This window comes from Nocardioides ochotonae (genome assembly GCF_011420305.2).
GTDB lineage: Bacteria > Actinomycetota > Actinomycetes > Propionibacteriales > Nocardioidaceae > Nocardioides > Nocardioides ochotonae.
The window spans coordinates 391,579-616,708 of the sequence record NZ_CP061769.1 but is presented as its reverse complement, the minus strand read 5'-3'; the positions used below and the strand labels follow the sequence as shown (position 1 = coordinate 616,708).

At 72.9% G+C, this 225,130-nt stretch carries 214 protein-coding genes, 6 tRNA genes and 1 riboswitch (2 of these 221 running past the window's edge); of the genes, 59 read left to right on the top strand and 161 right to left on the bottom strand.

Annotated features, from left to right (window positions below):
* A protein-coding gene (locus tag HBO46_RS03025; RefSeq protein WP_191480195.1) for an MSCRAMM family protein crosses the window boundary here: on the top strand, window positions 1-812 show its 3' portion. 583 nt of this gene lie to the left of the window's left edge; 812 of the gene's 1,395 nt are visible here — the last part of the coding sequence; its start codon lies off the left edge, out of view; it ends in the stop codon at window positions 810-812.
* Here the strand turns inward: HBO46_RS03025 and HBO46_RS03020 are convergent.
* Window positions 805-1,179 (bottom strand): nuclear transport factor 2 family protein, encoded by a 375-nt coding sequence (locus tag HBO46_RS03020; RefSeq protein WP_166136934.1) that lies wholly within the window; start codon window positions 1,177-1,179, stop codon window positions 805-807. The genes HBO46_RS03025 and HBO46_RS03020 overlap by 8 nt on opposite strands.
* A gap of 68 nt (window positions 1,180-1,247) precedes the next feature.
* Between HBO46_RS03020 and HBO46_RS03015 the strand changes: the two genes are divergently transcribed.
* A complete protein-coding gene (locus HBO46_RS03015; protein WP_166136937.1) occupies window positions 1,248-1,856 on the top strand; it encodes an HD domain-containing protein in 609 nt (202 codons plus the stop codon).
* A gap of 53 nt (window positions 1,857-1,909) precedes the next feature.
* Here HBO46_RS03015 and HBO46_RS03010 read toward each other — a convergent pair whose 3' ends face one another.
* Genes HBO46_RS03010 through HBO46_RS02990 form a run of 5 tightly spaced genes read right to left on the bottom strand, consistent with a single transcriptional unit; the run spans window position 1,910 to window position 4,311 of the window.
* Window positions 1,910-2,176, bottom strand: a complete 267-nt coding sequence (locus tag HBO46_RS03010; RefSeq protein ID WP_166136939.1) for a DUF4031 domain-containing protein — start codon at window positions 2,174-2,176, stop codon at window positions 1,910-1,912.
* Entirely contained in the window at window positions 2,173-2,895 is a 723-nt protein-coding gene (locus HBO46_RS03005; protein ID WP_166136942.1) for a copper homeostasis protein CutC, read from the bottom strand. The genes HBO46_RS03010 and HBO46_RS03005 overlap by 4 nt, the downstream gene beginning before the upstream one ends.
* A 9-nt stretch (window positions 2,896-2,904) precedes the next feature.
* Window positions 2,905-3,225 carry a hypothetical protein gene (locus tag HBO46_RS03000; RefSeq protein WP_166136945.1) on the bottom strand — a complete coding sequence of 107 codons (321 nt, stop codon included), beginning with the start codon at window positions 3,223-3,225 and terminating at the stop codon, window positions 2,905-2,907.
* Window positions 3,222-3,965: a hypothetical protein gene (locus tag HBO46_RS02995; RefSeq protein WP_166136948.1), complete on the bottom strand. Its 744-nt coding sequence runs from the start codon at window positions 3,963-3,965 to the stop codon at window positions 3,222-3,224. Before HBO46_RS02995 ends, HBO46_RS03000 begins: the two co-directional genes overlap by 4 nt.
* Window position 3,966: 1 nt before the next feature.
* Window positions 3,967-4,311: a hypothetical protein gene (locus tag HBO46_RS02990; RefSeq protein ID WP_166136951.1), complete on the bottom strand. Its 345-nt coding sequence runs from the start codon at window positions 4,309-4,311 to the stop codon at window positions 3,967-3,969.
* 94 nt (window positions 4,312-4,405) lie between these two features.
* Here HBO46_RS02990 and HBO46_RS02985 point away from each other — a divergent pair, with 94 nt between their 5' ends.
* Complete coding sequence (locus HBO46_RS02985; RefSeq protein ID WP_166136954.1) at window positions 4,406-4,753, top strand: hypothetical protein; 348 nt, start codon at window positions 4,406-4,408, stop codon at window positions 4,751-4,753.
* A gap of 10 nt (window positions 4,754-4,763) precedes the next feature.
* Here HBO46_RS02985 and HBO46_RS02980 read toward each other — a convergent pair whose 3' ends face one another.
* The 3 genes from HBO46_RS02980 to HBO46_RS02970 all read right to left on the bottom strand — a co-directional run bounded on the left by HBO46_RS02980 (window position 4,764) and on the right by HBO46_RS02970 (window position 8,870).
* Window positions 4,764-5,483: a GntR family transcriptional regulator gene (locus HBO46_RS02980; protein WP_224769351.1), complete on the bottom strand. Its 720-nt coding sequence runs from the start codon at window positions 5,481-5,483 to the stop codon at window positions 4,764-4,766.
* Between the two features lie 67 nt (window positions 5,484-5,550).
* Window positions 5,551-8,106 carry an ABC transporter permease gene (locus tag HBO46_RS02975; protein ID WP_166136957.1) on the bottom strand — a complete coding sequence of 852 codons (2,556 nt, stop codon included), beginning with the start codon at window positions 8,104-8,106 and terminating at the stop codon, window positions 5,551-5,553.
* Window positions 8,103-8,870: an ABC transporter ATP-binding protein gene (locus tag HBO46_RS02970; RefSeq protein WP_166136960.1), complete on the bottom strand. Its 768-nt coding sequence runs from the start codon at window positions 8,868-8,870 to the stop codon at window positions 8,103-8,105. Before HBO46_RS02970 ends, HBO46_RS02975 begins: the two co-directional genes overlap by 4 nt.
* A 104-nt stretch (window positions 8,871-8,974) precedes the next feature.
* Here HBO46_RS02970 and HBO46_RS02965 point away from each other — a divergent pair, with 104 nt between their 5' ends.
* From HBO46_RS02965 to HBO46_RS02955, 3 genes are read left to right on the top strand one after another with little or no spacing between them, the layout of a single operon-like run.
* On the top strand, window positions 8,975-9,592 hold the full coding sequence (locus tag HBO46_RS02965; RefSeq protein WP_166136963.1) for an alpha-ketoglutarate-dependent dioxygenase AlkB: 618 nt from the start codon (window positions 8,975-8,977) through the stop codon (window positions 9,590-9,592).
* A gap of 49 nt (window positions 9,593-9,641) precedes the next feature.
* On the top strand, window positions 9,642-10,517 hold the full coding sequence (locus tag HBO46_RS02960) for an aldo/keto reductase (protein ID WP_166136965.1): 876 nt from the start codon (window positions 9,642-9,644) through the stop codon (window positions 10,515-10,517).
* Window positions 10,518-10,565: 48 nt separating this feature from the next.
* Window positions 10,566-10,943 (top strand): LapA family protein, encoded by a 378-nt coding sequence (locus HBO46_RS02955; protein ID WP_166136968.1) that lies wholly within the window; start codon window positions 10,566-10,568, stop codon window positions 10,941-10,943.
* A gap of 11 nt (window positions 10,944-10,954) precedes the next feature.
* Here the strand turns inward: HBO46_RS02955 and HBO46_RS02950 are convergent, their stop codons facing one another.
* The 19 genes from HBO46_RS02950 to thrC form a co-directional block, all read right to left on the bottom strand.
* Window positions 10,955-11,719 carry an SRPBCC family protein gene (locus HBO46_RS02950; RefSeq protein WP_166136971.1) on the bottom strand — a complete coding sequence of 255 codons (765 nt, stop codon included), beginning with the start codon at window positions 11,717-11,719 and terminating at the stop codon, window positions 10,955-10,957.
* A gap of 4 nt (window positions 11,720-11,723) precedes the next feature.
* Window positions 11,724-12,578, bottom strand: coding sequence for an FAD binding domain-containing protein (locus tag HBO46_RS02945; protein ID WP_166136974.1), 855 nt, complete (start codon window positions 12,576-12,578; stop codon window positions 11,724-11,726).
* Window positions 12,575-15,073: a xanthine dehydrogenase family protein molybdopterin-binding subunit gene (locus tag HBO46_RS02940; RefSeq protein WP_166136977.1), complete on the bottom strand. Its 2,499-nt coding sequence runs from the start codon at window positions 15,071-15,073 to the stop codon at window positions 12,575-12,577. The genes HBO46_RS02945 and HBO46_RS02940 overlap by 4 nt, the downstream gene beginning before the upstream one ends.
* Window positions 15,070-15,573, bottom strand: coding sequence for a (2Fe-2S)-binding protein (locus HBO46_RS02935; protein ID WP_166136980.1), 504 nt, complete (start codon window positions 15,571-15,573; stop codon window positions 15,070-15,072). Before HBO46_RS02935 ends, HBO46_RS02940 begins: the two co-directional genes overlap by 4 nt.
* A gap of 142 nt (window positions 15,574-15,715) precedes the next feature.
* Entirely contained in the window at window positions 15,716-16,939 is a 1,224-nt protein-coding gene (locus HBO46_RS02930) for a helix-turn-helix domain-containing protein (protein ID WP_166136983.1), read from the bottom strand.
* A 117-nt stretch (window positions 16,940-17,056) separates the two neighbouring features.
* Window positions 17,057-17,827 carry a PASTA domain-containing protein gene (locus HBO46_RS02925; RefSeq protein WP_166136986.1) on the bottom strand — a complete coding sequence of 257 codons (771 nt, stop codon included), beginning with the start codon at window positions 17,825-17,827 and terminating at the stop codon, window positions 17,057-17,059.
* Between the two features lie 192 nt (window positions 17,828-18,019).
* Window positions 18,020-19,120, bottom strand: a complete 1,101-nt coding sequence (locus tag HBO46_RS02920) for an alpha/beta hydrolase family protein (RefSeq protein ID WP_166136989.1) — start codon at window positions 19,118-19,120, stop codon at window positions 18,020-18,022.
* A gap of 5 nt (window positions 19,121-19,125) precedes the next feature.
* On the bottom strand, window positions 19,126-19,512 hold the full coding sequence (locus HBO46_RS02915) for a cupin domain-containing protein (protein ID WP_166136991.1): 387 nt from the start codon (window positions 19,510-19,512) through the stop codon (window positions 19,126-19,128).
* 31 nt (window positions 19,513-19,543) lie between these two features.
* Window positions 19,544-20,680: an XdhC family protein gene (locus tag HBO46_RS02910; protein ID WP_166136994.1), complete on the bottom strand. Its 1,137-nt coding sequence runs from the start codon at window positions 20,678-20,680 to the stop codon at window positions 19,544-19,546.
* Window positions 20,673-21,821 (bottom strand): vWA domain-containing protein, encoded by a 1,149-nt coding sequence (locus tag HBO46_RS02905; RefSeq protein ID WP_166136997.1) that lies wholly within the window; start codon window positions 21,819-21,821, stop codon window positions 20,673-20,675. The genes HBO46_RS02910 and HBO46_RS02905 overlap by 8 nt, the downstream gene beginning before the upstream one ends.
* Entirely contained in the window at window positions 21,818-22,693 is an 876-nt protein-coding gene (locus HBO46_RS02900) for an AAA family ATPase (protein WP_166137001.1), read from the bottom strand. Before HBO46_RS02900 ends, HBO46_RS02905 begins: the two co-directional genes overlap by 4 nt.
* Before the next feature lie 84 nt (window positions 22,694-22,777).
* Window positions 22,778-23,344: a nucleotidyltransferase family protein gene (locus HBO46_RS02895; protein WP_166137004.1), complete on the bottom strand. Its 567-nt coding sequence runs from the start codon at window positions 23,342-23,344 to the stop codon at window positions 22,778-22,780.
* A 10-nt stretch (window positions 23,345-23,354) separates the two neighbouring features.
* Window positions 23,355-24,038 (bottom strand): flagellar basal body-associated FliL family protein, encoded by a 684-nt coding sequence (locus HBO46_RS02890; RefSeq protein ID WP_166137006.1) that lies wholly within the window; start codon window positions 24,036-24,038, stop codon window positions 23,355-23,357.
* Window positions 24,035-24,589: an RNA polymerase sigma factor gene (locus HBO46_RS02885; protein WP_224769350.1), complete on the bottom strand. Its 555-nt coding sequence runs from the start codon at window positions 24,587-24,589 to the stop codon at window positions 24,035-24,037. Before HBO46_RS02885 ends, HBO46_RS02890 begins: the two co-directional genes overlap by 4 nt.
* A 175-nt stretch (window positions 24,590-24,764) precedes the next feature.
* Entirely contained in the window at window positions 24,765-26,390 is a 1,626-nt protein-coding gene (groL, locus tag HBO46_RS02880; RefSeq protein ID WP_166137009.1) for a chaperonin GroEL, read from the bottom strand.
* 239 nt (window positions 26,391-26,629) lie between these two features.
* On the bottom strand, window positions 26,630-27,490 hold the full coding sequence (locus HBO46_RS02875; RefSeq protein WP_166137012.1) for an ATP-grasp domain-containing protein: 861 nt from the start codon (window positions 27,488-27,490) through the stop codon (window positions 26,630-26,632).
* Window positions 27,487-27,948 (bottom strand): OsmC family protein, encoded by a 462-nt coding sequence (locus tag HBO46_RS02870; RefSeq protein ID WP_224769349.1) that lies wholly within the window; start codon window positions 27,946-27,948, stop codon window positions 27,487-27,489. The genes HBO46_RS02875 and HBO46_RS02870 overlap by 4 nt, the downstream gene beginning before the upstream one ends.
* Window positions 27,949-27,984: 36 nt before the next feature.
* The gene (locus HBO46_RS02865; RefSeq protein ID WP_166137015.1) at window positions 27,985-28,263 is read right to left on the bottom strand and encodes a MoaD/ThiS family protein; all 279 of its coding nucleotides are present in this window, start codon (window positions 28,261-28,263) and stop codon (window positions 27,985-27,987) included.
* A gap of 34 nt (window positions 28,264-28,297) precedes the next feature.
* Window positions 28,298-29,584, bottom strand: coding sequence for a threonine synthase (thrC, locus tag HBO46_RS02860; RefSeq protein ID WP_166137018.1), 1,287 nt, complete (start codon window positions 29,582-29,584; stop codon window positions 28,298-28,300).
* Between the two features lie 11 nt (window positions 29,585-29,595).
* A riboswitch (SAM riboswitch) is annotated at window positions 29,596-29,736 on the bottom strand.
* A gap of 218 nt (window positions 29,737-29,954) precedes the next feature.
* Here thrC and HBO46_RS02855 point away from each other — a divergent pair.
* A complete protein-coding gene (locus HBO46_RS02855) occupies window positions 29,955-31,256 on the top strand; it encodes an HNH endonuclease signature motif containing protein (RefSeq protein WP_166137021.1) in 1,302 nt (433 codons plus the stop codon).
* Window positions 31,257-31,412: 156 nt separating this feature from the next.
* On the opposite strand, the gene otsB is transcribed toward HBO46_RS02855, so the two are convergent.
* The 3 genes from otsB to HBO46_RS02840 all read right to left on the bottom strand — a co-directional run bounded on the left by otsB (window position 31,413) and on the right by HBO46_RS02840 (window position 33,144).
* Complete coding sequence (gene otsB, locus HBO46_RS02850; RefSeq protein WP_166137024.1) at window positions 31,413-32,270, bottom strand: trehalose-phosphatase; 858 nt, start codon at window positions 32,268-32,270, stop codon at window positions 31,413-31,415.
* A 72-nt stretch (window positions 32,271-32,342) separates the two neighbouring features.
* Entirely contained in the window at window positions 32,343-32,843 is a 501-nt protein-coding gene (locus HBO46_RS02845) for a LytR C-terminal domain-containing protein (RefSeq protein WP_224769348.1), read from the bottom strand.
* A 4-nt stretch (window positions 32,844-32,847) separates the two neighbouring features.
* Window positions 32,848-33,144: a DUF3263 domain-containing protein gene (locus HBO46_RS02840; protein WP_166137027.1), complete on the bottom strand. Its 297-nt coding sequence runs from the start codon at window positions 33,142-33,144 to the stop codon at window positions 32,848-32,850.
* A gap of 156 nt (window positions 33,145-33,300) precedes the next feature.
* Between HBO46_RS02840 and HBO46_RS02835 the strand changes: the two genes are divergently transcribed.
* Window positions 33,301-34,323, top strand: coding sequence for a Gfo/Idh/MocA family protein (locus HBO46_RS02835; protein ID WP_166137030.1), 1,023 nt, complete (start codon window positions 33,301-33,303; stop codon window positions 34,321-34,323).
* On the opposite strand, the gene HBO46_RS02830 is transcribed toward HBO46_RS02835, so the two are convergent.
* A complete protein-coding gene (locus tag HBO46_RS02830) occupies window positions 34,302-34,949 on the bottom strand; it encodes a response regulator (protein ID WP_166137033.1) in 648 nt (215 codons plus the stop codon). The genes HBO46_RS02835 and HBO46_RS02830 overlap by 22 nt on opposite strands.
* Complete coding sequence (locus HBO46_RS02825; RefSeq protein WP_166137036.1) at window positions 34,946-36,241, bottom strand: sensor histidine kinase; 1,296 nt, start codon at window positions 36,239-36,241, stop codon at window positions 34,946-34,948. Before HBO46_RS02825 ends, HBO46_RS02830 begins: the two co-directional genes overlap by 4 nt.
* 168 nt (window positions 36,242-36,409) lie before the next feature.
* Here HBO46_RS02825 and HBO46_RS02820 point away from each other — a divergent pair, with 168 nt between their 5' ends.
* Together HBO46_RS02820 and HBO46_RS02815 are read left to right on the top strand one after the other, a co-directional pair.
* Window positions 36,410-37,837: an alpha,alpha-trehalose-phosphate synthase (UDP-forming) gene (locus HBO46_RS02820; RefSeq protein ID WP_224769347.1), complete on the top strand. Its 1,428-nt coding sequence runs from the start codon at window positions 36,410-36,412 to the stop codon at window positions 37,835-37,837.
* Window positions 37,838-37,852: 15 nt separating this feature from the next.
* Window positions 37,853-38,944, top strand: a complete 1,092-nt coding sequence (locus HBO46_RS02815; protein WP_166137042.1) for an SGNH/GDSL hydrolase family protein — start codon at window positions 37,853-37,855, stop codon at window positions 38,942-38,944.
* A 30-nt stretch (window positions 38,945-38,974) separates the two neighbouring features.
* Here the strand turns inward: HBO46_RS02815 and HBO46_RS02810 are convergent, their stop codons facing one another.
* Window positions 38,975-40,531 (bottom strand): FMN-binding glutamate synthase family protein, encoded by a 1,557-nt coding sequence (locus tag HBO46_RS02810; RefSeq protein WP_166137045.1) that lies wholly within the window; start codon window positions 40,529-40,531, stop codon window positions 38,975-38,977.
* A gap of 38 nt (window positions 40,532-40,569) precedes the next feature.
* Between HBO46_RS02810 and HBO46_RS02805 the strand changes: the two genes are divergently transcribed.
* The 5 genes from HBO46_RS02805 (at window position 40,570) to HBO46_RS02790 (ending at window position 46,120) form a co-directional block, all read left to right on the top strand.
* Window positions 40,570-41,748 (top strand): alpha/beta fold hydrolase, encoded by a 1,179-nt coding sequence (locus tag HBO46_RS02805; protein ID WP_166137048.1) that lies wholly within the window; start codon window positions 40,570-40,572, stop codon window positions 41,746-41,748.
* A gap of 68 nt (window positions 41,749-41,816) precedes the next feature.
* Window positions 41,817-43,154: an MFS transporter gene (locus tag HBO46_RS02800; protein ID WP_224769346.1), complete on the top strand. Its 1,338-nt coding sequence runs from the start codon at window positions 41,817-41,819 to the stop codon at window positions 43,152-43,154.
* Window positions 43,151-44,587 carry a pyridoxal phosphate-dependent decarboxylase family protein gene (locus tag HBO46_RS02795; RefSeq protein ID WP_224769345.1) on the top strand — a complete coding sequence of 479 codons (1,437 nt, stop codon included), beginning with the start codon at window positions 43,151-43,153 and terminating at the stop codon, window positions 44,585-44,587. The genes HBO46_RS02800 and HBO46_RS02795 overlap by 4 nt, the downstream gene beginning before the upstream one ends.
* Entirely contained in the window at window positions 44,584-45,276 is a 693-nt protein-coding gene (locus HBO46_RS20500; RefSeq protein ID WP_224769344.1) for a uracil-DNA glycosylase, read from the top strand. The genes HBO46_RS02795 and HBO46_RS20500 overlap by 4 nt, the downstream gene beginning before the upstream one ends.
* A gap of 28 nt (window positions 45,277-45,304) precedes the next feature.
* Window positions 45,305-46,120 (top strand): dioxygenase family protein, encoded by an 816-nt coding sequence (locus HBO46_RS02790; RefSeq protein ID WP_224769343.1) that lies wholly within the window; start codon window positions 45,305-45,307, stop codon window positions 46,118-46,120.
* 47 nt (window positions 46,121-46,167) lie between these two features.
* On the opposite strand, the gene HBO46_RS02785 is transcribed toward HBO46_RS02790, so the two are convergent.
* From HBO46_RS02785 to HBO46_RS02775, 3 genes are read right to left on the bottom strand one after another with little or no spacing between them, the layout of a single operon-like run.
* Window positions 46,168-47,127 (bottom strand): aldo/keto reductase, encoded by a 960-nt coding sequence (locus tag HBO46_RS02785; protein WP_207949883.1) that lies wholly within the window; start codon window positions 47,125-47,127, stop codon window positions 46,168-46,170.
* A 42-nt stretch (window positions 47,128-47,169) separates the two neighbouring features.
* The gene (locus HBO46_RS02780; RefSeq protein WP_166137051.1) at window positions 47,170-48,798 is read right to left on the bottom strand and encodes a succinic semialdehyde dehydrogenase; all 1,629 of its coding nucleotides are present in this window, start codon (window positions 48,796-48,798) and stop codon (window positions 47,170-47,172) included.
* A gap of 3 nt (window positions 48,799-48,801) precedes the next feature.
* Complete coding sequence (locus tag HBO46_RS02775) at window positions 48,802-50,424, bottom strand: GMC family oxidoreductase (protein ID WP_166137054.1); 1,623 nt, start codon at window positions 50,422-50,424, stop codon at window positions 48,802-48,804.
* Window positions 50,425-50,573: 149 nt separating this feature from the next.
* On the opposite strand from HBO46_RS02775, the gene pdxY reads away from it, so the two are divergent.
* Entirely contained in the window at window positions 50,574-51,425 is an 852-nt protein-coding gene (gene pdxY, locus HBO46_RS02770) for a pyridoxal kinase PdxY (protein WP_166137059.1), read from the top strand.
* 41 nt (window positions 51,426-51,466) lie between these two features.
* Here pdxY and HBO46_RS02765 read toward each other — a convergent pair.
* The 3 genes from HBO46_RS02765 to HBO46_RS02755 form a co-directional block, all read right to left on the bottom strand.
* Window positions 51,467-51,542: transfer RNA gene (locus HBO46_RS02765), tRNA-Thr, on the bottom strand.
* Window positions 51,543-51,654: 112 nt separating this feature from the next.
* The gene (locus tag HBO46_RS02760; RefSeq protein WP_166137062.1) at window positions 51,655-52,428 is read right to left on the bottom strand and encodes an SDR family NAD(P)-dependent oxidoreductase; all 774 of its coding nucleotides are present in this window, start codon (window positions 52,426-52,428) and stop codon (window positions 51,655-51,657) included.
* A 29-nt stretch (window positions 52,429-52,457) separates the two neighbouring features.
* Window positions 52,458-53,183, bottom strand: a complete 726-nt coding sequence (locus tag HBO46_RS02755; protein WP_166137065.1) for an SDR family NAD(P)-dependent oxidoreductase — start codon at window positions 53,181-53,183, stop codon at window positions 52,458-52,460.
* 150 nt (window positions 53,184-53,333) lie between these two features.
* Between HBO46_RS02755 and HBO46_RS02750 the strand changes: the two genes are divergently transcribed.
* Both HBO46_RS02750 and HBO46_RS02745 read left to right on the top strand, forming a co-directional pair.
* Complete coding sequence (locus HBO46_RS02750) at window positions 53,334-54,632, top strand: HNH endonuclease signature motif containing protein (protein WP_166137068.1); 1,299 nt, start codon at window positions 53,334-53,336, stop codon at window positions 54,630-54,632.
* 110 nt (window positions 54,633-54,742) lie between these two features.
* Window positions 54,743-55,003: a hypothetical protein gene (locus HBO46_RS02745; protein ID WP_166137071.1), complete on the top strand. Its 261-nt coding sequence runs from the start codon at window positions 54,743-54,745 to the stop codon at window positions 55,001-55,003.
* Between the two features lie 32 nt (window positions 55,004-55,035).
* Here the strand turns inward: HBO46_RS02745 and HBO46_RS02740 are convergent, their stop codons facing one another.
* Together HBO46_RS02740 and HBO46_RS02735 are read right to left on the bottom strand one after the other, a co-directional pair.
* Complete coding sequence (locus HBO46_RS02740; RefSeq protein ID WP_166137074.1) at window positions 55,036-55,242, bottom strand: hypothetical protein; 207 nt, start codon at window positions 55,240-55,242, stop codon at window positions 55,036-55,038.
* Window positions 55,243-55,555: 313 nt separating this feature from the next.
* Window positions 55,556-56,446: a hypothetical protein gene (locus tag HBO46_RS02735; RefSeq protein WP_166137077.1), complete on the bottom strand. Its 891-nt coding sequence runs from the start codon at window positions 56,444-56,446 to the stop codon at window positions 55,556-55,558.
* A 188-nt stretch (window positions 56,447-56,634) separates the two neighbouring features.
* On the opposite strand from HBO46_RS02735, the gene HBO46_RS02730 reads away from it, so the two are divergent.
* Entirely contained in the window at window positions 56,635-57,921 is a 1,287-nt protein-coding gene (locus tag HBO46_RS02730) for a GDSL-type esterase/lipase family protein (protein ID WP_166137080.1), read from the top strand.
* A gap of 23 nt (window positions 57,922-57,944) precedes the next feature.
* On the opposite strand, the gene HBO46_RS02725 is transcribed toward HBO46_RS02730, so the two are convergent.
* Both HBO46_RS02725 and HBO46_RS02720 read right to left on the bottom strand, forming a co-directional pair.
* Window positions 57,945-58,020 (bottom strand) — tRNA-Arg (locus HBO46_RS02725).
* Window positions 58,021-58,141: 121 nt separating this feature from the next.
* A complete protein-coding gene (locus HBO46_RS02720) occupies window positions 58,142-58,624 on the bottom strand; it encodes a hypothetical protein (RefSeq protein ID WP_191480194.1) in 483 nt (160 codons plus the stop codon).
* Window positions 58,625-58,827: 203 nt separating this feature from the next.
* Here HBO46_RS02720 and HBO46_RS02715 point away from each other — a divergent pair, with 203 nt between their 5' ends.
* A complete protein-coding gene (locus HBO46_RS02715) occupies window positions 58,828-59,580 on the top strand; it encodes an SDR family NAD(P)-dependent oxidoreductase (RefSeq protein WP_166137085.1) in 753 nt (250 codons plus the stop codon).
* 19 nt (window positions 59,581-59,599) lie between these two features.
* Here HBO46_RS02715 and HBO46_RS02710 read toward each other — a convergent pair whose 3' ends face one another.
* Complete coding sequence (locus HBO46_RS02710) at window positions 59,600-60,802, bottom strand: saccharopine dehydrogenase family protein (protein WP_166137088.1); 1,203 nt, start codon at window positions 60,800-60,802, stop codon at window positions 59,600-59,602.
* A gap of 53 nt (window positions 60,803-60,855) precedes the next feature.
* On the opposite strand from HBO46_RS02710, the gene HBO46_RS02705 reads away from it, so the two are divergent.
* Genes HBO46_RS02705 through HBO46_RS02695 form a run of 3 tightly spaced genes read left to right on the top strand, consistent with a single transcriptional unit; the run spans window position 60,856 to window position 63,858 of the window.
* Window positions 60,856-62,736, top strand: a complete 1,881-nt coding sequence (locus HBO46_RS02705; RefSeq protein WP_166137091.1) for a beta-propeller domain-containing protein — start codon at window positions 60,856-60,858, stop codon at window positions 62,734-62,736.
* 40 nt (window positions 62,737-62,776) lie between these two features.
* Window positions 62,777-63,043, top strand: coding sequence for a DUF2277 domain-containing protein (locus HBO46_RS02700; protein WP_166137094.1), 267 nt, complete (start codon window positions 62,777-62,779; stop codon window positions 63,041-63,043).
* Window positions 63,043-63,858 (top strand): Sir2 family NAD-dependent protein deacetylase, encoded by an 816-nt coding sequence (locus tag HBO46_RS02695; protein WP_166137097.1) that lies wholly within the window; start codon window positions 63,043-63,045, stop codon window positions 63,856-63,858. Before HBO46_RS02700 ends, HBO46_RS02695 begins: the two co-directional genes overlap by 1 nt.
* Here the strand turns inward: HBO46_RS02695 and HBO46_RS02690 are convergent.
* The gene (locus HBO46_RS02690) at window positions 63,845-64,531 is read right to left on the bottom strand and encodes a metal-dependent transcriptional regulator (protein WP_166137100.1); all 687 of its coding nucleotides are present in this window, start codon (window positions 64,529-64,531) and stop codon (window positions 63,845-63,847) included. The two genes, HBO46_RS02695 and HBO46_RS02690, sit on opposite strands and share 14 nt — an antisense overlap.
* A 93-nt stretch (window positions 64,532-64,624) precedes the next feature.
* Here HBO46_RS02690 and HBO46_RS02685 point away from each other — a divergent pair, with 93 nt between their 5' ends.
* Genes HBO46_RS02685 through HBO46_RS02675 form a run of 3 tightly spaced genes read left to right on the top strand, consistent with a single transcriptional unit; the run spans window position 64,625 to window position 68,453 of the window.
* Window positions 64,625-65,980 (top strand): cryptochrome/photolyase family protein, encoded by a 1,356-nt coding sequence (locus HBO46_RS02685; RefSeq protein ID WP_166137103.1) that lies wholly within the window; start codon window positions 64,625-64,627, stop codon window positions 65,978-65,980.
* Window positions 65,977-66,786, top strand: coding sequence for a hotdog family protein (locus HBO46_RS02680; RefSeq protein WP_166137106.1), 810 nt, complete (start codon window positions 65,977-65,979; stop codon window positions 66,784-66,786). Before HBO46_RS02685 ends, HBO46_RS02680 begins: the two co-directional genes overlap by 4 nt.
* A complete protein-coding gene (locus HBO46_RS02675; protein WP_166137109.1) occupies window positions 66,786-68,453 on the top strand; it encodes a glycoside hydrolase family 13 protein in 1,668 nt (555 codons plus the stop codon). The genes HBO46_RS02680 and HBO46_RS02675 overlap by 1 nt, the downstream gene beginning before the upstream one ends.
* On the opposite strand, the gene HBO46_RS02670 is transcribed toward HBO46_RS02675, so the two are convergent.
* From HBO46_RS02670 to pdxH, 6 genes are all read right to left on the bottom strand, one after another.
* Complete coding sequence (locus HBO46_RS02670; RefSeq protein WP_166137112.1) at window positions 68,395-68,889, bottom strand: MarR family winged helix-turn-helix transcriptional regulator; 495 nt, start codon at window positions 68,887-68,889, stop codon at window positions 68,395-68,397. The genes HBO46_RS02675 and HBO46_RS02670 overlap by 59 nt on opposite strands.
* A complete protein-coding gene (locus HBO46_RS02665) occupies window positions 68,886-70,457 on the bottom strand; it encodes an MDR family MFS transporter (protein ID WP_166137115.1) in 1,572 nt (523 codons plus the stop codon). The genes HBO46_RS02670 and HBO46_RS02665 overlap by 4 nt, the downstream gene beginning before the upstream one ends.
* A gap of 370 nt (window positions 70,458-70,827) precedes the next feature.
* On the bottom strand, window positions 70,828-72,768 hold the full coding sequence (locus HBO46_RS02660) for an ABC transporter ATP-binding protein (protein WP_166137119.1): 1,941 nt from the start codon (window positions 72,766-72,768) through the stop codon (window positions 70,828-70,830).
* On the bottom strand, window positions 72,765-74,507 hold the full coding sequence (locus tag HBO46_RS02655) for an ABC transporter ATP-binding protein (RefSeq protein WP_166137122.1): 1,743 nt from the start codon (window positions 74,505-74,507) through the stop codon (window positions 72,765-72,767). Before HBO46_RS02655 ends, HBO46_RS02660 begins: the two co-directional genes overlap by 4 nt.
* A gap of 4 nt (window positions 74,508-74,511) precedes the next feature.
* The gene (locus tag HBO46_RS02650; protein WP_207949881.1) at window positions 74,512-75,096 is read right to left on the bottom strand and encodes a TetR/AcrR family transcriptional regulator; all 585 of its coding nucleotides are present in this window, start codon (window positions 75,094-75,096) and stop codon (window positions 74,512-74,514) included.
* Window positions 75,097-75,144: 48 nt separating this feature from the next.
* On the bottom strand, window positions 75,145-75,843 hold the full coding sequence (pdxH, locus tag HBO46_RS02645) for a pyridoxamine 5'-phosphate oxidase (protein ID WP_166137128.1): 699 nt from the start codon (window positions 75,841-75,843) through the stop codon (window positions 75,145-75,147).
* 84 nt (window positions 75,844-75,927) lie between these two features.
* Here pdxH and HBO46_RS02640 point away from each other — a divergent pair, with 84 nt between their 5' ends.
* Window positions 75,928-76,845, top strand: coding sequence for an SDR family NAD(P)-dependent oxidoreductase (locus tag HBO46_RS02640; protein WP_166137131.1), 918 nt, complete (start codon window positions 75,928-75,930; stop codon window positions 76,843-76,845).
* 22 nt (window positions 76,846-76,867) lie between these two features.
* Here HBO46_RS02640 and HBO46_RS02635 read toward each other — a convergent pair whose 3' ends face one another.
* On the bottom strand, window positions 76,868-77,299 hold the full coding sequence (locus HBO46_RS02635; RefSeq protein WP_166137134.1) for a nuclear transport factor 2 family protein: 432 nt from the start codon (window positions 77,297-77,299) through the stop codon (window positions 76,868-76,870).
* A 193-nt stretch (window positions 77,300-77,492) separates the two neighbouring features.
* Window positions 77,493-78,017: a GNAT family N-acetyltransferase gene (locus tag HBO46_RS02630; RefSeq protein WP_224769342.1), complete on the bottom strand. Its 525-nt coding sequence runs from the start codon at window positions 78,015-78,017 to the stop codon at window positions 77,493-77,495.
* A gap of 114 nt (window positions 78,018-78,131) precedes the next feature.
* On the opposite strand from HBO46_RS02630, the gene serC reads away from it, so the two are divergent.
* The gene (serC, locus tag HBO46_RS02625; RefSeq protein ID WP_166137137.1) at window positions 78,132-79,253 is read left to right on the top strand and encodes a phosphoserine transaminase; all 1,122 of its coding nucleotides are present in this window, start codon (window positions 78,132-78,134) and stop codon (window positions 79,251-79,253) included.
* Here serC and HBO46_RS02620 read toward each other — a convergent pair.
* From HBO46_RS02620 to rplJ, 23 genes are all read right to left on the bottom strand, one after another.
* The gene (locus HBO46_RS02620) at window positions 79,232-79,765 is read right to left on the bottom strand and encodes a macro domain-containing protein (RefSeq protein ID WP_166137140.1); all 534 of its coding nucleotides are present in this window, start codon (window positions 79,763-79,765) and stop codon (window positions 79,232-79,234) included. The two genes, serC and HBO46_RS02620, sit on opposite strands and share 22 nt — an antisense overlap.
* Window positions 79,766-79,767: 2 nt before the next feature.
* Entirely contained in the window at window positions 79,768-80,769 is a 1,002-nt protein-coding gene (locus HBO46_RS02615) for a DNA topoisomerase IB (RefSeq protein WP_166137143.1), read from the bottom strand.
* Window positions 80,770-80,884: 115 nt separating this feature from the next.
* Window positions 80,885-81,892: a YncE family protein gene (locus HBO46_RS02610; protein ID WP_166137146.1), complete on the bottom strand. Its 1,008-nt coding sequence runs from the start codon at window positions 81,890-81,892 to the stop codon at window positions 80,885-80,887.
* Window positions 81,873-83,135 (bottom strand): class I SAM-dependent methyltransferase, encoded by a 1,263-nt coding sequence (locus HBO46_RS02605; RefSeq protein WP_166137149.1) that lies wholly within the window; start codon window positions 83,133-83,135, stop codon window positions 81,873-81,875. The genes HBO46_RS02610 and HBO46_RS02605 overlap by 20 nt, the downstream gene beginning before the upstream one ends.
* Before the next feature lie 137 nt (window positions 83,136-83,272).
* On the bottom strand, window positions 83,273-86,113 hold the full coding sequence (locus HBO46_RS02600; protein ID WP_166137152.1) for an FAD-binding and (Fe-S)-binding domain-containing protein: 2,841 nt from the start codon (window positions 86,111-86,113) through the stop codon (window positions 83,273-83,275).
* On the bottom strand, window positions 86,110-86,610 hold the full coding sequence (locus HBO46_RS02595; RefSeq protein WP_166137155.1) for a hypothetical protein: 501 nt from the start codon (window positions 86,608-86,610) through the stop codon (window positions 86,110-86,112). The genes HBO46_RS02600 and HBO46_RS02595 overlap by 4 nt, the downstream gene beginning before the upstream one ends.
* Window positions 86,611-86,689: 79 nt before the next feature.
* Window positions 86,690-87,577, bottom strand: a complete 888-nt coding sequence (locus tag HBO46_RS02590) for an NUDIX domain-containing protein (RefSeq protein ID WP_224769341.1) — start codon at window positions 87,575-87,577, stop codon at window positions 86,690-86,692.
* A complete protein-coding gene (locus HBO46_RS02585) occupies window positions 87,574-88,809 on the bottom strand; it encodes a geranylgeranyl reductase family protein (protein WP_166137158.1) in 1,236 nt (411 codons plus the stop codon). Before HBO46_RS02585 ends, HBO46_RS02590 begins: the two co-directional genes overlap by 4 nt.
* Window positions 88,810-88,941: 132 nt before the next feature.
* Window positions 88,942-92,820, bottom strand: a complete 3,879-nt coding sequence (locus HBO46_RS02580) for a DNA-directed RNA polymerase subunit beta' (RefSeq protein WP_166137161.1) — start codon at window positions 92,818-92,820, stop codon at window positions 88,942-88,944.
* A 92-nt stretch (window positions 92,821-92,912) separates the two neighbouring features.
* Window positions 92,913-96,380 carry a DNA-directed RNA polymerase subunit beta gene (rpoB, locus tag HBO46_RS02575; protein WP_397187309.1) on the bottom strand — a complete coding sequence of 1,156 codons (3,468 nt, stop codon included), beginning with the start codon at window positions 96,378-96,380 and terminating at the stop codon, window positions 92,913-92,915.
* A gap of 234 nt (window positions 96,381-96,614) precedes the next feature.
* Entirely contained in the window at window positions 96,615-97,382 is a 768-nt protein-coding gene (locus tag HBO46_RS02570) for a J domain-containing protein (RefSeq protein WP_166137167.1), read from the bottom strand.
* An 8-nt stretch (window positions 97,383-97,390) separates the two neighbouring features.
* Window positions 97,391-97,966 carry a hypothetical protein gene (locus HBO46_RS02565; RefSeq protein WP_166137170.1) on the bottom strand — a complete coding sequence of 192 codons (576 nt, stop codon included), beginning with the start codon at window positions 97,964-97,966 and terminating at the stop codon, window positions 97,391-97,393.
* An 8-nt stretch (window positions 97,967-97,974) separates the two neighbouring features.
* Window positions 97,975-99,255, bottom strand: a complete 1,281-nt coding sequence (locus HBO46_RS02560; RefSeq protein ID WP_166137173.1) for an MCE family protein — start codon at window positions 99,253-99,255, stop codon at window positions 97,975-97,977.
* Entirely contained in the window at window positions 99,252-100,691 is a 1,440-nt protein-coding gene (locus HBO46_RS02555) for an MCE family protein (protein ID WP_166137176.1), read from the bottom strand. Before HBO46_RS02555 ends, HBO46_RS02560 begins: the two co-directional genes overlap by 4 nt.
* Window positions 100,688-101,836, bottom strand: a complete 1,149-nt coding sequence (locus HBO46_RS02550; protein WP_166137179.1) for an MCE family protein — start codon at window positions 101,834-101,836, stop codon at window positions 100,688-100,690. The genes HBO46_RS02555 and HBO46_RS02550 overlap by 4 nt, the downstream gene beginning before the upstream one ends.
* Window positions 101,833-102,825, bottom strand: a complete 993-nt coding sequence (locus HBO46_RS02545) for an MCE family protein (protein ID WP_166137182.1) — start codon at window positions 102,823-102,825, stop codon at window positions 101,833-101,835. Before HBO46_RS02545 ends, HBO46_RS02550 begins: the two co-directional genes overlap by 4 nt.
* Window positions 102,822-103,856, bottom strand: a complete 1,035-nt coding sequence (locus HBO46_RS02540; RefSeq protein ID WP_166137184.1) for an MCE family protein — start codon at window positions 103,854-103,856, stop codon at window positions 102,822-102,824. Before HBO46_RS02540 ends, HBO46_RS02545 begins: the two co-directional genes overlap by 4 nt.
* Complete coding sequence (locus tag HBO46_RS02535) at window positions 103,853-105,127, bottom strand: MCE family protein (protein WP_166137187.1); 1,275 nt, start codon at window positions 105,125-105,127, stop codon at window positions 103,853-103,855. Before HBO46_RS02535 ends, HBO46_RS02540 begins: the two co-directional genes overlap by 4 nt.
* 4 nt (window positions 105,128-105,131) lie before the next feature.
* Window positions 105,132-105,959, bottom strand: coding sequence for an MlaE family ABC transporter permease (locus HBO46_RS02530; RefSeq protein ID WP_166137190.1), 828 nt, complete (start codon window positions 105,957-105,959; stop codon window positions 105,132-105,134).
* Window positions 105,960-105,967: 8 nt separating this feature from the next.
* Window positions 105,968-106,753 carry an MlaE family ABC transporter permease gene (locus tag HBO46_RS02525; RefSeq protein ID WP_166137193.1) on the bottom strand — a complete coding sequence of 262 codons (786 nt, stop codon included), beginning with the start codon at window positions 106,751-106,753 and terminating at the stop codon, window positions 105,968-105,970.
* Window positions 106,754-106,762: 9 nt separating this feature from the next.
* Window positions 106,763-107,716 (bottom strand): ABC transporter ATP-binding protein, encoded by a 954-nt coding sequence (locus HBO46_RS02520; RefSeq protein WP_166137196.1) that lies wholly within the window; start codon window positions 107,714-107,716, stop codon window positions 106,763-106,765.
* A gap of 308 nt (window positions 107,717-108,024) precedes the next feature.
* Window positions 108,025-108,414, bottom strand: coding sequence for a 50S ribosomal protein L7/L12 (gene rplL, locus HBO46_RS02515; RefSeq protein WP_166137199.1), 390 nt, complete (start codon window positions 108,412-108,414; stop codon window positions 108,025-108,027).
* Window positions 108,415-108,503: 89 nt separating this feature from the next.
* On the bottom strand, window positions 108,504-109,097 hold the full coding sequence (rplJ, locus tag HBO46_RS02510) for a 50S ribosomal protein L10 (protein WP_166137202.1): 594 nt from the start codon (window positions 109,095-109,097) through the stop codon (window positions 108,504-108,506).
* 311 nt (window positions 109,098-109,408) lie between these two features.
* Here rplJ and HBO46_RS02505 point away from each other — a divergent pair, with 311 nt between their 5' ends.
* Window positions 109,409-110,689, top strand: a complete 1,281-nt coding sequence (locus HBO46_RS02505) for an aminotransferase class I/II-fold pyridoxal phosphate-dependent enzyme (RefSeq protein WP_166137205.1) — start codon at window positions 109,409-109,411, stop codon at window positions 110,687-110,689.
* 76 nt (window positions 110,690-110,765) lie between these two features.
* Here HBO46_RS02505 and rplA read toward each other — a convergent pair whose 3' ends face one another.
* The 5 genes from rplA to HBO46_RS02480 all read right to left on the bottom strand — a co-directional run bounded on the left by rplA (window position 110,766) and on the right by HBO46_RS02480 (window position 113,455).
* On the bottom strand, window positions 110,766-111,485 hold the full coding sequence (rplA, locus tag HBO46_RS02500) for a 50S ribosomal protein L1 (protein WP_166137208.1): 720 nt from the start codon (window positions 111,483-111,485) through the stop codon (window positions 110,766-110,768).
* Between the two features lie 76 nt (window positions 111,486-111,561).
* The gene (gene rplK, locus HBO46_RS02495; RefSeq protein ID WP_153321981.1) at window positions 111,562-111,990 is read right to left on the bottom strand and encodes a 50S ribosomal protein L11; all 429 of its coding nucleotides are present in this window, start codon (window positions 111,988-111,990) and stop codon (window positions 111,562-111,564) included.
* Between the two features lie 109 nt (window positions 111,991-112,099).
* Window positions 112,100-113,005, bottom strand: a complete 906-nt coding sequence (gene nusG / locus HBO46_RS02490) for a transcription termination/antitermination protein NusG (protein ID WP_166137212.1) — start codon at window positions 113,003-113,005, stop codon at window positions 112,100-112,102.
* A gap of 81 nt (window positions 113,006-113,086) precedes the next feature.
* Window positions 113,087-113,332: a preprotein translocase subunit SecE gene (gene secE / locus HBO46_RS02485; RefSeq protein ID WP_166137215.1), complete on the bottom strand. Its 246-nt coding sequence runs from the start codon at window positions 113,330-113,332 to the stop codon at window positions 113,087-113,089.
* Window positions 113,333-113,382: 50 nt separating this feature from the next.
* Window positions 113,383-113,455, bottom strand: a tRNA-Trp gene (locus tag HBO46_RS02480).
* Between the two features lie 149 nt (window positions 113,456-113,604).
* Between HBO46_RS02480 and HBO46_RS02475 the strand changes: the two genes are divergently transcribed.
* Together HBO46_RS02475 and HBO46_RS02470 are read left to right on the top strand one after the other, a co-directional pair.
* Window positions 113,605-114,648: an adenosine deaminase gene (locus HBO46_RS02475; RefSeq protein ID WP_166137219.1), complete on the top strand. Its 1,044-nt coding sequence runs from the start codon at window positions 113,605-113,607 to the stop codon at window positions 114,646-114,648.
* A 57-nt stretch (window positions 114,649-114,705) separates the two neighbouring features.
* Entirely contained in the window at window positions 114,706-115,239 is a 534-nt protein-coding gene (locus HBO46_RS02470) for a hypothetical protein (RefSeq protein ID WP_191480193.1), read from the top strand.
* 47 nt (window positions 115,240-115,286) lie between these two features.
* Here the strand turns inward: HBO46_RS02470 and HBO46_RS02465 are convergent, their stop codons facing one another.
* The 11 genes from HBO46_RS02465 to HBO46_RS02415 all read right to left on the bottom strand — a co-directional run bounded on the left by HBO46_RS02465 (window position 115,287) and on the right by HBO46_RS02415 (window position 121,069).
* Window positions 115,287-116,324 carry a UDP-N-acetylmuramate dehydrogenase gene (locus tag HBO46_RS02465; protein ID WP_166137222.1) on the bottom strand — a complete coding sequence of 346 codons (1,038 nt, stop codon included), beginning with the start codon at window positions 116,322-116,324 and terminating at the stop codon, window positions 115,287-115,289.
* A complete protein-coding gene (locus HBO46_RS02460) occupies window positions 116,317-116,718 on the bottom strand; it encodes a MaoC/PaaZ C-terminal domain-containing protein (RefSeq protein WP_166137225.1) in 402 nt (133 codons plus the stop codon). The genes HBO46_RS02465 and HBO46_RS02460 overlap by 8 nt, the downstream gene beginning before the upstream one ends.
* Window positions 116,715-117,113, bottom strand: coding sequence for an FAS1-like dehydratase domain-containing protein (locus tag HBO46_RS02455; RefSeq protein ID WP_166137228.1), 399 nt, complete (start codon window positions 117,111-117,113; stop codon window positions 116,715-116,717). The genes HBO46_RS02460 and HBO46_RS02455 overlap by 4 nt, the downstream gene beginning before the upstream one ends.
* Window positions 117,114-117,202: 89 nt before the next feature.
* The gene (gene rpmG / locus HBO46_RS02450; protein ID WP_153321974.1) at window positions 117,203-117,373 is read right to left on the bottom strand and encodes a 50S ribosomal protein L33; all 171 of its coding nucleotides are present in this window, start codon (window positions 117,371-117,373) and stop codon (window positions 117,203-117,205) included.
* Between the two features lie 45 nt (window positions 117,374-117,418).
* Window positions 117,419-117,495, bottom strand: a tRNA-Met gene (locus HBO46_RS02445).
* A gap of 53 nt (window positions 117,496-117,548) precedes the next feature.
* Window positions 117,549-117,621 (bottom strand) — tRNA-Thr (locus HBO46_RS02440).
* Window positions 117,622-117,674: 53 nt separating this feature from the next.
* Window positions 117,675-119,072, bottom strand: coding sequence for an amidase (locus tag HBO46_RS02435; RefSeq protein ID WP_166137231.1), 1,398 nt, complete (start codon window positions 119,070-119,072; stop codon window positions 117,675-117,677).
* A 177-nt stretch (window positions 119,073-119,249) separates the two neighbouring features.
* Window positions 119,250-119,501: a hypothetical protein gene (locus HBO46_RS02430; protein ID WP_166137234.1), complete on the bottom strand. Its 252-nt coding sequence runs from the start codon at window positions 119,499-119,501 to the stop codon at window positions 119,250-119,252.
* 89 nt (window positions 119,502-119,590) lie between these two features.
* On the bottom strand, window positions 119,591-119,959 hold the full coding sequence (locus HBO46_RS02425; RefSeq protein ID WP_166137237.1) for a nuclear transport factor 2 family protein: 369 nt from the start codon (window positions 119,957-119,959) through the stop codon (window positions 119,591-119,593).
* A gap of 37 nt (window positions 119,960-119,996) precedes the next feature.
* The gene (locus tag HBO46_RS02420; protein ID WP_166137240.1) at window positions 119,997-120,692 is read right to left on the bottom strand and encodes an LrgB family protein; all 696 of its coding nucleotides are present in this window, start codon (window positions 120,690-120,692) and stop codon (window positions 119,997-119,999) included.
* Window positions 120,689-121,069 (bottom strand): CidA/LrgA family protein, encoded by a 381-nt coding sequence (locus HBO46_RS02415; protein WP_166137243.1) that lies wholly within the window; start codon window positions 121,067-121,069, stop codon window positions 120,689-120,691. Before HBO46_RS02415 ends, HBO46_RS02420 begins: the two co-directional genes overlap by 4 nt.
* 96 nt (window positions 121,070-121,165) lie before the next feature.
* Here HBO46_RS02415 and HBO46_RS02410 point away from each other — a divergent pair, with 96 nt between their 5' ends.
* Window positions 121,166-121,762, top strand: a complete 597-nt coding sequence (locus tag HBO46_RS02410; RefSeq protein WP_224769339.1) for a flavin reductase family protein — start codon at window positions 121,166-121,168, stop codon at window positions 121,760-121,762.
* Between the two features lie 4 nt (window positions 121,763-121,766).
* On the opposite strand, the gene HBO46_RS02405 is transcribed toward HBO46_RS02410, so the two are convergent.
* Both HBO46_RS02405 and HBO46_RS02400 read right to left on the bottom strand, forming a co-directional pair.
* A complete protein-coding gene (locus HBO46_RS02405; protein ID WP_243731669.1) occupies window positions 121,767-122,369 on the bottom strand; it encodes a DNA-3-methyladenine glycosylase I in 603 nt (200 codons plus the stop codon).
* A gap of 8 nt (window positions 122,370-122,377) precedes the next feature.
* A complete protein-coding gene (locus HBO46_RS02400) occupies window positions 122,378-123,373 on the bottom strand; it encodes a pirin family protein (RefSeq protein WP_224769337.1) in 996 nt (331 codons plus the stop codon).
* Between the two features lie 31 nt (window positions 123,374-123,404).
* On the opposite strand from HBO46_RS02400, the gene HBO46_RS02395 reads away from it, so the two are divergent.
* From HBO46_RS02395 to HBO46_RS02380, 4 genes are all read left to right on the top strand, one after another.
* Window positions 123,405-124,175, top strand: a complete 771-nt coding sequence (locus HBO46_RS02395; RefSeq protein WP_166137246.1) for a hypothetical protein — start codon at window positions 123,405-123,407, stop codon at window positions 124,173-124,175.
* Window positions 124,176-124,470: 295 nt separating this feature from the next.
* Window positions 124,471-125,421 (top strand): phosphodiesterase, encoded by a 951-nt coding sequence (locus HBO46_RS02390; RefSeq protein ID WP_166137249.1) that lies wholly within the window; start codon window positions 124,471-124,473, stop codon window positions 125,419-125,421.
* 175 nt (window positions 125,422-125,596) lie between these two features.
* Window positions 125,597-128,464, top strand: a complete 2,868-nt coding sequence (locus HBO46_RS02385; RefSeq protein ID WP_166137252.1) for an FAD/NAD(P)-binding protein — start codon at window positions 125,597-125,599, stop codon at window positions 128,462-128,464.
* 103 nt (window positions 128,465-128,567) lie between these two features.
* Window positions 128,568-129,062 carry an acyl-CoA thioesterase gene (locus HBO46_RS02380; RefSeq protein WP_166137818.1) on the top strand — a complete coding sequence of 165 codons (495 nt, stop codon included), beginning with the start codon at window positions 128,568-128,570 and terminating at the stop codon, window positions 129,060-129,062.
* Window positions 129,063-129,092: 30 nt separating this feature from the next.
* Here HBO46_RS02380 and HBO46_RS02375 read toward each other — a convergent pair whose 3' ends face one another.
* Window positions 129,093-130,727 carry a carboxylesterase/lipase family protein gene (locus HBO46_RS02375; protein WP_166137255.1) on the bottom strand — a complete coding sequence of 545 codons (1,635 nt, stop codon included), beginning with the start codon at window positions 130,725-130,727 and terminating at the stop codon, window positions 129,093-129,095.
* A 347-nt stretch (window positions 130,728-131,074) separates the two neighbouring features.
* On the opposite strand from HBO46_RS02375, the gene HBO46_RS02370 reads away from it, so the two are divergent.
* Window positions 131,075-132,721, top strand: a complete 1,647-nt coding sequence (locus HBO46_RS02370; RefSeq protein WP_166137258.1) for a carboxylesterase/lipase family protein — start codon at window positions 131,075-131,077, stop codon at window positions 132,719-132,721.
* Window positions 132,722-133,038: 317 nt separating this feature from the next.
* Here the strand turns inward: HBO46_RS02370 and HBO46_RS02365 are convergent, their stop codons facing one another.
* On the bottom strand, window positions 133,039-133,641 hold the full coding sequence (locus tag HBO46_RS02365) for a cysteine hydrolase family protein (protein ID WP_166137261.1): 603 nt from the start codon (window positions 133,639-133,641) through the stop codon (window positions 133,039-133,041).
* 276 nt (window positions 133,642-133,917) lie between these two features.
* Window positions 133,918-134,000 (bottom strand) — tRNA-Tyr (locus HBO46_RS02360).
* A 131-nt stretch (window positions 134,001-134,131) separates the two neighbouring features.
* Here HBO46_RS02360 and HBO46_RS02355 point away from each other — a divergent pair.
* Together HBO46_RS02355 and HBO46_RS02350 are read left to right on the top strand one after the other, a co-directional pair.
* Entirely contained in the window at window positions 134,132-134,623 is a 492-nt protein-coding gene (locus HBO46_RS02355; protein ID WP_166137264.1) for a YajQ family cyclic di-GMP-binding protein, read from the top strand.
* Between the two features lie 248 nt (window positions 134,624-134,871).
* Complete coding sequence (locus HBO46_RS02350) at window positions 134,872-135,396, top strand: hypothetical protein (RefSeq protein ID WP_166137267.1); 525 nt, start codon at window positions 134,872-134,874, stop codon at window positions 135,394-135,396.
* Between the two features lie 612 nt (window positions 135,397-136,008).
* Here HBO46_RS02350 and HBO46_RS20725 read toward each other — a convergent pair.
* From HBO46_RS20725 to HBO46_RS02325, 5 genes are all read right to left on the bottom strand, one after another.
* On the bottom strand, window positions 136,009-136,710 hold the full coding sequence (locus tag HBO46_RS20725; RefSeq protein ID WP_243731551.1) for a hypothetical protein: 702 nt from the start codon (window positions 136,708-136,710) through the stop codon (window positions 136,009-136,011).
* 433 nt (window positions 136,711-137,143) lie between these two features.
* The gene (locus HBO46_RS02340; RefSeq protein ID WP_166137270.1) at window positions 137,144-138,115 is read right to left on the bottom strand and encodes a sulfate/molybdate ABC transporter ATP-binding protein; all 972 of its coding nucleotides are present in this window, start codon (window positions 138,113-138,115) and stop codon (window positions 137,144-137,146) included.
* 82 nt (window positions 138,116-138,197) lie between these two features.
* Window positions 138,198-139,073 carry a sulfate ABC transporter permease gene (locus tag HBO46_RS02335; protein ID WP_317983889.1) on the bottom strand — a complete coding sequence of 292 codons (876 nt, stop codon included), beginning with the start codon at window positions 139,071-139,073 and terminating at the stop codon, window positions 138,198-138,200.
* Window positions 139,066-139,917 (bottom strand): sulfate ABC transporter permease subunit CysT, encoded by an 852-nt coding sequence (gene cysT, locus HBO46_RS02330; protein ID WP_166137273.1) that lies wholly within the window; start codon window positions 139,915-139,917, stop codon window positions 139,066-139,068. The genes HBO46_RS02335 and cysT overlap by 8 nt, the downstream gene beginning before the upstream one ends.
* A gap of 24 nt (window positions 139,918-139,941) precedes the next feature.
* A complete protein-coding gene (locus HBO46_RS02325; RefSeq protein WP_166137276.1) occupies window positions 139,942-140,970 on the bottom strand; it encodes a sulfate ABC transporter substrate-binding protein in 1,029 nt (342 codons plus the stop codon).
* A gap of 384 nt (window positions 140,971-141,354) precedes the next feature.
* On the opposite strand from HBO46_RS02325, the gene HBO46_RS02320 reads away from it, so the two are divergent.
* The 3 genes from HBO46_RS02320 to rarD all read left to right on the top strand — a co-directional run bounded on the left by HBO46_RS02320 (window position 141,355) and on the right by rarD (window position 145,527).
* Window positions 141,355-143,358 carry a 2-oxoacid:acceptor oxidoreductase subunit alpha gene (locus HBO46_RS02320; RefSeq protein ID WP_166137279.1) on the top strand — a complete coding sequence of 668 codons (2,004 nt, stop codon included), beginning with the start codon at window positions 141,355-141,357 and terminating at the stop codon, window positions 143,356-143,358.
* Entirely contained in the window at window positions 143,355-144,467 is a 1,113-nt protein-coding gene (locus HBO46_RS02315; protein WP_191480192.1) for a 2-oxoacid:ferredoxin oxidoreductase subunit beta, read from the top strand. Before HBO46_RS02320 ends, HBO46_RS02315 begins: the two co-directional genes overlap by 4 nt.
* Window positions 144,468-144,615: 148 nt before the next feature.
* Entirely contained in the window at window positions 144,616-145,527 is a 912-nt protein-coding gene (rarD, locus tag HBO46_RS02310; RefSeq protein ID WP_166137282.1) for an EamA family transporter RarD, read from the top strand.
* A gap of 52 nt (window positions 145,528-145,579) precedes the next feature.
* Here the strand turns inward: rarD and HBO46_RS02305 are convergent, their stop codons facing one another.
* From HBO46_RS02305 to HBO46_RS02225, 17 genes are all read right to left on the bottom strand, one after another.
* Window positions 145,580-146,575, bottom strand: a complete 996-nt coding sequence (locus HBO46_RS02305) for a polyprenyl synthetase family protein (RefSeq protein WP_397186567.1) — start codon at window positions 146,573-146,575, stop codon at window positions 145,580-145,582.
* Window positions 146,572-148,161 carry an NADH-quinone oxidoreductase subunit NuoN gene (gene nuoN / locus HBO46_RS02300; RefSeq protein ID WP_166137285.1) on the bottom strand — a complete coding sequence of 530 codons (1,590 nt, stop codon included), beginning with the start codon at window positions 148,159-148,161 and terminating at the stop codon, window positions 146,572-146,574. Before nuoN ends, HBO46_RS02305 begins: the two co-directional genes overlap by 4 nt.
* On the bottom strand, window positions 148,161-149,819 hold the full coding sequence (locus HBO46_RS02295) for an NADH-quinone oxidoreductase subunit M (protein ID WP_166137288.1): 1,659 nt from the start codon (window positions 149,817-149,819) through the stop codon (window positions 148,161-148,163). The genes nuoN and HBO46_RS02295 overlap by 1 nt, the downstream gene beginning before the upstream one ends.
* Window positions 149,819-151,741: an NADH-quinone oxidoreductase subunit L gene (nuoL, locus tag HBO46_RS02290; RefSeq protein WP_166137291.1), complete on the bottom strand. Its 1,923-nt coding sequence runs from the start codon at window positions 151,739-151,741 to the stop codon at window positions 149,819-149,821. Before nuoL ends, HBO46_RS02295 begins: the two co-directional genes overlap by 1 nt.
* A 12-nt stretch (window positions 151,742-151,753) precedes the next feature.
* Entirely contained in the window at window positions 151,754-152,056 is a 303-nt protein-coding gene (nuoK, locus tag HBO46_RS02285; protein WP_166137294.1) for an NADH-quinone oxidoreductase subunit NuoK, read from the bottom strand.
* On the bottom strand, window positions 152,053-152,853 hold the full coding sequence (locus tag HBO46_RS02280) for an NADH-quinone oxidoreductase subunit J (protein WP_166137297.1): 801 nt from the start codon (window positions 152,851-152,853) through the stop codon (window positions 152,053-152,055). Before HBO46_RS02280 ends, nuoK begins: the two co-directional genes overlap by 4 nt.
* Entirely contained in the window at window positions 152,850-153,413 is a 564-nt protein-coding gene (nuoI, locus tag HBO46_RS02275) for an NADH-quinone oxidoreductase subunit NuoI (protein ID WP_166137300.1), read from the bottom strand. The genes HBO46_RS02280 and nuoI overlap by 4 nt, the downstream gene beginning before the upstream one ends.
* Window positions 153,413-154,756: an NADH-quinone oxidoreductase subunit NuoH gene (gene nuoH / locus HBO46_RS02270; protein WP_166137303.1), complete on the bottom strand. Its 1,344-nt coding sequence runs from the start codon at window positions 154,754-154,756 to the stop codon at window positions 153,413-153,415. Before nuoH ends, nuoI begins: the two co-directional genes overlap by 1 nt.
* On the bottom strand, window positions 154,753-157,212 hold the full coding sequence (locus tag HBO46_RS02265; protein WP_166137306.1) for an NADH-quinone oxidoreductase subunit G: 2,460 nt from the start codon (window positions 157,210-157,212) through the stop codon (window positions 154,753-154,755). The genes nuoH and HBO46_RS02265 overlap by 4 nt, the downstream gene beginning before the upstream one ends.
* Window positions 157,209-158,516: an NADH-quinone oxidoreductase subunit NuoF gene (gene nuoF / locus HBO46_RS02260; protein ID WP_166137309.1), complete on the bottom strand. Its 1,308-nt coding sequence runs from the start codon at window positions 158,514-158,516 to the stop codon at window positions 157,209-157,211. The genes HBO46_RS02265 and nuoF overlap by 4 nt, the downstream gene beginning before the upstream one ends.
* Window positions 158,509-159,285: an NADH-quinone oxidoreductase subunit NuoE gene (gene nuoE / locus HBO46_RS02255; protein ID WP_166137312.1), complete on the bottom strand. Its 777-nt coding sequence runs from the start codon at window positions 159,283-159,285 to the stop codon at window positions 158,509-158,511. The genes nuoF and nuoE overlap by 8 nt, the downstream gene beginning before the upstream one ends.
* Window positions 159,282-160,628: an NADH-quinone oxidoreductase subunit D gene (locus HBO46_RS02250; protein ID WP_166137315.1), complete on the bottom strand. Its 1,347-nt coding sequence runs from the start codon at window positions 160,626-160,628 to the stop codon at window positions 159,282-159,284. Before HBO46_RS02250 ends, nuoE begins: the two co-directional genes overlap by 4 nt.
* Window positions 160,628-161,377 carry an NADH-quinone oxidoreductase subunit C gene (locus tag HBO46_RS02245; protein WP_166137318.1) on the bottom strand — a complete coding sequence of 250 codons (750 nt, stop codon included), beginning with the start codon at window positions 161,375-161,377 and terminating at the stop codon, window positions 160,628-160,630. Before HBO46_RS02245 ends, HBO46_RS02250 begins: the two co-directional genes overlap by 1 nt.
* Complete coding sequence (locus tag HBO46_RS02240; protein WP_153321938.1) at window positions 161,374-161,928, bottom strand: NuoB/complex I 20 kDa subunit family protein; 555 nt, start codon at window positions 161,926-161,928, stop codon at window positions 161,374-161,376. Before HBO46_RS02240 ends, HBO46_RS02245 begins: the two co-directional genes overlap by 4 nt.
* 74 nt (window positions 161,929-162,002) lie before the next feature.
* Window positions 162,003-162,362, bottom strand: coding sequence for an NADH-quinone oxidoreductase subunit A (locus tag HBO46_RS02235; RefSeq protein WP_153321937.1), 360 nt, complete (start codon window positions 162,360-162,362; stop codon window positions 162,003-162,005).
* A gap of 216 nt (window positions 162,363-162,578) precedes the next feature.
* A complete protein-coding gene (locus HBO46_RS02230; protein WP_166137321.1) occupies window positions 162,579-163,268 on the bottom strand; it encodes a demethylmenaquinone methyltransferase in 690 nt (229 codons plus the stop codon).
* Window positions 163,269-163,435: 167 nt separating this feature from the next.
* Window positions 163,436-164,041 (bottom strand): hypothetical protein, encoded by a 606-nt coding sequence (locus HBO46_RS02225; protein ID WP_166137324.1) that lies wholly within the window; start codon window positions 164,039-164,041, stop codon window positions 163,436-163,438.
* 96 nt (window positions 164,042-164,137) lie between these two features.
* On the opposite strand from HBO46_RS02225, the gene HBO46_RS02220 reads away from it, so the two are divergent.
* Window positions 164,138-165,409 (top strand): isochorismate synthase, encoded by a 1,272-nt coding sequence (locus HBO46_RS02220; protein WP_166137326.1) that lies wholly within the window; start codon window positions 164,138-164,140, stop codon window positions 165,407-165,409.
* A gap of 55 nt (window positions 165,410-165,464) precedes the next feature.
* A complete protein-coding gene (locus HBO46_RS02215; RefSeq protein WP_166137330.1) occupies window positions 165,465-166,031 on the top strand; it encodes a hypothetical protein in 567 nt (188 codons plus the stop codon).
* A gap of 4 nt (window positions 166,032-166,035) precedes the next feature.
* Here the strand turns inward: HBO46_RS02215 and HBO46_RS02210 are convergent, their stop codons facing one another.
* Window positions 166,036-166,674 carry an MBL fold metallo-hydrolase gene (locus HBO46_RS02210; RefSeq protein ID WP_166137333.1) on the bottom strand — a complete coding sequence of 213 codons (639 nt, stop codon included), beginning with the start codon at window positions 166,672-166,674 and terminating at the stop codon, window positions 166,036-166,038.
* 106 nt (window positions 166,675-166,780) lie between these two features.
* Between HBO46_RS02210 and HBO46_RS02205 the strand changes: the two genes are divergently transcribed.
* Window positions 166,781-167,665: an SDR family oxidoreductase gene (locus HBO46_RS02205; protein ID WP_166137336.1), complete on the top strand. Its 885-nt coding sequence runs from the start codon at window positions 166,781-166,783 to the stop codon at window positions 167,663-167,665.
* 105 nt (window positions 167,666-167,770) lie between these two features.
* On the opposite strand, the gene menD is transcribed toward HBO46_RS02205, so the two are convergent.
* The 3 genes from menD to HBO46_RS02190 are packed head-to-tail and all read right to left on the bottom strand — an operon-like array spanning window position 167,771 to window position 171,407.
* On the bottom strand, window positions 167,771-169,411 hold the full coding sequence (gene menD / locus HBO46_RS02200; RefSeq protein WP_166137339.1) for a 2-succinyl-5-enolpyruvyl-6-hydroxy-3-cyclohexene-1-carboxylic-acid synthase: 1,641 nt from the start codon (window positions 169,409-169,411) through the stop codon (window positions 167,771-167,773).
* Complete coding sequence (locus HBO46_RS02195) at window positions 169,408-170,379, bottom strand: o-succinylbenzoate synthase (protein WP_166137341.1); 972 nt, start codon at window positions 170,377-170,379, stop codon at window positions 169,408-169,410. Before HBO46_RS02195 ends, menD begins: the two co-directional genes overlap by 4 nt.
* The gene (locus tag HBO46_RS02190) at window positions 170,376-171,407 is read right to left on the bottom strand and encodes an AMP-binding protein (protein ID WP_224769336.1); all 1,032 of its coding nucleotides are present in this window, start codon (window positions 171,405-171,407) and stop codon (window positions 170,376-170,378) included. Before HBO46_RS02190 ends, HBO46_RS02195 begins: the two co-directional genes overlap by 4 nt.
* 36 nt (window positions 171,408-171,443) lie before the next feature.
* On the opposite strand from HBO46_RS02190, the gene HBO46_RS02185 reads away from it, so the two are divergent.
* Together HBO46_RS02185 and HBO46_RS02180 are read left to right on the top strand one after the other, a co-directional pair.
* Complete coding sequence (locus HBO46_RS02185; protein ID WP_166137344.1) at window positions 171,444-172,721, top strand: MFS transporter; 1,278 nt, start codon at window positions 171,444-171,446, stop codon at window positions 172,719-172,721.
* A gap of 31 nt (window positions 172,722-172,752) precedes the next feature.
* Window positions 172,753-173,637: a 1,4-dihydroxy-2-naphthoate polyprenyltransferase gene (locus HBO46_RS02180; RefSeq protein ID WP_166137347.1), complete on the top strand. Its 885-nt coding sequence runs from the start codon at window positions 172,753-172,755 to the stop codon at window positions 173,635-173,637.
* Window positions 173,638-173,651: 14 nt separating this feature from the next.
* Here the strand turns inward: HBO46_RS02180 and HBO46_RS02175 are convergent, their stop codons facing one another.
* On the bottom strand, window positions 173,652-174,374 hold the full coding sequence (locus tag HBO46_RS02175; RefSeq protein ID WP_166137350.1) for a hypothetical protein: 723 nt from the start codon (window positions 174,372-174,374) through the stop codon (window positions 173,652-173,654).
* Between the two features lie 214 nt (window positions 174,375-174,588).
* Window positions 174,589-174,855: a DUF4229 domain-containing protein gene (locus HBO46_RS02170; RefSeq protein ID WP_166137353.1), complete on the bottom strand. Its 267-nt coding sequence runs from the start codon at window positions 174,853-174,855 to the stop codon at window positions 174,589-174,591.
* A gap of 55 nt (window positions 174,856-174,910) precedes the next feature.
* Here HBO46_RS02170 and HBO46_RS02165 point away from each other — a divergent pair, with 55 nt between their 5' ends.
* Window positions 174,911-175,129 carry a hypothetical protein gene (locus HBO46_RS02165; protein WP_166137356.1) on the top strand — a complete coding sequence of 73 codons (219 nt, stop codon included), beginning with the start codon at window positions 174,911-174,913 and terminating at the stop codon, window positions 175,127-175,129.
* A gap of 99 nt (window positions 175,130-175,228) precedes the next feature.
* Here the strand turns inward: HBO46_RS02165 and ccsB are convergent, their stop codons facing one another.
* From ccsB to hemL, 6 genes are read right to left on the bottom strand one after another with little or no spacing between them, the layout of a single operon-like run.
* Complete coding sequence (gene ccsB, locus HBO46_RS02160; protein WP_166137358.1) at window positions 175,229-176,272, bottom strand: c-type cytochrome biogenesis protein CcsB; 1,044 nt, start codon at window positions 176,270-176,272, stop codon at window positions 175,229-175,231.
* Entirely contained in the window at window positions 176,269-178,023 is a 1,755-nt protein-coding gene (gene resB, locus HBO46_RS02155) for a cytochrome c biogenesis protein ResB (RefSeq protein WP_166137361.1), read from the bottom strand. The genes ccsB and resB overlap by 4 nt, the downstream gene beginning before the upstream one ends.
* Window positions 178,023-178,778 carry a cytochrome c biogenesis CcdA family protein gene (locus tag HBO46_RS02150; protein WP_166137364.1) on the bottom strand — a complete coding sequence of 252 codons (756 nt, stop codon included), beginning with the start codon at window positions 178,776-178,778 and terminating at the stop codon, window positions 178,023-178,025. Before HBO46_RS02150 ends, resB begins: the two co-directional genes overlap by 1 nt.
* Window positions 178,779-178,781: 3 nt before the next feature.
* Window positions 178,782-179,384, bottom strand: coding sequence for a TlpA disulfide reductase family protein (locus HBO46_RS02145; protein WP_224769335.1), 603 nt, complete (start codon window positions 179,382-179,384; stop codon window positions 178,782-178,784).
* Window positions 179,381-180,064 (bottom strand): histidine phosphatase family protein, encoded by a 684-nt coding sequence (locus tag HBO46_RS02140; protein ID WP_166137367.1) that lies wholly within the window; start codon window positions 180,062-180,064, stop codon window positions 179,381-179,383. Before HBO46_RS02140 ends, HBO46_RS02145 begins: the two co-directional genes overlap by 4 nt.
* A complete protein-coding gene (hemL, locus tag HBO46_RS02135; RefSeq protein ID WP_224769334.1) occupies window positions 180,061-181,422 on the bottom strand; it encodes a glutamate-1-semialdehyde 2,1-aminomutase in 1,362 nt (453 codons plus the stop codon). Before hemL ends, HBO46_RS02140 begins: the two co-directional genes overlap by 4 nt.
* Before the next feature lie 324 nt (window positions 181,423-181,746).
* Here hemL and HBO46_RS02130 point away from each other — a divergent pair, with 324 nt between their 5' ends.
* Window positions 181,747-183,003, top strand: coding sequence for a lytic transglycosylase domain-containing protein (locus HBO46_RS02130; protein WP_166137373.1), 1,257 nt, complete (start codon window positions 181,747-181,749; stop codon window positions 183,001-183,003).
* A gap of 12 nt (window positions 183,004-183,015) precedes the next feature.
* Here the strand turns inward: HBO46_RS02130 and HBO46_RS02125 are convergent, their stop codons facing one another.
* From HBO46_RS02125 to HBO46_RS02090, 8 genes are all read right to left on the bottom strand, one after another.
* Window positions 183,016-183,798: a sulfite exporter TauE/SafE family protein gene (locus tag HBO46_RS02125; protein WP_166137376.1), complete on the bottom strand. Its 783-nt coding sequence runs from the start codon at window positions 183,796-183,798 to the stop codon at window positions 183,016-183,018.
* A gap of 69 nt (window positions 183,799-183,867) precedes the next feature.
* A complete protein-coding gene (hemB, locus tag HBO46_RS02120; RefSeq protein ID WP_166137378.1) occupies window positions 183,868-184,911 on the bottom strand; it encodes a porphobilinogen synthase in 1,044 nt (347 codons plus the stop codon).
* 115 nt (window positions 184,912-185,026) lie between these two features.
* The gene (locus tag HBO46_RS02115; RefSeq protein ID WP_166137381.1) at window positions 185,027-186,694 is read right to left on the bottom strand and encodes a bifunctional uroporphyrinogen-III C-methyltransferase/uroporphyrinogen-III synthase; all 1,668 of its coding nucleotides are present in this window, start codon (window positions 186,692-186,694) and stop codon (window positions 185,027-185,029) included.
* Complete coding sequence (gene hemC / locus HBO46_RS02110) at window positions 186,691-187,701, bottom strand: hydroxymethylbilane synthase (RefSeq protein ID WP_224769333.1); 1,011 nt, start codon at window positions 187,699-187,701, stop codon at window positions 186,691-186,693. Before hemC ends, HBO46_RS02115 begins: the two co-directional genes overlap by 4 nt.
* A complete protein-coding gene (locus HBO46_RS02105) occupies window positions 187,698-188,981 on the bottom strand; it encodes a glutamyl-tRNA reductase (protein ID WP_166137384.1) in 1,284 nt (427 codons plus the stop codon). The genes hemC and HBO46_RS02105 overlap by 4 nt, the downstream gene beginning before the upstream one ends.
* The gene (locus HBO46_RS02100; RefSeq protein WP_166137387.1) at window positions 188,978-189,667 is read right to left on the bottom strand and encodes a redox-sensing transcriptional repressor Rex; all 690 of its coding nucleotides are present in this window, start codon (window positions 189,665-189,667) and stop codon (window positions 188,978-188,980) included. The genes HBO46_RS02105 and HBO46_RS02100 overlap by 4 nt, the downstream gene beginning before the upstream one ends.
* Before the next feature lie 238 nt (window positions 189,668-189,905).
* The gene (locus tag HBO46_RS02095) at window positions 189,906-190,151 is read right to left on the bottom strand and encodes a glutaredoxin family protein (protein WP_191480191.1); all 246 of its coding nucleotides are present in this window, start codon (window positions 190,149-190,151) and stop codon (window positions 189,906-189,908) included.
* A gap of 4 nt (window positions 190,152-190,155) precedes the next feature.
* Complete coding sequence (locus HBO46_RS02090) at window positions 190,156-191,763, bottom strand: class I adenylate-forming enzyme family protein (RefSeq protein WP_166137392.1); 1,608 nt, start codon at window positions 191,761-191,763, stop codon at window positions 190,156-190,158.
* A gap of 68 nt (window positions 191,764-191,831) precedes the next feature.
* On the opposite strand from HBO46_RS02090, the gene HBO46_RS02085 reads away from it, so the two are divergent.
* The 3 genes from HBO46_RS02085 to HBO46_RS02075 all read left to right on the top strand — a co-directional run bounded on the left by HBO46_RS02085 (window position 191,832) and on the right by HBO46_RS02075 (window position 195,062).
* Window positions 191,832-192,713, top strand: coding sequence for an HAD family hydrolase (locus tag HBO46_RS02085; protein WP_166137395.1), 882 nt, complete (start codon window positions 191,832-191,834; stop codon window positions 192,711-192,713).
* 98 nt (window positions 192,714-192,811) lie between these two features.
* Window positions 192,812-193,648, top strand: coding sequence for a sigma-70 family RNA polymerase sigma factor (locus HBO46_RS02080; protein WP_166137398.1), 837 nt, complete (start codon window positions 192,812-192,814; stop codon window positions 193,646-193,648).
* A 151-nt stretch (window positions 193,649-193,799) separates the two neighbouring features.
* Complete coding sequence (locus tag HBO46_RS02075; RefSeq protein ID WP_166137402.1) at window positions 193,800-195,062, top strand: DUF5667 domain-containing protein; 1,263 nt, start codon at window positions 193,800-193,802, stop codon at window positions 195,060-195,062.
* A 40-nt stretch (window positions 195,063-195,102) separates the two neighbouring features.
* Here HBO46_RS02075 and HBO46_RS02070 read toward each other — a convergent pair whose 3' ends face one another.
* The 9 genes from HBO46_RS02070 to HBO46_RS02030 all read right to left on the bottom strand — a co-directional run bounded on the left by HBO46_RS02070 (window position 195,103) and on the right by HBO46_RS02030 (window position 202,778).
* Window positions 195,103-196,236 (bottom strand): lysophospholipid acyltransferase family protein, encoded by a 1,134-nt coding sequence (locus HBO46_RS02070; protein WP_166137405.1) that lies wholly within the window; start codon window positions 196,234-196,236, stop codon window positions 195,103-195,105.
* Complete coding sequence (locus HBO46_RS02065) at window positions 196,229-197,254, bottom strand: NAD-dependent epimerase/dehydratase family protein (RefSeq protein WP_166137408.1); 1,026 nt, start codon at window positions 197,252-197,254, stop codon at window positions 196,229-196,231. Before HBO46_RS02065 ends, HBO46_RS02070 begins: the two co-directional genes overlap by 8 nt.
* 22 nt (window positions 197,255-197,276) lie before the next feature.
* Window positions 197,277-197,378, bottom strand: coding sequence for a 30S ribosomal protein bS22 (locus HBO46_RS02060; RefSeq protein ID WP_008356322.1), 102 nt, complete (start codon window positions 197,376-197,378; stop codon window positions 197,277-197,279).
* Between the two features lie 141 nt (window positions 197,379-197,519).
* Complete coding sequence (locus tag HBO46_RS02055) at window positions 197,520-197,726, bottom strand: helix-turn-helix domain-containing protein (protein ID WP_153321904.1); 207 nt, start codon at window positions 197,724-197,726, stop codon at window positions 197,520-197,522.
* A gap of 196 nt (window positions 197,727-197,922) precedes the next feature.
* A complete protein-coding gene (locus HBO46_RS02050) occupies window positions 197,923-199,104 on the bottom strand; it encodes an acetoin utilization protein AcuC (RefSeq protein ID WP_166137411.1) in 1,182 nt (393 codons plus the stop codon).
* A gap of 100 nt (window positions 199,105-199,204) precedes the next feature.
* On the bottom strand, window positions 199,205-200,008 hold the full coding sequence (gene proC, locus HBO46_RS02045) for a pyrroline-5-carboxylate reductase (RefSeq protein ID WP_166137414.1): 804 nt from the start codon (window positions 200,006-200,008) through the stop codon (window positions 199,205-199,207).
* A 32-nt stretch (window positions 200,009-200,040) separates the two neighbouring features.
* Window positions 200,041-200,973, bottom strand: coding sequence for a proline dehydrogenase family protein (locus HBO46_RS02040; protein ID WP_166137420.1), 933 nt, complete (start codon window positions 200,971-200,973; stop codon window positions 200,041-200,043).
* Between the two features lie 27 nt (window positions 200,974-201,000).
* Entirely contained in the window at window positions 201,001-202,326 is a 1,326-nt protein-coding gene (codB, locus tag HBO46_RS02035; protein WP_166137425.1) for a cytosine permease, read from the bottom strand.
* On the bottom strand, window positions 202,323-202,778 hold the full coding sequence (locus HBO46_RS02030) for a nucleoside deaminase (protein WP_166137428.1): 456 nt from the start codon (window positions 202,776-202,778) through the stop codon (window positions 202,323-202,325). The genes codB and HBO46_RS02030 overlap by 4 nt, the downstream gene beginning before the upstream one ends.
* Before the next feature lie 156 nt (window positions 202,779-202,934).
* On the opposite strand from HBO46_RS02030, the gene HBO46_RS02025 reads away from it, so the two are divergent.
* The gene (locus tag HBO46_RS02025; RefSeq protein WP_166137432.1) at window positions 202,935-204,473 is read left to right on the top strand and encodes a PucR family transcriptional regulator; all 1,539 of its coding nucleotides are present in this window, start codon (window positions 202,935-202,937) and stop codon (window positions 204,471-204,473) included.
* Between the two features lie 34 nt (window positions 204,474-204,507).
* On the opposite strand, the gene HBO46_RS02020 is transcribed toward HBO46_RS02025, so the two are convergent.
* Both HBO46_RS02020 and HBO46_RS02015 read right to left on the bottom strand, forming a co-directional pair.
* Window positions 204,508-205,296 (bottom strand): sugar phosphate isomerase/epimerase family protein, encoded by a 789-nt coding sequence (locus HBO46_RS02020; protein ID WP_166137435.1) that lies wholly within the window; start codon window positions 205,294-205,296, stop codon window positions 204,508-204,510.
* The gene (locus HBO46_RS02015) at window positions 205,293-206,282 is read right to left on the bottom strand and encodes a Ppx/GppA phosphatase family protein (protein WP_166137438.1); all 990 of its coding nucleotides are present in this window, start codon (window positions 206,280-206,282) and stop codon (window positions 205,293-205,295) included. The genes HBO46_RS02020 and HBO46_RS02015 overlap by 4 nt, the downstream gene beginning before the upstream one ends.
* 46 nt (window positions 206,283-206,328) lie before the next feature.
* Here HBO46_RS02015 and HBO46_RS02010 point away from each other — a divergent pair, with 46 nt between their 5' ends.
* The 5 genes from HBO46_RS02010 (at window position 206,329) to disA (ending at window position 211,189) form a co-directional block, all read left to right on the top strand.
* On the top strand, window positions 206,329-207,117 hold the full coding sequence (locus HBO46_RS02010) for a hypothetical protein (RefSeq protein WP_166137441.1): 789 nt from the start codon (window positions 206,329-206,331) through the stop codon (window positions 207,115-207,117).
* Between the two features lie 122 nt (window positions 207,118-207,239).
* Window positions 207,240-207,878 (top strand): VOC family protein, encoded by a 639-nt coding sequence (locus tag HBO46_RS02005; protein WP_166137444.1) that lies wholly within the window; start codon window positions 207,240-207,242, stop codon window positions 207,876-207,878.
* 89 nt (window positions 207,879-207,967) lie between these two features.
* Window positions 207,968-208,579 (top strand): class I SAM-dependent methyltransferase, encoded by a 612-nt coding sequence (locus HBO46_RS02000; RefSeq protein WP_224769332.1) that lies wholly within the window; start codon window positions 207,968-207,970, stop codon window positions 208,577-208,579.
* A gap of 47 nt (window positions 208,580-208,626) precedes the next feature.
* Window positions 208,627-210,036, top strand: a complete 1,410-nt coding sequence (gene radA, locus HBO46_RS01995; RefSeq protein ID WP_166137447.1) for a DNA repair protein RadA — start codon at window positions 208,627-208,629, stop codon at window positions 210,034-210,036.
* A gap of 52 nt (window positions 210,037-210,088) precedes the next feature.
* A complete protein-coding gene (gene disA, locus HBO46_RS01990; protein WP_397186537.1) occupies window positions 210,089-211,189 on the top strand; it encodes a DNA integrity scanning diadenylate cyclase DisA in 1,101 nt (366 codons plus the stop codon).
* A gap of 33 nt (window positions 211,190-211,222) precedes the next feature.
* Here disA and HBO46_RS01985 read toward each other — a convergent pair whose 3' ends face one another.
* Complete coding sequence (locus HBO46_RS01985; protein WP_166137450.1) at window positions 211,223-212,023, bottom strand: hypothetical protein; 801 nt, start codon at window positions 212,021-212,023, stop codon at window positions 211,223-211,225.
* Between the two features lie 79 nt (window positions 212,024-212,102).
* On the opposite strand from HBO46_RS01985, the gene HBO46_RS01980 reads away from it, so the two are divergent.
* Window positions 212,103-212,969 (top strand): HhH-GPD family protein, encoded by an 867-nt coding sequence (locus HBO46_RS01980; RefSeq protein ID WP_224769331.1) that lies wholly within the window; start codon window positions 212,103-212,105, stop codon window positions 212,967-212,969.
* Between the two features lie 78 nt (window positions 212,970-213,047).
* Here the strand turns inward: HBO46_RS01980 and HBO46_RS01975 are convergent, their stop codons facing one another.
* The 9 genes from HBO46_RS01975 to HBO46_RS01935 all read right to left on the bottom strand — a co-directional run.
* On the bottom strand, window positions 213,048-215,627 hold the full coding sequence (locus tag HBO46_RS01975) for an ATP-dependent Clp protease ATP-binding subunit (RefSeq protein WP_166137456.1): 2,580 nt from the start codon (window positions 215,625-215,627) through the stop codon (window positions 213,048-213,050).
* A 315-nt stretch (window positions 215,628-215,942) separates the two neighbouring features.
* Window positions 215,943-216,278: a histone-like nucleoid-structuring protein Lsr2 gene (locus HBO46_RS01970; protein WP_166137459.1), complete on the bottom strand. Its 336-nt coding sequence runs from the start codon at window positions 216,276-216,278 to the stop codon at window positions 215,943-215,945.
* Between the two features lie 182 nt (window positions 216,279-216,460).
* A complete protein-coding gene (locus tag HBO46_RS01965) occupies window positions 216,461-217,240 on the bottom strand; it encodes a type III pantothenate kinase (RefSeq protein ID WP_166137462.1) in 780 nt (259 codons plus the stop codon).
* Window positions 217,240-218,166: a carboxylating nicotinate-nucleotide diphosphorylase gene (gene nadC / locus HBO46_RS01960; protein WP_166137465.1), complete on the bottom strand. Its 927-nt coding sequence runs from the start codon at window positions 218,164-218,166 to the stop codon at window positions 217,240-217,242. The genes HBO46_RS01965 and nadC overlap by 1 nt, the downstream gene beginning before the upstream one ends.
* Window positions 218,163-219,863, bottom strand: coding sequence for an L-aspartate oxidase (locus tag HBO46_RS01955; RefSeq protein WP_166137468.1), 1,701 nt, complete (start codon window positions 219,861-219,863; stop codon window positions 218,163-218,165). The genes nadC and HBO46_RS01955 overlap by 4 nt, the downstream gene beginning before the upstream one ends.
* A gap of 9 nt (window positions 219,864-219,872) precedes the next feature.
* The gene (gene panD / locus HBO46_RS01950) at window positions 219,873-220,292 is read right to left on the bottom strand and encodes an aspartate 1-decarboxylase (protein WP_166137471.1); all 420 of its coding nucleotides are present in this window, start codon (window positions 220,290-220,292) and stop codon (window positions 219,873-219,875) included.
* Window positions 220,292-221,230 carry a pantoate--beta-alanine ligase gene (gene panC, locus HBO46_RS01945; protein ID WP_166137474.1) on the bottom strand — a complete coding sequence of 313 codons (939 nt, stop codon included), beginning with the start codon at window positions 221,228-221,230 and terminating at the stop codon, window positions 220,292-220,294. The genes panD and panC overlap by 1 nt, the downstream gene beginning before the upstream one ends.
* Complete coding sequence (locus tag HBO46_RS01940; protein ID WP_166137477.1) at window positions 221,227-222,141, bottom strand: Rossmann-like and DUF2520 domain-containing protein; 915 nt, start codon at window positions 222,139-222,141, stop codon at window positions 221,227-221,229. Before HBO46_RS01940 ends, panC begins: the two co-directional genes overlap by 4 nt.
* A gap of 318 nt (window positions 222,142-222,459) precedes the next feature.
* Window positions 222,460-225,130: the 3' portion of a glycosyltransferase gene (locus HBO46_RS01935; protein WP_166137480.1), read on the bottom strand. It continues 125 nt past the right edge of the window; 2,671 of the gene's 2,796 nt are visible here — the last part of the coding sequence; its start codon lies beyond the right edge, outside the window; it ends in the stop codon at window positions 222,460-222,462.

Sequence of the window (225,130 nt, the reverse complement as noted above, 5' to 3'; positions counted from 1 at the left end):
GAGCGCTCAAGCGCGGCCAGGCGCGCCACGTGAGCCCGCGCCTGAGCACCCGTGGCGGCACCCTGCTGGTCGATCTGCGCTTCGGCCAGGCGTCCGGTGCGAAGGTGCGGCAGCGGGTCACCGTGACCGTGGTGAGCAGGGCCAGCGGCCAGTGGTGGAGCGCGCGCAGCAGCCGCGACGGCACCGTCACCTTCCGCGGGCTCCACCCGGGGGGCTACACCATGATCGCCCCGGGCGCCGGCGACTACCTCGCCCAGTCCGGCGTCGTGCGCGGGGCCCAGGTCCGCGCCGGCCGGGCCGACCTGGCCAGCACCTTCGTGTGGACCAAGCGCGGCGCGAGCGTGAGCGGCACGGTGGTCGACGCCGCCGACCCCGCCTTCGCGCTGCCCAGCGCCGAGGTCATGCTCTTCGACCGGGCCGGGAACCGGCTCGCCACCACGACCGCCGACTCCCGCGGCCGCTTCCGGTTCGGTGGCCAGCTGACGACCCAGAGCGGCCTGACGGTGGTCGTCAATCCGCAGGCCGACCGCGGCGGGTGGATGACGACGCGCAGCAGCTACTGCCTGTTCACGTCCTACCGCCGTGCGAGCGTGTCGGTCACGACCGGGCGCGAGACCTCCGTGGGCCTGCTGCTCCTGCCCCGCTCGACCGCCTCGGGCCAGCCGACCCAGTGCCGGCCGCCGGGGCCGACACCCACGCCGACCCCGACCCCGACTCCCACGCCGACGGTGACTCCCACGCCGACGCCGACCTCGACGCCGACACCGACCTCGAGTCCCACGCCGACGCCGACCGTGGGTCCGGTCAGCTGACCTTCATGTCCGTCTGGCTCCAGAAGGCGCGCATCGAGGTGATCCGGCCCTGCTCGTCGAAGCTCATCAGGTCGATGGGCGCCACCGTGTAGGACGCGTCACCGGCACGGGTGGCCACCTCGAAGTGGAAGACCGCCTCGTTGCCGCAGATCCGCACCTCGAACAGCCGGGTGCTGATGTCGGCCCCGGCGAGGTTGGCGTAGAACTTCCGGATCTGCTCGCGGCCGGTCAGCGGCTCTCTGCCGACCGGGTCCTCGAGGCTCGCGCCGTCGGCGTACAGCCCGGCGATCTCGTCCGCGTCGCCGCGTCCGATGAGCTCGACGTACTGCTCCACGACCGCGCGGATCCGCTCGGGGGTCACTGCCATCTGTTCGTCTCCTGGGGTCTGGGGGCGATCTGGTTTGCGTCACCGTAGCGGCTTGCTTAGATGGGGGCGTGGACCCTGCTGATCATTGGCCCCTGCCCGATGCCCCCGAGCTGCGCGACGCGCTGCACGCGGCCTACGCCGACCCGAGCCGGGGCTACCACGACGCGCAGCACCTGGCCGAGGTGCTGCGGCGCCTCAGCGAGCTCGCCCGGGCCGGCTTCGTCTACGACCCGGTGCCGGTGGTGCTGGCCGCGTGGTTCCACGACGCGGTGTACGACGGGGAGCGCGACGCCGAGGAGCGCTCCGCCGCCTGGGCGGAGCACGCCCTGGTGGGTCTCCTCAGCGACGTGGAGGTCGCCGAGGTGGCCCGACTGGTGCGGCTCACCGAGACCCACGACCCGGCGCCGGACGACGCCAACGGGTGCGCGCTGTCCGACGCCGACCTGGCGATCCTCGCCTCCCCCGCCGAGCGGTACGCCGCCTACGCAGCGGCGGTGCGCGTGGAGTACGCCCACCTCGACGACGCCACCTTCCTGGCCGGGCGGGCCCGGGTGCTGCAGAACCTCACCGCGAAGGAGCGGCTGTTCCGCACGCCGTACGCGCTGGAGCGCTGGGAGGCCCCCGCCCGCGCCAACCTCGAGCACGAGCTGGCCGGTCTCCTCGCCCGGATCGGCTGACGGCGCCACAAGCCCCGACTCGCGCAACCATTGGCCCCGACTCGGCGGAGGGTTCAGCGGGGACGGGGGGTCTTGCGGCGGCGCAGGCCGGCCGCGTTGAGGCGGGCCACCAGGTCGCGCGAGGAGACCGGGGTGGCGCCGGCGGCGACCACGTCGTCGTACCACTCCGAGGGCACGTCGTAGTGGTCGCGGTCGAAGCCGCGCTCGGGGATCCCGAGCCCGCGGGCGAAGCGGTGCAGCTCCTCGTAGGAGACGTCGCTGGCCAGGTGCGACCAGAACCGGCCGTGCCCGGGGACGTGCGGCGGGTCGACCAGGATCATCGGATCCGCTCGGCGGCGTCGTCGAGCAGCAGACGCCACGAGCGCACGTGGGCGGCGTCGACGTAGGAGCGGTACGTCGCGCCGGGCCGGGTCTGGCGCCCGAGGTGGAACTGCCCCACCCCGGCCCGGAGCAGCCACGGGACGTGCTCGGCCAGCAGCCCGCCGCCGGCCACCAGCAGCCGCGCGGCGACCGGGTCCGCGCTCACCGTCGCGAGCAGCTCATCGATGCCGGAGTCCATGCCGCGCAGCGATCCGGCCGAGCGCACGCCGACCACCCCGGGCAGCCCGGCGACGTCGCGCCAGGCCCGCTGGGGCTCCAGCGCGGCGTCGAAGCCGCGGTGGAAGGTCCACGGCACCCCGCGCAGCATCCGGGCGAGCTCGGCGCACACCCCGGTGTCGATGCCCAGGTCGACGTCGAGGAAGCCGAAGGACACCCCGGCCGCCCCGGCGCCGAGGTAGTCGTGCGCGAGGCCGGCCAACCGGGTGAGCTCGCCCCCGGTGGTGGTCCAGGAGGAGTTGAGGCGGAGCAGCACGAAGACCGGCACCTCGCTGGCGCGGCAGACCCCCGACACCGTGGCCGGCTCCGGCGAGGTCGGCCCGTCCTCCGGGGCCCCGGCGTGGCTGACCAGGTGCAGCCGGTCGGCGCCCCCGCCGACCGCGCCGGGCACGTCGCGCTCGTGCAGCACCGTCACCTCGAGCAGCGGCGGCACGGTCGTCATGGACCGATGCTAGGACCCCAGGCCCTGCTCCCGCGCGGAGCGCGCCAGCGCGGCGAGCGCGCGTCGCACCACCAGCACCGCCTCCGGGCCGACCTCCTGCGGCTCCTGCCACACCCGGTCCCAGGTCAGGGTGCCGCGCCGCACCCGCTCCCCCACCGTGCGCGGCACCAGCGGGGCCTCGGGCCCGGTCGCCTCGTGCAGCGCGCTGCGCAGCGCCGCCCGGACCACCGGGTCCCCGTGGCCCGCCCGGTCGAGGGCGCGGGCCCGGTCGTGGAGGAGCGCGCCGCGGGCGAGGACCCGGTCCACCGCCTCCTGCGCCGAGCCGCTCATCGCGTCATCAGCGCCGGCAGCTCGGCGAACAGGGCGAGCCGCTCGCGCTGCTCGCTCACCCAGGCCGTGACGCTCGCGCGCAGGTCGAGCAGGGTCTCGATGAGGTCCACCACGAGACGGACGTCGTCGATGATGTCGGTGACCGCGGCGAGGCCGCGTGTCGCCAGCTCGGTGGCGAACGCCGCCCAGCCCAGCGGCCCGCCGACCTTGGCGCTGATCTTGGCCACCAGCCGGAACAGCGCCTGACCGAGGTCCACCAGCAGCCGCTCGACCTCCACCGCGAGCCGCTCGACGAAGCCCGCCACCGTCTCCAGCACCCCGGCCCCGGCGCCGACCAGCTCGGCCACCGCCCGCCCGGCCAGGCCGAGCAGGTTGACCTCCACGACGTACGCCGCGGCCGCCTGGCCGCCCCATGCCGGGTCGACCCCGACCGAGAGCCGGATCAGGTTGTCGGCCCACACGTGCAGGGCCGCGCGGACGTCGCCGCACGCGTGGGCGTTCTGCCGGATCGCCGCGTAGTCGCCGGACAGCGGGCGCACGATCAGCTCCTCGAGGCTCTCCTCGGGCAGGCGGCGCAGCCCGGCGCCGGCCTTGTTGAGCGCGTCGATGCCGAGGTTGACCACGTCGCGCAGCTCCGAGTAGGTGGTGTCCCAGGCGGTGAAGGTGGGGTCGTGCGCGATCTCGCGGGTGCCGAGGGCGGGCGGGGGCAGGCTGATGTCGACCAGCGCCGGGACCGCCATCTCAGGCCGTCCCGGGCAGCTGGGCGTGCACGCGGGCGGCGTCCTGCGCCGCGGCCCGGTCGGCACGCTCCAGCTCGGCGGTGCTGAGGACCACCGCGTCACGGACCTCGCGCCACTGCTCGGCGTAGCGTCGGCCGAGCTCCTCGAAGGCGAGCGCCACCTGGTCCATCGCCTCGGCCAGCGGGCGCAGCAGGCAGACCGGGCTCGGCTCGAAGCCGTCGCGGCGCGCCACCCAGGTCACCGCATGCTCGACGATCGCCGCTGCCTGGCCGGCGGCGTCGTCCATCACCTCCGGCAGCCGTCTCAGGTCCAGCCACCGTTCCACGAACACGTCCCCAGCCGCCATGTCGCGCCTCCTCGACCCCGCGGCCGCCGCGTGCGGCCGACCCTCAAGGGCTGCCCGGGCGCGCCCGCCCTTGAAACGGTCGCACAATGGGGGTGTGGACAACGCAGTGCTCTTCGATGCCAGGGCCCGGGTGCTCGCCGATCTCCAGGCACGACAGCGCGCGACCCCCGGAGCGGTGAGTGCCCTCGAGGACGCCGTCTCCGCCCGCACCTGGTGGGCCGAGCAGTGGCCCGAGGGCCAGGTGTACGTCGCGGGGCTGGTTGCCCAGGACGTCCAGGACGCGCTCCTGGAGACCGAGGGGCGCTGGCCGGTCTGCCTCGAGTGCGGCGACGACGTGCCGCAGCACGCGCTGTACATCCAGCCCGACCTCGGCGGGCCGGACCCGCTGTGGGTCTGCGAGGAGACCGGGGAGCCGGTCGCCGCGCTCGGTCAGCTCGGGTGAGCCGCCGGGCTCAGTCGTCCTGGCCCAGCTGCACGTAGAGGGTGTAGCGGTCCGCGCGGTGCACGGTGCGCGAGACCTCCACGACCGTCTCGCCGACGAGCGCGCGACGCGAGTGCCGGAGCACGGCGGCGCCCTCGGCGATCTCGAGCAGCGCCGCCTCGTCCGCGCTGGCGAGGTCCGCGGTCACGGCGTCCTCGGCCCAGGTCGGGCGCAGGCCACGCGCGCCGAGCGCGTCGTACAGGCTCGTGGGCATGCCGGACTGCAGGAAGCCGGGCAGCAGGACCTCGTTGAGGTAGGCATCCTCGATGCACATCGGGCCGCCGTCGGCGCGCCGCAGCCGGCGCCAGTGGAGCACGGCGTCGCCCTCGGTGATCGCGAGCGCGCGGGCGACTCCCGGGCCGGCCTGCTCGCGCCGGGCGAGGAGGGTCTGCGACTCCGGCTGCAGGCCACGGCGCGTCATCTCCTCGGTGTAGCCGAGGATCTGGCTGGCGGCGCGGCGCGGGCGGGCCACGAAGGTGCCGCGTCCGGGGACCCGCTCCAGCAGTCCCTCGACCACGAGTGCGTCCATCGCCTGGCGCACGGTCATCCGCGCCACCCCGAAGAGATGCACGAGCTCGCGCTCGGAGGGGGCGGGGGTGCCCGGCTCGGCGCCCGCGACGAGGGACCTCACATACTCACGCACCTGCACGTGCTTGAGGCTGCGTCCATCGGTCTGCACGGTGAGCTCCACGGGTCCGACATTAGGGTCCGCTCGCGGCGGCCGTCACCCGATTGAGTGATTTCATATACGAAATCCCTCAATCGGTCGCGATCGCGGTGAGCACGTCCAGGCGGGCGGCCCGGCGCGCCGGCAGCACGGCGGCGAGCACCCCGACCACGATGGCCAGCGCCAGGAACACCGCGAGCTGCCCGACCGGCACGCTGATCACCTCCAGGCCCTCGTCGCGCAGCGCCCGCATCAACGCCACCCCGAAGACCACTCCCAGCACCACGCCGAGCACCGCCCCGAGCAGCGAGATCACCACCGACTCCAAGGTCACCATCCGGCGCAGCTGGGCGCGGGACAGCCCGATGGCGCGCAGCAGCCCGATCTCCCGGGTCCGCTCGATGACCGACAGGGCGAGGGTGTTGACGATGCCCAGCACCGCGATCACCAGCGCCAGCCCGAGCAGGGCGAAGATCGTCAGCACCAGGTTGTCGATCGGCTCGCGCTGCTCGGCGGCGAACGCGGCCTGGTCCTTGACGGTCACCGCGGGCTGGTCGGCGACCACGTCGTCCAGGCGCTGCTGGAGGACCCCGACGTCGGTCCCGGGCGCACCGAAGACGATCAACGCGTTGTCGCGGTCCTGGAAGCCAGCCGCGACCAGGTCCTCGACGCTGGTCAGGACCGGCGCGAAGACGACCGGGTTGTCCTCGAAGGTCCCGGCCACCCGCCAGGTGACGTCCCCGGTGGGCACCTGCAGGTCCAGCTCGTCGCCGACGTCGACGCCCTGGTCGTCGGCCCAGGACTCCTGCACCAGGATCGACCCGTCGCGAAGCGTCAGCTCGCCGCGGGCCACCACCAGCTCCAAGGAGTCGATCTCGCCGCGGTCGGTCGCCGCCAGCGCGACCTGCGAGCCGTCGCGCAGCCCGGCCCCGAAGCGCTCGCGGACCACCCGCTGCACCCCGGGCACGGTGCGCATCTCCGCGGCCACGTCGGGTGAGAACGGCGCCCCGAAGAGGCTGCTGACCACGAAGTCCCCGACGAAGCTCTCCTCGATGGCGCGGTCGACGCTCGCCTTGGCCGAGTCGCCGATGATCGCCATCGTGCAGGCCAGGGTGAGCCCGATCATCAGCGCCGAGGCGGTCGCCGTCGTACGCCGCGGGTTGCGCAGCGCGTTCTGACCCGACAGCAGCCCGACGAAGCCGAAGACCCGGGCCAGGACCGCGCGGGCCAGGTCCAGCAGCGGCCGCCCGAGCACCGGGCTGGCGGCACTCACGCCGAGCAGCACGGCGAGCACGCCCGCACCCAGCACCCACCCGTCCCGCGGGACGTCGACGAGGGCGTCGAGGAAGCCGAGGCCCGCCAGCATCGCGAGCGCCCCGACGGCGACCAGCGCCAGCCCGAACCCGAAGCGGCGCCGCAGCGAGGTCTCCGGGAGCGCCACGTCGTCGCGCAGCGCCTGGACCGGCGCGATCCGGCCGGTGCGCCGTGCGGGGAAGTACGCCGCGACCACCGTCACCACGATCCCGACGGCGTACGCCGCGAGCACGGTGCGCGGGGCCAGCACCAGGTCCTGGCCGCTGAGGTCGAGCCCGAAGCGGCCCACGACCGCGGCGATCCCACGCGCGAGGAGCACCCCCAGCCCCAGGCCGAGGGTCGCCCCGACGACACCCAGGATCAGTGCCTCGAGCAGCACCGAGCGCACCACCTGCCCGCGCGAGGCGCCCAGCGCGCGCAGCAGGGCCAGCTCGCGGCTGCGCTGCGCGACCAGGATCGAGAAGGTGTTGACGATCAGGAACGAGCCGACCACCAGCGCGATGCCCGCGAAGATGAGCAGGAAGGTGGTCAGGAACGAGACCGCCTCCAGCAGGTCGCTCGCGGCCTCGTCGGCGGCGTCCTCACCGGTCACCGCGTGGATCCCGGCGGGCAGCACCTCGGCCGCCTGGTCGGCGAGCTCCTGCTGGGAGACCCCGTCGCGCGCGGTCACCCAGACCTCGGTGTAGGCGTCCTGGCCGTCGAGGAAGAGCTGCTGGGCGGTGCGGGTGTCGAAGAGCGCGAGGGTGGCGCCGCTGAGCGAGCCGCCCTCGGGGAACCCGGCGATGCCGACCAGCACCGGGTCCAGGGTGCTGGTGTCGCCGCCGGTGGTGATCTCCACCCGGTCGCCGAGGTCGTAGCCGGATTTCTCGGCCGTCTGCTCGTCGAGCACCACCTCGTCGTCCCCGCGGGGCTCCTCGCCCTCGAGGATGGCCAGCCCCTCGAGCCCGCCGGCCGCGGGCGCGTCGTTCCAGCTGCCGCCCAGCCCGGGCGGGCCGAACCCGCCCACGAGCTTGCCGTCGGTGTCCACGACGTACACGCCGTCGGCCTCGACCTGACCGTCGGCGCGGGCGGCGCCGGGCAGCGCGGCCAGCCGCTCGACCACGTCGGCCGGCACCGTGTTGGTGGACAGGAAGCCGTCGGCGGTCTGTGCGCCCTCCGGCTCGACGACCACGTCGCCGACGGTGGCGTCGAAGAGCGCGGTGAAGCTGCGGTTGAGCATGTCGGAGAACATCAGGGTCCCCGCGACGAAGGCCACGCCCAGCACGATCGCGAACGTGCTCATGAGCAGCCGCACCTTGCGGGCGAGCAGGCTGCGCAGCGCCGCGCGGATCACGCCGACCCGGCCAGCACCTCGAGGACCGACTCGCGGGTCGGCTGCCGCAGCTCCTCGACCACCCGGCCGTCGGCGAGGAACACCACGCGGTCGGTGTACGCCGCGGCGATCGGGTCGTGGGTCACCATCACGATCGTCTGGCCCTCGTCCGCGCTCTGGCGCAGCAGCTGGAGGATCTCCGCACCCGAGCGCGAGTCGAGGTTGCCGGTCGGCTCATCGGCGAACACGATCCGCGGACGGCTGACCAGCGCCCGGGCGACCGCGACGCGCTGCTGCTGGCCTCCGGACAGCTCGTTGGGGCGGTGGCTGAGCCGGTCGCGCAGCCCGACGGTGTCGATGACGTGGTCGAACCACTCGGCGTCCGGGCGACGCCCGGCGATGGCCAGCGGCAGCACGATGTTCTCCCGGGCGTCCAGGGTCGGAACCAGGTTGAAGGACTGGAAGACGAACCCGATCGAGTCGCGGCGAAGCCGGGTGAGCGCCTTGTCGCGCAGCTGGGTCAGGTCCTCCTCCCCGATGAGCACGCTGCCGGAGTCGGGCCGGTCGAGGGCCGCGCAGCAGTGCATGAGCGTGGACTTCCCGGACCCGCTCGGCCCCATCACCGCCGTGAACCGGCCGGCCTCGATGTCGAGGCTCACGTCGTCGAGGGCCCGCACGAGGGCCTGGCCCTCGCCGTACGTCTTGGTCAGGTGGCGCACCCGCGCCGCTGGGGGCCGCTCGGCATGCTCCGGCTGCCCCGACGGCGGGGTCGCGGTATGGCTCATGGCGAAACCATTCCGCGTCCGGCGCCGGCGCGCCAGCCCCTTTCTCCCGCCACGCCGGGCCCAACGTCGAACATCCGTTCGAGAGCGTGACCTATGGTGGAGACATGGACTTCCAGGGAACGCTCTTCGGGGCACCCCCGGCCGGGGTGGGCTCCTTCGACGGCATCGAGCGCCGCCTGCTGGGTCGCGGCGCCTGGATCGACGTGCTCCGCTCCTGGGTGCCGGCCGCCGACGAGGTCTTCGAGACCCTCGTGCGCGACGTGCCCTGGCGAGCCGAGGAGCGCCAGATGTACGACCGGGTGGTGGCGGTGCCCCGCCTGCTGCACACCTATCTGGCCGACGACCCGCTTCCCCACCCGGTGCTCGTCGAGGCCCGCGCCGCCCTCAGCGCGCACTACCGCCCCGAGCTGGGCGAGCCGTTCCGGACCGCCGGGTGCTGCTACTACCGCGACGGGCGCGACAGCGTGGCCTGGCACGGCGACAACATCGGGCGTGGCCGGACCACCGACACGATGGTCGCCATCGTGTCGCTCGGCGACCCCCGCCGCCTCGCGCTGCGACCGCGCGGCGGTGGCGGCGGCTCGCTGTCGGTGGAGATGGGCCACGGCGACCTGCTCGTGATGGGCGGCAGCTGCCAGCGCACCTGGGAGCACGCCGTACCCAAGGTCGCCCACGCCGGCCCGCGGATCTCGGTGCAGTACCGCCCGCACAACGTCTTCTGAGCCCGGCCCAGACCTGGCCGGGCTTGCGTGGTCCGGTTGGCTGGGGCCCATGAGCACCACGACCTCCTCGTCCTCGCCCGCCACCGCCTCGGGCACCTTCGCGCTCGGCGGCGACCTGCCGGTCGTCCGTCTCGGGTACGGCGCGATGCAGCTCACCGGCCCCGGGGTCTGGGGGCCGCCGCGCGACCACGACGAGGCGGTCCGCGTCGTACGCCGGGCCGTCGAGCTGGGCGTGACCTTCATCGACACCGCCGACTCCTACGGGCCGTTCTACTCCGAGGAGATCATCCGCGAGGCGCTGGCGCCGTACCGCGACGACGTGGTGGTGGCGACCAAGGCCGGGCTGCTGCGCACCGGGCCCGACGTGTGGGTGCCGTGCGGGCGCCCGGAGTACCTGCGCCAGCAGTGCGAGACCAGCCTGCGCCGTCTCGGGACCGACCGCATCGACCTGTTCCAGCTGCACCGCATCGACCCGAGCGTCCCGCTCGAGGACCAGGTCGGCGAGCTCCGGGCGCTGCAGGAGGAGGGCAAGGTGCGCCACCTCGGCCTCTCCGAGGTCGGCGTCGAGGAGCTCGAGGCCGCGCGCCGGGTGGCGCCCATCGTGTCGGTGCAGAACCTCTACAACCTCGCCCACCGCGACGCCGAGGCGCTGCTGGACCACTGCACCGAGCAGGGCATCGCGTTCATCCCGTGGTTCCCGCTGGCGACCGGTCGGCTCTCCGCCGAGGACAGCCCGCTCGCCGCGGCGGCACGCGAGCGGGGCGCCACGCCCGCGCAGCTGGCGCTCGCCTGGCTCCTGCACCGCTCGCCGGTGATGCTGCCGATCCCGGGCACCTCGCGGGTCGCACACCTGGAGTCCAACGTGGCCGCGGCCGGCATCGAGCTGACCCCCGAGGAGCAGCAGCAGCTGGCCGCCCTCGCCTGAGCACTCCGCACGGGATTCCTCCACCCCTCCGCGGGGAACCTGCAGGGTATGACCGAGTCCAGCAACACCCCGGCCCCCGAGCAGCAGCCGGCGCCCCCGACCAGCCAGCCGACCACGCCGCCGGAAGCGAAGCCCGGCAAGCGGTCCTCGAAGTCCACGGCGCCCGCCGCGGACCCACTGCGCGGCTCCCGGACCAGCGGGGTCTGGGTGGCGCTGATCGCGATCGCGGCACTGCTGATCCTGCTGCTGATCTTCATCGTGCAGAACACCCAGGACGTGCAGGTGGCGTTCCTCGGCTGGGAGGGCCGCGCGCCGCTCGCGGTGTCCCTGCTCGCCGCCGCCGTGACCGGCATGGTGATCGTGATCGTGGCCGCCTCCCTGCGGATGCTCCAGGTGCGCCGCCGGGTCAAGCGCGAACGCCGCTGACCTCTCGCCGATCAGGACCGGCGGCGACCCAGCAGCCAGCGCAGCACGAGGAGTACGACGAGGGCCGCGGCGACCTGCTTGCCGTAGGCCTTCACGAGTGCGGGCACGACCGCGGCGCCCAGGTCGAGCGCGCCGTCGTCGATCGGGCCCGTGGCGGGCTCGGGGGTCGATGCCCGCGGGGTCGCGGGCGCTGGGGCGACCGCCCGGTCCGGGGCAGTCTCCCGAGGCGTGGCCGGTGGCACCGCGGCGGCCGGCTCCGGGGACGGGGACGGGGACGCCTCCGCCGACGACTCCTGCGCCTGCGCATCCGCCGCAGCCTCCGCCGGTCCGGTGAGCCGCTGCTCCAGGCACGCCACGAACTGCCCGAGCAGCTTGTCGGAGACGTCCTGCATGACCCCCCGCCCGAACTGCGCCGGCTTGCCGGTGATCGCGAGGTCGGTGAGGACCTCCACGTCGGTGGCGTCGCCGGCGTCGCCCGACGCGCGCATGGACACCGAGACGGTGGCACCGGCGGTGCCGTTGCCCCGCTTGTCCTTGCCCTTGGCCTCGACGACGAACCGGTGCGCCGCCTCGTCCTTCTCCACGAACCTGCCGGACCCGTTGTAGACCAGCGCGATCGGCCCGAGCTTGACCTTCACCGAGCCCGCGAAGCCGTCTCCCTCCGCCGAGGAGATCGTGGCGCCCGGGAAGCACTCGGCCACGGAGGCGATGTCGTTGAAGTGGCTCCAGGTCTCCTCGACGGAGGTGTGGACGGTGAAGCGGTGGGTCAGCTCCACGGCCTCAGGCCCCCGCCGCGCTCAGGACGGCTCGCCGGGTGAGCACCGTGGCGAGGTGGCGCCGGTAGTCGGCGTCGCCGTTGAGGTCCGAGGGCGGGTTCGCCCCGTCGGCCGCTCGCTCCGCGGCGCGGCGTACCGCCTCCTCGGTGGCGGGCTGACCGACCAGCGCCTCCTCCACCGCGCGGGCGCGCAGCGGGGTGCTGCCCATGTTGGTCAGCCCGACCCGGGCCTCGGCGATGGTGCCGCCCTCGGCGCGGACGGTCGCGGCGACCGCGACGATCGGCCACTGGTGGGCCACGCGCACGAACTTCTCGTAGTGCGCGCCCCAGCCGGTACGACGCGGGATCCGCACCTCGGTGAGGATCTCGTCCTCGGCCAGCGCGGTCTCGAAGAGGTCGACGAAGAAGTCGTCGGCCGGGATCGTGCGCCGTCCGGTCGGCCCGACGGCCACGAAGGTGGCCCCGAGGGCGAGCACCGGGGCACCCAGGTCACCGGCCGGGTCCGCGTGCGCCAGCGCCCCGCCGAAGGTGCCGCGGTGACGGACCTGTGCGTCGGCGAGGTGCTCGATCGCGGCCGGGACCAGCGCCGCGTGCCGGGCCATGAGCGGGTCGGAGGCGACCACCGAGTGCGGGGTCATCGCGCCGACGACGAGGTCGTCGCCGTCCTCGCGGATCCCGCGCAGCGCGGTGATCCTGCGCAGGTCGATCACCACCTCGGGGGCGTTGAGCCGCATCCGCAGCACCGGGAGCAGCGACTGGCCGCCGGCCAGCACCTTCGCCTCGTCACCGTGCTCGGCGAGCGCGGCGACGGCCTCCTCGACGGTGGTCGGGGCCAGGTAGTCGAACTGTGCGGGGATCATGCGTCGGTCCCTCCGGTCGTGCGGTCCACGGTGCCCTCCATGCCGGTCGAGGCGTCGAAGTGCGGAGCGGCGGCACCGGTGGTGCTGCCCCCCTTGTCGGTCCCCTGGATCGCGCGCCACACGCGCTCGGGGGTGCACGGCATCGCGATGTCGTGGATGCCGAAGGGGCGCAGCGCGTCGACGACGGCGTTGACCACGGCGGGGGTCGAGGCGATGGTGCCGGCCTCGCCGACGCCCTTGGTGCCGAGGGTGTTGGTCAGCGCCGGGGTGGTCGTGTGGTCGACCTCGAAGCTGATCGTGTCGGCGGCCGTCGGCAGCAGGTAGTCCACGAACGAGCCCGAGACCAGCGTCCCGGACTCGTCGTACACCGCCTCCTCCCACAGCGCCTGGGCGATGCCCTGGACCAGGCCGCCGTGCACCTGTCCGGCCACGATGAGCGGGTTGATGACGTTGCCGATGTCGTCGACGCAGACGTACTTGCGCATCTTCAGCGCCCCGGTCTCGGTGTCGACCTCCATCGCGCACAGGTGGGTGCCGTGCGGGTAGTTGAAGTTCACCGGGTCGAACGTCGCGTCGGAGTCGAGGCTCGGCTCGACGCCGTCGGGCAGGTTGTGGGCGGCGAAGACCGCGCTGGCAATCTCGGTGATCGCCATCCCCTGATCGGTGCCGCGGACCGCGAAACGGCCGCCGCTGAACTCCAGGTCGTCGGCCGAGGCCTCGAGCAGGTGGGCGGCGATCGGGCGGGCCTTCTCGATGACCTTGTCCGCCGCCTTGACCAGCGCCTCGCCGCCGACGACGAGGGAGCGCGAGCCGTAGGTGTCCAGGCCCTTGTGGGCGATCGCGGTGTCGCCGTGCAGCACCTCGACGTCCTCGAACGGCACCCCGAGCCGGTCGGCGACGATCTGGCTGAACGCCGTCTCGTGGCCCTGCCCGTGGGCGCTGGCGCCGGTGACCACCTCGACCGTGCCGGTGGCCAGCATCCGCACGCTCGCGTGCTCCCAGCCGCCGGCGCCGTAGTCGAGGGAGCCGAGCACCCGGGAGGGGGCCAGGCCGCACATCTCGGTGAACGTCGAGACGCCGATGCCGAGCTGCACCGGGTCGCCGGAGTCGCGGCGGCGCTGCTGCTCGGCGCGCAGCTCGTCGTAGCCGAAGAGCTCCTTGGCCCGCGCGGTGGCCGCCTCGTAGTTGCCGGAGTCGTACTCCAGCCCGGCCACCGTGGTGAACGGGAACTCCTCGTGCTTGATCCAGTTCTGCTCGCGCACCGCCAGCGGGTCCACGCCCACCTCGGCGGCGAGCTCGTCCATCAACCGCTCGATCGCGAACGTCGCCTCCGGGCGCCCGGCGCCGCGGTAGGCGTCGGTCCAGGTCTTGTTGGTGAGCACCGTCTGCACCGCGAAGTGGTAGGCGGGGAACTTGTAGATCGCGTTGAACATGAACGCCCCGAGCACCGGTACGCCTCCGCCGACGAGCGAGACGTAGGCGCCGAGGTCGGCGAGGAGCTCGACCTTGAGGCCGGTGACCGTGCCGTCCTTGGTGGCGGCCAGGGTGAGCTTCTGCCACTGGTCGCGGCCGTGGTGCCCGGCCATCAGGGACTCGCTGCGGGTCTCGGTGTACTTCACCGGCCGCGAGAGCCGGCGGGCCACCGCGACGGTGATCCACTCCTCCGGGGTGGTCTGCAGCTTGCCGCCGAAGCCACCGCCGACGTCGGGGGCGATCACCCGCAGCTTGGACTCCGGGATGCCCGTCGTCGCGGCCAGCGCGAAGCGCAGGATGTGCGGGATCTGGGTCGCCGACCACACGGTCAGCTGCTCCCCCGTCGGGTCGACGACCGTCGAGCGGGGCTCCATGAACGCCGGGATCAGCCGCTGCTGGCGGTACTCGCGCTCCAGCACGATGCCGTCGGTGCGCGCCTGGCGGATCGCCTCCTCGACGTCGCCGCCGGTGCCGGCCTCGGCGGAGTCGAAGACCCAGTACGCCGACTTGTTGGTGCCGAGGTCGGGGTGTGCGAGCGGGCCGCCGTTGGTCTCGTCGGCCGCGGCCGCCTCCTTGAGGTCGAGGGCGGGCGGCAGCACGTCGTACTCCACGTCGACGAGCTCGGCGGCGTCGCGCGCCTCCGCGGCGCTGCGGGCCACCACGACCGCGACGATCTCGCCGGCGAAGGCGACCCGGTCGATCGCGACCGGCAGGTGGGTGGGGGTCTTCTGGTCCGGGGTGATCGGCCAGGCGTTGATCAGCACGCCCTGGGTCTCGGCGAGGTCGGCGCCGCTGAGCACGTCGACGACGTTGGTCGCGGCGCGCGCCGCCTCGGTGTCGACGCTGAGGATCCGGGCGTGCGCGAACGGGCTGCGCACCATCGCGAGGTGGAGCATCCCGGGGAGCACGATGTTGTCGGTCCAGCGGGTGCGCCCGGTGATCAGGCGCTGGTCCTCCTTGCGGCGGCGCTCCTTGCCGATCTCGCGCTCGGCCTGCTCGGGGCGGGTCTCGGTGGCGGTCACGACACGCCTCCCGTCGTGGCCGCCGGGGCGGCGGGGGTGTCCATCGAGTCCGCGGCGTGCTGCACGGCGCGGACGATGTTGTGGTAGCCGGTGCAGCGGCACAGGTTGCCCTCGAGGCCGAGGCGGATCTCCTCCTCGCTGGGGCGCGGGTTCTCGGCCAGCAGGGCGACGCTCTGCATGATCATCCCCGGGGTGCAGAACCCGCACTGGAGGCCGTGGCACTCGCGGAACGACTCCTGCACGGGGTGCAGCTCACCGCCGCGCGCGAGCCCCTCGATCGTGGTCACCTCGGCCCCGTCGGCCTGCACCGCGAGCACGTTGCACGACTTCACGCTGGTGCCGTCGAGGTGCACCGTGCAGGCGCCGCAGTTGCTGGTGTCGCACCCGATGACGGTGCCGGTCTTCCCGAGGCGTTCGCGGAGGTACTGCACGAGCAGCATCCGGGGTTCGACGTCGTCGGCCACCTTCGCGCCGTCGACGGTGAGGCTGATCCGGGTCATGGGCCCTCCTGGGCAGGGGCAGCGGACGTGTGACGCCGCTCACGCTACGGCCGACCGGTTGGCTGAAGGTTGGACCGCCGAGTCGGGGCTCGTGGTTGCGCGAGTCGGCGCACGGACGACAACGACGACGCCGGCGCCTCGGTCAGCCGCGGGCGACCGCGAGCCGTCCCTTCAGCAGCGGTACGGCGGGGTGCGCGCGGCCGACGAGCGAGCGCAGGCAGACCTCCAGCACCTCCGCGTCGTACGGCGCGTGCTCGCCGTAGCGCACCACCGCGTCGGGGTCCGGGTCGGCGAGCAGCGCCTCGCGCAGCGCGACCGCGACGTACTCCCCCAGCTCGCACAGCGCCGGGGAGTTCGTGCCGGGCAGCAGGTCGCCGCCGTACGCCTCGACGGCGTCGGCGACCCGGCCGCGGCGCAGCAGGGAAAGCACGTGGTCCACGTCGGTGGCCACCGGCATCAGCAGCCGGTAGGGCCGGGAGGAGAGCTGGCCGCCGAGCGCGGCGCGCAGGTGGGAGACCTCGGCCTTGAGCGTCGAGAACGTCACCGCCTGGTCGCCGTAGACCAGCGCGTGCAGCTGCTCCAGCGTGAGCCCCTCGGGGTGGATCGCGAGCAGCGCGAGGATCTCGGTCTGGCGCCGGTTGAGCAGCAGCCGCTGCCCGTCGAGGCGGGACTCGGCGGTGCCGAGCAGCGTCATCACCAGGCCGGGGTCGTGGGTCTGCTCGGGGCCACCCGTGCCCGAACGCGGCAGCGCGGTCTCGATCAGGCGGGCCAGCACCCGCGCGGTCGCGAGACCGATCGGGTGGGTGCGGTCCCAGGTCGTCGACAGGTCGAGCACGCCCAGGTGGGCGCCGGTGACCGGGTCGTGCAGCGGCGCGGCCCAGCACACCCAGTTGTGCACGATCGGCGCGTAGTGCTCGGCACTGAAGACCATCGCCGGCGCCGCCGTGCGGTTGGCCAGGTCGAGGGCATTGGTGCCGACCGAGCGGTCGTCCCACCGGCCACCGGGCACGAAGTTCACCGACTCGGCCTTGCGCCGCATCACCCGCCCGCCGTAGGTCCACAGGATCCGGGTCTCGGGGTCGGTCACCGCGACCACCAGGTCGCCGTCGGCAGCGGTACGCCGCAGCTCCTCCTCCACCCGCTCCACCGCCACCTGCAGCGGGGAGTCGCGCCAGGACGCGGCGGTCTCCGACTCGTCGGCCAGCGGCGCCTCGGCCAGGTCGGGAGCCAGCGCCGCCCGCGAGCGGGTCCAGCTGGAGAGGATCTCCGGACGCACCCGCGGCGCTGCCTCGTCACCCCGCTCGACGAAGCTCAGCCAGGCACGCACCGCGTCCTGCCTGCGCGCCACCAGGTCGGTCCCCACCATGCGGGGACGCTAGCACCGTGGTGATCGGCGTCACAGTGGTTCGCCGAGGCTCAGGCCCGTCGTACCGAGAGGCGGCGGCCGCCGACCACGACCGGCGTCCGGCGCACGGACCGACTGCTATCCCCGCAGCTCACGAGTGCTCGACGGCTCCACGACCCTGACCACGATGCTGCTGCCGGCCGGGACCACGGATCCGGACGGCGGGTCCATGCGCGTGACACCAGGCCCGCACCGTGCCGTGGGCGGGCAGGTCGTGCGGTCGATCTGGACGGCGAGCCCGGCCGCTTCCAGCGCGCTCACTATCTGGGTCTCGCTCTCGTACTCGTCGAAGAACGGAACGACCCGCTGGTCCGGCTCCAGCAACCGCAGCGACTCCCGGATCGTCCGCACCAGCTCCTCGCCGCCGTCGTCGGACCGGACGGTGACGTGGAAGTAGGCGTCGAGGTCCGGAACGGCGAAGGTCTGGGCGCAGACCCCGGGGTCGGACTGGAAGCAGACCGCCGCACTCACCCTGATCTCGTGGCCGCGGATCTCACCGGCGGGGCTGAGCGCGTCGGAAGCGGCCAGGTCCTCTGGTTCGGTGGTCATCGCGACCGACGACACCACGGGGCTCGTTCCCGCCTTGCAGTCCCGAGAGACCGGTGAGTAGTAGGTGTCGCTGAGCGGGGTGCCGCACGAGACGTGGTTGCTGCGCCAGTCGCTGGGTACGGCGATGGCGGCCCCTCCGACGCCCACGGCCCGCATGCCCTCGACGTCACCGGTTGCAGGGTCGGCGTCCCCGCCGCAGCCGACCAGCAGGGAGGCGCCGATGACCCCGGCGACGAGCGCGGCGACGAACGCGCGTCGGACCGGACGTCGTGCGGCTGCGAAGTCGCCGTCGTGCTCCATCGATGCTCCTCGGCCAGGGGGCTGTTCCCCGGTACGACGAGGCGACGGCGCCCTTGGTTCCCTCGGCGCCCGGATGGCAGGACGAGCCCAGCCACCAGGGTGTCCCTCTCCTGCGGTGGTGTTGACGCTTCCCCCGTCGTACACCACGTGTGAAGCGTCAATAACCCCGCGTTACAGGCCGGGGGGCGGCGCTCACCGCGCACCCCCGAGCTCCCGGCGCAGGAAGTCCACGGTGGCGCGCATGGAGTCCTCGAAGCGGGGGCCGAAGGCGTGCCCCTCGCCCTCGTAGACCAGCAGCCGACTGTCGACGCCGGCCTCCCTCAGCAGCCGCTGGGTCTCGCGCGACCAGGCGATCGGGCAGCTGTCGTCGAGGGTGCCGTGGTGGATCAGCACCGGCACCTCGATGCGGTCGAAGTAGGTGCGCGCGGACAGCTCGCGGTAGGGCCGGGGGTTGCGGTCCGGCGGGCCGCCGAGGCGCTCGAAGAGCACCTGCGCGTTGTCCGGGCGCTCGGGGATCGTCCACCGGCGCAGGTTGTCGGTGAAGTCCGAGCTCACCGGCGCGAAGACCACCGCCGCGTCCACCAGGTCGGGGTCGGCGACGAGCGCGTTGTAGGTGACCGCCCCGCCCATCGAGCGCCCGATCATCGCCAGCCGGTCGTCGTCGACGTAGGCCTCGCGGCGCAGCGCACCGACCGCGCCGATCGCGTCGCGGGTGTAGACCAGCCGCGACTCCCGGCCCAGGTCGCTGACCGGGTCGGAGTCGGCGTGCCCGCGGTAGTCGGTGTGCAGCACCACGAACCCGTTGGCCGCCAGCCACTCCTGCTCCCGCGACATCCCGCGGCCCAGGGTGTAGTACGACGGGTCGATGTAGCCGTGGTTGAGCACCACCGCGGGGAACGGCCCGGGGCCGGTCGGCACCAGCAGCTCCCCGGACACGGTGGCGCCGTCGACGGTGTAGGTCACCGCCCAGCCGTTCCACGCCTCGGTGCCGCCGAGTGGCTCGGTACGCCGGATCCGGCCGGCCTCGACGTCCTCGCGCATCAGCGCGGGCAGCGACATCGCGTCGCGGACCGGCGGCAGGTCCGCAGTCGGGCTCTCGGTCGGGCTCTCGGTCGTGCTCTCGCCGGGCGCAGGCGACGCGGACCCGCTCCCGGCACCCTCCCGGTCGCCCGGCGCCGCGCTGGTGCCGCTCGGCGTCGGGCGCGCCCCGGTGTCGCTGAGCGGCTGGTCGCTGCACGCGGCGAGCGGTACGACGAGCAGCAGCGCCGCGGCCGCGATCGCTGCCCGGCGCATCGCGCTCAGCCTGCCTCGGTCGTCCCGGCAGCGGGTGTGGCGCCGGTGGCCCGGGTCGCGTCGGTGGCGACCGTCAGCAGCACCGCGGCGTCCTCGAGGGCGGTCAGGTCGTGGCGCGCCTGCGGGATCACCACCAGCTCACCGGCGGCGGCCTCCCAGGACTCCTCGGCGTCGACGGTGTGCAGGCGCACCCGGCCCCGCAGCACCAGCAGCGTGGCCTCGCCGGGCGCCACGTGCTCCCCCAGCGCACGGCCCTCGGCCAGCGCGATCAGCGTCTGGCGCAGGTCGTGCTCCTGGCCGCCGAAGACCGTCGCCGCGCTGCGCCCGCTGGAGGCCTCCCGGGCGATGGCGAGCTGGCTCTCGGCCAGGTCGGTCAGGGACGTCGCGTGCATGGCACTCCTCGCTCCTCCACCCGCAGGCAGGTCAGACGATCTCAGGCTCGTGCGCGTGGATGCGCCCCTGGGTGGTACCCAGCGGCTCCCCCGACCCGCCCCAGCGCCCGGCGATGATCTCCGCGGCGATGCTGATCGCGGTCTCCTCCGGGGTCCGGGCGCCCAGGTCGAGCCCGATCGGGCTGCGCAGCCGGGCCAGCTCGTGCTCGCCCACCCCGGCCTCGCGCAACCGCGCCAGCCGGTCCTCGTGGGTGCGCCGCGAGCCCATCGCCCCGACGTAGGCCACGTCGGGCAGGCGCAGCGCCACCTCCAGGAGCGGTACGTCGAACTTCGGGTCGTGGGTGAGCACGGTGAGCACCGTGCGGCGGTCCACCCGGCCGGCCTCGACCTCGGCGGCCAGGTAGCGGTGGGGCCAGTCGACGACCACCTCGTCGGCCTCGGGGAACCGGCTGGCGGTGGCGAAGACGGGGCGGGCGTCGCACACGGTGACGTGGTAGCCCAGGAAGCTGCCCACCCGGGCCACGGCGGCGGCGAAGTCGATGGCGCCGAAGACCAGCATCCGCGGCTTGGGCGCGAAGGCCCACACGAAGACCCGCATCCCCTCGCCGCGACGCTCCCCGTCCGGACCGTAGGAGAGCGTCGCGCTGTGTCCGGCCGCCAGCAGCCCGAGCGCGTCGTCGTGGATCGCGTCGTCGGCGCGCGGGGATCCGAGGCCGGAGGTCGGCGCCACGTCCGGACGCACCACCAACCGCCGCCCGACCCAAGCGGGGTCGGGGTGCTCGATCACGGTCGCCAGCGCCACCGGGCGCCCGGCGTCGATGTCGGCGGCGATCTCCTCGAGCTCGGGGAAGGTCTCGCGGCTCACCTTCTCGACGTAGACGTCGAGGATGCCGCCGCAGGTCAGCCCGACGGCGAACGCGTCGTCGTCGGAGACGCCGTAGCGCTCCAGGACCGGTGCGCCGGAGGCCACGACCGACTCGGCGAGCTCGTAGACCGCGCCCTCGACGCAGCCGCCGGACACAGAGCCAACCGCGGAGCCGTCCGGGCCGACCAGCATCGAGGCGCCCGGGGGCCTCGGCGCGGAGCGGAAGGTCGCCACCACGGTGCCGACCCCGACGCTCTCGCCCGCGCGCCACCACTCGAGCAGCTGCGGCAGGACCTCACGCACGCGCGATCACCTCCATGAGTCGGGCGTAGGTCGCCAGGGAGTGCCCGGCGACGAAGTCGTCGACGTACGGCAGTACGGCCAGGATGCCCTGCTGCACGGGCTCGTAGCCCTCCTTGCCGCGGTGCGGGTTGACCCACACCAGCCGGTGCGCGATCCGCTGCAGCCGGGCCACCTGCTCGGCGAGCAGCGTGGTGTCGCCGCGCTCCCAGCCGTCGCTGAAGATCACCACGACCGCTCCGCGCGCCATCCCGCGCTGGCCCCAGCGATCCGAGAAGACCTGGAGGGTCTCCCCCAGCCGGGTGCCGCCGGACCAGTCCGGCACGGCCGCCCCCGCCGCGACCAGCGCGCGCTCGGGGTCGCGGGCGCCGAGGGCACGGGTCAGGTGGGTCAGCCGGGTGCCGAGGGTGAAGGTCTCCACGCCCGGCACCGCGCTGGTCATCCGGTGCGCGAGGCGCAGCAGCGGGTCGGCGTACCCGCTCATCGAGCCGGAGACGTCGACGAGCAGCACCACCCGTCGCGGGCGCACGCCCCGGCGGCGCCAACGGATCTCGGCCGGCTCGCCCATCCGGCGCAGGCTGGCGCGCAGCGTCGCGGAGGCGTCGACGCGCCCCCGCGGTCCGGCGACGCGACGCGGCGTACGCCGCAGCGGCGCGCGGACCGGCAGGCTCGCGAACATCGCGGCCAGGCGCTGGCGCTCCGCGGGGCTCATCGTCGCGACGTCGCGGTGGCGCAGCACCTCGGTCTCGCTCGCCGCGGCCCGCAGCAGGTCGTCCTCCTCGCCTCCACCGGAGCCGTCCGCGTCGGTCGTGGGCAGGTCGGAGTAGGTGGTGGTGGTCGGCGGCGTGGGTCGCGCCCGCGGCAGCTCGTGCGGGGAGCCGAACCAGGCCTCGAAGACCTGGTCGTGGCGCAGCAGGTCGTCGGGCGAGGCGCACAGCGTCGCCCGCCCCGCGGCGTACGTCGCGCGCCGGTCGCCGGCACCGACCAGCGCGACCGCGGCGAGGTAGCCCTGGGCCCGGTCCTGGGTGACCACGACGCCGGCGGCGCGCAGTGCCCAGGTGAAGCCGAGCAGCACCTCGTCGGCTCCACGGACGCTCCCGCCGATGCCTTCGTCAGTGCCTTCGGCGGCGAGGGCGCTGCTCACGGCCGCAGCATCCGGTCGAGCGCGTGGCGGACCCGCTCGGCGTCCTCGCGGTACTTCACCAGCGCACCGAGGGTGGCGCTCGCCGTGGCGAGGTCGAGCTCGGTGGTCCCGAGGTGGTGCAGGGCGCGGGCCCAGTCGAGCGTCTCCGCGACGCCGGGCGGCTTCTGCAGCCCGCCCTCGGCGCGCAGCTGCTGGGTCACCGCGACCACCTGCTCGGTGAGCGCGGCGGAGACCTCCGGGGCGCGCGAGCGCACGATCGCCATCTCGCGCGCCGGCCCCGGGTGGTCGATCCAGTGGTAGAGGCAGCGCCGCTTGAGCGCGTCGTGCAGCTCGCGGGTGCGGTTGGAGGTCAGCACGACCACCGGCGGGGTGCTGGCCCGCACGGTCCCGAGCTCGGGGATGGTGACCTGGTAGGTCGAGAGCACCTCGAGCAGGAACGCCTCGAACTCGTCGTCGGCGCGGTCCACCTCGTCGACCAGGAGCACCGCGGGCGCCTGCTGGAGCGCGGCGAGCACCGGGCGCGCGAGCAGGAACCGCTCGTCGTACAGGCTCTTCTCGGCCTCGGCCACGTCGCTGGTGCCGCCGGCGGCCTCGAGGGCGCGCAGGTGCAGGATCTGGCGCGGGAAGTCCCAGTCGTAGAGCGCCTGGGTGGCGTCGATGCCCTCGTAGCACTGCAGCCGCACCAGCGGCAGCTCCAGGCTCTCCGCGATCGCCTCCGCGAGCGCGGTCTTGCCGGTGCCGGGCTCGCCCTCGAGCAGCAGCGGGCGCTGCATCCGCAGCGCCAGGTAGGTCACCGTCGCCAGTCCCTCGTCGCTGAGATAGCCCGTCTCCTCGAGGCGGGCGGCGATCTCAGCGGCAGAGGTCGGCTCCATGGCCCAAGGCTACTGACGTCGGCGTTGGTCGGAGGTTGGCAGCACCTCACAACCTCGCGGGTGATTGTTCGGTGACGCGGGCCGCTACTGCGGGCGGTCCACGTCGCGCCCGGTGGCCAGGTCACCGCACTCGACCGCGAGGGCGTCGTGCCCGGCGAGGTAGCCGCGCGCGCCGGCGTCCCCGCTCGCCTCGGCCAGCACGCCGGCCCAGTGCCCGCGACCGATCAGCACCGGGTGCCCCGGCCGGCCGTCGTACGCCGCGCGCGCGAGCGCGTCGGTGGCCGCGTCGGCGCCGGCGGCGGCCACCCGGCGGACGACCTCCGGGGTGAGGTCGGGCAGGTCGACCAGGCTCACCAGCGCGGCCTCGGCCGGCCCCGGCTCGAGGGCCAGCAGGCCCGCGCGCAGCGAAGCGGCCATCCCTGCGGCCCAGTCCGGCGCCTCCACGATCTCGACGGCCGTGGCGGCGAGCAGCTCGCGCGCCTCCGCGGCGCCCGCACCAAGGACGACCGTGACCTCCGCGCAGCCGCCGGCGTGCAGCAGGTCGACCGCCCGCACCACCCAGGGCTCGCCGTCGAGGTGGCGCACGAGCGCCTTCGGCATCCCCATCCGCCGTCCGGCCCCGGCGGCGAGCAGCAGGCCGTGGACCCTCACCGCAGCGGCCTCACGCGTCGAAGGCCTCGACGTACAGCTCCAGGAGCTCCGGGGTCGCCGGTCCGCTCAAGCCGCACAGGCTCACCCGGCCGTCGGTGGCCGAGACGAGGTAGTTCTCGCCCTCCTCGAACGGGACCGCCTGGAGCAGCCCGGTCAGCTCCTGCGGGGGCACCTGCACCTCGACGAGCTCGGACGCCTCGCCGGCGTAGAACAGGCTCGGCACGAGCACCACGACGTCCTCGGCGACCTCCTGCACGGTCCCCTGGAAGGCGACCTGCTGCTGGGCGAGCAACGCGGCGGTGGGCACGCCGCAGCGGGCGTCGGCCGGGGGCGCGGCCGCGGTGAGCGTGGTGACCGGGGCGGTCTCGTCGGTGGGCTCGATGCTCTCCTGCGCCGCCGGGACGGCAGGCTCACCCTCGTCGTTGGTCAGCATGAGCGCCCCGGCGCCACCGATGACGACGAGCGCGGCTGCGGCCACCAGCCAGGTCAGGGTGCTGCGGTTGCGGGTGCCGTCCTGGCGGGTCTCGGTCGTGGGGTCGTCGCTCATCGTGATCTCCAGGAGTCGGGCCACCCCGGCGGGGTCGGCCGGTGGGAGGGAGGCAGCGGGGTCGGCGCCGCGGAGGCGGGCGCGCAGGCGCTCCTGCTCGCGCTGGTCGTCGCTCTCGGGCGAGCGGTCCTCGGTGCGGTCGTTCATCGCTTCCTCCCCTCTCTCGACTCCTCATGTCCGGCACGGCCGTCGGTCTTTCCGGCCTCTTCCAGCTCTTCCAGCTCCTCGCGCAGCCGCTGCCGGGCTCGGTGCAGCCGGATGGAGGCGGCGTTGGCGCTGATCCCCAGCACCTGGGCGATCTCGGAGGCGCCCAGCTGCTCCCACGCCCACAGCCGCAGCAGCTCGGCGTCGTCGGTGCGCAGCGCCGCGAGCGCGCGCCCCACCGGGTCGTCGTCGGTGTCGCCGGGTCCGGGGCTGCTGGACGCCGGCGGGTCGAGGACCGCCACCTTGGCCGCCACCCGCCGCTGCCGCCGGCTGGTGCGCTCGGCGTTGGCCAGGCAGTGGCGCGCGACGCCGTACGCCCACGGAAGCGGGTCCTCGGGCAGCTGCTCCAGGCGCCGCCAGCACACCAGCAGGGTGTCGGCCAGCACGTCGTCGGCGGTGGCCGGGTCGGTACGCCGGGCCAGGAAGCGCCGCAACGGGTCGATCATCGGCGGCACCGCCTGCTCGAACCGTCTGCGCCGTCCTGCCTCGTCCACGCCCTCACCCTCACACAGCCCCGCAGGCGTCCCCGGGCCGCCCGTCCACCTCGTGGTACCCGCCTGCCGGGGGGCTACCGCCCGAGGCGCCACCAGTCACGCCGACTCGGCGGGAAATGCAACGAGGCCCCCGCCGCAGCGGGGGCCTCGTCGTTGGTGCGGGGTGGGGCTGGACTCAGAAGTCCATGCCGCCCATGCCACCGGACGGGTCGGGCATGGCCCCGGCCTTCTCCGGCTTGTCGGCCACGACGACCTCGGTGGTGAGGAACAGCGCGGCGATCGACGCGGCGTTCTGCAGCGCCGAGCGGGTCACCTTGGCGGGGTCGATGATGCCGGCAGCCAGCATGTCGACGTACTCGCCGGTGGCCGCGTTGAGGCCGTGACCGGCCTGCAGGTGGCGGACCTTCTCCGCCACGACGCCGCCCTCGAGGCCGGCGTTGATGGCGATCTGCTTGAGCGGGGCCTCGGTCGCGACGCGGACGATGTTCGCGCCGGTGGCCTCGTCGCCCTCGAGCTCGAGCTTGTCGAACGCGGTCGCAGCGGCCTGCACCAGGGCGACGCCACCGCCGGCGACGATGCCCTCCTCGACGGCAGCCTTCGCGTTGCGAACGGCGTCCTCGATGCGGTGCTTGCGCTCCTTGAGCTCGACCTCGGTGGCCGCGCCGACCTTGATGACGGCCACGCCACCGGCCAGCTTGGCGAGGCGCTCCTGGAGCTTCTCGCGGTCGTAGTCGGAGTCCGACTTCTCGATCTCGGCGCGGATCTGGTTGACCCGGCCCTCGATCTGGGCCTGGTCGCCGGCGCCCTCGACGATGGTGGTCTCGTCCTTGGTGATGACGACCTTGCGGGCCTGGCCGAGCAGGGTGACGTCGGTGGTCTCGAGCTTGAGGCCGACCTCCTCGGAGATGACCTGACCACCGGTGAGGATCGCGATGTCCTGCAGCATGGCCTTGCGGCGGTCGCCGAAGCCGGGAGCCTTGACCGCGACGGAGCGGAAGGTGCCCTTGATCTTGTTCACGACCAGGGTCGACAGCGCCTCGCCGTCGACGTCCTCGGCGAGGATGACCAGCGGCTTGCCGGACTGCATGACCTTCTCGAGCAGCGGCAGGAGGTCCTTGACGCTGGAGATCTTCGAGTTGGCGATGAGGATGTAGGGGTCCTCGAGGACCGTCTCCATGCGCTCGGTGTCGGTGACGAAGTAGGCCGAGATGTAGCCCTTGTCGAACCGCATGCCCTCGGTCAGCTCGAGGTCGAGGCCGAAGGTGTTCGACTCCTCGACGGTGATGACACCTTCCTTGCCGACCTTGTCCATCGCCTCGGCGATGATGCCGCCGACGGTGGTGTCAGCAGCGGAGATCGAGGCGGTGGAGGCGATCTCCTCCTTGGTCTCGATGTCCTTGGCCATCGCGAGCAGCTGGGTGGAGACAGCCTCGACGGCCGCCTCGATGCCGCGCTTGAGGCCCATCGGGTTCGCACCCGCGGCCACGTTGCGCAGACCCTCGCGGACCATCGCCTGAGCGAGGACGGTCGCGGTGGTGGTGCCGTCGCCCGCGACGTCGTCGGTCTTCTTGGCGACCTCCTTGACGAGCTCGGCGCCGATCTTCTCGTAGGGGTCCTCGAGCTCGATCTCCTTGGCGATGCTCACACCATCGTTGGTGATGGTGGGCGCGCCCCACTTCTTCTCGAGAACGACGTTGCGGCCCTTGGGACCGAGGGTGACCTTGACGGCGTCAGCGAGCGTGTTCATGCCACGCTCGAGGCCGCGCCGGGCTTCCTCGTTGAAAGCAATAAGCTTCGGCATAACTCCTGGGATCCTTAACGATTGGAGTTCTGGGGTCCGGGCGATGGGCTGCCCGCGACGGACGGCCTGCGCGACTCGGCGAACCCTTCTCGCCTGCGCGTCGACCTCAGCTGGCATCGAACCGGTGTTGTCACTCTCATCATAAGAGTGCCAGCCCCATGTTTAGCACTCGCCCCATGCGAGTGCAAGGAATCTGCCCGATCCCCGAGCCCTCCGCAACGGGCCGTGTGGGTGCCCGCTCAGCCGAGCTGGCGGGCGACCAGGTCGGCGAAGCGCGTCGCGGTCGCCGGCTCGACGTCGAAGTAGAGGCCGGGCTCGATCAGCTCCAGCTCGCTCAGCACCCACCGGCCCTGCCACTGCATCAGGTCGACGCGCGCGTAGGTGAGGTCGGCACCGGTGAGCCCGGCGGCGGCCCGGACGGCGTCCTCGGCGACGACCGCCTGCTCCTCCCCCAGCGGCACGGCGCGCGAGCGGCCGCCGTACAGCTCGTGGACGCGGATCTCGCCGCCCGCGGTGCCGGCGGTGGACTTGTCCACCTGGCTGACCGCGCCGCCGCCGAGCACGAAGACCGAGACCTCCCCGGACGTGCGCACCGACTCCACCAGCGGCTGGACGACCCAGGGCGCCGCGGTCAGGCCCTCGAGGCGCTCGTCTGCCAGGGACTCCGCCACCACCACGCCGACCCCGCCGGCGCCGGTGCGCGGCTTGATCACCACGCTCCCCCATCGCTCGAGCGCGGCCCCGAGCCCGGCCACGAGCGTGGCGTCGTCGAGCAGCTCGGTCGGGACCGCGGGCACCAGGTCGGCGAGCTCGGTGAGGTAGGCCTTGTCGGCGTTCCAGGCGAAGACCTCGGGGCCGTTGAGCAGCGGCGTCGCGACCGACGTACGACGGGCCCAGGCCAGGAACTCCGGGGCGCGGCGGTGGTAGTCCCAGGTGGAGCGGACCGCCACCAGCCGGGCGCCCGCCCAGTCGACGTCCGGGTCGTCCCAGCACGCCCAGGCCGCGCGGACGCCGCGCTCGGCGAGGGCGTCCACCAGCAGGTCGCCGCCGGGCTCGCCGTCGGGCATCAGGGCGAAGGTCGCGAGCAGCACGTCGGTCATCCGGCGAGGACCACCGGCTCGTGGGTGACCGGGAAGCTCACGGACGCGGCGATGAAGCAGTTCGCGGAGGCCTCGCGGTGGATCTCCGTGGCGAGCGCGACCTGGTCGGGGTCGGTGATGGTGACCTGGGGGCGCAGCACCACCGAGGTGAACCGGCCGCCCTGCCCGACCTGCTCCATGGTGGCGACGGGTGCGTCGGCGTAGGCGGTGACCACGATGCCGTGCTGGACCGCGGAGTGCAGGTAGGACAGCAGGTGGCACTGGCTCAGTGCCCCGAGCAGGAGCTCCTCGGGGTTCCAGCGCGAGCCGTCGCCGCGGAACGGGACGTCGGCGGAGCCGGCCAGGTCCGGCTTGCCGTCGGCACGGAGCAGGACGTCGCGGTCGTAGTCGCGGTAGCCGCTCGTGCCCGAGCCGCGGTTGCCCTGCCAGGTCAGGTCGAGGCGGTAGTGGTGCTCCACGCCGCCCAGCCTAGGGCCGGGCGACGCGTCGATGGCTCAGCAGCCGCCGGCGACCGCGGGGATGACCGAGACCTGAGCGCCGTCCGGGGTCGGGGTCGCCAGGTCCTCGAGGAAGCGGACGTCCTCGTTGCCGACGTAGACGTTGACGAAGCGGCGCAGCGCGCCGTTGTCGTCGAGGATGCGCCCCTTGATGCCGGCGAAGTTGGCCTCGAGGTCGTCGATGACCTCCGCCAGGGTCGCGCCGGTGGCGCTCACCTCGGACTCGCCGCCGGTGTAGGTGCGCAGGATGGTCGGGATCCGGACGGAAACGCTCACGGGGTGCTCCTGGAGTGCGAGTGCGGGGAGGGGATCAGACGATGCCGGAGTCGCGGAACGCGGCGTAGTTCGGCTCGATCGTCGCGCGGGCGCCGACCACGTCGGCCACCGCGTCGAGGGTCTTCAGGCCGTGGCCGGTGTTGATGACGACCGTCTCCAGGCTGGTGTCGAGCTGGCCGGTCTCGACGAGCTTCTTCAGCACGCCGACCGTGGTGCCGCCGGCGGTCTCGGTGAACACACCCTCGGTGCGGGCGAGCAGCACGATCGCGTCGCGCACCTCGTCGTCGGTGATGTCCTCGACCGCTCCCCCGGTCTGGCGGCACACGTCGAGGACGTAGATGCCGTCGGCGGGGTTGCCGATCGCGAGGCTCTTGGCGATGGTGTCCGGCTTGACCGGGCGGATCGCGTCGACGCCGGCCTTGTAGGCGACCGAGACCGGCGAGCAGCCGGTGGCCTGGGCGCCGTACACCTTGTAGGGCTTGTCCTCGACGAGGCCGAGCTCGATCAGCTCCTGGAAGGCCTTGTGCACCTTGGTCAGCTGCGAGCCGGACGCGACCGGGATGACGATCTGGTCGGGCAGGCGCCAGCCGAGCTGCTCGGCGATCTCGTAGCCGAGGGTCTTGGAGCCCTCGGCGTAGTACGGGCGGACGTTGACGTTGACGAACGCCCAGCCGTCCTCCTCGCCCGCGATCTCGCTGGCGAGCTTGTTGACGTCGTCGTAGTTGCCGTTCACGGCGACCAGCGAGTCGGTGTAGATCGCGGAGTTGATCTGCTTGGGCTTCTCGAGGTTGCTGGGGATGAAGACGACCGTCTTGATCCCGGCACGGGCGCCGGCCGCGGCGACCGCGTTGGCCAGGTTGCCGGTCGAGGGGCAGGCGAAGACCTTGCTGCCGAACTCGCGGGCCGCGCTCAGGGCGCAGGCGACGACGCGGTCCTTGAAGGAGTTGGTGGGGTTGGTGCTGTCGTCCTTGACCCACAGGTTGTCGATGCCGAGGGCGCGGCCGAGGTTGTCGGCCTTGAGTAGCCGGGTGAAGCCGGGCTCCATGTTGGGGCTGGACTCGATGTCGCTCGGCACCGGGAGGAGCGCCTTGTAGCGCCAGATGTTGGCCGGACCGGCCTCGATCTCCTCGCGGGTGACGGCCGGGAAGTCGTAGGCGATCTCCAGGGGGCCGAAGCACTCCGGACACGCGTAGTGGGGCCCGAGGGCGACCTGGTGGCCGCACTCACGACAGCTCAGCCCGGTGGCGTGGCCGAACGCGCCGTCGCGCAGCTCGTGGGCCGGGGTGGCGACCTGGGTCGACTCGGAAACAACGGCGCTCATGAAGGACCTCCTTCTCATCTTCTCCGGCTGCGACCATCGCGCCGGACGGAATTGGCACCGTTTCCACGATCCGATCCCTGGCGGGAGGCGGAGGCTCGTGGCGGTTGCCGGGACTTCTTCGGGCCGTATCCCTCAGTCCCTCTTGATGAGCAAGGCTCACCTTACGGGCACCGTTTCGAGTGGTGGTCATCGGTCCCGGGATGTGGACTAGCGCGGCCCGGCGAGGCGTGTCAGGCGGTCGCGGAACGGCCAACAGGCCCCCGAAAAGCGCTCAGCCGACCTTCGCGGCCGTGCCGCCGCAGCAGAAGTCTTTACCTTGCAGTTCCATCGCGCCCCTTCATCTCGAACGTGCGTTCGAGTAAGATAAGGCATGGCCGACCACGAGCTCCCCGACTGCGACACCCCAGCCGCCGTGCTGGCGTTCGCGCAGGAGCAGCGGGCCGCGGTGCAGCGGGGCGAGGTGCTGATCCTGGAGGCCGCCCTGGTGTGGGCGGCGATGCACCCGGAGGAGACGGTCGCCGAGGCAACGCCGACGACCGGACTGGTCTTCGGTGAGCTCGCCGTGCCGCTGGCGGGTGAAGGTACGCCGCTGGTGGCGGAGTTCGCCCCGATGGAGTTCGGAGCCGCGCTCGGCATGTCCACCGATGCGGCCCGGGGCCTCGTCGGTGATGCGCTGGAGTTGGCGCACCGGCTGCCGCGGATCTTCAAGCGCGTCCGCGCAGGCGAGGTGCCGGCTTGGAAGGGCCGCCGGATCGCGCAGCTCACCACCACGCTGCCGCTGACCGGTGCCGAGTTCGTGGACCGCCAACTAGCCGCAGGCGTGGACAAGGTCGGGTGGGCGGCGATCGGGCGGCTCGTCGACCGGGCCCGGGTGACATTCGACCCCGAAGGTGCCGAGAAGGACCGCCGCGAGGCCGCCGCCGGGCGACGCTTCGACGTCCACACCCGCGAGGCAAACCACGACGGCACCGTCCACGTGGAAGGGGTCCTCGACCTCGCCGACGCAATGGACCTGGAAACTGCGATCCGCCACGGAGCCGAGGAGCTGGCGGTGCTCGGGTCCGCCGAGTCGTTGGACGTGCGTCGTTCGATGGCCGCCGGCGAGCTCGCCCGGCGACAGCTGGCCTTCGACCTCCGCGCCGAAGCAGGTGACGGCGCCGCGTCGGTGGTGAAGCCCCGCCAGGTCGTCATCCACGTCCACCTCTCCCACGCCGCGATCAGCCGCGACGAAGCCGGCTTCGCGCAGATCGAAGAGACCCGGTCCGTCGTCTCCACCGCGCAGGTCCGCGACTGGTGCAGCGGCGACGCGCAGGTGGTGATCAAGCCGGTCATCGACCTCGAGTCCCACCACGACACCGACGCCTACGCCGTCCCCGACCGCCTCGCCGAACAGACCCGGATGGTCCAACCGGTGTGCGCGTTCCCGTGGTGCGAGAGACCCGCGAGGCACTGCGACACCGACCACGTCACCGCCCACGGCGACGACGGCCCGACGTGCTCGTGCAATCTCGCACCGTTGTGTCGCCGCCATCACCGGGCCAAGACCCACACGGCGTGGACCTACGACACCACTGACGCGGCGACGTACCTCTGGCGCTCGCCCCACGGGCTGCACCTGGTGAAGCGGTGCGGCGAGACCAGGCTCGTCACCGCCCACCCGCCCGACGAGTAGATCCACCGCCCCGGACCCCGCCAGCACTCCGCTCGCGGGGTCGGTCCCCTGTCCGCGCCGACGGTGTCGACAAGCTCGGCCGACGGCAACGCCCGGCCGACGGGGTTGCGGTCGACGGGGCGACTGGCGACGGACCGAGCAGACGAGCGCGAGCGCTCAGGCGTCGACGTGCGCGTGGGCGGCGCGGATGTCGGCGGTGAGCCGGCGCAGCAGCTCCACGACCCCCTCGGGGCCGTGGACGACGATGTCGGCGCGCGCCATCAGCGCGCTCTCCTCCTCGGAGGCAGAGCAGACCAGCAGGGTGGGCATCCCGGCGTCGGCCAGCGCGCACACCGCGTCGAAGGCCTCGAGGTCGCCGAGGTCGTCGCCGGCGAACAGGAAGGCGCCCGCGCCGACCTCCTCCACCAGGGTCTCGACGGCCTTGCCCTTGTCCATCCCGGGGGCGCGGACCTCGATGACGTGGCGGCCGGGCTCGACGCCGAGCCCGTTGCGGGCGGCGAGGTCGCGCAGCACGGGCAGCAGCCGGGCGAACGCCGCCTCGGCGTCGGGAAGGCGTCGGGTGTGGACGGCGTGCGCCAGCCCCTTGTCCTCGACCCAGGCGTCCTGGGTGCCGGTCTCGCGCAGCGCGCGCGGCAGGTCGCGCAGGAACGCCGCGAGCCCCTGGGGCGGGCGCGGCGAGATGATGCGCCGGCGCGTGGAGCTCCAGCGCTCGTTGCCGTACTGGCCGAAGAGGTAGAGCTCGCGGCCGGTCTCGCCGATCGCGTTGCCGACCTCCTCGAGACCACCGAGGTCGAGGGCCTGGCGCGCCGGGCGACCGGTGACGACGGCGATCGCGGCGACCTCGGCGGCGAGGTCGACCAGCGTCGCGCCGGCCTCCGGGTGGATGTGTGCCTGCTCGGGGTCGTCGACGATGGGAGACAGGGTGCCGTCGAAGTCGCAGGCGACGACCGCGCTGGGCGCGGCTCGCACGAACGCGGCGTACTTCTGCTCCCCCGCGGGCGAGGTGAACTCCATGACCCCCAGCCTCCCACGACCACCCTGCACCGGGGTACGGCGCGGGTCACACCCGGCCGACGAGACCGGGAGCTAGTCGACCGGGCCGGTGAGGATGACGGTCAGCCGGTCGAACTTCATGGGGGCGACGGCTGTCTGCACCCGCTCGATGCCGAGGTCCTTGGCCAGCACCGCCGCGGCGCGCGCCAGGCGGGCCGGGTGGTAGACGGTGGTGGCGGGGATGGTGCCGTACCAGTTGTCGGCGCCGACGACCTGCCAGCCCACGTCGCTGGCGCGCGAGGAGACCTGGCCGGCGAGGCCGGAGATGCCGGAGTTGTTGTAGACCTCGACGTAGACCTTGGCGCGGTCGACGGCCGGCTTCGGCTTCTTCCGCGGCTCGCGGGGCGGCGGCGTCGCGGACGGCTCGGCGGTCGGCGTCGCGGTGGCCTCGGGCTGGGCCACCGGCGTGATGTCGCGCTCGGCCGGCTCATCGGAGCCGGTCGCGACGAAGGCGACGGCCGCCATCACGACCGCGATGATGCTGAGCAGCACCAGCGGGGAGGGGAAGACGCCGCTGCGCTGGAGGCGGGCCACGGCCTCAGACCTCGAAGCCGAGGCGGCGCGCGGAGCGCTGGCGCTGGCGGGCGGCGCGCAGACGGCGCAGGCGGCGCACCAGCAGGGGGTCGGCCTCGAGGGCCTCGGGACGGTCGATCAGTGCGTTGAGCACCTGGTAGTAGCGCGTGGAGCTCATGTCGAACTCCTCGCGGACCGCCGTCTCCTTGGCGCCGGCGTACTTCCACCACTGGCGCTCGAAGGCGAGGATCCGGGTGTCGCGGTCGCTCAGACCGGACGGGGTGTCGTCCGCTGCGTCGTGGAGTGCGTTCGCGGCATCCATGCGATGTCTCCCTGAAGTGCGGCTGAAGTGCGGCTGAGGTGCGAGTCGTGCGAGTGTCGTCGCGCGTGTCCGCGGCCCACTGTAGACGGCGAACCACATCGATGTCATTCAACGCCCCGGCTGGTGTGGCGGGCACGACTTCCCTAGGTTCGCCGGATGACGGCCACCCCCCGACCCGTGCGCTGGGGCATCCTCGCCACCGGCAAGATCGCCCACTCCTTCGCCCGCGACCTGCTGCTGGTGCCCGGAGCCGAGCTGGTCGCGGTCGGCTCACGGCGCCCGGAGTCCGCGCGCGCCTTCGCCGCGGCGTACGACGTGCCGGCGGCGTACGGCTCCTACGCCGAGCTGGTCGCGGACCCGGCCGTCGAGGTCGTGTACGTCGCCAGCCCGCACGCGCTGCACCTGGAGCACGCGCGCCTCGCCTTCGAGGCCGGCAAGCACGTGCTGTGTGAGAAGCCGCTGACGCTCTCGCGTGCCGAGGGCGAGGAGCTGGTGCGGCTGGCGCGCCAGCACGACCGCTTCCTCATGGAGGCCATGTGGACCGCCACCCACCCGGTCGTGCGCCAGCTCGTCGGCGACGTCCACGCCGGACGCTTCGGCACCCCGCGCCAGCTCACCGCCGAGCTCGGCTTCCCCGTCGAGGTGCCGCCGGAGGACCGGATGCTCAACCCCGACCTGGGCGGCGGCGCGCTGCTCGACATGGGCGTCTACCCGCTCACCTTCGCCCACCTGCTGCTCGGTGAGGCCGAACAGCTGCTCGGCGTCGCGACGCTCTCCCCCGCCGGCATCGACCTCGACGTGGCGATCAGCGGGCGCTATCCCGGCGGCGCGGTCGCGACGATGAGCGCCTCGATGACGTCGTGGTCCTCGCGCACCGCGGCCGTGGCCACCGACCTCGGCCGTCTCGTCGTCGAGGACTTCCACCACCCCACCGCTGCGCGGTTCGTGCCGTACGCCGGGGGCGACGGCTCCGCGCTCGGCGAGGAGGTGGTGCTCACCGGCACCGAGCCGGTGATCGGGCGCGGCTACGGCAACGAGGCCGCCGAGGTGGGCCGCTGCGTGCGCGAGGGCCTGCGCGAGAGCCCGCTGGTCCCGCACGCCCAGACCCTGGCCGTCCTCGGCCAGCTCGACGACCTGCGCACCCAGATCGGGGTGGTCTACCCCGACGAGCGCAGGTAGCGCAGCACCGCCGACACCCGGCGGTGGGCCGCGTCGTCGTCGGGGCGCAGCCCGAGCTTGGCGAAGATCCGCTGGGTGTGCTTCTCCACCGCTCCTCCGGTCACCACCATCGCCTCCGCGATCGCGGCGTTGGAGCGCCCCTCGGCCATCAGCGCCAGCACCTCGCGCTCGCGCGGGGTGAGCGCCGCGAGCGGGTCGCGGTGGCGGCCCATCAGCTGGCGCACCACCTGCGGGTCAAGCGCGGTCCCGCCGCCGGCCACCTGGTCCAGGTCGGCCAGGAACGTGTCCAGGTCGCCCACCCGGTCCTTGAGCAGGTAGCCCACCCCGCCCTCGCCGGCGGCGAGCAGCTCGTCGGCGTAGGAGACCTCGACGTACTGCGAGAGGACCAGGACCCGCGCCGCCGGCCAGGCGCGGCGCACCTCGACGGCCGCGCGGAGCCCCTCGTCGGTGTGGGTGGGCGGCATCCGCACGTCCACGATCGCGAGCTCGGGACGGTGCTCGAGCACCGCGTCGACGAACGCCGGCCCGTCGGCGACCGCGGCGACGACCTCGTGCCCGGCCTCCGCGAGCAGCAGCTGGAGCCCCTCGCGCAGCAGGAACGAGTCGTCGGCGACGACGATCCTCATCCGGCCTCCAGCGGGATCCGGGCGGTGACCACGGTCGGCCCGCCGAGGGGTGAGTCCACCTCGAGGCGCCCCTCGGCCGCGGCGACCCGCTGCGCGAGCCCGGCCAGACCGAGGCCCTTGGCGGGGTGCGCGCCGCCGGTGCCGTCGTCCTCGACCCGCACCAGCAGCGTGCTGCCCTCCGGGCGGACCTCGAGGCGGGCGCCGGAGGCCGCGCTGTGCTTGGCGACGTTGGTGAGCGCCTCGCTGGCCACGAAGTAGGCGGTGGTCTCGACGTGCGGGGACAGGGCGGGGTGCGCGGGCACCTGCACCGCGGTCGTCACCGGCACGGCGCTGCGCGCGGCGAGGTCCTCCAGGGCGACCTGCAGGCCGCGGTCGACCAGCAGCGGCGGGGCGATGCCGCGCGAGAGCCGGCGCAGCTCCTCGACGGTCTCGCGGGCCTGCTCGAGCGCGCCGTCGATCGTGGCGGCGACGGCGTCGGGGTCGCGGTCGACCTGGCGCCGGGCGCGACCCAGGTCCATGCTCAGCCGCACCAGGCGCTGCTGCGGACCATCGTGGATGTCGCGCTCGAGCCGGCGCAGCGAGGCCGCCTCGGCGTCCCGCGCGGCCGCCCGGCCATCGGAGGCCCGGCGCACCTCCGCCTGCAGGTCGGCGCGGCTCGACAGCAGCACCCGCGCGGTGCCGGCGTGCAGGAGGGTGACCAGGCGAACGGCGTACGGCAGGGTCAGCGCGGCGAACGCGCCGATCGCGAGGTTGAGCAGGCTCTCCGCGAGCCGTCCGTCGCCCAGGCCGAGCAGCTCGGCGAGTCCGCCGTTGTCCTGGGCGGGCAGGAAGACCTGCCAGGCCCAGTAGGTCAGGCCACCGAGCGCCACCGCCCACCACAGCAGGGTCACGGCGAACGCCAGCGTCGCGGTCACCAGGCCGACCACGCACCACACCACGTCGAGCCAGGACTGCGGGTCGCGCAGCGCGGTCATGCCGCGACGCCAGATGCCCGACCCCTCCGGCGCGCAGTGGTACGCCGGCGTCGCGGCCGGGCGCCCGAGCATCACCCGCTGGCGGTAGCGCTCCAGGCGGGCGAGCCCGCGCGCCACCTGGGTGGCCAGCGCCAGCAGGAGCACCCCGCCGACCAGGATCGAGAGCCCGACGCCGAGGGCCAGGTCGACCACCACGAGCACGAACGCGGGCAGCGCCAGGACGAACGCCGAGAGCGCGTAGCCCGACTCGGCCAGCACCCGACGCACCCCGGCAGGGCGCGGTGTGGGCGGGGTCTCGGCGTTCGTCGGGGTCGTCATCGTCTCTGCTGGGTACACCGTCTGTGTCATGACTCAGACGCTAGAAAGCTCGGGCCTTCGCCACGATCCTGCCAGCACCCGTCTTCGGGGTGGGGCCAGCCCGACCCCGACACGCGACCCCCGAGCCACTCAGCCCGTTGCCCGGGCGCGGACCCCTAGGGTGTGAGCGTGCCGAACAACCTCGTGATCGTGGCCAACCGGCTCCCTGTCGACCGGGTGGAGCAGCCCGACGGCACTCCGGGATGGCGTCTGTCCCCCGGCGGTCTGGTGACCGCCATCGAACCCGTGATGCGTGCCAACGACGGCGTGTGGCTGGGCTGGCCCGGCGGCATCGACGAGGAGCTCGAGCCGTTCGAGCACGACGGCATGAACCTGGTGCCGATGTCGATGAGCGCCCAGGAGGTCGAGCGCTTCTACGAGGGGATGAGCAACGCCACCCTGTGGCCGCTCTACCACGACCTCGTCGCCAAGCCGCAGTTCCACCGCGAGTGGTGGGACTCCTACGTCGCGGTCAACCAGCGCTTCGCCCAGAAGGCCGCCTCGCTGGCCGCCGAGGGCGCCACGGTCTGGGTCCACGACTACCAGCTCCAGCTGGTCCCGCAGATGCTGCGCGAGCTGCGCCCGGACCTGCGCATCGGGTTCTACCTGCACATCCCGTTCCCTCCGGCGGAGCTGTTCCAGCAGCTGCCGTGGCGCCGCCAGATCCTCGAGGGCCTGCTCGGCGCCGACCTGGTCGGCTTCCAGGGCACCGGCGCGGCGCAGAACTTCGTGCGCCTGGTGCGCCAGCGCGTCGGCCACAAGACCCACCGCGATCTGGTCTACCTCCCCGACGGCCGCACCGTGCGCGCCCACGCCTTCCCGATCTCGATCGACTCCCAGGGCTTCGAGGAGCTGTCCACCTCCCCCGCGGTGATCGAGCGCGCGAGCGCGATCCGCGAGGCGCTGGGCAACCCGCGCAAGATCTTCCTGGGCATCGACCGCCTCGACTACACCAAGGGCATCTACGCCCGTCTGCGCGCGTATGCCGAGCTGATCCAGGACGGCCACCTCGACGTCGAGGACGCGGTCTTCGTGCAGGTCGCGGTGCCCTCGCGCGAGCAGGTCGAGCAGTACCGGATCCTGCGCGACGACATCGACCGCCTCGTCGGGCGCATCAACGGCGACCTGGGCCGCATCGGGCGCCCCGCGATCAGCTATCTGCACTCCTCCTACCCGCGCGAGGAGATGGCCGCGCTCTACCGGGCCGCCGACATCATGGTCGTCACGCCGTACCGCGACGGCATGAACCTCGTCGCCAAGGAGTACGTCGCCTGCCGCACCGACGCGACCGGTGCGCTGGTGCTCTCCGAGTTCGCGGGGGCGGCCGACGAGCTGCGCCAGGCGTGGCTGGTGAACCCCTACGACATCAACGGCATGAAGGCCGCGCTGCTCGACGCCTACCGCGCCGACGCCAAGGAGTCGACGCGCCGGATGAAGGCGATGCGCCGCACGGTCACCCAGCACGACGTCGCGCGCTGGGCGCAGAGCTTCATGACCGAGCTCGCCGATGTCCGCATCGATCACGGGAAGACGGTGCGCCCGCCGGCGGAGTCCTGACACACTCGGCCGGACATGATCACGTCCAGGGCCGCGCGCCCCGCCCCGTCGGTGAGCGCCGCCCTCGTGATGGCCGCGCTCGCCCTGCTCGCCGTCCTCCTCGCACCGCTCGCGGCCGTCCCGGCCGCGGCCGCTGAGTCGGCCGGGCCGGGCGCGCCGGCCGGGCGCACGGCGGCGCCGCTGCGGGTGATGTTCGTGGGCGACTCGATCACCCAGGGGCGCACCGGCGACACGACGTACCGCTACTGGGTGTGGCGTGCGCTGGCCCAGCAGTCGGTCCCGGTCACCTTCGTCGGCCCGACCACCGGTCTGCGCGGGGGCGACACCTACCTGCGCACCGACCTCGGCTTCGCGACCGCGCACGCCGCCGCCGGCGGCTCGGGCTACGCCGACCACCTCCCGCTGCTGCGCAAGCGGGTGCGCACCCACCGCCCCGACGTGATCGTGCTCGGGCTGGGGTTCAACGACGCCCGGGCCCACGGCGCGGCGCAGATCCTCGCCGACGCCCGCCGCTACCTGCGGCGCACCTGGCGCATCGACCCGCGGATCCGCTTCGTCCTCAACGAGGTCACCACGAGCTCGGTCACCAAGCAGTTCACCAACAACCGGCGCCTCGCGGTCACCCGGGGCCTGCGCCGGCTCGCCGCCGGCGAGGACCGCGTCCAGGTGGCCCGCATCGTCTCCCGCGGGGCACGGGCGTGGGTCCCGGAGGTGCACACCTACGACGGCACCCATCCCACCCCCACCGGGGAGACCAGCATCGCCCACGGGGTGGTGCGGGCGCTGCTGCGCCACGGCATCGTGCCCGAGGCCCGCCGCGTGTTCACGCGTCGTGAGTGGGACCCGAGGCTGGCGGTCGCGGACGTCGCCGTCGACGGCCTCCGGCTCACCGCCTCGGTCCCCACCTGGCGCAGCGTCTCCGCCCGTGACCTGCAGGTGCTGGCGCTCGACCCGGAGGGGCGGACCGTCGCGATCAGCGACTGGACCGCCGCGGCACGGGTCTCCGTGAGCGTGCCGGGTCCCGGCACCTACTCGCTGCGCGTGGTCGCCCGCCGCGGCACCATGACCGGCGTACCCGGTCCGGCGACCCCGGTCCAGGTGGACTGAGCGGCGGCCGAGCCCGGCCGCCGCGGGGCGTCAGCGCACCGGTGGGACCGCCTGGCCTGAGCCGCCCGCCCGCATGAGCTCCTCGATGTCGGCGCGCAGCTGCGCACCGGGGACGCCCCAGCCCGGCTGGTAGCCGTAGACCTCACGCAGCGAGGCGGCCGAGCGAGTGCAGTCGGCGAGGTCGACGTCGTCGGGGCCGATCAGCGCCGGGTGCGGCACCCCGACCGCCTCGGCGACCTTGAGCAGGTCGCGGCGCAGCGCGAGCAGGTAGTGCGCGGCCCGGTCGGCCTTGAGCATCGGGTCCAGTCCGCGCGCCAGGCGCGGGTCCTGGGTGGCGACACCGGTGGGGCACCTGTCGGTGTGGCACTTCTGGGCCTGGATGCAGCCGATCGAGAGCATCGCCTCCCGGCCGACGTTGATCAGGTCCGCGCCGAGGGCGAAGGCCACCACGGCGTTCTCGGGCAGCCCGAGCTTGCCGGCGCCGATGAACGTGACGTCGTCGCTGAGGCCCGCCGCGGCGAAGCGGCGGTAGACCTCGGCGAACCCGATCCGGAACGGGTAGGCCACCGAGTCGGCGAAGACCAGCGGCGCCGCACCGGTGCCGCCCTCGCCGCCGTCGATGTTGACGAAGTCCACCCCCCGTCCGCCCGCGGCCATCTCCTCGACGAGGCGGTCCCAGAAGGTCAGGTCGCCGACCGCGGACTTGATCCCGACCGGCAGGCCCGTCTCCGCGGCCAGCAGCTCGACGAAGTCGAGCATCGAGTCGACGTCGTCGAAGACCTCGTGCCGGCTCGGGGACGCGCAGTCGCGGCCCGCGGTGATGCCGCGGATCTCGGCGATCTCAGGGGTCACCTTGGCCGCCGGCAGCATGCCGCCGAGCCCGGGCTTGGCGCCCTGGGACAGCTTGATCTCCAGCGCCCGCACCGGCGCCGAGGCGACCAGGTCCTTGAGCCGGGCCAGGTCGAAGTGGCCCTGCTCGTCGCGGCAGCCGAAGTACGACGTACCGATCTGGAAGACCAGGTCGCCGCCGTTGCGGTGGTACGGCGAGAGCCCGCCCTCGCCGGTGTTCTGCAGCGCGCCGGTGGCGGCGGCGCCGCGGTTGAGCGCCTCGATCGCCTGGCGCGACAGCGACCCGAAGCTCATCCCGGAGATGTTCACCACCGAGGCCGGCCGGAACGACTGCGCGCGGGCGCGGGCCGCCCCGATCACCTTGGCGGCCGGCAGCGGCACGCCCTCCTCGGCGTGCCGACCGGTCGCAGCGCCGGGTCCGGCGAAGGTGCGGTGCTTGATGACCACCTGGCCGCTGACGTTCTCGATGTCGTTGTCGGTGCCGAACCCGAAGTAGGAGTTCTCCCCCTTCGCCGAGGCGTAGACCCAGCGGCGATGGTCGCGGCTGAAGGGCCGCTCCTCGTCGTTGGAGGTGACGATGTACTGGCGCAGCTCGGGCCCGAAGCGCTCGAGCTGGAAGCGCAGATGCCCGATCACGGGGAAGTTGCGCAGGATCGCGTGCTTGCGCTGCACCAGGTCGTGCACGGCCACGGCACCCAGCGCGGCGGTGCCGGCGGCGGCGGTTCGGGTCCACTTCATCCTCCCCGAGTACCCCGTCGCGGGGGTAGCGTGCCGGGATGGACCTGATCCCCAAGCCCGAGCAGGTCGTCTCGGCGGCGGGCAACGTCGCCCACAAGCTGCTCTACGGCGGGATCGCGGACCTGCGCCCGATGCCGCGCACGCTGATCGACGAGGGCACGCTGCGTCAGGTCCACCACTACCACCCGGACCCCGAGGTCGAGAGCGCCTCCGGCGACCCGGTCCTCCTGGTCACCCCGCTGGCCGCCCCCGCGATCTGCTTCGACCTGCGCCGTGGCTGCTCCCTGGTCGAGCATCTCGTCGGCGAGGGGCGCGCGACGTACCTCGTGGAGTACGGCGCGGTGTCCTTCCGCGAGCGTCGCCTCGGCATGGAGCACTGGGTCGACGACGTGCTCCCGGCGGCGATCCGGGCGGTCTCGGCCCACGCCGGTGGCCGGCCGGTGCACGTGGTCGGCTGGAGCCTGGGCGGCATCTTCGCGCTGCTCACCGCCGCCGACGACCCCGGCCTGCCGATCGCCTCCCTGTCCGTGCTCGGCTCGCCCACCGACGTGTCGCTGGTGCCGCTGGTCGCGCCGCTGCGCCCGCTGCTGGACCTGACCGGCGGCCACGGCCTGGTGACCCGGGCCTACCGGGCGATCGGCGGCGCACCCCAGCCGGTGGTGCGCTGGGCCTTCCAGCTCTCCTCCTTCCAGAAGCTGGTGACCAAGCCGCTCGCGGTCGCGATGAACCTCGACGACACCGAGTTCCTCGCCCAGATCGAGGCGGTCGACCGGTTCACCGCCCACATGGTGGCCTACCCCGGGCGCAGCTTCGGGCAGCTCTACCACCGCTTCCTCAAGGCCAACATGCTCCAGGGCGGCAGCATGGAGCTCGGCGAGCGGACCATCGACCTGTCCGCGATCTCGGTTCCGGTGCTGGTCTTCGCCGGCGCCAACGACGCCATCGCGCCGGTGCGCGCCGTGGAGGCCGTGCTGCCGCACCTGACCGGGTCGCCCGACGCCCGCCTCGAGGTGGTCCCCGGCGGACACCTCGGCATGCTCACCGGCCGCGGCGCGCGCGACAGCACCTGGGTGGTGCTCGACGAGTGGCTCACCGAGTGGTCGGACCGGGCACCCCGCCGCCGCGCCCGTCGCCGGACGCCCCGTGGGGGCACCGGGATCGGCACCAACCCCGAGCGCCGCCACGGCTCCGGCGGATCGCGGGCGCTGGCGCACTGAGCGGTCGACGCCGCCGTCTTTGCCCGAGCGGCCCACCGCCACGCCCGCGCGCGGCTAGCCTGCGCGACGTGAGCGCCCCTGTGATCGCCGACGCCTCCGGCACGTCCCTCCCCCGCCGGGTCCGCATCGGCTACGGCTCCGGGTCGGTCGCCACCGGCGCGTTCGGCACCGTCCCCGGCCTGATGCTGCTGCCCTACCTGACCGACGAGATCGGCCTGGCGGCCGGGCTGGCCGGGCTGGTGGTGTTCCTCCCGAAGGCCTGGGACGTGCTGCTCAACCCGGTCGCGGGGCGGATCAGCGACCGCACCACCGACCCCCGCGGCCCGCGTCGGCCCTGGCTGCTGCGGGCCGGCAGCCTCCTCGCGGTCACCTTCGCGCTGATCTTCGCCGCGCCCGCGATGTCGACCGGGCTGGAGACCGCCTGGGTGCTGGTCATGTTCCTGGCCTGCGCGTCGGCGTACGCGTTCTTCCAGGTGCCGTACGTGTCGATGGCCGCCGAGATGACGCCGTCGTACGACGAGCGGACCCGGCTGATGACCTGGCGGGTGTCGATCCTCGCGCTCACGATCCTGCTCGTCGGTGCCAGCGCCCCGCTGATCCGCGACCAGGTGGGCGGGCGCGACGGCTACCGGCTGATGGGGGTGGTGATGGCGCTGGTGATCCTGGCCGGCGTCGTCGCGGGGTACCGCGGCACCCGCCACGCGCCGGTGGGGACCGTCCAGCCGGGCGCGGGTTCGCTGCGCGACCAGCTGCGCATCGTCTCCGGCGCCCGCGACTTCCGGCTGCTGCTGACCACGTTCGTGGTGCAGGCACTCGCGGTCGGGTGTGTGCTCGCCGGCGTCGACTACCTCGCCGAGGACGTGCTCGACAGCGCCGGCGCGGTGACGGTCCTGTTCGCCTGCTTCGTGGCCCCGGCGCTGCTGCTGACCCCGGTCTGGTCGGCCGTGGGGCAGCGGGTGGGCAAGAAGACGGGGTACGTCGCGTCCTCGCTGCTGCTCGCGGCCGGCTCGCTGGGCGCGGTGCTCGCCGGCTCGGCGCCGGCGGCGGTGCTGTTCGCGGCGGTCGCGGTGAGCGGGGTGGGCTACGCCGGCTGCCAGGTGTTCCCGATGGCGATGATGCCGGACGCCGCCGCGCTCGACACCCGGCGCACCGGCAGCAACCGGGTCGGCGTCTACACCGGTGTGTGGACGGCGGGCGAGACCTTCGGCCTGGCGCTCGGCCCGGCGGTCTTCGCGCTGGTGCTCCAGCTCGGTGGTTACCGTTCCGGCAGCGGGGCGGTCCAGCCCGACTCCGCCGTCACCGCGATCGTGGTGGGATTCTCGCTGCTGCCCGCCGCGCTGGTCCTGCTCAGCCTGTGGTGGCTCGCCCGCTACTCCCTCGATGCCTCGGAGGTCGACGCCGCATGACCACGGCCCCCACACCCGCTGCGGTGCTCGCACGGCTCCACGACCTCCAGGCCGGCGACCTGCCGGTGCTGGGCGGGCGCACCCTCGCCTACGTCTACGACTCCGGGCTCGCCGAGGTGGACGAGATCGGACGCGCGGCGGTGGCGGCGTACGCCGGCTCCAACGGCCTGGATCCCACGGCGTTCCCCAGCCTGCTGCAGATGGAGAACGAGCTGGTCGGCTTCGCCCTGCGTCTGCTGGACGGTCCGGACGGGGCGGTCGGCACGGTCACCAGCGGCGGCACCGAGTCGGTGCTGCTCGCGGTGCAGGGCGCGCGGGACAGCCGCCCCGACGTCACCCGTCCCACGATGGTGATCCCCTCGACCGCGCACGCCGCCTTCCACAAGGCGGCGCACTACTTCGGGGTGGCGGCGCGGGTGGTGCCGGTGGGCGCGGACTTCCGCGCCGACGCCGCCGCCATGGCCGCGGCGATCGACGACAGCACCGTGCTGGTGGTGGCCAGCGCCCCGTCGTACGCCCACGGCGTCGTCGACCCGGTCACCGACATCGCGGCGGCGGCCGCCGCCCGCGGCGTGCGCTGCCACGTCGACGCCTGCATCGGCGGCTGGGTGCTGCCCTACGCCGCCCGGCTGGGGCGCCCGGTGCCCGCGTGGACCTTCGCGGTCCCCGGCGTCACCTCGATCTCGGTCGACCTGCACAAGTACGCCTACGCGCCGAAGGGCAGCTCGCTGCTGGTGCACCGCAGCCCCGCGCACCGGCGCCCGCAGTTCTTCGCCTCCGCCGCCTGGCCGGGCTACACGATGCTCAACGCCACGATGCAGTCCACGAAGTCCGGCGGGCCGTTGGCCGGCGCCTGGGCGGTCGTGAGCACCCTCGGGGACGCGGGCTACGAGCGGCTCACCGCCGACGTGCTGTCCGCGGTGGACGGGATCGTGGCCGGGATCGCCGAGCTCCCCGCGCTGCACCTCGTCGCCGAGCCGGACTCGACCCTGCTGGCCGTCGGCACCGACGCGACCTGCGACCCGTTCACGATCTGCGACGAGATGGCCGCGCGCGGCTGGTACGTCCAGCCGCAGATGCGCTTCGCGGGCGCCCCCGCGACCATCCACCTCTCGGTCAGCGCCGCCACCCTCACAGGCGTCGAGGACCTCCTGGCCGCGCTGCGCGACTCGGTGGCCGCCGCCGTCGCGGCCGGTCCGGTGCGCGTGGACCCCGACGTCGCGGCGTACGTCGCGGCGCTCGACCCGGCGCTCCTCACCGACGCGGACTTCGCGGGCCTGCTGGCCGCCGCCGGGCTCGCGGCCGAGGGTGCCGACGGCGCGCTGGTGCTGCCCGAGCGGATGGCCGAGGTCAACGCGCTGCTCGACCTGGCCAGTCCGGCCCTGCGCGAGGCGCTGCTGGTGACGTTCCTCGACCGGCTGGCGCGCCCGTGAGCGCGCTCGCCGAGCTCGTCGACCGCGGCCTGGTGGCGCCGGACTGGGCGCAGGCGCTGGCTCCCGTCGACGACACGATCACCGTGCTCGGCGACTTCCTGCGCGCCGAGCTGGCCGCCGGACGGACCTACCTGCCGGCCGGGGAACGGATCTTCCGGGCCTTCGAGCGGCCGCTGGCCGACGTCCGGGCGCTGGTCGTCGGGCAGGACCCCTATCCGACCCCTGGCCACCCGATCGGGCTGAGCTTCGCCGTCGACGCCGACGTGCGGCCGCTGCCGCGCAGCCTGGCGAACATCTACCGCGAGGCGGAGGAGGACCTCGGGACGACGATGCCCGAGCACGGCGACCTCACCGCGTGGGCCGACCGCGGCGTGATGCTGCTCAACCGGGTGCTGACCGTGCGGCCCGGCGAGGCCGGCTCGCACCGCCGGCTGGGCTGGGAGCAGGTCACCGAGTGCGCCATCCGTGCCCTGGTCGCCCGCGGCGGCCCGCTGGTCGCGGTGCTGTGGGGACGCGACGCACAGTCGCTCACGCCGCTGCTCGACCAGGTGCCCGTCGTCGCCTCGGCGCACCCCTCCCCGCTCTCGGCCCGGCGCGGGTTCTTCGGCTCCCGCCCCTTCAGCCGCGTCGACCGGCTGCTCGTCGAGCAGGGGGCCAGCCCGATGGACTGGACACTTCCGAAGGAATAAAGTTGAAAGTAAAACCTTTGGAGTGAGCATGAGCGCGACGTCCGCGAGCGGCACCAGCCCCTCGCCCAGCAGCACCGGCCGGATGCCGGCCCTCTACCTCGGGCACGGCGCTCCCCCGCTGCTCGACGACCCGGTCTGGTCCGGCCAGCTCGCCGCGCTCGCCCGTGAGCTGCCGCGGCCGAAGGCGATCCTGATCGTCAGCGCCCACTGGGAGTCCGCGCCGGTGAGCCTCACCGGCAACGGCGCGCCGCTGGTCTACGACTTCGGCGGCTTCGACCCGAAGTACTACCGGATGACCTACGCGACCCCGGACAGCACCGCGCTGGCCCAGCGGATCGCGGCGATGATGCCCGACACCGAGCCGGTCCACCAGCACGTCAGCCGCGGGCTCGACCACGGCGCCTGGGTCCCACTGAAGATCATGTATCCCGAGGCCGACATCCCGGTGCTCCAGATGTCGCTGCCGACCCATGACCCGGAGCGGCTGATGCGCCTGGGCGCCCGGCTGCGCCCGCTGCGCGACGAGGGCGTGCTGGTGATCGGCTCGGGGTTCCTCACCCACGGCCTGCCGTACCTCACCGAGTTCCGCATCGACGCCGCCGCGCCGGGCTGGTCGCGCGAGTTCGACGCCTGGGCGGCCGAGGCGCTCGCCCGCGGGGACATCGACGAGCTCGCGGCGTACCGCGACCGGGCGCCCGGGATGCCCTACGCCCATCCGACAGTGGAGCACTACACGCCGCTCTTCGTCGCCCTCGGCGCGAGCACCGCCCCCGAGGTCCCGGCCGAGCAGATCATCGACGGCTTCTGGATGGGCCTGTCCAAGCGCAGCCTGCAGGTCACCTGACCCTCGCCGAGTCGGGGCCGATGGTTGCGCGAGTCGGGGCTTGTGGCTCAGCGGGCCGTGAGGTCGTCGAGGACCACCAGGTCGGCGCGGGTGGGCTGCCACCGCAGGGCCGCTGCGTTGGCGCGGACCTGCTCGCCCGAGGTGGCCCCCGAGATCACCGAGGAGACGGCGGGCTGGGCCGCCAGGCCCGCGATCGCCACGTCGAGCACGCGGAGGTCGCGCTCCGCGGCGTACTGCTCGAGCGCCTCGATGCGGTCCCAGTCGGCGTCGGCCAGCCAGGTGGCGCGACTGGGGTCGAGCTGGGCGCGGGAGCCCGCCGGCGCCTGCTCGCCGCGGCGGTACTTGCCGGTCAGCAGGCCGAACTCGAGGGGGAAGAACGGCAGTACGCCGAGCCCGAAGGTCTCGCAGGCGGGCACGACCTCGTCCTCGAGGCGGCGATCCAGCAGCGAGTAGCGGTTCTGCACCGAGACGAAGCGCTCCAGGCCGGCGGAGCGGGCGGTCCAGTCGGCGTCGGCGACCTGCCAAGCGGCGAAGTTCGAGCAGCCGACGTAGCGGACCTTGCCCTCGCGGACCAGGTCGGTCAGCGCCGAGAGCGTCTCCTCGACCGGCGTCACCCCGTCGGGGCGGTGCAGCTGGTAGAGGTCGATGTGGTCGACGCCCAGACGGCGCAGGCTCGCCTCGACCGCACGGCGCACGTAGTGCCGCGAGGCCCGCGCGCCGTGGTCGGGGCCGTTGGCACCCCGCATGTCCATGCCGAACTTGGTGGCCACCACGAAGTGCTCGCGCTGCCCGCGCAGCGCCTCGCCGAGCAGCTCCTCACTGCCGCCGGGGCGGCCTCCGTACACGTCGGCGGTGTCGAGCAGGGTGACGCCCGTGTCGCGCGCGGCGGCGAGGATGTCGCGCACCCCGTCGAGGTCCACTCGCCCACTGAAGGCGTTGCACCCGATCCCGACGGTGCTCACCATCAGGCCGGAGTCGCCGAGCGGTCGGTAGGTCATGTCCGTCATGGGCCGGAGGCTAGCGCGACGCCACCGACCGCTCGGTCGGGCTCAGCGGATCCGGAAGCGCCGCATCATCTTCAGCCCGGACAGCATCTGCTCGACGTAGGTGTCGTAGTCCTGGCCCGGGCGGATGCCCATCACCTGCTTCTTCAGCACCGCGAGGTTCTGCACGTCGGTGTACTTCAGCAGGCCCTGGTCGCCGTGCCGGGCGCCGACACCGGACTGCTTGATCCCCCCGGACGGCGTCCCCTTCGAGGCGTACGCCGTGGCGAGGGCGTCGTTGACGTTGACGTTGCCGGCCTCGATGCGGCGCGCGACCCGCTCGGCACGGGCGACGTCGCTGCTCCACACCGAGGCGTTCAGGCCGTAGTCGGTGTCGTTGGCCAGCGCGATCGCCTCCTCGACGGTGCGGTAGCGGTGCAGCGCGACCACCGGCCCGAAGGTCTCGGTGACGCCGCACGCCATGTCGGAGGTGACCCCCTCGAGGATCGTCGGCTCGAAGAACGCCGGCCCGATGTCCGGCCGGGCGCGCCCGCCGGTGACCACGCGGGCACCCTTGGCGACCGCGTCCTCGACGTGCCCGTAGACCCGCGCCATGTGGTCCGGGGAGATCAGCGACCCCACGTCCGGCCCGAAGTCGTACGCCGCCCCGAGCTCGAGCGCCTGGGTGGCGGTGACGAAGGCCGCCTTGAGCTCGTCGTAGCGACTGTCGGGCAGGTAGATGCGCTCGATGTGCATGCAGATCTGACCGGTGTTGCCGAAGACCCCGAACAGCGCCCCGTTGACCCACTCATCGGCCGCGACGTCGTCGAGCACGATCATCGGGTTCTTGCCGCCGAGCTCGAGGCAGCAGCCGATCAGGTTGCGCCCGGCGCGCTCGCCGATCACCCGCCCGGTCGCGGTGGAGCCGGTGAACATCACGTAGTTGGCGTTGTCGATGAGCGTCGGCCCGACGTCGGGGCCCTCGCCGCAGACCACCTGGAACAACCCCTTCGGCAGCCCGGCGCGCTCCAGCAGGGCGACGCCGTGCAGCGGTGACAGCGCGGTCTTGTTGTCCGGCTTGAGCACCACCGCATTGCCGGCCATCAGCGCCGGGATGGCGTCGGAGAGACCCGTCGCGAACGGGAAGTTCCACGGCGCGATGATCGCGACGACGCCCTTCGGCCGCCGGATCTCGGTCGAGGAGGAGACCAGCGGGACCGGGCCCCCGCGGGTGGTCGGCGCCAGCAGCTTGCGCGCGTGCTTGAGGTAGTGGCTGATCACCATCGGCGGGTCGCAGGTCTCCTCGACCGCCATCCGCCGGTTCTTGCCGCTCTCGGCCTGGATCAGGTCGGCGGTCGTGTGGGTGCTCTCCAGGAGCAGCCGGTGGGCGGTGCGGAAGACCCGCAGCCGCTTGCGCACCGGCCACGCGGCCCAGATCCGCTGCGCCTCCCGGGCGCGGGCGAACGCCTCCTCGATGTCGGCCGGGCTCGACTGCGGGAGGTCGACGAGCTTCTCGCCGGTGTAGACCTCCGTCAGCGGCCACGGCGCGGCACCCGAGGAGGGCACCCGGGCCACGAGCCCGCGCAGGAAGGCCTCGGTGATCGACGCCGGGCGGGTGACGCGGGGCCGGGTCTCGCCCGCAAGGACGGCACTGGACTCGGGGCTGGTGTCGGCGCTGGTGCTGGTGTCGGTCATGGCTCAGGCCTTCCCGAGGACGAGGGCGGCGCCGCGCTCGCCGATCATGATCGCGGGCGCGTTGGTGTTGCCGCCGGTGATCGACGGCATGATCGAGGCGTCGGCGACCCGCAGGCCCTCGATGCCGCGGACCTTGAGGTCGGGGGTGACCACCGCGCGCTCGTCGGTGCCCATCCGCGCGGTGCCGACCCCGTGGTAGACCGACGTGGCCCGGTTGAGGATCTCGCTGCGCAGCCCGGGACCGCGTACGCCGTCGCCGGGGTGGATCTCGCTCTTGACCGACCCCCCGAACGCCGCGGACCCGAAGATCTCGCGGACCATCTCGGTGCCCTCGACCAGGGTGTCGAGGTCGCGGGGCTCGGCGAGGTAGTTGGGATCGATCAGCGGAGCGGCGGTCGGGTCGGGTGACGCCAGGCGCAGGGTGCCCCGGCTGCGCGGGTAGATCAGCGTGGTGAGCACGGTCAGCGCCGGGCGCTGGTCGACGTCGTGGCGGACCGGGGCGTCCTGGTTGGGCGAGACGTAGGCCCACGGCAGCAGGTGCAGCTGGAGGTCCGGCACGTCGGCGGCCTGGGAGGTGCGCACGAAGCCCACCGACTCGAAGACCGAGTTGGCCAGGAACGTGCCGCCGCGGGTGAGCTCCTTGGCCAGGCCCTTGGCGAAGAACAGCGCGCTGCCGCGCATCGTGGAGGAGGTCGCGTGGAAGGTCAGCGCGTGGAACATGTGGTCGTGCAGGTTGTCGCCCACCGGCAGGTCCGCGACGCAGGCGATGCCGTGCTCGGCGAGGTGCGCGGCCGGGCCGATGCCGGAGAGCATCAGGATCTGCGGAGTGCCGATGAAGCCGGCCGAGAGGATGACCTCCTTGCCCGCGCGCACCAGCCGACTGCCGCCGTCCTTGTCGCGCACCCGGACGCCGACCGCGCGCCCGTTCTCGATCACGACCTTGGTCACCAGCACCCGCGTCTGCACCTCGAGGGTGCGCGGGGCCAGGTGGTGGATGTAGCCGCGCGAGGCGCTGTAGCGCAGCCCGTCCACGGCGTTCTGCTGCATCCGGCCGATGCCCTCCTGCTCGGCACCGTTGTAGTCGTCGAGGATCTTGACGCCGAGGGTCTCGGAGGTGGCCTGGATGAACTGCAGCGTGCCCTCCTGCGGGCGCGGGTTGACCCCGACCCGGATGGGGCCACCGGTACCGCGGTAGGCGTCGGCGCCGCCCTCGTAGTCCTCCATGCGCTTGTACGCCGCGTTCACGCTGTCGGCGTCCCAGCCGGCGCAGCCCTCGGCGGCCCAGGAGTCGTAGTTGGCCCGGTTGCCGCGCACGTAGACCATGCCGTTGACCGAGCTGGAGCCGCCGAGCACCTTGCCGCGCGGGGCGGGCATCCGGCGCCCGAGGATGTGCTGCTGCGGCACCGTGTAGTAGCCCCAGTCGTTGATCCTCTTGATGCGGGGCTCGGCGTGCATCGGGCCGATCATCCCGGGCTTCTTGGTGAGCAGCTGGTTGTCGCTACGTCCGGCCTCGAGCACGATCACGCTCGCGCCGGACTGCGCCAGCCGGCCGGCCATCGCGGCGCCCGCGCTGCCGGAGCCGACGACGACGTAGTCGGCCTCGTTCGAGTAGGGGGTCTTGGCCATCTCAGTTACCTCGTTCGGGCCGACGGGCGATCACATACTGACGGAATGTATGCCTGGTCACAGTATGCCAACGATTGGAACGAGTTCTAGTTCTGCCCGACCTTCGGCTGTTCCGAGAATCCGTGGGTCGCGGGGGACACAATGGCGCCATGAAGCTGCTGTCCATCCAGTCCTCGGTCGCCTACGGCCACGTCGGCAACTCCGCTGCCGTCTTCCCGCTCCAGCGGCTCGGGCACGAGGTGTGGGCGGTCAACACCGTGCACTTCTCCAACCACACGGGGTACGGCGCGTGGCGCGGCCCGATGCTCCCGGCCTCCGACGTGCGCGACGTCGTGATCGGCATCGAGGAGCGCGGCGCGTTCCCCGACGTCGACGCGATCCTGTCCGGCTACCAGGGCGGCGAGGACATCGGCGAGGTGATCATCGACGCCGTGGCGCGGGTCAAGGCGGCCAACCCGGCGGCGACGTACACCTGCGACCCGGTGATGGGCAACGCCCGCTCGGGCTGCTTCGTGAACCCCGCGATCCCGGTGCTGCTGCGCGAGAAGGTCGTGCCGGTCGCCGACATCATCACGCCCAACCAGTTCGAGCTCGGGTTCCTCACCGACACCGAGCCGCGCACCCTCGACGACATCCTGGCCTCGGCCGACGCCGCCCGGGCGATGGGCCCGGGCACGGTGCTGATCACCAGCGTCGAGCGCGCCGACCGCCCCGAGGACACCATCGAGATGATGGTGGTCAACGGCGACGGCGCCTGGCTGGTGCGCACGCCGTACCTCCCGATGAAGGCCAACGGCTCCGGCGACATCACCTCGGCGCTCTTCACCGCCCACCTGCACACCACCGGCGACCCGGCGGTCGCGCTCGCGCGCACCGCGTCGTCGGTCTTCGGCGTGCTGCGCACGACCCTGGAGAGCGGCGAGCGCGAGCTGCAGATCGTCGCCGGCCAGGAGCACATCGCCCACCCGGCCGAGGAGTTCGAGGTCGAGCGGGTCCGCTGAGCGCCGCCCCACCCCCCAGATGAAGCCGGGGGTGGTGGGGGTGGAGCCGGTGACAGGGGTCGAACCCGCGACATCCTCATTACAAATGAGGCGCTCTACCAACTGAGCTACACCGGCGTGGCCCGGTCCGGGCCGACGGCCATGCTAGCCAGCATGGCTCGCCGGCGCGGCGCCGGGCACTGCTGCGTGGGACCGCCGCGCCTCGAGGGCACGGCGGCGCCACCTCGGCTCAGGAGAAGAAGGTGCCCCCGCCGTCGACGGTGAGCGTGCAGCCGGTGACATAGCTGGCGTCCGGTCCGGCGAGGAAGACCGCCGCCCGCCCGACGTCGCTCTCGGCGTCGCCCGCGCGCGGCACGGAGAGGTGACGCAGCACGCCCTTGAGCTCGTCGGGCCGCTCGTCGAAGTGGGCCTTCGCGCCCTCGGTCAGCACGAACGGCGCCAGATTGTTCACGGTGATGCCGTGGCGCCCCCACTCCCGCGCCGCGACCCGGGTCAGACCACCAACGCCGGCCTTCGCCGCGACGTACGCGCCGTAGCCCGCGAGACCGCCCGGGTCGGAGGCGGAGCGCAGGTTGATGATGCGGCCGCCGCCCTCCTCCAGGGTCCCCTTGAGGTGCGGGAAGCAGGCGCGCATGAAGTAGTAGGTGGCCTTGGGGCCGGTGTCGAGCGCGAGGTCGATGTCGGCGTCGGTCGCGTCCTCGAAGCGGCTCTGGGCCGAGGCCATCGCGTTGTTGACCAGGATGTCCACGGTGCCGAACCGCTCCACCACTCGCGCGACACTGGCGTCGACCTGGGCGGAGTCGCGGATGTCGCAGCCCAGGCCGATCGCCGGCGCGTGCTCCTCCAGCTCCGCGGCCATCGCCTCCGCCCCAGCGGCGTCGAGGTCGAGCACCGCGACCCGGGCGCCCTCCTTGGCGAAGGCCCGCGCGATCCCCGCACCCACGCCACGCGCGGCGCCGGTCACCAGCGCGACCTTGCCGTCCAGCACTCCCCTGCCCGTCATGCCCACTCCCTCGCTCGCCTGCCCTGTGCTCAACTCATGAACCCGTCGATCGCCAGCACCTCGCCCGTGACGAACCGGGCCTGCGGCGAGGACAGGTAGCGGATCGACTCCGCCACCTCCTGCGGCGAGATCGTTCCGGGAAACTGCATGTGCAATCGCTCGGCGACCTTCGGGTCCAGGTCGGTGGGGTACGTCGAGGCCACCTGGGCCACCATCGGGGTGTCGATGGTGCCGGGGCACACGGCGTTGACGCGGATGCGGCGCGAGGCCAGCTCGAGGGCGAGGTTCTTGGTCAGCTGAACCAGCCCGCCCTTCGAGGCGCCGTACGCCGCGGCGTACGGCTGCGGGACGCGGCCGGCCACCGAGGCCACGTTGACCACGCAGCCGGGACCGACCTCCAACAGCGGCAGCGCCGCCTGGGTCAGCAGGAAGGGGCCCTTGAGGTTGACCGCCAGCACCCGGTCCAGCTCGGCCTCGCTGATCTGCTCGAAGCGGCCGAACTGCACGATGCCCGCCACGTTGGCGAGCACATCGATGCGCCCGTGCTGCCCGCACACCTCGATCGCGGCGTCGACCGCGGCCTTGCTCGAGACGTCGCACTCGACATACGTCACGCCCTCGGGCACCGTCGCGGCGCGGTCGAGACCGAAGACGATCTCGCCGGCATCACGGAACATCTCAGCGGTCGCGTACCCGACCCCGGAGGCGGCACCGGTGACCACGACGACGCGCTGCGCCTGCTGCTCACTGCTCATAGCTCGGACGCTAGCGCACAGCAGTGGAACACGTTCCAGATCGCTGCCGATCATCGGGACTTGTCGAGCTTGTCGAGGCCCCGAGCACGAAGCCGGCAACTCCGGCGGAGAAACCCTTGTCCTCGAACGCACGTTCGAGTAGAATGAGGCATGGCCGACTCCGAGCTCCCCGACTGCGACACTCCAGCCGCCGTGCTGGCGTTCGCGCAGCGCCGTCGGGCTGCGGCCCAGCGGGCGGAGATCGACGTCGTGGAGGCCGCTCTCGTGTGGGCGGCGATGCACCCGGAGGAGTCGGTGGCCGAGGCGCCCGCCGCGGGGCTGGCGTTCGGGGAGCTGGCCGTTCCACTCGCGGGCGAGGGGGCGCCGCTGGTGGCGGAGTTCGCACCCATGGAGTTCGGCGCCGCGATCGGCATGTCGACCGATTCCGCCCGTTCGCTGGTGGGTGACGCGCTGGAGCTGGCGCACCGACTGAAGCGCACCTGGAAGCTGGTCCGCGCCGGCAAGGTCCCGCTGTGGAAGGCCCGCCGGCTCGCGCAGCTGACCACGACCCTCCCGCTGGACGCCGCGGACTTCGTGGACCGCCAGGTGGCCGGCTTCGTGGGGAAGATCAGCTGGGCCGGGATCGAGCGGCTCGTCGACCAGGCCCGCGTGATGTTCGACCCCGAGGGTGCGGAGAAGGACCGTCTCGGCGCGGCCGACGGACGCCGCTTCGACGTGCACACCCGCGAGGCCACCCACGACGGCACCGTCCACGTGGAGGGAGTCCTCGACCTGGCCGACGCCCTCGACCTCAACGCTGCGATCTCCCAGGGCGCCGAGGAACTGGCGGCTCTCGGATCCACCGAGTCGCTCGACGTGCACCGCTCGATGGCGGCGGGCGAGCTCGCCCGGCGCCAGCTGGCCTTCGACCTCGGGGCGGAGGCCGGTGAGGACGCCGCCTCGGTCGTGAAGCCCCGCCAGGTAGTGATCCACGTCCACCTCTCCCACGCCGCGATCTCCCGCGACGAGGCCGGCATCGCCCACGTCGAGGAGACACGGTCCATCGTCTCCACCGAGCAGGTCCGCGAGTGGTGCGGCACTGACACCCACGTGGTCATCAGGCCGGTCATCGACCTCGAGGCCCACCACCACGCCGACGCCTACGCCATCCCCGACCGGCTGGCCGAGCAGACCAAGCTGGCCTCGCCGGTGTGCGCCTTCCCGTGGTGCGATCGCCCCGCCCGGCGCTGCGACACCGACCACGTCACCGCGCATGGTCACGGGGGTCCCACGTGCAGCTGCAACTTGGCCCCGCTCTGCCGGCGACATCACCGGGCCAAGACCCACACCGCCTGGACCTACGACACAACCGACGCCGCGACGTACCTCTGGCGGTCCCCGCACGGGCTCCACCTGATCAAGGACCACGGCACCACTCGGCTCGTCACCGCACACCCACCCGACGAGTAGATCCCGCGCCCCGGACCCCGCCCACATCCCGTCGGCGGGGCCGAATCCCTGTCCGGGCACGGTTCTGTAGCGCTTGGCTTCAGGCGAGGAAGTTCGGGACGCTCCTGCATGTGCCCCAGGGCGTGGGGGCGGGGGTTCTCGAGGCATCGGTAGAGGTCGCGACCGGCACCGGCACCCGGCCCGAGGATTTGCGGGGCCTGGAACGAGGAGGGCGGTCCGCGCCCCGGCGACATCATCGGGCCAAGACCCACACCGCGTGGACCTACGACAAGACCGACGCGACGACGTACCTCTGGCGCTCACCCCACGGGCTGCACCTGATCAAGGACCGCGCCACCCACCTCGTCACCGCGCACCCACCCGACGCGTAGCCGTCGCGGATGGACCGCGCGGTCAAGATCATTCAGGCACGCCGACGCAGCACGCGATGGTTCTCCTCGAGCAGCTCCCCCGCCCGGGCCAACCCCTCCCCCGGCGCCCAGCGCGACGCCGCCCCCGCAGGCACCGACCGGAGCACCGTCCCGTCGAGTCGAGCGGGCGCGATCAGCACCGTGCCGTCGATGCGCAGCAACCGCACCCCGAACAGTCGCGCGACCAGGCTGGTCCGCACGACCACCCCTTCGGTCAGGCTCCCCCCGGGGTCCGGTTGAAGGATGGGCTCCAGCCCTCCGCGCCAGCGACCGGACACACCCGACAACCGGCCGGGGTGCGGCACCGTGGTCCGAGCACGGCTCACCGCCCGTCCTGTCGCCGCCTGAGGGCGCTCGCCACCGAGCTGGCCGCCGACAACGCGACCGCTGTCGCCCCGACCGTCAGGCCGGCACGCACGGCCGAGTCGGCCCCCGCCTTGCGCAACGGGCGCGCGACCTTGTCCCACGCGCTCTCTCTCCTGAACAAGCTCATGCTCACTCCTCCCGGCCCGATCAGGCCTTGGCTCGTCGCAGCGCGGTGACCAGCTGCTGCTTGGTGGTGGAGGAGTTGTGCTGGACACCGCGGGCGGTCGCGAGCTCGAGGAGCTCGACCTTCGTCAGGTCCGCAAGCCGGCCGCGACGCTCGGGTGAGTCGACGCTGCGCACGACCTTCGCGGCGGTCTTGGCGGTCCCGGCCCGGACCTCCTCCACCCGCGCGGTGGCCGCCGCGGCCTCATCGGCTCCCTTGCGTGCGTCGGCAGCGATCTTCTCGGCCTGCGCGCGCGCCTCCTCGGCGGCAGCGGTGGCCGCCTCCGCGGCCTCGTCGGCGAGGGATCGCGCCTGGGCCAGGAGCGCGGTCGCCCGCCGGTAGCGGTCCTCCGCCTCCCGCTGCGCCTCCTCCGCGGCCTCCCGGGTCTGCTCGATCCGGGCCTCGGCCTGCTCGCGTTCGCCGGAGAGGATCTCCTCGGCGTCGGCCTCGGCCTCGCGCCGCGCCTCCGCGACCCGCTCCTTGACGATCCGGGCCTGCTCCTCCTTCGCCTCCTTCAGGCGCTGGCGCTCACGATCACGGGTCTCGTCGGCTTCCTGCGACAGGCTGTGGGCGCGTTCGGCGGACGCCAGCGCCTCCTGCTCGGCGGCCTGCGCGCGCGCCGCGGCCGAGCGGGCCCGCTCGAGGCGCACCTCGACCGAATCCTGGCCCGGCAGTGCCGCGCGGAGGTTCGTGCCGGCGTTCCGCATCGCGCCGGTGACCCCGTTCCCCTCGTGATGGACGCCATCGCCACCATGGCCGCCGACTGCCTTGCCGACCAGCCACGAGGCGTTGCGCGGGATGTCCCTCGCCCCTGACGCGAGGGTCGAAAGCACTCCGCGGCGCTGGCCGCTCCTGCTCGGTTCGCTGCTCGCCATACCGTCCTCCTCCCAGATCGCGCCACCAGCCCTGCGCCGGCCGCGCGCGAGTGGCGTGTGATCTACACCACACGGGTCGGTACCCGGTCATGCCCCTCCCATGAGTCACCAGGTCTCTGGGCCGTACCGGGATGAGGCCTCGCGCCGATCCCGGGACACCGTGCCAGCGGTCGACCTAGCCTGAGCCGATGCTGCTTCCCAGACGTCTGGTGGTCCCTCTCCTGGTCGGCGCGCTGACCCTCGGGCCCGCCCCGGCCTCCGCGGCCGGCCCGGGGGCCGAGGAGCCGTCCGCGGAGTCGGCGCCGGTGCGCGTGATGCTGCTCGGGGACTCCGTGACGATGGGCTCCTCCGGCGACTGGACGTGGCGCTACCGCCTCTGGAAGCACCTCGAGCGCAGCGGCACGGACGTCGACCTCGTCGGTCCCTCGACGGATCTCTACCGGGTCGGCGACGGACAACCGGTGTACGCCGACCGTGACTTCGACCGCGACCACGCCGCGGCCTGGGGGCGGTGGGCGGCCCACACCGCGGCCCTCGTGGGCGACCTGGTCAGCGACGACCATCCCGACGTGCTCGTGGTCAACCTCGGCGTCAACGACCTCATGTACGACACCGAGGCCTGGGTGCTGGAGCACCGCCTCGCGGACCTCGTCCGGGAGGCACAGGCGGCCGACCCCGACCTCGCCATCGTGCTCGGCGAGGTCACCCAGACCTGGCTGGCGAAGGCCGGCCGCCCGGCCCGGGCACTGAACCGCGCACTGCCGCGTCTCGCCAAGCTGCTCACCACCGAGACGTCGGAGGTCCTCGTCGCCGAGGTCGCCGCGGGGTACACCCGCTCCCACACCTACGACGACACCCACCCGACGGCCGCGGGCGAGGTGAGGATCGCGGCGGCCGTCGCGGACAGCCTGGCCGAGCTGGGCGTCGGCCTCGCGTACCCCCGACCGCTCGGCACCGTTCGACCCACCCCCAGCCGCGCACCCGTGGTGACCGCATCGCCCGGTCCCCGTCGGGTCGCGCTGAAGTGGCGGGCGACCCCGGGGGCGACCCGGTACGCCGTCTCCTACTCCGACGGCGGTCGGTGGCGCGCCCTGCCGCGCACCACCGCGCGCAGGACCGTCGTGACCGGGCTCGCCGGCGGTCGCGCGCACACGTTCCGGGTGCGGGCCCACAAGGGCACGAGCGCCGGGGCCACCGGGACGGCGGTCGCGGTACCGGTGCCGGGGCGCGTCACCGCAGTGCGCGCCGAGCGCAGTCGCACCCGCCTGGTCCTGACCTGGCGCTCGGCCGGCCCCGCTCGCTACCGGGTGGCGCTGCGGGCCCCCGGTCGAGCCCGGGCGGTGCGCACCGTGGGTCAGCCGCGGATCGTGCTGCGCGACCTCGCGCCCGGACGGCGCCACGTCGTCACGATCCGCGCCGTGGCCGGCGGGCTGCTCGGCCCGCCGGCGCGGGTCGCCTACAGCACCCGGCGCTGAGCGCGAGACGGTAGCGACTGCGGTGGTGCCCCAGGCAGGAGTCGAACCTGCGACCTTTCGCTTAGGAGGCGGCTGCTCTATCCGCTGAGCTACTGGGGCCTGGTCACGGGCGCTCATGCTGAGGACCCACGACGACCGTCACATCATGTCAGGACCGGGCCGGGGTGGACGAAGCAGCCCGACCGCGTGGCGGCACAGGTCGCGCCGGCGCGGCGACCGGCTAGATCGGCTGGAAGCCCTCGATCGAGACGGACCGGAGGACCCGTCGCACCACGGCGCGATCCGCGTCGCTCACGCTGACCACGACGTCTCCGAGCCGGACGTAGCCGTGCCAGGACGGATCTTCGGCATCGAGGCCGCGTGTCACCACGCCCGGCTCGCTGGCCGGATCGAACGTATCGAGGTCCACCACGAAGTGCACGCCGCGACGATGCCCGCAGCCGGCCTGCGTCGGCGGCCCCCAGTGCTCCGCCTCGGACACGCAGTCGCCGGTGCTGCGGCGGTCCCAGTCGTCGGGGACGCTGACCTGCACGTCGCCGTACGCAAGCCGCAGCCAGCCCGGTGGCGCCGGCCCGTCGACGACCCGCGCCCGGTCCTCATCGCGCCCGGAGACCCAGATCGCGGCGACGACGGCCACCGCTACGGCGATCGCCACGACACCCACAACCGCGGAACGGCCCCGTCCCCGCACGCGCATGACCATGACCATGCCCGATGGACGGCCCGGGAGCGGGTCCGGTTCCCGGTGGGGCCGACGAGTCCGGCCGGACCTTCCCTGCGCTCGGCGTCGCGCGCATCCGAGGAGCGAACGCCGCGGCTCGCGCGGCGCGCCTCGTCCTAGCCTCGGGCCCGGCGCGTCCGCGCCGTACGACGACCAACGGGTGCACCGAGACCGAGGACATCACTGTGGATCTGGGACTTCGCGGCAGCGCCGCGCTCGTGACCGGCGGCAACCGGGGCATCGGCCTGGCCACCGCCAGGGCCCTCGTCGCCGAGGGGGCGCGGGTCGCGCTGCTCGGCCGCGACGTCGAGGCGCTCGCGGCGGCACGCGCGTCGCTCGGCCCGGAGACGGTGACGGTGGTCGCCGACACCACCGACGACGCGCAGGTACGCCGTGCGGTCGGCGAGGCCGCGCGCGAACTGGGCCGCCTCGACGTCGTGGTCAACGCCGCGGCGCCACGTGCCACCGGCGCCCAGCCGACCGGGCTGGCCGGCCTCGATGAGGCGGACTTCCTGCGCCAGGTCGACACCAAGGCGCTGGGCTACCTGCGCGTCGTGCGCGCTGCGCTCCCCCACCTGCTCGCCGCCGGTGGCGGGTCGGTGGTCAACGTCAGCGGCATGAACGCCCGGTCGACCGGCACCATCTCCGGCTCGGTGCGCAACATCGCGGTGGTCGCGCTGAGCAAGAACCTCGCCGACGAGCTCGGCCCGCAGGGCATCAGCGTCGTGTGCGTGCACCCCGGCCTGACCGTCACCGAGCGCACCGCCGGTGACCCCGAGTACGCCGCGAAGGCCGCCGGCCTCAACGCCCTCGGCCGCGCGATCAGCGCCGAGGAGGTGGCCGACGTCGTGGCGTTCCTCGCCTCCCCGCGCGGGCGGGTCGCCAACGGCTCGGTGGTCACCGTCGACGGCGGCCGCCCCGGGGCGATCTGGGCCTGAGCGATCTGGGCCTGAGCGCTCAGTCCAGGGTCTCGAAGCGCATCCCCGCCGCGCGCAGCCGCGCGGTCAGGTTCTCCCCCATTGCCTGCGCGGTGGTCACCTGCCCGGCCGTCGTCGGGTTGTCGTCGAAGGCGAGGCACAGCGCCGACTCCGCGAGCATCTTCGCGGTCTCGTCGTAGCCCGGGTCGCCACCCGAGACCCGGGTGCGCACCGTGCGTCCGCCGCCCTCGCCGACGAAGTCCACGCTGAACCAGGACTTCTCCCGACGCTCCGGCGAGGGGCCCTCGCCCTGCTTGACCCGGCTCAGCATCGCCCGGCGCAGCGGACCGACCTGGGCGCCGAGCGCGAGCGCGCCCACGCCGAGCGCCCCGCCCACGGCGTACGGCAGGGTCTTGGTGCCGGCGTAGTGGGAGTAGGTGAACCTCGGGCCGTACGCCTCGAGCGCGGCCCCGCTGCGCGCGACCACGAACGGGTCGATGGTGGGCAGCGGCAGCAGCCACCAGCCGAGCACCGGGTCCCGGTGCGGGCGCCCGGCCACGGCGCGCGAGGAGCGGCCGTCGGGACGGGGCTCGACCCGGCGACGCTCCGCGGCCGCCTCCCGCATCTGCCGCGCCCGGGACACGGCGGTCAGCGCCGAGTGGAAGGTCCCGCCGGAGAACGTCGCGCCGGCCCGTACGACGCCGCGCACCGACACCGGGCCGGCTGCCTGCAGCTCCTGGACCGTGTAGAGCGCCCCGAGGTCGTGCGGCACCGAGTCGAAGCCGCAGGCGTGCACGAGCCGGGCACCGGTCCGCTCGGCGGTCGCGTGGTGGGCGAGGTACATCCGGTCGACGAACTCCGGCTCGCCGGTGAGGTCGACGTAGTCGGTGCCGGCGGCCGCGCACGCCGCGACCAGCGGCTCGCCGTGGGTGAGGTAGGGACCGACCGTCGTGATCACGACCCGGGCCCGGCGCGCGACGGCCTCCAGCGACGCCGGGTCGGTGACGTCCGCGCGGATCAGCTCGAGCTCGCCGAGGTCGGCGTCGGTCGCGGCGAGCCGGTCGCGAACCGCGACCAGGCGCTCCTCGTTGCGCCCGGCCAGTGCCCAGCGCAGGCCGTGCGGGGCGTTGCGGGCCAGGTAGTCGGCGGTCAGCTCGCCGGTGAAACCGGTGGCGCCGAACAGCACCAGGTCCAGGTCGCGGTCGGGACGGTCGGGGGCGGGGACGCTCTCGGGGTCGGCCATGGCGACACTCTGACAGGCGGAACCACACCCGCGCGGGCGCCGTCACACCTGCCATGAGCCCTCGCACCCGGCCCCGCCTCGTCCTCGCCGCCACCGCGCTGCTCGCCGCGGCGTTGGGAGCCGGAGCCGTGGTCGTCGTCGACGCCATCGACGGGGACGCCACGACGCAACCGGGTGCCGCTCGCCCACCGGTCGACGCCCCGGTCGACGCCCCGGTCGACGCCCCGGTGATCGCCCCGGCGAGCGGCGAGTTGCGTACGGCGTCCTCGTGCGCCGAGCTGCTCGACTTCTACGTCGCCCGCGGCCTCGAGCACGTCGGGCCCACCGGCTGGCGGCACCGCCCCGACGTCGTCTACCGCGACGCATCCGGGCTCGCCATGGTGCACGCCGCTGCGCCGAGCGCGCAGCGCGCCCCCGGCAGCGCGACCGGGACCAACGTGCAGGAGAGCGGCGTGGACGAGCCGGACCTGGTGAAGACCGACGGCGAGCTGCTCGTGCGCCTCACCGACACCGGGGTGCTCCGCGTCCTCGACGTCACGGGCGCCGACGCGGTCCCCCGCGGCGAGACCAGCCTGGGCGCCCGCTTCGGTGGCGGCGAGCTGCTCCTGGTCGGGGACACCGCGCTCGTGGTCACCTCCTCGGACGGCGAGGTGGAGGCCACGAGCGTCGACCTGAGCGACCCCGGGATCCCGACGATCAGCGGCACGACCCGGTTCGCTGGCGCGCTGGTCGAGGCCCGCGAGCACGACGACACCGTGCGGCTGGTGCTGGCTGCCCCGCTGCCCGACCTCGACTTCATGGTCCGGTGGGGCCGCGGCCGCGCCGAGGCCCGCGCCCACAACCGGGAGGTCGTGCGACGCAGCACCATCGCGGACTGGCTGCCCACGGTCACCGTCGAGGGCCGCACCGAGCGGCTCGTGGACTGTGCCGGTGTCGCGGTGCCGAGCCGCGCCGACGGCCTCGGCACGGTCAGCGTCGTCGGCCTGGACCCCGGTGACCACACCACGCGCACCGTCACCGCGCTCGCCGCTCCCACCGACCTCGCCTACCTGTCGGAGGATCGGCTCTACCTCGCCACCGCCGAGCACGACGTCGGCGGCGGGCTGTGGTCCGTCGACCGGAGCACGGGCCCGGTCACCGGCATCAAGATCCCCGATGGGCGGGCCACCGTGCACGCCTTCGAGCTCGCCGACACCGCCACGACGTACGTCGCCAGCGGGCACGTGGACGGCACCCTCGCCGACCGGTGGTCGATGGACGAGCACGACGGCGTACTGCGACTGGCCGTGGAGCGCTCGCGGCGCACCGACGACGCCACCTCCGTGGTCACCCTCGCCCAGCGCGGGGACACGCTGGTCGAGATCGGCCGGGTCGAGGCGATCGGGGTGCGCCAGGACCTCACCGCCGTGCGCTGGTTCGACGATCTGGCGCTGCTGGTGACCTTCCGCCGCATCGACCCGGTGCACGCGATCGACCTCCGCGACCCCGCGGCCCCCCGCGACCTCGGCGAACTGGAGGTCCCCGGTTTCTCCGCCTACCTCCACCCGCTCGGGCCGCGCCGGGTGATCGGCCTCGGGGAGGGACCGACCGACGAGGGCTGGGGCGCCCAGGCGGGGTTGTTCGACGTCACCGACCTGAGCGACCTGCGCCGCACCGACGTGCTCTCCCTCGGCCGCGGCACCCGCTTCGCCGCCGCCGAGGACCCCCGCCAGCTGACCTGGCTGCCCGAGCAGCGGACCCTGGTCGCCGTCGTCGAGCGCGGATGGAGCGGTGAGCGGGGGCGGGTCGTCGCCCTGCACGTCGAGGACGGCCGGTTCACCGAGCGGACGCTGGCCGACCTGGACACCCCGACCGCGCGGGTGCGCACCGTGCCGCTGTCCGACGGACGGCTCGTGCTCAGCACCGACCAGGGCGCCCGACTGCTCGACGTGTGAGCCAGGGCGCATCCCCGGCGCCCCGCCGTACGCTGGAGGCATGTGCCGCAACATCCGCCCGCTCCACAACTTCGAGCCGCCGGCCACCTCCGAGGAGGTGCACGCCGCGGCGCTGCAGTACGTCCGCAAGGTCAGCGGGGCCGCCAAGCCCTCGCAGGCCAACCAGGCGGCCTTCGACCGGGCGGTCGCGGAGGTCGCGCACGCGACCCAGCACCTGCTCGCCGAGCTGGTCACCACCGCGCCGCCCAAGGACCGCGAGGTGGAGGCCGCCAAGGCGCGCGCCCGCTCGGCCGCCCGCTACGCCTGATGGACCACGCCCTCGACCTGCTCGCGGACCGCCCGCTGGTGGTGCTCACCGGCGCCGGGCTCTCCACCGACTCCGGCATCCCGGACTACCGCGGCCCGCATGCCCCGGCGCGGATGCCGATGACGTACGGCGAGTTCGTCTCGGGCCCCGAGGCGCGGCGCCGCTACTGGGCACGCAGCCACATCGGCTGGGGGCGCATGCGGCGCGCGGAGCCCAACCCCGGCCACCACGCCGTGGCCCGGCTCGACCCGGAGCTGCTGATCACCCAGAACGTCGACGGCCTGCACGAGGCGGCCGGCACCCGGCGGATGATCGCGCTGCACGGGCGCATCGCCGAGGTGGTGTGCCTGGGCTGTCACGCGACCACGACCCGCGGGGCGCTCCACCAGCGCCTCGGCGAGCTCAACCCCGGCTGGGCCGAGCGCCATGCCGAGGTGGAGGTCCGCCCCGACGGCGACGTCGCACTGGAGGAGACCGACGGCTTCGTGGTGCCCGGCTGCGAGGGGTGCGGCGGGATCCTCAAGCCGGACGTGGTGTTCTTCGGCGAGAACGTCCCTCCCGCGCGGGTGCAGCGCTGCTACGACGCGGTCGACGCTCTCGCGGGGACCGACGGCGCGCTGCTGGTCGCCGGCTCCAGTCTCACCGTGATGAGCGGGCTGCGGTTCGTCAAACGGGCCGCCAAGGCGGGCACCCCGGTGGTGATCGCCAACCGCGGCGCCACCCGGGGCGACCCGCTGGCGACCCACCGCCTCGACGTGGGGTGCAGCGAGTTCCTCGCCGCGCTCCTCGAGGCGCGGGGCCTCAGAGCCGCCTGACGAAGATGTGGTCGGCCGCCTCGGGCACGATCTCGGCGGTCTCGCCGCCGGAGCCGAGGAGCACGCCGTCGCCGGTCGCGACCACGGTGATGTTCTTGTCCGGCAGGGCGCCGACGCGGCGCAGCGCGCTCATCAGGACCTCGTCCTTCTGCATCTCCTCGGAGATGCGGCGCACCAGGACCCGACCCTCGACCTGACCCGCGACGCGGGAGAGCGGCTCGACGCCGTCCATGAACTCCTCGCCGACGGTGGTCTGGCCCAGCTCCTCCAGACCCGGGATCGGGTTGCCGTACGGCGACTCGGTGGGCTGGCCGAGCAGCTCGAGGAGGCGTCGCTCCACGGTCTCGGACATCACGTGCTCCCAGCGGCAGGCCTCCTCGTGCACGAGCTCCCAGTCCAGCCCGATCACGTCGGTCAGGAGCCGCTCGGCGAGACGGTGCTTGCGCATCACGCGGGTGGCGAGGCGCTGGCCCTCCGCGGTGAGCTCGAGGTGGCGGTCGCCCTCGACGGTCAGCAGGCCGTCGCGCTCCATGCGGGCGACGGTCTGGGAGACCGTCGGGCCGCTCTGGTGCAGGCGCTCGGCGATCCGCGCACGCAGCGGGACGATGCCCTCCTCCACCAGTTCATAGATGGTCCGGAGGTACATCTCGGTGGTGTCGATCAGGTCGCTCACCCGGCCATTCTGTCCTATTGAGCGGGACCCCGCACATTTGACTTGTTCCAGATTTGAGCCCGGTCACCAGTGCGCTGTCATCGTGGAGCGACCATGACCGCCGTCTTCTGGTTCCGCCGCGACCTGCGACTGGGTGACAACCCCGCGCTGCTGGCCGCCTGCGCCTGCGGGCCGGTGCTGCCGCTGTTCGTCCTGGACCCGGCGCTGTGGGGTCCCGCCGGTCCCAGCCGACGGGCCTACCTGGCCGCCTCGCTGCGGGCACTGGACGCCTCCCTGCGCGCCGACGGCGGCCGACTCGCCGTGGTGTCCGGTGACCCAGTGCGCCGGGTGGTCGAGGCCGCCCGGAGGGTGGGCGCCACCGAGGTCCACGTCGCCGCCGACCACGGCCCGTACGGCGCCCGCCGCGACCGGGAGGTGGAGGCCGCGCTCGCCGAGGCCGACGTCGCGCTGGTCCGGACCGGTTCGGCGTACGCCGTGTCGCCGGGGCGGGTGCGCAAGGCCGACGGGTCGGCGTACCAGGTCTTCACGCCGTTCTCGCGGGCCTGGGCCGAGCACGGCTGGCGCGGGCCGGTCGAGGCGCCGAGCGGTGTCGACTGGCGACACCTGGCGGAGGGCACCGCCGACCTCCCCCGCCCGCGCCTGCCCGGCGGCCTGGAGCTGCCCGAGGCCGGTGAGGACGCCGCGCGGTGCCGGTGGTCGGCCTTCCTCGACACGGGCGTCGCCGGCTACGACGAGCTGCGCGACCGCCCCGACCTCCCGGCCACGTCCCGGATGTCGCACCACCTCAAGTGGGGCGAGATCCACCCGCGCACCCTGCTCGCCGACCTGGCGCCGCTGCACAGCGTCGGCGCCCGCACCTACCGCACCGAGCTGGCGTGGCGGGAGTTCTACGCCGACGTCCTGGACCGCCGCCCGGACACCGCCCGGGACTACCTGCGCCCCGAGTACGCCCGGATGCCCTACGACGAGCCCGACGAGCGCTTCGAGGCCTGGTGCGTCGGCCGCACCGGCTTCCCGGTCGTGGACGCCGCGATGCGCCAGTTGCGCGCGAGCGGGTGGATGCACAACCGGATGCGGATGGTGGTGGCCAGCTTCCTGGTCAAGGACCTGCACGTGGAGTGGCAGCACGGCGCCCGGCACTTCCTGCACTGGCTCGTGGACGGCGACCTGGCCTCCAACAACCACGGCTGGCAGTGGACGGCGGGCTGCGGCACCGACGCCGCGCCGTTCTTCCGCGTCTTCAACCCCACCGCGCAGGGCCGGCGCTTCGACCCCGACGGTGCCTACGTGCGGCGGTGGGTACCGGAGCTGGCCGACCCCGAGCGGATCCCCGACGCCCACGACCCCTCGGCCGAGGCACGCCACCGGGTCGGCTACCCGCTCGCGATCCTCGACCACGGCGTCGAGCGACGCGAGGCATTGCAGCGATGGGAGACGATCAGACGGTGAGCACCACACCGAACGCGACAAAGAGCGCCGCCCGCAGCACCACCCCCGCCGGACCGCGGGACCTCATCGTGCCGGACCGCTTCTGCGGCCCGCCCGGCACCGGCAACGGCGGCTGGACCGCCGGCGCCGTGGCCCAGCTGCTGCGCCCCCACCGCGACGGCGCCCGCGGCTGGCACGCCGTCGAGGTGACCCTGACCGCGCCGCCGCCGCTCGGGGTCGCGATGTCCGGCACCGAGGAGGACGGCGTGCTGGTGGTCCGCCACGACGACACGGTGGTCGCCCGGGGCCGCACCGTCACCGACGACCTGGTCGCCGTGCCGCCGGTCTCCCCCTCCCGGGCCCGGGAGGCCTCCGCGGCGTACCCCGGCCACGGCGTACACCCCTTCCCCGGCTGCTTCGTGTGCGGTCCCCAGCACGAGAGCGGCCTGCGGATCTTCCCCGGCCCGCTGCGCCGGCCGGGGCCGCACTGGTGGGCGGCGACCTGGACCCCGGACGAGTCCGTCCAGGAGACCCCGGCGGCCGGCGGCGGGCCCGGCCGCGCCTCGGTGCCGGTGACCTGGGCCGCGCTGGACTGCATCGGCGGCTGGGCCGGCGACCTGGTCGAGCGCACCATGGTGCTCGGCCGGATGACCGCCCGCATCGACGCGACCCCGGTCATCGGCGAGGAGCACGTCGTCGTCGCGGAGGCCCGCGGCCAGGACGGTCGCAAGGTCCACGCCGCGACCTCGCTGTACGACGCCTCGGGCACGCTGCTGGCCAGCGCCGAGCAGGTCTGGATCGTCGTCGAGCCGGACGCGGCCTCCTGATGGCGGCCACGGAGCCGGGCGCGACCCGGACCGACCAGCCGTGGTGGCGCCACGCGGTGACCTACCAGGTCTACGTCCGCAGCTTCGCCGACAGCAACGGCGACGGCGTGGGTGACCTGCCCGGCATCACCGCGCGGCTGCCGCACCTGCGCGACCTCGGCGTGGACGCGCTGTGGATCACGCCGTTCTACACCTCCCCGCAGCACGACCACGGCTACGACGTCGCCGACTACACCGACGTCGACCCGCTGTTCGGCACCCTCGAGGATGCCGACGAGCTGATCGCCCGCGCCCACGAGCTCGGGCTGCGCGTCATCGTCGACCTGGTGCCGAACCACACCTCCTCCGAGCACGAGTGGTTCCGCGCGGCGCTCGCCGCCGGCCCGGGCAGCCCCGAGCGGGCGCGCTACCTGTTCCGCGACGGCCGCGGACCCGACGGGAGCGAGCCGCCGAACAACTGGCACTCGGTCTTCGGCGGCCCGGCGTGGACCCGGGTGCCGGACGGGCAGTGGTACCTCCACCTGTTCGACTCCTCCCAGCCCGACCTCGACTGGCGCCACCCGGAGGTCGGCGAGATGTTCGAGCAGGTGCTGCGCTTCTGGCTCGACCGCGGGGTCGACGGGTTCCGCATCGACGTGGCCCACGGCCTGCTCAAGGAGGCCACGCTGCGCGACCAGCTCGGCGGGGAAGCCGAGCCCGAGCACCCGCACGCGATGGTCGAGCGCACCCTGCGCGACGAGCCGATGTGGGACCAGCCCGAGGTGCACGACGTCTACCGCCGCTGGCGCCGCGTGCTGGAGGAGTACGACGGCGACCGGATGCTGGTGGCCGAGGCCTGGACCCAGACGCCGGAGTCGATGGCCCGCTTCGTGCGCCCCGACGAGATGCACCAGGCGTTCAACTTCGCCTGGCTGCTGGCCCCATGGTCGGCCCGCTCCTTTGCCGACGTCATCGAGGGCACCTTCGCCGCCGTGGAGTCGGTGGGCGCCTCGCCGACCTGGGTGCTCAGCAACCACGACGTCGTGCGCCACCCCACGCGGTACGGCGCGGGCCCCACGGGGCTGGCCCGCGCCCGCGCCGCGACGCTCACGATGCTCGCGCTGCCCGGCTCGGCGTACCTCTACCAAGGCGAGGAGCTGGGCCTGGAGCAGGTCGACGTCGCGCCCGAGCACCGCCAGGACCCGGCGTGGCTGCGCAGCGGTCCCGAGAGCGGCGACCCGGGCCGGGACGGCTCCCGCGTGCCGCTCCCGTGGAAGGGCAGCCAGCCGCCGTACGGCTTCGGGCCGGGCACCGCGGAGGCGTCCTGGATCCCGCAGCCGGCGTCGTGGCACGCACACACGGTGGCGGCCCAGACCGACGACCCGGCCTCCACGCTGGAGTTCTACCGCGAGGCGCTGCGCGCGCGGCGCACCTGGGCCGCCACGGCGGGCGAGCGGGTGAGCGACCTGGCGGTCGAGGGCGACGTGCTGCGCTTCCGCCGCGGGCCGCTGCTGGTGGTGCTGAACTGCGGTTCCGAGGTGGTGCCGCTGCCCGCGGGCGAGGTGCTGGTGAGCAGCGGGGAGCTGGTGCCGCTCGACGGCTCACCGGCGGACTCGGAGGGCACCGGCGTCAGTCGGGGTCTCCCGACGGACTGCGCGGTGTGGGTTCGAGTCCCTCCGTCTCGCTGAGGATCGCGTTGTAGCGGCTGAGCTGGCCGGCGAACCCGGCGAGGTCGTCGTCGGACCACTCCTCCAGGCGCCGGTCGAGCCAGTCCAGGCGCTGCCGGGAGACCGACTCGAAGCGGCGCACGGCCTCCTCGGTCGCCTCGACCAGCGAGGCGCGGCCGTCCTCGGGGTCCGGGGTGCGCGCGACCAGCCCGAGGTCGACGAGGTGCTGGACCTGCCGGCTGATCGCGCCCTTGTCGACGTTGAACACCTCGGCGAGCGCGGAGGACCGCATCGGGCCACGCTGCACGAGGTGGCCGAGCATCAGGTAGGACGCCGACTGCAGCTGCGGGTCGATCATCCGCGCCCGCACGCCGATCACCTTGCGCACCCGTCGGATCAGCACGCCGATCTCGCGTTCGACGGTCTGCAGGGCGTCCTGGCGGCTCTTGGCGGTCATCGAGAGGGATTCTCCCCTGTTCCGCCGACAGACTCCACCGCCGGGCCGTCCACGGCGCCGGGCCGGGACGGCGGCATCGCGACGGTGGTGCGCAGCGGCACCTCCTTGATGAGCACGACGCACACGAACGCCAGGATCGCCGCGGGCACCGCGATCACGAAGAGATCGCCGATCGACGCGCCGTAGGCGTGCTCCCAGATCGCCGCCTCCGGGGCGGGCAGCGTGCGCAGGTCGGGGATGGCGTGGCTGCCGAACTCGGCGCTCGGCACGACCTGGGCCTCGCGGTAGCCGGCGACCACCCGGTCGGCGACCTGGGTGCCCAGCACCGCGCCGAGCACCGAGACACCGGCCGAGCCGCCCAGGCTGCGGAAGAACGCGACCACCGAACTGGCGGCGCCGAGCTCGGAGACGGGGACGTTGTTCTGCACCGCGAGCACGAGGTTCTGCATCGTCGAGCCCATGCCGAGGCCGAGCACGGCCATCCAGGCGCAGACCGCGACCAGGTGGGTGGTCTCGTCGATCGTGCCGAGCAGCGCCAGGCCCGTGACGACCAGGGCCATGCCGGCGACCAGCCACCGCTTCCAGAGCCCGGTGCGGGTGATCACCCGGCCGCTGACCAGGCTGGAGACCATCAGCGGGATCACCAGCGCGATCGTCATCAGCCCGGCCTTCGTAGGCGTCATCCCCCGGGCCAGCTGGAAGTACTGGCTGAGGTAGACCGTCGAGCCGAACATCGCCACGCCCACCAGGGTCGAGGCGATCGTGGACAGCGTGATCGTGCGGTCCTTGAACAGCGCCATCGGCACCACAGGCTCGGCGGCGACCCGGATCTCGACGTACACCGCGGCGGCCAGCACCGACGCGCCGGCGGCGACCAGGACCGCGGTCGTGGTGGAGGCCCACGCGAACTGGTTGCCGGCCAGGGAGACCCAGACCAGCAGGATCGAGACGCCACCCATGATCAAGGTGGCGCCCAGGTAGTCGATGCGCACCTCGCGCTTGACCACCGGCAGGTGCAGGGTCTTCTGCAGCAGCACGAACGCCGCGAGGGCGACCGGCAGCCCGATCGCGAAGCAGCCGCGCCAGCCCAGCGGGCTGTCCACGATCACCCCTCCGATCAGCGGGCCGCTCACCGTGGCCACCGCGAACACGGCGCCGATGTAGCCGGAGTAGCGGCCCCGCTCGCGCGGGCTCACCATCGAGGCGATCACGACCTGCACCAGGGCGGTCAGACCACCGATGCCGAGGCCCTGCACGACCCGGGCACCGATCAGCAGCTCCATGCTGTGGGCGAAGGTCGCGATCACCGAGCCGACCGAGAAGATCACCAGCGCGGTCTGCACCAGCATCTTCTTGCTGAACAGGTCGGCGAGCTTGCCCCAGATCGGCGTGGTCGCGGTCATCGAGAGCAGCGTCGCGACGACCACCCAGGTGTAGCCGGTCTGACTGCCGTCCAGGTCCGCGACGATGCGCGGCAGCGCGTTGCTGACCACGGTGCTGGACAGCATCGCCACGAACATCGCCAGCAGCAGCCCCGAGAGTGCCTCGAGGATCTGGCGGTGGCTCATCACCACCTCATCCGCGGATGTCTGTGGTGTCACAGTGTCTCGCTTCACATCGGACCCAAGGTTGTCTGGAGCAACCTTATTCCCGAGTCGGCGCGAACGGCCGGGAAATGGGGCGACCCGCAGGCGTGGCACCGGGGGTTCCGGGAGCCGGGCCGGGGGGACGGGGTCCGGCGCGCCTGCGGGTCGGGTGACTGCGGTGGATTCGCCGCAGCGCGGGGCTGCTAGCGGGCAGCCACCTCACGCGTCCTGAAGCTCTTCACTGTCTGGACCACCTCCTTTCCCGTGTCCTTCCACGGTACGCCGCGCGCCGGGAGGCGACAACGCACTTTCCCGCCGCGCCGGCGGTCCCGGCGGCGGGGCCGGCAGCGCCTCAGTCGGCCACCGGGGCGGCCTCGAACTGCGCGCGGTGCAGGCGGGCGTAGGCGCCCTCGGCCTCGAGCAGGTCGGCGTGCGTGCCCTGCTCGACGATCGCGCCGTCCTCCATCACCAGGATCAGGTCGGCGTCGCGGATCGTGGAGAGCCGGTGGGCGATCACGAACGAGGTCCGGTCGCTGCGCAGCGCGGCCATCGCCTGCTGCACCAGCAGCTCGGTGCGGGTGTCCACCGACGAGGTGGCCTCGTCGAGGATCAGCAGCGCGGGGTCGGTGAGGAACGCCCGGGCGATGGTGATCAGCTGGCGCTCCCCCGCGGACAGGTTGGAGCCGTCCTCGTCGACGACCGTGTCGTAGCCCTCGGGCAGCGAGTGCACGAACCGGTCCACGAAGGTCGCCCGCGCGGCGGCGAGCACCTCCTCCTCGCTGGCGCCCGGGCGCCCGTAGGCGATGTTGTCGCGGATCGTGCCGCCGAAGAGCCAGGCGTCCTGGAGGACCATCCCGATCCGGCCGCGCAGGTCGGCGCGGGACATCCCGACGATGTCGTGGCCGTCGATGGTGATCCGGCCGGAGTCGAGGTCGTAGAAGCGCAGGATGAGGTTGACCAGCGTGGTCTTGCCGGCGCCGGTGGGCCCCACGATCGCCACGGTCTGCCCGGGCCGGGCGACCAGCGAGAGGTCCTCGATGAGCGGGCGCTCGGGGTCGTAGGCGAACGACACGTGCTCGAAGGCGACCTCCCCGCGGGTGATCTCCCCGCCGCTGCCGGCCGGCGGGTCGGCCGGCTCCTCCGGGGCGTCGAGCAGCTCGAAGACCCGCTCGGCCGAGGCGACGCCGGACTGCAGCAGGTTGACCATCGAGGCCAGCTGGGTGACCGGCTGGTTGAACTGGCGCGCGTACTGCACGAACGCCTGCACCTCGCCGATCGACAGCGAGCCGCTGGCGACCCGCAGCGCCCCGAGCACGGCGATCACCACGTAGCCGAGGTTCCCGACGAACATCATCGCGGGCATGATCAGGCCGCTGATGAACTGCGCGGCGAAGCTGTCGCGGAACAGCCCCTCGTTCTCCTCGGCGAAGGTCTGCTCGACCTCCTCGCGGCGCCCGAGCACCTTGACCAGCGTGTGCCCGGTGTAGGCCTCCTCCACCTGGGAGTTCAGCGCGCCGGTGCGACGCCACTGGGCCACGAAGCGGCCCTGGGAGCGCTTCATGATCGCCCGGGTCACCACCAGTGACAGCGGCACCGAGACCAGCGAGACGACCGCGAGAGCCGGGGAGATCCAGAGCATCATCGACAGCACGCCGACGACGGTCAGGATCGCGGTGAGCAGCTGGCTCATCGTCTGCTGCAGCGTCTGGCTGATGTTGTCGATGTCGTTGGTGACCCGGCTGAGCAGCTCCCCGCGCGAGGAGCGGTCCACGGCGGCCAGCGGCAGCCGGTGGATCTTGTCCTCCACGTCGCCGCGCATCCGGCGCACGGTGCTCTGCACGATCGTGTTGACCAACAGGCCCTGGAGCCAGGAGAACAGCGAGGCGAGCAGGTAGACACCGATCGCCAGGCCCAGCACCCGCCCCACGGCGCCGAAGTCCACGCCCTGGCCCGGGACGACGTCCTGGCCGCGGATCGCCTCGGGCAGCTCCGACTGCGGGGTGCCGGCCGGGAGGTCGCCGGCCAGCAGTCCGTTGAACACCAGGTCGGTGGCGCGGCCGAGGATCGTGGGGCCGATCGAGACCAGTGCGACCGAGGCGACGGCGAGCGCGATCACCGCGATCGCGGTGCCCCGCTCGGGGCGCAGCCGGGCGACCAGCCGCTTGGCCGACGGTCCGAAGGTCATCGCCTTCTGCGCGACCATGCCGCCGCCGGGGCCGCGGCCGGGGCCGCCCGGGGGCGCCTCGATCCGTTCGGTCTCGCGCAGTCCTGCGGGCTTGCGGGGGGTGCTCATGCGGCGTCTCCCTCCTCGATGCCCAGCTGGCTGGCGACGATCTCGCGATAGGTGGGGCAGTCGAGCACCAGGTCGGCGTGGGTGCCGAGCCCCACGACGCGGCCGTCGTCGAGCACGACGATCAGGTCGGCCTCGAGGATCGTGGAGACCCGCTGCGCGACGACCACCACGGTCGCCTCGGTCGTGACCGGGCGCAGCGCCGCCCGCAGCCGCGCGTCGGTGGCGACGTCGAGCGCGGAGAAGGAGTCGTCGAACAGGTACAGCGAGGGACGTCGTACGACGGCGCGCGCGATGGCGAGCCGCTGGCGCTGCCCGCCGGAGAAGTTCGACCCGCCCTGGCTGACCGGGGCGTCGAGCCCCTCGGGCATCGCCTCGACGAAGTCGCGGGCCTGCGCCACCTCCAGCGCCGCCCACAGGTCGGCCTCGGTCGCGTCCGGGCGCCCGTGCAGCAGGTTGGCGCGCACGGTGCCGCTGAACAGCCAGGCCTTCTGCGGCACCAGGCCGAGGTCGGACCACAGCTCGTCGGGGTCGAGCTGGCGCACGTCGGTGCCGGCCACCCGGACCGTGCCGGAGGTGGCGTCGACCAGGCGGGCCAGCAGGTTGAGCAGGGTGGTCTTGCCCGAGCCGGTGGAGCCGACCACCGCCACGGTCTGCCCGGGACGTGCGGAGAACGACACGTCGCACACGACGGGGTCGGCGGCACCGGGGTAGGCGAAGGAGACGCCCTCGACGTCGAGCCAGCCGCGGCGGGCGGGGTCCAGCGGCACCGGGTCGGCCGGCGGGGTGACGGAGGTGCGGGTGTCGAGCACCTCGGCGATCCGGTCCGCGCAGACCGCGGAGCGCGGGACCTGCATCAGCATGAAGGTCGCCATCATCACGCTCATCATGATCAGCATCAGATAGCTGAGGAACGCAGTCAGCGAGCCGACGCCGGTCTCCCCCGCGTCCACCCGGTGCCCGCCGAACCAGATCACCGCCACGCTGCCCAGGTTGACCAGCAGGATCACGATCGGGAACAGGCTGGCCATCCAGCGCCCGGCGCGCAGCGCGACGTCGGTGAGGTCGTCGTTGGCGCGCTCGAAGCGGCGGGTCTCGTACGGCTCGCGCACGAAGGCCCGCACCACCCGGATCCCGGCCACCTGCTCGCGCAGGATCCGGTTCACCGCGTCGATGCGCACCTGCATCAGCCGGAAGCTCGGCACCATCCGGCTGACCACGAAGCCCACGGCGACGAACAGCGCCGGGACGACGACGCCCAGCAGCCAGCCCAGGCCGGCATCCTCGCGCAGCGCCATCACGATGCCGCCGACCATCATGATCGGCGAGGTGACCGCGATGATCGAGGCCATCGCCACCAGCATCTGCACCTGCTGGACGTCGTTGGTGGTGCGTGTGATCAGCGACGGTGCGCCGAGCTGGTTGACCTCGCGCGCGGAGAACGTCTGCACCCGGTGGAACAGCGCGCCGCGCAGGTCGCGGCCCAGGCTCATCGCGGTGCGCGCGCCATACCAGGCCGAGCCGACCGAGGCGAGCAGCTGCACCGCCGAGACCCCGAGCATCACCGCGCCGACGCGGACGATGTAGCCGGTGTCCCCGGCGACGATGCCGTTGTCGATGATGTCGGCGTTGAGGCTGGGCAGGTAGAGCGCGGCGACCACGCCGAGGCCCTGGAGCAGGACGACGGCGAGCAGCCAGCGGCGGTACGGCGCGAGGTGCTCGCGCAGGAGCCGGATCAGCATGGAGTCACGACCTTCCGGGGCGGTGCAGCCCGTGGAGCACGGTGTCGACGGCCTGCTCGGGGGTGAGCAGCCGGCCGTCGGCGAGAGCGGGGTGGCTGCCGACGAAGACCAGCAGCCGCAGGCGGTGGGCGAGCTCGTCGGCGGGGACCACGAGATCGGCGGCGTCGGGGCCGATGACGTCGACGACGAGCGCGAGCAGCTCCTCGAGGCGGTGCCGCTCGCCGTCCCCCTCGGCGCCCGGAGGCGGGGTGACCAGCCCGAGCTGGCCCATCAGCTCGAAGGTGGAGCGGTAGCGCCGCTGGAGGATCTCCGCGACCCGGGTCATCCGCTCCTCGAAGGGCAGGCCGCGGTCAATGCCGGCCAACTGCTCGGCGACGGCGCCGGGCACGAACGCCCGGGCGATGGCCGCGTCGACCAGCTCGTCCTTGGAGTCGAAGACCCGGAAGATCGTGCCCTCCGCGACCCCGGCGGCCGTGGCTATCTGGCGGGTGGTGACCCCGCGCCCGTGGCAGCGCAGCAGGTCGAGGGTCGCCTCGACGAGGGCGGCCCGGCGCTGCTCGGGCGACATCGGCGCGGCACGTGGCGACATGGTTCCCATCTTAAGTGAGTGAGCACTCACTCACACGCGATTCCTCGCCTAGGGCGCGAGCCGCTCGGTGCGCCAGCCGGTGCCGGCGCGGCGGTAGACCAGCCGGTCGTGCATCCGACCGGGCCGGCCCTGCCAGAACTCCACCGACTCGGGCCGCACCACGAAGCCGCCCCAGTGCGCGGGCACCGGCACGTCGCGGCCCTCGAAGCGCGCGCTGACCTCGTCGTACGCCGCGGCGAGGGCCTCGCGCCCGGCGACGACCCGCGACTGCGGCGAGGCCCAGGCGCCGAGCTGGGAGCCGCGCGGACGGCCCGCGAAGTAGGCCTCCACCTCGGCGCGGGGCAGCGGCTCGGCCACCCCGTCGACGCGGACCTGGCGCTCCAGCGGGTGCCAGGGGAACAGCAGCGAGCACCGCGGCTCGGCGCCCAGCTCGCCGCCCTTGCGCGACTCGCGGTTGGTGAAGAAGACGAAGCCCGGCGCCTCTTGCCCGGCCGCCCCCTCTGGCCCGACGGCCACCTCGGGGCGCAGCCCCTTGAGCAGCACCATCCGCGACGACGGCGCACCGTCGGCGCCGACCGAGGAGACGACCATCCCGGTCGGCTCGTAGAGGCCGGCGGCGAGCGCCTCGGCCAGCCAGGCGCGGAACATCGTCATCGGGTCGGCGGCGAGGTCACCCTCGGCGAGACCGCCCGCGGCGTACTCCTCGCGCAGGGCGGCGAGGTCGGGAAGGGGCGACTCGCGACTCATGCTCCGACCCTAGCCACGCCCCGTGCACCCGGCCCCCGCCACGAACCCCTCCCGCCCGCGGGCGGGGACTGGCACACTCCCCGCATGTCTGTGACCCAGCCCACACCCGGCCCGACGTCCGCGCTCCCCCACGGCGGGCGGTACGCCGGCTGCAGCGCGATCGTCACCGGCGCCGGCTCCGGGGTCGGCGCAGCCCTCGCCCGCGCGCTCGTCGGGGCCGGGGCGCACGTCGTCCTGGCCGATCTCGACGCGGACGCCGCGACCCGCGTCTCCGTCGGACTTGCGGGCCCCGAGTCCGGACCGGGCACCGCCCGGCCGGCCGCGCTGGACGTCACCGACGCCGCGGCGGTGGCCGCGCTCGTGCACGAGGTCGTCGACGAGCACGGGCGCCTCGACCTGATGTTCAACAACGCCGGGATCACCTTCGGCGGGGAGACCGAGGACCTCACCCTCGAGCAGTGGAACGCGATCATCGACGTCAACCTGCGCGGCGTGGTGCACGGCGTGCACGCGGCGTACCCGCTGATGGTGCGCCAGGGAGCGGCCGGCGGGCGCGGCGGCCACATCGTCAACACCGCCTCCATGGGCGGGCTGATGGCGGCCGGGCTGATCACCTCCTACGTCGCGACCAAGCACGCGGTCGTCGGGCTCTCGCTCGCGCTGCGCTCGGAGGCGGCCGCGAAGGGCGTCGGGGTGACCGCGATCTGCCCCTCGGCCGTGGAGACACCGCTGCTGGAGAAGGGCGAGCTCGGCCGGTTCCGTGGTCGCGACTACTACCTCAAGGGCCAGGGCGTACGCCGCGCGCTGGACCCCGACGTGCTGGCCGAGCAGGCGCTCGCGGCGGTGGCCGCGGACCGGCCGCTGCTGGTCACCCCGCGCCAGGCCCGGGTGGTCTGGCGCCTCGGGCGGCTCTCCCCCGCCCTGGTCGCCCGCTCCTCGATCCGGTTCGTCGGCCGCCAGCGGCGGCTCCAGGCCGCGCGGGCTGAGCGGGCTGAGGGCTGAGCGGGCCGCGGGCTGCGCGCGCTCACCCGGCGAGCACGACGCCGGTGCGCCGCGCGGGCTGGCTGGCGTTGAACAGCTCGAAGCGCCACCCGGCCCCGGTGGCCCGCAGCACCCCGGAGACCTGGAACGGCGCCCGGTCCTCCCAGCCCTCGTCGGAGCGGACCACCACCTGCGCGCCGCACACGAACCAGACCAGGTCGCCGCGGTGCCGCGCCCAGGTCTCCTCGACCTCCCAGGCGAGGGTGAAGTCCTCCTCGAAGAGCTCGGCGAAGAACCACTCCATCTCCTCCGCGCCGTGGGCGTGCTCGCCGACGTCGTCGCCGTAGAGCGCCCCCTCGCTGACGAAGCAGCCGAGCGCCGCAGCCACGTCGCGCTCGCGCAGGCATGCGCCCAGCCGCGCGACCGCCCACTCGACGACCGCCCCGCTCTCGACGCCCCCCGGCGTACTGGTCATGGCGACCACCTCCGCCGGGCTCAACGACGCCGCGCGCCCCTGGTCATGCCCGCGCCCGCCGCTCGAGCCCGAGCCCGAGCCCGAGCCTGGTGTCTTTCGGCGCAGTTTGCTGGGGTTGACACCTCTCTGCGGCCGGGACCGGTGCTTCTCCTGGCAACTGCGCGGAAAAGTACGGCGCCCCCGTCGAGACCCCTCAGTCGATCCGCTTGGCGAACGAGCGGTTGATCGGCGAGTCGCGGTAGTGCCCGAACCCGGGGATCTCCGCATACCCCGAGGAGAGGTAGAGCTCGATCGCCTCGGGCTGGCGGTCGCCGGTCTCCAGCACGAGCGCCTCGTAGCCGGTGGCTGCGGCGCTGGCCTCCAGGTGCGCCAGCATCCGGCGGGCGTACCCGCGGCGCTGGGCAGTCGGGACGACGTACATCCGCTTGACCTCGGCGGTGACCCGGGTGCCGCACGCCTCGACACCGGAGCGTCGCCAGGCGCCGGTGGCGACCGCGACGCCGTCGGCGTAGCCCACGAAGAAGCTGCCGCCCGGGGGCAGGAACTCCGCCGGCTCGACCGGGCTCTCGTCGCGCCCGCCGTAGCGGCGGACGTACTCCTCCTGGACCTCCTCGACCAGCCGCCGCGCGTCGGGGTCGTCATGGCCGACCCGCACGATCTCCAGCTCCTGCGGCACCCGCTCGTCGCTCGCGGTCACCCGTCCGTCTGCTGCGCTCACGCCCCCATGATCACCCGACCCACGATTCATCGCGCCTCCGGGCGGGCTGACACAATGGTGGAGCTGACAGCGCGGTCAGGTGAGCCTCGCCGCCCTCTCCCGAAAAGGCAGTCCATGAGCCCCGCCCCGCAGATCCCCGCCGACCTCCTTCCCGCGGACGGACGCTTCGGCGCCGGCCCCTCGAAGATCCAGGCCGCCCACCTCGACGCGCTGGCCGCGACCGGTACGTCGCTGCTGGGCACCTCGCACCGCCAGGCGCCGGTCCGCGACCTCGTCGGCCGGGTCAAGGACGGGCTGGCGAGCCTCTTCGCGCTGCCCGACGGCTACGAGATCGTGCTCGGCAACGGCGGCGCGACGGCGTTCTGGGACATCGCGACGTTCGGACTGATCGAGCAGCGCAGCCAGCACCTCACCTTCGGTGAGTTCTCCTCCAAGTTCGCCCAGGCCGCGACCCGCGCCCCGTGGCTGGCCGACCCGTCGGTCATCGCGACCGACCCCGGCACCCGCCCCGACCCGGTCGCCGAGGCTGGGATCGACGCCTACGCCTGGCCGCACAACGAGACCTCCACCGGAGTGATGGCGCCCGTGGTGCGCCCCGCCGGCATCGACGACGGCGCGCTGGTGCTCATCGACGCCACCTCGGGCGCCGGCGGGCTGCCGGTCGACCTGACCGAGACCGACGTCTACTACTTCGCCCCGCAGAAGTCCTTCGCCTCCGACGGCGGGCTGTGGCTGGCCACGATGTCGCCGGCCGCCCTCGAGCGTGCCGAGCGGATCGCGGCGAGCGGGCGCTTCGTCCCGGCGTTCTTCGACCTGCCCAGCGCGATCGAGCAGTCGCGCAAGAACCAGACCCTCAACACCCCGGCCATCGCCACGCTGTTCTTGATGGCCGAGCAGCTGGACTGGATGAACGCCCACGGCGGGCTGCCGGGCATGGTCGAGCGCACGACCCGCTCCTCCTCGGCGCTCTACGGCTGGGCCGAGCGCACGCCGTACGCCTCCCCCTACGTCGCGGCGCCCGCCGACCGCTCGCTGGTGATCGGCACCATCGACTTCGCCGAGGACGTCGACGCCGCGGCGCTCGCCGCCGCGCTGCGCGCCCACGGCATCAGCGACACCGAGCCCTACCGCAAGCTCGGGCGCAACCAGCTGCGGATCGCGATGTACCCCGCGGTCGACCCGTCCGACGTGGAGGCGCTCACCGCCTGCATCGACTACCTCGTCGAGCGGCTCTGAGCCCCGGCTCCCCCCACCGCGCGGCGCACCACGTCGTACGCCGGGTGCCCGAACGCCACGATCCGCACCTCCTCGACGCCGCTGCCGCGCGCCTCGGCGGCAGCGATGCCCTCCAGCGCGGCCGCGACCGACTCCGCGGCCGCCCAGCCGTAGACCCCGGCGCCCACCAGCGGGAACGCGATGCTGCGGACGCCGAGCTCGTCGGCGACCTCCAGCGCCCGGACGTAGCAGGAGACCAGCTGGGAGCGGTCGGTCTCGCCGGCGTTCCGGTCGGGCCCCACCACGTGCACCACCCACCGCGCCGGCAGGTTCCCGGCCTCCGTCCAGCCGGCGTCGCCGGTCGCCAGCCCGTCGGGGAAGCGCCGCACGCAGTCGGCGAGCACCTCGGGCCCACCGACGCGGTGGATCGCCCCGTCGACGCCCCCGCCGCCGCGCATGGCACGGTTCGCGGCGTTGACGACCGCGTCCACCTCCTGCTCGGTGATGTCGCCCTCGACGACGGTGATCTGCATCCTCAGTCCTCTCGCAGCAGCTCGAGCGTCGCGGCCTCCAGGGCCGCCTGGCGCTCATCGGGGGTGTCGTAGTCGGCTCGGGTGGCGCCGTTGATCGTGCGCCCCTGCTCGTAGGCCTCGACGACGCGGGGGTCGACGTAGGAGGAGCGGGCCAGCGTCGGGGTGTTGCCCAGGAAGCTGGACACCTCCTTCATCGCGGTGCTCACCGCCCGGCGCCGCGAGGCCTGCGACTTCCCGGGCTCCTCGGTCTCGGCCAGCGCCGCGGCGGCCAGCACGGTGGCGTGCCAGGTGCGGAAGTCCTTCGCGGTGGCCTCGATGCCGGTGGAGCTCCGGATGTACTCGTTGACCAGCGTGGGCAGCAGGTCTCGCCAGCTGCGACCCTCGCGGTAGGACAGCAGCCGGCCCTCGCCCCGGCGCCGGCGCATCTCCTCGATCGTCTGCACGACGACCTCGTCGTCGATCTCGATGCGGTGCTCCACCCCGGACTTGCCGACGAACCCGAAGACCAGCCGGTCCTGGCGCCGGCGCACGTGGCGGCGCTCCAGGGTGGTCAGCCCGAAGCTGCCGTTGGTGTCGGTGTAGACGTCGTTGCCGATGCGGAAGTAGCCCAGGTCGAGCAGTCGCACGGCCGCGGCGCACGCGCGCTCGAGCGGCATGCCGGTCATGCCGAGGTCGGTCACCACGACCTCGCGCGCGGAGGCCAGCGCGGCACCGAAGGCGAGCATCCGGTCGAACTTCTCGGCGTCACGGCGCTCGCGCCAGGCCGGGTGGTAGAGGTACTGGCGCCGTCCGGCCGCGTCGGTGCCGACCGCCTGAAGGTGGCCGTTCGCATGCGGGGTGACCCACACGTCGGTCCACGCCGGCGGGATCACCAGGTCGCGGACCCGCTCGACGTCCTCGTCGTCAAGCCGGGCACCGTGCTGGTCGAGGTGGACGAAGCCGCGCCCGGCCCGCCGCCGGGTCCAACCCGGCTGGTCGGGAGAGGTACGGCGCAGTCGGGGCACGCCGGAAAAGTAGCCACGCCCCCGACGGCGCAAACCCGCCCCCTCGGGGCGCGAGGCCTCCGGCTGTCGAGCCGGTACGCCGCGCGCCACAACCGCCGACTCGGCGGGAGGAGGGTCAGCGGCGGGGGCGACCCCACAGCCAGCGCAGCAGCAGGACCAGCACGCCCAGGCCCACCCAGCCGCCCAGGAACCACGGCCAGGCGGGCCGGTCCTCGGCGTCGGCGGGGTCGGACGGGGCCGGGTCCTCACGCGACACCTCGGTGTCGGTGCCCGGCTCGGGCGCGACCGAGGCGGTCGCCGGGGCCGGGTCCGGCGCGGCGCGCACCTCCGGCGACAGCTCGACGCGCAGCACCGGCTCGTGCAGCCCCTCGGAGAGCACCAGCACCTCGTCGTCCTCGCCCACCGCGATCGCCTCGCCCTGACGCTGCGACGGCAGCGCGACGGAGGCGACCCGCTCCAGGGTCGGCCAGCTGAGCAGCGTCGCGCCGCTGTAGCCGCGCACCAGCAGGTGCCGGCCGTCGGGCCAGAACGCGCCGTCGGTGGCGAACGCCGGCCCCGGTGCCAGGCGGCGCAGCCGGTTCGGCCGGTCCGCGTCGAGGCGGCGCGGCACGGCGTACACGCTGCCGCCGAGGACCTCCTTGGAGACCACGAGCAGCTGCCCGGTGCCCGGGTGCGCCACCAGCGTCTCGGCGTCGCGGGCGCCGTCGGGGTAGACCAGCTCGTAGGCCTCCGGCTCGACGGTCCGGTCCCCGCGTCCCACCGGGACCCGCAGCAGGGTGACGGACTCGCGGACCCGCCGGTTGTCGCCGATGTCGCCGACCCAGACGTGCCCGGCGCCGGCCGGGGCGAGGGCCTCGGTGTCGCGCGGTGCCTCGGCCCAGCTGGTGGTCCCGACGGTCCTGCCGCTCACCGGGTCGACCACGAAGACCCGCCCGCCGTCGCCGGAGTCGTTGACGACCACCAGGTCGCCGTCGACCACCACCAGGCCGCTGGCCTCGGTGATCGCGGGATCGGCGATCTCGACGACGACGTCGCGCTCGTCCGGGGGCGCGGCGGCCGCGCCCAGGGCGAACGGCACCGCGACCAGGAGCGCGAGGGCGCGCTCAGGCCGGGGCCGGCGCATCCTCGCTCGTCTGCTCGGCGGGCAGCTCGTCGAGCAGCACCGCGAGGCGCGGACGGACCGCCCAGGTGCGCACCAGGTCGTCGTACTCGGTGCGCAGGCTCCCGCCCTTGACCGGCGATCCGGTGCGCACCGCCCGCAGCAGCGTGTTGCGCGGCGTGTGCTGGCTCTCGACGAACTGCACGACGTCGACGCGGTAGCCCTGCAGCCGCATCAGGGTGGCGCGGATCCCGTCGGTGAGGGTGTCGGCCAGCCGCTCGCGCAGGATGCCGTGCCGGGTCAGCTGCGCGTACGGCGCGGGGGTGGGCGCCCGGCGCAGCTGCGCGGCGATGTCGTGGTGGCAGCAGGGCGCGGCCAGCACCAGCTGGGCGCCCCACTCGACCGCGCGGGCGAGCGCCTCGTCGGTGGCGGTGTCGCACGCGTGCAGGGCGAGCACCACGTCGGGCGCCCGGTCAAGCTGCACGCCATCGATGCTGCCGACCACGAACTCCGCGTCGACGCCGAGCTCGCGTGCCACCGCGGTGTTGTGCTCGCGCGACTGCTCCTTGACGTCCACGCCGGTCACCACGACGGGCAGGTCGCGCACGGAGGTGAGGAAGCGCTGGGCGGCGAAGGTGAGGTAGGCGTTGCCGCAGCCCAGGTCCACCACGCGCAGCGGGTCCTCGGCGGTGGGGCGGCGCAGCTGGCCCTTGGCGAGCGCGTCGCTGATCGAGGAGTCCAGCAGGCGCAGGAACTCCTCGACCTGGCGGTACTTGGCCTGCCGGCTCGGCTTGAGCCGGCCCTGGGCGTCGGTGAGGCCGAGCGCCCGGAACAGCGGGTCGTCCTCGGCCAGCAGCCGTTGCTTGTCCCGGTCGTGGCCACGCTCGACCGCGACCGGGGTCTCCCGGTCGGTGGTGTGCAGCAACGCCTCGAGCTTCTTGGTGACCCGCACCTGGTGGCTCTGGGTGGTGGTCTCGACGTGCCAGTTGCCGAACGGCTCGTCGATGACCTCGTCCACGGCCGCGCGGGCCGCGTCGCTCACCCCGTCGGGACCGACCGGGTAGTTGGCCGTGTGGGCCTGGGTCTGGTCGTAGGAGGTGATCTGCAGGTGCCGGCCGGCCTTGAGGTCGACGTAGCGCAGCTCGACGCGGCGCCAGCGCGGCTGGGAGCCCTTCTGGCGTCCCGAGGCGACGGCGCGCACCAGGCTGTCGGGGTCGAGCAGGTGGCTGCGCATCTGGGTCAGCACCCGCAGCAGCGGCTCGCTCACTGGGTCACCGCCGTGAGGACCACGATGACCAGCAGCAGCATCAGGAAGGCCGGGATGATGAAGCGGCGGTGGCGTGGGTTCACGCCTCCAGTCTAGGAGCGCCGCCCGCGCGGCCCGGCATCGCTGGGGACGCCGCCTCAGCCCTCGAGGCGCGAGGCGAGCAGCTCGGCGAGGTGCAGCGTCTCGACGTCGGCGAGGTCGGCGAGCTGCACCCGGCACGACATGCCGTCGGCCAGCACCACCGCGCCGGGGTTGGCCCGGACCGCCGGCATCAGGTGCGTCTCCGCGACCGCCACCGACACCTCGTAGTGGCCCTTCTCCATGCCGAAGTTGCCGGCCAGCCCGCAGCAGCCCGCGACCTTGGTCAGCGTCGCCCCGGCGTCGCGCAGCAGCTTCTCGTCGGCCGACCAGCCGAGGACCGAGGAGTGGTGGCAGTGCGGCTGGGCCACGATCTCGGTGCCGGTGAGGTCGGGCATCCGCACTCGACCCTCGCCGACGAGGTCGGTGAGCAGCTCGGCGAAGGTCCGCACCCCGACGGCGACCCGCGCCGCGGCCGGGTCGGCGGTGAGCTCGGTGGCGTCGCTGCGCAGGGTGGCCAGGCAGGACGGCTCCAGCCCGATCACCGGCACGCCGGAGTCGACGTACGGCGCGAGCGTGCGCACGGTGCGCTCCATGATCGAACGCGCCTGGTCGAGCTGGCCGGTGGTGACCCAGGTCAGCCCGCAGCACGCGGACTCCTCGATCACCCGCACCCGCAGGCCGGCGGCCTCGAGCACCTGGATCGCGGCGTGCCCGCTGCGCGGGAAGAAGTGGTCGGTGAAGGAGTCCGCCCACACCCACACGTCCGGGGCCTGCTCGGCGCCGGCCCCCTGGGCCGACTGCTGTGCGGACTTCTGGGCCTTGCGCTGGCTGCGGCGCAGCGTGGTGGTGGCGAAGGTGGGGATCGAGCGGCGCTGGTCGATGCCGGCGGTGGCGCGCGCCAGCGAGGCGAGCGGCTTGATCCGCATCACCGCGTTGGACAGCGGCGCGACCGGGGCGCTCATCCGCACCCACTGCGGCAGCCGGCCGAGCAGGTAGTGGGTCCGCGGGCGCACCTTGCCGGAGTAGGTCTGGTGCAGCACCTCGGACTTGTAGGTCGCCATGTCGATGCCGGTCGGGCAGTCCGAGGAGCAGCCCTTGCACGACAGGCACAGGTCGAGCGCCTCGTGCACGGCCGGGTCCTGCACGCCCTGCACCAGGGCGCCGTCGAGCGCCTCCTGGAGCACCCGGGCCCGGCCGCGGGTGGAGTCCTTCTCCTCGCGGGTGGCCTGGTACGACGGGCACATGACGCCGGCACTGGTGGCCGCGACGCACTTGCCGACGCCGGTGCAGCGGTGCACGGCGTTGCCGAAGGAGCCCTCGTCGTGCAGGAAGCGCAGCGCGGGGACGCCCTCACGGGTGCGCGGGCGCGCCGGGCGCAGGTCGGCGTCCAGCGGGGCGGGGTCGACCAGGACACCGGGGTTCAGCACGTTGGCGGGGTCGCAGATCGCCTTGACCGCGCCGAAGAGCCGTACCGACTCCTCGGGATACATGATCGACAGCAGCTCCGAGCGCGCCCGGCCGTCGCCGTGCTCGCCGGACAGCGACCCGCCGTACTCGGCGAGCTTGTGGGCCGAGGCGGTCATGAAGTCGCGGAAGGACGCCCCGCCGTCGTCGAACTTGAAGTCGATGCGCACGTGCACGCAGCCGTCGCCGAAGTGGCCGTAGGGCACCCCGTCGAGGTCGTGCTCGCGCAGCAGCGCGTCGAAGTCGCGCAGCCAGGCGCCGAGCTGGGCGGGCGGGACGGCGGCGTCCTCCCAGCCGGAGTACGCCGGGGTGGGCAGGCTGCGGCTGGCCAGTCCGGCGCCGTCCTCGCGGATGCGCCACAGCGCGGCGGCCTCGGCGGCGTCGGTGACCACCCGGTGGTCCAGCGCGCCGGCGGCCGCGACGACCGTGGTGAGGAGCTCGGGGTCGACGACCTCGACCATCAGCCAGCCGGCGCCACGCGGCAGCTGCGGCACCGACCCGCCACGGGCGCGGACCAGGTCGGCGATGCGGGCGTCCATGCCCTCGCAGGCGACCAGGGCGGAGCCCTCGGTGGAGACGTCCTGCTGGCCGACCGCGGCGAGCAGTGCGGGCACCGCGTCGGCGGCCTCGAACATGTCGGCGTAGCCGAGCACGACCAGGTGGCGCGCGACCTCCGGGACCAGCCGCACCCGGGCGCGGCGGACCACCGCGAGGGTGCCCTCGGAGCCGACCAGGAACTTGTCCAGCGAGCGACGCTCGGGAAGCAGGTGCTCCAGGGAGTAGCCGCTCACCTGGCGCGAGAAGCGGCCGAAGCTGGTGCGCACGTGCCCGAGGTGGGCCTCGACGAGCGCGGCCAGCTGCGCGGGCACGTCGCCGTCGGCGGCGTAGGCCACGTCGAGGTCGACCACGTTGTCGGCGGTGCGGCCGTAGCCCAGCGCGCGGGAGCCGCACGCGTTGTTGCCGATCATCCCGCCGATCGTGCAGCGCGGGTGGGTCGAGGGGTCGGGGCCGAAGCGCAGCCCGTGCGGAGCCGCGGCCTTCTGCAGGTTGGCGTGGATCAGGCCCGGCTCGACCAGCGCGGTGCGGGTCTCGGGGTCGATCTCCAGCACCCGGTTGAGGTGGCGCACGGTGTCGACCACGATGCCGGTCCCGACCGCGTTGCCGGCGATCGAGGTGCCGGCGCCGCGCATCGTCAGCGGCACACCGAGGGTGCGGGAGGCGTCGAGCAGGGCGTCGAGCTCGTCGACGTGGCGCGGGCGGGCCACGATCTGCGGCACCACGCGGTAGATCGAGGCGTCGGTGGAGTACATCGCGCGGGTCAGCGTGGTGTCGTCGACGTCGGTGAGCCCGCGACGGCGCAGCTCGGCCTTCAGGTCCCCGCTCGCGGGTGCGCCCGCGGCGCCTGCGCCTGCGGTGATGGTCTCGGCGCTCATCGCCCCTCCTGGGGTCGGTAACGGAACAACGACATCCACAACGACCAGACGATCAGGCCGACCACTCCGCCGCCGATCACGGTGAGGAACGGCGAGCCCAGGGTGGGCTCCCCCGCCCGGGCCGTGGCCACCACGGAGACCAGGACGCCGCCGAGCAGCACCATCGCCGCCGCGCCGACGCCGTACAGGACGCCGACCATGCGGCGCTGGGCCTCCGCCTCACGGGCGGGCGTGGCGCTCCACCACTCGAGGTGGGGGACGTCGACCCACGGCGAGGAGAGCGGCTGCCTCGGCAGCACCCGTGCGACCCAGGGGGTGGCGAGGGCGAGCACGAGCCCGGCGACGCCGAACAGCGCGACGACCTCGGCTCGCGAGCCCCAGCTCTCGGGGTGCTCCATGAAGCCCAGGTGCACGGGCACCCGCTCGGGCAGACGAGTCGCGGCCACGCCCAGCAGCACGGCGTACGCCGCCGTGGTCAGGATGAACGCGAGCCGCACCGGCCCAGTCTCCCACTCCCGCCCCGACGGCGCGCACGCCGCCCGGGGCCGGTGAGACGTACGCCGCCCGGCGGGTCGCTCAGCCCCGGCGCTGGGCCGCGGCGAGCGCGGCGCGCACCACGTCGAGCACCTCGACCGCGCCGGACTCGATGTCGGCCACCGACACCCAGGCGGCGGCGTCGGTGGTGCCGTCCACCTCCGCGACGCGGGGCTGCGCCCCGGGCGGCACCGCGGCCGCGAAGACCAGGTGCACGCCGTGGAAGTCCTCACGACGCCCGGTCGGCGCGGTGCCGGTGAAGTGCACGTCGTGGACCTCGAGCACCTCGCCCACCTCCGCGACGACCCCGCACTCCTCGAGCAGCTCGCGGCGCAGCGCGGCGCGGGGCTCCTCGCCGTGGTCGATGCCGCCGCCGGGCAGCGTCCAGCTGCCCGGGTGGGCGCCGCGCGCGGAGATCCGGGTCAGCAGCACCGCGTCGTCGCGGCGGGCGAGCGCATAGGCGGCCACCCGCTGGTGCCGGGCCGCCGCGTGGTCGGCCAGCGCCTCGCGCACCAGCGCGGTCACCGGCAGGGTGCCGTCGAGCACGTCGCTCAGCGGCTGCCAGGCGGCCTCGACCGTGGAGCCGTCGACCTCGACGACCCGCGGCTCGGGCGCGTCCACCGGCACCCACGCGTCGTACACCATCCGCACCGACCAGACGTCGACGCGCCGGCCGTCACGCCACGCGGAGGGCTGGTGGAAGGTGTAGACGCGGGCGCTCTCGCCGACGCTCGCCGTCAGCCCGGTCTCCTCGTACACCTCGCGGACGACCCCGGCGCGCGGCTCCTCGCCGCGCTCGAGCCCGCCGCCCGGCAGGGTCCACATCTCCCCCTGGGCGATCCGCTCGGCGATCCGGCTGAGCAGGATCTGCTCGCCGCGCACGATCACGGCGTACGCCGCGACCCGCTGGACAGGGGCGGGGCGGCTCACGAGAACGGCGGTCGGGCGTCGCGCGCGATCGACTGGCGACCGGCCCAGCGCCAGATCCGCGCGGCCCGGTCCCGGTCCTCCTCGCTCACCAGGTTGCCCATCCAGCGCAGCGCGAGCGTCATCAGCAGGTCGCTGCGCATGCCGGCCGGACCCAGGGTGGCGACCAGGCGGGGCACGGTCGCGATCCCGGCCAGGCGGCGGGCAATCGAGAACGCCTCGCCGTAGTGCTCGCGCAGGAGCGCCGGCCAGGCGGTCGCCAGGTCGGCACCGTCGGCGAGCAGCTCGGCGACCAGGCGGCCGGTCTCCATGCCGTAGTCGATGCCCTCGCCGTTCAGCGGGTTCACGCACGCGGCCGCGTCGCCGACCAGCGCCCAGTTGGCACCGGCCACGCCGCTCACGGCACCGCCCATCGGCAGCAGCGCCGAGGCGGGGGCGCGCAGCTCGCCGGAGAGCCCGAACTCCTCGCGGCGCAGGTCGGCGTAGTGGCTCATCAGCGGGCGCACCGCGATGTTGGCCGGGCGCGCGGCTGTGGCCAAGGCGCCGACTCCGATGTTCACCTCGCCGGTGCCGAGCGGGAAGATCCAGCCGTAGCCGGAGAGCACGGTGCCCTCCTGGTCGCGCAGCTCGAGGTGGGAACTGATCCACGGGTCGTCGCTGCGCGTGGAGGCGATGTAGGAGCGTCCGGCCACGCCGTAGACGGTGTCGCGGTGCCACTCGCGGCCCAGCACCTTGCCCAGCGGCGAGCGCACGCCGTCGGCGACCACGAGCCGCTCGCACTCGATCTCGAAGGTCTCCCCCTCCCCGCGGAACACGACGGCGGCCACCCGGTCGCCGTCCATCCGCACGTCCACGGCCCGCGCGTTCTCCACCCCGACGGCGCCGCGCTTGAGCGCCGCGGTGCGCAGGTGGTCGTCGAGCTCGGTGCGGGCCACCGCGGAGCCCCAGGTGGGGTGCTCGCCGCCCGGCCAGGGCAGCTCCTGCACCTGGCCCCAGCCGTGGGCGCGCAGGCCCCGGTTGACGGTGTGCGAGCGCACCCAGTCGGTGAGCCCGAGCTTGTCGAGCTCGGCGATCGCCCGCGGGGTCAGCCCGTCGCCGCAGGTCTTGTCGCGGGGGAACACCGCCGCGTCGGCGAGCACGACGTCCGCGCCGGAGGTGGCGGCCCAGGCGGCGGCGGCTGAGCCGGCCGGGCCGGCGCCGACCACGAGGACGTCGGTCTTGACAGGGGTGCTCACCCTGCGATTCTCGCAGCCCACCACAGGGGCGACCAAGCCACCTCGCCCCCGCTCCCGCCGAAGACCCCCGGGACGCGGAACGGCCCCGCTCCCAGAAGGGAGCGGGGCCGTCCGAGACCGCGAGTGGTCGCGTCAGTTCTGGTAGGACCCGAAGTCGAAGTCGTCCAGAGCGACAGCGGCGCCGGCGGTGCCGCCGAACTCGTAGTCGTAGGAGTCGTAGCCGGTGACGGAGTACGCCGCGGCGCGGGCCTCCTCGGTGGGCTCCACCCGGATGTTGCGGTACCGCTCGAGGCCGGTACCCGCCGGGATCAGCTTGCCGATGATCACGTTCTCCTTCAGACCGCGCAGCGAGTCCGAGCGGCCGTGGATGGCGGCGTCGGTGAGGACGCGGGTCGTCTCCTGGAAGGAGGCGGCCGACAGCCACGACTCGGTCGCCAGCGAGGCCTTGGTGATGCCCATGAGCACCGGGCGACCCGAGGCCGGCTTGCCGCCCTCGGAGACCACGCGGCGGTTCTCCTCCTCGAAGATCACGCGGTCCACGAGGTCGGAGGGCAGCAGGTTGGTCTCGCCCGACTCGATGACCGTCACCCGGCGCAGCATCTGCCGGACGATGATCTCGATGTGCTTGTCGTGGATCGCCACGCCCTGGCTGCGGTAGACCTCCTGGACCTCGTCCACGAGGTGCTCCTGGGCCTTGCGCACACCCAGGATCCGCAGGACGTCCTGCGGGTCCGGGGTACCCGAGGTCAGGTGGTGACCGACCTCGACGTGCTGGCCGTCCTCGATGTTGAGGCGCGAGCGCTTCGAGACGGGGTACTCCTGGACCTCGGAGCCGTCGTCGGGGGTGAGCAGGACCTTGCGGGCCTTGTCGGAGTCCTCGATCTCGACGCGACCAGCGGCCTCGGCGATCGGCGTACGACCCTTCGGGGAGCGGGCCTCGAAGAGCTCGACCACGCGGGGCAGACCCTGGGTGATGTCGTCCGCGGAGGCCACACCACCGGTGTGGAAGGTACGCATGGTCAGCTGCGTGCCGGGCTCACCGATGGACTGGGCGGCGATGATGCCGACCGCCTCACCGATGTCGACCAGCTTGCCGGTGGCCAGCGAGCGGCCGTAGCACTTGGCGCAGGTGCCGGTGCGGGCGTCACAGGTCAGCACGGAGCGGACCTTGACCTCCTCGATGCCGGCCGCGATCAGCTCGGCGATCTTGACGTCGCCGAGGTCGTCGCCGGCGGCGGCGAGGATCTCGCCGGTCTCCGGGTGGGCCACGTCGACGGCGGCGGCACGGGCGTACGCCGCGGTCTCGGCGTTCTCGTGCTTGACCACGGTGCCGTTCTCGAGGCGCTCACCGATCCGCTTGGGCAGACCGCGCTCGGTGCCGCAGTCGTCCTCACGGATGATGACGTCCTGCGAGACGTCCACCAGACGACGGGTCAGGTAGCCCGAGTCGGCGGTACGCAGCGCGGTGTCGGCCAGACCCTTGCGAGCACCGTGGGTGGAGATGAAGTACTCCAGGACCGAGAGGCCCTCACGGAAGTTCGCCTTGATCGGGCGGGGGATGATCTCGCCCTTCGGGTTGGCCACGAGGCCACGCATGGCGCCGACCTGGCGGATCTGGTTGTAGTTACCAGACGCGCCCGAGTTCACCATCATGTGGATCGGGTTCGTGTCGACGAACGCCTTCTCCATGGCCTCACCGACGCGCTTGCCGGCCTCGGTCCAGATCTCGACGAGCTCCTGGCGACGCTCGTCGTCGGTGACCAGACCGCGCTCGAACTGCTTCTGCACCTTGGCGGCCTGGGCCTCGTAGCCGGCCAGGATCTCCTTCTTGTCCGACGGCGTCGTGACGTCGTCGATGGAGACCGTGACACCCGAGCGGGTGGCCCAGTGGAAGCCGTTGTCCTTGAGGGCGTCGAGCGAGGCGGCGACCTCGACCTTGGTGTAGCGCTCCGCGAGGTCGTTGACGATCGCGCCGAGCTCCTTCTTGCCCACCTTGTTGTTCACGTAGGCGTAGTCGGCCGGAAGGCTGTCGTTGAAGATCGTGCGACCCAGCGTGGTCGGGATCAGCAGCGGCTGGCCCGGCTCCCAGCCCTCGGGGGTCTCGAAGCCCACCGGCGGCACGACATCGGTCAGCCGGATGTTGACCTTCGACTGCAGCGTGATCTCGCGGCGGTCGAACGCCATGATCGCCTCGGCCTGGGAGCCGAAGGAGCGACCCTCACCGGGCTGGCCCTCGCGGTCCTGGGTCAGGAAGAACAGGCCGATGATCATGTCCTGGGTAGGCATGGTCACCGGACGGCCGTCCGAGGGCTTGAGGATGTTGTTGGTCGAGAGCATCAGGATGCGGGCCTCGGCCTGCGCCTCGGCGGACAGCGGCAGGTGCACCGCCATCTGGTCACCGTCGAAGTCGGCGTTGAAGGCCGTGCAGACCAGCGGGTGCAGCTGGATGGCCTTGCCCTCGATCAGCTGGGGCTCGAAGGCCTGGATGCCGAGGCGGTGCAGGGTGGGCGCACGGTTCAGCAGCACCGGGTGCTCGGTGATGACCTCTTCGAGGACGTCCCACACGACCGGGCGGGCGCGCTCGACCATGCGCTTGGCGGACTTGATGTTCTGAGCGTGGCTCAGGTCCACCAGGCGCTTCATCACGAACGGCTTGAAGAGCTCCAGGGCCATCTGCTTGGGCAGACCACACTGGTGCAGCTTCAGCTGCGGACCCGACACGATGACCGAACGGCCCGAGTAGTCCACGCGCTTGCCGAGCAGGTTCTGACGGAAGCGACCCTGCTTGCCCTTGAGCATGTCGGAGAGCGACTTCAGCGGCCGGTTGCCCGGGCCGGTGACGGGGCGACCACGACGGCCGTTGTCGAACAGCGAGTCGACGGCCTCCTGGAGCATCCGCTTCTCGTTGTTGACGATGATCTCCGGCGCACCGAGGTCGAGCAGGCGCTTGAGGCGGTTGTTGCGGTTGATCACGCGGCGGTACAGGTCGTTGAGGTCGGAGGTCGCGAAGCGGCCACCGTCCAGCTGCACCATCGGACGCAGGTCCGGCGGGATGACCGGGACGGCGTCGAGGACCATGCCCTCGGGCTTGTTGCCGGTCTTGCGGAAGGCGTCGACGACCTTGAGGCGCTTGAGCGCGCGGACCTTCTTCTGGCCCTTGCCGTTGGCGATCGTGTCGCGCAGCGACTCGATCTCGGCCGGGATGTCGAAGTCCTGGAGGCGCTTCTGGATCGCGGTCGCGCCCATGTAGCCCTCGAAGTACTTGCCGAACCAGGTCTTCATCTCCCGGTAGAGCATCTCGTCGCCCATGAGGTCCTGGACCTTGAGGCTCTTGAAGGTGTTCCAGACCTCGTCGAGGCGGTCGATCTCGCGCTGCGAGCGGTCGCGCAGCTGCTTCATCTCGCGCTCGGCGCCGTCGCGCACCTTGCGGCGCTGGTCGGCCTTCGCACCCTCGGCCTCGAGCTGGGCGAGGTCCTCCTCCAGCTTGCGGCTGCGGTCCTCGAGCGCCTGGTCGCGGCGCTTCTCGAGACGCTCACGCTCCATGCCGACCTTGCCCTCGAGGGAGGACAGGTCGTTGTGACGGGCCTCCTCGTCGACGGAGGTGATCATGTAGGCGGCGAAGTAGATGACCTTCTCGAGGTCCTTCGGCGCCAGGTCCAGCAGGTAGCCCAGACGGCTCGGGACACCCTTGAAGTACCAGATGTGGGTGACGGGCGCGGCCAGCTCGATGTGGCCCATGCGCTCGCGACGCACCTTGGAACGGGTCACCTCGACGCCGCAGCGCTCGCAGATGATGCCCTTGAAGCGCACGCGCTTGTACTTGCCGCAGTAGCACTCCCAGTCCCGGGTGGGACCGAAGATCTTCTCGCAGAAGAGGCCGTCACGCTCGGGCTTGAGCGTGCGGTAGTTGATCGTTTCCGGCTTCTTGACCTCGCCGTGGCTCCAGGTACGGATGTCGTCCGCGGTGGCCAGGCCGATCTGAAGCTGGTCGAAGAAGTTCACATCGAGCACGGTGGCTGTTGTCCTTCGTTAGTTCTCGAAATCAAAGCTGAGGACTGATCGGCCCGGGCCGGCGGCGGTGGCCGCCGGCCCGGGGGTGCCGATCAGACTTCTTCGACGCTGTTGGGCTCGCGGCGAGACAGGTCGATCCCGAGCTCCTCGGCGGCACGGAAGACGTCCTCCTCCGCGTCCCGGAGCTCGATGCGCGAGCCGTCCTGGCTGAGCACCTCCACATTGAGGCAGAGGGACTGCATCTCCTTGACGAGCACCTTGAACGACTCGGGGATGCCCGAGTCGGGGATGTTCTCGCCCTTGACGATCGCCTCGTAGACCTTGACGCGACCGGGCACGTCGTCGGACTTGATCGTGAGCAGCTCCTGCAGGGCGTAGGCGGCGCCGTACGCCTCCATCGCCCAGACCTCCATCTCGCCGAACCGCTGGCCACCGAACTGGGCCTTACCGCCCAGGGGCTGCTGCGTGATCATCGAGTAGGGGCCGGTGCTGCGCGCGTGGATCTTGTCGTCCACGAGGTGGTGCAGCTTGAGGATGTACATGTAGCCGACCGAGACCGGGTCCGGGAACGGCTCGCCGGAGCGGCCGTCGAACAGCCGCGCCTTGCCGGTCTCGTCGATCAGGCGGTCGCCGTCACGGGTCGGGATCGTCGCACCCAGCAGGCCGGTGATCTCGTCCTCGCGCGCACCGTCGAACACCGGGGTGGCGACCTTGGTGTTCGGCTCGGCCTTGTCGGCCTGGATCTTGATCAGGCGCTGCTTCCAGGCCGAGTCCTCCGGGTCACCGGAGAGGTTGATGTCCCAACCCTGCTTGGCCAGCCAGCCGAGGTGGAGCTCGAGGATCTGGCCGATGTTCATGCGTCGCGGCACACCGAGCGGGTTCAGGATCACGTCGACCGGGGTGCCGTCCTCCATGAACGGCATGTCCTCGATCGGCAGGATCTTGGCGATGACGCCCTTGTTGCCGTGACGACCGGCGAGCTTGTCACCCACCGAGATCTTGCGCTTCTGGGCGACGTAGACGCGGACCAGCTGGTTGACGCCCGGGGGCAGCTCGTCGCCGTCCTCGCGGTCGAAGACCCGGACGCCGATGACGGTGCCGGACTCGCCGTGCGGGACCTTCATCGAGGTGTCGCGCACCTCGCGCGCCTTCTCGCCGAAGATCGCGCGGAGCAGGCGCTCCTCCGGGGTCAGCTCGGTCTCGCCCTTGGGCGTGACCTTGCCGACGAGGATGTCACCGGTGGTGACCTCGGCGCCGATGCGGATGATGCCGCGCTCGTCGAGGTCGGCCAGCATCTCCTCGGAGACGTTCGGGATGTCCCGGGTGATCTCCTCGGGGCCGAGCTTGGTGTCGCGGGCGTCGACCTCGTGCTCCTCGATGTGGATCGAGGTGAGGACGTCCTCCTGGACCAGACGCTGGCTCAGGATGATGGCGTCCTCGTAGTTGTGGCCCTGCCACGGCATGAAGGCCACGAGGAGGTTGGTGCCCAGCGCCATCTCGGCGTGGTCGGTGCACGGACCGTCGGCGATCGGGCTGCCGGCCTCCAGGCGAGCGCCCTCGTCGACCAGCGGACGCTGGTTGATGCAGGTGCCCTGGTTGGAGCGGCGGAACTTCGCCAGGCGGTAGGTGGAGTAGGTGCCGTCGTCGTTCATCACCTCGACGGCGTCGGCGGACACCTCCTTGACCACACCGGGCTTCGTGGCGGTGACCACGTCGCCGGCGTCGACCGCGGCGCGGTACTCCATGCCGGTGCCGACCAGCGGGCTGTCGGACCGGATCAGCGGGACGGCCTGACGCTGCATGTTGGCGCCCATGAGCGCACGGTTGGCGTCGTCGTGCTCGAGGAACGGGATCAGGGCGGTCGCGACGGACACCATCTGGCGCGGCGAGACGTCCATGTAGTCGACCTCGTCGGCCAGGATCTCGGAGACCTCGCCGTCGCGCTGGCGGACCAGGACGCGCTCCTCGACGAAGTTGCCGTCGTCGTCCATCGCGGCGTTGGCCTGCGCGATGACGTAGCGGTCCTCGTCGTCGGCGGTCAGGTAGTTGATCTCGTCGGTGACCCGGCCGTTCTCGACCTTGCGGTACGGCGTCTCGACGAAGCCGAACGGGTTGATCCGGCCGTAGGAGGCCAGCGAGCCGATCAGGCCGATGTTCGGGCCTTCCGGCGTCTCGATCGGGCACATGCGGCCGTAGTGCGACGGGTGGACGTCACGGACCTCCATGCCGGCGCGGTCACGGGACAGACCGCCCGGGCCGAGCGCGGAGAGCCGGCGCTTGTGCGTCAGGCCCGCGATCGGGTTGGTCTGGTCCATGAACTGCGAGAGCTGGGAGGTTCCGAAGAACTCCTTCAGCGCCGCGACGACCGGGCGGATGTTGATCAGCGACTGCGGCGTGATCGCCTCGACGTCCTGGGTCGTCATCCGCTCGCGCACGACGCGCTCCATGCGAGCCAGACCGGTGCGCAGCTGGTTCTGGATCAGCTCGCCGACCGTGCGCATGCGGCGGTTGCCGAAGTGGTCGATGTCGTCCGAGGAGATGTCGAGGGTGCCCTGGGGCGTCTCGAGCTGCTTCTGGCCGTCGTGCAGCGCGACGATGTAGCGGATCGCGGCGACGATGTCGTCGATCGTCAGCGTCTGCTGGTCGAAGGCCTCGAGCAGGCCGAGCTTCTTGTTGATCTTGTAGCGACCGACCTTGGCGAGGTCGTAGCGCTTGGGGTTGAAGTAGTAGTTGTTCAGCAGCGTCTGCGCGGCCTCCTCCGTCGGCGGCTCGCCCGGGCGCAGCTTGCGGTAGATGTCGAGCAGCGCGTCGCGCTGGGTCTCGGTGTTGTCCTTCTCCAGCGTGAGCATCATCGACTCGTACTGGCCGAACTCCTCGCGGATCTGCTCGTTCGTCCAGCCGAGGGCCTTGAGCAGCACCGTGACGTTCTGCTTGCGCTTGCGGTCGAGGCGCACGCCGACGAGGTCGCGCTTGTCGATCTCGAACTCCAGCCAGGCACCGCGGCTCGGGATGAGCTTGCCGGTGTAGATGTCCTTGTCGGAGGTCTTGTCGACCGAGCGCTCGAAGTAGACGCCCGGGCTGCGCACCAGCTGGCTGACGACGACACGCTCGGTGCCGTTGATGATGAAGGTGCCCTTGTCGCTCATGAGCGGGAAGTCGCCCATGAAGACCGTCTGGCCCTTGATCTCGCCGGTGTCGTTGTTGGTGAACTCCGCCGAGACGTAGAGCGGGGCGGAGTAGGTGAAGTCCTTCTCCTTGCACTCCGCGACCGTGTACTTGGGGTCGTAGAAGACCGGGTTCTCGAACGAGAGCGACATCGTCTCGGAGAAGTCCTCGATCGGGGAGATCTCTTCGAAGATCTCCTGCAGGCCGGACTTCTCCGACACGTCCTCGCCCTCGGCACGCCGGCGCTCGAGGGCGGCCTGGTGACGCTCGTTGCCGATCAGCCAGTCAAAGCTGTCGGTCTGCAGGGAGAGGAGCTGCGGGACCTCGATGGGGTCCTGGATCTTGTTGAAAGAGATGCGGCGGGGGTTACCGGAGGTGCTGCGCGTGGCCAACAGGTTTCCTTCGACGGAATCGCACGGTGAGACGCGCCACCCACCACTAGGTCATCCAACCGGGCAGGAGACAAGCATTTGAGGGCAGGCGCAAAGCGCTACACTACCTGACAAATGGGCTCGCGGCAATGCCAGCAGCCACCTGTTGCATGATCCTGACGAAGATCATGGGGGGCCGGGTCGCGAAGGTCAAGCAGTGTCCCCAGATCGCGCTCCGTGTCGCCATCCTAGCGCCGCTCAGGCGCGGGTCTTCAGCCCCGCGACCAGCCACTCGCCGTCGAGGCGCTCCATGGTGACGGTGACCCAGTACTTGATCGTGGAGGGCTGCGCGCGGCGGGCGTTGGTGGTCGCCTGGTCGAGCAGCACGAAGACCTCCACGCGGTCCTCCCCCGAGCGCACCACGCCCGAGCGCAGCACGCTGGTCTCCACCACGGTGCCGGTGCGCGGGGCGTTCTTCTCCATCACGCCCTCGAAGAACCTCTCGTACTCCTCGCGGTAGCCGGACGTGAGGTAGGAGGTGGCCGCCTCCCGCGAGGCATCGAGCTCCGCGGCGTCGTAGGACAGGATCGGCACGACCGCGGTCTCCGCCGCCGCGCGGGCGGCGCGGGTCGCGTCCTCGACCTCGGAGTCGGCGGGTACGACGAACCACAGCCAGGCCGCGGTGGCGACGGCCAGCGCCGCCAGCACACCGACGACCGTGAGCAGCCAGCCGGGCACGGTCCGGGGGGCGGGCGCCCGGGCCGCGGCGGCCTCGGGCAGGTGCGCCGGACTTGCATCCTGCCTGGGATCCGGCTCGGGATCCGCCTCAGGATGGGGCCGCCGCTCGGCGTCGTACGCCGCACGCCTGGCGGGGTCGAGCAGCACCTCCGCGGCCTGGCTGTAGGCCCGGAAGCGGCGGTCGGTCGGGTCGAGGTCGGCGACCGCGGCCTTCCAGGCGGCGCGGATCTCCGCGGTGCTGGCGTCCGGGTCGACGTCGAGCAGGTCGTACCACGACGGGGTGCTCATCCGGGTGCTCACTGCTCGGCCTCCGATGCCTGCGCGAAGTCGTCGACCAGCCAGTCGCCGTCGACCTGGACGAGGTCGACGACCACGCGGAACAGGTCCGAGCGGGCCGGGACCTCCCTGCCCTTCGCGTTGCGCAGGGTCGAGGTGATCTGTCCGGTCACCAGCGCGACCGCGGAGTCGTCGTCGATGCTCTCGACGCCGACGCCGAGCACCTCGGCGCTGCGGGTGACGCCCTGCTGGGAGACCAGCTGCTCGGCGATCGTCACGGTCTGGTCGAACTCGGTCATGAACTTCGGCGTGACGACCTCCTCGACGAGGCCGCGGTACTCCCCCAGCGTGCCGTCGGCGTCGAGGGCGTCGGGGCCGTAGGTCTGCCCGCGCAGCATGAACTGCCGCGCCTGCGCCATCACCCGCTCCCGCTCGCGCTGCACGCTGTCGTTCGCGCTCTCCCGCCCGGGCAGCGCGCCCGGACGGTCGGCCAGCAGCCACGCACTGAGCGCGCCACCGATGAGCAGGACCACGACGAGGGCCGCGAGCAGCACCGTGCGCAGGCGCCCCGAGGGGGCGTGCGCCGTGTGGCTCACGCCGTTCGTCAGTCCCGGGTCAGGGGCTGGAGGAACAACCACTTCCACGACTCCTCTCCTAGGGATTCCGGCGCCACCGTGGCGCCGCCGTCGAGGCGTGCGGCACGCGCGCCCCAGACGGTGCGGCCGGTCTCCGGGTCGTACGCCGCGACGGGTGCCGGGTCGTACGCCGCCGGCGCACGCCGCGCGAGGTTCTGCGGGCCGCGGGCGTTGGTGCTGGTCGGGGGCTCGGTGCACCCGGCCTCCATGTTCATCGGACGGTTGGTGCCGTCCTGCGGGATGCGCCGATCGGTGCTCTCGTATCCCTGCCGACAGGCCTGCTTCGTGGTCAGCACCAGCCCGAAGTGGGCGTCGTACAGGCCGGTGTCGGGCGACTTGGACACCACGGTGAACCCGCCCTCGACGACGTAGGGGTAGACCACCAGCAGCTGCTCGATCCCCGGGAGGTTGGCCCGGACCACCTCGCCGCTGGTGCGCACGTCGTTGATGAGCTCCCCGAGCACGACCCGGTTGTCCTCCAGGAACCGGCGCAGCTCGGAGGCCGCGACGGCGCCGGAGTCGATCACCCCGCGCAGGTCGCGGTCGGCCCCGGCCAGCGTCCCGGTGAACCTCGAGAGGTCGCGGGCGAAGGTGCGCAGCGCGCTCTCGGAGTCGGCCTGGCCCTGGAGCACCGTGTTGGCGTCGCGGATCAGATTGGTCGTGATCTCGAAGTTCTCGTCGGCGGTCTCGATGAACGAGGTGCCGGTGTCGATGATGCGCTGCAGGTCCCGGCCGGTGCCCTCGAAGGCCAGGCCCAGCTCGTCGACGGTGGTGCGAAGCGCCTTGCGGTCCACCGAGGAGACCGTGCGCGAGAGGTCGGCGAGCAGTGTCTCGGTGGCGATCGGGGTGCGCGTGTCCTCGGCCTCGATGCGGGACTGCTCGGTGAGGTAGGGGCCCTCGTCGACCTGCGGCTGGAGCTCGACGTACTGCTCGCCGACCGCGGAGCGGTTGCCGACCACGGCCAGCGCGTCCGCCGGGATCTCGCGGTGGTCCTTGTCCACCGAGAGGTGCACCTCGACGCCGTCGTCGGTCAGCTCGAGCTTGTCGACCGAGCCGACCTGGACGCCGCGGTAGGTCACCTCGGCGCCGGCGAAGATGCCGCCGGAGGTCGTGAAGTGCGCGACCACGGTGTAGGTGTCGTCGACGATCAGCCGGTCCAGGCGCGCGTAGCGGGCACCGACGAAGGTCACGCCCACCAGCGTGATGATCACGAAGACCAGCAGCTGGATCCGGGTACGACGGGTGATCACGAGGCGTTCCCCTTCCCGGCCAGGTCGTCGGCGACCAGCCCCGGGACCAGCAGGTCCACCAGACCGGGGTCGAAGGCGCCGCGCAGGTCTCCCACGGTGAGGTCGCTGCGGCGCGGGCCAGCGGCATCGGCGTCGCCGGTGACGGTGCGGCTCAGGCCGATCGCGCCGAGCAGGTCGTCCAGCGGGCCGATCCCGGTGTCGGGCAGGCCCGGCACCTGGTTGAGCAGCCGGCACACGACCGTCTTCTCGTTCTTCGGCTTCAGGCACTCCTGCTTCAGCTTCAGGACGCCGCCGATGTTGGAGCGGACCTCCTCGCACGCCGGACTGTCCAGGCGGCCCGAGGCGATGCACTTCACCACGTTGCTCACGATGTTGACCGGGTCCGCGTCACTGGGCAGCAGGGTCGGCACGCCGGAGCCGTCGAGGCCGAGGCTCAGGTCGATGTCGAGCTGGACCGAGAGGTTGGTGTAGTCGCCGAGGTGCAGGTTGCGGGCGACCTGCGGGTCGCGCCCGACCACGTCGTCGACGAACGGGTAGGTCAAGAACACGTGGAAGGCGTTGACCAGGCCGTCCCCGGAGTTCGCCAGCTGGGTGAGCACCGGCTGCAGCCGGCGCACCGTGGCGATCGTGTCCTCCTTCGAGGCCGAGATGACCTCGACCCCCACGTCGCCGAGGTCGTCGAGTGCCCGGAGCATCCGCACCAGGTCCCCGCGCTGGTTGTCGATGGAGGTCAGCGCGCTGGGCAGCTCCTCCAGGGTGGCGTCGATGGTGTCCTGCTGGGAGCGGACCTCGCGGGCCAGCCGGTCCAGGGACTCGATGGCCCGCACGATCTCGGCCTTGTTGTCGTCGAGCTCGCCGGCGAAGTCATCGACCTGGGTGAGCACCGAGCGGGCGGCGTCCTCGCGTCCCTCGAGGGCGAGGTTGAGCTCCTGGGCGATGGTCCTCAGCTGGGCGATGCCGCCACCGTTCAGCACCAGGCTGAGCGCGCCGAGGACCTCCTCCACCTCCGGGTTGCGTCCGGAGCGCTCGAGCCCGATCGTGTCGCCGGACTCGAGCAGGTCGTCGCTGCCGCCGCCCTCGGGGGCGCGCAGCGAGACGAACTTCTCGCCGAGCAGGCTGGTCTGGCGGATCTCCGCGACGGCGTCGTCGGGCAGCTCGGTGTCCCCGCGCAGCTCGACGACCACCCGCGCGGCCTGCCCGTCGAGCTCGACCTCCTTGACCTGGCCGACGCTGACGTCGTTGACCTTGACCGTCGACTTCGGCACCAGGTCGAGCACGTCGCGGAACATGACGGTCACCGTGATCGGGTCCTCGCCGACGTCGGTGCCGCCGGGCAGCGGCAGGTCGTAGATGTCGGCGTCGCAACCGGTGAGCAGCAGGGCGCCCAGCACGGCACCGGTCAGCGGGCGCAGGGCGCGTCGCAGCAGGCGCGTCATCGGGTCACCTCCACGAGCCCGCCGAAGCTGGGGTCGACGCGTTCCTCGCGGGCGGCGCCGGGGGCGGCGGCGCCCTTCTTCGACAGCGCGCCCGCGCGGGGCAGGATCGAGTCGATCAGGTCGCACAGGGTGCCGGTCTTGTCGACCTGGGCCACGAAGCTGCACAGCAGCAGGCCCGGGTCGGAGACGACCTCGTTGGCGAGGTTGCCGATGTTGGCGTTGGTGTCGAGGGTCCCGGTCTGCGGGTTGTAGGCCAGGAACAGGTTGTTCAGCGCCAGCGGTCCGGCCCGGAGGACCTCGTCGAGGGCGTCGCGCTGCTTGACCAGCACCTTGGCCACCCGGCTGAGCCCGGCCACGTTGCGGCCCAGGCTCTCGCGGTTCTCCTTCACGAACCGCGAGACCCGGCCGAGCGCGGTCGAGAGGTTCCCGAGCGCCGCCGCCAGCTCCTCGCGCTCCCCCTCGAGCATCGTGGAGACCTCGCCGAGGGAGGAGTTGAAGCGGCGCACGGTCTTGTCGTTGCGGGCCAGGGTGCCGATGAAGGACTCCAGCTCCGCGGCCGAGCCGAAGAGCTCGTCCTTGTTGTCGTCGAGGGTCTGGCTGAGCTTGCCGAAGTCGCGGATGGTGCGGTTGAGCTGGGCGCCCTGGCCGCCGAAGTTCTCGGCGGTGGTCTGCAGCAGGTCGCTCAGCGCCCCCTCGGAGTTGGCACCCGTCGGGCCGAGGGCGACGGTGAGGTCGTCGATGCTGGAGTAGATCTGGTCCAGCTCGATCGGGACGCCGGTGCGGTCCACCTCCAGGGTCGCGCCGTCCTCCAGCACCGGCCCGCCGTCGTGGACGGGGGTGATCTGGATGTAGCGGTCGCCCACCACCGAGGGCGCGACGATCAGCGCCTGGGCGTCCTTCGGCAGCGAGACGTCGGCGTCGTAGTGCATGCGCACCTCGACCTCGGTGCCCGTGGGCGTGACCGAGTCGACCTTGCCGATCGGCACCCCGAGCACGCGCACGTCGCTGCCCTCGTAGATCGAGATCGTGCGGGGGAACTTCGCGGTCAGGGTGCGGGTCTCCCCGCCGTCCAGGACGGTCAGCGCGAAGGCCAGGGCCAGGGCCGCGACCACGAGCGGCACGATCACGCGGCGCAGCACGCTCATCGCAGACCACCCCCGATGCCGCCGCCGTTGGCCAGGTCCGGGATCGGCGGGAGGTTCTGGATGTAGGTGTCGAACCACGGGCCGGTGCCGAGCGTGCTGGCGAACACCCGGTAGAAGGGCGCCATCAGCCGCAGGCTGTTGTCGATGTTCTCCTCGTTGCGGGTCAGCACGGTCACGACCTCCTCCAGCTGCGCGAGGGCCGGCTTGAGGTCGGCGCGGGTGCTGCGGACCAGGCTGCTCAGCGAGCGGGAGAGCTCGGTGGTGGAGACCAGCAGGTCGTGGATCGCCTCGCGGCGCCCGACCAGCGAGGCGAACAGCACGTCGGCGTCGCGCATCAGCGCCACCAGGTCCTCGTCGCGGTCGTCGAGCACCGAGGAGACCCGCTTGAGGTTGCCGAGCAGCTCGTTGATCTGGTCGTTCTTGTCCGCGATGTTGGTGGAGAGCGCCGAGACGCCGGCCAGCGCCGCGCGGAACTCGTCGGGGGTGTTGCGGGTGAGGTCCGACAGCGTCGTCAGCGACGCGGCGAGCTGGTCGGTGTCGATCTCCGCGGAGGTCTCGGCGAGCCCCTCCACGGCCTCCACCACGTCGTACGGCGAGGTCGTGCGCTCGACCGGGATCACCCCGCCGGCGTCGAGCTGGCCCTCCCCCTGCGGCTCGAGCGCGAGGTACATCGCCCCGAGCAGCGTCTTGACCCTGATCGAGGCCCGGGTCTCGGGTCCGAACTCCGCGCTCTCGTCGATGCGGAAGGCAACCCGGACGTGGGCGTCGTCCAGCTCCACGGACTCGACCTTGCCGACCCGGACCCCGGCGATGCGGACCTCGTCGGCGGGCTTGAGCCCGCCGGACTCGGAGAACGTGGCGTAGTAGGTGGTGCCGCCGCCGATCAGCGGCAGGTCCTGGGCACGGAACGCGCCGAGCAGGAGAGCGGCGAGGACGACGAGGCTCACCGCGCCGATGACCACGGGGTTGCGCTCACGGAACGGCTTCATCCCAGATCACACCTCTCCGAGCCGACCTCGTAGTTCACGTGCGGGGCGATGCCGCCGGGGAGGCGGACCCGTCCCTCGAGGTGGCACAGGTAGAAGTTGAACCAGGAGCCGTAGATCGCCGTGCGGCCGACCTTCTCCAGCTTGATCGGCAGCACCTGCAGCGCCCGGTCGAGCTCGCCCTTGTTGCGGGTGATGTTGCCGGTCAGTCGGCGCAGCTGGGTGATGTCCTCGGCCAGCGGGGACTCGATCCCGGTGACCAGGTCGGCGGTCTCGACCGACAGCGCCGAGATCTGGTCCAGGGAGTCCAGGATCGCGCGCCGGTCGTCCTTGAGGCCGCCGACGAGGGTGCGGAAGTTGATGATGAGCCGGGAGAGCTCCTCGTCGCGGTCCCCGAGGTGGTCGAGCACCTGGTTGAGGTTGGTGATCAGCGAGGTGATCACGTCGTCGCGCTCCGCGAGCGTGCTGGTGACCGAGGCGGTGTGGCCCAGGAGGCTCTCGAGGGTGCCGCCCTCGCCCTGGAAGACCTGCACGATCTCGTAGGACAGGGTGTTCACGTCGGAGGGCGAGAGCGCCTCGAAGAGCGGCTTGAACCCGTTGAAGAGCACCGTCAGGTCCAGCGCCGGGCTGGTGCGCTCGATCGGGATCGTGTCGCCCTCCTCCAGAGGCGTGGTGTCCCCGACCCGGTCGTGCAGGGCGAGGTAACGCTGCCCGACGAGGTTGCGGTAGCGCACCGTGGCGTGGGTCGACCCGCTGACGACGGCGTCCTTCGCCACCGTGAACGTGACGCGGGCCCGCGAGCGGTCGACGACCTCCACGTCCTCGACGGTGCCGACCTTCACCCCCGCGATGCGGACGTCGTCGCCCTTGTTGACGCCGGTGACGTCGGAGAAGACGGCGCGGTACTCGCGGGTGTCGGCGAAGGAGAGGTTGCCGACCATCACGATCAGCACCGAGGTGGCCAGGGCGGTGACGACCATGAAGACGGCCAGCTTGGCCAGGTCGCCGCTCGTACGGCGGTCCAGCAGCTTCATCGCAGCGTCACCTCCGCGCCGCGCGCCATCGGGGCGAGCAGCAGCACCCCGAGGTCGTCGACGTCCTCGGCGGCGGTGCCGGTGGTGGTGCCGAGCAGCTCGCGCAGCAGCGCGTCCTCCTCGAGCGTGCCGCTCACGCCGTCCCCGCCGAAGCCGGTCGGGACCCGCATGGTGCCCTTGCCGGTCGGCTCGTCGACGCCGTCGTCCATGTCGGGCTGGCTGCGCAGCGGGTTCTCCTGGCTGTTGTCGGAGTCCGGCAGGCTCAGGCAGGCCGGGCCCCGGTCCTCCCCGAACCGCGGGGCGTCCTCGGCGGTGTAGGCCCGCGGCTGGTTGGGCAGCAGCTCCAGCACGATGTGCAGGGTGTAGCCGCGGAACGCCTCGGCCTGGCGCTCGCCCGCGCCGACGATGCCGTTGATCAGGCACGGGAAGCCGGGGGCGTACTTGGCGAGCAGCCCCACGACGTCCTTGCCGACGTCGCCGAGCCGGATCAGGTTGTCGCCGTTGTCCTCCAGGAACGTGCGGGCGGTGCCGGAGAACGCCGTGACCTCCGTGAACAGCCGGGCGAGCTCGGTCTCGCGGTCCTCGAGCGTGCCGGTGGTGGTGATGGTGTCCTCCAGGATCTGCGCCACCTGCGGCAGGACGTCGGTGTAGACGTCGGAGACCTCGGCGGTCAGGCGCAGGTCCTCGATCAGGGCGGGGATCTGCGGGTTGAGCCGGGTGAGGTACCCGTCGAGGGTCTCCAGGCTGGCGCCCACCTGGTCGCCACGCCCTTCCAGCGCGGTCGCCAGCGCGTTGAGGGTGGCGTTCAGCTTCGCCGGCTGCACCGTGCGCAGCAGCGGGTAGAGGTCGGAGAGGACCTCCTCGACCTCGGTGGCCACCTCGGTGCGCTCGATGACCGCGGCCGGGGCGATCGGCTCGGAGGCGGGACGCGGAGGGACCTCGAGGGAGACGTACTTCTCGCCGAACAGCGTCTTCGGGACGATCGACCCGGTGACGTTGGCCGGGATCGTCTCGCGCTCGCCGGGGTGGATGCCGAGGGTGAGCTCGGCGCCGTCCGCGTCCGCCCGGGTCTCGAGCACCTCGCCCACGATCACGCCGCGGATCTTGACGTCGGCGCGCTGCGGGAGCTGCAGGCCGATGCTGGAGGTGCGCAGCGTGACCTCGTCGTACTCGGCGAACTTCTTGGTGAAGATCGCGTAGGTCAGGTAGCCGGCGAGGAGGAGCAGGGCCAGGAAGACGACGCCCAGCAGCTTGGTCCGACGCAGGATCATCGCGCTACCCCGCCAACCGCACGGTCGTGCCGGTGCCCCAGATGGCCATCGAGAGCATCAGGTCGATGACGTTGATCGCCACGATGCTGGTGCGCACCGCCCGACCGACCGCGACGCCCACACCGGCGGGACCGCCCGAGGCGTGGTAGCCGTGGTAGCAGTGGATCATGATCACGACCACGGCGAAGACCAGCACCTTGCCGAAGGACCAGAGCACGTCCTCGGGTGGCAGGAACGTGTTGAAGTAGTGGTCGTAGGTGCCGGTGGACTGTCCGTAGAACTGCGTGACGACGGTGCGGCTGGCGACGTAGGACGACAGCAGCCCCACGACGTAGAGCGGGACGATCGCGATCATCCCGCCGATCACCCGGGTGGCGACGAGGAACGGCATCGAGGGGATCGCCATCACCTCGAGCGCGTCGACCTCCTCGGAGATCCGCATCGCCCCCAGCTGTGCGGTGAAGCCGCACCCGACCGTGGCCGCCAGCGCGATCCCGGCGACCAGCGGGGCGATCTCGCGGGTGTTGAAGTAGGCGGAGATGAAGCCGGAGAACGCCGCGGTGCCGAGCTGGTTGAGCGAGGCGTAGCCGGACAGGCCGACCTGCGCGCCGGTGAAGAACGTCATGCCGAGGATGACGCCGACGGTGCCGCCGATGACGGCCAGCGCGCCGGACCCGAGGGTGACCTCGGCGAGGATGCGCATGATCTCGCGGGGGTAGCGCACCAGCGAGCGGGGCATCGCACGCAGCACGCGCAGGTAGAACGCGAGCTGGGTGCCCAGGGAGTCCAGGGAGCCGAGCGGGCGCTGGTAGACGCTGCGGAGGTTGGCCATGTCGTCGCTCAGCCCGTCTTCGGCGGAACGATCTGGAGGTAGATCGTGCTGAGGACGAAGTTGGTGATGAACAGGAGCATGAAGGTGATGACCACCGACTCGTTGACCGCGTCGCCGACGCCCTTGGGGCCGCCCGCGGCGTTCATGCCCTTGTAGCAGGCGACGATCGCGGCGATCAGGCCGAAGACGAGCGCCTTGAGCAGGCCGATCCAGAGGTCCGGCAGCTGGGCGAGCGCGGTGAAGCTGGCGACGTAGGCACCGGGCGTGCCGTCCTGGAGCACCACGTTGAAGACGTAGCCCCCGGCCACGCCGACGACGCTCACCATGCCGTTGAGGAAGACGGCGATCAGCATGCAGGCCAGCACCCGCGGCACGACGAGCCGCTGGATCGGGTCGATCCCGAGCACCATCATCGCGTCGAGCTCCTCGCGGATCTTGCGCGCGCCGAGGTCGGCGGCGATCGCGGAGCCGCCCGCGCCGGCGATGAGCAGCGCGGTGCCGATCGGCGCCGCCTGCTGGATCACCGCCAGCACCGAGGCCGAGCCGGTGAAGGACTGGGCGCCGAACTGCTTGATCAGCCCGCCGACCTGGAGCGCGATGACCGCACCGAAGGGGATGGCGACCAGCGCGGTCGGGATGATCGTGACGGAGGCGATGAACCAGGCCTGCTGGATGAACTCGCGCAGCTGGAAGGGCCGCTGGAACAGCGCACGACCGACGTCGAGCGCAAAGGCGAAGAGCTTGCCGGCGGTCCCGATCGGGCGCAGCACGCGGGACGAGGTGAGGGAGGCCAACGTCGTCCCTCAGCCGCCGGTGACCATGGACATGGCCCCGTCGAAGGAGCCGGGGGGCGCGACGATGCCGTGCTCGCGGCACCAGGCGCCGGGCTCGCGCTGGGAGCGGCGCGGGATGCCGTTGGACGGCTCGAGCTGCAGCGGGATCGGCGGCAGCGCCGGGAGCTCCTGGTCCTTCTCCGCGGCGAGCTCGTCGGCGTCCTTCTCCTCCGACATGCCGATCGGCCCGACCCGCTGGGCGTTCAGGAACTGGCGCACCACCGGCTCCTCGGAGCTGAGCAGCATCTCGCGGGGCCCGAACATCGCGAGGTGGCGGTGGTAGAGCAGCCCGATGTTGTCGGGCACGGTGCGCGCGGTGTTGATGTCGTGGGTGACGATGAGGAACGTCGCGTCGATCTGGGCGTTGAGGTCGACGATGAGCTGGTTGAGGAACGCCGTACGGACCGGGTCGAGACCCGAGTCGGGCTCGTCGAAGAGCACGATCTCGGGGTCGAGCACGAGGGCACGGGCCAGCCCGGCGCGCTTGCGCATGCCGCCGGAGATCTCGCCGGGCAACTTGTCCTCCGAACCGACCAGGCCGACGAGGTCCATCTTCTCCATGACCACGTCGCGGACCTGGGACTCGCTCAGCCGGGTGTGCTCGCGCAGCGGGAACGCGACGTTGTCGTAGAGGTTCATCGAGCCGAACATCGCGCCGTCCTGGAACAGCACGCCGAAGAGCTTGCGGATCTCGTAGAGGTCCTTCTCCGAGCAGGAGGCGATGTCGGTGCCCTCGATGAGGATCGAGCCGCGGTCGGGCTTGATCAGTCCGATCAGTGTCTTGAGGAAGACCGACTTGCCGGTGCCGGAGGGGCCGAGCATCACGCAGATCTCCCCGGCAGGCACGGTGAGCGAGACGTCCCCCCAGATCAGCTGCTTGCCGAAGGACTTGGTGAGTCCCTCGACCGCGATCTCCACACCCATGACGCGACTCCCTCTCGTCCCGGCCACTCCCGTTGGCCGGAACCCGCTCCCGCGAGTGGGACGCACGCCCCACTCGTCGGTGACAACGCGGGGACCGGCGCGAGGTTACGCACGGCCGTGCCCGATCTCCTGGGCCCCACGCTCTCCCCCAGCGGTCGCCGCCGCCCCTACCGCGCTGCCGTCTACCCACGGGCGCGCCGGCGCCACACGCAGGCCCCGGAAATGCGGCGAAGGGCGGCCACCCGGAGGTGGCCGCCCTTCGGCGGTGGTGCAGGTGCCACCGGGCGCAAGCGCCCGGTGGCGAGGTGTCACTTGAGGGTGACGGTGGCGCCGGCGCCCTCGAGGGCAGCCTTGGCCTTCTCCGCAGCGTCCTTGGCAACCTTCTCCAGGATCGCCTTCGGGGCGGCCTCGACGAGCTCCTTCGCCTCCTTCAGACCGAGGGAGGTGAGGGCGCGCACCTCCTTGATGACGTTGATCTTCTTCTCGCCGGCCGACTCGAGGATGACGTCGAACTCGTCCTGAGCAGCAGCCTCCTCGGCACCACCAGCGCCACCGGCGGCCGGGGCGGCAGCAACGGCAACGGGGGCAGCGGCGGTGACGCCGAAGGTCTCCTCGAACTCCTTCACGAACTCGGAGAGCTCGATGAGGGTCATCTCCTTGAACGCGTCGAGGAGCTCGACGGTGGTGAGCTTCGCCATGGTGGCGGTTCCTTCCATTCGGTGGCCGGTTCCGCAGTGCGGGCCGGCCGGGGTTTCAGGTGGTGTGCTGCCGTGATCTGAGCGGGTGCTCAGGCCTCGGCGGTGTCGCCCTCGGCGGCGGCCGGCGCACCGGCACCACCTGCGAGGATTTCAGCGGAGTCCTGCCCAGACTCTTCGAGCTTCGCCTGCAGGGCGCCGGCGAGCCGGGCAGCCTGCGAGAGCGGAGCGTTGAGCAGGTAGACGGCCTGGCTGAGCGACGCGAGCATCGCGCCGGCCAGCTTGCCCAACAGGACCTCGCGCGACTCGAGATCGGCCAGCTTGGCGATCTCCTTCGCGTCGAGGATGTTGCCGTCCAGGACGCCACCCTTGATGACCAGGGTGGGGTTGGCCTTGGCAAAGTCACGCAGACCCTTGGCCGCCTCGACCACGTCGCCGTTGATGAAGGCGATGGCGGTCGGACCGGTCAGCAGGTCGTCGAAGCCGGAGATGCCCACCTCGTTGGCGGCGATCTTGGCCAGCGTGTTCTTGACCACGGCGTAGTTGGCGTTCTCGCCGAGGGAGCGCCGCAGGTCCTGCAGCTGCTTCACGGTGAGACCGCGGTACTCGGTCAGCACAGCACCGGCGGAACCGTTGAACGACTCAACGATGTCCGCGACGGCTGCCTGCTTGTCTGCCCGCGCCATGGGTCTCCTTCCGGACTGGCGAGACCACCGCCCAATCCCGGAGAAAGACGAACGCCCCGAGCACAGGTGCTCAGGGCGTGGACTGCGGGCCGAGGCCCGGGTCTTGCTCTTCAACACCTGCGCTGGTCGTCCGCTCTCGCGGAGCCTTCGGCCGCAGCGCTGGTGCGCCACGACAACCGGCGGTCTCTGGTTTCAACACAGACTGTACGAGGCGCCCGGCGTACTGGCCAAATCGTGAGGCACGCGGCACTGGGCGTCCGCAGGAGGGGATCACCTGTGCTGCAGGCCGACGCGGCTGGCAGGATCGCAGTATGAGTGACCGTGCCCCTCTCGCGACCCTGTCCCCCGACGAGCTCGCCGCGTACCGCACGGCGAGGGAGTCCGACTACGCCGCACTGAAGGCCCGGGGGCTCCGCCTCGACCTGACCCGCGGCAAGCCGTCCTCGGCCCAGCTCGACCTCTCCGACGACCTGTTGCGCCTGCCCACCGGCACCCGCGACCGCGCCGGCACCGACGTGCGCAACTACGGCGGCCTGGACGGCCTGGTCGAGCTGCGCGAGATCTTCGCCGAGCTCCTCGAGGTCGACGTGGCCCAGGTCGTCTGCGGCGGCAACTCCAGCCTCACGATGATGCACCAGGTGATCAGCTTCGCGATGTTGCACGGCGCACCCGGCTCCGAGCGTCCGTGGAAGGACGAGCCGGTCGTGAAGTTCATCTGCCCGGTGCCCGGCTACGACCGGCACTTCTCGCTCCTCGCCGACCTGGGCATCGAGATGCTCACCGTGCCGATGACCCCCGATGGCCCGGACGTCGACGCCGTCGCCGAGCTGGTCTCCGACCCCGCGGTCAAGGGCATCTGGGTGGTCCCGACCTACGCCAACCCCTCCGGCTCGATCTGCACCCCCGAGGTCGCCCGTGCCCTGGCCTCGATGCCGACCGCGGCACCGGACTTCCGGATCATGTGGGACAACGCCTACGCCCTGCACCACCTCACCGAGGACGAGGTGGTCAGCGCCGACATCCTCACCCTGGCCACCGAGGCCGGCAACCCGGACCGCCCGGTGCTGTTCGCCTCGACCTCCAAGATCACCTGGGCCGGTGCCGGCGTCGCCGCACTCGCCGCGTCGCCGACGACGCGCGCCTGGTACCTCAAGCACCTCGGCATCGCCTCGATCGGGCCGGACAAGGTCAACCAGCTGCGCCACGTGGAGTTCTTCGGCGACGCCGAGGGCGTGCGGGCCCTGATGCGTCGCCACCGCGACCTGATCGCGCCCAAGTTCGCCGCCGTCGACACCGCGCTGCGTGCCGAGCTGGAGGGCCTGGACGTCGCCGAGTGGAGCCACCCGACCGGCGGCTACTTCGTCAACCTCGACGTCCTCGACGGCACCGCCTCCCGCGTCGTCGAGCTCGCCCGCGAGGCCGGCATCTCGCTCACGCCGGCCGGGTCGTCGTTCCCGCACGGCCAAGACCCGCGCGACCGCAACATCCGCCTGGCACCGACCTTCCCCGAGCTGCCCGAGGTCGAGACCGCCATGGCCGGCGTCGCGACCTGCGTGGCCCTGGCTGCGGCGGAGAAGCTCGCCGGCGCCTGACGCCGGACCCGCAGATACGACGAGGCCCCGCCCACCGGAAGGTGAGCGGGGCCTCGTGCTGTGCGGTGGGACCTGATCAGGCGATGGCCTCGTCCTCGACCGCGACGTTGCGCGTGCGGTTCGGGTCGACCTGGATGCCGGGGCCCATGGTCGTGGAGACGGTGACCTTCTTGATGTAGCGGCCCTTCGAGCTGGCCGGCTTCAGTCGCAGGACCTCCTCCAGCGCCGCGGCGTAGTTCTCCGCGAGCTGGGTCTCGGTGAAGGAGGCCTTGCCGATGATGAAGTGCAGGTTCGCGTGACGGTCCACGCGGAACTCGATCTTGCCGCCCTTGATGTCCGTGACCGCCTTGGCCACGTCGGGGGTGACGGTGCCGGTCTTCGGGTTCGGCATGAGGCCGCGGGGGCCGAGGACGCGGCCGAGGCGACCGACCTTGCCCATCATGTCGGGGGTCGCGACGACGGCGTCGAAGTCGAGCCAGCCGCCGTTGACCTTCTCGATCAGCTCGTCGCCACCGACGATGTCGGCGCCGGCCTCACGGGCGGCCTCGGCCTTGTCCGCGTTCGCGAACACGAGGACGCGGGCGGTCTTGCCGGTGCCGTGGGGCAGGTTGACGGTGCCGCGCACCATCTGGTCGGCCTTGCGGGGGTCGACGCCGAGACGCATGACGACGTCCACGGTCTCGTCGAACTTCTTCTTGCTGGTGCTCTTCGCGATCTTGATCGCGTTCAGCGGGGCGTAGAGCTCGTCCTTGTCGAACGCCTCAGCCGCCGCGCGGTAGGTCTTGCTGCGCTGCATGTCTGGTTCTCTTCTCTGTCCAGGTGTGGTCTGAAGGTGGGCCAGCGCGGCCCTGCCACAGGTGGGTGCGGTCTGATCAGTCGGTGGTGACGCCCATGGAGCGGGCGGTGCCCTCGACGATCTTCATCGCGGCGTCGATGTCGTTGGCGTTGAGGTCGGGGAGCTTGGTCTGCGCGATCTCGCGGACCTGGTCCTTGGTCAGCTTGCCGACCTTCTGCGTGTGCGGGACGCCCGAGCCCTTCTGGAGGCCAGCGGCCTTCTTGATCAGCTCGGCGGCCGGCGGGGTCTTCGTGACGAAGGTGAAGGAGCGGTCCTCGTAGATGGTGATCTCGACGGGGATCACGTTGCCGCGCATGGACTCCGTCTGGGCGTTGTACGCCTTGCAGAACTCCATGATGTTGACGCCGTGCGGACCGAGCGCGGTACCGACCGGCGGGGCCGGGGTCGCGGCGCCAGCCTGGAGCTGCACCTTGACCAGTGCAGCGATCTTCTTCTTGGGAGGCATGTCAGCTTCTCTTTCTCGTTCGTGGTCTTGACGAAGACGCGGGGTCTTCTGCCACCTGGGTACTACCTGGGTCGCGCGGCGCAGGCGCCGCGAGGCCCGGTGGAGCTTCTCAGACCTTCTGGATCTGGCTGAAGCTCAGCTCGACCGGGGTCTCCCGGCCGAAGATCTCGACGAGGGCCTTGACGCGCTGGGACTCCGCGTTGATCTCGGTGATCGTCGCGTGCAGCGTGGCGAACGGACCGTCCACCACCATGACGGAGTCGGACACGTCGAAGTCGGCGACCTCGACCGGCTTGCGGGCGGTGGTCGCACCGGCGCCGCGACCCGAGCCGGCCGCCGCGGCGGCGGCAGCTGCCTCGGCCTCGGCCTGGGCGACGACCGCGGGAGCCAGCATGGACTCGACCTCGGACATGCTCAGCGGGACCGGCTGGTGGCTGTGGCCGACGAAGCCGGTGACCGAGGGCGTGTGGCGCACGGCGGCCCAGGACTCGTCGGTGAGGTCCATGCGGACCAGGACGTAACCGGGGAGAACGGTGCGCTTGACCATCTTGCGCTGGCCGTTCTTGATCTCCGCGACCTCCTCGGTGGGGACCACGATCTCGTGGATGTAGTCCTCCATGTTGAGGGAGATGATGCGGTTCTCGAGGTTCGACTTCACCCTGTTCTCCATGCCGGAGTAGGTGTGCACGACGAACCAGTCACCGGGCTTGGCCCACAGCTCGCGGCGGAACGCCTCGAGCGGGTCCTCGGCCTCGGCCTGCTCGTCGTCCTCGTCGGAGTCGGCGGGGGCCTCGTCACCCTCCGCGGCGCTGAGCTCGTCGGAGGTGGCGCCGTCCGCCTCGGCGTCGTCGAGACCGAGCTTTTCGTCGGTGTGCTCGTCGGTGACCTCGGTGTCGAGGGCACCCTCGGCCTCGCTGCCACCCTCATCGGGCTGACCGAACTCGTCCTCGAGGCGTGCCTCGGGGTTCTCGTCGACCTCGAAGGGGTCCTGCTGCTCCGACACGTGGTGCTCCATCAGTTCGCTGTGGTCGTCTGGGACGTCCGGCTGCGCCGGGGAAGTCATGGACCTCGTCGCGGTCGCCGCCGGGGCGAGGCCTTAGTCGTTCGGGCCCGTGAAGATCGCGAACGCGAGCCGGCCGAAGGCCAGGTCGAGCGCCGACACGATCGCCATCATGATCAGGACGAAGACGAGCACGACGACGAAGTAGGACGAGAGCTGCTCGCGCGTCGGCCAGACGACCTTGCGCAGCTCCGCGACCACCTGGCGGTAGAACGTCGCCGGACCGGTGCGCTTGACCGGCTCGCTGTCGCGGGGCCCGCGGACTGCGTTGCTGTCCGACACGCCGTCACCTCTCGTAGTTCGTCCGCCGGTCGTGCGACCGGTTCGTCTCGCAGGGCACGAGGGACTTGAACCCCCAACCTTCGGTTTTGGAGACCGATGCTCTGCCAGTTGAGCTAGTGCCCTTCACGGGGAGACCCCACCGACTCGGGCATGCCGAAGCCTGTGGGAAAACCACCAGTCGGGAGTCTACGTGCACGACCACGGACTCGTCCAAACTCACGGCGACCCTACGATGGCGACATGACCCCATCACCCGCTGCCGGCCTTCGCCCGTGAGCGGCGGACGGGGCCCGGCCCGCGACGTCCACCGGCTGCCCAAGGCCCACCTGCACCTGCACTTCACCGGCTCGATGCGGCACTCGACGCTCCTCGAGCTGGCCGAGCGTGACGGCATCGTGCTGCCCGACCAGCTGGTCGAGGAGTGGCCGCCGCGGCTCTCGGCGGCCGACGAGAAGGGCTGGTTCCGCTTCCAGCGGCTCTACGACGTCGCGCGCTCGGTGCTGCGCACCGAGGACGACGTACGACGGCTGGTGCGTGAGGCGGCCGAGGACGACGTGGCCGACGGCGGGCGCTGGCTGGAGATCCAGGTGGACCCCAGCGGCTACGGCGCCCGGTTCGGCGGGATCACCGCCTTCACCGACCTCGTCCTGGACGCGGTCCGCGACGCCTCCGCGTCCACCGGCCTGGGCATGGCGGTGGTGATCGCCGCGAACCGGACCCGCCACCCCCTCGACGCGCGCACCCTCGCGCGCCTGGCCACCCAGTACGCCGGGCGCGGGGTCGTGGGGTTCGGGCTCTCGAACGACGAGCGCCGCGGGACCACCACCGACTTCGCCCCCGCCTTCGCGATCGCGGAGCGCGCCGGCCTCGCGCTGGTGCCGCACGGCGGCGAGCTGCGCGGCCCCGACCACGTGCGCACCTGCCTGGACCACCTGCACGCCGACCGGCTCGGTCACGGCATCCGGGCCGCCGAGGACCCCGAGGTGCTCGACCGGATCGTGCAGGCCGGGGTCGCCCTCGAGGTCTGCCCGGTGTCCAACGTGGCGCTCGGCGTCTACTCCGACCTCACCTCGGTGCCGCTGCCCTCGCTGCTCGCCGCCGGCGCCACCGTGGCCCTCGGCGCCGACGACCCGTTGCTCTTCGGCTCCCGGCTGGCCGGCCAGTACGCCACGATGCGCGCCGCCCACGACCTGAGCGACGCCCAGCTGGCCGAGCTGGGGCGGATGTCGGTGCGCGCCTCGCGTGCCCCCGACGAGGTGAAGGCCGCGATCCTCGCCGAGGTGGACGCCTGGCTCGAGGCCCCGGCGGAGGCCTGACCGCGTCCGTCGCCGCTTCGGTGAGACACGCACCACAGGGCTGCCATCATGGGAGCCATGACCGGCCCCGACGACCCGCGCGACGATGACCGCTCCGAGGAGCTGCCGCCGACGCACCAGCCCTACGGCCAGGACCCCGGTCCCCCGCCCCAGCCCGGGCAGGCGCCGTGGAGCCCGCCGCCCCCGCCCGGGCAGCCGCCGTACGCCGGCGCCCCGCCGGCTTACGGCTACGGTCCCCCGCCCCCGCCGATGCACCCACAGGCGACCACCTCGATGGTGCTCGGCATTGCCTCGCTCGCCGGTCTGGTGACCTGCGGGCTCCTGCTCGCGCTCGGCCCGGTCGCGTGGGCCATCGGCTCGCGGGCCTGCCAGGAGATCGACGCGACGCCGGGGCGGTGGCAGGGACGCGACCAGGCCAACGCCGGGCGGATCATGGGCATCATCGCGACCGTGCTGCTGGTGCTCAGCGTGCTGTCGATCGCCGCGTTCATCGTGGCCGCCGTCGGGTTCGGGGCGTTCGACGGCTGGGACAGCGACCCGGGCGTGGACGTGGACGTCAACGCGCTCGCGGCACTGGCCTCAGCGGGGTGAGGTGCGCGGGGTGAACGACACGGGTCGCGCGGCGTGCGCAACCCGTCTCAGAGCTCGCAGCCGACCAGCACGGGCTCGTTGACCAGTCGGATCCCGAAGCGGGCCTCGACGCCGTCGCGGACCTCGCGGGCCAGGGCCAGCACGTCGGCGGCGCTCGCGCCACCCCGGTTGGTGAGCGCCAGCGTGTGCTTGGTCGACAGCGAGGCGGCCGGGCCGCCGTACCCCTTGGTGAAGCCGGCACGCTCGATCAGCCAGGCGGCGCTGGTCTTGACCAGACCGTCGGCGACCGGCCAGGCGGGCGCCCCCTCGGGGACGCGGTCGGCCGGCAGGATCGGGTTGGTGAAGAAGGAGCCCGCGCTCCAGGTGTCGTGGTCGTCGGGGTCGAGCACCATGCCCTTGCCGGCACGCAGGCCGAGCACCGCGGCGCGTACGTCGGCGAGCGGGGCCCGCTGACCGCTCTCGACGCCGAGGGTACGGGCGAGCTCGGCGTAGCCCACGGGCGCGGAGAGTTCACCGGTCCGCAGCTGGTAGGTGACCGCCAGTACGAGGTGGCGCGCCGGGTCGGCCTTGAAGCGGCTGCTGCGGTAGCCGAAACCGCAGTCGGCGGCCGCGAAGCTGCGCACCCGGCGCTCCACGCGGTCCCAGGTGCGGACCCGGGCGATGGTCTGGGCGACCTCCTGGCCGTAGGCGCCGACGTTCTGCACGGGCGTGGCGCCGACGGTGCCGGGGATGCCGGAGAGCGCCTCGATGCCGACCCAGCCGCGCTCGCAGGCGAGGGCGACCAGGTCGTCCCACCCGGCGCCGGCGCCCGCGGTGACGCTCACGCCGCCGCAGGCGGGTCCGTCGTCGTCGCCCTCGACGGTGACCTCGTCCATGGCCAGCTCGACGACGACTCCCGCGAAGCCCTCGTCGGCCACCAGCAGGTTGGAGCCGCCTCCGAGGACCAGCACCGGCTCACCGCGGTCGTCGGCGGCCGAGACGGTCGCCACCGCCTCGTCCTCGGTGGTGGCGCGCACCCAGCGGGCAGCCGGCCCGCCGACGCGCAGCGTGGTGTGGTCGCGCAGGTGGTGGACGGGCTCAGGCACGGACGACGGCCTTCGGCATGCCCAGCACCTTCGCGCCACAGCAGGTGACCTCGAGCGCGATCGCGGCCCGGCCGTCCTCGACCGACTTCACGGTGCCGGCGACGCGCACGACGACGCCGGTGTCGTCGTCGGGCACCACAACGGGGTTGGTGAACTTGCAGCCGAGCTCGAGCACCTCGGCGCCGTCGGTCCAGGAGGCCACCGCGCGTGCGGCCAGGGCCATGGTGAACATGCCGTGCGCGATGACACCGGGCAGGCCCACCGAGGTGGCCACCCGGTCGGACCAGTGGATCGGGTTGAAGTCGCCGCTGGCGCCGGCGTAGCGGACCAGGTCGGCGCGGGTCACGGCGTACTCCTGCGGGGCGAGGGTGTCCCCCGCACTCAGCGCGCTCATGCGGCGGCCCGGTGCACGAGAGTGGCGGTGGTCGAGCAGACCAGCGCGCCGTCGCCGTCGCGGACCTCGCTGGCGGTGCCGATGATGTCGTTGCCGCCGATCTGGCGCAGGCTCCGCACGGTCAGCGTGGCGGTGAGCAGGTCGCCGGGGACCACCGGGCGCTCGTAGACGAACTTCTGCTCGCCGTGGACGATGCGGAACAGGTCGATCTCCTCGGCCGCCAGGAAGGCGTTCATCGCGTCGAAGGCCAGCACGATCGGGAACGTTGCGGGGGCCGGGCCACCGTCGTAGGTGGCTCCGGTGGCGGAGGCGAACTCGCGGATCTTCTCCGCGGAGACGGCGTACGGACGGGTCGGGGGGAAGGTCTTCCCGACCAGGGCGGCGTCGACGGGCATGGCCTCCACCCTAGTGGCGTCCCCACCAACGACGACGACCCCGTCCGATCGCTCGGACGGGGTCGTCGTGGAAGACGTGTGCGCTGTGATCAGCGGGTCTCGCGGTGCGCCGTGTGCGTCCGGCAGCGGGGGCAGAACTTCGCCAGCTCCATGCGGTCGGGGTCGTTGCGGCGGTTCTTCTTGGTGATGTAGTTGCGGTCCTTGCAGTCCACGCACGCGAGCGTGATCTTGGGGCGAACGTCGGAGCTCTTGCTGGCCACGGGAAGTCCTTGTAGGTCGTCGAGAATGCTGCTGCTCGGTGGTCTTGGTAGCGGGGGCGGGACTCGAACCCGCGACACCACGATTATGAGCCGTGTGCTCTAACCACCTGAGCTACCCCGCCACATAGGTCGGGTTGCGCCACCATCGTACGACCGCGGCGCAACCCTCACCTAGAGCCCCTTTACGGAATCGAACCGTAGACCTTCTCCTTACCATGGAGACGCTCTGCCGACTGAGCTAAAGGGGCAACGACAGAGAAGATTACACAGGTCCCTGCGGGACGTGAAATCGAGGGTCCTGTTAAGACAAAACCGCAGGTGGGAGGGCCTCTTCGAGCTCGAGGGCGAGCGCCAGCAGCAGCCCCTCGCGACCCAGTCCGGCCCCGATCATCATGCCCTGGGGCAGGCCGGCGGAGGTGGTCGCGAGCGGGAGGGAGACCGCCGGGTCGCCGGTCACGTTGTGCCACGGGGTGAACGCCACCCAGTCGAGCAGCCGGCCCATCACCACGTCGTAGTCCTGGGTGGGGTCCAGGTGGCCCACGAGCGGCGTCGGCGTGGCCACGACGGGCGACAGCGCGACGTCGTACTGCTCGTGGAAGCGGCGCGAGAGCTCCCGGGTGGCGCGCAGGCGCCGGATCGCCCCGGGCAGGCGGTGCAGGTGGCCGCGCAGGTGCCGCTCCAGGCCGAGGGTGAGGTTGTCCAGGCGGGTGGGGTCCCACTGGCGTCCGTGCGTCAGCCGGCCGGTGCGCACGATGGCGGCGGCGAGCATCGCCCAGTACAGGACGAAGTCGTCGGGGAAGGTCGGCGGCGCCGGGACGGCCGCCTCCTCGACGTGGTGGCCGAGGTCGGCGAGCAGCTTCGCCGTCTGCCGCGTGAGATCCGCCACCTCCGGATCCGCGTCGCGGGCCACGCCGGTGGTGTGGACCGCGACCCGCAGCCGGCGGCGCACGGGACGCGTGATGTCACCGATGGGCGGGAGCTCGAGGGAGCGGTAGACCTTCTCGGTCTCGCGGTACACGGCAGCGGTGTCGCGCACCGAGCGGGTCAGCACGCCGTCGGCGACGATGCGGATGGGCATCTGGCGGTTCAGCCGCTCGCTGGGCAGCCGGCCGCGGCTCGGCTTGAGCCCGACCAGGCCGTTGACCGAGGCCGGGATGCGGATCGAGCCACCGCCGTCGTTGGCGTGCGCGAGCGGCACCGCGCCCGCGGCCACCAGGGCTGCGGAGCCGGCCGAGGAGGCGCCGGCGACGTGGTCGGTGGACCACGGCGAGCGCACCGGTCCCTGCCGGGGATGCTCGGCGGCGGCGCTGAAGCCGTACTCCGACATCCTGGTCTTGCCCAGCGGCAGCAGCCCCGTCGCCAGCAGCGCCCGCGCGACGTCGCCGTCGGCGGTGGCGGGCGCCCCGGTGAACGCGTCGGCGCCGTGCTGGGTGGGCATGCCGGCCACGTCGATGTTGTCCTTGAGGAACGTCGGCACGCCCGCGAAGAACCCGCCACGGGGCTCTCGCGCCTCGGCGCGCGCCCGGTCGTACGCGGCGTACGCCACCGCTCCGAGGGGCGCATCGACCGCCTCGGTGCGCGCGATGGCCGCCTCCACCACCTCGGGCACCGACACCCGCCTCGCCTGGATTGCGGCGGTCAGCCCGACCGCGTCGAGGTCACCCAGGGCGTCATCAGAGAAGGCGTGGACCCGCGTCATGGGGCCCAACTTAGGGGGACGCCGGGCGGGCGGGTCCCGGGCGGGCGGGGGCGACGCGGCGGCCAGCTGTCACGCGGGGGTTTGTCGACGCTCCACACGCGTTGTACGGCGGGGAAGCGTCGACACCACGGTGGAAGTGGGGACGGCGCCACCACTGGCCCCGACTCGGCGAATGGGTCAGCGGCGGCGGTGGGCCTCGAGGTGGAGGCCCCAGGAGACACCGGCGGCGACCACGCCGACGAGCAGGAGTGCGAGGCCGATCGTGAAGCATGCCCACCCGATGCCGAGCGGGCCGCCGGGGTCGGTCACCATCCACAGTCCGGCGAACACGAGCACCGCTCCGGGCACGATCGCGGCGATGGGCGGCCCGGGAGGGTCGTCCGGCGTCGCGGCGCAGGTCGGCTGCGGGGTCTCGGCAGGCGTGGTCACACCAGCAGGGTCCCACGTCGGGCGCGCCCGCTGAGGGCGATCGGCCGACCCGGTCCCAGGTCACAGCAGCCCGGCGAACCGGGAACCCGTCAGGCGGGGCGCGCCGCAGCCGGTGGCGCCTGCGCGACGTCGGTCCACACCTCGGTCATCCGCGAGATCCGGCCGTCCCGGGACGTGGCGAAGCTCGCGACCTCGAAGTGCAGCAGCCGCTCCTCGGCGTACCCCGTCACGTGGCAACGGGCGGCGGCCCGGTCGCCCTCGCCGACCAGGTCCTCGACGAGCAGCCGGTCGAAGCCCGGGTACTCGGCGTTGAGCCGCACCCACGACTCCCGGTCGAAGGTCTCCCCGGTGTGCACGTAGCGGCACTCGAAGTCGTCGCTGAGCAGCGGGACCAACTCCGGCCACCGGCGGGCGTCGATGAGCCGGCACAGCCGGGCCAGCAGGTCGGGGGCGTCCATGCCGGCCAGCCTCGCACGCCGCGGCGTCGCCGCGCCCTCAGAGCAGGAACGCCGCCAGCACCGGGAGCGCCAGGCTGGTGGCCAGGGCGGTGAGCCCCATCGAGAGCCCGGCGAACGCGCCCTCGGTCTCGTTCTCGGCAAGGGCGCGCGAGGTGCCGATGCCGTGGGAGACAGCGCCGAGCGCCAGACCACGGGCCCGGCGCTCGCGCACCCGGGCCAGCGTCAGCACCGCCGGACCGAGCACGGCGCCGACGATGCCGATCAGGATCGCCAGCACGGCGGTGAGCGGCGCGATCGCGCCGAGGCTCTCCGACAGCGCGATCGAGACCGGCGTGGTGGCCGCCTTCGGCGCCATCGTCCGCTCGAGCAGTTCGCCGCCGCCGAGCGCCCGGACCAGCAGGACGCCGGTCGTCACCGAGACCACGACGCCCACCGGGATCGCCACCAGCAACGGCAGCACGAAGCCGCGCAGGCGCGACAGCTGCCGGTGCAGCGGTACGGCGAGGGCCACGGTCGCCGGCCCGAGCAGGAAGACCAGCACCTGGGTGCCGTCCAGGTACGTCGCGTAGTCGATGTCCAGCGCGGTGATCGCCAAGGCGACCGTGATGATCGCGACCAGCGCCGGCTGGGCGAGCGCGTGGCCTGCGGTGCGGTCGCGCACCTCGCGGCCCAGGCGGTACGCCGCGAGCGTGAGCAGCAGCAGGAAGACCGGCGACTCCAGGACCTCCCTCACGGCCCGGCCTCCACAGTCCCCGCGGCCCCCTCGGCCGGGTGGTCGCGGGTCAGCAACCGCGCGGTCCACCCCACCGCCAGAAGTCCGACGAGCCAGGAGCCGAGCATCGCGACGGTGATCGGCAGCGCGTCCTCACGGATCACCGCGACGTAGGCGACCACCCCGACGCCGGCGGGCACGAACAGCAGCTGGAGGTGGCGCAGCAGCCCGTCCGCGGCGCGCACCACCGTCGCGTCGTCGCCGGACCGACGCAGGACCAGCAGCGCCAGGAGCACCGCCATCCCGACGACCGGTCCCGGCACGGGCAGGTCGGTGAGGCGGACGACGACCTCCCCCACCAGCTGGCAGCCCAGCAGCCACATCAGTCCGTTCACCATCGCCGCCCATCCAAGCACGGGCCGAGCACGGGCCAGGACGGCGCCGCTCCGGCGCCACGACGCCCCGGGGCCGCCCGGCGCGCCTACGGTGGGGCCGTGCCCTCCCCTTCCGCGCGACGCGTCCTGGACCCTGCCTCCCCCGACGTCGACGCCTACCGGTGGCTGACCGACCTCATCGTGCCCCGCCCGATCGCCTGGGTCTCGACGCTGTCGGCCGACGGCATCGGCAACCTCGCGCCGCACTCGTTCTTCACCGTCGCCTGCGCGCAGCCGCCGATCGTCCAGTTCACCTCGGTGGGCGACAAGGACACGCTGCGCAACGTGCGCGCCACCGGCGAGTTCGTGGTCAACCTGGTCAGCCGGCCGCTGCTCGAGGCGGCCAACGCCAGCAGCGCGTCGTACCCCCGCGACGTGGACGAGGCCGACGAGCTCGAGATCGCCACCGAGCCCAGCGAGCGCGTCGCCCCGCCCCGGGTGGTCGCCTCCCCCGCCTCGATCGAGTGCGTGCTGCACTCCACCCTCGGCCTCGGCGACTCCACCGTGGTGCTCGGCCGGGTCGTGCGGATCACCGTGCGCGAGGACGTGCTCGTCGATGACCGGCCCGCGATCGCGCTGCTCGAGCCGCTGTCGCGTCTCGGTGGCTCGCAGTGGGGCCTGCCGCCGGAGCCGGTGCAGGTACGCCGCCCGCGCTGAGCGCTCAGCCGAGGTGCGCGCGACCGCGCCGGTGGCAGCCGACCAGGTGCGGGTCGAAGATCCCGATCGCCTCCATCAGCGCGTGCATGGTGGTCGGGCCGACGAACACGAAGCCGCGCCGCTTGAGCTCCTTCGACAGCGCCAGCGACTCCGGCGAGGTGGTGGCGACCTCCTCGACCGTGGCCGGCGCCGGGGGCCGCTGCGGGGCGAAGGAGGCGATGAGCGCGGGCAATCCCTCCTGCTCGCGCAGCGCGACGGTGGCGCGCGCGTTGAGGATCGCGGCGTCGATCTTGCGGCGGTTGCGCACGATGCTGGCGTCGCCCATCAGCCGGACCACGTCGGCCTCCCCGAAGGCGGCGACCGCGTCGGCGTCGAAGTCGCAGAACGCCGCCCGGAACGCCGGGCGCTTGGCCAGGATCGTCGACCACGACAGCCCCGACTGGAACGCCTCGAGCGTCAGCCGCTCGAGGTGGGCGGCCTCGCCGTGCACCGGCCGGCCCCACTCGGTGTCGTGGTAGTCGCGCATCGTCCCCGGGCCCCCTGCCCACGGACAGCGCGCGAGACCGTCCTCACCGATGACGGGCCCGGTCCCCGGGCCCGCAGGCAGGGCCACGCTCAGCCCCGCTCGCGCAGCCGCGCGTTGGGCAGCGGCGGCGCCGGGATCGGGGGCAGGCGGTCACCGACGACCACGCCGAAGCGCCCGGGTCGCACCCGCTGGGCGTCCGTGACGACGCCGTCGCCCGCCCGCACCTGCGCCTGCCACTCCTCGCGGTGGGCGACGACCTCCTCGTGGGAGCGGCCGACGAAGTTCCACCACATCACGATCCGCTCGCCGATCGGCGTGCCGCCGATCAGCAGCAGGCGGGTCGGGGCGTCGCCGGCCAGGAGGACCAGCCGGTCGCGCCCGGTGGGCACGTGCGCGAGCTCGCCGCGCTCGACCTCGTGGTCGTCGACCCGCACCGCGCCGGTGTCGACGAGGACGCCGTGCTCGAAGGCGGGGTCGACATCGAGCTCGAGCCGGGTGCCCGGGCTGAGGAGGAGCTCGGCGCCGAGCAGCGGCGTGAACGTCGGCACCGGCGAGGTCGAGCCGAGCAGCGAGCCCAGGAACACCCGCGCCTCGTGGCCCTCGCCGCGCACCGGCTGCGGGACGTGGTGGACGAACCCGGGATCGGTGTCGCGGTGCTCGGCGGGCAGCGCGACCCACAGCTGCGCACCGTGCAGGGTGCCGGTCGCCGCCGTGGAGACCTCGGAGTGGCTGATGCCGCGACCCGAGGTCATCAAGTTGAGCTCGCCGGGGCGCACCATCGCGTGGTTCCCGGCGCTGTCGCGGTGCTCGATTTCGCCGGTGAACAGCCAGCTCACCGTCTGCAGCCCGGTGTGCGGGTGCGGCGCGACCTTCATCCCGCCGTTCACCGCGACGTCGTCGGGGCCGTAGTGGTCCAGGAAGCACCAGGCGCCGATCAGTGATCGGCTGCGCGAGGGCAGGGTGCGCCGCACGCGCATGGCGCGCGGGCCGCCGAGCGGCACGTCGCGCGGGGCGAGCACCTCGATCGTCGCCTCACCGGTGCTGGTGCAGGTCACCAGGTCGGGGTCGCGTTCGGGGTTGGTCACCGGGCCATCGTGGCACGGCTACCGTGGACCGGTGCTCGAACGCGTGCCCGCCGCCCTGGAGTCCCTGCTCGACGTCCCCGCGACCGCCGCACCGGCAGTGCTGGACGACCCGCTCGCCCGCTCGCTGCTCGTCAGCGACGTCGACCTGCCGTCGGTGTCGGTCGAGGCGGTCGGCCCGCCGGTCACCGTGGTGCTCACCGGCGGCGCCGGGCAGGTGACGGGCCCGGCGGCGTACTGCACGCGGGTGGGGCTGGCGCTGAGCGCCCTGGTCGTCACCCTGCGCGACCTCGGCGACCTGGCCGGCAACGCGCGCCGGGTGGTCGCGGCCGTGGACGCCGCCCGGGCCGAGGGTGCGCTCGCCGAGGACGCCACCGTGCAGGTGGTGCTGCCGGCCGAGGACCCGACGTACGCCTGGCTGGCGGCGGCCGACGAGGTCGCCGGTGCCGAGCTGGGCCTGCGGTTGTCGCTCGGTGGAGCGGGCCGTCCCCCGGTCGCGCCCGCCACGCTCGCCGCCTGGATCGACGCCGCGCTGGACCGGGAGACGCCCTTCGCGGTGGCCGGTGCCGGCACGGCGTTCGGCGACACCGGGCGGGGCGTGCTCGGGCTGCTCCGCGCGACCCTGGCCGCCTTCGACGGCGCGCCGCGCGACGAGGTCGTCGGGCTGCTCGGGGAGTCGGCGCCCGACGAGCTGGACCTCGACGAGCTGGCCCGCGCCCGCCGGTGGTGCACGTCGGTGGAGTCCGCCGACCTCAGCGCCGTGCGCGAGGACCTGCGCGGGCTCGGGCTGATCGACCGGGCCTGAGGCGACCTCGAGGCCCCGACCCGGGCCGCCGCCGCTGCGTGAGCGGGACGGCAAGCACCACGGTGGCGGCGTCCGGACACCGCGCGCCGGCCAGCAGGGCGGGCCCACCGGGGCCGGCACCTGGTGGCGGACTCCACACGTGGGCACAGCCGTGACGCTAGGCGCCCGGACCGACGCCACGGTGAACGCGCGGTGTCCGTCGACCGGCGGGTGGTCGACGGAGGGGTCGGTCCGATGTCGGGGAAGTCACCCGAAAGTGGGACGCGCTCCGCACCCCCGCCCGTAGCCTGCGCGGATGCAGCTCGGCCAGTACCCCACCCCCACGCACACGGTCGCGCACCTGAGCGACCCCCACCTGCTCACCGAGGGCCTGCACCAGTACGGCGTGATCGACACCGAGGCCGGGCTCTCCCGCGCCCTGGAGCACCTGCGCCGCCTCGACCCGGTCCCCCAGGCGCTGGTGTTCACCGGCGACCTCGCCGACCGAGGGGACCCCGCGGCGTACGCCCGGCTGCGCGAGCTGGTCGAGCCGGTCGCCGCGGACCTGGTCGGACCCGGCGGGCGCGGCGCCGAGGTGGTCTGGGTGATGGGCAACCACGACGAGCGCGCGGCGTACTCCCACGGCCTCTACGACGCCGAGTCCACCGCTCCCCAGGACCGGGTGCACGACGTGGCCGGGCTGCGGGTGGTCGCGCTGGACACGAGCGTGCCCGGCTACCACCACGGCGACCTGACCGAGGAGCAGCTGGACTGGCTGGCCGAGGTGCTGGCCACCCCGGCCGAGCACGGCACCCTCCTCGCCCTGCACCACCCACCGATCCCGGTCCCGATGATCGAGGCGGCGGCGATCATCGAGCTCGCCGACCAGCACCGGCTGGCCGAGGTGATCGCCGGCACCGACGTGCGCGGCATCCTCGGCGGCCACCTGCACTTCACGACGTTCTCCACCTTCGCCGGCGTCCCGGTCTCGGTGGCCTCGGCCAGCTGCTACACCCTCGATCCCGCCCCGGTCGGGCGGTTCATCTCCGGCATCGACGGCAACCAGGCCTTCACGATGGTGCACGTGTACGCCGACCGCCTGGTGCAGAGCGTCGTCCCGCTCGCCGACGCACCCGAGGTCACCGGCTACGCCGCCGACGCCGCCGAGCAGCTCGCGGCGCTCACCCACGAGGAGCGCCGCGAGCTGCTCTCGCGCAAGGACTCGCCGTTCAACGCCACGTGGGAGGACCACACCTCCCCGGCGTGAGGCTCTCCTCGCAGGGTCGGCGGCCCGGACCGAGGCCCTGTCGGCCGCGTCGTCGCGGTGCCACACTGCCGGAATGAGGCAGGAGACACGGTCGCAACGATGCCGCGCACCGGGACGCCTCCGGCTAATCTGTTCAATGTCTTCCAGATTTATCGACTAGAACGGAATACGTGACATGGCTGAGCCCCGTCGCCCCCGCGCCCACCGACCCACCGTCGCGATCGTGGGCGCCGGTGCCGCCGGGTCGCTCGTCGCCCTCCATCTCACCCGCACCGCCGCCCGGCGCAGCACCGGCGTCGACATCGTGCTGATCGACCCCGCCGACCACCGCGCCCGCGGCGTCGCCTTCGGCACGACCGACGACCAGCACCTGCTCAACGTCCCCGCCTCCGGCATGACCGCGCTCCCCGAGGACCCCGGCCACTTCGTGGCCTGGCGCCACCGCGAGGACCCGGACGCGCACACCGACCCCTACGACTTCGCCCCGCGCCGGCAGTGGTCGCGCTACCTGGACGAGACCCTCGAGGAGGCGCTGCGCGGCGCGCTGGGCGAGGTCGGCGTACGCCACGTGCGCAAGCAGGTCGTCGGCGTGCGCCGCACCGACACGGGGGTCGCGCTGCGCACCGCCGACGGCGCGGAGGTCACCGCCGACGCCGCGGTCGTCGCCCCCGGGCTGCCCGCGGCCGGCCACTCCTGGGCGCCGCCGTCCCTGGCCGCGTCGGCGTTCTTCGTCCCCGACCCGTGGGCGCCCGGCGCGCTCGACGTCGTACGCCGCGACCGCGCCGGACTGGCCGACGTGCTGCTCGTCGGCGCCGGGCTGACCATGGTCGACGTCGCGTTCTCCCTCACCGACGACCGCAACCGTGCCGACCGGGTCGTGCATGCGATCTCGCGCACCGGCCGGCTGCCCCGTCCGCACGCGCCCCGCCCGCTGCTCGCGGCGATCCCCGACATCTCCGACTGGGGCAGCACCCTCGACGAGGTGCGCGTCGAGGTCGAACGCCACGTCGCCGAGGTCGCCGCCACCGCCGGCGACTGGCGCCCGGCGATCGACGGCCTGCGCTTCCGGGTGCAGGAGCTGTGGAGCCGGTTCAGCGACGAGGACAAGCTGCGCTTCCTCGCCGAGGACGCCGGACGCTGGAACATCCACCGCCACCGGATGGCGCCCAGCAGCACCACCCGGATCGCCGGCCTGCGCGAGGACGGACGCCTGCAGGTCGCCGCCGCGCGGGTCGTCGACGCCGAGCCGCTGCCCGCCGGCGGGCTGCGGGTGGCGCTCTCCGACGGCACCTCCCGCGAGGTCGGCTGGGTGGTCAACTGCACCGGGCCGCAGACCGACCTGCGCCTGCTGGGCAACCCGGTCATCGACGACCTGCTGCGTGAGCGCGGGGGCGCGTCGCTGGCCACCGCCGACGTCGGCGGGCTCGGCGTGCGCACCCGTGAGGGCCGGCTGCTCGCCTCCGACGGCGAGGCCGACGCCCCGCTGTGGACGCTCGGCGCGCTGCGTCGCGGCGAGCTGTGGGAGACCACGGCGGTGCCCGAGATCCGGGTGCAGGCGGCCGCGATCGCCCGCGACGTGCTCGACGCCGTCGCCCCGCTCCCCCGCCGGCTCGCCGACGGGCGCCTGGTCGGCGGGCACCACCCGGTCGCCCGCCCCCGCGACCCGCTGGGCCTGCCGCTGTCGACCACCACCGAGGCCGCCGCGGCGTACAACGCGGGGCTGGAGCGCGTCATGCGCCTGCAGGACGGCGCCGAGGCGCTGCTGCGCCGGGCCACCGAGCTCGACCCCGGGTTCGCGCTGGGCCACGCGGCGCTGGCGATGCTCGGCCACGAGGCCGGCGCCGACGCCGACGTGAAGGCGTCGCTGGAGGCCGCCCGCAAGGCGGTGCGCCAGCGCGGCGACGAGCGCGAGCGCAGCCTCGTTGACGTCGTCGGGCTGCGCGTCAAGGACGTGCGGCGCACCGGCGCCGAGGCGCTGATGAACCACATCGCCGCGCACCCCCGCGACGTGCTCGCGGTCTCCGCAGCCGTCCCGACCATCGCGTTCTCCGGTGTCACCGACGTCCAGCAGGAGGCGTGGGACCTCGTTGAGGGCCTCGCCCCGGCGTACGGCGACCACTGGTGGTACATCTCCCTGCTCGCCTTCACCCGCCAGGACCAGGGGCGCTTCGAGGAGGCCGGGCTGCTCGCGGAGTCGGCACTGTCGTGCGAGCCGTCCTCGGGGCACGCCGTGCACGCGCAGACCCACGTGCTCTACGAGACCGGCCAGCACGAGCCCGGCCGGGTGTGGCTGGACCACTGGGTGGCCGAGAGCGGCCGCGGCGCCAGCCACCGGGCGCACTTCTCCTGGCACGCGGCCCTGCACGAGCTCGCGATCGGCGACACCGAGGCGGTCCGGCGCCGCTACTACTCCCAGCTCGCGCCGCCGGACGTCTGCGGCGTCCGGGCGCTGATCGACTCCGCCTCCTTGCTGTGGCGCTGGCGGGTGACCACCACCGACTGGGACGGCGCGGTGGCCGACGCGCTGCCGGGCGCGCCCGCGGTGTTCTCCGGGGAGACCGCGCCGCCACCGGTCGAGCCGGTGCTGGCCGCTGTCGACGCCGCCCTGCTGACCCGTCCGCAGACCCCCTTCGTCGCCCTGCACGCGGCCATCGGCCTGGCCGCCGCCGGCGAGACCGCTCGGCTCGACGCGCTCGCACGCCAGTGCCGGCGCTCCTCCGACGCGATCCTGCGCGGCACAGTCGCCACCGTCTGCGACGCCCTCGGCGCCGCCGCGGAGGCGCAGTGGGGCCGGGCCGCCCAGCTCATCGAGGACGTGCTGCCCACGCTGGTCCGCGTCGGCGGCTCCGCCGCGCAGCGCGAGGTGGTCGAGGAGACGCTGCTGCTCTGCCTGGTCAACGACGGCCGCGCCGCCGACGCGGCCCGGATCCTCAACGCGCGCCTGGACCGCCGCCCCTCGCCGCTGGACCTGCGCCGCCAGGTCTCGCTGCAGCCCGTGCGTCACCCCGAGGCCGCGGCGTCCCTGCCTGGCGTGCCCAGCTGAGGCCGGGCAGCGGGTGCCGCGACGCGGCAGCAGGTCCCCGAGCAATTGCTAGGTTGGGGCTGCCGCGCGGCGCCCGTCCGCGCCGTACGACCAGGAGCGCCCCATCACCACGCCGACCACCAGTCCGACCAGCACGCCGGCCCTGCACTCGCTGACCTTCCGGCTCAGCTATGCCGACACCGACCCGGCGGGGATCCTCTACTTCGCGGCCTGGTTCCCGTGGATGGAGCGGGTCCAAAGCGAGTGGTTCCTGCTCAACGGCCTGCGCCAGGACCGGCTCAAGGACGAGCACGGCTTCTGGACCGTCACCTGCCACACCGAGTGCGACTACCTCGTCGCGGTCGGGCTCTTCGAGGAGATCCGGGTCGAGCTGCGGCTGGGCCGGGTCGGCGGCGGCAGCTTCGACATGGTGCACCAGATGGTGCGCACCAGCGACGGCGTCGTGGTGGCGCGCGCGCTCATCACGATCGTGACCGTCACCCCCGAGGGATCGGCCCGCGCGATCCCGCCGCTGCTGCGCGAGCACCTGGACAGCTGGGCGCGCGGGGTGCCGCTCGCCGAGCTGGCCCCGGCAACGGCAGGACAGGGGCCCGGCTGAGCGCCGGACCCCTGCCACTTCGACCCCTGCTCAGGCGTCGGGGAGGCCGTCGAAGAAGTCGCAGTTGTGCTCCTCCCGCAGCCCCGTGACCACCCGGATCCGGGGCGCCAGCTTGAGCGCCCGGTCGCCGGCCACGGTGTAGCGCGGCCAGAAGACCTCACCTCGCGGGCGCGGGCGACCGGTGCGCGCGAACGCCGTCCAGTAGTCCTGCATCGAGCGCGCCAGGCGCCGCTCACGCGCGGTCAGCGGGCGGTCGCCGAGGGTGAAGTCGAACAGGTAGGCCAGCTCGGCGCTGTGCGCGCTGGACATGTCGGTCCCGGCGGGCTGGAACCCGAACAGGGTCGGGCTGGTCGGGTCGTCGAACTCATAGCGGTAGACCGGGACCCGCTGGCCGGCGAACAGACGCGCGTTGGCGTCCATCGTGCAGCCGGCGCCCGCGTCGGTGCGCATCGCCGCCAGCGCGTAGAACGGCTTCTCGTAGTCCTCGGCCGGGTACTCCTCGAGCACCATCCGCCCGGCCTGCTCACCGAACTGCGCGATCACCATCGCCTCGTACTCCTCGGCGCCGATGGCGGCGTACTGCTGGTTCTGCAGCTTCTGCTCCCAGCGGGTGTTGCCCATCATCACCGGCACCTTGTGCCAGCGGCCCGCGGCGATCGCGTCCCCCGGAGCCTCCGGGAGCGCCGCTGCACCGACGTACGCCGAGGGCCGGCTGGTGGCGAACTGCCGGACCATCGCGGCCGGCCACGCGTGGCGCAGGCACCGCAGCTGGTCCGGGCCGGCCGGGCAGCCCAGCGCCGCGGCGTACGCCTCGCTGCGCTGGTGCGCCTCCTCCGCCGTGGTGCCGCCACCCAGGCAGGGTGAGCTCTGCATGACGGCCCGGTGGAACATCCCGCGAGTCAGCGGCGTCGCCAACAGGTTGCAGACCGCGCGCGACCCGGCGGACTGGCCGAAGATGGTCACGTTGCGACGGTCGCCACCGAAGGCGCCGATCGACTTGCGCACCCAGCGCAGCGTCTGGACCTGGTCGAGCAGGGCGAAGTTGCCGCCGGTGGCCGGATTCTCGGTGTCGAGACCCGGCAGCGCGAGGTTGCCGGACGCGCCGAGCCGGTAGTTCGTGCTGACCACGATCACGTCGTTGCGCTCGGCCATGGTCTGGCCGCCGTAGAGGACACCCGACCCCTGGGTCCCGGCCCCGCCGTGGAAGAACACCATCACCGGCAGCCGCCGGCCCGCCGGGACGCGCGAGGGGCGGTAGACGTCGAGGTAGAGGCAGTCCAGGCTGGTCGGCTGGCCGTTCTTGACCCCGGTGGGCTCGAACTGCAGGCAGGCGGCCTCCTGCTCGGTGGCGTCGCGGACCCCGCGCCACGCGGCGGGCTCGACCGGGGCCTTCCACATCCGCCCGTAGACCGGCGGCTTGGCGAACGGGAGCCCCAGGAACGCCTGCGCGCCCCCGACGGACCTGCCCCGCACCGCGCCGTACGGCGTGCGGACGACGAGGTCGGCGGCCGCGGCGCGCATGCCCTCGTCGCGCTCACCGGAGGCAGGTCCCGGCGCGAGCACGGAGAAGGTGGTCGCGACGACGGCGCCGAGCGCCAGCGCCGCTGCCCAGGAGTGCCGCCTCGAGCGGCCGGTGCGTGAGCGCACCATGGGTGGACGGGTCATGAGGACAGCTCCCTTGCTTCCTTCCCCGGGACCGGGGAACACCGAGACCGGACCGGCCGAGCGCCGCAACCGGGCGGCGGGAGCCGTTCACCGACGGTGGCAGCGCGGCCGCAGGCCGTCAAGAGTCGACGACTATCCGCCACCTCCACGGGTGAGGCCATGCAAAACGTTCATTGGTTGATGATTCTTCGGCCAGTTCGGCAATCCTTGACAGCCCTGAAGTCACCTCCTAGCCTCCCGAATGTGATACGCGTCACATCCTCGGCGGCGGAGGCGCCGGGACCCACTCGTCGGTTCCCGGGCTCCGCGGTGCTTCACCGGGAACGCCTTTCTCGGAGGAGACCAGGGTGAGAAGAGAACGATGGAAGACCCTGCGGGTCGCCGTGCTCAGCGCGGCCCTCGCGACGGCTGTGACAGTGCCGGTGAGCGCGCTCGCCACCGGCGCTCCCGATGAGCAGAAGACCCGGACCTCGGCGCGCGACGCCTTCCGCGGTCAGCACCCCGTCGTCCGCACCGACAAGGGATTGGTGCGCGGCGAGGCGGCGGCGATGGTGACGTCGTTCAAGGGCATCCCGTACGCCGCGCCGCCGGTGCGCGACCTGCGCTGGCGGGCACCCCGGCCCGCGCAGGCCTGGTCCGGGGTCCGCGACGCCACCGAGTTCGGCGGATCCTGCGTGCAGGGCACCGGCTGGGACCCCGGCTACGACAAGCCCACCCTGACCGAGGACTGCCTCTACCTCAACGTCTACCGCCCCAGCGGCAGCCGCTCGAAGAACCTGCCGGTGTTCGTGTGGAACCACGGCGGCGGCAACGTGGGCGGGGCCGGGCGCGACACCGATCCGTCGAAGTTCGTGACCCGCCGAGACGTCGTCTACGTGACCATCAACTACCGCATCGGCGCGATGGGGTGGCTGGACACGCCGGCACTGGAGGCCGACAACCGGGACGGCTCGACCGGCAACTTCGGACTGCTCGACCAGCAGGCCGCGCTGCGCTGGGTCGAGCGCAACATCCGGTCCTTCGGCGGCGACCCGAACAACGTCACCCTCGCCGGGCAGTCCGCCGGCGCCAGCAACACGGTGGCGCAGCTGGCCTCGCCCGGCGCCCGTGGCCTCTTCGACCGCGCCGCGCTCCACAGCGGCGGCGGCAACCCGGCGCGGACCCTCGAGGCCGCCCGGACCAGTGGCGAGCGGTTCGCCGCCGAGCTCGGCTGCGCCGCCCCCGCCACCCAGGTCGCCTGCCTGCGCGCCGCCTCCCCCGCCGAGGTCCTGGCCGCACAGACGACCGTGCGCCAGTCCGGACCGGTGGCCGGGACCCGGGTGCTGCCGAGGGACCCGGTCGAGCTGATGAAGGCCCGCCGCCTCACCGACCTCCCGGTCATCGTGGGCGCCAACTCCGATGAGTCGCAGCAGAGCGTCTTCGGCGCCTACGACTACGTCGGCAACCCGATCACCCCGGAGATGTTCGACGAGCTCCTCACCACGACGTACGGCGAGCAGGCCGACCGGGTCCGCGCGGCGTACCAGGTGGAGGACTACTTCTCCCCGACCGTCGCATGGGGTGACGTCCAGAGCGACCAGCGGGCGTGTCGGGACCAGACCCTGCGCGACCGGTTGGGCGCGGACACCACGACCTACGCCTACGAGTTCGCCGAGCAGGACGGGCCGCCGTTCACCTCGATCTGGCTCCTCGACACCGACTACCCCTTCGGCGCGACGCACGTGAACGAGCTGGGCTACCTGTGGGACTACCTCGGGACCTCGCTGCCGCTGTCCACCGACCAGCTCGCGCTCTCCGACCAGATGATCAGCTACTGGGGCGAGTTCGCCCGCGATGGCAGCCCCGACCCGCGCTACGCACCGCACTGGCCGCGCTACCGCCCCCAGGGGCGGATGCTGCAGTTCACCGCCCCCACGGCACGGGTCGTCACCCACGCCGCGATCGACGCGCAGCACGGCTGCGGCCTGTGGGACGAGGTCGCACCGGCGCCCTGAGACCGACAGGGGGCGCCTGGACCGCGAGACCTGTGGCAGTCCGAGATCGTCGGGTCGCTCAATCGGGCGCAGCTCCGGCTCAGCGGAGTGATGATCGGCCACTGGCCACGACCGCGAGCAGCGGCTGCCGTTCCTCGCCGGCGGGCGCACCCGGGTGATCGCGGGAGACGCGTTCGTGACCGAGCACCACTGCGACATGTGGCTGGGCTGAGCCCGAGACGACAGTCCTGCAGCGGACGTACCGAGCGCCCCCGGTCCTGGTGGACCGGGGGCGCTCCACATGGCGTCCGGGGTGGCAGCCGCGGGCCCCGGGTCCCTCAGGACCAGTGCGCCAGCACGTCCTCGACGGAGGTCACCCACCCGAAGGTGAAGCCGATCGTGGTCAACGCGTGGTCGTGGCGCGCCACGTCGTACTCCGCGCAGGCGTCGGCGGGCACGTGCACCCGGTAGTCGCGCTGCCCCGCGTCGCGTGCGGTGGTCTCCACGCAGATGTTGGTGGTGACGCCGGCGATCACGAGCTGCCGGATGCCCTGGCTGGTGAGCACGGGCTCGAGCTGGGTGCCGTAGAAGGAGCTGGGACGCGACTTGTCGATGACCACCTCGCCGGATCGCGGCGTCAGGGCCGGGATGATCTCCGCATCCCAGGTGCCGGTGACGAGCGCGTCGACCTCCCGCATCTGCGGGAGGAGCTCGGTGGGCAGCAGTCCGCCGTCGAGGTGGCCGGGCAGGTACACGTAGCGCGTGAAGATGACCGGGATCCCGGCCGCGCGGGCGCCGGCGACGAGCCGTTCACACCCCGCGATCGCCGGCTGGAGGCTCTCGTGGGGCATGCCCATCCTGGCCATGGACCCGGCGGGGTCGAGGAAGCCGTTCTGCATGTCGACCACGAGCAGCGCGGTCGCGTCGCCGGACAGGGACATCCTCACCTCACGGGAGCGGGGCGTGTCGGTCGCCCGGGAGGCGCCAGTGAACCGCAGGGTGGTCTGACGTTTCAAGGACCCTGCTTGCCACGGTCGCCGTGGCGCGGACCTGTCGAGCGCATGCGGGCGCAGACCGGTAGTCCGACACACCAGGGTCGTCGATCGCGGATTTCTCGACCCCTGTGTGGCGGACTATCCGAACGACGCCGTCCGCGAGCGCTGCGTACCCGGAAAACCACAAGCGCCCCCGGTCCTGGTGGACCGGGGGCGCTGCTGTGGCAGGTGAAGGATTCGAACCTTCGAAGGCGTAAGCCGACGGATTTACAGTCCGCTCCCATTGGCCGCTCGGGCAACCTGCCTCATGGTGCTGCCGGCCCGGCTTGGCGGGACGACAACGAGACGAAACAATAGCGTAGGCACAACCGCAGATGAAAAATGCCGGGGTGTCCGTCCCGGTCGGGACGGTCCCGGCCCCAACCGAGGAGCAGTCATGGCCGACTCGTCGTTCGACATCGTGAGCAAGATCGACCGCCAGGAGGTCGACAACGCGCTGGGCCAGACCGCGCGCGAGATCGCCACCCGCTTCGACTTCAAGGGCACCGGTGCCACCATCGAGTGGGCCGGCGAGCACGCCATCGAGATCTCCGCCTCCGCCGACGACCGCGCCAACGCGGTCCTCGACGTCTTCAAGGGCAAGCTGGTCAAGCGCGACGTGAGCCTCAAGGTCCTCGACGCCTCCGAGCCCCGCCCGTCGGGGCAGCTGTCGAAGATCTCGATCACGCTCAAGGAGGGCATCTCCTCCGAGGACGCCAAGAAGATCTCCAAGCTCATCCGCGACGAGGGCCCCAAGGGGGTCAAGGCGCAGATCCAGGGCGACGAGCTGCGGGTCAGCTCCAAGAAGCGCGACGACCTCCAGGCCGTCATCTCCCTGGTCAAGGGCCAGGACCTCGACTTCGCGGTGCAGTTCACCAACTACCGCTGAGCCGTACGCCGGGGCGCTCGCCCGTCTTCGCACGCACTGTCGACGCTTCGCACGCCGTACAACGCGCGTGAAGCGTCGATAACCCCGCGTTACCAGCGGGGGCAGGGACAGGACCGCCCGCCTGAGAAGGGGTGCAGTCTCCTCAGGCGGGCGGCGAGCACCCCTCCGCTCCCGTTAACTCCGAGGACCGACCACAGGGTGCTCGGACTCGCGACGAGACAGCCAATTGCACGCGTACTGTGCGCCACGTGGAGTCTCTGCGCTTGGTAGATCACCTACACCAGCATCTGGGCGGGCCAGTGTCACCATCGAACGAGCACGCATTCCGGTCACTGGTGCTTGAGCGTGCGACGATCCTCGACTTGACGATGAACGACGTCCTAGCGGTCCGAGCGGCGCGGCACATCTTCCTTGCCTCAGAGCTCGCTGCTGAGGTCTACAGCCGGTTACCGGCGAGCGTGCGCATCGACATGATCGAGAGCATCATCCGGCGCCACGACCCCGACCGGTGGCCCTTTGTCGTCCCGGTGCTCACTCGAGTCATCGCTCTTCGCAACCAGTTGGCCCATGGGATGCCCACCTGGGAGCAGGGCGAGATGCACGTTCACTCCTACAACCGTGGCAAGCACACCGTGCGTAGGTACAAGCCGGATGCCCTCGGGTGGCTCGTCTGGCAGGCAGAGGTCGTGAGCGGAGAACTCAATCAGCTCTGGGCCCACCTGGTCCCTGCCGACGAGGAATGGCATCGCACCCACCCGGTTTACGCGATCTGAACTCCCACCACTGACCGCTATGGGACGGGCCGCAAAGCCCACCAGAGTGGCCGCGGGACTAGCGTCGACTGGCCGCAACGCCAAGCTCGCCTGCGCTGTCGACGCTTCGCACGCCGTAAACACGTGCGAAGCGTCGATAACCCCGCGTTGCACGGGACCGAGACAGGACCGCCCGCCTGAGGAGGGATGCAGTCTTCTCAGGCGGGCGGCGTTCAGGGGGTGGCGGGACTAGCCCGCCACGGGGACCAGCGCCGTCGTGGTGCCGACGGCTCGCCAGTACGTAGGTCCGCGAACGCACAGCAGGCGAAACGCGACCGGAGCCTGCCCGGTTCGCCCCGACGGCCCGCCGACAACCAGCGAGGCGAGCGACGATGACAGCAGCCCAGGGTCCGCAGTCATCGCAAGATCGCGTAACTGCTCACCCAACGCGCATCGCGTCCCGCAACCGAAACGGGACTTCCACCAGAACGTTGCCACCGCGCTGCCTAAAGGACGGCACCTGCGCCAATCCGCCAGGCGGAGGACCGGCATGCCGAGCGCCGCCACAAGAACGCCGATCACTCACAACCGAGTACCACCGTCAGGAACCGGCAGCCTGCCAGGGATACACGCCTAGAAACGGTCACCCCATTCTTGGCGCGCGTCCTGATAGGGGTCGGACATTTGAATCCGCTTACCTGCTTGTTGAGAGATGAGGAGCCGCTTTACCTCCCGAACGACCCCGTCCCGCGCTGCCCGATGGGCGTCGAAGATCGGGATCACCTCGAGATAGATCCCATCCCAACCGGCCTCGCTCAGAGGCGTATATTCGCCGAACCCGTCGATCGTTCGAGCGTCCTGGAGGGCGACGGCCGTGCGGCAGAACGTCGAGTACGCGCGCCGCATTCCTTTTAGACCCACCCCCCGAGGGGCGTCTGCTTCCAGTTTCGTGAACAGCCACCCCAGAGCAACCATCTCGCGGTCATGCGCCGCGAAGGCGGCGTCGATGAGTCGATGCGCGTCGCTGATGCCCTGGTGCCACGCCAGTTCCGGCGTCCCGGACTCGTACTCGTACTCGTAGACCTCGTTCTTCTGTGCGGGGGTGAGTTGCCATGTCTCACGCGCATGAAGGAGTTTCTGGACCGCCTGATCGATCGCGTCCAGAGAGCCCCGCTCTTTGATGAGCACCTTCTCCCCGAGTTCGATCAGCGTCGCCTCCCAACGCTCGTTACGGCGGCGGCGGATATCCACCCGGGGAACAATCACGAGTTGCACGACAGCGCTCACGACGAGAGCAAGCAAGGCCGAGATAACGGCGGCGGCGACAGCTTCCACCCGCTCACTCTCCCGCATCTGCGCCTTGCCCGTAGGGAGCTCCGGCCACCTAAGCTCACAATTCCGCTCTACCGACAGCATGGGCGCGTCGACGTCGCGCCGATGTGGAAGGTGGCGGACACTCGTGTCCGTCACAGAGCGAGCGTTGCTCAAGCGGCCCACAGCCGATTCGGTCGCGTAGTCCATGCTGGAGATCTGCGGCGCCAATGGAGCACAGACCCGGGCAGACACTGCCCCTCAATGAGAGGCATCCGCCGCGGCATCCCGGGGGCAAATGGCGAGCCGCAGCGTACCGATGGGCCCGACTCGGGCGTACGGACGGCCCGACCCCAACGGTGCGGACCCTCGACCCGACGCAGCCCCGGACGCAGGACCGCCCGCCTGAGAAGGGGTGCAGTCTCCTCAGGCGGGCGGCGTTCGGGGGTCGCGGGCGTCAGCCCGCCACCGGGACCGGGGCCGTGGTGGCCCCGGCGGCAGGAGCCAGCCAGACCTGCTGGCCCTCGGCCAGGCCGAGCTGACGTACGCCGGTGCGGGTCATGAGCACGGTGACGTCGCCCTGGGCGGTCGTGACGGTGATGCGGACCTCGAAGCCCACCCGCAGCAGGCGGGTGATCGTGCCCGGCGTGGACAGCGGGTCCCCGGGCACCAGCGCGACGTCGATGTCGTGCGGGCGCAGCCGGAGGTTGTCCAGCACCGTCACCTCGCCGAGGAAGCCCATCACGAAGTCGTTGGCCGGCTCGTCGTAGAGCTGGTCGGGGGTGCCGATCTGCTCCACCCGCCCCTCGTTGATCACCACGATCTCGTCGGAGACCTCGAGAGCCTCCTCCTGGTCGTGGGTCACGAAGACCGTCGTCACGTGCACCTCGTCGTGCAGGCGCCGCAGCCAGTCACGCAGCTCCTTGCGGACCTTCGCGTCCAGCGCACCGAACGGCTCGTCGAGCAGCAGCACGGACGGCTCGACCGCCAGGGCCCGCGCCAGCGCCATGCGCTGGCGCTGGCCGCCGGAGAGCTGCGCGGGCAGCCGGTGGGCGAACTGCGAGAGGTGCACCAGGTCGAGAAGCTCCTCGACCCGGCGGGCCACGTCGGCCTTGGGCCGCTTGCGGATCTCCAGGCCGAACGCGACGTTCTTGGCGACGCTCATGTGCTTGAACGCCGCGTAGTGCTGGAAGACGAAGCCGACGTTGCGCTTCTGCGCCGGCAGGTTGGTCGCCTCGACGCCCTCGATGAGGATGCTGCCGGTGTCGGCCGACTCGAGGCCGGCGATGATCCGCAGCAGGGTGGACTTGCCGCCACCGCTGGGGCCGAGCAGAGCGGTCAGCTGACCGCTGGGGATCGACACGCTGACGTCGTCGAGCGCGACGAAGTCACCGAACCGCTTGCTCACTCCCTTGACTTCGATGCTCATGGGTTCACGAACCTTTCGGGGTACGCCGCGCGGCGCGGGACGAGGAGGAAGGCGGGCCCGGACCGGGGACCGGTCAGGCCGCTCACCTCTTCTCCTCCTTGGGACGGATGATCGCGACGATGACGATGCAGGCGACGGAGACCATCGCGAGCAGGAAGGCCACCGCGTAGGCGCCCTGCTGGTCGAAGTTGAGGTACTTCTCCTCGACCACGAGCGTGGCGGTCCGGGTCTCGCCCAGGACGTTGCCGGACACGACCTTCACCGCGCCGAACTCGCCCAGGGAGCGGGCCATGCTGAGGACGACGCCGTAGACGACCGCCCACTTGATCGCCGGCAGGGTGATGCGCCAGAAGGTCTGGGCCGAGCTCGCCCCGAGGCTGCGGGCGGCCTGCTCCTGCTCGGTGCCGATCTCCTCGAGCACCGGCACGACCTCGCGGATGACCAGCGGCAGCGCCACGAAGGCGGTCGCCATCACCAGGCCCGGGGTGGCGAAGATGACCTGGAACCCCGCGCTCTCCAGGGCCGGACCGAACCACCCGTCGCGCCCGCCGTACACCAGCACGAGCGCGACGCCGACCACGATCGGGGACACCGACAGCGGCAGGTCGATCAGCGCGCTCAGGATCCGCTTGCCGGGGAACTGGTAGCGCACCAGGAGCAGCGACATCCCCACCCCGAAGACGGTGTTGATCACCACCGAGCAGACCGCGACCAGCGCGGTCAGCCGCAGCGCGGTCGTCACGTCGGGGTCCTCGAGGATCTCGCGCACCGAGGTCAGCCCGTCGTCGAAGGTGTGGGTGCCGACCAGCACGACCGGCCAGGCGACCAGCAGCACCAGGTAGGTCACCACGACCAGCCGCATCAGGTACGTCGCGGGGCTCTTCGGGCGCCAGCGTCGCCGCGGCGCCCGCGGCGGAGCGACGCGGACCGGGCGATCGGCCACGTTGGTCTCAGCCACGGGACGCCACCTTCCGCTGGATGACGTCGAGGGCGACGATCACGGCCAGCGAGATCACCAGCAGCACGGTGGCCACCGAGGCCGCGCCGGCCAGGTTGTCGTTCTCGACGCTGCCGAGGATGCGCACCGAGACCACCTCGGTCTTGAACGGCAGGTTGCCGGACAGCAGCACCAGCGAGCCGTACTCGCTCACTCCGCGCGCGAACGAGAGCGCGGCGCCCGCGGCGATCGCCGGGACGAGGCTGGGCAGGATGACACGGCGAAACGTCGTGAACCTGCTGGCGCCGAGCGACGCCGCGGCGTCCTCGACGTCCTTCTCCAGCTCCTCGAGCACCGGCTGCACCATGCGCACCACGAACGGCAACGTGACGAACAGGAAGGCCAGGAACACCGAGGAGCGCTGGTTGGCGACGTCGACGCCCAGCGGGCTGTCGGTGCCGTACAGCGAGAGCAGCACGAGGCCGGCCACGATCGTGGGCAGCGCGAACGGGATGTCGATGAGGACCTCGAGGGCCGCCTTGCCGGGGAACCGGTCACGGACCAGCACCCAGGCGATGAGCGTTCCCATCACGACGTTGACGAGGGTGACGAGGGCCGAGGTGAGGACGGTCAGCCGGATCGCCGAGGCGGTCTGCTCGTTGGTGATGGTGGCCCAGAAGCTGGCCCAGCCACCCTCGGCGGCGGTGATGATCACCGCGCAGAGAGGGATGAGGACGAGCAGGCTGAACCAGATCATCGCCACACCCAGGCCCAGGCCGGAGGCCTTGGTCAGGTTGGTGGGCGTGGACGACCGGCGGGGACGCTTCCCCGCCGGTCGACCACTCGCGACAGTGGTCGTGGCCATGACGAACGCCAGCCGAGAGACTGGTCAGTCCGCCTTGCCGGAGGCCGCGATGGCCTTGGTGATCAGGCCGTCCTCCTCGTCGAAGAACTTCGTGGAGACCGTGTCCCAGTCACCGAAGTCCTTCTCGACCGTCAGCAGGTTGGGCACGGCCGGGAACGGGTCGCTGGGGTCCTTCGCGCCCTCCACCGTGCCGCCGTAGTCCACGTCGTCGCGGATCGGGCGGAAGCCGGTCAGCGCGAACTGGCGCTGGCCCTCGTCGCTGAGCACGAAGTCCAGCCAGTCCTGGGCGACCGGGTCGGCGTCCTTGAGCACGGCGCCCGGGTTCTCGATCAGCAGCGTGGTCTCCGGGATGATGTACTCGAAGCCCTCGTCGTTCTGCGCGGCGAGGATGGCCTCGTTCTCGTAGGCCATCAGCACGTCGCCGGTTCCGCCGAGGAAGCTCGTGGTCGCATCGCGTCCGCTGCCGGGCAGCGAGACCACGTTGGCGAAGAACTTGTCGACGTAGGTCTTCGCGTCGGCCTCGGTGCCGCCGTTCGCGACGACCTGGCCCCAGGCGGCGAGCGCGTTCCAGCGCGCCGCGCCGGAGGAGGCGGGGTTCGGGGTGACGATCTCGACGCCGGGCTTGATCAGGTCGTCCCAGTCCTGGATGTCCTCGGGGTTGCCGTCGCGAACACCGAAGACGACCACCGAGCGCGACACGACGCCCTTGTTGTCCCCCGCGTCCCAGTCGGCGTCGACCAGGCCGGCGTCGACCAGGCGGGTGACGTCGCTGGCGACGGAGAAGTGGACGTAGTCGGCGTCCAGCCCACTCTCGACCGCACGGCTCTGGTCGCCGGAGGCGCCGTAGGAGGTCTTGAACCGAATCCCCTCCCCCTCGTCGGTCTTGTTGAACTCCTCGCCGATCGCCTTGTTGGCCGCCTCGGGGACGGCGAAGCCGACGATGCTCAGCGTGTCGCTGTCGCCACCGTCGGCGTCCCCGCCGCATGCCGCGAGCGACAGCGCCAGGCCGCCGGCGAGGCCGCCGGCCAGCCAGGTCTTCAGGTTCCGCTTCATGATCTGCACCCTTTCGTCGCCGCGGCACTCACCGAGGCTCATTACTTAACTCGCCCAGATTACTCATGTTTGTCGTCTTGGTGCACATCAACCCGCCGAAAAGGTCGAGATCGGTCTGGACCGATCGAGCGGCGCGCAGCGCGGGAGCTCGCCAGAGGCAGGCCGGAGGAGGGGGAAGGTCGAGACGGCGACCACCCGTCCGGACAGGTGAGACGAATCGGCTCGGCCGCGTCGGCGAACTATCGTGGTGAGGACCGCATCGACCGGAGCGCGGGATCGTATATTCGATACGACCTACTCCTAGTACGATCGGCTGGACGTCTGGTCGACCGAGGCATCGGCGGCCAGCAGGCGACTTAAGACAGCAAGGGAAGTGGGCGCGAGGTGTCCAGCGAGACCACCAAGCCGGTCAAGCAGCTCGACCGGGTGATCATCCGTTTTGCCGGTGACTCCGGTGACGGGATGCAGCTGACGGGTGACCGATTCACCCAGGAGTCGGCGTCGTTCGGCAACGACCTGGCGACCCTGCCGAACTTCCCCGCCGAGATCCGGGCCCCTCAGGGCACGATCCCGGGGGTGTCGTCGTTCCAGGTGCACTTCGCCGACCACGACATCCTCACCCCGGGCGACGCCCCCGACGTGCTGGTCGCGATGAACCCGGCCGCGCTGCGCGCGAACCTCGGCGACCTGCCCAAGGGCGCGACGATCATCGTGGACACCCACGACTTCACCAAGCGCAACCTGGACAAGGCCGGCTACAGCGTCAACCCCCTCGACGAGGACGACGACACGCTCGCGGAGTACGCCGTGCAGCCGGTCGACCTGACCGGGATGACGATCGAGGCGGTCAAGGAGTTCGGGCTCTCGCGCAAGGACGCCGCGCGTGCGAAGAACATGTTCGCCCTCGGCCTGGTCTCCTGGATGTACGGGCGCCCCACCGACTCCACGATCGCGTTCCTGACCCGTCGTTTCGCCAAGGTCCCCGCGATCCGGGACGCGAACATCACCGCGTTCAAGGCCGGCTGGTACTTCGGTGAGACCACCGAGGCGTTCGCGGTCTCCTACGAGGTCAAGCCGGCCCCGGTGGCCGCGGGCACGTACCGCAACATCACCGGCAACCTCGCGCTGGCCTACGGCCTGGTCGCGGCCGGTGTGCAGGCCGACCTGCCGGTGTTCCTGGGCACCTACCCCATCACCCCGGCCTCCGACATCCTGCACGAGCTGAGCAAGCACAAGTCGTTCGGCATCACCACCTTCCAGGCCGAGGACGAGATCGCCGGCATCGGTGCTGCGATCGGTGCGTCCTTCGGTGGCGCACTCGGCGTGACCTCGACCTCGGGTCCCGGTGTGGCGCTGAAGTCCGAGGCGATCGGGCTGGCGGTGATGACCGAACTGCCGCTGGTGGTGGTCAACGTCCAGCGCGGCGGCCCCTCGACCGGTCTGCCGACCAAGACCGAGCAGTCGGACCTGCTGCAGGCGATGTTCGGGCGCAACGGTGAGTCCCCGGTCCCGATCGTCGCGCCGCAGTCACCCGGTGACTGCTTCGACGCCGCGATCGAGGCCGCCCGGATCGCGGTCACCTACCGCACCCCGGTGATGCTGCTCTCCGACGGCATGCTCGCCAACGGCTCGGAGCCCTGGCGGGTGCCCGAGACCGCCGACCTGCCCCGCATCGAGGCCAACTTCGCCACCGGCCCCAACCACGTGTCGGCCAAGAACGCCAAGGAGAACGGCCCCGACGCCGAGCCCGACGAGTTCTGGCCCTACCTGCGCGACGAGGAGACGCTCGCGCGCCCGTGGGCCATCCCCGGCACCGCCGGCATCGAGCACCGCATCGGCGGCCTGGAGAAGGCCGACGGCCACGGCAACATCTCCTATGACACCGACAACCACGACAAGATGACCCGGCTGCGCCAGGCCAAGATCGACCGGATCGCCGACTCGCTGCCTCCGCTCGTGGTCGACGACCCCTCGGGTGCCGCCAAGGTCCTCGTCATCGGCTGGGGCTCCACCTACGGCCCCATCGGCGCCGGCATCCGTCGCGTCCGCAAGGCCGGCTTCAACGTCGCCCAGGTCCACCTGCGCCACCTCAACCCGTTCCCGAAGGACCTCGGGGAGATCCTGAAGCGCTACGACAAGGTGCTGGTCCCCGAGATGAACCTCGGCCAGCTCTCGCTGCTGCTGCGCGCGGAATACCTCGTCGACGCGATCGGCTACAACCAGGTCCGCGGCCTGCCGCTGAAGGCCGCCGAGCTCGCCGAGACCATCGCCGAGCTCGTGGCGAAGGCCGAGGGCGTCCCGGTCGACCTGTCGAACACCGACACCGACGACACCGACGCCAACCCCGTCAGCACCCACACCGCTCAGATCGCGGAGGCGAAGAAGTGACGACCACCGACCCCGGCACCGACCTCGGGCTGCCCGCGCTGCGCACCGGCACCGAGCTGGTCCCCAGCACCGACGCCACCCAGACCGGCAAGGACTACACCTCCGACCAGGAGGTGCGCTGGTGCCCCGGCTGCGGCGACTACGCCGTGCTCAAGGCCGTCCAGGGCTTCCTTCCCGGCCTCGGGCTGCGCCGCGAGAACATCGTGTTCGTCTCCGGCATCGGCTGCTCCAGCCGGTTCCCCTACTACCTCGACACGTTCGGGATGCACTCCATCCACGGCCGCGCGCCCTCGATCGCCACCGGCCTGGCCACCGCGCGCGAGGACCTCTCCGTGTGGGTCGTCACCGGTGACGGCGACGCCCTGTCCATCGGCGGCAACCACCTGATCCACGCCCTGCGCCGCAACGTCAACATGACGATCCTGCTGTTCAACAACCGGATCTACGGCCTCACCAAGGGCCAGTACTCCCCCACCTCCGAGGCCGGCAAGGTCACCAAGTCCACTCCCATGGGCTCCGTCGACCACCCCTTCAACCCGGTGTCCCTGGCCCTGGGCGCCGAGGCCTCCTTCGTGGCCCGCACCATCGACTCCGACCGCAAGCACCTCACCTCGGTGCTCTCCGCGGCCGCCGCCCACCGCGGCACCTCGCTGGTCGAGATCTACCAGAACTGCCCGATCTTCAACGACGGCGCGTTCGACGCGATCAAGAACAACGACACCAAGCACGACGCGATCATCCCGCTCGTGCACGGCGAGCCGATCCGCTTCGGCGCCACCCTCGAGGACGGCCTGGGCCACAAGGGCCTGATCCGCGACCCCGCCACCGGCGGCGTCACCGTCGCCGAGGTCTCCGAGGTCGGCACCGACGCGATCCTGGTCCACGACGCCCACAACCCCGACCCGTCGATCGCCTTCGCGATCTCGCGGCTCACCGAGATGGGCTACCTCAACCAGACCCCCATCGGGATCTTCCGCCAGGTCGAGCGCCCCACGTACGACGACCAGGCCCGCGCCCAGATCACCACCGCCAAGGGCGGGCACGACGACAACCCCAGCGACCGCCTCGCCGCCCTCATCGGCGGCGGCGACACCTGGACCGTCGTCTGAGCACCGTCTGAGCAACAGCACGACCACCGGGGCCCCCGCCGATCGGCGGGGGCCCTGGTGCGTCCGGGCACCGCGCTGTCCCCGTCGTCCGCCACGCCCCCCGTGGGACGCCTGACGACGACACGTAGCCGCCGCCTATCCTGCTCGGGTGCTGGAGCATCGTCGGGGTCTGCTGTTCGGTGCCGCGGCGTACCTCATGTGGGGCGCGTTCCCGCTGTACTTCCCGCTGCTCGAGCCCGCGGGCGCCGTGGAGATCCTGGCCCACCGGGTGGTGTGGTCGGCGGTCACGATGGGCGTGATCGTGCTCGTGCTGCGGCGCGTGGGCGCCGTGCGCGCGGTGCTGGCCGACCGGCGCAGCACGCTGCTGCTGGGGCTCGCGGCGGTCGTGATCAGCGTCAACTGGGTGACCTACATCTGGGGCGTCAACAACGGCCGGGTGGTCGAGGCCTCGCTGGGCTACTTCATCAACCCGCTCGTGACGGTCCTGATGGGCGTCATGCTCCTCGGGGAGCGGCTGCGCCCCCTTCAGTGGGGCGCGATCGGGGTCGCCGCGACCGCGGTGGCGGTGCTGACCTGGGACTACGGGCACCCGCCGTACGTCGCGCTGGTGCTGGCCTTCTCGTTCGGCAGCTACGGACTGATCAAGAAGACCGTCGGTGTCGGCGCGATCGAGAGCCTCACCGTGGAGACGGCCCTCCTGGCGCCCCTGGCGACGGCGTACCTGGTCGTGCTCGGCGTGGGCGGCACCGCGCAGCTCGGCCAGCACGGGATCGGCCACGTGCTGCTCTTCATGAGCGCCGGGGTGGTGACCGCCGTGCCGCTGCTGTGCTTCGGCGCCGCCGCCACCCGGATCCCGATGGTGACCCTGGGGCTGCTGCAGTACCTCACGCCGGTGCTGCAGTTCGCCTGCGGCGTGCTGATCTTCGGCGAGCAGATGCCGCCCGCGCGCTGGGCCGGCTTCGCCCTCGTCTGGCTCGCGCTGGCGGTGTTCACCGTCGAGGCGCTGCGCCACCGCCAGCGTCAGCTGCGGCTGGCCGTCGACGCGAGCACCGCGGCCTGACACCCCGAGACCCGACGCCCCGAGACCGGGCCGCCGGGTCAGTCGGTCGGGGTCAGGTGCTGCGGATGGCGACCGCGTCGGCGAACGCCTCGAGCGCGTCGCGCACCGGCCCCTCGGGGACGGCTGCCAGGCGCGCCTTGGCCTCCTGGGCGCGCGCGACGACGTAGGCACGGGCCTGGTCCATCGCCGGGTGGCGGCGCAGCAGCTCCAGCGCCTCGGCGTGCAGGGCGTCGTCGCTGAGGTCGGCGTCGAGGAGCTCGAGCAGGCGGGCGTCGGCGGGGTCGGTGGAGGCCTTGGCCATCAGCACCGGCAGCGTCGGCACGCCCTCGCGCAGGTCGGTGCCGGGCGTCTTGCCCGACTCCGCGGTCTCCGAGGCGACGTCGAGGATGTCGTCGGAGAGCTGGAAGGCGCTGCCGACGATCTCGCCGTACTCCGCGAGCGCCTCCTCGACCTCGCGCGGGGCACCGCCGAAGCGGGCGCCGTAGCGCGCGGAGGTGGCGATCAGCGAGCCGGTCTTGCCGGCGACCACCTCGAGGTAGTGCTCGAGCGGGTCCTCGTCGGGCCCCGGCGCGACGGTCTCGAGGATCTGGCCCTCCACCAGGCGGGTGAAGGTCTCGGCCTGGATGCGCACCGCCTCGGAGCCGAGCGTGGCGGTGAGCTCGGAGGACTTCGCGAACAGGAAGTCACCGGTCAGGATCGCGACCAGGTTGTCCCAGCGCGCGTTGGCCGAGTCGGCCCCGCGGCGCAGGGCCGCCTCGTCCATGACGTCGTCGTGGTAGAGCGACCCGACGTGGGTGATCTCCACGATGCAGGCCGCGGTGACCACGGCGTCGTCCGCAGGCCGCGGGCCGGTCTCGGCCGCGAGCAGCACGAGGAAGGGGCGGAACCGCTTGCCGCCCGCGTCGAGGAGGTGGCTGGCCGCCTCCGTGACGTAGGGGTAGCGGCTCTGGACGTGTGCGTAGAGGGCCTTCTCGACGACGGCGAGGCGTTCGCGCAGGCGCGCTTCCAGGGCCGGATCGGTGACGGGCAGGGCCAGTGTGGAGCTCACCTGAGGAATTGTCCCGCATGGGCCGCGAGATCGAGCACGGGGCCGGGCACCAGACCCAGGACGAGCGTCCCGACCACCCCGATGGCGATCACCGCGGAGGTCGCCAGCGACGGGGTCACCACGCTGGCGACCTCGCCCTGCGGCTCGGTGAAGAACATCAGCCGGATCTGGCGGACGTAGAAGAAGATCGCGATCGCGCTGGCGGCGATGGCCACCGCGACGACCGGCCAGGCACCCGCCGACATGGCCACGGTGAACACCGCCCACTTGCCGACGAAGCCGGCGGTCAGCGGGATGCCGGCCATCGAGAGCAGCAGCAGCGCGAAGCAGCCGGCGACCAGCGGCGAGCGCCGGCCGAGGCCTGCCCACCGCTCGAACGACGTCGCCTCGCCGCCGGCGTCGCGCACCAGCGTGACGATGCCGAAGGCCGCGACCATCGCGAAGCCGTACGTCGCCAGGTAGAACAGCACCGCCTGGAGCGAGGTGACCTCGCCGACCGCGAGGTCGGAGGTGGCCTGCACCCCGAGCACGCCGGTGAGCAGGAAGCCGGTGTGCGCGATCGAGGAGTAGGCGAGCATCCGCTTCACGTCGCGCTGGGCGACGGCGAGCACGGCGCCGACCAGCATGGTGAGGATCGCGACCACCCACAGCATCGGCTGCCAGTCCCACCGGTTGGCGCCGAAGGCGACGTGGAAGAGGCGCATCAGGGCGCCGAAGGCCGCGATCTTGGTGCACGCGGCCATGAACGCGGTGACGGCGGTGGGCGCACCCTGGTAGACGTCGGGGGTCCAGGCGTGGAACGGCGCGGCGCCGACCTTGAACAGCAGGCCGACGGCCAGCATCCCGATGCCGATGAGCAGCAGCGCGGAGCTGCCGCCGCCGTTGCGGACCGCCTCGGCGATCCGCTCCAGCTGCATCGACCCGGCGTAGCCGTAGGTCAGGGCCACGCCGTAGAGGAAGAACGCCGAGGAGAACGCGCCGAGCAGGAAGTACTTCAGCGCGGCCTCCTGGCTCAGCAGGCGGCGACGGCGCGCCAGCCCGCAGAGCAGGTACAGCGGCAGCGAGAGCACCTCGAGGGCGATGAACATCGTCAGCAGGTCGCCGGAGGCGGGGAAGAGCATCATGCCGCCGATGGCGAACATCATCAGCGGGTAGACCTCGGTGTGGTCCAGGCCCTGGTTGGACGCGCGCCGCTCGGCCTCGGTGCCGGGCAGCGCCGCGGCCTGGCCGGCGAAGGCGGACAGCCCACCCTCCAGGCGGCGCTCGGAGAAGAGCATCAGCCCTCCGGCCGCGAACACCAGGATCAGGCCCCACAGGAAGACGCTGGGGCCGTCGACCACGACCGTGCCACCGGCGGCGACCAGGCCGCGCGCGGCGCCGTCGGCGATCACGTCGAGCCGCGTGGCGACCCACACCGTGGCGGCGAACGCCGCGATCAGTCCGACACCGGACAGGGTGAGCTGGATCGGGCGGCGCAGCGGGCGCGGCGCGAACGCCTCCACGAGGACGCCGACGACGGCCACGGCGAAGACGATCAGCAGCGGCGCCAGCTCGGCGTACTCGATGGTGGGCTTGACGAACTCCATCAGTGGCCTTCCTCGGTCTCGCCGACAATGGCGGTGCTCTCGTCGACCTCCGGCGGGTCGTCACTGACCCCGACGTGGCTGAGCAGGGACTCGACGGTCGGGTTGCTGACGTCGAGCATCGGCATCGGCCAGAAGCCGAACAGCACCAGGCCCACGACCAGCGGTGCGGCGGCGACGACCTCGCGGACGCTGAGGTCGCGGGTGGTGAGGGTGTCCGTCGGGGCGCGCGTTGCGACCGACGGGGCGGTGCCGGGCGCGGGAGCGCCGGCCGGTGCGCCGACGGCCACGGGGGTGCCCGGCTCCCCGATCGGCTCCCCTGCGGTCGCCTCGACCTCCGGGCGGCCCGGGCCGGTCATGATCCGCTGGTAGGCCCACAGCACGTAGATCGCCGCGAGCACGATGCCGGTCACGGCCACCGCACCGGCGAGCCAGTGGTAGTCGAACGCGGCCACGATGACCAGGAACTCCGAGACGAACGGGCTCAGGCCGGGCAGGCTCAGGGTCGCGAGACCCGCGATGAGGAAGAGCCCGGCGAGCACCGGCATGGTGCGCTCGTAGCCGCCCATCTCGCTGATCAGCGTGGTTCCGCGGCGCCGGATCAGGTAGCCGGCCACCAGGAACAGCGCGGCGGTGCCGAGGCCGTGGTTGACCATGTAGAGCACCGCACCGCTGCCGCCCAGGGTGCTCATCGCGAAGATGCCCAGGGTGATGAAGCCGAAGTGGCTCAGCGAGGTCAGGCCGATCAGGCGCAGGATGTCGTCCTGCCCGATGGCCACCAGCGCGCCGTAGACGATCGAGATCAGCGCCAGCACGACGACCAGCGGGGTCGCCCACTGCGAGGCCTCGGGGAAGATGCCGAGGCAGAAGCGCAGCATCCCGAAGGTGCCGATCTTGTCGAGCACGCAGACCAGCAGGATCGAGGTGCCCGGGGTCGCCTTCTCGGTGGTGTCGGCCAGCCAGGTGTGCACCGGGAACAGCGGCGCCTTGATCGCGAAGGCGATGAAGAACCCGGCGAACAGCCAGCGTCCGGCGGTGGTGTCGATGTCCAGCGCCATCAGGTCGCTCAGGAGGTACGACGGGGTGCCGGCGTCGGCCGACACGACGTAGAGGCCGATGACCGCGGCGAGCAGCACCAGGCCGCCGACCAGCTGGAACATCAGGAACTTCACCGCAGCCGCCGAGCGGCCGACCTTGCCGAAACCGCCGATCAGGAAGTAGGCGGGGATGAGCGTGGCCTCGAAGACGACGTAGAACAAGAACACGTCGGTGGCGGTGAAGACCGCCAGGGAGAGGCCCTCGAGGGCCAGCGTCCAGGCGACGAAGGCGCGGGGGTTCTCCGCCCCGTCGTCCCAGGCGCCGAGGAGGACCACCGGGACGAGCACCACGGTGAGCAGCACCAGCAGCAGGCCGAGCCCGTCGATGCCGAGGGCGTAGTGGACGCCGAAGGCCTCGATCCAGGTGTGGGTCTCGGTGAGCTGCATGCCGCCGTCGGCGTCGAACTGGGCGGCGATCGCCACGGCCACGGCAGCGCTCAGCAGCGCGACGCCGATGCCGACCTGCTTGAGCAGGGTCGCGGAGGAGCGCGGCAGGAACGCCACCACGAGCGCGCCGAGCAGCGGGACCGCGAAGAGGACGGTGAGCCAGGGAAGGTCGGACATCAGATCGTCACCGCCAGGAGGGCCAGGACGACCAGCAGGCCGCCGCCGAGCACGGACAGGGCATAGGAGCGGACGTAGCCGTTCTGGGCCCGCCGGAGCCCGCGGCCGAGGCCACCGACCCCCGCCGCGATCCCGGTGAAGAAGCCGTCGACGACGCGGCGGTCGGACGTGGTGAGGCCACGGGCCAGCGCGGCGCCGGGGCGGACCACGAGGGCGTCGTTGACGACGTCGCCGTACAGGTCGGCGCGGGCCGCCCGGGTGGCGAGCGAGACCCGCTGCGGCGGGGTCACCGGCACCTCGTGGCGACCGACGAGGAACCAGGCGAGGGCGACGCCGACCGCGACGACGGCGACCGCCAGCGCGGTCACCGCCAGCACCGGGATCGGCGGCTCGTGGTGCTCGGCGGTGCCCACCACCGGCGCGAGCCAGTCGACGATCCAGTCTCCGAGCAGCAGCACGCCACCGAGGACCGAGAGCGCGGCCAGCACGATCAGCGGCACGGTCATCACCGCGGGCGACTCGTGGGGGTGCGCGTCGTCGCGCCAGCGCTTGGAGGTGAAGAAGGTGAGCAGCATCAGCCGGGTCATGTAGAAGGCGGTGATGCCGGCGCCGAGGAGGGCGAGCAGCCCGACCAGCCAGCTGTCGGCGAGCGCGGTCTCGATCAGCTTGTCCTTGGACCAGAAGCCGGAGAAGCCTGGGAAGCCGATGATCGCCAGGTAGCCCATCGAGAAGGTGAGGAAGGTGATCGGCATCGCGTGGCGCAGGGCGCCGTAGCGGCGCATGTCGACCTCGTCGTTCATGCCGTGCATGACCGAGCCGGCGCCGAGGAACATGTTGGCCTTGAAGAAGCCGTGGGCGAGCAGGTGGAAGATCGCGAAGGCGTAGCCCGCGACGCCGAGCCCGGCGCCGAGCATCATGTAGCCGATCTGGCTCATCGTCGAGCCGGCCAGCACCTTCTTGATGTCGTCCTTGGCGCAACCGATGATCGCGCCCCACAGGAGCGTGACCACGGCGACCACGACGACCGCGGTCTGGGCGTCGGGAGCGCGCTCGAAGACGAAGTTGGAGCGGACCACCAGGTAGACGCCTGCGGTGACCATGGTCGCGGCGTGGATCAGGGCCGAGACCGGGGTCGGGCCCTCCATCGCGTCCAGCAGCCAGGCCTGGAGCGGCACCTGGGCGGACTTGCCGCACGCGGCGAGCAGGAGCAGCAGCCCGATCGCGGTGAGCGTCGACTGCGACGCGCCGCCGGCCAGGGCACTCACGCCGCTGAAGCTGGTGGTGCCGAAGGTGACGAAGAGCAGCGCGATCGCCAGGGCCATGCCGATGTCGCCGACGCGGTTGATGACGAACGCCTTCTTCGCCGCCGCGGCCGCACTGGGCTTGTGCTGCCAGAAGCCGATCAGCAGGTACGACGCGAGGCCCACACCCTCCCAGCCGAGGAACAGCACCAGGTAGTTCTCCGCCAGGACCAGCACGAGCATGGCCGCGACGAACAGGTTGAGGTAGGCGAAGAAGCGCCGGCGCCGCGGGTCGTGGCTCATGTAGCCGATCGAGTACACGTGGATCAGCGCGCCGACGCCGGTGATCAGCAGCAGGAACAGCGCCGACAGCGGGTCGTAGAGGAGGTCCATCCCGACGTCCAGGCCGCCGACCTGGATCCAGTCGTAGAGGTGGCGGACCACCTGCCGGTCGTCGTCGGGACGGCCCAGCAGGTCGATGAAGAGCACCACGCTCATCACGAAGGAGCCGGTGATGGTCGCGGTGCCGAGCCAGTGGCCCCAGCGGTCGGTGGCGCGGCCGCCGAGCAACAGGACGACGGCGCCGGCCAGCGGCAGCGCGACGACCAGCCAGATCAGCGACTGGACGCCGTCCGCCGCGGCCGGGTCGACCAAGGGGACGCTCTCTGCGAGGGCATACATCGAGGCGGGCTCCTAGTACTTCAGCAGGCTCGCGTCGTCGACCGAGGCCGAGCGACGGGTCCGGAAGATGGTCATGATGATCGCGAGCCCGACCACCACCTCAGCGGCGGCGACGACCATCACGAAGAACGCGGCGATCTGGCCGTCGAGGTTGCCGTGCTGCTTGGCGAAGGTGACCAGCGCCAGGTTGCACGCGTTGAGCATCAGCTCGACGCACATGAAGACGACGATCGCGTTGCGGCGCACCAGCACGCCGACGGCACCGATCGTGAAGAGGATCGCGGAGAGCGCGATGAACGGAACCGGGTCGTTCACGCCTGCTCCTCCTCGGTCGTGGCGGGCGCGGGTCCCGGGCCGGCGGCGGGGACGCCGAGCGAGCGCTGGACCTCCTCGATGTCGTCGGCCAGGTCCGGCGCCGAGCGCACCACGCCCCGGGCGACGAGCACCCGGGAGACCGACGAGGCCAGCGGCGAGCCGTCCGGCAGCAGGGCGGGGGTGTCGACCGCGTTGTGGCGGGCGTAGACGCCGGGCGCCGGCAGCGGCCCGAGGGGCGCGCCGGTCTCGGCGTACTCACGCAGCCGCTGCGCGGCCCGGTCGGCCTGGGTCTGCTTGGGGGTGAGCCGCTCGCGGTGCGCGAGGACCATCGCGCCCATCGCCGCGGTGATCAGCAGCGCGCTGGTCACCTCGAAGGCGAAGACGTAGCGGGAGAACAGCACGTTGGCGATGCCCTGGATGTTGCCACCGCTGTTGGCCGCCTCGAGACCGACGACGGTGCCCAGGGAGATCTGGGAGATCCCGATCAGGAGCAGCACGCCGAACAGGACGCCGAACACGCCGGCGGTGACCCGCTGCCCGGGGATCGTCTCCACCACCGAGTCGGAGGCGTCGACGCCGACCAGCATCAGCACGAAGAGGAACAGCATCATGATCGCGCCGGTGTAGACGATGATCTGCACCGCGAAGAGGAACGGCGCCTCGAGCACCGCGTAGAGCACCGCGAGGCTGATCATCACCACGGCCAGCAGGAGCGCCGCGTGCACCGCCTTGCGCACGAAGAGGATCGCGGTGGCCGCGGCCACCATCACCGGGGCGAGGATCCAGAACGCGGTCATGCGGTGCCCTCCCCACGGGGTGCGGCCTCGGCGGTGGAGACGCGCGCGGCGAACGTGCCCCGGTAGTAGTCGCCCTCGTCGTCGCCGAGCAGCATCGGGTGCGGCGGCTGCTCCATGCCGGGCAGCAGCGGCGCCAGCAGGTCGGACTTCTCATAGATCAGGTCCGCGCGGTTGTCGTCGGCCAGCTCGTACTCGTTGGTCATCGTCAGCGCGCGGGTCGGGCATGCCTCGATGCACAGCCCGCACAGGATGCAGCGCAGGTAGTTGATCTGGTAGACGCGGCCGTAGCGCTCGCCGGGGCTGTAGCGCTCGGCCTCGGTGTTGGAGCCGCCCTCGACGTAGATCGCGTCGGCCGGGCAGGCCCACGCGCACAGCTCGCAACCGATGCACTTCTCCAGGCCGTCGGGCCAGCGGTTGAGCTGGTGCCGGCCGTGGAAGCGCGGGGCCGTGGGCTGCTTCTCGAAGGGGTACTGCTCGGTGACGACCTTCTTGAACATCGTGCGGAAGGTGACTCCGAACCCGGCGACCGGGTCCCAGAACTGCTCCTTGAGCGTGGCCATCAGGCTGTGCCTCCTTGTCCGGCCGCGCCGGGTTCGCCGGCCGGGACGGTGGATCGCTGGTCGAAGGTCAGGGGGCTGGCCGCGCCGCGGACGGCGCCGCCCGCCGGCATCGGCGGGACCGGGAAGGCCCCGGCCCGCGGGGGCGTGGCGGCGGGGGCCTGGCCGGCCTCCTCCTCCTCGTCCTCGCCGAAGAAGAAGAGCGCCAGCGACAGCACCAGCAGCACGCCGGCGCCGATCGCCGCCCAGCGCAGGTCGATACGGTCCTCCAGCGCACGGACGGTGGCGACGGCGACCGTCCACAGCAGTGCGGCCGGGATCAGACGCTTCCAGCCGAACGCCATGAACTGGTCGTAGCGCAGCCGCGGCAGCGAGCCGCGCAGCCAGATGAACAGGAAGATGAAGAACAGCACCTTGCCGAAGAACCAGAGCACCGGCCACCAGCCCTCGTTGAAGCCGGCGTAGAGCTCGTCGATCCAGAACGGCGCGTGCCAGCCGCCGAGGAACAGCGTCGTGGCCAGCGCCGAGACCGTGGCCATGTTGATGTACTCGGCGAGGAAGAACAGCGCGAACTTGATCGAGGAGTACTCGGTGTGGAAGCCGCCGACCAGCTCGCCCTCGGCCTCGGGGAGGTCGAACGGCGCCCGGTTGGTCTCACCGACCATCGAGATCATGTAGATCACGAACGACGGCAGCAGCACCAGGCCGAACCACAGGTCGTCCTGGGCGGCGACGATCTCCGAGGTCGACATCGACCCGGCGTAGAGGAACACCGCGACCAGCGCGAGGCCCATCGCCACCTCGTAGGAGATCATCTGCGCGCTCGAGCGCAGCCCGCCGAGCAGCGAGTACGTCGAGCCGCTGGACCAGCCGCCGAGCACGATGCCGTAGATGCCGATCGAGGCCATCGCGAGCACGAAGAGCACCGCGACCGGCATGTCGGTGAGCTGCAGCGGGGTGACGGTGTCGGTGAACGGGATCGTGACCTCGGGCCCGAACGGCACCACGGAGAAGGTCGCGAACGCCGCGACCGCGGCGATCACCGGGGCGATCAGGAAGACCACCTTGTCGGCGGCCGCCGGGATCAGGTCCTCCTTGAACATCAGCTTGGCGCCGTCGGCGAGCGACTGGAGCAGGCCGAAGGGACCGTTGACGTTGGGGCCGATGCGGTGCTGCATCCGGGCCACGACCCGGCGCTCCCACCAGATGTTGAACAGCGTCAGCAGGACCAGCACCACGAAGATCAGCACGGCCTTGATCGTGATGACCCACCACGGGTCGGCGCCGAAGGCGCCCAGCCCGATGTCGCTGGGGATCTCGCTGGAGATGTCGGTGCCGAGCATCATGCGTGCCCTCCGATGACGCGGACCCGGGACCCGGGTGAGGCGAGGCCGGCCAGGACGCCGCGGCCGAAGGAGTTGGCGGGCACCCAGATCACGTCGTCGGGCAGCTCACGGTTGATCACCGTCGGCAGCGTGGCGCGTCCGCGGTCGCCGATGACCGTCATCAGGTCGCCGACCTGGTCGTAGACCGCCCGCGGCACGCGGGCGACCGGGATCCGGGCGGTGGCGCGCAGGTGGTCCTCACCGTCGAGCAGCGAGGCGTTGTCGATCATCTGCTTCCAGGTCGCCAGCCGCAGGCCCTCGGTCGGGCCGGCGTCGGCGGGCCGCTCGGTGGCGGTGACCCCCGCCGTGCCCGGGGCCGCGGCGTCCAGCACCGGCCGGGCACCGTCCCAGGGGCCCATCTCGACCATCCGGGCGCGGGCGTCCTGCACGGTGCGGAACCCCAGCGGGGTGCCGACGCCGAGGGCGGCGAGCTCGTCGGCGATGCCGGCGAGGATGCGCAGGTCGGGCAGCGAGGCCGGGTTGGCGAAGACCGCCTCGAAGGGGCGCGGGCGTCCCTCCCAGGTCACGAACGTGCCGGCCTTGTCGATCACCGGCGCCACCGGGAACACCACGTCGGCGGCCCGGGTCACGTCGGTCTCGCGCAGCTCCAGCGCGACCACGAAGCGCGCGGCCTCGATCGCCGCGCGGGTGGCGGCGGGGTCCGCGGTGTCGTCGGGGTCCACGCCGCCGATGACCAGGCCGCCGAGCTCACCGGTGAGCAGCGCGGCGACGATCGCGTCGGCGTCGCGGCCGGGGGTCTCGGGCAGGTGGTCCACGCCCCAGGCGGCGGCGGCGTCGACACGGGCGGCGGCGTCGGCGACCGGGCGGCCGCCGGGGAGCAGGTGGGGCAGGCAGCCGGCCTCGACGGCCCCGCGGTCCCCGGCCCGGCGCGGCACCCAGGCCAGCCGGGCGCCGGTACGACGGGCCAGCGCGGCGGCCGCGGTGAGCGCGCCCGGCGAGGTCGCCAGCCGCTCCCCCACCAGCAGCACGGTGTCGCTGTCGATGCCGTGCTCGGCGTGCTCGGCCAGGGACTCGATGACCGCGGCCTCGTCGCCGGGTCCGGCCACGATCACGCGACCGCGCATCTTGCGCAGGCCGCGGCTGCGGTACGGCGCCACGGCGAGCACCCGGGTGCCGCCTCGGGAGGCCTTGCGCAGCCGCAGGAAGAGCGTGCCGGCCTCCTCCTCGGGCTCCAGGCCCAGGAGCACCACGCTGCGGGCCTGCTCCAGGTCGGCGTAGGTGACCCCGCCGTTGCCGGGCGCGGTGAGCACGACCTCGGCGGCGAGGAAGTCGGCCTCCTCGGCCGAGAGCGGCCGGGCCCGGAAGTCGACGTCGTTCGTGCCGAGCGCGAGCCGGGCGAAGGTGGCGTAGGCGAAGGCGTCCTCCGCGCTGACCCGCCCGCCGGGCAGCACCGCGGCCGGACCGGCGGCGGCGAGGCCGCGCGCGGCGACCGCGAACGCCTCGGTCCACGACGCCGGGCGCAGCTCGCCGTCGCCGCCGTCCTCGACCCGGTCGCGGACCATCGGGTAGGAGATCCGGTCCGGACGGGTCGCGTAGGTGAACGCGAACCGGTCCTTGTCGGTGATCCACTCCTCGTTGACCTCGGGGTCGTTGCCGGCCAGGCGGCGCATCACCCGGCCGCGGCGGTGGTCGACGCGGATCGCGGCGCCGCAGGCGTCGTGCTCGGCGACCGAGGGGGTGGAGACCAGGTCGAAGGCGCGGGCCCGGAAGCGGTACTCCGCCGAGGTGAGCGCGCCGACCGGGCAGATCTGGATGGTGTTGCCGGAGAAGTAGCTCTGCAGCGGCTCCTTCTCATAGATCCCGACCTGCTGGAGCGCGCCGCGCTCCACCAGGGCGATGAAGGGGTCGCCGGCGATCTGCTCGGAGAAGCGGGTGCAGCGCGCGCACAGCACGCAGCGCTCGCGGTCCAGCAGGACGTTGGCGGAGAGGTTGATCGGCTTGGGGTAGGTGCGCTTGACGCCCTCGAAGCGGGACTCGCCGCGCCCGTTGCTCATCGCCTGGTTCTGCAGCGGGCACTCGCCGCCCTTGTCGCAGACCGGGCAGTCGAGCGGGTGGTTGACCAGCAGGAACTCCATGATCCCCTGCTGCGCCTTGTCGGCGACCGGGCTGGTGGCCTGGGTGCTGACCACCATGCCGTCGGCGACCGGCAGCGTGCAGGAGGCCTGCGGCTTGGGGAACCCGCGGCCGTTGCCGGCGTCCGGGACGTCGACCAGGCACTGGCGGCAGGCGCCGACCGGCTCGAGGAGCGGGTGGTCGCAGAAGCGCGGGATCTGCACCCCGACCTGCTCCGCGGCCCGGATCACCAGGGTGTCGCGCGGCACGCTGACCTCGACCCCGTCGATGGTCAGCGTGACCAGGTCGGTGTCGGCCTGGACGTTGTCCGGTGTGGTCGTCACGAGACCCCCTCGGTCGCGAAGACGGTGGAGGCCACGGGGTCGAACGGGCAGCCCCCGTGGCTGAGGTGGGCGAGGTACTCCTCGCGGAAGTGCTGCACCGAGCTGGTGATCGGGCTGGTGGCGCCGTCGCCGAGGGCGCAGAACGCGCGGCCCAGGATGTTGTCGCACTGGTCCAGCAGCAGGTCGAGGTCGGCCTCGGAGCCCTCGCCGCGCTCGAGCGCGGCCAGCGTCTGTGCCAGCCACCAGGTGCCCTCGCGGCACGGGGTGCACTTGCCGCACGACTCGTGCTTGTAGAACTCCGTCCAGCGCAGCACCGCGCGCACCACGCAGACCGTCTCGTCGAAGATCTGCAGCGCCCGGGTGCCGAGCATCGAGCCCGCGCCGGCGACCCCCTCGAAGTCGAGGGGTACGTCGAGGTGCTCGGCGGTCAGCAGCGGGGTGCTGGAGCCGCCGGGTGTCCAGAACTTCAGCTCGTGTCCGGCGCGCACGCCGCCGGCGAGGTCGAGCAGCTGGCGCAGGGTGATGCCGAGCGGCGCCTCGTACTGCCCGGGGCGCTCGACGTGCCCGGAGAGGGAGAAGATCCCGAAGCCGGCGGACTTCTCGGTGCCCATCGAGGAGAACCAGCCCGGGCCGTTGCCGACGATGCTGGGCACCGAGGAGATCGACTCGACGTTGTTGATCACCGTCGGGCTGGCGTAGAGCCCGGCGACCGCGGGGAACGGCGGGCGCAGGCGCGGTTGGCCGCGCTTGCCCTCCAGGCCCTCGAGCAGCGCGGTCTCCTCGCCGCAGATGTAGGCCCCGGCGCCGGCGTGGACGACCACGTCGAGGTCGTAGCCCGACCCGTGGATGTCGGTGCCGAGGTGGCCGGCGAGGTAGGCCTCCTGCACGGCGCGCTGCACCCGGCGGATCACATGCAGGACCTCGCCGCGGATGTAGATGAACGCCTTGTTGGCGCGGATCGCGTAGGAGCTGATGATCACGCCCTCGACCAGCGTGTGCGGGCTGGCCATCATCAGCGGGATGTCCTTGCAGGTGCCCGGCTCGGACTCGTCGGCGTTGACCACGAGGTACTTGGGGCGCGGGTTGTCCTGCGGGATGAACGACCACTTCATGCCGGTCGGGAAGCCCGCCCCGCCGCGGCCGCGCAGGCCGGAGTCCTTGACCGCGGCGATCACCGCGTCCGGGCCCATCTCGAAGGCCCGGTCGACGGCGCCGTAGCCGCCGCGGCGCTCGTAGGCCTCGAGGGTCCAGGACCGCTCCTGGTCCCAGTTGTCGGTGAGCACCGGGGTGAGCACGTCAGGCATCGCGGACCTCCTCCTCGATCGTCTCGGACTCCGCACGGGAGGTGTCGGCCTCGGAGGCCGCGGCCGCCTTCTGCGCCGGCTCCTCGGGTACGTCGTGCCCGTCGAGCTCCGGGGACCCGGTCTCCGGCGCGCGCCAGCCGCGCTCGCGGGCGATGCCGAGGCCGGCCAGCGACGCCGGTCCGGCCGCGGGGCCCTCGTCGGCGCGGTCGTCGGGGAACCCGGCCAGCACCCGCTCGGCCTCGCGCCAGGTGCAGATCCGAGGGCCACGGGTGGAGCGGACCTCGGCGCCGCTGCGCAGCTCCTCGACCACCTGGACCGCCGACTCGGGGGTCTGGTTGTCCATGAACTCCCAGTTGACCATCATCACCGGGGCGTAGTCGCAGGCCGCGTTGCACTCGATGTGCTCGAGGGTGATCGCGCCGTCGGCGGTGGTCTCGTCGTTGCCGACGTCGAGGTGCTCCTTGAGCCGCTCGAAGATCAGGTCGCCGCCCATCACCGCGCACAGGGTGTTGGTGCAGACACCGACGAGGTAGTCGCCCACCGGCTTGCGCTTGTACATCGTGTAGAACGTCGCGACGCCGCTCACCTCGGCCGCGGAGATGCCGAGCACGTCGGCGCAGGCCTCGATGCCCTCCGGGGTGATCCGCCCGGCCACCGACTGCACCAGGTGGAGCATCGGCAGCAGCCCGGACCGCGCCTCGGGGTAGCGCGCGGCGATCTGCTCCAGCTCGGCGTACGTCGCGTCGTCGATCTCGTGGGTGGCGCTCACCGGTCGACTCCTCCCATGACGGGGTCGATGGAGGCGATGGCGACGATGATGTCGGCGACCATGCCGCCCTCGCTCATCACGCTCGTGGCCTGCAGGTTGGTGAAGGACGGGTCGCGGAAGTGGACCCGGGCCGGCCGGGTGCCGCCGTCGGAGACGATGTGGGCGCCGAGCTCGCCGCGAGGCCCCTCGAGCGGGACGTAGGCCTGCCCGGCCGGGACCCGGAAGCCCTCGGTGACCAGCTTGAAGTGGTGGATGAGGGCCTCCATCGACTCGCCCATGATGTGGCGGATGTGGTCGAGGGAGTTGCCCATGCCGTCGGAGCCGATCGCGAGCTGGCTGGGCCAGGCGATCTTCTTGTCCGCGATCATCACCGGCGCGCCCTCGAGCCCGGCCAGCCGGTCGGCGGCCTGCCCGACGATGCGCAGCGACTCCCACATCTCGTTGAGCCGGATCCGGAAGCGGCCGTAGGCGTCGGCGGTGTCCCAGGTCTGCACGTCGAACTCGTAGTCCTCATAGCCGCAGACCGGCTCGCTCTTGCGCAGGTCCCAGGGGTAGCCGGTGCTGCGCAGGACCGGTCCGGTCATGCCGAGCGCCAGGCAGCCCTCGAGGTCGAGGTGGCCGACTCCCTCGAGCCGGGCCTTGAAGATCGGGTTGGCGTTGCACAGCGCGGCGTACTCGGGCAGCCGCTTCTTCATCAGCGCGATGAAGGAGCGGATCTCCTCCAGCGCCCCGACCGGGAGGTCCTGGGCGACGCCGCCGGGGCGGATGAACGCGTGGTTCATCCGCAGGCCGGTGATGAGCTCGAACAGGTCCAGCACCAGCTCGCGCTCGCGGAAGCCCATCGTCATCACGGTCAGCGCGCCGATCTCCATGCCGCCCGTCGCGATCGCGACGAGGTGGGAGGAGATCCGGTTGAGCTCCATCAGGAGCACCCGCATGACCTGGGCCTTCTCGGGGATCTCGTCCTCGATGTCGAGCAGCCGCTCGACGCCCAGCACGTAGGTCGCCTCGTTGAACAGCGGCGCCAGGTAGTCCATCCGGGTGCAGAAGGTGACGCCCTGCACCCAGGAGCGGTACTCCATGTTCTTCTCGATGCCGGTGTGCAGGTAGCCGATGCCGCAGCGGGCCTCGGTGACCGTCTCGCCCTCGAGCTCGAGGATCAGGCGCAGCACGCCGTGGGTGGAGGGGTGCTGGGGGCCCATGTTGACCACGACGCGCTCGGCGCGCTCGCTGTCGGGGTCCTCCGCGAGGCCGGCCGCGATCTCGTCCCAGTCCTGCCCGGAGACGGTGAAGACCCGCCCCTCGGTCGTCTCGGACGTCCCGGCGTAGATGTCATGAGCCATTACGTGTAGCTCCTGCGCTGGTCGGGAGGCGGCACCGAGCCGCCCTTGTACTCCACGGGGATGCCGCCGAGCGGGTAGTCCTTGCGCTGCGGGTGGCCGGGCCAGTCGTCGGGCATCAGGATCCGCGCCAGGCCGGGGTGACCGTCGAAGATCAGGCCGAACATGTCGTAGGTCTCCCGCTCGTGCCAGTCGGCCGTGGGATAGACCGCGACGACCGACGGCAGGTGCGGGTCGGCGTCGGGGACGCCGACCTCGAGCCGGATCCGGCGGTTGTGGGTCATCGAGAGCAGGTGGTAGACCGCGTGCAGCTCGCGCGCGGTGTCGCCGGGGTAGTGCACGCCGCTGACGCCGGAGAGCAGCTCGAAGCGCAGCGCGGGGTCGTCGCGCAGCACCTTGACCACTGCCAGCAGGTCCTCGCGGCGCACGTGGAAGGTGATCTCGCCGCGGTGCAGGACCACGGACTCCACGGCGTGCTCGATGCCACCGGCGCGCAGCCGCTCGGCGAGGACGTCGGCGACCTCGTCGTACCAGCCGCCGTACGGGCGCCGGGCCGGGGCGGGCAGCGTGACGGCCTGGCGCAGGCCGCCGTACCCGCTGGTGTCCGGGGTGCCGCTGACGCCGAACATGCCGTGCCGCTCCCCGACCTGGTGCACCTCGCCGGGGGGCGCCGGGACGTTCTCGGGCGACTGCTCGACGGCCGGCTGCCCGGGGCCGGCGGTCTTCTCCGGCGTGCTCTCGGGATCACTCACCGCAGCTGCCCCTTCATCTCGGAGGTCGGCAGCGCCCGCAGCGCGGCGGTCTCGAGGGTCTCGATCTCGGCGGCGCGGTGGGCGCCGAGCTTGGCGTGCTGCACCTGGTCGTGGAGCTTGAGGATCGCGTCGATCAGCATCTCCGGGCGCGGCGGGCAGCCGGGGAGGTACATGTCGACGGGGACGACGTGGTCGACGCCCTGGACGATCGCGTAGTTGTTGAACATGCCGCCGCTGGAGGCGCACACGCCCATGGCCAGCACCCACTTGGGGTTGGGCATCTGGTCGTAGATCTGGCGCAGGACCGGCGCCATCTTCTGGCTGACCCGGCCGGCGACGATCATCAGGTCGGCCTGGCGCGGGCTGGCGCGGAAGACCTCCATGCCGAAGCGGGCCAGGTCGTACTTGGGCCCGCCGGAGGTCATCATCTCGATGGCGCAGCAGGCCAGACCGAAGGTCGCCGGCCAGAACGACGCCTTGCGCATGTAGCCCGAGAGCCCCTCGACGGTGGTGAGCAGCACCCCGCTCGGCAGCTTCTCCTCGATACCCATGTCCCCGCTCCTGTTCCTGCGTCTGTCCGCCTCAGCCGTGGTGCCGGGTCGCTGCCCGGCGCCTCCGGCCGCCCTCAGTCCCACTCCAGTCCGCCGCGGCGCCACACGTAGGCGTAGGCGACGAAGACGGTGGCGAGGAACAGGACCATCTCGACCAGGCCGAACAGGCCCAGCGCGTCGAAGTGGACGGCCCACGGGTAGAGGAAGACGATCTCGATGTCGAAGACGATGAAGAGCATCGCGGTGATGTAGTACTTCACCGGGATGCGCCCGCCACCGACCGGTTGCGGCGTCGGCTGGATGCCGCACTCGTAGGAGTCCAGCCGCGCGCGGTTGTAGCGGGCCGGGCCGATCACGGCGCCGGCGGCGACCGATCCCACGGCGAAGAGGGTCGCGATCGCGACCAGGACCAGGACCGGCGTGTAGAGCTCCATACCGACGGTTCCTCCTTGCGCGTGGCGACCGGGTCCGCACTACTTGTGACCTTGTGAAACGAATCACGAAGTGGCGTTGCCCACATACTGCCACCGCGCGGAACGCGACGCACGCCGGGGGGTGACTTTCCTGCTCCGCGTCGCCCTCACCCTCCCCCGAGTCGGGGCTGATGGTTGCCCGAGTCGGGGCTTGTGGTTGCCCGAGTCGGCGAGGGGTCAGGCGGTGGCGCGGTGGAGGGCGACGATGCCGCCGGAGAGGTTGCGCCACTGCGGCGCCTGCCAGCCGGCCTGGGCGACCAGGTCGGCGAGGCCGCGCTGGTCGGGCCAGGCGCGGATCGACTCGGCGAGGTAGACGTAGGCGTCGGGGGCCGAGGAGATGGCGCGCGAGATCGTGGGGAGCGCCTTCATCAGGTACTCCAGGTAGACCAGGCGGAACGGCGCCCAGGTCGGGTGGCTGAACTCGCAGACCACGAGGCGTCCACCGGGCTTGGTGACGCGGTGCATCTCGGCGAGGCCGGCGAGCGGGTCGACCACGTTGCGCAGCCCGAAGGAGATCGTCACCGCGTCGAAGGTGTCGTCGGCGAACGGCAGCTTGGTGGCGTCACCGGCGGTGAAGGGCAGCGCGGGACGCGCCTGCTTGCCGACCTGCAGCATGCCGAGGGAGAAGTCGCACGGCACCACCGTCGCGCCGTGGTCGGCGAACGGCTGGCTGGAGGTGCCGGTACCGGCGGCCAGGTCGAGCACGAGCTCCCCGGGGCGGGGGTCGACGGCGTCGATCACGTCCTTGCGCCAGCGCCGGTCCTGCCCGAGCGAGAGCACGTCGTTGGTGAGGTCGTACCGCTTCGCCACGGTGTCGAACATCCGCCGGACGTCGATCGGCTGCTTGTCGAGTTCTGCGCGGGCCACCCGCGAAGCCTAGGCGGTCACCCCCGGACCAGCCCGAGCAGGTGCGGATCGGGGTCCGGGTGACGATGCGCCGACCCTGCGCCGACACGCACAGCGGCCCGGGTCCTCGATGGAGGAGCCCGGGCCGCTGCGGCGTTCGGGTGGTCCGGCGACGCCGGACCCGGCGATCAGCCGGCGAGGTCCTGCAGGACGGAGACGGCCCGCTCGGCGGGGACGCCCTCGGCCTCGACCTGCCAGGTGGCGTCGGTGTCGCTCAGCTGGCAGCGCACGAAGACGGGGTCACCCTCGGGGATCTCCTGGCCCTCGGGCACGGCCTGGGCCCACAGCACGTTGCACACCGCACCGTCGACCTCGACCAGCTCGCTGGAGAGGCGCTCGGCGCCGACCAGCGCCGGGTCGTACGGCGGACCGTCGGGCAGGAACGGGCCCGGGGCCTCGTCGACCGCGACGATGCGCAGCTGCTGGGCGCCGCTCTCGTCGGCGTACATCCGCACCGCGGCCGGGGCGCCGAAGAGCGCCTCGAGCTGCTCGGCGGACGCGCCGAAGAGCTTGCCCTGGAGCTCGGGGTCGGTACCCGGGCCGGCAGCCTCCTCGTCGTCGCCGTCGCGGGGAAGGTCGACGGCGGTGAAGCCACCGGGCAGGGTCTCGGGCAGCTCGATGGAGTCCTCGGCGGTGAGCTTGGGCAGCACCACCGCGAGCACCACCAGGAGCCCGAGGAGGACCGCACCGAGGACGAGGCCGCGGACGCGCAGAGCAGGAGGCGTGGAAGTCACGCACGCGACGGTAACGGCCCAGGCTGAACGACACCTGTGCGACCCCCGGTCGACCGGCGGCCGGGTGACGTGGCTCTCGCGCGTAGTCTCGTGCGGGTGACGACGAGCGCGACCGCCGGGGACCAGGCACAGGCGGGCACCCTCGTGGCCCGGACCCGGCCGCTGGACCTACCCACCGCCGACGCGCTGCTGGACCTGCTTCCGGCCGAGCGCCCGCTGACCTGGCTGCGCCGCGGCGACGGGCTGGTGGGCTGGGGCGTGGCCGCGGAGCTGCGCACGAGCGGCAGCACCCGCTTCGCCGATGCCGCCAAGTGGTGGACCGAGACGACCGCCCGCGCGGACATCCGCGACGAGGTGCGCGAGCCGGGCACCGGGCTGGTGTCGTTCGGCGCGTTCGCGTTCGCCGACGAGCCCGGCGACTCGGTGCTCGTGGTCCCCTCGGTGCTGGTCGGGCGGCGTGGCGACCGGGCCTGGATCACCACCGTCGGTCGCGGCGAGCCCCTCGAGGAGCCCGCCCTCACCCCCACCGACCTGCCCGCGCCCCCCGCCGGGGTGACCTACGCCGACGGCGCGCTCAACGGCGAGCAGTGGATGTCCGCGGTCGCCGACGCGGTCGCCCGGATCAGCGCCGGCGACCTGGAGAAGGTCGTCCTGGCCCGCGACCTGATCGCCACCGCCACCGAGCCGGTCGACGTGCGCTGGCCGCTGCGCCGCCTCGCCGCCGGCTACCCGATGTGCTGGACCTTCCACGTCGACGGCATGTTCGGCGCGACCCCGGAGATGCTCGTGCGCCGCGAGCGCGGCCTGGTCACCTCCCGTGTGCTGGCCGGCACCATCCGGCGTACCGGCGACGACGAGCGCGACCTCGCCCTGGCCGCCACGCTGGCCCGGTCCTCCAAGGACCTGGAGGAGCACGAGTACGCCGTGCGCTCGGTCGCCGACGCCCTGGAGCCGCACTGCTCCTCGATGAACGTGCCCGAGGCGCCGTTCGTGCTGCACCTGCCCAACGTCATGCACCTCGCCACCGACGTGAACGGGGTCGTGCACGACGCGGCCACCGTCTCCTCGCTCCAGCTGGCCGAGGCGCTGCACCCCTCCGCCGCCGTCGGCGGCACCCCGACCCCTGCCGCGACCGAGCTCATCTCGCAGATCGAGGGCATGGACCGCGGACGGTACGCCGGACCGGTGGGCTGGATGGACGCCAGCGGCGACGGCGAGTGGGGCATCGCGCTGCGCTCGGCCTCCCACGAGGGCGCCACCATCCGGCTCTTCGCCGGCTGCGGCATCGTCGCGGACTCCGACCCGGAGTCCGAGCTGGCCGAGTCGCAGGCCAAGTTCGTGCCGGTGCGCGACTCGTTGGTCCCCTGAGGGCTGCGCAGAACCTGGCCCGGAACCGCTCGGCGCGTGGGGGCGTCGTAGCCCCATGAGCCGAGTCCTGGTCGCACCCGCCCTCGCCGCGGCCGCCCTGGTCGTGCCGGCGCTCACCGCGCCCGGCGCCGCCGCACTGTCCTGCGCGATGCCCGAGCCGCTGATCCGGGACGCCGACGTGCTGGTCACCGGCCGCATCGTCGACGGTGCCAGCGACCAGGACGGCAGCCGGATCCTGGTCTCGGTCGACGCGGTGAACCGGGCGCCGGCGGACACCCACGTGCCCGAGCGGTGGTGGCTCGACGTCGATCTGGTGGGCTGGTCGGCCTGGATCGACGACAGCGGCGCGATCCCCGCGGGGTACTCGAGCCCGCAGCGCTGGGTGTTCGCGCCCGCCGAGGGCGAGGTCAACCCGTGCACGGCCTGGCCGGCAGGATCGGTGCGAGTCCCCGCCGGCGACCCCGTCGGGACTGCGGTCGCACCGTCAGTCCTGCCTCACGACGACCGCACCACCCCCGACACCCGCGCCGCGTGGACGTGGGTGGGCGCCGGGCTCGGCGCGAGCCTGCTGGGGCTGGGTGCGGTCGCCGCGGCGTCCGTCGTACGACGCCGCCGGACCTGAGGCGTCAGTCCAGGTCCTCGCCGTCCGCGCGCCGCAGGAACTCCTGGCCGGTGCCCAGGAGGGCACCCATGTGCTGCGCGAGGATGCCGAGGCCGAAGTCGGAGTAGACCCGGTCGTGGATCGCCAGGTTGCGCGGGGCGCCGACCTCACGGGCGAACTCGATCGCCTCCGAGCTCTTCAGCCACGGCGCCGAGGACGGCACCAGCAGCACGTCGACGTCCTGGCGCGGGGCGACGAGGGAGTCGCCGGGGTGGTAGACCGAGGTGTCCCCACCGGTGAGCACGTAGCCGCTGTTGTGGATGCGCGGCATCTCGGGGTGGATCACGGCGTGCCTCTCCCCCACCACACGAACCCCGAGGCCGCCGAGGTCGAGCCGCTGGCCCGGGGCGACGACGGTGACCCGTTCGGCGACGTCGGGAGCGTCCTCGCGGATCTTCGCCGCGACGTCGGCGATCGTCCAGATCGCCGCGTCGGTGCCGCGCAGCAGCTCCGGGGAGTAGTGGTCGGCGTGCTCGTGGGTGATCAGCACCGCCTCGGCGCCGTCGAGCGCCTCCGGGGTGGCGAAGATGCCGGGATCGAGGACGACGGTGGTGCCGCCGTGCTCGACGCGGACGCAGGCATGTCCGAACTTCGTGATCCTCATGGGCCCACGCTAGTGGCCCCGGCGCCCCGCGAGCGGCCGCTGTCCGCGCCCGGGCCGAGGCTTCGTCGGGGCTCCGCGCCACGCACGTCTGCCTAGGCTGGCCGCCATGAGCGCCCCCGGAACCCCCGAGACCGAGACCGGCCCGAGCGGCGCCGGCACCCTCGCCGTCACCGGCGTCACCGGCGCCTTGGGCGGGCTGGTCGTACGCCGACTCTCCGATGACTTCCGCATCGACCTGCGCCTGCTGGCGCGCGACCCCGACCGCGCTCCCGACCTCGACACCGACATCCGCGTGTGCGAGTACGGCGACCTCGACGCCGGGATCGCGGCGCTGCACGGGGTCGAGACGCTGCTGATGGTCTCGGCGTCGGAGTCCGCCGACCGGCGCACGGAGCACCGCACGTTCGTGCGCGCCGCGGTCGAGGCCGGCGTGCGCCACATCGTCTACACCTCCTTCGCGGGGGCCGCGCCGGATGCCGGCTTCACCCTCGGCCGCGACCACTTCGACACCGAGCAGGCGATCCGCGGGTCGGGCCTGGAGTTCACGTTCCTGCGCGACAGCTTCTACCTCGACGTGCTGCCGCACTTCGCCGACGCCGACGGGGTGATCCGCGGTCCCGCCGGCGAGGGCCGGGTCGCCGCGGTGGCGCGCGCCGACGTCGCGGCCGTCGCGGCCGCGGTGCTCCGCGACCCGGGCGCCCACCGCGGCGCGACGTACACGCTGACCGGGCCGGAGGCGCTCACCCTCGCCGAGGTCGCCGCGCGGGCCGGCGCCGTGCTGGGCCGCGAGCTGCGCTTCGTCGACGAGAGCACCGAGGCGGCCTACGCCTGGCGGCGCGAGCAGTACGGCGCCCCCGACTGGCAGCTCGACGCCTGGGTCAGCACCTACACCGCCATCCGCGACGGCGCGCTCGCCGAGGTCAGCCCCGACGTCGAGCGCGTGGCCGGCCACCCGCCCCGCACCCTCGAGGACACCCTCACCGACGGTTGAGTCGAGGGTTGTGACGGTTGAGTCGAGACCTCCGACCGTCGAGTCGAGAGTGGCGTGGCCGGAAGTCTCGACTCGACGGGAGAAAGTCTCGATTCAACCCGCGGGTCAGGGGCGCAGGGCGCGGAGGGCGCGGTCGAGGTCGCGGCGGGTGTCGCGGCGTACGACGGCCTCGACCACCTCGATGCCGCCGTTGGGGCTGGCGAGGGCGTGCTCGAGCTCGGGCAGGGAGTCCACGCGCCAGTGCGGGGTGCGGGTCGCGGCGCAGAGCGAGGCGAGGTCGACGCCGTGCGGGGTGGCGAAGATCTTCTCGAACGGGTCGGCGTGCGCCGGCGCGCCCTGCTCGAGGGTCGCGAAGATCGAGCCGCCGTCGTCGTTGACCACGACGATGGTGAGGTCCGGGCGCGCCTCGGCCGGGCCCAGCACCAGCCCGTTGGAGTCGTGCAGGAAGGTCACGTCGCCCACCAGCGCGAGGTTGCGGGTGCCGCGCGGGCGCCCGAGCGCGGCCCCGATCGCGCTGGAGAGCACGCCGTCGATGCCGGCCAGGCCGCGGTTCGCGACCACCTTGCGGTGCTGCCCGACGGGGTGACGGGCGGCCATCAGGTCCAGGTCACGGATCGGGTTCGAGGCGCCCACCCACAGCAGCCCGCCGGCCGGCAGCGCGCGGCTCACCGCGCCCGCCACGGCGTACGGCGTGAGGTCCGGGCCGCTCTGGACGAGCGCGTCGACCTGCGCCGAGAGCGCCCGGTCGGCCTCGCGCCAGGTGGCCAGCCAGCCGCCGTCGACCGCGCCCTCGCTGCCGGAGACAGCCGCGCCGAGCGGAGCACCGGTGAGCCCTGGCACGGCGTCGAGCATCGTCGCCGGCCACGGCGGCCGCGCCCACGCACCCGGGTGGCGCACCGCCAGCACCTCCACGTCCGGACGCGACAGCAGCCGGCTGACGGGCCGCGACAGCGTCGGGCGTCCGACGACCACGACCCGCTCGACCTGCGCACCGAGCTCGGTGTCCAGCAGCAGCCGATAGCTGCGGACCGCATGGGTGCCGGTGCGCGCCCCGCTGGTCGGCTCGGCCAGCAGCGGCCACCCGGCGCGCTCGGCCAGCACCCGCGCCGCGGGCCCGGCGCCGTCGCCGGCCACCACCACGGTGCGCTTGTCTCCGACCTCGAGCGTCACCTCGCCACTCAGCTCCACCCACTCGCGGGGCCCCGGCGCGGCGGCCGCGCCGCCGGGCGTCGGCAGCCACCGGTCCTCGGGGACCAGCGGCTCGTCGAGCTGGACGTTCCAGTGCGTCGGCCCGTCCGCCACCAGGGCGGGCAGCCCGGACCCGTCGAGCACCTCCGCGTCGAGGTCGGCGGTGGCCACCAGCGGGCCGAAGATACCCACCTGGTCGGTGGTCTGGTTGGCGTCGGTGCCGCGCAGCCGGGCCGGACGGTCGGCGGTGAGCACCACCAGCGGGAGCCCGGAGTGGGCGGCCTCGAGCACGGCCGGGTGCAGGTTCGCGACCGCGGTGCCCGACGTGCACAGCACCGCGGCCCGCGCGCCGACCTTGGTCAGCCCAACCGCCAGGAAGCCCGCGGAGCGCTCGTCGAGCCGGGTGTGCAGCCGCAGCCGCCCGGTCGCGGCAGCGTCGAAGGCCGCGAACGACAGCGGCGCGTTGCGCGAGCCCGGGGAGAGCACGACCTCCCGCACGCCCGCCTCCAGCAGCGCCTCGACGACGGCGCGCGCGAGGGCGGTGGCGGAACGGGTCACGTGGCCCGATCCTTCCGTACGCCGCGGACCGCGGCGAGCCGGGCCTGCCAGTGCGCCACCCGGTCGGGGCCGGCGGCGAGCCTGGCGAGGGAGTCGAGGTCCACCTCGACCGGCGCGACCGGCAGCATCCCGTCGACCGGCAGCAGCGGCTCGCGAGCCACGTCGTCGGTGAGCAGCTGCACGGTGGCCAGCCCGCAGGCGTGCGGCAGCTCCGGCAGCGCGGCGGCCAGCGCGACGCCCGCCGCGATGCCGACCGACGACTCCAGCGCGGAGGAGACCACGATCGGCAGCCCGATGTCCTCGGCGATGCGCAGGCAGGCGCGCACCCCGCCCAGCGGCTGCACCTTCAGCACCGCGATGTCGGCGGCCTCCAGGTCGCGCACCCGGTAGGGGTCGGCGGCCCGGCGGATCGACTCGTCGGCGGCGATGCGCACCTCGACCCGACGGCGTACCGCGGCCAGCTCCTCGACCTCCGCGCACGGCTGCTCGACGTACTCCAGCCCGCGCGCGGCCCGGTCGAGCGCCCGGATCGCGGCGACCGCCTCGTCCACCGACCAGCCGCCGTTGGCGTCGACGCGCACCTGCCCGGCGGGCCCGATCGCGTCGCGCACCGCCTCCACGCGCGCCACGTCGTCGGCGAGCGTCTGCCCGGGCTCGGCGACCTTGACCTTCGCGGTCGCGCAGCCCCCGCGGCGCACCACCGCGTGCGACTCCTCCGGACCCAGCGCCGGCACGGTGACGTTGACAGGCACCCGGTCGCGCAGCGGCGCGGGCCAGTCCCCGGCGCTCGCCTCCTCGGCGGCGCGCAGCCACGGCTCGGCGATCTCGGGCGAGTAGTCCAGGAACGGGCTCCACTCCCCCCACCGGCCGCTCTCGGGGTCGCGCAGCAGCATCCCCTCACGCACCGTGATCCCGCGGAACCGCGCGCGCATCGGCACCGACCACACGTGCACCTCGGGCCCGCTCATGCGTCCTCCTCCGCGGCCAGCGCGCGCAGCCGCAGCCGGTCCGGCTTGCCGTTGGCCAGCAGCGGTACGTCGTCGAGCGCGACCAGCTGTCGCGGCGCCCAGGAGCGCGGGTGCTCAGCCGCCACCCAGTCGCGCAGCCCAGCCAGCCCCACGTCCCCGACCACGAACGCCACCACCCGGTTGCCCCACTCCTCGTCGGGCACCCCGAGCACCTCGGCCTCCCGGACGCCGGGGTGCGCGCGCAACCGTGCGGCGACCGCCGGCCCGGGCACGTTGACGCCGCCGGTCACGATCACGTCGTCGAGGCGGCCGAGCACCTGCAGCCGGCCGTCCTCGTCGAGGCGCCCGGCGTCGGAGGTGAGGAACCAGCCGTCGACCAGCACGGACGCGGTCAGCCCGGGGTCGTCCTCGTAGCCATCGAACAGCGTCGGCCCGCTGATTCGCACCCGCCCGTCGTCCCCGATCGCGACCGCCACCCCGTCCAGCGGCAGGCCGTCGTACACGCATCCGCCCGCCGTCTCCGCCGAGCCGTACGTCGCCACCACCCGCACCCCGGCCGCCCGGGCGCGCTCGCGCAGCGCCGGGTCGATCGGGCCGCCGCCGAGCAGCACCGTGTGGAACGTCGCGAGCGCCGCCGCGGACTCCGGGTCCGCGAGCAGGCGCTGGAGCTGGGTGGGCACCAGGGAGACGAACCGGTCTCCCGCCGGCATCGCCGCGGCCGCCGCGGCGAACGACGGGTGGTCCTCGAGCAGCACCGGCTCGTGCCCGGCGACCAGCGAGCGACAGACGACCTGCACCCCGGCGACGTATGCCGCGGGGAGCGCGAGCAGCCAGCCGCCAGAGGCGCCGACGCGACGCACGGAGGCCTCGACCGAGGCCAGCACCGCGCGGCGCGACAGGCGCACCCGCTTGGGCCGGCCCGTCGACCCGGACGTCTCGACCACCCAGGGTGCCGGCTCGTCGTGTGACTCCAGCCACGCGCGGAGCGTGGCCACGGTGGCGGCGGTGGACGCGGACGTGAAACTCACGGGACGAACGCTATCCCCGCGTGCTCTGATCTCCCCGTGCCATCCCGTCTGGACCAGTTCAAACCGCCCACCCCGCTCGCCGGCCGCCTCTCGGTCCAGTCGGTGCTCTACGCCGTCGGCGACGGCACCTTCATCACCGCCAGTGCCGTCTTCTTCACCACCGTCGTCGGTCTGACGCCCGCCCAGGTCGGTCTCGGCATCACCCTCGCCGGCGTCGCGTCGTTCCTGGTCGCGGTCCCGGCGGGCAAGCTCGCCGACCGGATCGGCCCGCAGCGCACCTGGGCGCTCGGCGCGGTCGGCACCGCGCTCACCTACGCCGCCTGGCCGTTCATCGACGGGTTCGCGGCGTTCCTCGTGGTCAGCATCCTGCTCGAGGTGGTCAACAGCGCGGGCGGTGCGGCCCGCGGCGCCTACGTGCTCGACCTGGTGCCGCGCGCGGAGCGGGTCGCCTCGCAGGCCTACATGTACGCCGCGCTCAACCTCGGCTTCACCGGCGGCGCGGCGATCGGCGGCATCGCCCTGGCCTTCGACAGCGACGCCGTGGTGACCGCGCTGCCGGTGTTCACCGCCGTGCTCATGCTCGGCAACGCCTACTGGATCACCCGGCTGCCGAAGGCGCCCCACCGCGAGCGTCCCAGCGCCTTGGAGCAGGCGGTCAGCGGGGCGATCGAGGACGCCGAGGCCGAGCGCCTCGTGCCGGGCGCGCTGCGCAACCCCGGCTACCTGCTCACCTCCTTCTTCGGCGGCGTGCTGGGCACCAACCAGGTGCTGCTGCACACGGTGATCCCGCTGTGGCTGATCGCCGAGACCGACGCGCCCCGGGTGCTGCTGGCGCTGCTGTTCGGCACCAACACGGTGATGTGCATCTTCTTGCCGATGATGGTCGCGCGCACGGTGCGCGGCCTGCCCACAGCACTGCGGGCCTCGCGGATCAGCAGCGGGTTCTTCGTGGTCTCCTGCCTGATCACGCTGGTCACCCACGACACCCTCGGCTGGACCACGATCGTGCTGGTGTGGCTGGGCCACATCACCGTCACCGGCGCGGAGCTGTTCCTCTCCGCCGCCGGGTGGGCCTTCGAGTCCGAGCTCTCCGACCCCGACCGGCGCGGGGAGTACCAGGGCGCCGGCAACCTCGGCAACACCCTCGGCTACGTCTGGGCGCCGGCCGTCTACACCTACCTGGCGATGGAGTGGGGCGCGACCGGCTGGCTGCTGATCGCCGCCATCATCGTGCTCGCCACGGTGCTGATCCACCCCTCCTCGCGGATGGCCGAGCGGTTCCTGGAGCGCCACGAGCTGGACCCGGCCGCGTGAGCGGCGCCGGGGGCGGGTTGAATCAGTCCTCGTGGCTCCCTCGACTCCGACGCCGGCCCAGTGGCTCGCCGGCTCCCGCCCCCGCACCCTTCCCGCCGCGATCGCACCCGTCCTCGTCGGCTCCGGCGTCGCGGCGTACGCCGGCGGGTTCGTGTGGTGGAAGGCGCTGCTCGCCCTCGGGGTGAGCCTGGCGCTGCAGGTGGGCGTCAACTACGCCAACGACTACTCCGACGGCATCCGCGGCACCGACGACGACCGGGTCGGGCCGATGCGCCTGGTCGGGTCCGGGGTGGCGACGCCGGGTGCGGTCAAGCGCGCGGCGTTCACCGCCTTCGGGGTCGCCGGTGTGCTGGGCCTGGCGCTCGCCGCCACGACGGCCTGGTGGCTGGTCGCCGTCGGCGTGATCTGCGTGCTGGCCGCCTGGTTCTACACCGGCGGCTCGACGCCGTACGGCTACCTCGGGCTGGGCGAGGTCATGGTCTTCGTCTTCTTCGGGCTGGTCGCGGTGGTCGGCACGACCTACGTGCAGACCGAGACCTTCGAGGTCGCCGCGCTGCTCGCCTCGATCGGCATCGGCGCCCTGGCCTGCGGGGTGCTGGTCGTCAACAACCTGCGCGACATCCCCACCGACACCGTGTCCGGCAAGCGCACCCTCGCCGTACGCCTCGGCGACCCCGCCACCCGCGGCCTGTACGTCGCCCTGGTGGCCGTCGCGGCCGCCTCCGTCGTCGCGGTCGCCGCGGTGACGACGTGGTGGGCGCTGGTCGGGCTGCTGTTCGTGGTGCCCGCGCTGCCCGGGCTGCGCACGGTCCGCTCGACGGCGACCGGGCCGGCGCTGGTCCCGGTCATCCAGTCCACCGGCCTCGCCGAGGTCGCCTGGGCGGTCCTGGTGGCCGCCGCGCTCGTGCTGGCCTGAGGCCGCGGCGCGGGTCAGCGGATGGTGCCCGTGCCGCTGCCGTCGAGGCGCTTGCGCAGCAGCATCTCGCCCTTCGCGTCGACCGGGACGGCCTCGGCGGTGAAGGTGATCGGCGAGTCCTTCTGGTAGATGAAGTTCTGGGCGTAGGAGTAGGTCTCGCCCGTGTCGAAGGTGTACACCGCCGGCTCGCGGTAGCCGTCGGGGCCCAGGGCTCCGATGTTCACGCCGAGCTCGTCGAACTGCTCGATGTCGAACACGCCCTCCATGCCGATCAGCTGCGTCCAGTCGTCGTAGCGGGGCGTGATCTTGACCAGACTGGGTCCCAGGTCGATCGGGTCGCCGTTGTTGGTGATCACGTAGTTGACGAACACGATCTCGTCGCCCTCGGCCAGCAGCGGCTCCTTGGTCTCGGAGTCCACGAAGGTGCCGTCCCGGTCGGCGGTGGAGGTGCCGACCTGGTGCACCTCGACGGTGATGTCGCCGACCTCGAAGGTGGAGATCAGCTCACCGGCGGTGGCCAGCGGGTACGCCCAGTCGGGCTGCCCCTCGGCCGGCGTCGCCTCGGCGTCCGCGGCGGTGTCCTCGGCAGCGTCCTCCGCGATGTCGCCGGCCGGCGCCTCGCTGCTCCCGCCCTCCTTCGCCTCCGGCTCGGAGTCCCCCGAGCAGGCGGTCAGCGAGAGCAGGCCGGCGCAGGCGAGGGCGGCGACGGAGCGACGGACAGAACGGGCATGGCGCATGAAGGATCCCCCGGTGCTGGATGGAGGTCGCCGTACGGCGGCGCCGCTGATCGAGACGACCTCCCCTTATGCCTGCCTCCGGCCCGAGGCGCACAAACGTGCCCGTGGCCACAGCGGCGCGGGTGGCTCGTGGGGGTTGCCGCGGGGTGGCGTGCGCGCAACTGCGCCGAGAAGCACCTACCCCGGGGAGCGGAGGAGCAGGAGGAGGAGCGCGTCAGCGCTCGTCGTCGTCCTCGCTGGCCGCGCGCTCTTGGAACTTCGCGGCCGCCCGGTCCGCGCGCTGCTGCACCCGCAGGGCGAAGGCCTCGCGGTACTTGTCGAGCAGGACCAGCGAGCTGAAACCGCTGATCAGGAACGCCACGATCACGGCGAAGAACAGGTCGACGCCGCCCGTGATCAGCCACCACACCACCGACACGACGCCGAGCGCCGCGACGAAGAGCAGGGCACGCAGGCCGGTGTAGATCCAGAACTCCTTCACCCCTTCAGGGTATCCGCCGCCCTGGGTCCGACCGGCCCCGGCCTAGGCTGGGGGCGTGCTCAAGTTCCTCCTCGTCGTCGCCATCTTCGCTGCGGTGACCTACCTCGCTGTCCGTGCCATGCAGCGCTCCGGCCAGGGCCCCGGTCTTCCGACCCGCCGCCCGCGCCCGCAGCCGCCGCGGATCATCGCCCCCGACGACGACGAGGACTTCCTGCGCGACCTCGAGCGCAAGCGCCGCCACCCCGAGGATCCCGAGAGCCCCTCGGCCGGCTGAGGCGCCGCACGCAGGCCCCCACACACACGGACGGGCCCCGACCACCAGTGGTGGTCGGGGCCCGTCTGCGTCCGCCCGCGGCGGGGACGGCTCGAGTCGCTAGCCGGAGGCGCCCGGCGTCACCGGGGCCACCGCGCTCGTGCCGGCGCCCAGGTCGGGCGCGGCGTAGGAGTGCTGGCTGGTGGAGGAGAAGAAGTTGATGCCGATGAAGTTGAACCACAGCGTGGCCAGGCCGACCAGCGCCAGGATCGCGGCGTTGCGCCCCTTCCAGCCCGCCGTGGCCCGCGCGTGCAGGTAGGCGGCGTAGATGACCCAGGTGATGAACGCCCAGACCTCCTTGGGGTCCCAGCTCCAGTACGAGGCCCAGGCCTGGTGCGCCCAGATCGGCCCGGTGATCAGCACCGCGAAGGTCCACACCGGGAACGCGAAGGCGTGCATCCGGTAGGAGATGAGGTCCAGGCGGGCCGGGGACGGCACCCGGGCGAGGTAGCCGCCGGTCAGGCCCTTGGCGACCGCACGCTCCTTGAGCAGGAACAGCACCGAGCCGATGCCGCCGAGGGTGAAGGCGCCGGTGGCGATGATCGCGGAGACCACGTGGATCACCAGCCACGGCGAGTCGAGCGCCTCGGTCAGCGGGGCGACCTCGTCGTGCAGCCAGATCGCGGCCGCCATCAGCACCGACACCTCGAGGCCGGCGACGATCGGGCCCATCCAGGCCAGCGAGAAGCGGCGGTAGGCCAGCAGGTAGCCCAGCGCGAGCACGAAGGTCGCCGAGAGCGTGAACTCGAACATGTTGCCCCACGGCACCCGGTTGGGGTCAGCGGCCATGCCACGCGAGACCAGCGACACCGCGTGCACGGCGGTGGCGATGATCAGCAGCAGCAGCCCCAGCCGACCGAAGAGGGTGGTACGGCGGACGACGTCGTCGTCGACCGGCTCCTCCCCCACCCCGTCAGGGCCGCCGGTGGCGACGGCGACGCTGCCACGGCCGGACTCCGCCGGCGCGGTCACCGATCCCGCCGAGGCGGGCAGCTTGCGCAGCGCCGACCACTCGATGAGATGGGACAGCAGGGCCAGGAAGTAGACAGCCCCACAGACGACGAGCGCCTGGTTGCTGAGGGTCTCCCACGCTGCGTTGCTCACGAGTCCTCCTTGGACCGGGGGTGGTGCTGGGGGTGGTGCTGGGTCGGGTGCTGCGGGTCGTACGGGCGCTCCTGGTCATCGGGCGCGCCGAGCGCCTCGAGGAGCGCGTCGATCTCGGTGGACACGTCGCCGCCGCCGGAGCGGTCCAGCGCGGCGACCTCCACCAGTGTCACCCCGCCCTCGCGACGGGCACGCACCCAGACGCGTCGAGGGCGGATGAACAGCGAGCCCAGCAGGCCGACCAGGGCCAGGACCACGCCGGTGAGTGCGACCATCTTGCCGGGGGTCTGGCTGATCTGGAGCCGGTTCCAGCGCTCGACGCCCTCGAAGCTGACCGAGCCCAGGCCGTCGGGCAGCTGCACGGTGTCGCCGGGCTGCATGTCCAGACGCAGCGGCGTGCCGTCGGGGTTGGTGACCTGCTCGGCGTCGCCCTTGGGCAGCACGTAGACCGACTGCGGCACGCCGTCGTCGAGGCCCAGGTCGCCGGTGTAGACGAGCACCGAGAGCAGCGGGTTGGCGAGGTCGCCGAAGACGTTGACCGGGTCGCCGTCCGGGGTCATCGAGAACGTCGGGTAGAACACGCCCTCCAGGCCGACCTGCCCGGTCGGCGAGTCCGGCGCCTTCACGACGCCGAAGGAGAACAGGCTCATGTCCTGAGGCAGGAAGATCGTCGGCCCGCTGTAGGTCACCTCGCCGTTGCCGTCGCGGATCGTGATCACCGGGGCGTAGCCGTGGCCGATGAGGAAGACCTCGGTGTCGCCGATCGCCAGCGGGTGGTTGACCCGCAGGTCGTACTCCTTCTCCTCGCCGTCGCGGCCCTCCTTGTAGCGCAGCGCGGCGTTGAACTTCTGCGCCATGCCGGCGCGCGGGCCGGTGGTCAGCCAGTCCACGTCGAAGTCCTCGACGGTGAAGGAGAACGGCTCCATCTGGTCGGCGTCGAAGAGGTCGCCGGGGACGAAGTCGTCGTACTGGGTGAGGCTGTTGGAGAAGCCGTTGCCGACCACCAGCAGCACGCCGCCGCGGTAGCCGAACAGCGAGCCCACGGCGAAGCCGACGAGCACCACGATCACCGAGACGTGGAAGAGCAGGTTGCCGACCTCGCGCAGGTAGCCCTTCTCGCTGGCCACCGCGGCCTCGCCCTCGGGGTCCAGCGCGGCCGGGCGCACCCGATAGCGGCGCCGCTTGAGCACGCCGCGGGCCCTCTCGAGCACGTCCTCGACGCTGTCGGCGGTCGTGTACGACGCGTGGTCGGGCAGCCGGGAGAGGTTGCGCGGGGCGCGCGGCGGAGGCTTGCGGATGGCCTTCGCGTAGTGGAACGTCCGCGGCAGGATGCACCCGATCAGCGAGAGCATCAACAAGATGTAGATCGCGGAGAACCACACCGTGCCGTAGACGTCGAACAGGCCCAGCCACTCATAGACCGGCGTCAGATCGGGGTGCTCGTCCTTCCACTGCGAGGTGGCGAGGGAGTCCACGCCCTCCTGCGGGATGATCGAGCCGGGCACGGCCGCCAGCGCCAGGAGCAGCAGCAGCACGAGCGCGGTGCGCATCGAGGTGACCTGGCGCCACACCCAGCGCAGCAGCTCGCCGATGCCGAGCTCGCCGGCCCCGCGTCGGGGCGCGCCGTCGCCCCCTGAGCCTCCGGTGCCTCGAGGACCGCCGGGGACCCCGGCACCGCCGGAGGGGTCGAGAGGCTCGGACGTCTCGCGGGTGATTCCGGGAGCGCCGGGCTCGTGGGACGTGGGTGACATCAGACCGCCACTTCGAAATCGGAGATCAGGTGGATCTGGAGCCAGCTGACGGCGTAGTCCCACCAGCCGGTGACGAGCGCGAGGCCGACCAGGATGAGCATCCCGCCGCCGAGCCGGGTGATCAGCAGCTGGTGGCGACGCAGCACCTTCAGGGCGCCCAGTGCGCGGTCCCAGAAGATGCCGGCCACGATGAACGGCAGCCCGATGCCCAGCGAGTACGCGCCCAGAAGCAGCGCGCCGCGGCTGGCGGTGCCCTCGGCGTAGGCCAGCGTGGTGATCACCCCGAGGGTGGGGCCGGCGCACGGCGTCCAGCCCAGGCCGAACAGAAAGCCGACGACCGGGGCGGCGGCCAGGCCGACCGAGGGGATCTTGTGCACCCGGACGTCACGCTGCAGCAGCGGCACCAGGCCCATGAAGGCCAGGCCCATCACGATGGCGATGACGCCGAGGACCAGATTGAGGGTGCCCTGGTTGACCTGGAACCAGCGGGCGACCCCGCCACTGGCCAGGCCGAGCATCACGAACACCGCACTGAAGCCGAGCACGAAGAGCAGCGACCCGAGCGCCATCCGGCCGCGGCGCACCTGCCCGGTGGCGAGGTCCGCGCCGGAGAGCCCGGTGGAGTAGGAGAGGTACGCCGGCAGCAGCGGGATCACGCAGGGCGACAGGAACGCCACCAGCCCGGCGAGGATCGCCACCGGGACCGCCAGGATCAGCGACCCCGACCCTGCGGTCGAGGTGAACCAGTCGACCATCGCTCAGGCCTCCTCGGCCGCGATCTCCTCGACGACGTCGGTCAGGGTGACCTTGCCGGGGATCGCTCCGTTGATGAGCGCGGCCACGCGGCCCTCGCGGTCCAGCACGATCGTGGTGGGGACGCTGCGCAGGTTGGTGACGTGGGAGAAGGCGAGCAGGGCCTCGCCGTCGACGGCGTAGATCGAGGGGTAGTCGACGCCGAAGGAGCGCTCGAAGGCCTGGCCCTGTGCGGGACTGTTGTCGCGGATGTTGATCCCGACGAAGGACACGCCCTCCTTCGCCAGCTCCTTCTCCGCCTCGACGAGCATCGGCATCTCGGTGCGGCACGGCGGGCAGCCCGACCACCACGTGTTGACCACGACCACGTCGCCGCGCAGGTCGGCGAGGTCGAGCTCCTCGCCCTGGAGCGTCTCCCCCGCGAACTCGACGGCGTCCGAGCGGTCCGCCGGGTCGTACTGCACCACGGCCCCGTCGCCGGTGATGTAGCCGCCGGAGTTGGTGCCGCTGATGGAGGTGCACGCGGTGAGCGCCACGAGCGCCGTGGCGAGCAGGATGACCAGCAGGGCGCGGGGGTGGGGCTTGGTCACGGGGTGGCGGTGGGTCACGGCCTGCGTTCCTCGGGTGCGCCGCCTGCGGAGAACGGCGCCTTCTTGTCTGCGGTGGGGATCAGGTCACCCGCGGGCTCGGAGTAGCTGACCTGGGCCAGCCGGTCGCCCACGAAGTGGAAGGAGGTCAGCGAGCACAGCGTGCACTGGCGGCTGCGCGGGTCGTGCAGGAACGAGCGCTTCTCCGCGGCCAGCCGGGTCGTCCAGATCGGCAGCTGGTGGGAGACGATCACGGCCTCGTGGCCGGCAGCGGCCACCCGCGCGTCGTGGACCGCCGACATCATCCGGTTCACGATCTCGGTGTAGGGCTCGCCCCACGAGGGCCGGAACGGGTTCCACAGGTGGCGCCACAGCTTCGGGCGCTTGACCAGCGTCATCGGGCCCTCGCCGAAGCTGATCCCCTCGAAGGCGTTGCTCGACTCGATCACCCGCGGGTCGAGGGTGACCTCGAGCCCACGCGCGGCGGCCAGCGGCGCCGCGGTCTCCTGGGCGCGCTCCAGCGGGGAGGAGACCAGGTGGGTGATGTCGCGGTCCTTGATGGTGTCCGCGACCCGCTGGGCCATGGTCCGCCCGAGCTCGGACAGGTGGAAGCCGTCGCGGCGCCCGTACAGCACGCCGCCGGGGTTGTGGACCTCCCCGTGGCGCAGCAGGTGGACGATCGTGTCGGGGGTGGCGCTCATCGCTGCTCCTCCTGCTCCTGCGCCCGGGCGGCCGCGCGGGCCGCGCCCGGAAGCGCGTCGAGCACCGTCTGTACGGCGCGGTCGTCGTGGGCGGCCGAGAGGAACCACGTCTCGTACGCCGAGGGCGGCAGGTAGACCCCCGCCTCGAGCATGGCGTGGAAGAACGCGGCGTACGCGCGGTCGTCGGTGCGCGAGGCGTCGGTGAAGTCACGCACCGGGCCCTCGCAGAAGAAGACGGAGAACATCGTGCCGGTGCGCTGCACCGTGTGGGTGACGCCCGCGGCGCCGAGCGCGGCGGCGGCGGCCTCGCGGACGGTGGCCGCGGCGGCGTCGATGTGGGCGTAGACCTCGGGGGTGGCCAGGCGCAGCGTGGTGAGCCCGGCGGTGGTGGCGACCGGGTTCCCCGAGAGCGTCCCGGCCTGGTAGACCGGCCCCTCCGGTGCGAGGTGGGCCATCACGTCGGCGCGACCGCCGAACGCCGCGGCCGGGAAGCCGCCGCCCATCACCTTGCCGAAGGTGGTCAGGTCGGGCGCCCAGCCCTCGACGGCGCCGTCCAGGCCCCACTGGCCCTGGCGCGAGGCACGGAAGCCGGTCATCACCTCGTCGCTGACGAACAGCGCACCGTGGCGCGCGCAGGTCTCGGCGAGGAAGGCGTTGAAGCCGGGCTCGGGCGGGACGATGCCCATGTTTCCCGGGGCGGCCTCGGTGATCAGGCAGGCGATCCGGTCGCCGTGCTCGGCGAACGCCGCCTCGACCGCGGCCCGGTCGTTGTAGGGCAGCACCAAGGTGAGCTCGGTCGAGGAGACCGGCACGCCGGGGGTGCCCGGGACGGCGAAGGTGGCCAGGCCGGAGCCCGCGGAGGCGAGCAGCGAGTCGACGTGGCCGTGGTAGCAGCCGGCGAACTTCACGACCACGTCGCGGCCGGTGAAGCCGCGCGCCAGCCGGATCGCCGACATCGTGGCCTCGGTGCCGGAGGAGACGAAGCGGACCCGCTCGACCGACGTGCGGGCGACGATCTCCTCGGCGAGCTCGACCTCGGGCTCGGTCGGGGTGCCGTACGACGTGCCGCGCGCGACCGCCTCCTGCACCCGGGCGATGACCTCGGGGTGGGCGTGGCCGAGCAGCATCGGGCCCCACGAGCCGATCAGGTCGACGTAGTCGTTGCCGTCGACGTCGGTGAGCCGGGCGCCGGCGGCGGAGCGGATGAACCGCGGGGTGCCGCCGACCGCGTTGAACGCGCGGACCGGGGAGTTCACCCCGCCGGGGGTCACCGCGCGGGCGCGGTCGAAGAGGTCGGCCGACGTGGCGGTGACGAGGGGACTGCTCGGCGTGGTCGCCTGAGGCGTGGAGGCAGGCACCGGATCATTGTCGCCCAACGAGCCAACCGCTCCCAGCCGGGTGCGATCCGTCCCCGATCGGCGATGCCTCGCAGATGACGGACCCCAGGGGGTTTGCATGACGTGGATCACGCGGAAGGATGGCCGACAGGCGGTCCGGGTGTCCTCGGGCACTCCCCATGGCCCGCCTGAGGTCACCGGGGCGTAACCCCGGGCGCGAGAGGTCGTTACCAAGGTCACACGGCCGCCCGCACCGTCCGCCGTCGCACCCGCACCGCCAGCACCACCTGCACCACCGCCGAGCACAGCTGCACACCGAACGTCGACCGAGGCCCAGGAGAGCGCATGTCCGCCACGAGACTCAGCCGGGTCCAGAAGGCCACCGCCCTGGTGCCGCTCGCCCTGCTCTCGGCCGCCTGGACCGCCAGCCTGGCGGGCGCGGGCGCAGGCGGGGCCAACCTGGCCTCCTCGACCTCGGACCCGAGCTCGTCGGCCCGGCTGCCCGACGGCACCAGCGTGCCCGGTCGCGCGATCGAGGCCCCGGCGAGCGTCTCCGCCCCGGAGAGCATCGTCCCGGGCTCCGCACGCCGCGGCGCCGCCCGGATCACCGACGTCTCCGCCGCCGCCATCCCCGCGGCGGCGCTGTCGGCGTACCAGCGCGCCGAGACCGTGATCAATGCTGCCGACACGTCGTGCAACCTGCGCTGGCAGCTGGTCGCCGCGATCGGGCGCATCGAGTCCGACCACGGCCGCTACGGCGGCAACCAGCTCGACACCGACGGCGTGGCGGTGCCGGGCATCTACGGCATCGCCCTGGACGGCACGCGCAACACCGCCCGGATCTCCGACACCGACGCCGGGCAGTTCGACAACGACACCCGGTGGGACCGCGCGGTCGGCCCGATGCAGTTCATCCCCTCGACCTGGTCGGTCGTGGGGGTCGACGCCGACGGCGACGGCCAGCGCAACCCCCAGGACGTCGACGACGCCGCCCTGGCCACGGCGGTCTACCTCTGCTCCGGCGAGGAGGACCTGTCCACGCTGGCGGGCCAGCGCTCCGCGGTGCACCGCTACAACCACAGCGACGCCTACGTCGACGCGGTGCTGGCGGTCATGAACTCCTACCTCGCCGGCAACTTCACCTCGACCCCGAACAGCACCACCACCGCCGGCTACCTGGTCCCCGACACCGACCCCCGGCCCGGTCAGGCGGGCCCGGCCGGCGCCGCGAAGGGCGAGGGCCGCGACGGCCCGCGCCCCGGCAAGGGCGAGGCCGTCATCGCCGCGCCGCAGCCCAGCCAGCCGACCGCGGCGCCGACCCAGCCCTCCGGCGGCGGCGGTGGCGGTGGTGGCGGCGGTGGCGAGAACGGCAGCGGTGGCAATGGCGGCGGTGACAGCGGCGGCAGCAAGGGCGGGCTCGGCATCCCCGGCGCCCCGACGGTCTCGCTGCCGGCCCTCCCCTCGACCGGCGTCACGCCGCTCGACGGCGTGCTCTCCCACGCGCAGGCGGTGGTGCAGTGCACGCTCGACGGCTACTTCGACAACATCTTCAAGACCGACGACCCGTTCGACCGGTGCGTGCAGCGGTACACGTCGCCCTGACCCACCCCGCCCTCACCCCAGCGCCTGCACCACGTAGACCCCCGCGAGGGCGAGGGCGAGACAGCCCAGCAACCGACGCAGCGCGATCTCGGGCAGGCGCGGCTGGAGCGCGGCGCCGAGCCAGCCGCCGGCCAGTCCCCCGATCCCGGCCGCCACGCCCAGGCTCCAGTCGGGGCCGATCGGGCCGGTCGGGTCGCCGGAGGACACCGCCAGCACGGCGTACGTCGCGACGCCGACCAGCGAGGCGACCCAGGTGGCCAGCAGCGCAGCGGGAGCCACCGTGCCCACCGCCATCCCGGCACCGACCAGCAGCGGGCCGATCACCGAGCCGCCGCCGATGCCGTAGATCCCGCCCACGACGCCGGTGGCGAGCGCGAGCACCCGGACGGTACGCCGGCCGAGCCGGCGCCCGGACGCGCCGGGAGCCGGTCGGCGCAGGATCACCAGCCCGACCGGGGCGAGGACGGCCGCCGCGAGCAGCCGGAACGCGTCGGGGTCGGTGACCAGGTGCACCCGCAGCAGCGCGCCGAGGACCACCCCCGGCACCGATCCGACGACCAGGGACCGGGCCAGGTCACGGTCCAGCCGGCCGCGGCGGAGGTGGCGCAGCAGCCCGCCCGGGGCCGAGACGACGTTGAACAGCAGGTTGGTGGGCGTCACCCGCGGGTTCGGCACGTCGAGCACCGAGAGCTGCACCGGCAGCAGGAAGACCGCCCCCGACACCCCGACCGGCGTGGTCACCGTGGCCACCACGAACCCGAGGAGCAGCGCGAGGAGGTCGCGCTGCCAGTCCATGGTCACGCATCCTGACGGCTCCGGGCCCCCGGCACGGCCGGACCCGGCCCGACACGCCGTACGGCGCCGTCAGCGGCGCGCGAGCAGCCGGGCGGCCTCGCTGGCCCAGTAGGTCAGCACCACGTCGGCACCGGCGCGCCGGATCGACAGCAGCGTCTCGAGGATCGCGGGCTCCCGGTCGATCCAGCCGTTGGCGGCGGCGGCCTCGACCATCGAGTACTCCCCCGAGATGTTGTACGCCGCCACCGGGACGTCCACCGCGTCGCGCACCTGGCGCAGCACGTCGAGATAGGCCAGGGCGGGCTTGACCATCACCAGGTCGGCGCCCTCGGCGACGTCGAGGAGCGCCTCGCGCACGCCTTCGCGGGCGTTGGCCGGGTCCTGCTGGTAGGTGCGCCGGTCGCCCTCGAGCGCGGAGCCCACGGCCTCGCGGAACGGGCCGTAGAAGGCCGAGGCGTACTTCGCCGAGTAGGCCAGCACCGAGACGTCGCTGTGGCCGGCCGCGTCGAGCGCGGCCCGGATCACCGCGACCTGACCGTCCATCATCCCGCTGGGCCCGACCATGTGGACGCCGGCGGCCGCCTGGGCGCGCGCCATCTCGGCGTACGCCGCGAGCGTGCGGTCGTTGTCGACGCGCCCGTCGTCGCTGAGCAGGCCGCAGTGGCCGTGGTCGGTGAACTCGTCGAGGCACAGGTCGCTCATCACGGTGAGCGCGTCGCCCACCTCGGCGACCACGTCGGCGATCGCGACGTTGAGGATGCCGTCGGGGTCCAGGGCACCGGAGCCGGTGGCGTCACGCTGCGCGGGCACCCCGAAGAGCATCACGCCGCCCAGTCCGAGCTCCGCGGCCTCGGCCGCCGCGGCGCGCAGCGTGTCGCGGGTGTGCTGCACGACGCCGGGCATCGAGGAGATCGGCACCGGGGCGTCGATGCCCTCGCGCACGAAGACCGGCAGCACCAGCTGGCGCGCCTCCAGCGAGGTCTCGGCGACGGTACGGCGCAGCGCCGCGGTGGTGCGCAGCCGGCGCGGGCGGATGACGGGCGGAGTGAGGGGAGGAGTGAGGGGAGGAGTGACGGCGGGGGCGGACGGCTGGCTCTGGGGGGCGTGGTCCATGGGCCCCATCCTTGCGCGGCCCTGGTCGGGGCGCGCCGGGTGGTCCGGACGCCCGAGACCCCGCAGGCGCCGGGGCGCGTGCGGGGTCTCGGGGCGGTGCAGGTGGTGCGGGGTGCTACTCGGCGCGGGCCTTGCGCGAGCGCGCCGAGGGCTTGCGGTCCGAGGGCTTCGTGACCGGCTGGCCGGCCTCGACGAGCGCGGCACGGCGCGCGGCGCCGAAGTCGGCGAGCGCGTCGGCGAGCAGCTCGACGTCCGGCTTGGGGGCCATCACGTCGACGCGCAGGCCGTGCTCCTCGGCGGTCTTGGCCGTGGCGGGGCCGATCACCGCGATGATCGTCGAGGGGTGCGGCTTGCCGGCGATGCCGACCAGGTTGCGCACCGTCGAGGACGAGGTGAACACGACCGCGTCGAACTTGCCGGACTTGATCGCGTCACGGGTCGGCGCCGGCGGCGGGGTGGCCCGCACGGTGCGGTACGCCGTGACGTCGTCGCACTCCCAGCCCAGGTCGATCAGGCCGGCCACCAGGTTCTCGGTGGCGATGTCGGCGCGGGGCAGGAAGACCCGGTTGATCGGGTCCAGCACCTCGTCGTACTCGGGCCAGTCCTCGAGCAGCCCGGCCGCCGACTGCTCGCCGGACGGCACCAGGTCGGCGCGCAGTCCCCAGGCAGCGATCGCCTGGGCGGTCTTGTCGCCGACCGCGGCGATCTTGAGCCCGGAGAACGCGCGGGCGTCCAGGCCGTACTCCTCGAACTTCTCGCGCACCGCGCGGACGGCGTTGACCGAGGTGAACGCGATCCACTCGTAGCGCCCCTCGACCAGGCCGCGCACGGCCTTGTCCATCTGCTGGGGGTTGCGGGGCGGCTCGACCGAGATGGTCGGGACCTCCTCGGGCACCGCACCGTAGCCGCGCAGGCGGGTGGTGAGCGGGCCGGCCTGGTCCTTGGTGCGGGGCACCAGCACCCGCCAGCCGAAGAGCGGCTTGGTCTCGAACCAGGACAGGGTCTCGCGCAGGTCGACGACGTCGCCGATCACCGTGACGGCGGGCGGGGCCATCCGGGCCGCGCGGGCGTCCTCGGCGATGCTGGCGAGGGTCGAGGTGACGGTCGCCTGGGTGGTCGTGGTGCCGACCCGGGTCATCGCGACGGGGGTGGTCGCCTTGCGCCCGGCCGCCAGCAGCGCCTTGCTGATCTCGCCGATCTGCCCGACCGCGGACAGCAGCACCAGGGTGCGGTTGTCGGCGTACTGGGTCCAGTCGATGGTGCCGTCACAGGTCACCACCGCCACCTCGCGGTGGTCCTTGGTCGTGAGCGGGATGCCGGCGTACGCCGGGACCGCGTTGACCGACGAGATGCCGGGGACGATCTCGAAGCCGATGCCGGCCTTCACGCACGCCTGGGCCTCCTCGGGCCCGGAGGCGTACACGAACGGGTCGCCGGTCATGAGCCGGAGGACCCGGAGGCCCTTCTTGGCGTGCTTGAGCACCACCTTGGCACGCGCGGCGTGGGTCAGCGGCTGGCCGTCCTCGCCGAAGCCGCCGTCGACGATCGTCGGTCCCACCTGCTCGGTGGGCTGCTCCTCGTCCTCGGCCGGGGGCTCGGGCAGCCCCAGGACCACCCGGACCATCTCGGCGTGCTCGGGAGCCTCGGTGACGACCACGTCGGCCAGTCGGAGCAGTTCCACGGCACGGACGGTGAGCAGGTCCGGGTCGCCCGGCCCGCTCCCCACGAAGGACACCCAGGCTCGGGTCGGCGCCTCGGACGTACTGGTCTTGCCTCGCGTCATGCGTTTCGCACCTTGTCTGACTCTCGGACTGCTTCGTCTTCTGTCTGCACCGCAGTGAGCCCACCGGCCCCGTCTGCAAGCATTTCCTCGCCCAACCGGATCCCGACACCTGTGGCATCGCCGGGCGCTCCCGTCGCGGATCTCCGCACCGCGAGCGCTCCGTCGGGTGAGAGCGCAACCGCCCGCACCCAGAGCTCCTCCCCGTCCTCGCCCTCCACGACCTCGGCGAGGGTGCCGATCGGTGCCGAGCACCCGCCCTCGAGGGTGGCCAGGACCGCCCGCTCGGCGTCGACCGCCGCACGCGTGTGCGGGTCCTGGACCGCGGAGAGCGCGGTGGCCAGGGGGTCGTCGCTGCGGCACTCGATGCCCAGCGCGCCCTGCCCGGGGGCGGGCAGCAGCTGGAGCGGGTCGAGCACCTCGGTGATCACGTCGAGCCGGCCGATCCGCGCCAGCCCGGCACGGGCCAGCAGGATGGCGTCGTACTCGCCGTCGCGCAACTTGCGCAGGCGGGTGTCGATGTTGCCACGGATCCCGGCGATCTCCAGCCCGAGACCGAGCGCGTGCAGCTGGGCCGCGCGTCGCGGCGAGCCGGTGCCCACCCGCGAGCCGGCGGGCAGCTCGGCCAGGGTCAGCCCGTCGCGGGCGACCACGACGTCGCGCGGGTCCTCCCGCATGGGGACCGCGGCGAGCGCGATGCCCTCGGTCGGGTAGGTCGGCAGGTCCTTGAGGGAGTGCACCGCGACGTCCACGTCGCCGCGCAGCAGCGCGTCGCGCAGCTCGGCCACGAACACGCCCGTGCCGCCGTACGACGCCAGCGGGGTGCCGGCGGCCTGGGTGCGGTCGCCGTCGGTGCTGATCTCGACGAGCACGACCTCGCGGCCGAGGCGCTCGCGGATCAGGTCCGCGGCCCAGCCGGCCTGGGTGGTGGCCAGGAGCGAGGCACGGGTGCCGATCCGGATCGGCGCCCGGTCCCCCGTGGTCGGAGCAGTGGTCTGGGAGCTGGTCACTCGAGGCCCTCCGGTCGGGTCACGGCGTCCACGGCGCCCGGGTCGAGCGCGAACAGCTCGGCGAGCGCCTCGGTGTAGGAGACGACGCCGGTGTTCGCGAGCTCCTTGACCCGCACGGTCGGCTCGTGGAGCAGCTTGTCGGCCACCCGCCGCACGGTGTGGACCACCTCGGCGCGGATCGCCTCGTCGAGGTCGGGCAGCCGGTTGGCCAGCCGCTCCATCTCGGTCTCCACGACACTCGTCGCCATCGAGCGCAGCGCGACCACCGTGGGGGTGACGCTGGCCTGCCGGCGCGCGGCGAGGAACGCCGCCACCTCCTGGGTGACGATGCGGCGCACCTCCGCGATCTCGCGACCGGCCGGGCTGGCGTGCAGCGCGGCGGCCAGGTCGGCCAGTCCGACGAGGGTGGCCCCGGGGACCTCACGGACCTCGGGCTCGATGTCGTGGGGCAGTGCCAGGTCGACCAGCACGGCCTCGCGGCCGCCGGCCAGCGCCTCGCGGACCATCGGCGCGGTGATCAGCGCGCCGCGGGCGCCCGCGCAGGCCAGGACCACGTCGGCCCGGCCCAGCTCGGTGGCCAGGTCGTCCAGCGGCGCCGGGCGCCCGCCGTACTCGCGGGCGAGACGCTCGGCGCGCTCGGCGGTGCGGTTGGCGATGACCACGTCGGTGGCGCCGCGCCGGGTCACGGTGGCGGTGGCCAGCCCGGCCATCGCGCCGGCGCCGACGACGAGCACGCGGCGGCCGGTGAGGTCCGGGCAGCCGACCCGGTCCAGGGCCGCGGAGACCAGCGAGGGCGCGACGGTGTCCACGCCGGTCTCGGTGCGCGCCCGCTTGCCGACGCGCAGCGCCTGCTGGAACAGCACGTTGAGGGTGGAGCCGACGGTGCCGAGCTCCTGACCCAGGCGCAGCGCGCTGCGGGTCTGGCCGAGGATCTGGCCCTCGCCGACCGCCATGGAGTCCAGCCCGGCCGCGACCTGGAACAGGTGCGAGACGGCGGCGTCGTCGTAGCGGACGTAGAGGTGGGGCACGAAGATCTCGGGGTCGCCGCCGGCACGCTCGACGAGGTGCGCGGACAGCTCCTCGACCGAGCCGTGGAAGCGCTCGACCTCGGCGTAGATCTCCAGGCGGTTGCAGGTGGCGATCGCCGCCGCCTCGCTGACGTGCTCGCTGCCGCTCACGTCGGTGATCAGCTTGCGCAGGCCGTCCGCGTCGACGGCGAGCCGCTCGAGGAGCGCGACGGGAGCGGTGTTGTGGGAGATGCCGACCACGAGGACGCTCATGCGGTCTCCCCCTGTGCGGCGACGCCCGCCTCGCCCTGGGCCTTGCGCTGCTCGTGGTAGGCGAGGATCTGCAGCTCGATGGAGAGGTCGACCTTGCGGACGTCGACCCCGTGCGGCACCGCGAGCACCGACGGCGCGAAGTTGAGGATGCTGGTGATGCCGGCGGCGACCATCCGGTCGGCCACCGACTGGGCGGCCAGCGCCGGGGTGGCGATGACGCCGATCGAGACGCGGCGCTCGAGCACGATCTGCTCGAGGTCGTCGAAGGGGCGTACGGCGACGCCGGCGACCAGCTCGCCGTGGCGGGCCGGGTCGGCGTCGAGGAGCGCGACGACCTGGAAGCCGCGGCTGCGCACGCCGGAGTAGTTGGCCAGCGCCTGGCCGAGGTTGCCGATGCCGACGATGACGACGGGCCAGTCCTGGGTCAGCCCGATCTCGCGGGCGATCTGGTAGCGCAGGTACTCCACGTCGTACCCCACCCCACGGGTGCCGTAGCTCCCGAGGTAGGAGAGGTCCTTGCGGAGCTTGGCGCTGTTCACGCCCGCCGCGCTCGCGAGGTCCTCGCTGGAGCATGTCGTGGTCCCGCCATCAGCGAGGGTCGACAGCGCCCGGAGGTAGATCGGGAGCCGAGCGATGGTGGCCTCCGGGATGTCCCGGGGGCTCTCGCTGGGTGTCCGTGGGGTCACGACTTCTTCTCTCCATGCCACTGGGGCAAGCGCGCCGTGGCGCAGGGCCGGCCCGGCCCGGGGTTTCGTCCGACGGCTCCGTCACTGTAGGAGTTTGTGAACGTGAGAACAAACCGTCGCCACCCCCGTCCCGACCCGTGGGCTACCACATGTGATATGGCCCACGCGTAGCGGGGTGCCCGCTCTGGCGCCTGCCCGGAGCCAGTCCCAGCGCCGGTCCTGACCGCCCGGGGCCGGGTCAGCCGGAGAGCGCGCGGCGCAGTCGCTCGGGGTCGACCCGCCAGAAGTCGTGCTGGCGACCGTCGACGAGGGTCACCGGGATCTCCTCGCCGTACCGCTCGGCCAGCGCGGGGTCGTCGAGGATCGAGATCTCCTCGAACTCCTCGCCGAGCTCGGCGCAGACGGCCGCCACGACCGCGCGAGCGTCGTCGCACAGGTGGCAGCCGGGCTTTCCGTAGAGCGTCACACGCGGCGTCGGGGACATGGCTCTATTCCAGCAGGCCGAGCACACGGCGCCGTTCATGACCCCGCAGCCGCCCCTTCTGCACCTTGCCGGTGACGGTGCGCGGCAGCTCGCCGACCACCTCGACGCGATGGGGCTGCTTGAAGCGGGCCAGCCGCTCGGCGCACCGGGCACGCACCGCCCCCTCCACCGCCTCCGGGTCGCGGCCGGGGGCCACGACGTAGGCCACGACGGCCTCGCCGGTGCGCTCGTCGGGGGCGCCGACCACCGCCACCTCGGTGACGCCGTCGACGTCGGCGACGGTGTCCTCGACCTCCACCGGATAGACGTTGAACCCCGAGACGATCACCAGGTCCTTGAGCCGGTCCACGAGCGTCAGGTCCCCGGCCGCGTCCAGCAGGCCCACGTCGCCGGTGGCCCACCACCCGTCCGGCCCTGGTCCGTCGCTGCCGTCGGGCCAGTAGCCGCTGAACAGGTTGGCGCCCCGCACCTGGATCTCCCCGGGGTCCTCCCCCGTCACCTCGCGCCCGGCGGCGTCGACCAGGCGCAGGTCCACCCCGGGCAGCGCGGCGCCCACGGACCCGGGCTGCGGGGCGGCGCTCACCAGCGTGCTCGTGACGACCGGGGCGGCCTCGGTCAGGCCGTAGCCCTGGTGCACCGGTACGCCGGTGCGCGCGACGAAGTCCTCCACCACCTCGGCCGAGAGCGGGGCGGAGCCGGACAGCACCAGCCGCGCCGGGCCCAGCCGCTCGGCGAGGTACTCCTCGGTGCGCCAGTGCGCGAACGCGGCCGGCGCGAGCGGCAGCACGCTCACCGCCTCGTCGTCGATGACGTCGAGCACGGCCTGCGGGTCGAAGCGGTCGACCAGCACCAGCTTGGCGCGGTGGCGCAGCACGGCACCCAGGACGGCGTTGAGGCCGTAGACGTGGAAGAGCGGCAGCACACCGAGCACCACGTCGTCGCCGTGGATCATCGGCGGCTCGACCTGGGCGGCCTGCTCGATGTTGGCGAGCAGCGCGCGGTGGGTGAGCATCGCGGCGCGCGGGCGCCCGGAGGCGCCGCTGGTCCACAGCAGGCAGGCGAGCTTCTCGGGGTCCTGAAGCGGCAGCACCGCCCGGGCGGCGCCGGCGCGCAGCTCCTCCCAGGCGAGCTCGCCGGGCGCGGGGTCCGCCCCGACGAGGACCACCCGCGGCGCGACCGGCAGATCGACACCGGCCAGCGCGGTACGCACGGCGGCGGCGCTCTCGGAGTCGCAGATCACCAGCCGGGAGCCGGACTCGACCACGAAGCGGGTCAGCTCGGCGGGCGTCGAGCCGGGGTTGACCGGGACGGCGACCGCCTGGGCCCGCAGCACGCCGAGGTAGCCGGCGACCATCTCGATGCTGTTGCCCATCGCCAGCACGACCCGGAGGCCGGCGACGACACCCAGCGAGCCCAGCCCGGTGGCGACCCTCGCCACCTCGCCGGCCAGCTCCGACCAGGTCACGCTGCGTCCGCTCGCCTCGACGAGGGCAAGCTTGTCCGGGCTCTCGGCGGCGGCGAGGAGCACCAGGTCCGAGAGGTCTCGCAGGTCGGGTCCGGCGGGCTCGTCCGCTGCCCCGGCCACGTCCTGCACGGCATCGGAGGAGGACATGCGCGGGATACTTCCACACCTCCTCGCGCCTGTCCCCCCGTGACGCGGATCGCACTACATTGGGGCTCGTGACCCCGCACGCTCCCCGACGCACCCTGCCGGACCTCCGGCAGCGCTCCCGCCTGGCCGGCGAGGCCGCCGCGGCGATCGCCGAGGTCGAGACCGCCCTGCACACCCCCGCCGACACCCGGGGAGCGGCGTTCTTCGACGTCGACAACACCGTGATGCAGGGGGCCAGCATCTTCCACCTCGCACGCGGGCTGCACCGTCGCGACTTCTTCACCACCCGCGAGATCGCGGGGGCCGCCTGGAAGCAGCTGTACTTCCGCGTGGTGGGGGTCGAGGACCCCGACCACGTCGCCGAGGCCCGCGCCTCGGCCCTCTCCTTCATCGCCGGGCACACCGTCGAGGAGCTCGAGGAGCTCACCGAGGTCATCTTCGACGAGGCGATGGCACACCGCATCTGGCCCGGGACCCGGGCCCTCGCCCAGCTCCATCTCGACCGGGGCCAGCGGGTCTGGCTGGTCACCGCCGCCCCCATCGAGATCGCCCAGGTCATCGCGCGGCGCCTCGGGTTGACCGGCGCGATGGGCACCGTGGCCGAGCACGAGAACGGTGTCTACACCGGGCGCCTGGTCGGCGACCTGCTGCACGGCCCGGCCAAGGCCGAGGCGGTCCGCGCGCTGGCCGAGCGGGAGGGGCTCGACCTGACCGCGTGCTCGGCGTACTCCGACTCCGCCAACGACCTGCCCATGCTCTCCCTGGTCGGGGACCCGGTCGCGATCAACCCCGACGCCCGACTGCGCGCCCACGCCCGCGCCCTGGGCTGGCGGGTCCGCGACTACCGCACCGGTCGCAAGGCGGCCCGCGCCGGCGCCGTCGTCGGTGCGGTCGCGGGAGCGGCCACGGGCACCGTCGCGGCCGGCGTGGCGCTGCGTCGCCGCCGCTGACTCCCGCCCGGCAGGCCGGGTGCCCGCGAACGGTTTCGCCCCGAGTGTGTCGGGGGTAACATCCCCCACGCTCGGACAGAGCCACGGGAGGGCGACACATGTCACCGGACGGGGAGTGGACCGCACGCGGGCTCGACCGCCTGCGCCGGGCGCTGCTCGACGCCCTGACCTCCCCCGACCTCCTCCCCGCCGGTCACCTGCCCGCCGGCCCCGCCTCCGGTGGCGGCCGGCTCGCCGCGGTCGCCGACGACGGGGCTCGCGGCACCGCCACCTCCCGCCCGCACGAGCCGCACCCTGCCGGGGGCGCCGGTGACCGCCCTGGTTCTGGGGGTCCTGGGGACCACGACGACTCGGACCTGGCCGCCTCCTCGGAGGAGTCCGCGACCGAGCGCCAGCGCCTGATCGCCCTGGTGGAGCTGGCCCGCAGCGGCGACGCCGACGCGTTCGGGCTGCTCTACGACCACTACCACCTCGCGGTCTACCGCTTCCTCTACTACCGCACCCGGTCGAGCACCCTGGCCGAGGACCTCACCTCGGAGACCTTCTTCCGCGCGCTGCGGAGCATGAAGGGCTTCCGCTGGCAGGGCAAGGACTTCGGCGCCTGGCTGATGACGATCGCGCGCAACCTGGCGACCGACCACTTCAAGGCCAGCCGGACCCGCCTCGAGCTCACCACCGAGGACATGGGCACGCACGACGACGTCACCGAGGGCCCGGAGTCGGCGGTGCTGGCCAGCCTGACCAACGAGATGCTGCTCAGCGCGCTGACCCGGCTGCCCGACGAGCAGCGCGACTGCCTGGTGATGCGCTTCCTGCAGGGCATGAGCATCGCCGAGACCGCGGCGGTGCTCGGCCGCAGCGACGGCGCGGTCAAGCAGCTGCAGCTGCGCGGGGTGCGCAACCTCGCCAAGCTGATGCCGGAGGGGATCCGATGAGCGCGGCCGGCCTCCCTCCCGCGCCCGCGTCCCGCGCCGGGGGCGACCGGCGGGTGCGCGTAACCCAGTCGGGCGTGGCGTCGTTGACCACGGTGTCGGGTCCGGTGCGAGCACCGGTCACGGCGTGGCACGAGACGACAGGACAGAGACGATGAGTCCGGTGTTCGCGGCACGGCGGCGCGCGGAGGAGTTCGACGCGCTCGTGCAGCGCGCCCCGGGCGAGGCCCCGCTGCGCCCCGAGGACGCGCGGTACGCCGAGCTGCTGGAGCTCGCCGGCGCCCTGCGCGCGGTGCCCGCCCCCGAGCCCCGACCGGAGTTCGCCGCCGCGCTGCGGGACCGGCTGATGAGCGCCGCCGCCGAGATGGCCGCGGAGCCGGCGACCGAGCCCAAGGTCCAGCCCAAGGTCCAGCCCAAGGTCCAGCACAGCGTCGAGGACCGGCTGACGCTCCCGCCCCGGCGTACCGGCCGCGAGCGGCGTCTCGCGATCGCCGTCAGCGGGTTCGCGATCGTCGGCGCGAGCACCTCGATGGCCGTCGCCTCGCAGTCGGCGCTGCCCGGCGACGCGCTCTACCCGATCAAGCGGGCGATCGAGAACGCCCACGCCGGCGTCAGCCTGGGCGACCAGCAGAAGGGCTCCACGCTCCTGGGCAACGCCCGGGCGCGGCTGGGCGAGGCGACCGAGCTGGCCCGCGAGGACCCCGAGCGCCAGGACAGCGAGGCCATCCGCGCCACGCTCGACGACTTCGGCAGCCAGGCCGGCGAGGCCTCGGGCCTGCTGCTCGGCGGCGACGACGACCGCGCGGCGGTGGAGACCCTCCAGACGTTCACCGCCGAGAGCCTGTCCTCCCTCGATGAGCTCTCCGGCCTGGTGCCCGACGACGCCCGGGACTCCTTGGTCGACGCCGGCAACGTCCTGCTCGGCATCGAGCTGGCGCTGCAGCAGGCCTGCCCGGAGTGTCCCGACACCCTCACCCAGATCCCCCAGTGGCTCATCACCCAGGCGGCGGGACCCCTCGACCCCACCGCCCCGACGTCGGAGCCCGGCTCCCGACCGCCCGGTGAGGACGACCGCGAGGCCGAGCGGGAGAGGGACCGACTCGAGGCCTCCGGGACCACGACGTTCGCGCCCGTCCTGCCCACCGACATCCCCAGCGACCTGCCCGGGACGGTCGGGCCGCCCGCGGCGGAGCCGGGCGGCACCGGGGGCGGCACCGGGGGCGGCAGCGCGAAGGGCGACGGCGACACCAAGGCTCCGAAGAAGGGCCTTGTCGGCAATCTGGTCGAGGGCCTCACCGGGGGCGAGGACAATCCGCTCCCGGTCGTCCCCGAGCTGCTCGCCGGTGTCGGCGAGCTGCTCGACGCGGTGACCTCGCCGCTGCTCGGCGGCCTCACCGGCCAGGACAAGGCCCCCTGACCCGCTCCCGGACGGCGGCGCAGCGGCAGCCGGTGGGCCCTCAGCCGAAGACGGAGTCGCGCTGCATCAGCAGCGAGTACAGCGTCTGCTGGATCGACTCACGGACCTGGTCGGTCACGTTGAAGACCAGCATCGGGTCCTCCGCGGCGCCGGGCTCGAAGTCGTCGGTGCGGATCGGCTCGCCGAACTCCATCAGCCACTTGGAGGGCAGCGGCACCATGCCGAGCGGGCCGAGCCAGGGGAACAGCGGGGTGATCGGCACGTACGGCAGGCCCAGCAGCCGCGCCAGCGAGGGCAGGTTGGCGATCATCGGATAGATCTCCTCGGCGCCGACGACCGAGAGCGGCACGATCGGCACCCCGGTGCGCAGCGCGGCGCCCACGAAGCCCCCGCGGCCGAAGCGCTGGAGCTTGTAGCGCTCCGAGAACGGCTTGCCGATGCCCTTGAAGCCCTCGGGCCACACCGCGACGAGCTCGCCGCCGCGCAGCATCCGCTCGGCGTCCTCGTTGCAGGCCAGGGTGGCGCCGCCCTTGCGGGCGAGCGTGCCGACGCCGGGCAGCCGGAAGACCAGGTCCGCGCCGAGCGGGCGCAGGAAGCGCCCGGTGTGGTCGTGGACCGAGACCATCGTCATCAGCCCGTCGACGGGGATGGTGCCGGAGTGATTGGACACCACGAGCGCGCCGCCCTCGGCGGGGATGTTCTCGACCCCACGGACCTCGATGCGGAACCACTTCTGCGCGAGCGGGCGCAGCGCCGCCATGACCAGGCGCTCGGTCACCTCCTGGTCGAAGCCGTACTCGTCGACGACGTACTCGCCCGTCGCGCGGCGGCGCAGGAAGGCCAGGAAGCGGGCCAGCTGGGGCTCCCACTCCTCGCCGAAGACCTCGCGGGCGCCGACCTGGAAGGCGGCCAGCCAGTCGCTGACCGGGATCCCGCCGAGCGGATGGCGCTCCGAGGTCCGCACCGCGGGGCGTACGGCGGCCGCCGCGGGCTCCTCGACGTGGCCGGCCGCGGGGCGGGTGGAGCCCTTCTTGGCCGCGGGCCGGCGCGCGGACGCCTGGTCGGGCGCCGCGCCGTCACCGCGCAGACTGCGGGCGGCCGACGACGCCGAACGCCCGGTGCCACGACCGGGTCGGCCACGAGTGCCGATCGGGATGATCTCGGCGTCACCCATGGACGTCACCTCCGATGAGCTGGCGCTCCGCAGCGCGCAGGCCGCGCTCGGCGTACGCCGCGGGCGGGGGCATGGAGGCGATGAAGTCGGCGAACGCCTCGTGGGTCGTGTGGGCCGGGGTGAAGCCGAGCACCTCGCGCATCCGGGTCGTGTCGACCCCGCGTCCGTAGGTGAGGAACCCGAGCTGCTCGGGTGAGAAGTCGGCCAGGCCCGCCGAGCGGAGCGTGGAGCCGAGGTTGCCGACGGCGATTCCGGGCAGCGGCAGCCAGGGGCGGCGCAGGCGGCGTACCGCCTGGGAGAGCATGAGGATGCCGGAGCCGGCGACGTTGAACGTGCCGGCGACGTCGGCGAGCACGGCGTGACGCAGCACCGCGTAGAGGTCCTCCTCGTGGAGGAACTGCATGCGCGCGTCGTGCCCGAGCACCGTCGGGATCACCGGCAGCCGGAAGTAGGAGCTGATCGGGCTGCGCACCTGCGGGCCGATCACGTTGGCGGCGCGCAGCAGCGTCACCCGCACGTCGGAGCGCCGACGGCCGAAGCCGCGGACGTAGCTCTCGATCTCCGCGACGTCCTTGGCGTAGCCCGAGCGGGGCGCGCGACGCGGCCCCATGTCCTCGGTGAACATCGCGGGGTCGCGGCTGCTGGCGCCGTAGACGGTCGTCGTCGACTTCACCACGAGCGAGCGGAGGCTCGGCGCCTTCTGGCACGCAGCCAGCAGCTGCATCGTGCCGATGACGTTGAGCTCCTTCATCGTCCCGCGCCCGCCGGCGGAGCCGGGCGTGGAGATGATGCTCATGTGGACGACGGTGTCGACATCCTCCTTGGCGATCACCTTGGCGATCACCGGATTGCGGATGTCGGCCCGCACGAACGAGACGTCGCCGATGTCGCCGCGAGGCGGCACGACATCGACGCCGATCACCCGCTCCACGGAGGGGTCGGCGGCGAGGGAGCGCGCGAACGTCCGGCCGAGGTCACGGGAGACCCCGGTGACGAGGACGACGCTCCCGGTGCTCATGCCGACCGTCCCCCGGGAGGGGCTACTTACCGAGCTTGCGGCGCTGGACGCGCGTCTTCTTGAGCAGCTTGCGGTGCTTCTTCTTGGCCATACGCTTGCGCCGCTTCTTGATGACAGAACCCACGGGATACCTTTCAAAAGCCGATCAGGCCACTCGAGCACAGCGCCCGGAGGACCGGGCTAGCCTAACGGCCCGCTGGTGGAGGTCAGAATCCAGGCCCCCGGAACACGTCGTTCCGGCGGCGAGACCACGGCGTCCGGCGTCTCAGCCCGCGTCGTAGAAGCTGCGGCGGATGTACTCGTCGGCGTCCTCTTCGCGGACCCGGAACGAGCGGCCCACCCGCACCGCCGGGAGGTCGCCGTTGTGCACCAAGCGGTAGACCGTCATCTTCGAGACCCGCATCATCGCTGCGACCTCGGCCACGGTCAGGAACTTCGCCTCGGAGATGTCCCCCCGGGAGTTGGCTGCCATCGAGCACCGTTCTTTCTCTGCGGCGCGCCACCGGCTTCCCCACCGGTGATGACACGGCCACGTAAGCGTGAGGATAGGGGCAGAAGTGACTCGTGGGGAAGAGTAGAGGTGAAATTAGGCACGCCACACGGCGTGTCGGCTTGCATGGTCCCCGTCGACCCACCCTACGCCGCCTACGGAGAGACGGTCCGCGCCCTCAGGGCATCGGGTCGAGGCCGTGCAGGGGGAACGCCTCGAGGCGGGTGGCGTGGATCGCCCGGTCCAGCCAGGTGTCGGGGTCGTAGCCCCCGCTCCAGTCGCGGTAGGCCGGCGTACGCCCGTCGGTCATGCGGTACGGCGCGGAGAGGTCGAGCACCTCCCGGACGTGCTCGCGCCAGGCATCCGAGGTCTCGCGCTCGGGGTCGACCGGGTTGCCCGCGACGATCGAGAGCAGGTGGGTCCAGGCGCGAGGCACCACGTCGACGACCGCGTAGCCGCCACCACCCACGGCGACCCAGCGCCCGTCGGCGACCTCGTGGGCGAGGTCGTGCAGCGCCAGGTAGGCCGCGCGCTGCCCGTCGATGCTCAGCATCATGTGCGCGAGCGGGTCGTCGGCGTGGGAGTCGCAGCCGTGCTGGGTCACCAGCACCTCCGGGTCGAAGGCCTGCAGCAGCGGCGGGACCACCGCATGGAAGGCGCGCAGCCACCCGGCGTCCGACGTACCGGGCGGGAGGGCGACGTTGACCGCGCTCCCCTGCGCCTCGGGACCGCCGAGGTCCTGGGGGAAGCCGGTGCCGGGGAAGAGCATCTGCCCGGTCTCGTGCAGCGAGATCGTGAGCACGCGCGGGTCGTCCCAGAAGATCCGCTCCACGCCGTCGCCGTGGTGCACGTCGACGTCGACGTAGGCGACCCGCTCGGCCCCCGCGTCGAGCAGCGAGCGGATACCGACCGCGATGTCGTTGTAGATGCAGAAGCCGCTGGCCCGGTCGGGCATCGCGTGGTGCAGGCCGCCGGCGATGTTGGCCGCGTGCAGCGACTCCCCGCTCCACACCTGCCGGAACGCCTCGAGGCTCGCGCCCACGACGTGGGCGGAGGCCTGGTGCATGTGCCGGAAGATCGGGTTGTCCTCGGTGCCGACGCCGCGCAGCGCGTCGGGGGCGGCGGTGGTCCCGGCCCGCATGACCGCCTCGATCAGGCGCGGGTCGTGGACGGTGACCAGCTGGTCCTCGGTCGCCACCTCGGCCGGCACCAGGCGCACGCCGTCGAGCACGCCGAGGTCGCGGGCGAGGCGCATCGTGAGGTCGACCCGCAGCGGCGACATCGGGTGGTGCGGACCGAAGTCGTAGCCGGTCAGGACCGGGTCGTAGACGACCGTCGCCGGCCCCTCGCAGGTGGACATGCGGGGACGCTACCGCGTGACGCCGATCGCTGCTCGGCGGCCCATGATCCACCTCACGGGAACCGGCTCGGCGCGCCTTTGGCGCCGACTCGGCGAGGGGTCAGTCGCCGGCGGCGAGGGCGCGCGAGCGGTCGCGGGCGGCCTCCATGGCGGCGAGGAACGCCGCGCGGACCTTGTGCACCTCGAGCTCGCGCAGGGCGGCGGCCGTGGTGCCGGCCGGGGAGGTGACCTGCTCGCGCAGCACGGCGGGGTGGGTGCCGGTCTCGCGCAGCATCTTCCCGGAGCCCACGACGGTCTGGATCGCCAGCTGGGTCGCGGTCGCGCGCGGGAGACCGAGGTGGACGCCCGCCTCGATCATCGACTCCACGACGAAGAAGATGTACGCCGGGCCGGAGCCGGAGATCGCGGTGACGGCGTCCTGCTGCTTCTCGGGGATCCGCAGCACCTGGCCCACCGAGGCCATCAGGCTCTCGGCCTCGAGGAGCTGGTCCTCGGTGCAGTGCGAGCCGGGCGAGATCGCCGACATGCCCTCATCGACCAGCGCCGGGGTGTTGGGCATGACCCGCACGACCGCGACGCCCTCGGGCACCCGCTCCTCGATGTACGCCGTGGTGATGCCGGCGGCCAGCGAGACCAGCAGCTGGCCGGGGCGCAGGTCGGGGGCGATCTCGGCGAGCACGTCGCCCATGTCCTGCGGCTTCACCACGAGCGCGACGGTGCTGGCCTCGCGGACCGCCTCGCGGTTGCCCACGACCGAGACGCCGTAGCGCTCCTCGAGCTCGCGGGCGCGCTCCTCGCGCTTCTCGCCGACGAGGAGCTGGTCGACACGGCGACCGGCACGGACGAGGCCCGACAGCAGGGTCTCCCCCATGACGCCGGCACCGAGGATCGCGGTCTGCGACATGGTGGTCCCACTTCTTTCCGGGATCTCCCGGCTCAGCGTTTGGAGACCAGGGAGGTGATGAACAACGACAGGTTGCGCGGCCGCTCCGCCATCCTCCGCACGAGGTAGGGGTACCACTGCGAGCCGTAGGGAACGTACACCCGCACGTGCTCGCCCGCCGCGGCCAGGCGGCGCTGCTCCTCTGGTCGCACGCCGTAGAGCATCTGGAACTCATAGCTCCCCTGCGGACGGCGGTGGCGCCCGGCGAGCGCGAGCGCGACCTCGATCAGGGTCGGGTCGTGGGTGGCGATCATCGGGTGGCCCTGCCCGGCCATCAGGATCTTCAAGCAGCGCACGAACGCGCGGTCCACGTCGTTCGGGTCGGTCCAGGCGACCGATTCGGGCGCGGCGTAGGCGCCCTTGCACAGCCGCACCCGCGAGCCCTCGTGGGCCAGGCCGCGGCAGTCGTCGAGGGTGCGGTGCAGCTGGGCCTGGAGCACCGCCCCGGTCTCCGGGAAGTCCTTGCGCAGCTCGCGCAGCACGCCCAGCGTCGCGTCGGTGGTGGTGTGGTCCTCCATGTCGACGGTGATCGTGGTCCCGGCGTTGCGGGCGGCCCGGCAGATCGTGCGGGCGTTCTCGAGGGCCACCCGGTCGCCGTCGGGCAGCGCCAGCCCGATCGCGCTGAGCTTGACCGAGACCTCCGCGCTGCGGCTCAGCCCGCGCGCGGGCAGGTGGCCGAGCAGCTCGAGGTACGCCGCGACCGTCGCGTCGGCCTGGTGCAGCTCGCGGGTGTCCTCGCCCAGGTGGTCCAGGCTGGTGGAGAGCCCGTCGGCGGCGAGCTCCTCCGCCACCGCGAGCACGTCGTCGGTCCCGGTCCCGGCGACGTAGCCCGCCACCATGCGGGCGGTCGCCGGGAGCCGGGTGAGGAGGTCCTGGAGTCGGTCGCTGCGGGACAGCAGCAGGATCGGCTGGCGCAGGAGGGACATGTGACCGAGATTACGCGGTGGCGCCCGTCAACGGGTCGCTGACGACGCCTCCATGCCCGCCCGATCGGCGCGGGAGCGGTTCAGCAGCACCGCCGCCAGCACCGCGACCACGATGCCGATCAGCGGCGGGATGCCGATCTCGGCCTCCTTCGATCCCCACGCGGCGAGGCTGCCCAGGGCGTACGCCGCGACGTTGCGCAGGTCGAGCGGGACGGTGCGCTGCCCGGTCGCGATCCCCCGGCGCCAGCGCAGGAAGAAGTCGGCGATGATCACCCCGCCCAGCGGTGGGATGAAGGTGCCGAGCAGGCCGAGGTAGTCGACCAGGTGGTTCTGCACGCCGGTGAGCGCCAGCGCGGTGCCGATGATCGAGCCGCCCACCACGAAAGGGGTCTTGCGAGGTCGCTCGAAGAGCTCGGCCCCCGCGACGCCGAAGGCGTACGCCGTGTCGGCGTTGGACTTCCACAGGTTGCCGAACAGCAGGAACACGCCCCAGCCGACCAGCCCGAGGTTGTAGAGCACGAGCACGAAGTCGCCCTCACCGAAGGTGATCGCGCCGATCGCGCCGAACAGGATCATCAGCCCGTTGCCGATCAGGAACCCGATCAGGCAGGCCCACACCGCCTGGCGCCCGGTGCGGGCGAACCGGGTCCAGTTCGGGGCCTGGGTGCCGGCCGAGACGAACGTGCCGACCACCGTCGTGATCGCGACCGGGATCGCCATCGTCGCGGTCGGCTCGACCGCGAACAGCCCGGAGAGGCCGTCGACCTCCTCCAGGGAGCGCAGCACGACCCAGAACGCCAGCACCAGGATCAGCGGCGTGGACACCAGCGAGACCCAGTACATCCCGCGGTAGCCGTAGCAGGCGGTGGCGCACATCAAGACGCTGGTGAGCACCATGATCGACGCCTTGGCGCCGTAGGACTCCCAGCCCGCCGCGCGGGCGGTCAGGTCGCCGATGGTGCCGACGACCACGCCGTACCACCCGATCTGGGTGCCGCCGAGCAGGATCGAGGCGAGCTTGGAGCCGCCGTGGCCGAAGGTGTAGCGGGCCATGACGACGGTGGTCAGCCCGGTGCGCGCCCCGACGTAGCCCATCAAAGCGACGTAGGCGCCGAGGATCAGGGAGCCCCCGAGGATGACCAGCAGCAGGTCGCCGAAGGTGAACGCCGGACCGAGGGCGGCGCCGGCGAGCATCGTCGGGGTGAAGACGGTGAAGCCGAGCAGCACCACGGCCAGCGACAGGAACGACTTGCGGGCGTGCAGCGGCACCGGGGTGACCGGGTAGTCCGGGTCGACCGGCTCCTCGGCCGCCGTGCCCGGACCGGTGGCACGGGCCTCGGGCGTGGTGCTCACGACTCCTCGCCGATGTCCTCGGCCCACAGCTGGGGGCGCTCGGTGATCATCCGCTGCATCAACGCCACGCAGGCGGCGTCGTCGACCACGTCGACCTGCACGCCGCGGCTGCGCAGCCAGTCCTCGGAGGCCTGGAAGGTCTGGTTCTCCCCGACCACGATCCGCGGGATGTCGTAGAGGACCGCGGTGCCGGCGCACATGAAGCACGGCGAGAGCGTCGTGTAGAGCACGCTGCGCCGGTAGACCGACGCCGGCAGCCGGCCGGCGTTCTCGATGCAGTCGGTCTCGCCGTGCCGGATCGCGCTGCCGAGCTGCACGCGACGGTTGCGTCCGACCGCCAGCACCTCGCCCTCGTGGACGAGAGCGGCACCGATGGGGATCCCACCCTCATCCCAGCCGAGTCGTGCCTGCTCGATCGCCAGATCGAGGAATGTCCGGTCCTGGTCGTCCATGGGGGCTCCTTGAGGTGCGGGATCGCGGATCTCCACCCGACCAGAGGCCCGCGGAGCCCAGCAAGGGACGAGATGTCAGGCCCGGGACGCGCGATGCCTGACACCCTGTCACGTCAGCCGTGTGACAGGCCGCCGGTGGGGCACCACGATGGGCACGTGCTGCCGACCCTGCGCGAGGTGCTCGCGCTCCCCTCGTTCCGTGCCGCCGCCCCCGAGGTGCTGGGCGGCCCCCTCCTCGATCTCGACGCCGTCAGCGTGCGCTGGGTGCACTCCTCGGAGGTCTACGAGATCGCCGGGCTGCTCGCCGGCGGGGAGGTGCTGCTGACCACCGGCCTCGGGCTGCACGGGCGGACCGCGGCGCAGCTCACGGCGTACGTCGACCAGCTCGCGGACGCAGGCTGCGCGGCGCTGGCCCTGGAGATCGGCCGCTCGTTCTTCGAGGTGCCGGCGCCGATCGTGCTGGCCGCCCAGCGCCGCGGGATCCCGCTGGTCGCCCTGCACACCGTGGTGCCGTTCGTGCGGATGATCGAGGACTTCCACGACCTCGCCGTACGCCGCCGCCCCGACGCGCCGCGCCTCGGTGAGCGGGTCTGGCAGGAGGTGCTCGCGCCGGTCGTGCACGGCCAGGGGATGCGCGCGCTGCTCGACGCCGCTGCCCGCCTCGCCGGATGCAGCGTCGAGCTCGTCGACGTCGACGGCACGCTCGTGGAGCGCAGCCGGGTGGCGGTCCCGGAGTGGGCGGGCGAGTGCGTGAGCGCGGACGTGCGGGGCCCCGGTGGTCCGGCCGGCCAGGTCGTGCTCCGCGGACGCGCCAGCGCGCGGCGCGGCGCGGTGCTCCAGCGCCTCGCGGTGGCGGTGGCCCTCGAGCTCGGCCGGCACCCGGGCGGGGAGCAGCGGCCCTCGCTCGCCCAGGCGGTCGTCACCGACCTGGCCGCAGGTGCCATCGCCTCCGCCGCCGACCTGCGCGACCGACTGGCGGCCGCGGGGTGGCTCCCGACGCCGGGTCGGCACCTGCTCGTCGCGGCGCTCGACGTGGACCCACGGGTGCCCGCGCACGAGCTGGTCGCCCCGCTGCGCGACGCGCTCACCGCCGAGCTGGGCCCGGTGGTCGTCGGCGCCGCCGGCAGCCAGGTGGTGGGGCTGTGCCAGGGCTGGAGCCGGCCGCTGCCGCAGCGGGTGCGCGCCACCCTCACCGCGGCGTACGACGCGCTCGGCACATCGGGCGGGGGCGCCCGAGTGCTCGCCGCGGCCGCACCGGTCGCCGACCTGGCCGACGTGGGCGCGGCGGTGGCGCAGGTCCGGGAGGTCGTGCAGGTGGCCCGGCGCGTCGGCACCCGCGCCGGGGTGGTGCTGGCCCGCGACCTCGGGGTGCCGCGACTGCTGGCCGCGGGCTCCACTCCGACCGCGACCGCCGCGTTCGTCGCCGAGCAGCTCGGGCCGCTGCTGGAGTACGACATCGCCGCCACCGCGGACCTGATGCGCACCCTCGACGCGTTCGTGGCCCACAGCACGAGCAAGTCGCGCACCGCCGCGGCGCTCGGCATCCGCCGCCAGTCGCTCTACGCCCGCCTGGAACGGATCGAGCGGCTGCTCGGGGTCTCCCTCGACGACCCCACCCAGCTGACCTGCCTGGCGGTCGCGCTCACCGCCTGGCGGATGCGCACCGGGCTGGACCCGCAGACCGCCTTCGGCTGACGCCTCGGGCGAGGACAGCCGTCGGGGTCGCCGCTCAGGGGGCGGCGACGCGGAGGTGCTGGCGGGCGAACTCCAGGGACTCCGCCAGGTCGGCGGCGCGCTCCTCGGGGCCGGGGCAGCGCCGGGTGTTGATCTCGACGACGATCTCGCCGGCGAAGCCGGTGCGCGCGAGGTGCTTCAGGAAGGCCGCGGAGCCGACCGTGCCGCGGCCCGGCACGAGGTGCTCGTCCTTCGCCGACAAGGTGCCGTCGGTCAGGTGCACGTGGCACAGCCGGGGACCGAGCCGCTCGGCCATCGCGACGGGGTCGTCGCCGGCGATCGCGGCGTGGGAGAGGTCGATGGTCGCGTGGGCGAACGGCTCGTCGGAGGGATCGCGCGAGGGCAGGTACATCTCCACCCCGCGCTTCTGCGAGGCCCGCCACGGATACATGTTCTCCACCGCGAAGGCGATGCCCGTGGACTCCTCCAGCGCCGCGATGCCGTCGACGAAGCCCGCGGCGTACTCCCGCTGCCACCGGAACGGCGGGTGCACCACGACCACCTCGGCGCCGACCGCGTGCGCCATCTCCGCGGAGCGCTCGAGCTTGCCCCAGGGCTCGGTGCCCCAGACCCGCTGGGTGAACAGCAGGCACGGCGCGTGGACCGAGGCGACGGGGATCCCGTGGTGCTCGGACAGCTGCTGGATCGCCGCGGTCTGCTGGGAGAGCGCGTCGATGCCCACCATCACCTCGACGGTGTCGTAGCCCACCTGCGCGGCGTAGGCGAAGGCGTGCGCCGTGGACTCGGGGTAGACCGAGGAGGTGGACAGGCCGATACGGTTCACGCGTCGTCCAGCACGCTCAGCTGGTCGAGGCGTTCGAGGATCACGCCCTCGCGCAGCGCCCAAGGACAGATCTCCAGCGCGGTCAGCCCGAACAGGTCCATGCACGCCTCGGCGACCAGCGCCCCGGGCACGACCTGGTGGGCGCGGCCCGGAGAGACACCGGGCAGCTGGCCCAGCTCCTCGATCGTCATGGCGGCCAGCTTGGGGATCCACGGTCGCAGCTCGGCGAGCGGGAGCGAGCGCGGGACCAGTGGACCCTCGCCGGAGGCCGCCGCGCCGCAGATGCGGGCCAGCGAGCGGAAGGTCTTGGAGGTCGCGACGGCACGGTCCGGGGCGCCCCCACGCAGCAGCCGCCCGGCGTCGCGGGCGATCTCCGCGCGCACCGCCTTGCGGACCTCGCGCACCCGGTCCTCCTCCAGCGGCGTCCCAGGCGCGCCGGTGACCGGGTCGGCGAAGTGGGCGCGTGCCAGCCGGGCCGCGCCGATCGGCAGCGACCAGGCCACCTCGGGCGCCTCGTCGGCGCCGCCGGCGATCTCCAGCGACCCGCCGCCGATGTCGAAGACGGCCAGTCGGCCGGCCGACCACCCGAACCAGCGGCGTACGGCGAGGAAGGTCAGGCGGGCCTCGTCCTCCCCGGAGAGCACCTCGATGGCCACGCCGGTGCGGGCGCGGACCTCCTCCAGCACGGCATCGGCGTTGGTGGAGTCGCGCACCGCGGAGGTCGCGAAGGCCAGGATCTCCTCGCAGCCCTGGTCCTCGGCCACCCGCATCGCCTCGGCGGTGAAGCCGGCGAGCGCGTCGATACCGGCCGCGGAGACCAGCGTGCCCGGCGTGCCGGGGCTCGCGTCGTCGGCGGCAACGAGGTGCTCGGCCAGGCGCAGCGGCTGCTTGAACGACGAGGCCGGCAACGGGGCGGCACCACCGTGCGCGTCAACGACCAGGAGATGACCGGTGTTGGAGCCGATGTCGAGGACGCCCAGGCGCATACCTCCAACGTACTCGCCGTCCCCCGGGGACCCGTAGGCTGACCGGGTGCCCGAGGTCGACCTGGTGTTCCCCCGCGCGTGGGTGGAGTTCGTCAACCCCGACGACCCCGACGAGGTCCTGCGCTGCGACCTCACCTGGCTGACGTCGGCCTGGACGTGCATCTTCGGCCAGGGCTGCCCCGGGATCTACGCGGACGCCCCCGACGTCGGGTGCTGCACGCTCGGCGCCCACTTCTCCGACGAGGACGACGAGCGCCGGGTCGCGGGCTTCGTCGCGGACCTGACCCCCGAGCAGTGGCAGCTGCACCCCGGCCGTGAGGTCCGCCCCGAGGACTGGGTCGAGACCGACGACGAGGGGGCCCGCAAGACCCGCACCGCAGAGGTCGACGGCCAGCAGGCCTGCGTGTTCCAGAACCGGCCCGGGTTCGTCCCGGGCACCGGTCCCGGCGGCGCCGGCTGCGCCCTGCACGGGCTCGCCCTCGAGCGCGGCCTGCACCCGCTGGAGACCAAGCCCGACGTGTGCTGGCAGCTGCCCATCCGGCGCGCCTTCCGCGAGGTCGAGCGCCCCGACGACACGACGTACACCGAGGTGACGATCGGTGAGTACGACCGCCGCGGCTGGGGCCCGGGCGGGCACGACCTGGACTGGTACTGCTCGGGCAACACCGAGGCCCACGTCGCCGCCGAGCCGGTCTTCCGCACCCACGCCGCCGAGCTCACCGCGCTGATGGGCGCCGCGGCGTACGCCGAGCTGGTGCGCCACTGCGAGGCGCACCAGCGGACTCGTTCGGCGCTGACGCTGCACCCGGCCACTTCTGCGCAATTGCGCCGATAAGTACCGGCACCGGCCCTGGCCACCCCTGGGCGGCGCGTTCCAAGAGCACGGCCTACCTCTCGACGTCAAGAGACCAAGACCCCAATGTCGGGGTGCCGTGAGGCCTCGCCCACAATCGGGACATGCGCCTGGACCATCTCTCTTTCGCTGCCGGACCCGACGGACTGCGGGGCACTGCCCAGCGCATCGGGGAGCTCCTCGGACGCGAGTTCGTCGACGGCGGGGTGCACCCGCGCTTCGGCACTCGCAACATGATCCTGCCGCTGGCCGGCAACACCTACCTCGAGATCGTCGAGGCCCTCGACCACCCCGCCTCCGACAAGGCGCCGTTCGGGCAGGCCGTGAAGGCCCGCTCCGCGCTCGGTGGCGGCTGGCTCGGCTGGGTCGTCGCGGTCAAGGACATCTCCGTGGTCGAGCAGCGCCTCGGCCGCCAGGCAGTGGCCGGCAACCGCCACCTGCCCGACGGCAGCGAGCTGCGCTGGCACCAGATCGGCATCAACGGGCTGATCGCTGACCCCCAGGTCCCCTACTTCATCGAGTGGGACGCCTCCACCGCCCCGCACCCCAGCACCGGCGCGGACCCCGCGTGGGCGCTCGCCTCGCTGGAGATCGCCGGCGACCCGCACCGGGTCAGCGAGTGGCTCGGCGAGACCGTCGAGGCGCCGCTGGAGGACGTGAAGGTCGACTGGGTCGCCCCCAACGGCACCCCCGGCGTCCTCGCCATCCAGGTGCAGACCCCGCGCGGCCTGGTCCGGATCTGAGCCTCCCGGCGGGGGCTCGCCCGAGCCCCAACATCTGGCACCACACCGCGACCTACGAGCTGGAGAACCACGCCGTCGATCCCGACGGCGTGATCGAGGCCGCCATGCGCGCCGTCCTCGGCGCCGGTGGCTGGACCGGGCGCACGGTCCTCGACGTCGGCTGCGGCACCGGGTTCCACCTGCCCCGGTTCGCCGCCGACGCCGCCGCGGTGATCGGGGTCGAGCCGCACCCCGACCTGGTGGCGCTGGCGCGCCGCCGTACCCGGCGGTTCCCCACGGTCGAGGTGCACCAGGGCACCGCGCAGGCACTGCCGGTCCCGGACGCCTCCGTCGACGTGGTCCACGCCCGCTGGGCCTACTTCTTCGGCCCCGGCAGCGAGCCCGGGCTGCGCGAGCTGGACCGGGTCGTACGCCGCGGCGGCGCGGCGTTCGTGATCGACAACGACCCGACCCGCTCGACCTTCGGTGTCTGGTTCCGCCGCGGCTTCCCCGAGGTGGACCCGGACGCCGTCGAGCGGTTCTGGTCGACCCACGGCTGGGACCGCACCCCGCTGGACATCCGTTGGTCGTTCTCCTCGCGGGCCGACCTCGAGGCGGTGGTGCGCATCGAGCTGCCCCCGGCCGCGGCCGAGGAGGCGCTCGCCGGGCACGACGGCACCGAGGTCGACTACGCCGTCAACCTCTGGTCGCGCCGGTACTGACGCCTCCCGGGACCGCACTGTCGGCGCCGTCGCCTAGCGTCTGGCCCATGTCGAAGACCGGTGCCCGTGCCTCCCGCCCGAGCTATCGCTGCACCGAGTGCGGCTGGGAGACCGGCAAGTGGGTCGGCCGCTGCGGGGAGTGCCAGGCCTGGGGCTCGGTCGCCGAGGCCGCCGCGCCCGTCGTGCGCGCCGCCGCGGCCCCGGTGACCACCGCCGCCGTGCCGATCGGGCAGGTGTCGGTGTCCGAGTCGGCCTTCCGCACCAGCGGCGTCCCCGAGCTCGACCGGGTGCTCGGCGGCGGCCTGGTCCCCGGGGCGGCGATCCTGCTGGCCGGCGAGCCGGGCGTCGGCAAGAGCACGCTGCTGCTGGAGGTGGCCGCCCAGACCGCCCGCTACCGCCACCGCACCCTCTACGTCACCGGCGAGGAGTCCGCCTCCCAGGTGCGGCTGCGCGCCGACCGCACCGGCGCGGTGCAGGACGAGCTCTACCTCGCGGCCGAGACCGACCTGGGCGCGGTGCTGACCCACATCGAGCAGGTCCGGCCCACGCTCCTGGTCGTCGACTCGGTGCAGACCATCGGCGCGTCCGGCATCGAGGGCGTCCCCGGCGGGGTCACCCAGGTCAAGGAGGTCGCCGCCGCGCTGGTGCGGGTGGCCAAGACCCGCAACATCACGACCGTCCTGGTCGGCCACGTCACCAAGGACGGCTCGATCGCGGGTCCGCGGGTCCTCGAGCACCTCGTCGACGTCGTCCTGCACTTCGAGGGCGACCGCAACTCCCGCTTCCGGATGGTGCGGGCGATGAAGAACCGCTTCGGCCCGGTCGACGAGGTGGGCTGCTTCGACCTCGGCCCCGAGGGGATCACCGCGGTCACCGACCCCACCGGGCTGTTCGTGGAGAACCACCACGGCCGGGTGCCCGGCACCTGCGTCGCGGTGACCATGGAGGGCCGGCGCCCGATGCTCGCCGAGGTCCAGGCGCTGGTCACCCACAGCCCGCTCGAACGCCCCCGGCGCACCACCTCGGGCCTGGACTCCTCACGGGTGGCGATGGTGCTCGCGGTGCTCCAGCAGCACTGCGGCGTGCGGCTGCACAAGATGGACGTGTTCGCCTCGACCGTCGGAGGCGCACGACTGCAGGAGCCGGCGAGCGACCTCGGGGTCGCGGTGGCGCTCGCCTCGGCCTCGCTGGGCAAGGCGGTCCCCCACGGCGTCGTGGCGATGGGCGAGATCGGTCTGGCCGGCGAGCTGCGCCGGCTGCGCGACCTGCCGCAGCGGGTGGCGGAGGCCGAGCGGCTCGGGTTCCGGGTCGCGGTGGTGCCCTGCGAGCCCGGCAGCGGCGACTCGCAGGTCCTGCGTGCGGGCGCACCGGCGGTCTCCGACGGCATCCGGATCATGGAGGTTCCCGACGTCGCCTCCGCCCTGCGGGTGCTCCGACTCAGCCAGCAGCCGGGCTAGGTCACGCGCCCACGCTCTGAGCACTAGGATTCCCCTGCGGCAGGCTGCCGCCGTGGAGAAGGGACAACGCCTCGTGGCCACCGATCGCTCGGACGATGCCCGGATGCGCGAGACGCTCGCCGCCATCGCGCCCGGAACCCCGATGCGCGACGGCCTGGAGCGGATCCTGCGCGGCCGCACCGGCGCGCTGATCGTGCTCGGCATCGACAAGACCGTCGAGTCGATCTCGACCGGCGGGTTCCAGCTCGATGTCCCCTTCACCGCCACCGGGCTGCGCGAGCTGGCCAAGATGGACGGCGGCATCATCGTCGACAAGGACATCACCCGGATCAGCAAGGCCGCTGTCCACCTGATGCCCGACCACACCATCCCCTCCGAGGAGACCGGCACCCGGCACCGCACCGCGGACCGGGTCGCCCGCCAGACCGGATACCCCGTCATCTCGGTGTCACAGTCGATGCAGATCATCGCGGCGTACGTCGGCGAGCGCCGCCACGTGCTGGAGGACTCCGGGCAGATCCTGTCCCGCGCCAACCAGGCCCTCGCGACCCTCGAGCGCTACAAGCTGCGCCTCGACGAGGTGTCCAGCACCCTCTCCGCGCTGGAGATCGAGGACCTGGTGACCGTGCGCGACGTGGCGGTGGTCGCCCAGCGCCTGGAGATGGTCACCCGCATCGCGCGCGAGATCGAGGACTACGTGCTCGAGCTCGGCAGCGACGGCCGGCTGCTGGCGCTCCAGCTCGAGGAGCTCATCACCGGCGTCGACGCCGAGCGTGAGCTGGTCATCCGCGACTACCTGCCCACCGGCAAGCGCAGCAAGAGCCCCGAGGAGCTGCTCTCCAAGATCGAGGCGCTCTCGGCGACCGAGCTGGTCGACCCCGCCTCCACCGCCCGGGTGCTCGGCCTCGGCAACGGCGAGCACCTCGACGGCGCGGTCGCACCCCGCGGCTACCGGCTGCTGGCCAAGGTGCCGCGGCTTCCCGCCTCCGTCGTGGACCGGCTCGTCGACCACTTCGGCACCCTGCAGAAGCTGCTGTCCGCCGGCATCGACGACCTCCAGGCCGTCGAGGGTGTCGGCGAGCTGCGGGCGCGCAGCGTGCGCGAGGGCCTCTCCCGCCTCGCCGAGTCCACGATCCTCGAGCGCTACGTCTGAGCCGGCGGGGCTGCGCGCCCCGCCCGGTGCCGCTCAGGAGCGGTCGTCGGCCTCGGAGTCGGGTGCGGGCGCCGCGCGGCGCCCGGCCTCGCGACGGGCGGCGGTCCGGCCGGCCGGCCGCTGACGGCTCGAGGCGTCCCCGCCGGGACCCAGGAGGAGCTCGAACTGCACGTCGGCCGGCTCGCCGGCGAGGGCGGCGGCAGTGACGTGGTAGAAGCCCGGCAGCGCCCAGCCGCCCTGGGGCGAGCAGTCCTCGTCGGAGCGACGGGCGTTCCACCGGAGGGTGACCGGGGTGCTCACCGTGCGCCGCACGGTGACCTCCTGGGCCGGGATCGCGGCGGGGCACTGCTGGCTGGACCAGATGTCGTCGTTGCCGGAGGTGATCTTGACCGACAGGGTCCGCGGGGAGACCGACCAGGTGCAGGCCTCGGCCGTCAGCGTGCGCAGCGACAGCACGATGTCCGCGCCGTTGTGGGGACCGGCGATCGCCGTGCCGACCTCGGGGGTGACCGCGATGTCGCGGCCCACGCACGGGCCGCTGGGCTCGGCCAGCACCGGCTCCACCGGGCGGGCGGGACGCTTGCGCTTGCGGACCCGGACCGGCTGGGACGGCTCGGAGGTGGGCCCGGCGCTCGCGGCGGGCTCCGGAGTCGCCTCGGCGGCGCTCAGCGCCGCCGAGGCCTTCGGCTCGGCCGGGTCACCGTCACCGCCGAGGAGCTGCATGGCCACCGCCACCACGACCACGAGGACCACCAGCAGGACCAGGCGACGTCGCCAGTAGACCGCGGCGGGCAACGGCCCGCGCGGGGCCAGGGGTGAGGGCCGCGAGCTCATGGGGGTCACGTTATCGAGACCCGGGCGCTGTTCCGGGGCCGCCACACCGCACGCACCCGCACCCGCGCAGAATGAACCGGTGAGCGCCCTGCACGAGCCACTCCTCCAGTGGTACGACGAGCACGCCCGCGACCTGCCTTGGCGCTCCCCGTCGGCCACCCCCTGGTCGGTCATGGTCTCGGAGTTCATGCTCCAGCAGACCCCGGTGGTCCGGGTGCTGCCGGTGCACGCGCAGTGGCTCGAGCGCTGGCCGACCCCCGCCGACCTGGCCGCGGAGACCACCGGCGAGGCGGTCCGCGCCTGGGGCCGGCTCGGCTACCCCCGTCGCGCGCTGCGCCTGCACGCCGCCGCGTGCGCCCTCGTGGAGCGCTTCGACGGAGCGGTGCCGCCCGACTACGACGACCTGCGTGCGCTGCCCGGGATCGGCGACTACACCGCGGCCGCCATCGCCACCTTCGCCTTCGGGCGACGCCACGTCGTGCTGGACACCAACGTGCGCCGGGTCCTGGCCCGTACCGTGCGCGGCGAGGCGATGCCGGCCCCCGCGGTCACCCGGGCCGAGCGCGACGTGGCCGCCGAGCTGCTGCCGGTGGACGTGGCCGACGCGGCGACCTGGTCGATCGCGACCATGGAGCTCGGTGCCCTGGTCTGCACGGCCGCGCGCCCGCGCTGCGAGGCCTGCCCGGTCGCCGACCTGTGCGCCTGGCGCGCCGCCGGGCACCCGGCGTACGACGGGCCGCAGCGCGCCACGCAGGCGTGGGCGGGCACCGACCGGCAGTGCCGAGGCCGGCTGCTCGCGGTGCTGCGCGACAGCGAGGGACCGGTGCACCGCAGCTCCCTGGACGCGGTGTGGAGCGAGGAGACCCAGCGGCTGCGCTGCCTGGCCGGGCTCGTCTCGGACGGGCTGGTCGCCCGGCTCTCCGCGGACACCTACGCCCTGCCCTGAGCCGGGCTGAGGAGCCCGCAGACGGCCGAGGCCCCGACTCCCTCACGGGAGCCGGGGCCTCGGATGCTGCGGGACTGCTCAGTCCTTGTCGCTCGACTTGGGGACGTCGACGGGACCCTCGCTGTCGTCGGGACCCTCGACCGTGCCCTCACCGAGCGCCGCGGTCTCCAGCGGCGGCACGTCGGGCAGGGCGTTGACCTTCTGCCCGTCGAAGGTGAACGTGGCCGTCGGCCCCTCGCCCTCGACGTCGACCAGCACGATCATGCCGGGGCCGACCTCGCCGAAGAGCATCTTCTCGGCGAGTGCGTCCTCGATCTCGCGCTGGACCGTGCGGCGCAGCGGACGCGCACCGAGGACCGGGTCGAACCCGCGCTCGGCGAGCAGGTCCTTGGCCGCCTGGGTCAGCTCGAGCTGCATGTCGCGGTCGCGCAGCCGCAGCTCGACGGAGGCGACCATGTTGTCGACCATCTGCACGATCTGCGCACGCGAGAGCGGCGGGAACACGACGATCTCGTCGACACGGTTGAGGAACTCCGGGCGGAAGTGCTGCTTGAGCTCGTCCGCGACCTTCGCCTTCATCCGCTCGTAGGAGCCCGCGACGTCACCGGACTGCTGGAAGCCGAGGTTGACCGACTTGTTGATGTCGCGGGTGCCGAGGTTGGTCGTCATGATGATGACGGTGTTCTTGAAGTCCACGACCCGGCCCTGCGAGTCGGTCAGGCGACCTTCCTCGAGGATCTGCAGCAGGCTGTTGAAGATGTCCGGGTGGGCCTTCTCGACCTCGTCGAAGAGCACGACCGAGAACGGCTTGCGGCGCACCTTCTCGGTGAGCTGGCCGCCCTCCTCGTAGCCGACGTAGCCGGGGGGCGAGCCGAAGAGCCGCGAGATCGTGTGCTTCTCGCCGAACTCGCTCATGTCGAGCTGGATCAGCGAGTCCTCGTCGCCGAAGAGGAACTCCGCGAGCGTCTTGGACAGCCACGTCTTGCCGACGCCCGAGGGGCCCGCGAAGATGAACGACCCGCCGGGACGCTTGGGGTCCTTCAGACCGGCACGCGTACGCCGGATCGCCCGGGAGAGCGCCTTGACGGCCTCGTCCTGGCCGATGACGCGCTTGTGCAGCTCGTCCTCCATCTTGAGCAGCCGGGTCGACTCCTCCTCGGAGAGCTTGACGATCGGGATGCCGGTGGCGACCGCGAGGACCTCGGCGATCAGCTCCTCGTCGACCTCCGCGACCTCGTCCATGTCGCCGGCGCGCCACTGCTTCTCGCGGTCGGACTTGGCGAGGATCAGCTGCTTCTCCTCGTCGCGCAGACGGGCGGCGGCCTCGAAGTCCTGGCCGTCGATCGCGGCCTCCTTGCGCTGGCGCACCTCGGCGATCTTGTCGTCGTACTCACGCAGGTCGGCGGGCGCGGTCATCCGGCGGATGCGCAGGCGCGAGCCGGCCTCGTCGATGAGGTCGATCGCCTTGTCCGGGAGGAACCGGTCGGAGATGTAGCGGTCGGCCAGCGTCGCCGCCGAGACCAGCGCCTCGTCGGTGATCGTGACCCGGTGGTGGGCCTCGTAGCGGTCGCGCAGACCCTTGAGCATCTCGATGGTGTGCGCGATGGAGGGCTCGGCCACCTGGATCGGCTGGAAGCGGCGCTCCAGCGCGGCGTCCTTCTCGAGGTACTTGCGGTACTCGTCGAGGGTGGTCGCACCGATGGTCTGCAGCTCGCCGCGGGCCAGCATCGGCTTGAGGATGCTGGCGGCGTCGATGGCGCCCTCGGCCGCGCCGGCACCGACGAGGGTGTGGATCTCGTCGATGAACAGCACGATGTCGCCGCGGGTGCGGATCTCCTTGAGGACCTTCTTCAGCCGCTCCTCGAAGTCACCGCGGTAGCGGGAGCCGGCGACGAGCGCGCCGAGGTCGAGGGTGTAGATCTGCTTGTCCTTCAGCGTCTCGGGCACGTTGCCCTTGACGATGTCCTGGGCCAGGCCCTCGACGATGGTCGTCTTGCCGACGCCCGGCTCGCCGATGAGGACCGGGTTGTTCTTCGTGCGCCGCGACAGGATCTGCATCACGCGCTCGATCTCCTGCTCGCGCCCGATGACCGGGTCGAGCTTGCCCTCACGCGCGTCCTGGGTGAGGTTGCGACCGAACTGGTCGAGCACGAGGGAGGAGGAGGGCGCGTCGCCGGCGGCACCGGTGGCGGCGGCCGCGGACTGGGCCGACTCCTTGCCCTGGAAGCCCGAGAGCAGCTGGATGACCTGCTGGCGCACCCGGTTGAGGTCGGCGCCGAGCTTCTGCAGGACCTGGGCGGCGACGCCCTCGCCCTCGCGGATCAGCCCGAGCAGGATGTGCTCGGTGCCGATGTAGCTGTGGCCGAGCTGGAGCGCCTCGCGCAGCGAGAGCTCGAGGACCTTCTTGGCGCGCGGCGTGAAGGGGATGTGGCCGCTCGGGGCCTGCTGGCCCTGGCCGATGATCTCCTCGACCTGGGCGCGGACGGCCTCCAAGGAGATGTCGAGGCTCTCGAGCGCCTTCGCGGCGACGCCCTCGCCCTCGTGGATCAGCCCGAGCAGGATGTGCTCGGTGCCGATGTAGTTGTGGGAGAGCATGCGGGCCTCTTCCTGGGCCAGCACGACAACTCGTCGGGCTCGGTCGGTGAACCGCTCGAACATGCGCATCGCTCCTGAACTTCGGGGCCACCCGACCACGGGGCGGCAGGGTGGTATCGAGAGAACTAACCCCACGGACAGCCTACGCGTTCCCGCCACAGCCCCTGTCGGCATCCGCTGAGAGCGAACACGGACGAGGAGGGCTGCCGCGGCGATGGTGCGCCGGTGCGGCGTGGGGGTCCGGTGGAGCGTCCCGGACCGACGGCGCCCGAGACACGGGGGCCCGTCACCCACGAGGAGTGACGGGCCGTGACCGTGGCTCAGGTCGGCTTCGCAGGCCCGGTCCCGTGGGGGTCGATCGGGGACGGGCCCTCGAGGTCAGTGCGCGGCGTTGTAGGCCTCGCGCACGTCGGCGGAGACCCGGCCGCGATCGGGCACGTCGTAGCCGTTCTCGCGCGCCCACTCGCGGACCTCGCGGGCGCTGGGACCCGAGGTGTTGTTGGCGCCGCTGCTGCGGCGCGCGGTGCGTCGACCGGCACCGCTCACCTTGCGGCCGTGACCGACGTAGGGAGCCAGCGCGTCGCGCAGGCCCTGGGCGTTCGCGTCGTTGAGGTCGATCTCGTAACTGGTGCCGTCGAGCGCGAACGACACCGTCTCGGTGGCCTCGCTGCCGTCGAGATCATCCTCGAGCACCACATGGATCTTCTGCGCCATCGTGATTTCCTGACCTTTCAGGAGAAGAAAAACGAACGGTCCCCGTATTCGAAATGCATCATAACCACGGGAAGCGGGCTCGGGGCAATCAAAGACTTGAACCCATCCACCCCTGTCCAAACCCCGGTGGCATCGGCTCGCGATCACACCGCCCACTTCCGGGCAGGGGCAAGCGGCTTTGCTCAGCGATTGCGCTCGAAGACCAATTCCAGGCCGCGCAGGGTCAACCACGGCGAATGCGCGGTGAAGCAGGTGCATTCGGCGAGGACCAGCGGTGCGAGATATCCGGTGGCGACGACGCTCACCTCGGCTGCCGGGACGTCGAGCTCGGCCAGCATCCGCGCCACGATTCCGTCGACCTGGCTGGCCACGCCGAACACCAGCCCCGACTGGAGCGCCTCGACGGTGTTCTTGGCGATCACCGACCGGGGCCGGGCGATCTCCACGTGGCGCAGCTGCGCGCCACGGCGGCCCAGTGCCTCCAGGGAGATCTCGATTCCCGGAGCGATCGCGCCCCCGACGTACTGACCGGCGGCGCTGACGACGTCGAACGTCGTGGCCGTGCCCCCGAAATCGACGACAATGGCCGGCCCGCCGAATTCGCTCACCGCCGCGAGCGCATTGACGATCCGGTCCGAGCCGACCTCGCGGGGGTTGTCCATCACGACCGGCACGCCGGTGCGGACTCCCGGCTCCACGACGACGTGCGGGGCGTCCGGGAAATGCCGCGCGATCATGTCGCGCCATTCGTGCAGAGCCGCAGGGACCGTGGCACAGACGGCGATCTTGTCGACCTCTGCGTGCCGCTCGCCCAACAGTCCGCGCAGCAGCACCGCCCATTCGTCGGCCGTACGCCGCGTCTCGGTGCCGACCCGCCAGTCCGCGACGACCTCGCCGCCGGGGCCGTCGGCGAGCAGTCCCAGGACGGTGTGGCTGTTGCCGATGTCGGCGGCGAGGAGCATCAGTCCTCCCGCAGGTCCAGGCCCAGGTCGAAGACGCGCACCGAGTGGGTGAGCGCCCCGACCGAGATGAAGTCCACGCCGGTGCCGGCCACCTCCCGGGCCCGCTCGAGGCTCAGCCCGCCGGACGCCTCGAGCACCGCGCGGCCGGCGGTGATCCGCACCGCCTCGGCCATCATCTCGGTGGGCATGTTGTCGAGCAGGATCTCCTCGCAGCCGACCTCGAGCAGCTCGCGCAGCTCCTCCAGCGTGCCGACCTCGACCTCGACGCGGAGCCCCGGGTGGGCAGCGCGGACCGCCTCCAGCGCCGGCACCACCCCTCCGGCGGCGACCACGTGGTTGTCCTTGACCATCGCGCGGTCGGAGAGGCTGAGCCGGTGGTTGACGCCGCCGCCGCAGCGCACGGCGTACTTCTGCAGCGCGCGGAAGGTGGGCAGGGTCTTGCGGGTGTCCAGCACCTGCGCGCGGGTGCCGGCGACCGCGTCGACCCAGGCGGCCGTGGCGGTGGCGACACCGGAGAGGTGGCTGGCGTAGTTGAGCGCGGTGCGCTCGGCGGTGAGCAGGCCGCGGATCGGCCCGGCGACCCGCATCACGACGTCGCCCGGCGCCACGCGTGTGCCGTCGGGGACCCGGTCGGTGACCACCACGTCGTCGCCGAGCACGAGGTGGAAGACCAGCGCCGCGACGCCGAGACCGGCCACCACGCCGGGCCCGCGGGCCCCGAAGTCGGCCACCCCGCGGACCTCCGCCGGGATCGTCGCCTCGGAGGTCACGTCGCCCCCGGGCAGGTCCTCGGCCAGGGCCAGCAGGATCTGCTGGTGCAGCGCGCGCGGGTCCAGTCCGGCGTCGGCGAGCTCGGCGAGCAGCTCGGCGGGCAGCGCGTCGTACGCCGTGGTGGGGAAGGTCGTCGTGGGGTCGAGCGTGGTCATCGTGCGCCGCCTGCGGGTTCGGTGGGGAGGTCGGTGGGTGCGGTGGCGACGAACGCGACGTTCACGCCGTCGCCGTCGCGGGGGCCGAGGGTGACGTCGACGTGCCCGGACCAGCGCACGTCGTCGCGATCGGGATGGTCCTCGCGCCAGTGCGAGCCGCGGGTCTCCTCGCGGGCGCGGGCAGCGGCGACGAGCGCGGCGCTGACGGTCAGCAGGTTGGTGGTCTCCCAGGCGGCCTGGCCCACGCCGTCCTCGTCAGCGGCGAGCCGCTCGAGCGCGGCCTCGGCCTCGGCGAGGCCCGCGGCGCTGCGCAGCACGCCGGCGCGGGCGGTCATCGTCTCCTGGAGCTCGGCGCGGGCACGGCCCGCCACCAGCCCGGGCACGCGGTGGTCGGGGGCCGGGGTCGCCCACGGGCGCAGCTCGCCGGGCAGGACCGTCGCGATCCGCCGGGAGAAGACCAGCCCCTCCAGCAGCGAGTTGGAGGCCAGTCGATTGGCGCCGTGCACGCCGGAGCAGGCGACCTCCCCCGTCGCGTAGAGCCCCGGCACGTCGCAGCGGCCCCACAGGTCGGTGCGCACGCCGCCGGAGGCGTAGTGGCAGGCCGGGGCGACCGGGATCAGGTCGCGCACCGGGTCGACGCCGTGGGAGCGGGTGGTGGCCAGGATCGTGGGGAAGCGGCGCTCCCAGAAGTCCGCGCCCAGGTGGCGGGCGTCCAGCCACATGTGCGGGCGGCCGGTCTCGTGCATGCGCCGGGTGATGGCCTTCGCGACCACGTCGCGCGGGGCCAGGTCGCCGAGCTCGTGGACGCCCGCCATGATCCGGCGCCCACCGTCCTCCGGCGGGCCGTCGACCAGGAACGCGCCCTCGCCGCGGACCGCCTCGGAGATCAGCGGCTGCTGGCCCACCGAGTCCGGCCCGAGGTACATCACGGTGGGGTGGAACTGGACGAACTCCAGGTCGCGCAGCGTCGCGCCGGCGCGCAGGGCCAGCGCCAGGCCGTCGCCGGTGGAGACGGCCGGGTTGGTGGTCTGGGAGAAGACCTGGCCCATGCCCCCGCTGGCCAGCACCACCGCGCGGCAGTGCACGGCGCCAACGCCGTCGCGCTGGCCCTCCCCCATCACGTGCAGGGTCACCCCTGCCACGCCGCCGTCCGCGGCCAGCAGCAGGTCGACGGCGAGGGCGTGCTCGATCACCTCGATCTCCGGGGCCTGCTGCACGGCCGCGATCAGCGCCCGCTGGATCTCCGCACCGGTGGCGTCGCCGCCGGCGTGCGCGATCCGGTCGCGGTGGTGACCGCCCTCGCGGGTCAGCGAGAGCTCACCGTCGAGGCCGAGGTCGAAGCGCGCGCCGAGGGCGATCAGCTCGTGCACCGCCTCCGGCCCCTCGGTCACCAGCACGCGTACGGCGTCGAGGTCGCAGGCGCCCGCGCCGGCCACCAGGGTGTCCAGCTCGTGCTCCGCCGGGGTGTCCCCCGGGCCGAGCGCGGCGGCGATCCCGCCCTGCGCCCACTGCGTGGAGCCCGCGGCGAGCTGGTCCTTGGTGACGACCAGGACCTTGTCGACCTGCTCGCGCAGCCGCAGCGCCGCCGTCAGCCCGGCGATGCCGGAGCCGATGACGACGACGTCCGCGCGGGTCGTCCAGCCCGGTGCCGGCGCGGTCAGCCGGCGCGGCACGCGGCGTACCGCGGTGGTGGGCATCGCCGCAGGCTACCGGCCCGCGACGGTGTCGCCCCGGACGAGACCGGTGCCCGCGAGCGCCTCCGCCGGGTCGAAGCCGGTCGCCATGATCTTGTTGTCGGCGTCGACGAAGACGACGCGGGGCTGGTACGCCTTGGCCTCCGCGGTCTCCATCTGGCCGTAGGCGATCAGGATGACCAGGTCGCCGGGCTGCACCAGGCGGGCGGCCGCGCCGTTGATCCCGATGATCCCCGAGCCCCGCTCGCCGGCGATCGTGTAGGTCTCCAGACGGGCGCCGTTGGTGATGTCGACGATGTGCACCAGCTCGCCGGCCAGCAGGTCCGCCGCGTCGAGGAGGTCCTCATCGACCGTCACGGAGCCGACGTAGTGGAGGTCCGCCTGCGTCACGGTGGCGCGGTGGATCTTGCTCTTCATCATGGTGCGCAGCATCAGCTGCCTCCCTGCCTGGTGTGCGTGTTCTGCGTGTGCGTGCCCGCCACGGACGTGGTCGAGCCGGGTTCCGCCCCCAGGACCAGGGGGAGGTTGTCGATGAGCCGGGTGGCGCCGACCCGCGCGGCGACGAGGATGCGTGCCTCGGTGCCGGGCGGGACGTCGTCGGGGAGCTCCTCGAGATCGGGGGTGGTGAGGACGAGGTAGTCCAGCGCGACCTGCTTGCCGTGGCGCAGCTCCGCGCGTGCCTCGTCGAGGGCCACTGCCGCGCCGTACGCCGCGTTCTCCTGGGCGACGCGCAGGGCGCGGCTGAGCCACAGCGCCTCGAGCCGCTCGCTCTCGGAGAGATAGCGGTTGCGGCTGGACAGCGCCAGCCCGTCGGGCTCGCGGACGGTCTCGGCGCCGACGACGTCGACCCCGAGGCAGAGGTCCGCGACCATCCGGCGGATCAGCACGAGCTGCTGGTAGTCCTTCTGGCCGAAGACCGCGACGTCGGGGCGGACCAGGCCGAACAGCTTGGCGACGACCGTCAGCACGCCGCGGTAGTGGCCGGGGCGGGTGCGGCCCTCGAGCACGCTCGCGAGCGGGCCGGGGTCCAGGGTCACCTGCGGGTCGCCGCCGGGGTAGACCTCCTCCACGCTCGGGGCGAAGACGACGTCCACGCCCTCGCGCGCGCAGACCTCGAGGTCCTCCGGGAGGGTCCTGGGGTAGCGGTCGAGGTCCTCGCCCTCCCCGAACTGCATCGGGTTGACGAAGATCGACACGACCACCGGGCCGTCGCCGACGCGCTCGCGGGCGGTGCGCACCAGGCTGGCGTGCCCCTCGTGGAGCGCGCCCATCGTGGGCACGAGACCCACGGGACGTCCGGCGGCGCGGGCCTCGGCGAGCAGGGCGGCGAGCTCCTCGCGGGTGGAGGCGAGGACGGGACGAGCACTCACGACAGCCCGGCCCCCGTTCCGGTGGCAGGATGCGCGACCGGCGTCGCCGCGTCGAGGGCCTCGCGGATGCGCGCGGCGCGGATCGGCAGCAGCCGCCCGTCGGTGACCGCGCGGGCCAGGGTGGCGCGGGCGAGCGCCAGGTAGGAGCCGAGCGTCTGGGGTGCGTTGGCGACGAGGTCGGCCAGGTGCGCCTCGACGGTGCCGACGTCGCCGCGCACGATCGGGCCGGTCAGGGCGGCGTCGCCCTGGGCGAGGGCGTTGTCGAGCGCCGCCGACAGCAGCGGGCGCAGGGTGCCCGCCGGGTCGTCCGCGCCGGCGGCGGAGAGCATCTCCATCGCCTCGGCCACGAGCGTGACCAGGTGGTTGGCGCCGTGCGCGAGACCGGCGTGGTAGAGCGTGCGCATCTGCTCGGGCACCCACATCGGCCGGCCGCCGAGGTCGGCCACCAGCGCCTCGACCAGCGGGCGCTCGCGGACGTCGGCGGTCAGCCCGAAGACGCAGCCGGCGAGCCGGTCGAGGTCGACCTCGGTGCCGGTGAAGGTCATCGCCGGGTGCATCGCGGCCACCCGGGCGCCGAGCTCCGCGGCCGGCGCCAGGACGTCGAGGCCGTGGCGCCCGGAGGTGTGCACGACGTACTGGCCCTCGCGCAGGGCGCCGCTGGCGGCGAGCACCGCCACGACGTTGGGCAGGCTGTCGTCGGGGACGGTGAGCAGCAGCAGGTCGCACCCGCGGGCGACGGCGCTCGGCTTCGCGACGGGCGTGCCGGGGAGCAGGGCGGCGATCCGGCCCCGGGAGGCGTCGGACTCGCCGGCGGCGGCCACGATCTCGTGGCCCGCGCCGCGGAGGGCTGCGGCGAGGACGGCGCCGACGCGGCCTGCGCCGACGACACCGACCCGGAGGGGCTGCGTCATGGTTTTCGAACCTTACGTTTCAGTCCCTCCGCCACCTCCGCGCTGCGGAGGCCGGGACGGGTACCGGACGGTGCTCGGACTGTGCTGTGCGGTTGTGCTGGAGGGTGCTGGATCGCCGGAGGGTGAGGCGGGAGGCGATGGGTCCCCGTGTCGGGTGACCCTCACCGCGCCTGAAGCATGACCCAGGCGACCTGGCACCCAGAATCTACGCCCGTGTGTCCCGCCTGGGAACGGCGCCGCCCATGACCTGGGACACACGGACCCGCGCGCCCCCCGACCGGACCCGCGCGGGGTCCGGCCGGAGGCGCAGCGGACGGGTCAGGCCGGGGCGAGCCCGCGGCGGGCGCGGAACCGCTCGGCGGCCGCGCGCCAGCGCTCGCACTCGGGGACCGGGAGGTCCAGCCAGGGCTTGCCGGAGCCGACGTAGTGGACGATGCCGCCCTCGCCGACCCGGTCGTACGTCGGCCAGGCGTTCCACTGCTCGGGCAGCGCGGCACGGTTCGCTCCGGCGTAGGCGTTGAAGACGTCCTGGTCGTTGAGACCGTAGGCGGTCGCCATCGGGACGAACTCGTGGCTGAAGCGGTCGGCGCGCAGGCGGGCGAGGTCGAGGACCAGCACGCCCGCGTTGAAGGTGCGGGCGCCGTAGGCGTGGCGGGCCGCCATCGCCCGCCGCAGGTCGGAGGCGGCCTGCGCGGACAGGTCGTTGCCGGCGTTGCGCCAGTGCAGCGCCTGGGTCACGAAGCTGGACCGGGCCGCGAGCGGGTGCCCCGCCAGGTCGGTGCGGGCCAGCTCGCAGACGTCACCCTGCACGACCGTGTCGCCGTCGACGTATGTCACCCGGTCGAGGTGGTCGAGCACCTCGGGCAGCAGCAGGCGGTCCATGGTGGCCACGGTGATGTGCTTGATCATCCGCGAGACCTCGCCGTAGTCGATGCCATCGCACGGCAGGAACGTCATCGCCACCTCCGGGAAGGACTCGGCGAGCCACTCCTCGTAGGCGGTGCCGACCTCGCGGGTGGTGATCCACAGGCGCAGCGGGCCCGAGGCGTTCTCCACCAGGGTGGACAGCGCCACCGGCACGATGTCGCGGAAGTTGGCGTCGGTGCTCATCGCGATGTCGGTGACCTCGCCCTCCACGACGACCTCGTGGGGGCCGTAGCGACGGGAGCCGGCGCGCACGGCGGCCACCGCGGCCTCGACGTCGAAGTCCTCCAGCGGCGTGTCCAGGGGCGCGGCCAGGCGCTCGCGGGCCTCGCGGACCAGCGGCGCGGTCACCTCGCGCCAGTGGGCGCGGATCCGGTCCTCGGACTCGCCGGCGAGCACCAGCTCCCAGGCGCCGGCGAGCAGCGCGCGGATGCTCTCGCGCATCCCGAGCAGCTCGGGGCTGTCCGGGCGCATGCCGAGCAGGCCGTCGTAGCGCACGTCGCCGGTCTTCGGCGGGAGCAGGCGGGTCGGCACGCCGAGCGAGGAGGCCGGCAGGTAGCAGTGCAGGCGGCTGGTCACCAGGCGCCGGAAGCGCTGCTGGTAGTCCTCGAGGAGGTCGATCGCGGCGCGCACCCCGTCGACCAGGCCGATCATGCGGTACTCCGGGCCGTCGTGGCGCACGATCTCGACGGACTCGGCGGAGTCCGCGACCTTGCGGGCCTGGCGCGGGCGCAGGTCGACGGCACCGACGATGCGGTTGCCGTCACCGGGGGTGCGGTCGGGGAACACCGCGTCGCTGGTGGTGGTCAGGCAGCCGGTGAAGAACGCCTCGACGTCGGCCGAGAGGAGCAGGTCGACGGTCGTCCAGTCGCGACAGCCGATCGGGCCGTTGGCGCGCAGGTAGTCGAGGGTCTCCTCGTCGAGCAGGCCGAGGTCGTTGATGTGGAAGGAGACGAAGAGCGGCTTGACGTGCGGGTGGTACGGCATGCCGTAGCGCACCTGGAACGACGGGTGCATGTGCCAGCCGAAGACCACCGTCCAGGTGTCGGGCGGCAGCTGGTCGCCGACGCTGAAGTCACGGTTGACCTCGACCAGGCGGACCTCGGCGTCACCGCCGGGCAGCTGCAGCTCGGGACGCACCCGGCCCTGCACCTCGGTGGCGAGCTCGCCCAGGCCGCCGGCACCGGTGAACCGGGTGCCCCGGAACCGGGCCAGGTTGCCGAGCAGGGCGAGGGTCTGGACGTAGTCGCCGACGTTGCGCGAGGCACGCTCGACGTCGGGCTGGTCGTAGCTGATCAGGCCGACCGAGATGGTGCCGGCCGGCAGCTCCTCGGCGGGCTCCGGCTCGATCCAGCGGCGCAGGTTGTCGAGGGCCTGCACGGCGCGCTCGGGGAGCTCCTCGGCGCGGGCACGGGCCGCGGCGGCGGCCCGGGCGGCGTCCTCGGTGCGCCCGAGCACGACCAGGCGACCGGCCAGCTCGACCCACACCTGCGGGTCCTGGGCGGGGTCGGCCACGGCGAGCGCCGCGATCGCGGCGGCGCGGTCGTCGCCCTCGGCCGTGCGCAGGGACATCGCCGCGGTCATGGCCTCCACGGGCGCGAGGGTCGCGAGCACCGTGTCGTCGACCTCGCTGAAGCGCTCCCAGGCGAGGTCGGCGCGCCCCATCGCCGCGAGCAGGACGACGCCGTCGCTGACCGTCAGCGCCGTCTCGCCCTCGGGGTGGTGGCGCAGGCTCAGCGCGAGCGCCCGAGCCTCGTTGACAAGCCGCGCCTCGCACATCGCCCGCACCGCCGCGACCTGCGCCTTCGGCAGCGGGTCGCCGGCCAGCAGGCGCTCGGTGAGCACGGAGAAGCCGAGCGCGCGCCGGGTGGCGCTCGCCATCTGCTCGAGCACCTCGGGGTCGAAGCGCACCTCGGCGGCCGAGCGCGGCAGCGCGTCACGACCGAGCAGCTGGCGTCCGAGGCCCCAGTAGGTGCGCACGAACGGGTAGCCGGCACTGCCGGGGACGATCACGTCGGTGTCGGTCCCGGCGGCTGCCTGGTCCGCCTCGCCCCCCTGGGCTGCG

Bases quoted from the DNA above. Each gene is read 5' to 3' on its own strand.
- HBO46_RS03020 (WP_166136934.1), bottom strand. From the start codon at position 1,179: ATGGCAGTGACCCCCGAGCGGATCCGCGCGGTCGTGGAGCAGTACGTC.
- HBO46_RS03010 (WP_166136939.1), bottom strand. From the start codon at position 2,176: ATGATCCTGGTCGACCCGCCGCACGTCCCCGGGCACGGCCGGTTCTGG.
- HBO46_RS03005 (WP_166136942.1), bottom strand. From the start codon at position 2,895: ATGACGACCGTGCCGCCGCTGCTCGAGGTGACGGTGCTGCACGAGCGC.
- HBO46_RS03000 (WP_166136945.1), bottom strand. From the start codon at position 3,225: ATGAGCGGCTCGGCGCAGGAGGCGGTGGACCGGGTCCTCGCCCGCGGC.
- HBO46_RS02995 (WP_166136948.1), bottom strand. From the start codon at position 3,965: ATGGCGGTCCCGGCGCTGGTCGACATCAGCCTGCCCCCGCCCGCCCTC.
- HBO46_RS02990 (WP_166136951.1), bottom strand. From the start codon at position 4,311: ATGGCGGCTGGGGACGTGTTCGTGGAACGGTGGCTGGACCTGAGACGG.
- HBO46_RS02970 (WP_166136960.1), bottom strand. From the start codon at position 8,870: ATGAGCCATACCGCGACCCCGCCGTCGGGGCAGCCGGAGCATGCCGAG.
- HBO46_RS02965 (WP_166136963.1), top strand. From the start codon at position 8,975: ATGGACTTCCAGGGAACGCTCTTCGGGGCACCCCCGGCCGGGGTGGGC.
- HBO46_RS02960 (WP_166136965.1), top strand. From the start codon at position 9,642: ATGAGCACCACGACCTCCTCGTCCTCGCCCGCCACCGCCTCGGGCACC.
- HBO46_RS02955 (WP_166136968.1), top strand. From the start codon at position 10,566: ATGACCGAGTCCAGCAACACCCCGGCCCCCGAGCAGCAGCCGGCGCCC.
- HBO46_RS02945 (WP_166136974.1), bottom strand. From the start codon at position 12,578: ATGATCCCCGCACAGTTCGACTACCTGGCCCCGACCACCGTCGAGGAG.
- HBO46_RS02935 (WP_166136980.1), bottom strand. From the start codon at position 15,573: ATGACCCGGATCAGCCTCACCGTCGACGGCGCGAAGGTGGCCGACGAC.
- HBO46_RS02930 (WP_166136983.1), bottom strand. From the start codon at position 16,939: ATGGTGGGGACCGACCTGGTGGCGCGCAGGCAGGACGCGGTGCGTGCC.
- HBO46_RS02925 (WP_166136986.1), bottom strand. From the start codon at position 17,827: ATGGAGCACGACGGCGACTTCGCAGCCGCACGACGTCCGGTCCGACGC.
- HBO46_RS02920 (WP_166136989.1), bottom strand. From the start codon at position 19,120: ATGCGCCGGGCAGCGATCGCGGCCGCGGCGCTGCTGCTCGTCGTACCG.
- HBO46_RS02915 (WP_166136991.1), bottom strand. From the start codon at position 19,512: ATGCACGCGACGTCCCTGACCGACCTGGCCGAGAGCCAGCTCGCCATC.
- HBO46_RS02900 (WP_166137001.1), bottom strand. From the start codon at position 22,693: ATGGAGCCGACCTCTGCCGCTGAGATCGCCGCCCGCCTCGAGGAGACG.
- HBO46_RS02890 (WP_166137006.1), bottom strand. From the start codon at position 24,038: ATGAACGACCGCACCGAGGACCGCTCGCCCGAGAGCGACGACCAGCGC.
- groL (WP_166137009.1), bottom strand. From the start codon at position 26,390: ATGCCGAAGCTTATTGCTTTCAACGAGGAAGCCCGGCGCGGCCTCGAG.
- HBO46_RS02875 (WP_166137012.1), bottom strand. From the start codon at position 27,490: ATGACCGACGTGCTGCTCGCGACCTTCGCCCTGATGCCCGACGGCGAG.
- thrC (WP_166137018.1), bottom strand. From the start codon at position 29,584: ATGAGCGCCGTTGTTTCCGAGTCGACCCAGGTCGCCACCCCGGCCCAC.
- HBO46_RS02855 (WP_166137021.1), top strand. From the start codon at position 29,955: ATGGCCGACCACGAGCTCCCCGACTGCGACACCCCAGCCGCCGTGCTG.
- otsB (WP_166137024.1), bottom strand. From the start codon at position 32,270: ATGGAGTTCACCTCGCCCGCGGGGGAGCAGAAGTACGCCGCGTTCGTG.
- HBO46_RS02840 (WP_166137027.1), bottom strand. From the start codon at position 33,144: ATGGATGCCGCGAACGCACTCCACGACGCAGCGGACGACACCCCGTCC.
- HBO46_RS02835 (WP_166137030.1), top strand. From the start codon at position 33,301: ATGACGGCCACCCCCCGACCCGTGCGCTGGGGCATCCTCGCCACCGGC.
- HBO46_RS02830 (WP_166137033.1), bottom strand. From the start codon at position 34,949: ATGAGGATCGTCGTCGCCGACGACTCGTTCCTGCTGCGCGAGGGGCTC.
- HBO46_RS02825 (WP_166137036.1), bottom strand. From the start codon at position 36,241: ATGACGACCCCGACGAACGCCGAGACCCCGCCCACACCGCGCCCTGCC.
- HBO46_RS02815 (WP_166137042.1), top strand. From the start codon at position 37,853: ATGATCACGTCCAGGGCCGCGCGCCCCGCCCCGTCGGTGAGCGCCGCC.
- HBO46_RS02810 (WP_166137045.1), bottom strand. From the start codon at position 40,531: ATGAAGTGGACCCGAACCGCCGCCGCCGGCACCGCCGCGCTGGGTGCC.
- HBO46_RS02805 (WP_166137048.1), top strand. From the start codon at position 40,570: ATGGACCTGATCCCCAAGCCCGAGCAGGTCGTCTCGGCGGCGGGCAAC.
- HBO46_RS02795 (WP_224769345.1), top strand. From the start codon at position 43,151: ATGACCACGGCCCCCACACCCGCTGCGGTGCTCGCACGGCTCCACGAC.
- HBO46_RS02790 (WP_224769343.1), top strand. From the start codon at position 45,305: ATGAGCGCGACGTCCGCGAGCGGCACCAGCCCCTCGCCCAGCAGCACC.
- HBO46_RS02785 (WP_207949883.1), bottom strand. From the start codon at position 47,127: ATGACGGACATGACCTACCGACCGCTCGGCGACTCCGGCCTGATGGTG.
- HBO46_RS02780 (WP_166137051.1), bottom strand. From the start codon at position 48,798: ATGACCGACACCAGCACCAGCGCCGACACCAGCCCCGAGTCCAGTGCC.
- HBO46_RS02775 (WP_166137054.1), bottom strand. From the start codon at position 50,424: ATGGCCAAGACCCCCTACTCGAACGAGGCCGACTACGTCGTCGTCGGC.
- pdxY (WP_166137059.1), top strand. From the start codon at position 50,574: ATGAAGCTGCTGTCCATCCAGTCCTCGGTCGCCTACGGCCACGTCGGC.
- HBO46_RS02760 (WP_166137062.1), bottom strand. From the start codon at position 52,428: ATGACGGGCAGGGGAGTGCTGGACGGCAAGGTCGCGCTGGTGACCGGC.
- HBO46_RS02755 (WP_166137065.1), bottom strand. From the start codon at position 53,183: ATGAGCAGTGAGCAGCAGGCGCAGCGCGTCGTCGTGGTCACCGGTGCC.
- HBO46_RS02750 (WP_166137068.1), top strand. From the start codon at position 53,334: ATGGCCGACTCCGAGCTCCCCGACTGCGACACTCCAGCCGCCGTGCTG.
- HBO46_RS02735 (WP_166137077.1), bottom strand. From the start codon at position 56,446: ATGGCGAGCAGCGAACCGAGCAGGAGCGGCCAGCGCCGCGGAGTGCTT.
- HBO46_RS02730 (WP_166137080.1), top strand. From the start codon at position 56,635: ATGCTGCTTCCCAGACGTCTGGTGGTCCCTCTCCTGGTCGGCGCGCTG.
- HBO46_RS02720 (WP_191480194.1), bottom strand. From the start codon at position 58,624: ATGGTCATGCGCGTGCGGGGACGGGGCCGTTCCGCGGTTGTGGGTGTC.
- HBO46_RS02710 (WP_166137088.1), bottom strand. From the start codon at position 60,802: ATGGCCGACCCCGAGAGCGTCCCCGCCCCCGACCGTCCCGACCGCGAC.
- HBO46_RS02705 (WP_166137091.1), top strand. From the start codon at position 60,856: ATGAGCCCTCGCACCCGGCCCCGCCTCGTCCTCGCCGCCACCGCGCTG.
- HBO46_RS02700 (WP_166137094.1), top strand. From the start codon at position 62,777: ATGTGCCGCAACATCCGCCCGCTCCACAACTTCGAGCCGCCGGCCACC.
- HBO46_RS02695 (WP_166137097.1), top strand. From the start codon at position 63,043: ATGGACCACGCCCTCGACCTGCTCGCGGACCGCCCGCTGGTGGTGCTC.
- HBO46_RS02685 (WP_166137103.1), top strand. From the start codon at position 64,625: ATGACCGCCGTCTTCTGGTTCCGCCGCGACCTGCGACTGGGTGACAAC.
- HBO46_RS02675 (WP_166137109.1), top strand. From the start codon at position 66,786: ATGGCGGCCACGGAGCCGGGCGCGACCCGGACCGACCAGCCGTGGTGG.
- HBO46_RS02670 (WP_166137112.1), bottom strand. From the start codon at position 68,889: ATGACCGCCAAGAGCCGCCAGGACGCCCTGCAGACCGTCGAACGCGAG.
- HBO46_RS02665 (WP_166137115.1), bottom strand. From the start codon at position 70,457: ATGAGCCACCGCCAGATCCTCGAGGCACTCTCGGGGCTGCTGCTGGCG.
- HBO46_RS02660 (WP_166137119.1), bottom strand. From the start codon at position 72,768: ATGAGCACCCCCCGCAAGCCCGCAGGACTGCGCGAGACCGAACGGATC.
- HBO46_RS02655 (WP_166137122.1), bottom strand. From the start codon at position 74,507: ATGCTGATCCGGCTCCTGCGCGAGCACCTCGCGCCGTACCGCCGCTGG.
- HBO46_RS02650 (WP_207949881.1), bottom strand. From the start codon at position 75,096: ATGTCGCCACGTGCCGCGCCGATGTCGCCCGAGCAGCGCCGGGCCGCC.
- pdxH (WP_166137128.1), bottom strand. From the start codon at position 75,843: ATGAGTCGCGAGTCGCCCCTTCCCGACCTCGCCGCCCTGCGCGAGGAG.
- HBO46_RS02640 (WP_166137131.1), top strand. From the start codon at position 75,928: ATGTCTGTGACCCAGCCCACACCCGGCCCGACGTCCGCGCTCCCCCAC.
- HBO46_RS02635 (WP_166137134.1), bottom strand. From the start codon at position 77,299: ATGACCAGTACGCCGGGGGGCGTCGAGAGCGGGGCGGTCGTCGAGTGG.
- serC (WP_166137137.1), top strand. From the start codon at position 78,132: ATGAGCCCCGCCCCGCAGATCCCCGCCGACCTCCTTCCCGCGGACGGA.
- HBO46_RS02620 (WP_166137140.1), bottom strand. From the start codon at position 79,765: ATGCAGATCACCGTCGTCGAGGGCGACATCACCGAGCAGGAGGTGGAC.
- HBO46_RS02610 (WP_166137146.1), bottom strand. From the start codon at position 81,892: ATGCGCCGGCCCCGGCCTGAGCGCGCCCTCGCGCTCCTGGTCGCGGTG.
- HBO46_RS02600 (WP_166137152.1), bottom strand. From the start codon at position 86,113: ATGAGCGCCGAGACCATCACCGCAGGCGCAGGCGCCGCGGGCGCACCC.
- HBO46_RS02570 (WP_166137167.1), bottom strand. From the start codon at position 97,382: ATGAGCACCCCGTCGTGGTACGACCTGCTCGACGTCGACCCGGACGCC.
- HBO46_RS02555 (WP_166137176.1), bottom strand. From the start codon at position 100,691: ATGACGCGCCTGCTGCGACGCGCCCTGCGCCCGCTGACCGGTGCCGTG.
- HBO46_RS02550 (WP_166137179.1), bottom strand. From the start codon at position 101,836: ATGAGCGTGCTGCGCCGCGTGATCGTGCCGCTCGTGGTCGCGGCCCTG.
- HBO46_RS02545 (WP_166137182.1), bottom strand. From the start codon at position 102,825: ATGAAGCCGTTCCGTGAGCGCAACCCCGTGGTCATCGGCGCGGTGAGC.
- HBO46_RS02540 (WP_166137184.1), bottom strand. From the start codon at position 103,856: ATGAAGCTGCTGGACCGCCGTACGAGCGGCGACCTGGCCAAGCTGGCC.
- HBO46_RS02535 (WP_166137187.1), bottom strand. From the start codon at position 105,127: ATGATCCTGCGTCGGACCAAGCTGCTGGGCGTCGTCTTCCTGGCCCTG.
- HBO46_RS02530 (WP_166137190.1), bottom strand. From the start codon at position 105,959: ATGGCCAACCTCCGCAGCGTCTACCAGCGCCCGCTCGGCTCCCTGGAC.
- HBO46_RS02520 (WP_166137196.1), bottom strand. From the start codon at position 107,716: ATGGGTGTGGAGATCGCGGTCGAGGGACTCACCAAGTCCTTCGGCAAG.
- rplL (WP_166137199.1), bottom strand. From the start codon at position 108,414: ATGGCGAAGCTCACCACCGTCGAGCTCCTCGACGCGTTCAAGGAGATG.
- rplJ (WP_166137202.1), bottom strand. From the start codon at position 109,097: ATGGCGCGGGCAGACAAGCAGGCAGCCGTCGCGGACATCGTTGAGTCG.
- HBO46_RS02505 (WP_166137205.1), top strand. From the start codon at position 109,409: ATGAGTGACCGTGCCCCTCTCGCGACCCTGTCCCCCGACGAGCTCGCC.
- rplA (WP_166137208.1), bottom strand. From the start codon at position 111,485: ATGCAGCGCAGCAAGACCTACCGCGCGGCGGCTGAGGCGTTCGACAAG.
- rplK (WP_153321981.1), bottom strand. From the start codon at position 111,990: ATGCCTCCCAAGAAGAAGATCGCTGCACTGGTCAAGGTGCAGCTCCAG.
- nusG (WP_166137212.1), bottom strand. From the start codon at position 113,005: ATGGAGCACCACGTGTCGGAGCAGCAGGACCCCTTCGAGGTCGACGAG.
- HBO46_RS02470 (WP_191480193.1), top strand. From the start codon at position 114,706: ATGACCGGCCCCGACGACCCGCGCGACGATGACCGCTCCGAGGAGCTG.
- HBO46_RS02460 (WP_166137225.1), bottom strand. From the start codon at position 116,718: ATGAGCGCGCTGAGTGCGGGGGACACCCTCGCCCCGCAGGAGTACGCC.
- HBO46_RS02455 (WP_166137228.1), bottom strand. From the start codon at position 117,113: ATGCCCGTCGACGCCGCCCTGGTCGGGAAGACCTTCCCCCCGACCCGT.
- HBO46_RS02435 (WP_166137231.1), bottom strand. From the start codon at position 119,072: ATGACGCGGGTCCACGCCTTCTCTGATGACGCCCTGGGTGACCTCGAC.
- HBO46_RS02425 (WP_166137237.1), bottom strand. From the start codon at position 119,959: ATGGACGCCCCCGACCTGCTGGCCCGGCTGTGCCGGCTCATCGACGCC.
- HBO46_RS02415 (WP_166137243.1), bottom strand. From the start codon at position 121,069: ATGGTGAACGGACTGATGTGGCTGCTGGGCTGCCAGCTGGTGGGGGAG.
- HBO46_RS02390 (WP_166137249.1), top strand. From the start codon at position 124,471: ATGCAGCTCGGCCAGTACCCCACCCCCACGCACACGGTCGCGCACCTG.
- HBO46_RS02385 (WP_166137252.1), top strand. From the start codon at position 125,597: ATGGCTGAGCCCCGTCGCCCCCGCGCCCACCGACCCACCGTCGCGATC.
- HBO46_RS02375 (WP_166137255.1), bottom strand. From the start codon at position 130,727: ATGACCCGTCCACCCATGGTGCGCTCACGCACCGGCCGCTCGAGGCGG.
- HBO46_RS02365 (WP_166137261.1), bottom strand. From the start codon at position 133,641: ATGTCCCTGTCCGGCGACGCGACCGCGCTGCTCGTGGTCGACATGCAG.
- HBO46_RS02355 (WP_166137264.1), top strand. From the start codon at position 134,132: ATGGCCGACTCGTCGTTCGACATCGTGAGCAAGATCGACCGCCAGGAG.
- HBO46_RS02340 (WP_166137270.1), bottom strand. From the start codon at position 138,115: ATGAGCATCGAAGTCAAGGGAGTGAGCAAGCGGTTCGGTGACTTCGTC.
- cysT (WP_166137273.1), bottom strand. From the start codon at position 139,917: ATGGCCACGACCACTGTCGCGAGTGGTCGACCGGCGGGGAAGCGTCCC.
- HBO46_RS02325 (WP_166137276.1), bottom strand. From the start codon at position 140,970: ATGAAGCGGAACCTGAAGACCTGGCTGGCCGGCGGCCTCGCCGGCGGC.
- nuoN (WP_166137285.1), bottom strand. From the start codon at position 148,161: ATGGAGTTCGTCAAGCCCACCATCGAGTACGCCGAGCTGGCGCCGCTG.
- HBO46_RS02295 (WP_166137288.1), bottom strand. From the start codon at position 149,819: ATGTCCGACCTTCCCTGGCTCACCGTCCTCTTCGCGGTCCCGCTGCTC.
- nuoL (WP_166137291.1), bottom strand. From the start codon at position 151,741: ATGTATGCCCTCGCAGAGAGCGTCCCCTTGGTCGACCCGGCCGCGGCG.
- HBO46_RS02280 (WP_166137297.1), bottom strand. From the start codon at position 152,853: ATGACCGCGTTCTGGATCCTCGCCCCGGTGATGGTGGCCGCGGCCACC.
- nuoI (WP_166137300.1), bottom strand. From the start codon at position 153,413: ATGGCCACGCTCAAGGAGCAGTTCTGGGACCCGGTCGCCGGGTTCGGA.
- nuoH (WP_166137303.1), bottom strand. From the start codon at position 154,756: ATGATGCTCGGCACCGACATCTCCAGCGAGATCCCCAGCGACATCGGG.
- nuoF (WP_166137309.1), bottom strand. From the start codon at position 158,516: ATGCCTGACGTGCTCACCCCGGTGCTCACCGACAACTGGGACCAGGAG.
- HBO46_RS02250 (WP_166137315.1), bottom strand. From the start codon at position 160,628: ATGGCTCATGACATCTACGCCGGGACGTCCGAGACGACCGAGGGGCGG.
- HBO46_RS02240 (WP_153321938.1), bottom strand. From the start codon at position 161,928: ATGGGTATCGAGGAGAAGCTGCCGAGCGGGGTGCTGCTCACCACCGTC.
- HBO46_RS02235 (WP_153321937.1), bottom strand. From the start codon at position 162,362: ATGGAGCTCTACACGCCGGTCCTGGTCCTGGTCGCGATCGCGACCCTC.
- HBO46_RS02215 (WP_166137330.1), top strand. From the start codon at position 165,465: ATGAGCCGAGTCCTGGTCGCACCCGCCCTCGCCGCGGCCGCCCTGGTC.
- HBO46_RS02210 (WP_166137333.1), bottom strand. From the start codon at position 166,674: ATGAGGATCACGAAGTTCGGACATGCCTGCGTCCGCGTCGAGCACGGC.
- HBO46_RS02205 (WP_166137336.1), top strand. From the start codon at position 166,781: ATGAGCGCCCCCGGAACCCCCGAGACCGAGACCGGCCCGAGCGGCGCC.
- HBO46_RS02195 (WP_166137341.1), bottom strand. From the start codon at position 170,379: ATGAGCGGGCCCGAGGTGCACGTGTGGTCGGTGCCGATGCGCGCGCGG.
- HBO46_RS02175 (WP_166137350.1), bottom strand. From the start codon at position 174,374: ATGCGCCATGCCCGTTCTGTCCGTCGCTCCGTCGCCGCCCTCGCCTGC.
- resB (WP_166137361.1), bottom strand. From the start codon at position 178,023: ATGTCACCCACGTCCCACGAGCCCGGCGCTCCCGGAATCACCCGCGAG.
- HBO46_RS02150 (WP_166137364.1), bottom strand. From the start codon at position 178,778: ATGGTCGACTGGTTCACCTCGACCGCAGGGTCGGGGTCGCTGATCCTG.
- HBO46_RS02140 (WP_166137367.1), bottom strand. From the start codon at position 180,064: ATGAGCGCCACCCCCGACACGATCGTCCACCTGCTGCGCCACGGGGAG.
- HBO46_RS02130 (WP_166137373.1), top strand. From the start codon at position 181,747: ATGTCCGCCACGAGACTCAGCCGGGTCCAGAAGGCCACCGCCCTGGTG.
- HBO46_RS02125 (WP_166137376.1), bottom strand. From the start codon at position 183,798: ATGGACTGGCAGCGCGACCTCCTCGCGCTGCTCCTCGGGTTCGTGGTG.
- hemB (WP_166137378.1), bottom strand. From the start codon at position 184,911: ATGGACCACGCCCCCCAGAGCCAGCCGTCCGCCCCCGCCGTCACTCCT.
- HBO46_RS02115 (WP_166137381.1), bottom strand. From the start codon at position 186,694: ATGACGCGAGGCAAGACCAGTACGTCCGAGGCGCCGACCCGAGCCTGG.
- HBO46_RS02105 (WP_166137384.1), bottom strand. From the start codon at position 188,981: ATGAGCGTCCTCGTGGTCGGCATCTCCCACAACACCGCTCCCGTCGCG.
- HBO46_RS02095 (WP_191480191.1), bottom strand. From the start codon at position 190,151: ATGTCCCCGACGCCGCGTGTGACGCTCTACGGAAAGCCCGGCTGCCAC.
- HBO46_RS02090 (WP_166137392.1), bottom strand. From the start codon at position 191,763: ATGTCCTCCTCCGATGCCGTGCAGGACGTGGCCGGGGCAGCGGACGAG.
- HBO46_RS02080 (WP_166137398.1), top strand. From the start codon at position 192,812: ATGTCACCGGACGGGGAGTGGACCGCACGCGGGCTCGACCGCCTGCGC.
- HBO46_RS02075 (WP_166137402.1), top strand. From the start codon at position 193,800: ATGAGTCCGGTGTTCGCGGCACGGCGGCGCGCGGAGGAGTTCGACGCG.
- HBO46_RS02070 (WP_166137405.1), bottom strand. From the start codon at position 196,236: ATGGGTGACGCCGAGATCATCCCGATCGGCACTCGTGGCCGACCCGGT.
- HBO46_RS02065 (WP_166137408.1), bottom strand. From the start codon at position 197,254: ATGAGCACCGGGAGCGTCGTCCTCGTCACCGGGGTCTCCCGTGACCTC.
- HBO46_RS02055 (WP_153321904.1), bottom strand. From the start codon at position 197,726: ATGGCAGCCAACTCCCGGGGGGACATCTCCGAGGCGAAGTTCCTGACC.
- HBO46_RS02050 (WP_166137411.1), bottom strand. From the start codon at position 199,104: ATGTCCACCTGCGAGGGGCCGGCGACGGTCGTCTACGACCCGGTCCTG.
- proC (WP_166137414.1), bottom strand. From the start codon at position 200,008: ATGTCGCAGACCGCGATCCTCGGTGCCGGCGTCATGGGGGAGACCCTG.
- HBO46_RS02040 (WP_166137420.1), bottom strand. From the start codon at position 200,973: ATGTCCCTCCTGCGCCAGCCGATCCTGCTGCTGTCCCGCAGCGACCGA.
- HBO46_RS02030 (WP_166137428.1), bottom strand. From the start codon at position 202,778: ATGGACGACCAGGACCGGACATTCCTCGATCTGGCGATCGAGCAGGCA.
- HBO46_RS02015 (WP_166137438.1), bottom strand. From the start codon at position 206,282: ATGCGCCTGGGCGTCCTCGACATCGGCTCCAACACCGGTCATCTCCTG.
- HBO46_RS02005 (WP_166137444.1), top strand. From the start codon at position 207,240: ATGCGCCTGGACCATCTCTCTTTCGCTGCCGGACCCGACGGACTGCGG.
- radA (WP_166137447.1), top strand. From the start codon at position 208,627: ATGTCGAAGACCGGTGCCCGTGCCTCCCGCCCGAGCTATCGCTGCACC.
- HBO46_RS01985 (WP_166137450.1), bottom strand. From the start codon at position 212,023: ATGAGCTCGCGGCCCTCACCCCTGGCCCCGCGCGGGCCGTTGCCCGCC.
- HBO46_RS01975 (WP_166137456.1), bottom strand. From the start codon at position 215,627: ATGTTCGAGCGGTTCACCGACCGAGCCCGACGAGTTGTCGTGCTGGCC.
- HBO46_RS01970 (WP_166137459.1), bottom strand. From the start codon at position 216,278: ATGGCGCAGAAGATCCATGTGGTGCTCGAGGATGATCTCGACGGCAGC.
- HBO46_RS01965 (WP_166137462.1), bottom strand. From the start codon at position 217,240: ATGCTCCTCGCCGCCGACATCGGCAACAGCCACACCGTCCTGGGACTG.
- nadC (WP_166137465.1), bottom strand. From the start codon at position 218,166: ATGACCACGCTCGACCCCACGACGACCTTCCCCACCACGGCGTACGAC.
- HBO46_RS01955 (WP_166137468.1), bottom strand. From the start codon at position 219,863: ATGCCCACCACCGCGGTACGCCGCGTGCCGCGCCGGCTGACCGCGCCG.
- panD (WP_166137471.1), bottom strand. From the start codon at position 220,292: ATGCTGCGCACCATGATGAAGAGCAAGATCCACCGCGCCACCGTGACG.
- HBO46_RS01940 (WP_166137477.1), bottom strand. From the start codon at position 222,141: ATGACGCAGCCCCTCCGGGTCGGTGTCGTCGGCGCAGGCCGCGTCGGC.